The organism is Micromonospora sp. DT41 (assembly GCF_049841715.1).
Taxonomy (GTDB): Bacteria; Actinomycetota; Actinomycetes; order Mycobacteriales; family Micromonosporaceae; genus Micromonospora; species Micromonospora profundi.
In genome coordinates this window covers 66,270-294,527 of sequence record NZ_JBNCKU010000009.1, presented here as the reverse complement: position 1 = coordinate 294,527, position 228,258 = coordinate 66,270, and the positions used below count along the sequence as shown (strand labels likewise).

At 72.1% G+C, this 228,258-nt stretch carries 204 protein-coding genes and 5 pseudogenes (1 of these 209 cut by a window edge); 119 read left to right on the top strand and 90 right to left on the bottom strand.

Annotated elements, in window-relative coordinates; all coding sequences use genetic code 11:
- The 4 genes from ACLQ23_RS19300 to ACLQ23_RS19285 form a co-directional block, all read right to left on the bottom strand.
- Positions 1 to 1,126 carry the 5' portion of an alpha/beta fold hydrolase gene (locus ACLQ23_RS19300; protein WP_355597485.1) on the bottom strand. The gene continues 104 nt to the left of window position 1, outside the view, so only the first 1,126 of its 1,230 coding nucleotides appear in the window; the start codon lies at positions 1,124 to 1,126; the stop codon falls past the left edge of the window.
- Positions 1,127 to 1,205: 79 nt separating this feature from the next.
- Positions 1,206 to 2,156: a chlorinating enzyme gene (locus tag ACLQ23_RS19295; RefSeq protein WP_157552741.1), complete on the bottom strand. Its 951-nt coding sequence runs from the start codon at positions 2,154 to 2,156 to the stop codon at positions 1,206 to 1,208.
- Positions 2,157 to 2,158: 2 nt separating this feature from the next.
- On the bottom strand, positions 2,159 to 2,440 hold the full coding sequence (locus tag ACLQ23_RS19290; protein WP_355597482.1) for an acyl carrier protein: 282 nt from the start codon (positions 2,438 to 2,440) through the stop codon (positions 2,159 to 2,161).
- Positions 2,424 to 3,983 (bottom strand): amino acid adenylation domain-containing protein, encoded by a 1,560-nt coding sequence (locus ACLQ23_RS19285; RefSeq protein WP_425880891.1) that lies wholly within the window; start codon positions 3,981 to 3,983, stop codon positions 2,424 to 2,426. The genes ACLQ23_RS19290 and ACLQ23_RS19285 overlap by 17 nt, the downstream gene beginning before the upstream one ends.
- A 167-nt stretch (positions 3,984 to 4,150) precedes the next feature.
- Between ACLQ23_RS19285 and ACLQ23_RS19280 the strand changes: the two genes are divergently transcribed.
- Positions 4,151 to 4,465 (top strand): acyl carrier protein, encoded by a 315-nt coding sequence (locus ACLQ23_RS19280; RefSeq protein ID WP_355597478.1) that lies wholly within the window; start codon positions 4,151 to 4,153, stop codon positions 4,463 to 4,465.
- Entirely contained in the window at positions 4,462 to 5,607 is a 1,146-nt protein-coding gene (locus ACLQ23_RS19275) for an alpha/beta fold hydrolase (protein WP_425880890.1), read from the top strand. The genes ACLQ23_RS19280 and ACLQ23_RS19275 overlap by 4 nt, the downstream gene beginning before the upstream one ends.
- Positions 5,608 to 5,654: 47 nt before the next feature.
- Here the strand turns inward: ACLQ23_RS19275 and ACLQ23_RS19270 are convergent, their stop codons facing one another.
- Positions 5,655 to 6,866, bottom strand: coding sequence for a cytochrome P450 (locus ACLQ23_RS19270; protein WP_425880889.1), 1,212 nt, complete (start codon positions 6,864 to 6,866; stop codon positions 5,655 to 5,657).
- Positions 6,867 to 6,955: 89 nt separating this feature from the next.
- On the opposite strand from ACLQ23_RS19270, the gene ACLQ23_RS19265 reads away from it, so the two are divergent.
- Entirely contained in the window at positions 6,956 to 8,191 is a 1,236-nt protein-coding gene (locus ACLQ23_RS19265; RefSeq protein ID WP_355597472.1) for a cytochrome P450, read from the top strand.
- A 31-nt stretch (positions 8,192 to 8,222) separates the two neighbouring features.
- Here the strand turns inward: ACLQ23_RS19265 and ACLQ23_RS19260 are convergent, their stop codons facing one another.
- Together ACLQ23_RS19260 and lipA are read right to left on the bottom strand one after the other, a co-directional pair.
- Complete coding sequence (locus ACLQ23_RS19260; protein ID WP_425880888.1) at positions 8,223 to 9,848, bottom strand: hypothetical protein; 1,626 nt, start codon at positions 9,846 to 9,848, stop codon at positions 8,223 to 8,225.
- A gap of 54 nt (positions 9,849 to 9,902) precedes the next feature.
- Entirely contained in the window at positions 9,903 to 10,895 is a 993-nt protein-coding gene (gene lipA, locus ACLQ23_RS19255; RefSeq protein WP_355597470.1) for a lipoyl synthase, read from the bottom strand.
- 442 nt (positions 10,896 to 11,337) lie between these two features.
- On the opposite strand from lipA, the gene aspS reads away from it, so the two are divergent.
- Positions 11,338 to 12,624, top strand: coding sequence for an aspartate--tRNA(Asn) ligase (aspS, locus tag ACLQ23_RS19250; RefSeq protein ID WP_425880887.1), 1,287 nt, complete (start codon positions 11,338 to 11,340; stop codon positions 12,622 to 12,624).
- Positions 12,625 to 12,662: 38 nt separating this feature from the next.
- Here the strand turns inward: aspS and lipB are convergent, their stop codons facing one another.
- A complete protein-coding gene (gene lipB, locus ACLQ23_RS19245; protein ID WP_355597466.1) occupies positions 12,663 to 13,304 on the bottom strand; it encodes a lipoyl(octanoyl) transferase LipB in 642 nt (213 codons plus the stop codon).
- Positions 13,305 to 13,351: 47 nt separating this feature from the next.
- A complete protein-coding gene (locus tag ACLQ23_RS19240) occupies positions 13,352 to 15,190 on the bottom strand; it encodes a DUF2079 domain-containing protein (RefSeq protein ID WP_355597464.1) in 1,839 nt (612 codons plus the stop codon).
- 235 nt (positions 15,191 to 15,425) lie between these two features.
- Here ACLQ23_RS19240 and ACLQ23_RS19235 point away from each other — a divergent pair, with 235 nt between their 5' ends.
- Complete coding sequence (locus ACLQ23_RS19235) at positions 15,426 to 16,685, top strand: extracellular catalytic domain type 1 short-chain-length polyhydroxyalkanoate depolymerase (protein WP_355628048.1); 1,260 nt, start codon at positions 15,426 to 15,428, stop codon at positions 16,683 to 16,685.
- Between the two features lie 150 nt (positions 16,686 to 16,835).
- Here the strand turns inward: ACLQ23_RS19235 and ACLQ23_RS19230 are convergent, their stop codons facing one another.
- Positions 16,836 to 17,735 carry a TIGR01777 family oxidoreductase gene (locus ACLQ23_RS19230; protein ID WP_425880886.1) on the bottom strand — a complete coding sequence of 300 codons (900 nt, stop codon included), beginning with the start codon at positions 17,733 to 17,735 and terminating at the stop codon, positions 16,836 to 16,838.
- A gap of 147 nt (positions 17,736 to 17,882) precedes the next feature.
- Positions 17,883 to 18,881 carry an aldo/keto reductase gene (locus ACLQ23_RS19225; RefSeq protein ID WP_355597458.1) on the bottom strand — a complete coding sequence of 333 codons (999 nt, stop codon included), beginning with the start codon at positions 18,879 to 18,881 and terminating at the stop codon, positions 17,883 to 17,885.
- A 55-nt stretch (positions 18,882 to 18,936) separates the two neighbouring features.
- Between ACLQ23_RS19225 and ACLQ23_RS19220 the strand changes: the two are divergent.
- Positions 18,937 to 19,284 (top strand): annotated as a pseudogene (locus tag ACLQ23_RS19220) (MerR family transcriptional regulator); the annotation flags it as partial.
- 134 nt (positions 19,285 to 19,418) lie between these two features.
- On the opposite strand, the gene ACLQ23_RS19215 reads toward ACLQ23_RS19220, so the two are convergent.
- Both ACLQ23_RS19215 and ACLQ23_RS19210 read right to left on the bottom strand, forming a co-directional pair.
- Positions 19,419 to 20,342: an LLM class flavin-dependent oxidoreductase gene (locus tag ACLQ23_RS19215; RefSeq protein ID WP_425880885.1), complete on the bottom strand. Its 924-nt coding sequence runs from the start codon at positions 20,340 to 20,342 to the stop codon at positions 19,419 to 19,421.
- Positions 20,343 to 20,406: 64 nt separating this feature from the next.
- The gene (locus ACLQ23_RS19210) at positions 20,407 to 21,741 is read right to left on the bottom strand and encodes a low temperature requirement protein A (RefSeq protein ID WP_355597454.1); all 1,335 of its coding nucleotides are present in this window, start codon (positions 21,739 to 21,741) and stop codon (positions 20,407 to 20,409) included.
- A 226-nt stretch (positions 21,742 to 21,967) separates the two neighbouring features.
- Here ACLQ23_RS19210 and ACLQ23_RS19205 point away from each other — a divergent pair, with 226 nt between their 5' ends.
- Positions 21,968 to 22,903, top strand: coding sequence for an SDR family NAD(P)-dependent oxidoreductase (locus tag ACLQ23_RS19205; RefSeq protein ID WP_425736032.1), 936 nt, complete (start codon positions 21,968 to 21,970; stop codon positions 22,901 to 22,903).
- 108 nt (positions 22,904 to 23,011) lie between these two features.
- On the opposite strand, the gene sucB is transcribed toward ACLQ23_RS19205, so the two are convergent.
- The gene (gene sucB / locus ACLQ23_RS19200) at positions 23,012 to 24,847 is read right to left on the bottom strand and encodes a 2-oxoglutarate dehydrogenase, E2 component, dihydrolipoamide succinyltransferase (protein WP_425880884.1); all 1,836 of its coding nucleotides are present in this window, start codon (positions 24,845 to 24,847) and stop codon (positions 23,012 to 23,014) included.
- 66 nt (positions 24,848 to 24,913) lie between these two features.
- Complete coding sequence (gene lpdA, locus ACLQ23_RS19195; protein ID WP_425880883.1) at positions 24,914 to 26,344, bottom strand: dihydrolipoyl dehydrogenase; 1,431 nt, start codon at positions 26,342 to 26,344, stop codon at positions 24,914 to 24,916.
- A gap of 139 nt (positions 26,345 to 26,483) precedes the next feature.
- On the opposite strand from lpdA, the gene ACLQ23_RS19190 reads away from it, so the two are divergent.
- Positions 26,484 to 26,816 (top strand): hypothetical protein, encoded by a 333-nt coding sequence (locus ACLQ23_RS19190; RefSeq protein WP_425880882.1) that lies wholly within the window; start codon positions 26,484 to 26,486, stop codon positions 26,814 to 26,816.
- A gap of 54 nt (positions 26,817 to 26,870) precedes the next feature.
- On the opposite strand, the gene ACLQ23_RS19185 is transcribed toward ACLQ23_RS19190, so the two are convergent.
- Positions 26,871 to 28,445, bottom strand: a complete 1,575-nt coding sequence (locus ACLQ23_RS19185) for a leucyl aminopeptidase (RefSeq protein ID WP_355628051.1) — start codon at positions 28,443 to 28,445, stop codon at positions 26,871 to 26,873.
- 161 nt (positions 28,446 to 28,606) lie between these two features.
- Between ACLQ23_RS19185 and gcvT the strand changes: the two genes are divergently transcribed.
- Entirely contained in the window at positions 28,607 to 29,737 is a 1,131-nt protein-coding gene (gcvT, locus tag ACLQ23_RS19180; RefSeq protein WP_355593195.1) for a glycine cleavage system aminomethyltransferase GcvT, read from the top strand.
- A gap of 154 nt (positions 29,738 to 29,891) precedes the next feature.
- Here gcvT and ACLQ23_RS19175 read toward each other — a convergent pair whose 3' ends face one another.
- The 4 genes from ACLQ23_RS19175 to ACLQ23_RS19160 form a co-directional block, all read right to left on the bottom strand.
- On the bottom strand, positions 29,892 to 31,184 hold the full coding sequence (locus ACLQ23_RS19175; RefSeq protein WP_355593193.1) for a DUF2314 domain-containing protein: 1,293 nt from the start codon (positions 31,182 to 31,184) through the stop codon (positions 29,892 to 29,894).
- Positions 31,185 to 31,250: 66 nt separating this feature from the next.
- On the bottom strand, positions 31,251 to 32,024 hold the full coding sequence (locus ACLQ23_RS19170; protein ID WP_355593191.1) for an adenosylcobinamide-GDP ribazoletransferase: 774 nt from the start codon (positions 32,022 to 32,024) through the stop codon (positions 31,251 to 31,253).
- The gene (gene cobU, locus ACLQ23_RS19165; RefSeq protein ID WP_355593189.1) at positions 32,014 to 33,960 is read right to left on the bottom strand and encodes a bifunctional adenosylcobinamide kinase/adenosylcobinamide-phosphate guanylyltransferase; all 1,947 of its coding nucleotides are present in this window, start codon (positions 33,958 to 33,960) and stop codon (positions 32,014 to 32,016) included. The genes ACLQ23_RS19170 and cobU overlap by 11 nt, the downstream gene beginning before the upstream one ends.
- Positions 33,961 to 34,022: 62 nt before the next feature.
- Entirely contained in the window at positions 34,023 to 34,229 is a 207-nt protein-coding gene (locus ACLQ23_RS19160; protein ID WP_053657931.1) for a hypothetical protein, read from the bottom strand.
- Positions 34,230 to 34,389: 160 nt separating this feature from the next.
- Here ACLQ23_RS19160 and ACLQ23_RS19155 point away from each other — a divergent pair, with 160 nt between their 5' ends.
- Both ACLQ23_RS19155 and ACLQ23_RS19150 read left to right on the top strand, forming a co-directional pair.
- A complete protein-coding gene (locus ACLQ23_RS19155) occupies positions 34,390 to 34,590 on the top strand; it encodes a hypothetical protein (protein WP_355593187.1) in 201 nt (66 codons plus the stop codon).
- Positions 34,590 to 35,387: a site-2 protease family protein gene (locus ACLQ23_RS19150; RefSeq protein WP_355593185.1), complete on the top strand. Its 798-nt coding sequence runs from the start codon at positions 34,590 to 34,592 to the stop codon at positions 35,385 to 35,387. The genes ACLQ23_RS19155 and ACLQ23_RS19150 overlap by 1 nt, the downstream gene beginning before the upstream one ends.
- A 94-nt stretch (positions 35,388 to 35,481) precedes the next feature.
- On the opposite strand, the gene ACLQ23_RS19145 is transcribed toward ACLQ23_RS19150, so the two are convergent.
- From ACLQ23_RS19145 to ACLQ23_RS19135, 3 genes are all read right to left on the bottom strand, one after another.
- Complete coding sequence (locus ACLQ23_RS19145; protein WP_355593183.1) at positions 35,482 to 36,480, bottom strand: aldo/keto reductase family protein; 999 nt, start codon at positions 36,478 to 36,480, stop codon at positions 35,482 to 35,484.
- Positions 36,481 to 36,524: 44 nt separating this feature from the next.
- Positions 36,525 to 41,294: a WG repeat-containing protein gene (locus tag ACLQ23_RS19140; RefSeq protein ID WP_425880881.1), complete on the bottom strand. Its 4,770-nt coding sequence runs from the start codon at positions 41,292 to 41,294 to the stop codon at positions 36,525 to 36,527.
- Positions 41,295 to 41,690: 396 nt separating this feature from the next.
- Entirely contained in the window at positions 41,691 to 42,251 is a 561-nt protein-coding gene (locus ACLQ23_RS19135; protein WP_355593179.1) for a helix-turn-helix domain-containing protein, read from the bottom strand.
- 66 nt (positions 42,252 to 42,317) lie between these two features.
- Here ACLQ23_RS19135 and ACLQ23_RS19130 point away from each other — a divergent pair, with 66 nt between their 5' ends.
- Entirely contained in the window at positions 42,318 to 43,046 is a 729-nt protein-coding gene (locus ACLQ23_RS19130; protein WP_425880880.1) for an AzlC family ABC transporter permease, read from the top strand.
- Positions 43,040 to 43,348: an AzlD domain-containing protein gene (locus ACLQ23_RS19125; protein ID WP_425880879.1), complete on the top strand. Its 309-nt coding sequence runs from the start codon at positions 43,040 to 43,042 to the stop codon at positions 43,346 to 43,348. Before ACLQ23_RS19130 ends, ACLQ23_RS19125 begins: the two co-directional genes overlap by 7 nt.
- A gap of 6 nt (positions 43,349 to 43,354) precedes the next feature.
- Here the strand turns inward: ACLQ23_RS19125 and ACLQ23_RS19120 are convergent, their stop codons facing one another.
- The 3 genes from ACLQ23_RS19120 to nadA all read right to left on the bottom strand — a co-directional run bounded on the left by ACLQ23_RS19120 (position 43,355) and on the right by nadA (position 46,786).
- A complete protein-coding gene (locus tag ACLQ23_RS19120) occupies positions 43,355 to 43,948 on the bottom strand; it encodes a DUF3043 domain-containing protein (RefSeq protein WP_355593173.1) in 594 nt (197 codons plus the stop codon).
- A 70-nt stretch (positions 43,949 to 44,018) separates the two neighbouring features.
- The gene (gene murA / locus ACLQ23_RS19115; RefSeq protein ID WP_053657949.1) at positions 44,019 to 45,374 is read right to left on the bottom strand and encodes a UDP-N-acetylglucosamine 1-carboxyvinyltransferase; all 1,356 of its coding nucleotides are present in this window, start codon (positions 45,372 to 45,374) and stop codon (positions 44,019 to 44,021) included.
- Between the two features lie 212 nt (positions 45,375 to 45,586).
- On the bottom strand, positions 45,587 to 46,786 hold the full coding sequence (nadA, locus tag ACLQ23_RS19110; RefSeq protein WP_355593171.1) for a quinolinate synthase NadA: 1,200 nt from the start codon (positions 46,784 to 46,786) through the stop codon (positions 45,587 to 45,589).
- Positions 46,787 to 46,830: 44 nt separating this feature from the next.
- Between nadA and ACLQ23_RS19105 the strand changes: the two genes are divergently transcribed.
- The 3 genes from ACLQ23_RS19105 to ACLQ23_RS19095 all read left to right on the top strand — a co-directional run bounded on the left by ACLQ23_RS19105 (position 46,831) and on the right by ACLQ23_RS19095 (position 49,708).
- Entirely contained in the window at positions 46,831 to 47,994 is a 1,164-nt protein-coding gene (locus ACLQ23_RS19105) for a glycerate kinase family protein (RefSeq protein ID WP_355593169.1), read from the top strand.
- A 179-nt stretch (positions 47,995 to 48,173) separates the two neighbouring features.
- Complete coding sequence (erpA, locus tag ACLQ23_RS19100) at positions 48,174 to 48,542, top strand: iron-sulfur cluster insertion protein ErpA (protein WP_355593168.1); 369 nt, start codon at positions 48,174 to 48,176, stop codon at positions 48,540 to 48,542.
- Positions 48,543 to 48,730: 188 nt separating this feature from the next.
- Positions 48,731 to 49,708: a carbohydrate kinase family protein gene (locus tag ACLQ23_RS19095; RefSeq protein ID WP_355593167.1), complete on the top strand. Its 978-nt coding sequence runs from the start codon at positions 48,731 to 48,733 to the stop codon at positions 49,706 to 49,708.
- A 45-nt stretch (positions 49,709 to 49,753) separates the two neighbouring features.
- On the opposite strand, the gene ACLQ23_RS19090 is transcribed toward ACLQ23_RS19095, so the two are convergent.
- The 5 genes from ACLQ23_RS19090 to ACLQ23_RS19070 all read right to left on the bottom strand — a co-directional run bounded on the left by ACLQ23_RS19090 (position 49,754) and on the right by ACLQ23_RS19070 (position 53,443).
- Positions 49,754 to 50,815, bottom strand: coding sequence for an alanine racemase (locus tag ACLQ23_RS19090; RefSeq protein WP_355593166.1), 1,062 nt, complete (start codon positions 50,813 to 50,815; stop codon positions 49,754 to 49,756).
- Positions 50,802 to 51,275 (bottom strand): GNAT family N-acetyltransferase, encoded by a 474-nt coding sequence (locus tag ACLQ23_RS19085; protein WP_355593165.1) that lies wholly within the window; start codon positions 51,273 to 51,275, stop codon positions 50,802 to 50,804. The genes ACLQ23_RS19090 and ACLQ23_RS19085 overlap by 14 nt, the downstream gene beginning before the upstream one ends.
- A gap of 14 nt (positions 51,276 to 51,289) precedes the next feature.
- The gene (locus ACLQ23_RS19080; protein WP_355593164.1) at positions 51,290 to 51,877 is read right to left on the bottom strand and encodes a phosphoribosyltransferase; all 588 of its coding nucleotides are present in this window, start codon (positions 51,875 to 51,877) and stop codon (positions 51,290 to 51,292) included.
- Positions 51,878 to 52,061: 184 nt separating this feature from the next.
- A complete protein-coding gene (locus ACLQ23_RS19075) occupies positions 52,062 to 52,295 on the bottom strand; it encodes a sulfurtransferase TusA family protein (RefSeq protein ID WP_355593163.1) in 234 nt (77 codons plus the stop codon).
- Positions 52,292 to 53,443, bottom strand: a complete 1,152-nt coding sequence (locus tag ACLQ23_RS19070; RefSeq protein WP_355628060.1) for a cysteine desulfurase family protein — start codon at positions 53,441 to 53,443, stop codon at positions 52,292 to 52,294. The genes ACLQ23_RS19075 and ACLQ23_RS19070 overlap by 4 nt, the downstream gene beginning before the upstream one ends.
- A 288-nt stretch (positions 53,444 to 53,731) precedes the next feature.
- Between ACLQ23_RS19070 and coxB the strand changes: the two genes are divergently transcribed.
- Both coxB and ACLQ23_RS19060 read left to right on the top strand, forming a co-directional pair.
- A complete protein-coding gene (coxB, locus tag ACLQ23_RS19065) occupies positions 53,732 to 54,703 on the top strand; it encodes an aa3-type cytochrome oxidase subunit II (RefSeq protein WP_355593159.1) in 972 nt (323 codons plus the stop codon).
- Between the two features lie 10 nt (positions 54,704 to 54,713).
- Positions 54,714 to 55,139, top strand: coding sequence for a cytochrome c oxidase subunit 4 (locus ACLQ23_RS19060; protein WP_355593157.1), 426 nt, complete (start codon positions 54,714 to 54,716; stop codon positions 55,137 to 55,139).
- A gap of 100 nt (positions 55,140 to 55,239) precedes the next feature.
- On the opposite strand, the gene ACLQ23_RS19055 is transcribed toward ACLQ23_RS19060, so the two are convergent.
- The 4 genes from ACLQ23_RS19055 to ACLQ23_RS19040 form a co-directional block, all read right to left on the bottom strand.
- Positions 55,240 to 55,449 (bottom strand): hypothetical protein, encoded by a 210-nt coding sequence (locus ACLQ23_RS19055; RefSeq protein WP_355593156.1) that lies wholly within the window; start codon positions 55,447 to 55,449, stop codon positions 55,240 to 55,242.
- Positions 55,450 to 55,590: 141 nt separating this feature from the next.
- Positions 55,591 to 56,637, bottom strand: coding sequence for an anthranilate phosphoribosyltransferase (gene trpD / locus ACLQ23_RS19050; RefSeq protein WP_355593154.1), 1,047 nt, complete (start codon positions 56,635 to 56,637; stop codon positions 55,591 to 55,593).
- An 89-nt stretch (positions 56,638 to 56,726) separates the two neighbouring features.
- The gene (locus ACLQ23_RS19045) at positions 56,727 to 57,122 is read right to left on the bottom strand and encodes a hypothetical protein (protein WP_355593152.1); all 396 of its coding nucleotides are present in this window, start codon (positions 57,120 to 57,122) and stop codon (positions 56,727 to 56,729) included.
- Positions 57,123 to 57,308: 186 nt separating this feature from the next.
- Positions 57,309 to 58,298, bottom strand: coding sequence for a cytochrome c oxidase assembly protein (locus ACLQ23_RS19040; protein ID WP_355593150.1), 990 nt, complete (start codon positions 58,296 to 58,298; stop codon positions 57,309 to 57,311).
- A 108-nt stretch (positions 58,299 to 58,406) separates the two neighbouring features.
- Between ACLQ23_RS19040 and ACLQ23_RS19035 the strand changes: the two genes are divergently transcribed.
- The 5 genes from ACLQ23_RS19035 to ACLQ23_RS19015 all read left to right on the top strand — a co-directional run bounded on the left by ACLQ23_RS19035 (position 58,407) and on the right by ACLQ23_RS19015 (position 63,580).
- Entirely contained in the window at positions 58,407 to 59,006 is a 600-nt protein-coding gene (locus ACLQ23_RS19035; RefSeq protein WP_053657968.1) for an aa3-type cytochrome oxidase subunit III, read from the top strand.
- 72 nt (positions 59,007 to 59,078) lie between these two features.
- Positions 59,079 to 59,915, top strand: a complete 837-nt coding sequence (locus tag ACLQ23_RS19030; RefSeq protein WP_053657969.1) for a cytochrome bc1 complex diheme cytochrome c subunit — start codon at positions 59,079 to 59,081, stop codon at positions 59,913 to 59,915.
- Between the two features lie 64 nt (positions 59,916 to 59,979).
- Complete coding sequence (locus ACLQ23_RS19025) at positions 59,980 to 61,068, top strand: cytochrome bc1 complex Rieske iron-sulfur subunit (protein WP_355593148.1); 1,089 nt, start codon at positions 59,980 to 59,982, stop codon at positions 61,066 to 61,068.
- The gene (locus tag ACLQ23_RS19020; protein ID WP_355593146.1) at positions 61,065 to 62,696 is read left to right on the top strand and encodes a cytochrome bc1 complex cytochrome b subunit; all 1,632 of its coding nucleotides are present in this window, start codon (positions 61,065 to 61,067) and stop codon (positions 62,694 to 62,696) included. The genes ACLQ23_RS19025 and ACLQ23_RS19020 overlap by 4 nt, the downstream gene beginning before the upstream one ends.
- Positions 62,697 to 62,890: 194 nt before the next feature.
- The gene (locus tag ACLQ23_RS19015; RefSeq protein ID WP_355593144.1) at positions 62,891 to 63,580 is read left to right on the top strand and encodes a DUF4142 domain-containing protein; all 690 of its coding nucleotides are present in this window, start codon (positions 62,891 to 62,893) and stop codon (positions 63,578 to 63,580) included.
- An 86-nt stretch (positions 63,581 to 63,666) separates the two neighbouring features.
- Here ACLQ23_RS19015 and ACLQ23_RS19010 read toward each other — a convergent pair whose 3' ends face one another.
- The 5 genes from ACLQ23_RS19010 to ACLQ23_RS18990 form a co-directional block, all read right to left on the bottom strand.
- A complete protein-coding gene (locus ACLQ23_RS19010) occupies positions 63,667 to 63,954 on the bottom strand; it encodes an Lrp/AsnC family transcriptional regulator (protein WP_355593142.1) in 288 nt (95 codons plus the stop codon).
- Between the two features lie 78 nt (positions 63,955 to 64,032).
- Positions 64,033 to 64,899 (bottom strand): nucleotidyltransferase family protein, encoded by an 867-nt coding sequence (locus ACLQ23_RS19005; protein WP_425880878.1) that lies wholly within the window; start codon positions 64,897 to 64,899, stop codon positions 64,033 to 64,035.
- Positions 64,896 to 65,438 (bottom strand): NUDIX hydrolase, encoded by a 543-nt coding sequence (locus ACLQ23_RS19000; protein WP_355593138.1) that lies wholly within the window; start codon positions 65,436 to 65,438, stop codon positions 64,896 to 64,898. The genes ACLQ23_RS19005 and ACLQ23_RS19000 overlap by 4 nt, the downstream gene beginning before the upstream one ends.
- 53 nt (positions 65,439 to 65,491) lie before the next feature.
- On the bottom strand, positions 65,492 to 67,285 hold the full coding sequence (locus ACLQ23_RS18995; protein WP_355593221.1) for a RelA/SpoT family protein: 1,794 nt from the start codon (positions 67,283 to 67,285) through the stop codon (positions 65,492 to 65,494).
- A 128-nt stretch (positions 67,286 to 67,413) separates the two neighbouring features.
- On the bottom strand, positions 67,414 to 69,168 hold the full coding sequence (locus ACLQ23_RS18990) for a DEDD exonuclease domain-containing protein (protein WP_425880877.1): 1,755 nt from the start codon (positions 69,166 to 69,168) through the stop codon (positions 67,414 to 67,416).
- A 127-nt stretch (positions 69,169 to 69,295) separates the two neighbouring features.
- Here ACLQ23_RS18990 and ACLQ23_RS18985 point away from each other — a divergent pair, with 127 nt between their 5' ends.
- From ACLQ23_RS18985 to ACLQ23_RS18970, 4 genes are all read left to right on the top strand, one after another.
- Positions 69,296 to 70,741, top strand: a complete 1,446-nt coding sequence (locus tag ACLQ23_RS18985; protein ID WP_355628067.1) for an NYN domain-containing protein — start codon at positions 69,296 to 69,298, stop codon at positions 70,739 to 70,741.
- 201 nt (positions 70,742 to 70,942) lie between these two features.
- Complete coding sequence (locus ACLQ23_RS18980) at positions 70,943 to 71,164, top strand: hypothetical protein (RefSeq protein WP_355593132.1); 222 nt, start codon at positions 70,943 to 70,945, stop codon at positions 71,162 to 71,164.
- A gap of 143 nt (positions 71,165 to 71,307) precedes the next feature.
- Entirely contained in the window at positions 71,308 to 72,567 is a 1,260-nt protein-coding gene (locus ACLQ23_RS18975) for a M48 family metalloprotease (RefSeq protein ID WP_355593130.1), read from the top strand.
- Positions 72,564 to 73,688 (top strand): glycosyltransferase family 4 protein, encoded by a 1,125-nt coding sequence (locus ACLQ23_RS18970; RefSeq protein ID WP_355593128.1) that lies wholly within the window; start codon positions 72,564 to 72,566, stop codon positions 73,686 to 73,688. The genes ACLQ23_RS18975 and ACLQ23_RS18970 overlap by 4 nt, the downstream gene beginning before the upstream one ends.
- A 10-nt stretch (positions 73,689 to 73,698) precedes the next feature.
- Here the strand turns inward: ACLQ23_RS18970 and ACLQ23_RS18965 are convergent, their stop codons facing one another.
- The 7 genes from ACLQ23_RS18965 to ACLQ23_RS18935 all read right to left on the bottom strand — a co-directional run bounded on the left by ACLQ23_RS18965 (position 73,699) and on the right by ACLQ23_RS18935 (position 81,974).
- The gene (locus ACLQ23_RS18965; protein WP_053657994.1) at positions 73,699 to 74,367 is read right to left on the bottom strand and encodes a lysophospholipid acyltransferase family protein; all 669 of its coding nucleotides are present in this window, start codon (positions 74,365 to 74,367) and stop codon (positions 73,699 to 73,701) included.
- Between the two features lie 22 nt (positions 74,368 to 74,389).
- Positions 74,390 to 74,974, bottom strand: coding sequence for a TetR/AcrR family transcriptional regulator (locus ACLQ23_RS18960; RefSeq protein ID WP_355593126.1), 585 nt, complete (start codon positions 74,972 to 74,974; stop codon positions 74,390 to 74,392).
- A gap of 72 nt (positions 74,975 to 75,046) precedes the next feature.
- Positions 75,047 to 76,705, bottom strand: a complete 1,659-nt coding sequence (locus ACLQ23_RS18955) for a putative bifunctional diguanylate cyclase/phosphodiesterase (protein WP_355593219.1) — start codon at positions 76,703 to 76,705, stop codon at positions 75,047 to 75,049.
- Positions 76,706 to 76,784: 79 nt separating this feature from the next.
- Positions 76,785 to 77,594 (bottom strand): SAM-dependent methyltransferase, encoded by an 810-nt coding sequence (locus tag ACLQ23_RS18950; protein WP_355593124.1) that lies wholly within the window; start codon positions 77,592 to 77,594, stop codon positions 76,785 to 76,787.
- Positions 77,595 to 77,777: 183 nt separating this feature from the next.
- Positions 77,778 to 78,446, bottom strand: coding sequence for a response regulator transcription factor (locus ACLQ23_RS18945; RefSeq protein ID WP_007072219.1), 669 nt, complete (start codon positions 78,444 to 78,446; stop codon positions 77,778 to 77,780).
- Positions 78,447 to 78,453: 7 nt separating this feature from the next.
- On the bottom strand, positions 78,454 to 80,145 hold the full coding sequence (locus tag ACLQ23_RS18940; protein WP_355593122.1) for a sensor histidine kinase: 1,692 nt from the start codon (positions 80,143 to 80,145) through the stop codon (positions 78,454 to 78,456).
- 14 nt (positions 80,146 to 80,159) lie between these two features.
- Positions 80,160 to 81,974, bottom strand: coding sequence for an AMP-dependent synthetase/ligase (locus tag ACLQ23_RS18935; protein ID WP_355593120.1), 1,815 nt, complete (start codon positions 81,972 to 81,974; stop codon positions 80,160 to 80,162).
- A 188-nt stretch (positions 81,975 to 82,162) separates the two neighbouring features.
- On the opposite strand from ACLQ23_RS18935, the gene ACLQ23_RS18930 reads away from it, so the two are divergent.
- From ACLQ23_RS18930 to ACLQ23_RS18905, 6 genes are all read left to right on the top strand, one after another.
- Complete coding sequence (locus ACLQ23_RS18930; RefSeq protein ID WP_355593119.1) at positions 82,163 to 82,618, top strand: SRPBCC family protein; 456 nt, start codon at positions 82,163 to 82,165, stop codon at positions 82,616 to 82,618.
- Positions 82,619 to 82,649: 31 nt separating this feature from the next.
- Positions 82,650 to 83,363, top strand: a complete 714-nt coding sequence (locus ACLQ23_RS18925; RefSeq protein WP_355593117.1) for a hypothetical protein — start codon at positions 82,650 to 82,652, stop codon at positions 83,361 to 83,363.
- A gap of 71 nt (positions 83,364 to 83,434) precedes the next feature.
- Positions 83,435 to 84,382: an ROK family glucokinase gene (locus ACLQ23_RS18920; protein ID WP_355593115.1), complete on the top strand. Its 948-nt coding sequence runs from the start codon at positions 83,435 to 83,437 to the stop codon at positions 84,380 to 84,382.
- A 10-nt stretch (positions 84,383 to 84,392) separates the two neighbouring features.
- Positions 84,393 to 85,097 (top strand): endonuclease/exonuclease/phosphatase family protein, encoded by a 705-nt coding sequence (locus tag ACLQ23_RS18915; RefSeq protein WP_355628074.1) that lies wholly within the window; start codon positions 84,393 to 84,395, stop codon positions 85,095 to 85,097.
- 111 nt (positions 85,098 to 85,208) lie between these two features.
- Positions 85,209 to 86,615: a flavin-containing monooxygenase gene (locus ACLQ23_RS18910; RefSeq protein WP_355593111.1), complete on the top strand. Its 1,407-nt coding sequence runs from the start codon at positions 85,209 to 85,211 to the stop codon at positions 86,613 to 86,615.
- 70 nt (positions 86,616 to 86,685) lie between these two features.
- Entirely contained in the window at positions 86,686 to 87,480 is a 795-nt protein-coding gene (locus ACLQ23_RS18905; RefSeq protein ID WP_355593217.1) for an alpha/beta hydrolase, read from the top strand.
- Between the two features lie 18 nt (positions 87,481 to 87,498).
- Here the strand turns inward: ACLQ23_RS18905 and ACLQ23_RS18900 are convergent, their stop codons facing one another.
- Both ACLQ23_RS18900 and ACLQ23_RS18895 read right to left on the bottom strand, forming a co-directional pair.
- Positions 87,499 to 88,983: an alpha,alpha-trehalose-phosphate synthase (UDP-forming) gene (locus ACLQ23_RS18900; RefSeq protein WP_355593109.1), complete on the bottom strand. Its 1,485-nt coding sequence runs from the start codon at positions 88,981 to 88,983 to the stop codon at positions 87,499 to 87,501.
- A 169-nt stretch (positions 88,984 to 89,152) separates the two neighbouring features.
- Positions 89,153 to 90,004 carry a DUF308 domain-containing protein gene (locus tag ACLQ23_RS18895; RefSeq protein WP_355593107.1) on the bottom strand — a complete coding sequence of 284 codons (852 nt, stop codon included), beginning with the start codon at positions 90,002 to 90,004 and terminating at the stop codon, positions 89,153 to 89,155.
- Between the two features lie 384 nt (positions 90,005 to 90,388).
- Here ACLQ23_RS18895 and ACLQ23_RS18890 point away from each other — a divergent pair, with 384 nt between their 5' ends.
- A complete protein-coding gene (locus ACLQ23_RS18890) occupies positions 90,389 to 91,081 on the top strand; it encodes a lysophospholipid acyltransferase family protein (protein WP_355593105.1) in 693 nt (230 codons plus the stop codon).
- 6 nt (positions 91,082 to 91,087) lie between these two features.
- Here the strand turns inward: ACLQ23_RS18890 and ACLQ23_RS18885 are convergent, their stop codons facing one another.
- Positions 91,088 to 94,612 (bottom strand): adenylate/guanylate cyclase domain-containing protein, encoded by a 3,525-nt coding sequence (locus ACLQ23_RS18885; protein WP_355593103.1) that lies wholly within the window; start codon positions 94,610 to 94,612, stop codon positions 91,088 to 91,090.
- Between the two features lie 159 nt (positions 94,613 to 94,771).
- On the opposite strand from ACLQ23_RS18885, the gene ACLQ23_RS18880 reads away from it, so the two are divergent.
- A complete protein-coding gene (locus ACLQ23_RS18880) occupies positions 94,772 to 94,969 on the top strand; it encodes a hypothetical protein (protein ID WP_355593101.1) in 198 nt (65 codons plus the stop codon).
- Positions 94,970 to 95,063: 94 nt separating this feature from the next.
- Here the strand turns inward: ACLQ23_RS18880 and ACLQ23_RS18875 are convergent, their stop codons facing one another.
- Complete coding sequence (locus ACLQ23_RS18875) at positions 95,064 to 95,756, bottom strand: Crp/Fnr family transcriptional regulator (protein WP_030337710.1); 693 nt, start codon at positions 95,754 to 95,756, stop codon at positions 95,064 to 95,066.
- 294 nt (positions 95,757 to 96,050) lie between these two features.
- Here ACLQ23_RS18875 and ACLQ23_RS18870 point away from each other — a divergent pair, with 294 nt between their 5' ends.
- The 5 genes from ACLQ23_RS18870 (at position 96,051) to ACLQ23_RS18850 (ending at position 99,640) form a co-directional block, all read left to right on the top strand.
- Complete coding sequence (locus tag ACLQ23_RS18870; RefSeq protein WP_355593215.1) at positions 96,051 to 96,548, top strand: polyadenylate-specific 3'-exoribonuclease AS; 498 nt, start codon at positions 96,051 to 96,053, stop codon at positions 96,546 to 96,548.
- A gap of 77 nt (positions 96,549 to 96,625) precedes the next feature.
- Complete coding sequence (locus tag ACLQ23_RS18865; RefSeq protein ID WP_355593099.1) at positions 96,626 to 97,129, top strand: pyridoxamine 5'-phosphate oxidase family protein; 504 nt, start codon at positions 96,626 to 96,628, stop codon at positions 97,127 to 97,129.
- Positions 97,130 to 97,292: 163 nt separating this feature from the next.
- Positions 97,293 to 98,321 carry a 6-phosphofructokinase gene (locus tag ACLQ23_RS18860; RefSeq protein ID WP_355628086.1) on the top strand — a complete coding sequence of 343 codons (1,029 nt, stop codon included), beginning with the start codon at positions 97,293 to 97,295 and terminating at the stop codon, positions 98,319 to 98,321.
- 72 nt (positions 98,322 to 98,393) lie between these two features.
- The gene (gene proC, locus ACLQ23_RS18855) at positions 98,394 to 99,212 is read left to right on the top strand and encodes a pyrroline-5-carboxylate reductase (RefSeq protein WP_355593097.1); all 819 of its coding nucleotides are present in this window, start codon (positions 98,394 to 98,396) and stop codon (positions 99,210 to 99,212) included.
- 77 nt (positions 99,213 to 99,289) lie between these two features.
- On the top strand, positions 99,290 to 99,640 hold the full coding sequence (locus ACLQ23_RS18850) for a DUF2203 domain-containing protein (protein ID WP_053658024.1): 351 nt from the start codon (positions 99,290 to 99,292) through the stop codon (positions 99,638 to 99,640).
- Positions 99,641 to 99,747: 107 nt separating this feature from the next.
- Here ACLQ23_RS18850 and ACLQ23_RS18845 read toward each other — a convergent pair whose 3' ends face one another.
- Both ACLQ23_RS18845 and ACLQ23_RS18840 read right to left on the bottom strand, forming a co-directional pair.
- Positions 99,748 to 100,473 carry a class F sortase gene (locus ACLQ23_RS18845; protein ID WP_355630812.1) on the bottom strand — a complete coding sequence of 242 codons (726 nt, stop codon included), beginning with the start codon at positions 100,471 to 100,473 and terminating at the stop codon, positions 99,748 to 99,750.
- Positions 100,446 to 101,309: a DUF4397 domain-containing protein gene (locus tag ACLQ23_RS18840; protein ID WP_355593093.1), complete on the bottom strand. Its 864-nt coding sequence runs from the start codon at positions 101,307 to 101,309 to the stop codon at positions 100,446 to 100,448. The genes ACLQ23_RS18845 and ACLQ23_RS18840 overlap by 28 nt, the downstream gene beginning before the upstream one ends.
- 129 nt (positions 101,310 to 101,438) lie before the next feature.
- Between ACLQ23_RS18840 and ACLQ23_RS18835 the strand changes: the two genes are divergently transcribed.
- Positions 101,439 to 103,037, top strand: coding sequence for a glycosyltransferase 87 family protein (locus tag ACLQ23_RS18835; protein ID WP_355593091.1), 1,599 nt, complete (start codon positions 101,439 to 101,441; stop codon positions 103,035 to 103,037).
- 28 nt (positions 103,038 to 103,065) lie between these two features.
- Here the strand turns inward: ACLQ23_RS18835 and ACLQ23_RS18830 are convergent, their stop codons facing one another.
- Positions 103,066 to 103,740: an NADPH-dependent F420 reductase gene (locus ACLQ23_RS18830; RefSeq protein ID WP_355593089.1), complete on the bottom strand. Its 675-nt coding sequence runs from the start codon at positions 103,738 to 103,740 to the stop codon at positions 103,066 to 103,068.
- A 339-nt stretch (positions 103,741 to 104,079) separates the two neighbouring features.
- The gene (locus ACLQ23_RS18825) at positions 104,080 to 104,574 is read right to left on the bottom strand and encodes a glutathione peroxidase (protein ID WP_355630815.1); all 495 of its coding nucleotides are present in this window, start codon (positions 104,572 to 104,574) and stop codon (positions 104,080 to 104,082) included.
- Positions 104,575 to 104,738: 164 nt separating this feature from the next.
- Here ACLQ23_RS18825 and ACLQ23_RS18820 point away from each other — a divergent pair, with 164 nt between their 5' ends.
- The 4 genes from ACLQ23_RS18820 (at position 104,739) to ACLQ23_RS18805 (ending at position 109,628) form a co-directional block, all read left to right on the top strand.
- Positions 104,739 to 106,355: a glycosyl hydrolase family 18 protein gene (locus ACLQ23_RS18820; protein WP_355630818.1), complete on the top strand. Its 1,617-nt coding sequence runs from the start codon at positions 104,739 to 104,741 to the stop codon at positions 106,353 to 106,355.
- Positions 106,356 to 106,532: 177 nt separating this feature from the next.
- The gene (locus tag ACLQ23_RS18815) at positions 106,533 to 107,042 is read left to right on the top strand and encodes a nuclear transport factor 2 family protein (RefSeq protein WP_355593083.1); all 510 of its coding nucleotides are present in this window, start codon (positions 106,533 to 106,535) and stop codon (positions 107,040 to 107,042) included.
- A 94-nt stretch (positions 107,043 to 107,136) separates the two neighbouring features.
- Positions 107,137 to 108,543 carry a class II 3-deoxy-7-phosphoheptulonate synthase gene (locus ACLQ23_RS18810; RefSeq protein WP_355593081.1) on the top strand — a complete coding sequence of 469 codons (1,407 nt, stop codon included), beginning with the start codon at positions 107,137 to 107,139 and terminating at the stop codon, positions 108,541 to 108,543.
- 56 nt (positions 108,544 to 108,599) lie between these two features.
- Positions 108,600 to 109,628 (top strand): threonine aldolase family protein, encoded by a 1,029-nt coding sequence (locus ACLQ23_RS18805; RefSeq protein ID WP_355593079.1) that lies wholly within the window; start codon positions 108,600 to 108,602, stop codon positions 109,626 to 109,628.
- A 68-nt stretch (positions 109,629 to 109,696) separates the two neighbouring features.
- On the opposite strand, the gene ACLQ23_RS18800 is transcribed toward ACLQ23_RS18805, so the two are convergent.
- Together ACLQ23_RS18800 and pknB are read right to left on the bottom strand one after the other, a co-directional pair.
- On the bottom strand, positions 109,697 to 110,554 hold the full coding sequence (locus ACLQ23_RS18800) for a deoxyribonuclease IV (protein WP_355593077.1): 858 nt from the start codon (positions 110,552 to 110,554) through the stop codon (positions 109,697 to 109,699).
- Between the two features lies 1 nt (position 110,555).
- A complete protein-coding gene (gene pknB / locus ACLQ23_RS18795) occupies positions 110,556 to 112,541 on the bottom strand; it encodes a Stk1 family PASTA domain-containing Ser/Thr kinase (protein WP_355593075.1) in 1,986 nt (661 codons plus the stop codon).
- Between the two features lie 200 nt (positions 112,542 to 112,741).
- On the opposite strand from pknB, the gene ACLQ23_RS18790 reads away from it, so the two are divergent.
- Positions 112,742 to 113,131 (top strand): Rv2175c family DNA-binding protein, encoded by a 390-nt coding sequence (locus ACLQ23_RS18790; RefSeq protein ID WP_355593073.1) that lies wholly within the window; start codon positions 112,742 to 112,744, stop codon positions 113,129 to 113,131.
- 156 nt (positions 113,132 to 113,287) lie between these two features.
- Here ACLQ23_RS18790 and ACLQ23_RS18785 read toward each other — a convergent pair whose 3' ends face one another.
- Positions 113,288 to 114,370: a polyprenyl synthetase family protein gene (locus tag ACLQ23_RS18785; RefSeq protein WP_355593071.1), complete on the bottom strand. Its 1,083-nt coding sequence runs from the start codon at positions 114,368 to 114,370 to the stop codon at positions 113,288 to 113,290.
- A gap of 17 nt (positions 114,371 to 114,387) precedes the next feature.
- Positions 114,388 to 114,771 carry a helix-turn-helix domain-containing protein gene (locus ACLQ23_RS18780; protein WP_355593069.1) on the bottom strand — a complete coding sequence of 128 codons (384 nt, stop codon included), beginning with the start codon at positions 114,769 to 114,771 and terminating at the stop codon, positions 114,388 to 114,390.
- Positions 114,772 to 115,021: 250 nt separating this feature from the next.
- Here ACLQ23_RS18780 and metF point away from each other — a divergent pair, with 250 nt between their 5' ends.
- Both metF and ACLQ23_RS18770 read left to right on the top strand, forming a co-directional pair.
- Positions 115,022 to 115,939, top strand: coding sequence for a methylenetetrahydrofolate reductase [NAD(P)H] (metF, locus tag ACLQ23_RS18775; protein WP_355593067.1), 918 nt, complete (start codon positions 115,022 to 115,024; stop codon positions 115,937 to 115,939).
- 44 nt (positions 115,940 to 115,983) lie between these two features.
- Positions 115,984 to 116,673 (top strand): CDP-alcohol phosphatidyltransferase family protein, encoded by a 690-nt coding sequence (locus ACLQ23_RS18770; RefSeq protein ID WP_355593065.1) that lies wholly within the window; start codon positions 115,984 to 115,986, stop codon positions 116,671 to 116,673.
- Between the two features lie 27 nt (positions 116,674 to 116,700).
- Here ACLQ23_RS18770 and ACLQ23_RS18765 read toward each other — a convergent pair whose 3' ends face one another.
- The 6 genes from ACLQ23_RS18765 to ACLQ23_RS18740 are packed head-to-tail and all read right to left on the bottom strand — an operon-like array spanning position 116,701 to position 122,038.
- Positions 116,701 to 118,188, bottom strand: coding sequence for a phytoene desaturase family protein (locus ACLQ23_RS18765; protein WP_355593063.1), 1,488 nt, complete (start codon positions 118,186 to 118,188; stop codon positions 116,701 to 116,703).
- 11 nt (positions 118,189 to 118,199) lie between these two features.
- Entirely contained in the window at positions 118,200 to 119,327 is a 1,128-nt protein-coding gene (locus tag ACLQ23_RS18760; RefSeq protein ID WP_355593061.1) for a glycosyltransferase, read from the bottom strand.
- Positions 119,324 to 120,247 carry a carotenoid biosynthesis protein gene (locus ACLQ23_RS18755; RefSeq protein ID WP_355593059.1) on the bottom strand — a complete coding sequence of 308 codons (924 nt, stop codon included), beginning with the start codon at positions 120,245 to 120,247 and terminating at the stop codon, positions 119,324 to 119,326. Before ACLQ23_RS18755 ends, ACLQ23_RS18760 begins: the two co-directional genes overlap by 4 nt.
- The gene (locus tag ACLQ23_RS18750; RefSeq protein WP_355593057.1) at positions 120,244 to 120,795 is read right to left on the bottom strand and encodes a GNAT family N-acetyltransferase; all 552 of its coding nucleotides are present in this window, start codon (positions 120,793 to 120,795) and stop codon (positions 120,244 to 120,246) included. Before ACLQ23_RS18750 ends, ACLQ23_RS18755 begins: the two co-directional genes overlap by 4 nt.
- Complete coding sequence (locus ACLQ23_RS18745; protein ID WP_355593055.1) at positions 120,792 to 121,553, bottom strand: monooxygenase; 762 nt, start codon at positions 121,551 to 121,553, stop codon at positions 120,792 to 120,794. The genes ACLQ23_RS18750 and ACLQ23_RS18745 overlap by 4 nt, the downstream gene beginning before the upstream one ends.
- Positions 121,550 to 122,038 carry a YbaK/EbsC family protein gene (locus tag ACLQ23_RS18740; RefSeq protein ID WP_355593053.1) on the bottom strand — a complete coding sequence of 163 codons (489 nt, stop codon included), beginning with the start codon at positions 122,036 to 122,038 and terminating at the stop codon, positions 121,550 to 121,552. Before ACLQ23_RS18740 ends, ACLQ23_RS18745 begins: the two co-directional genes overlap by 4 nt.
- A 516-nt stretch (positions 122,039 to 122,554) precedes the next feature.
- Between ACLQ23_RS18740 and ACLQ23_RS18735 the strand changes: the two genes are divergently transcribed.
- The 10 genes and pseudogenes from ACLQ23_RS18735 (at position 122,555) to ACLQ23_RS18690 (ending at position 133,456) form a co-directional block, all read left to right on the top strand.
- Positions 122,555 to 123,004 (top strand): SAV_6107 family HEPN domain-containing protein, encoded by a 450-nt coding sequence (locus ACLQ23_RS18735; protein WP_355593051.1) that lies wholly within the window; start codon positions 122,555 to 122,557, stop codon positions 123,002 to 123,004.
- A 95-nt stretch (positions 123,005 to 123,099) separates the two neighbouring features.
- The gene (locus ACLQ23_RS18730) at positions 123,100 to 123,930 is read left to right on the top strand and encodes a hypothetical protein (RefSeq protein WP_355593049.1); all 831 of its coding nucleotides are present in this window, start codon (positions 123,100 to 123,102) and stop codon (positions 123,928 to 123,930) included.
- 172 nt (positions 123,931 to 124,102) lie between these two features.
- Positions 124,103 to 125,329, top strand: a pseudogene (locus ACLQ23_RS18725) (DNA polymerase Y family protein); the annotation flags it as partial.
- 126 nt (positions 125,330 to 125,455) lie between these two features.
- Positions 125,456 to 125,788 (top strand): annotated as a pseudogene (locus ACLQ23_RS18720) (DNA polymerase Y family protein); the annotation flags it as partial.
- A 132-nt stretch (positions 125,789 to 125,920) separates the two neighbouring features.
- Positions 125,921 to 129,349 (top strand): error-prone DNA polymerase, encoded by a 3,429-nt coding sequence (locus tag ACLQ23_RS18715; protein WP_355593211.1) that lies wholly within the window; start codon positions 125,921 to 125,923, stop codon positions 129,347 to 129,349.
- Positions 129,350 to 129,441: 92 nt separating this feature from the next.
- Positions 129,442 to 129,618, top strand: a complete 177-nt coding sequence (locus ACLQ23_RS18710) for a hypothetical protein (protein WP_167943283.1) — start codon at positions 129,442 to 129,444, stop codon at positions 129,616 to 129,618.
- 76 nt (positions 129,619 to 129,694) lie between these two features.
- Complete coding sequence (locus ACLQ23_RS18705) at positions 129,695 to 130,462, top strand: methyltransferase domain-containing protein (protein WP_355593045.1); 768 nt, start codon at positions 129,695 to 129,697, stop codon at positions 130,460 to 130,462.
- Positions 130,459 to 131,619 (top strand): alkaline phosphatase family protein, encoded by a 1,161-nt coding sequence (locus ACLQ23_RS18700; protein ID WP_355593043.1) that lies wholly within the window; start codon positions 130,459 to 130,461, stop codon positions 131,617 to 131,619. The genes ACLQ23_RS18705 and ACLQ23_RS18700 overlap by 4 nt, the downstream gene beginning before the upstream one ends.
- A gap of 62 nt (positions 131,620 to 131,681) precedes the next feature.
- Positions 131,682 to 132,941 (top strand): DNA polymerase IV, encoded by a 1,260-nt coding sequence (locus ACLQ23_RS18695; protein ID WP_425735506.1) that lies wholly within the window; start codon positions 131,682 to 131,684, stop codon positions 132,939 to 132,941.
- 116 nt (positions 132,942 to 133,057) lie between these two features.
- A complete protein-coding gene (locus tag ACLQ23_RS18690; protein WP_355593039.1) occupies positions 133,058 to 133,456 on the top strand; it encodes a DUF3040 domain-containing protein in 399 nt (132 codons plus the stop codon).
- A gap of 391 nt (positions 133,457 to 133,847) precedes the next feature.
- Here the strand turns inward: ACLQ23_RS18690 and ACLQ23_RS18685 are convergent, their stop codons facing one another.
- Genes ACLQ23_RS18685 through ACLQ23_RS18675 form a run of 3 tightly spaced genes read right to left on the bottom strand, consistent with a single transcriptional unit; the run spans position 133,848 to position 138,688 of the window.
- Positions 133,848 to 136,319 carry a transglutaminaseTgpA domain-containing protein gene (locus tag ACLQ23_RS18685; RefSeq protein ID WP_425735507.1) on the bottom strand — a complete coding sequence of 824 codons (2,472 nt, stop codon included), beginning with the start codon at positions 136,317 to 136,319 and terminating at the stop codon, positions 133,848 to 133,850.
- A 16-nt stretch (positions 136,320 to 136,335) separates the two neighbouring features.
- The gene (locus ACLQ23_RS18680; RefSeq protein WP_355593035.1) at positions 136,336 to 137,634 is read right to left on the bottom strand and encodes a DUF58 domain-containing protein; all 1,299 of its coding nucleotides are present in this window, start codon (positions 137,632 to 137,634) and stop codon (positions 136,336 to 136,338) included.
- Position 137,635: 1 nt separating this feature from the next.
- Positions 137,636 to 138,688: an AAA family ATPase gene (locus tag ACLQ23_RS18675; RefSeq protein WP_053658073.1), complete on the bottom strand. Its 1,053-nt coding sequence runs from the start codon at positions 138,686 to 138,688 to the stop codon at positions 137,636 to 137,638.
- A gap of 431 nt (positions 138,689 to 139,119) precedes the next feature.
- Here ACLQ23_RS18675 and leuS point away from each other — a divergent pair, with 431 nt between their 5' ends.
- On the top strand, positions 139,120 to 141,960 hold the full coding sequence (gene leuS / locus ACLQ23_RS18670; protein ID WP_355630829.1) for a leucine--tRNA ligase: 2,841 nt from the start codon (positions 139,120 to 139,122) through the stop codon (positions 141,958 to 141,960).
- 176 nt (positions 141,961 to 142,136) lie between these two features.
- On the opposite strand, the gene ACLQ23_RS18665 is transcribed toward leuS, so the two are convergent.
- The 3 genes from ACLQ23_RS18665 to ACLQ23_RS18655 are packed head-to-tail and all read right to left on the bottom strand — an operon-like array spanning position 142,137 to position 144,773.
- Positions 142,137 to 142,916: a TVP38/TMEM64 family protein gene (locus ACLQ23_RS18665; protein ID WP_425735537.1), complete on the bottom strand. Its 780-nt coding sequence runs from the start codon at positions 142,914 to 142,916 to the stop codon at positions 142,137 to 142,139.
- Positions 142,817 to 143,536, bottom strand: a complete 720-nt coding sequence (locus ACLQ23_RS18660) for a type 1 glutamine amidotransferase (RefSeq protein WP_053658079.1) — start codon at positions 143,534 to 143,536, stop codon at positions 142,817 to 142,819. Before ACLQ23_RS18660 ends, ACLQ23_RS18665 begins: the two co-directional genes overlap by 100 nt.
- Positions 143,526 to 144,773: a MurT ligase domain-containing protein gene (locus ACLQ23_RS18655; protein ID WP_053658081.1), complete on the bottom strand. Its 1,248-nt coding sequence runs from the start codon at positions 144,771 to 144,773 to the stop codon at positions 143,526 to 143,528. The genes ACLQ23_RS18660 and ACLQ23_RS18655 overlap by 11 nt, the downstream gene beginning before the upstream one ends.
- A 355-nt stretch (positions 144,774 to 145,128) precedes the next feature.
- Here ACLQ23_RS18655 and mraZ point away from each other — a divergent pair, with 355 nt between their 5' ends.
- The 25 genes from mraZ to ACLQ23_RS18530 all read left to right on the top strand — a co-directional run bounded on the left by mraZ (position 145,129) and on the right by ACLQ23_RS18530 (position 171,947).
- Positions 145,129 to 145,560 carry a division/cell wall cluster transcriptional repressor MraZ gene (gene mraZ, locus ACLQ23_RS18650; RefSeq protein ID WP_053658083.1) on the top strand — a complete coding sequence of 144 codons (432 nt, stop codon included), beginning with the start codon at positions 145,129 to 145,131 and terminating at the stop codon, positions 145,558 to 145,560.
- Positions 145,561 to 145,763: 203 nt separating this feature from the next.
- Positions 145,764 to 146,804 (top strand): 16S rRNA (cytosine(1402)-N(4))-methyltransferase RsmH, encoded by a 1,041-nt coding sequence (gene rsmH / locus ACLQ23_RS18645; RefSeq protein WP_355630838.1) that lies wholly within the window; start codon positions 145,764 to 145,766, stop codon positions 146,802 to 146,804.
- A 59-nt stretch (positions 146,805 to 146,863) separates the two neighbouring features.
- The gene (locus ACLQ23_RS18640; RefSeq protein ID WP_355593027.1) at positions 146,864 to 147,466 is read left to right on the top strand and encodes a hypothetical protein; all 603 of its coding nucleotides are present in this window, start codon (positions 146,864 to 146,866) and stop codon (positions 147,464 to 147,466) included.
- Between the two features lie 3 nt (positions 147,467 to 147,469).
- A complete protein-coding gene (locus ACLQ23_RS18635; RefSeq protein ID WP_425735508.1) occupies positions 147,470 to 149,677 on the top strand; it encodes a peptidoglycan D,D-transpeptidase FtsI family protein in 2,208 nt (735 codons plus the stop codon).
- A gap of 52 nt (positions 149,678 to 149,729) precedes the next feature.
- On the top strand, positions 149,730 to 151,292 hold the full coding sequence (locus tag ACLQ23_RS18630) for a UDP-N-acetylmuramoyl-L-alanyl-D-glutamate--2,6-diaminopimelate ligase (RefSeq protein WP_355593023.1): 1,563 nt from the start codon (positions 149,730 to 149,732) through the stop codon (positions 151,290 to 151,292).
- Positions 151,289 to 152,686, top strand: a complete 1,398-nt coding sequence (locus ACLQ23_RS18625) for a UDP-N-acetylmuramoyl-tripeptide--D-alanyl-D-alanine ligase (RefSeq protein WP_355630446.1) — start codon at positions 151,289 to 151,291, stop codon at positions 152,684 to 152,686. Before ACLQ23_RS18630 ends, ACLQ23_RS18625 begins: the two co-directional genes overlap by 4 nt.
- Entirely contained in the window at positions 152,683 to 153,807 is a 1,125-nt protein-coding gene (gene mraY, locus ACLQ23_RS18620) for a phospho-N-acetylmuramoyl-pentapeptide-transferase (RefSeq protein ID WP_053658091.1), read from the top strand. Before ACLQ23_RS18625 ends, mraY begins: the two co-directional genes overlap by 4 nt.
- A gap of 334 nt (positions 153,808 to 154,141) precedes the next feature.
- The gene (locus tag ACLQ23_RS18615; protein ID WP_355630482.1) at positions 154,142 to 155,611 is read left to right on the top strand and encodes an FtsW/RodA/SpoVE family cell cycle protein; all 1,470 of its coding nucleotides are present in this window, start codon (positions 154,142 to 154,144) and stop codon (positions 155,609 to 155,611) included.
- A complete protein-coding gene (murG, locus tag ACLQ23_RS18610; protein ID WP_053658093.1) occupies positions 155,611 to 156,717 on the top strand; it encodes an undecaprenyldiphospho-muramoylpentapeptide beta-N-acetylglucosaminyltransferase in 1,107 nt (368 codons plus the stop codon). The genes ACLQ23_RS18615 and murG overlap by 1 nt, the downstream gene beginning before the upstream one ends.
- On the top strand, positions 156,714 to 158,279 hold the full coding sequence (gene murC / locus ACLQ23_RS18605; protein ID WP_355630449.1) for a UDP-N-acetylmuramate--L-alanine ligase: 1,566 nt from the start codon (positions 156,714 to 156,716) through the stop codon (positions 158,277 to 158,279). Before murG ends, murC begins: the two co-directional genes overlap by 4 nt.
- On the top strand, positions 158,276 to 159,094 hold the full coding sequence (locus tag ACLQ23_RS18600) for a cell division protein FtsQ/DivIB (RefSeq protein WP_355593016.1): 819 nt from the start codon (positions 158,276 to 158,278) through the stop codon (positions 159,092 to 159,094). The genes murC and ACLQ23_RS18600 overlap by 4 nt, the downstream gene beginning before the upstream one ends.
- Before the next feature lie 246 nt (positions 159,095 to 159,340).
- Positions 159,341 to 160,456: a cell division protein FtsZ gene (gene ftsZ / locus ACLQ23_RS18595; RefSeq protein WP_355593014.1), complete on the top strand. Its 1,116-nt coding sequence runs from the start codon at positions 159,341 to 159,343 to the stop codon at positions 160,454 to 160,456.
- Between the two features lie 9 nt (positions 160,457 to 160,465).
- On the top strand, positions 160,466 to 161,209 hold the full coding sequence (locus ACLQ23_RS18590) for a YggS family pyridoxal phosphate-dependent enzyme (RefSeq protein WP_355593012.1): 744 nt from the start codon (positions 160,466 to 160,468) through the stop codon (positions 161,207 to 161,209).
- A gap of 189 nt (positions 161,210 to 161,398) precedes the next feature.
- On the top strand, positions 161,399 to 162,094 hold the full coding sequence (locus tag ACLQ23_RS18585; protein WP_355593010.1) for a cell division protein SepF: 696 nt from the start codon (positions 161,399 to 161,401) through the stop codon (positions 162,092 to 162,094).
- Positions 162,095 to 162,124: 30 nt separating this feature from the next.
- Positions 162,125 to 162,430, top strand: coding sequence for a YggT family protein (locus tag ACLQ23_RS18580; RefSeq protein ID WP_355593008.1), 306 nt, complete (start codon positions 162,125 to 162,127; stop codon positions 162,428 to 162,430).
- 44 nt (positions 162,431 to 162,474) lie between these two features.
- Positions 162,475 to 163,275: a DivIVA domain-containing protein gene (locus ACLQ23_RS18575; RefSeq protein ID WP_355593006.1), complete on the top strand. Its 801-nt coding sequence runs from the start codon at positions 162,475 to 162,477 to the stop codon at positions 163,273 to 163,275.
- 80 nt (positions 163,276 to 163,355) lie between these two features.
- The gene (locus tag ACLQ23_RS18570) at positions 163,356 to 164,093 is read left to right on the top strand and encodes a hypothetical protein (RefSeq protein WP_355593004.1); all 738 of its coding nucleotides are present in this window, start codon (positions 163,356 to 163,358) and stop codon (positions 164,091 to 164,093) included.
- A gap of 3 nt (positions 164,094 to 164,096) precedes the next feature.
- Positions 164,097 to 164,408: a DUF167 domain-containing protein gene (locus ACLQ23_RS18565; RefSeq protein ID WP_355593002.1), complete on the top strand. Its 312-nt coding sequence runs from the start codon at positions 164,097 to 164,099 to the stop codon at positions 164,406 to 164,408.
- A 22-nt stretch (positions 164,409 to 164,430) separates the two neighbouring features.
- A complete protein-coding gene (locus ACLQ23_RS18560) occupies positions 164,431 to 165,930 on the top strand; it encodes a potassium/proton antiporter (RefSeq protein ID WP_355593000.1) in 1,500 nt (499 codons plus the stop codon).
- A gap of 224 nt (positions 165,931 to 166,154) precedes the next feature.
- Complete coding sequence (locus ACLQ23_RS18555) at positions 166,155 to 166,574, top strand: TraR/DksA family transcriptional regulator (protein WP_053658111.1); 420 nt, start codon at positions 166,155 to 166,157, stop codon at positions 166,572 to 166,574.
- A 64-nt stretch (positions 166,575 to 166,638) separates the two neighbouring features.
- Entirely contained in the window at positions 166,639 to 167,253 is a 615-nt protein-coding gene (lspA, locus tag ACLQ23_RS18550) for a signal peptidase II (protein WP_355592998.1), read from the top strand.
- On the top strand, positions 167,250 to 168,194 hold the full coding sequence (locus tag ACLQ23_RS18545) for an RluA family pseudouridine synthase (RefSeq protein ID WP_053658115.1): 945 nt from the start codon (positions 167,250 to 167,252) through the stop codon (positions 168,192 to 168,194). The genes lspA and ACLQ23_RS18545 overlap by 4 nt, the downstream gene beginning before the upstream one ends.
- Before the next feature lie 42 nt (positions 168,195 to 168,236).
- The gene (locus ACLQ23_RS18540; protein ID WP_355592996.1) at positions 168,237 to 169,253 is read left to right on the top strand and encodes a hypothetical protein; all 1,017 of its coding nucleotides are present in this window, start codon (positions 168,237 to 168,239) and stop codon (positions 169,251 to 169,253) included.
- Positions 169,254 to 169,327: 74 nt separating this feature from the next.
- Positions 169,328 to 171,067 (top strand): AAA family ATPase, encoded by a 1,740-nt coding sequence (locus tag ACLQ23_RS18535; protein WP_425735511.1) that lies wholly within the window; start codon positions 169,328 to 169,330, stop codon positions 171,065 to 171,067.
- A gap of 82 nt (positions 171,068 to 171,149) precedes the next feature.
- Positions 171,150 to 171,947 (top strand): DUF2567 domain-containing protein, encoded by a 798-nt coding sequence (locus ACLQ23_RS18530; RefSeq protein WP_355592992.1) that lies wholly within the window; start codon positions 171,150 to 171,152, stop codon positions 171,945 to 171,947.
- Here the strand turns inward: ACLQ23_RS18530 and ACLQ23_RS18525 are convergent.
- Positions 171,862 to 172,566, bottom strand: coding sequence for an LON peptidase substrate-binding domain-containing protein (locus ACLQ23_RS18525; protein ID WP_355592991.1), 705 nt, complete (start codon positions 172,564 to 172,566; stop codon positions 171,862 to 171,864). The genes ACLQ23_RS18530 and ACLQ23_RS18525 overlap by 86 nt on opposite strands.
- Before the next feature lie 106 nt (positions 172,567 to 172,672).
- Here ACLQ23_RS18525 and hisD point away from each other — a divergent pair, with 106 nt between their 5' ends.
- The 12 genes from hisD to hisF all read left to right on the top strand — a co-directional run bounded on the left by hisD (position 172,673) and on the right by hisF (position 181,023).
- On the top strand, positions 172,673 to 173,995 hold the full coding sequence (gene hisD / locus ACLQ23_RS18520; protein ID WP_355630452.1) for a histidinol dehydrogenase: 1,323 nt from the start codon (positions 172,673 to 172,675) through the stop codon (positions 173,993 to 173,995).
- A complete protein-coding gene (locus ACLQ23_RS18515; RefSeq protein ID WP_355592987.1) occupies positions 173,992 to 175,101 on the top strand; it encodes a histidinol-phosphate transaminase in 1,110 nt (369 codons plus the stop codon). Before hisD ends, ACLQ23_RS18515 begins: the two co-directional genes overlap by 4 nt.
- Entirely contained in the window at positions 175,098 to 175,709 is a 612-nt protein-coding gene (hisB, locus tag ACLQ23_RS18510; RefSeq protein WP_167943296.1) for an imidazoleglycerol-phosphate dehydratase HisB, read from the top strand. The genes ACLQ23_RS18515 and hisB overlap by 4 nt, the downstream gene beginning before the upstream one ends.
- 117 nt (positions 175,710 to 175,826) lie before the next feature.
- Entirely contained in the window at positions 175,827 to 176,000 is a 174-nt protein-coding gene (locus ACLQ23_RS18505) for a hypothetical protein (protein ID WP_167943297.1), read from the top strand.
- A complete protein-coding gene (gene hisH, locus ACLQ23_RS18500; protein WP_355630455.1) occupies positions 175,997 to 176,632 on the top strand; it encodes an imidazole glycerol phosphate synthase subunit HisH in 636 nt (211 codons plus the stop codon). Before ACLQ23_RS18505 ends, hisH begins: the two co-directional genes overlap by 4 nt.
- 63 nt (positions 176,633 to 176,695) lie before the next feature.
- Complete coding sequence (locus tag ACLQ23_RS18495) at positions 176,696 to 177,019, top strand: hypothetical protein (RefSeq protein ID WP_355592982.1); 324 nt, start codon at positions 176,696 to 176,698, stop codon at positions 177,017 to 177,019.
- 13 nt (positions 177,020 to 177,032) lie between these two features.
- On the top strand, positions 177,033 to 177,758 hold the full coding sequence (gene priA, locus ACLQ23_RS18490) for a bifunctional 1-(5-phosphoribosyl)-5-((5-phosphoribosylamino)methylideneamino)imidazole-4-carboxamide isomerase/phosphoribosylanthranilate isomerase PriA (RefSeq protein WP_053658130.1): 726 nt from the start codon (positions 177,033 to 177,035) through the stop codon (positions 177,756 to 177,758).
- Positions 177,755 to 178,144: a RidA family protein gene (locus ACLQ23_RS18485; RefSeq protein WP_355630458.1), complete on the top strand. Its 390-nt coding sequence runs from the start codon at positions 177,755 to 177,757 to the stop codon at positions 178,142 to 178,144. Before priA ends, ACLQ23_RS18485 begins: the two co-directional genes overlap by 4 nt.
- A 107-nt stretch (positions 178,145 to 178,251) precedes the next feature.
- Entirely contained in the window at positions 178,252 to 178,698 is a 447-nt protein-coding gene (locus tag ACLQ23_RS18480; RefSeq protein ID WP_355630461.1) for a MarR family winged helix-turn-helix transcriptional regulator, read from the top strand.
- Between the two features lie 5 nt (positions 178,699 to 178,703).
- Entirely contained in the window at positions 178,704 to 179,135 is a 432-nt protein-coding gene (locus ACLQ23_RS18475) for an organic hydroperoxide resistance protein (RefSeq protein WP_355592976.1), read from the top strand.
- A gap of 49 nt (positions 179,136 to 179,184) precedes the next feature.
- Entirely contained in the window at positions 179,185 to 180,183 is a 999-nt protein-coding gene (locus ACLQ23_RS18470) for an NADP-dependent oxidoreductase (RefSeq protein WP_355630464.1), read from the top strand.
- Between the two features lie 72 nt (positions 180,184 to 180,255).
- Positions 180,256 to 181,023, top strand: coding sequence for an imidazole glycerol phosphate synthase subunit HisF (gene hisF, locus ACLQ23_RS18465; RefSeq protein WP_355592972.1), 768 nt, complete (start codon positions 180,256 to 180,258; stop codon positions 181,021 to 181,023).
- A gap of 6 nt (positions 181,024 to 181,029) precedes the next feature.
- Here the strand turns inward: hisF and ACLQ23_RS18460 are convergent, their stop codons facing one another.
- Entirely contained in the window at positions 181,030 to 181,491 is a 462-nt protein-coding gene (locus tag ACLQ23_RS18460) for a hypothetical protein (RefSeq protein WP_355592970.1), read from the bottom strand.
- A 100-nt stretch (positions 181,492 to 181,591) separates the two neighbouring features.
- Positions 181,592 to 182,263, bottom strand: coding sequence for a YczE/YyaS/YitT family protein (locus tag ACLQ23_RS18455; RefSeq protein ID WP_355630467.1), 672 nt, complete (start codon positions 182,261 to 182,263; stop codon positions 181,592 to 181,594).
- A 59-nt stretch (positions 182,264 to 182,322) separates the two neighbouring features.
- On the opposite strand from ACLQ23_RS18455, the gene ACLQ23_RS18450 reads away from it, so the two are divergent.
- The gene (locus tag ACLQ23_RS18450; RefSeq protein ID WP_355592967.1) at positions 182,323 to 183,780 is read left to right on the top strand and encodes a PLP-dependent aminotransferase family protein; all 1,458 of its coding nucleotides are present in this window, start codon (positions 182,323 to 182,325) and stop codon (positions 183,778 to 183,780) included.
- Positions 183,781 to 183,908: 128 nt separating this feature from the next.
- Here ACLQ23_RS18450 and ACLQ23_RS18445 read toward each other — a convergent pair whose 3' ends face one another.
- From ACLQ23_RS18445 to ACLQ23_RS18435, 3 genes are all read right to left on the bottom strand, one after another.
- Positions 183,909 to 185,735 (bottom strand): AMP-dependent synthetase/ligase, encoded by a 1,827-nt coding sequence (locus tag ACLQ23_RS18445; protein ID WP_355592965.1) that lies wholly within the window; start codon positions 185,733 to 185,735, stop codon positions 183,909 to 183,911.
- A 138-nt stretch (positions 185,736 to 185,873) separates the two neighbouring features.
- Complete coding sequence (locus tag ACLQ23_RS18440) at positions 185,874 to 186,629, bottom strand: terpene synthase family protein (RefSeq protein ID WP_355630469.1); 756 nt, start codon at positions 186,627 to 186,629, stop codon at positions 185,874 to 185,876.
- Positions 186,630 to 186,953: 324 nt separating this feature from the next.
- Positions 186,954 to 187,583 (bottom strand): TIGR03085 family metal-binding protein, encoded by a 630-nt coding sequence (locus ACLQ23_RS18435; protein WP_355592961.1) that lies wholly within the window; start codon positions 187,581 to 187,583, stop codon positions 186,954 to 186,956.
- Positions 187,584 to 187,745: 162 nt separating this feature from the next.
- Here ACLQ23_RS18435 and ACLQ23_RS18430 point away from each other — a divergent pair, with 162 nt between their 5' ends.
- The 3 genes from ACLQ23_RS18430 to ACLQ23_RS18420 all read left to right on the top strand — a co-directional run bounded on the left by ACLQ23_RS18430 (position 187,746) and on the right by ACLQ23_RS18420 (position 192,422).
- A complete protein-coding gene (locus ACLQ23_RS18430; RefSeq protein WP_355592959.1) occupies positions 187,746 to 189,635 on the top strand; it encodes an ABC transporter ATP-binding protein in 1,890 nt (629 codons plus the stop codon).
- A gap of 175 nt (positions 189,636 to 189,810) precedes the next feature.
- A complete protein-coding gene (locus tag ACLQ23_RS18425) occupies positions 189,811 to 191,592 on the top strand; it encodes an ABC transporter ATP-binding protein (protein ID WP_355592957.1) in 1,782 nt (593 codons plus the stop codon).
- An 80-nt stretch (positions 191,593 to 191,672) separates the two neighbouring features.
- The gene (locus ACLQ23_RS18420; protein WP_355592955.1) at positions 191,673 to 192,422 is read left to right on the top strand and encodes a DUF2470 domain-containing protein; all 750 of its coding nucleotides are present in this window, start codon (positions 191,673 to 191,675) and stop codon (positions 192,420 to 192,422) included.
- A 33-nt stretch (positions 192,423 to 192,455) separates the two neighbouring features.
- Here ACLQ23_RS18420 and ACLQ23_RS18415 read toward each other — a convergent pair whose 3' ends face one another.
- Genes ACLQ23_RS18415 through ACLQ23_RS18405 form a run of 3 tightly spaced genes read right to left on the bottom strand, consistent with a single transcriptional unit; the run spans position 192,456 to position 194,676 of the window.
- Positions 192,456 to 193,100: a TetR family transcriptional regulator gene (locus ACLQ23_RS18415; RefSeq protein WP_355592953.1), complete on the bottom strand. Its 645-nt coding sequence runs from the start codon at positions 193,098 to 193,100 to the stop codon at positions 192,456 to 192,458.
- Positions 193,101 to 193,153: 53 nt separating this feature from the next.
- Positions 193,154 to 193,909 carry an ABC transporter permease gene (locus tag ACLQ23_RS18410; protein WP_355592951.1) on the bottom strand — a complete coding sequence of 252 codons (756 nt, stop codon included), beginning with the start codon at positions 193,907 to 193,909 and terminating at the stop codon, positions 193,154 to 193,156.
- Positions 193,906 to 194,676 (bottom strand): ABC transporter ATP-binding protein, encoded by a 771-nt coding sequence (locus ACLQ23_RS18405; protein ID WP_355630471.1) that lies wholly within the window; start codon positions 194,674 to 194,676, stop codon positions 193,906 to 193,908. The genes ACLQ23_RS18410 and ACLQ23_RS18405 overlap by 4 nt, the downstream gene beginning before the upstream one ends.
- A gap of 29 nt (positions 194,677 to 194,705) precedes the next feature.
- Between ACLQ23_RS18405 and ACLQ23_RS18400 the strand changes: the two are divergent.
- The 4 genes and pseudogenes from ACLQ23_RS18400 to ACLQ23_RS18385 all read left to right on the top strand — a co-directional run.
- Positions 194,706 to 195,536 (top strand): annotated as a pseudogene (locus ACLQ23_RS18400) (hypothetical protein); the annotation flags it as partial.
- A gap of 168 nt (positions 195,537 to 195,704) precedes the next feature.
- Positions 195,705 to 196,136, top strand: a complete 432-nt coding sequence (gene hisI / locus ACLQ23_RS18395; RefSeq protein WP_355593205.1) for a phosphoribosyl-AMP cyclohydrolase — start codon at positions 195,705 to 195,707, stop codon at positions 196,134 to 196,136.
- Between the two features lie 52 nt (positions 196,137 to 196,188).
- Positions 196,189 to 197,742 (top strand): anthranilate synthase component I, encoded by a 1,554-nt coding sequence (locus tag ACLQ23_RS18390; protein WP_355630474.1) that lies wholly within the window; start codon positions 196,189 to 196,191, stop codon positions 197,740 to 197,742.
- Between the two features lie 55 nt (positions 197,743 to 197,797).
- The gene (locus ACLQ23_RS18385) at positions 197,798 to 198,400 is read left to right on the top strand and encodes a Trp biosynthesis-associated membrane protein (protein ID WP_355630477.1); all 603 of its coding nucleotides are present in this window, start codon (positions 197,798 to 197,800) and stop codon (positions 198,398 to 198,400) included.
- A gap of 89 nt (positions 198,401 to 198,489) precedes the next feature.
- Here ACLQ23_RS18385 and ACLQ23_RS18380 read toward each other — a convergent pair whose 3' ends face one another.
- Complete coding sequence (locus ACLQ23_RS18380; protein ID WP_355593201.1) at positions 198,490 to 198,765, bottom strand: hypothetical protein; 276 nt, start codon at positions 198,763 to 198,765, stop codon at positions 198,490 to 198,492.
- A gap of 484 nt (positions 198,766 to 199,249) precedes the next feature.
- On the opposite strand from ACLQ23_RS18380, the gene trpC reads away from it, so the two are divergent.
- From trpC to trpA, 3 genes are read left to right on the top strand one after another with little or no spacing between them, the layout of a single operon-like run.
- Complete coding sequence (gene trpC, locus ACLQ23_RS18375) at positions 199,250 to 200,053, top strand: indole-3-glycerol phosphate synthase TrpC (protein ID WP_355593199.1); 804 nt, start codon at positions 199,250 to 199,252, stop codon at positions 200,051 to 200,053.
- 37 nt (positions 200,054 to 200,090) lie between these two features.
- Positions 200,091 to 201,329 carry a tryptophan synthase subunit beta gene (gene trpB, locus ACLQ23_RS18370; protein WP_355592945.1) on the top strand — a complete coding sequence of 413 codons (1,239 nt, stop codon included), beginning with the start codon at positions 200,091 to 200,093 and terminating at the stop codon, positions 201,327 to 201,329.
- Between the two features lies 1 nt (position 201,330).
- A complete protein-coding gene (gene trpA, locus ACLQ23_RS18365; RefSeq protein WP_355592943.1) occupies positions 201,331 to 202,134 on the top strand; it encodes a tryptophan synthase subunit alpha in 804 nt (267 codons plus the stop codon).
- A 146-nt stretch (positions 202,135 to 202,280) separates the two neighbouring features.
- Here trpA and ACLQ23_RS18360 read toward each other — a convergent pair whose 3' ends face one another.
- Positions 202,281 to 202,832, bottom strand: a complete 552-nt coding sequence (locus ACLQ23_RS18360; RefSeq protein ID WP_355592941.1) for an NUDIX hydrolase — start codon at positions 202,830 to 202,832, stop codon at positions 202,281 to 202,283.
- A gap of 101 nt (positions 202,833 to 202,933) precedes the next feature.
- Between ACLQ23_RS18360 and lgt the strand changes: the two genes are divergently transcribed.
- Together lgt and ACLQ23_RS18350 are read left to right on the top strand one after the other, a co-directional pair.
- Positions 202,934 to 204,121, top strand: a complete 1,188-nt coding sequence (gene lgt / locus ACLQ23_RS18355; protein WP_355592939.1) for a prolipoprotein diacylglyceryl transferase — start codon at positions 202,934 to 202,936, stop codon at positions 204,119 to 204,121.
- Between the two features lie 15 nt (positions 204,122 to 204,136).
- Positions 204,137 to 205,324 carry an FAD-dependent oxidoreductase gene (locus ACLQ23_RS18350; RefSeq protein ID WP_355632718.1) on the top strand — a complete coding sequence of 396 codons (1,188 nt, stop codon included), beginning with the start codon at positions 204,137 to 204,139 and terminating at the stop codon, positions 205,322 to 205,324.
- Between the two features lie 5 nt (positions 205,325 to 205,329).
- On the opposite strand, the gene ACLQ23_RS18345 is transcribed toward ACLQ23_RS18350, so the two are convergent.
- On the bottom strand, positions 205,330 to 206,175 hold the full coding sequence (locus ACLQ23_RS18345) for a GNAT family N-acetyltransferase (RefSeq protein WP_355592935.1): 846 nt from the start codon (positions 206,173 to 206,175) through the stop codon (positions 205,330 to 205,332).
- 144 nt (positions 206,176 to 206,319) lie between these two features.
- Between ACLQ23_RS18345 and gltB the strand changes: the two genes are divergently transcribed.
- The 3 genes and pseudogenes from gltB to ACLQ23_RS18330 form a co-directional block, all read left to right on the top strand.
- The gene (gltB, locus tag ACLQ23_RS18340) at positions 206,320 to 211,005 is read left to right on the top strand and encodes a glutamate synthase large subunit (protein WP_425735520.1); all 4,686 of its coding nucleotides are present in this window, start codon (positions 206,320 to 206,322) and stop codon (positions 211,003 to 211,005) included.
- The gene (locus ACLQ23_RS18335) at positions 210,998 to 212,536 is read left to right on the top strand and encodes a glutamate synthase subunit beta (protein WP_425880876.1); all 1,539 of its coding nucleotides are present in this window, start codon (positions 210,998 to 211,000) and stop codon (positions 212,534 to 212,536) included. The genes gltB and ACLQ23_RS18335 overlap by 8 nt, the downstream gene beginning before the upstream one ends.
- A 96-nt stretch (positions 212,537 to 212,632) precedes the next feature.
- Positions 212,633 to 213,019 (top strand): annotated as a pseudogene (locus ACLQ23_RS18330) (hypothetical protein); the annotation flags it as partial.
- 396 nt (positions 213,020 to 213,415) lie between these two features.
- Here ACLQ23_RS18330 and ACLQ23_RS18325 read toward each other — a convergent pair.
- On the bottom strand, positions 213,416 to 214,948 hold the full coding sequence (locus ACLQ23_RS18325) for a M1 family metallopeptidase (RefSeq protein WP_355632710.1): 1,533 nt from the start codon (positions 214,946 to 214,948) through the stop codon (positions 213,416 to 213,418).
- Between the two features lie 201 nt (positions 214,949 to 215,149).
- On the opposite strand from ACLQ23_RS18325, the gene ACLQ23_RS18320 reads away from it, so the two are divergent.
- The 3 genes from ACLQ23_RS18320 (at position 215,150) to ACLQ23_RS18310 (ending at position 219,563) form a co-directional block, all read left to right on the top strand.
- On the top strand, positions 215,150 to 215,947 hold the full coding sequence (locus ACLQ23_RS18320) for an SGNH/GDSL hydrolase family protein (protein WP_355592927.1): 798 nt from the start codon (positions 215,150 to 215,152) through the stop codon (positions 215,945 to 215,947).
- Positions 215,948 to 216,102: 155 nt separating this feature from the next.
- The gene (locus ACLQ23_RS18315; RefSeq protein WP_425880875.1) at positions 216,103 to 218,682 is read left to right on the top strand and encodes an FtsK/SpoIIIE domain-containing protein; all 2,580 of its coding nucleotides are present in this window, start codon (positions 216,103 to 216,105) and stop codon (positions 218,680 to 218,682) included.
- Between the two features lie 2 nt (positions 218,683 to 218,684).
- On the top strand, positions 218,685 to 219,563 hold the full coding sequence (locus tag ACLQ23_RS18310) for a hypothetical protein (protein WP_355632200.1): 879 nt from the start codon (positions 218,685 to 218,687) through the stop codon (positions 219,561 to 219,563).
- Here the strand turns inward: ACLQ23_RS18310 and ACLQ23_RS18305 are convergent.
- A complete protein-coding gene (locus ACLQ23_RS18305) occupies positions 219,533 to 220,606 on the bottom strand; it encodes a phosphotransferase family protein (protein ID WP_425880874.1) in 1,074 nt (357 codons plus the stop codon). The two genes, ACLQ23_RS18310 and ACLQ23_RS18305, sit on opposite strands and share 31 nt — an antisense overlap.
- Positions 220,607 to 220,720: 114 nt before the next feature.
- On the opposite strand from ACLQ23_RS18305, the gene ACLQ23_RS18300 reads away from it, so the two are divergent.
- Together ACLQ23_RS18300 and ACLQ23_RS18295 are read left to right on the top strand one after the other, a co-directional pair.
- The gene (locus tag ACLQ23_RS18300; protein ID WP_355592919.1) at positions 220,721 to 221,032 is read left to right on the top strand and encodes a hypothetical protein; all 312 of its coding nucleotides are present in this window, start codon (positions 220,721 to 220,723) and stop codon (positions 221,030 to 221,032) included.
- The gene (locus ACLQ23_RS18295; RefSeq protein WP_425880873.1) at positions 221,029 to 221,433 is read left to right on the top strand and encodes a hypothetical protein; all 405 of its coding nucleotides are present in this window, start codon (positions 221,029 to 221,031) and stop codon (positions 221,431 to 221,433) included. Before ACLQ23_RS18300 ends, ACLQ23_RS18295 begins: the two co-directional genes overlap by 4 nt.
- Positions 221,434 to 221,447: 14 nt before the next feature.
- On the opposite strand, the gene ACLQ23_RS18290 is transcribed toward ACLQ23_RS18295, so the two are convergent.
- The 4 genes from ACLQ23_RS18290 to ACLQ23_RS18275 form a co-directional block, all read right to left on the bottom strand.
- Complete coding sequence (locus ACLQ23_RS18290) at positions 221,448 to 221,855, bottom strand: hypothetical protein (protein WP_355592916.1); 408 nt, start codon at positions 221,853 to 221,855, stop codon at positions 221,448 to 221,450.
- A gap of 68 nt (positions 221,856 to 221,923) precedes the next feature.
- The gene (locus tag ACLQ23_RS18285) at positions 221,924 to 222,391 is read right to left on the bottom strand and encodes a nitroreductase family deazaflavin-dependent oxidoreductase (protein WP_425880872.1); all 468 of its coding nucleotides are present in this window, start codon (positions 222,389 to 222,391) and stop codon (positions 221,924 to 221,926) included.
- A gap of 106 nt (positions 222,392 to 222,497) precedes the next feature.
- A complete protein-coding gene (locus ACLQ23_RS18280) occupies positions 222,498 to 223,475 on the bottom strand; it encodes an SEC-C metal-binding domain-containing protein (protein ID WP_425880871.1) in 978 nt (325 codons plus the stop codon).
- Between the two features lie 104 nt (positions 223,476 to 223,579).
- Complete coding sequence (locus ACLQ23_RS18275; protein WP_355632181.1) at positions 223,580 to 225,046, bottom strand: MFS transporter; 1,467 nt, start codon at positions 225,044 to 225,046, stop codon at positions 223,580 to 223,582.
- Between the two features lie 215 nt (positions 225,047 to 225,261).
- Here ACLQ23_RS18275 and ACLQ23_RS18270 point away from each other — a divergent pair, with 215 nt between their 5' ends.
- Entirely contained in the window at positions 225,262 to 225,843 is a 582-nt protein-coding gene (locus ACLQ23_RS18270; protein WP_209273180.1) for a TetR/AcrR family transcriptional regulator, read from the top strand.
- Positions 225,844 to 225,847: 4 nt separating this feature from the next.
- On the opposite strand, the gene ACLQ23_RS18265 is transcribed toward ACLQ23_RS18270, so the two are convergent.
- The gene (locus ACLQ23_RS18265; protein ID WP_355632178.1) at positions 225,848 to 227,203 is read right to left on the bottom strand and encodes a pentapeptide repeat-containing protein; all 1,356 of its coding nucleotides are present in this window, start codon (positions 227,201 to 227,203) and stop codon (positions 225,848 to 225,850) included.
- A 204-nt stretch (positions 227,204 to 227,407) separates the two neighbouring features.
- Between ACLQ23_RS18265 and ACLQ23_RS18260 the strand changes: the two genes are divergently transcribed.
- Positions 227,408 to 228,175, top strand: a complete 768-nt coding sequence (locus tag ACLQ23_RS18260) for an esterase/lipase family protein (protein ID WP_355592906.1) — start codon at positions 227,408 to 227,410, stop codon at positions 228,173 to 228,175.
- Positions 228,176 to 228,258 lie beyond the last annotated feature (83 nt).

The window sequence follows — 228,258 nt, the reverse complement described above, 5'->3', positions numbered from 1 at the left end:
CGTGCGGTTCCATCCGCAGGCGTGCGTTCGGCAGGCCCTCGGCCAGCTGCCGCGAACCCTGCGGGTGCGCGGTCTCGTCGTCCTCGCTCGTGACCACGAGCGTGGGCTGTCTGACGCGCGTGAGGTACTGCTCCACGTCGGTACGGGCGAGGGCGCCGTTGAGCCGGCAGTACCTGTAGAAGAGTTCGGCGCTGGTGTAGGGGTACAGCACCAGATGCGCCACCTCGGCGGGCGTGCTGGTGAGCGCCACCTGCCAGAAGGCTGCCTGGACCGACCGCGCGGCGGCCCGGCTGTGGGCGGCGATGGTCATCAACTCGATCAGGTCGTTCTGGAACCGGGTTCGCGGCGAGCCGCTGGCGAACTCGTAGGCGCCGTGCCACAGGCTGAGCGACAGGATCCGTTCGGGCCGGCTCGCGGCGGCGGCCAGGCCGATCACCGCACCACCGCAGAGGCCCACCACGTGCGCGTCGGCCACCCCGTAGTGGTCCATGACGGTGAACAGGTCGGCGGCCTGCGCGGTGGTGTCGACGGCGTAGTCGTCGCTGTGGTCGGCAGCTCCGAACAGACCTCGGCTCTCCCAGGCCAGAACCCTGCGGTCCCGGGCCAGGAAGCGCATCCACGACTCCGCGAGCGCGGCGGGCATTCCGCAGGCGGGTACGACGACGACAGTCTCGCCGGGAGGCCCGGCGCTGTACACGTTGAGCGGGAGTCCGTCGTGCGAGCGCATGCTCTGCCGGCTGAAGAACCCGTCGAAGCTGTCCGCCACGGCCTCGGCGGTGATCCGGTCGACGTCGGTCAGCAGACCCTCCGGCATCGGCGTGACCGCGTCGACCAGATCCGCCAGGGCCAGGCGGTCGCTCACCACGCGCTCGAAGACCTGAAGGTCGCCGGGGGCGGCGTCGCGGCTCACTGCGAGCCCCGGGACCCCGGCCTGCCGGGCGACCCGCCCGAGCACCTGCTCCACGTCGTGCCACTGCCGGGCGGACCAGCCGGTCGGAGCGCCGCTGGCATCGCTGCCCACCGCAACGACCCTGACCGGTCCACCCAGCCCTTCGACAAGGGGCCGCACCGACAGCACGGATCTCGCGAGCCGCGCCACCGCCGACCTCGCCTGCGCTTGCACCATCGGCCGACTCCCTCTGTGACGGCGGGGACCGGTGACCGGGCCGGAGACGTTCACCAGCCCGGCCGTTCCCGGTCGCGATTCACCGAACCGGGAACTTGTGGCCCCGCGTCGTGGTGGTCACCTTGCGGTTGTGGGTGTACGTGTCGACGCCGGCCACCAGCACCGTGCCGTATTCCTGCAGGCTCACGCGACCGCCGTACTCGTCGACGTCGTCGGTGTCCGGGTAGACCTCCACACAGGTCGGAACGTACCGGCCGGCGAAGCCCAGGCGCATTCCCTTGTCCGGCGCGCTGTGGGGCTTGGACGCGTGCATCATGGTCGACCAGAACATCACCGCCTCACCCGGGCGCATGATCATCGAGACCGCCTGGTCCACCGGCGGCTTCCAGTCGGGGTCCTTCTGCAGTTCCCGGTAGTCGTATCCGTAGAAGCCGCGGGTGACGCCGTCTTCCTTGCGCTGAGCGTTGATCTTGTCGGGCTGGTAGTGCATGCCCTTCGTCTCGTCGTAGTACATGGTGCGCTGCGTGCCGGGGATGAACTGCAGGCAGGCGGTTTCCTCGGTGGCCTCGGTGAACGCCGTCCACACGGTGAGGGTGCCGCCGTACTCCCTCTCCGCCTCGGGCCAGACGATCTGGGGCTTGCCCGACGCGAACGCGAACGTGTCCGCCTGGTGCCAGTCGGTGCCTTCGTCGCCGGGGTACTTCGGGAAGAACTCGGAACGCCAGCACAGCACGTTCGGGCCGAGCACCGCGGTGACCCGGTCCACGATCTCTGGCCGGCAGATGTGGTCGGCGAGGAACGTCGAGTCGAGGTGCCGGTCGTAGTTGGCGATGTTGGTGTTGCCCGCCTGGGCGTCGCCCTCGTCGTAGACGGCCTGGCTGCGGTCCATGAGGCGGAGCCGCTCCCGCTTCCAGAGGCGCTGCATCTCGTCTTCCTCGTACACCTTGAACGGTCCGAGGTAGCCGCGTTGATGGAACTGGGCGACCTCTTCCGGACTCGGCGTGAAGTTGCGTTCCAACGTGTTCGTCATCGTCAATCCCTCGCCGTCACGGGTTGCTGACTGTTGAGTTGCCGTGCCACGAGCGCGGACATCTCGTCGACGCTCGCCTCCTCCAGTTCCGCGACATCCGCGGTGATGCCGTACCGCTCGTTGACCTCGGCCACGATGCGGATGAAGGCCAGGGACGTGGCGCCCTGGTCGAACATGTCGACGGCCGGGTCGACGTCGCGTTCCAGCACGGCTCTGGTGATGCCACTGATCGTCTGCCTGATGTCACTCACCGTGGCATCGGGCAGATCACTGTCCGAGTGCATCGCGATCCACCTTTCCTTGCAGCGTCATCGGAATCTCCGTGACGACCTTGTAGAGGGACGGCCGAAGGTGCCTCGGCAGACTCCGGACGGCGTGACGCTCGGCGGCGGCGGCCAGGCCGTCGTCGGCGTCCGTTCCGCCCGCCGGCAGCAGGTGCGCGACCAGCCGCACGTCGCCCTGGCCGAAGTCCCGCGCCACGACGACTGCACGCCCGACGCCGGGCACCTGGGCCAGGCACTGTTCGATCTCACCTGGTTCGATCCGGTAGCCCCGGATCTTCAGCTGGTCGTCCACCCGGCCGAGGTAGGCCAGCTCGCCGCCGGGAAGGCGTACCCCGACGTCGCCGGTGCGGTACAGGCGCTGCTCGCCGAGTTCCGCCATGGAGGAGACGAACCGTTGCGCGGTGAGCTGGGGGCGGTTCAGGTAGCCGCGGGCCACCCCGCCACCGGCGATGTACATCTCGCCCGGCTTGCCCTCCGGCACCGGCCGGCCGTCGTCGTCAAGGACGTGCACACGCAGATCCGGGATGGGTACGCCGATCACACTCACGCCGGTCGTGTCCAGGTCGGCACCGGTGATCCGCCGGTAGGTGCAGTGCACAGTGGTCTCGGTGATGCCGTACATGTTGACGAGCTGCGGTCGCTCGTCGCCGTGCCGCTCGATCCAGGGCGCCAGTTGCCGGGGCTCCAGCCGCTCCCCACCGAAGATCACCAGTCGCAGGGAGAGGCCGGCCGTGTCGGCACCCTGGCTCGCCGAGAACAGCAACTGGTGGAACGCCGAAGGGGTCTGGTTCAGGACTGTCACCCGCTCGGAGCGCAGCAGCGAGACCAGCAACGAGGGTGAGCGGGTGCTCGCCTCGGGCATCAGGACCAGTCGCCCGCCGTGCAGCAGCGCGCCCCAGATCTCCCACACGGAGAAGTCGAAGCTGATCGAGTGGAACAACGACCAGGTGTCGTGATCGTCGAACGCGAACCACGGATCGGTCTGCTCGAACAGGCGCACCACATTGCGGTGCTCGACAGTCACGCCCTTCGGCGTCCCGGTCGAGCCGGAGGTGTAGATGACGTACGCCAGGTTGTCCGCGGACGCCGGCGGGTGCCCGCTGGGATCGAGGCGGACGGCGCCGGGGCCGGACGTCACCTCGTCGCTGTCGATCCACACGACCGACGGGTGGCGGTCGCCGATGACGCCGGCGGTGTTCCTCGCCGCCACCACGATCGGCGCACCGCAGTCGGACAGCAGATAGTCGATCCGCTCGGCCGGATAGCTGGGGTCGATCGGTACGTACGCGCCGCCGGCCTTCAGGATGCCGAGCATGCCGACGATGGCCTCCGGACTGCGCCGCACACACAGCCCGACCAGGACGTCCGGCCCGACACCGAGTTCAGCGAGGTGATCGGCGAGCCGGTCGCTGCGCGCGTCGAGGTCGCCGTAGGAGACGGACTCGTCCGTCGTTGTCAGCGCGATGCGCTCCGGTGCCTCGCGCGCCCGGTCCTGGAAGATTTCGTGCAAGCGGCGACCGGAGGGCGCTGCTGAGACCTGCATTCCGCCACCATCCTCGCGAAGAGCGGAAGTTCCCCAGCGACGCGGGTCAGCCCGAGTGCCCAGTGCCTGCCGCACGTGTCCTTCAGGCTAGGTACGGCCGGGCAGCCCGGTGCAGTCACCGGAACGGGCGACTGACCCCTGCGCGGACGACCGGATTTCGTTACGGGGTGAACCGGACCGAGGTCGGACACGCCGGAGGTGTTGCCATCAGCGACCTGCGCCTGGACGGCACCGACGAGGAGCGGGTCGACCGGATCCTCGCCATCGCGCGTAACGTGCTGTCCACTCCCGACGTCGCTCCCGACGACGAGCTCGCCGATCACGGGGGCACGTCCCTGTCGATCATTCGGATCGTCGCCGAGGCGAGTCGCGCGCTCGGCCTCGACATCGATCCCCGGGACCTGGGCGGGACGGTCACTGTCCGCAACCTCGCCCGCGTCGCGCGCGCGTCGGCGCAGCAACCGCCGGTCGACAAGCCATGACCGGAAGCCCCACCCCCGCGCTGGCCACTCTGGTCGAGGCCGTACGCCAGCTCGAAGCGCTGACCGGACAGGTGGGCCCGTTCGCGCTCCCCGACGACACCTGCGACAGCGCGCCGGATCTGGTCGCCGCCGTGTGCCGTGCGCTGGACGTGCCCCTCACCTTCGACGCGCCGTCGAGCGCCCGGGACCGCGACTTCGCGGCCGTCGCCCTGGCTGCGGAAATCCAGCGGGCGCAGCGCGCTCCCGAACTGGCCGGCCTGCCGCCCGAGGACGGCGCCGCGCAGGCGCGGTGCCTCTACGCGGACGAGGAGGCGGGATACCGGGTACGGACCGTACGCCGGGCGGACGGGACCGTGATCACGGTTGTCGAGTCCGGCCCACGCGACGCCCCGGGCGTGCTGATCTCTCCGCCCTGTTCCCTGAGCTACCGGATCGCGCTGCCGTGGCTGCGGGCACTCAGCTCCTCGTACCGCTGCGTGATCATGCAGACGCGCGGCACCACCGAGCCGATAGTGGACGGGAAGGACTTCGACAGACGGGGGTACGACCTGAGTCATCAGGTGCAGGACCTGGTGGCCGTGGTCGAAGAGCTGGCCCTCGGTCCGGCGCATGTCATGGGGCTCTGCGCCGGAGCCTCGGTGGCGCTGGCCGCGACTGCGCAGCGCCCCGACCTTGTCAGTTCCCTGAGCCTCTGGCACGCCGACCTGGAGATGGGCGGCGACGCGGAGAAGACCGACCACCAGGTGAACCTGCGGGCCCTGATGGACCTGGGCGGCGAGTCCCGCGACACCGCGGCCTGGCTGCGCGGGAAGCTCACCAGCGGCCCGATGACAGGGGTACCGGCGCGGATCGGACCGCTCGTGGTCCGGCCGTACGCCACGACCGAACTCTTCTACCGGTACGCCAAGCTCACCGCGGCGACGATGCACTGGGATTCCCGACCGACAGCCGCCGGCGTACACCAGCCCTGTCTCGTCATCACCAGCGAGGACGACGACACGGCGCACCCGGCCGGATCCCTGCGGCTGGCCGAGATCGTGCCCGGGGCCCGGCTGGTGGTGGCCGAACACGGCAACCACCTGGACGCCTTCCGCGCCACCCCCGAGCAGGTGGGCAGCCTCAGGTCGTTCCTGACGGCCTGACCGGGCGGCCCGCGCTCAGGGTCGGCGGGACCGCCCGTCCCGCAGGGTCAGCGGGGCCCGTCCCGGAGGGTCACAGAGCACGGCAACGACGCGAACCCGCGCTGGTGCGGGGAGTGGATCCACCGCGCCCTGTCCATGTCGAGTTCGTAGTCCGACACCCGCGCCGCCAGTTCCTCGAGCGCCACGGTGATTTCCAGCTGTGCGAGCGGGGCGCCCAGGCAGAAGTGCGGCCCGTGCCCGAAGCTGATCATCTTGCTCGTGTCGCGGTCCAGGTCGAACCGGTCCGGCTCGGAGAACGCCCGCGGATCACGGTTTCCCGACGCGGGAAGCAGCACGACCCGCGCGCCCGCGGGAAGCCGCGTGCCGTGGATCGTGGACTCCTGCGTGAGCGTGCGCGCCGTCATCTGGCTGGCGGAGTCGTACCGCAGCGACTCGTTGCACCAGTCGGCGGCGCGACCGCCCAGGCCCGCCGATCGGACCTCGGGCAGACGCCAGCCGTGGTACCACGCGATCCCGATCTGTTTGCCCGTCGACTCGTTCGTGGCGCTGACGAGGAGGAAGAGGAAGGCGACGAGTTCGGAGTCGGTGAGCGGCCGGCCGTCGACCCGTGCCTCGATCATCGCGGAGGTGAGGTCGTCGCGTGGGCTCCGGCGCCGGTCGCCGACCAGCTCGACGTAGTACTCCGCGAGGCGGAACCCGGCGGCCACGGTGGCGCTCGACCTCGTGTCGACACCGTCCTCACAGTGGTTCAACAGGTCGTTGTCGGCGCGGATCATGTCGCGGTCGTCGTCGGGTATCCCGACGATCTCGCACATCACGTCGTTGGGCAGAGCGGCGGCGAACTCGGTGAAGTCGAACCTCTCCACGTCCAGCAACGGTTCGAGCCGGGCCCGAGCCAACTCGCGCACCCGGGCCTGCATCCCGGCGACCCACCGTGGCTTGAACACGCTCCCGACGAGCCGGCGCATCCGCCCGTGGTCGGGCGGATCCATCGCGAGGAAGAAGCTGGTCTTTGTCGCGTCCGTGCCCCACAGGTCCGGCTCGAGGGAGATGCCGTGGCGGTTGGAATACAGCGCCGGGCTGCGCAACGCGGCGAGCACGTCGTCGTAGCGGGACAGTGCCCAGAAGTTCCGTTCCTCGTTGCGGTAGACGGGCGCGTTCTCCCGCATCCAGGCATAGGCCGGGTACGGGTCCGCGTGCAGGCGGTAGGAGAACGGGTCGTAACTCGGGTCTGCCGCCGTGCTCGTCAGGTACCCCACGGGTGGACCGTACGCAGAGGTGCGCGGCACCTCCTGTCACGCGATCCAGGGGCAGCCGCCCGGAAGGCCGGTGCGGTTAGGTTCTGGGCATGACCGCGTCGGCCTCCGTGCTCGGTGCCGGTACGCCACCGGCCTACGACCCGTTCGACTACCGGATGCACGAGGACCCGTATCCCACGTACGCCTGGATGCGGGCCAACGCGCCGCTGTACCGCAACGAGCGCCGCGACTTCTGGGCGCTGTCGCGCTACGAGGACGTGGAGTTGGCGCTGAGCCGGTCCGCCCTGTTCTCCATCCGCAACGGCATCTCCCTCGAGCCGGAGCTGTGGGATCCGCAGGCGGCGAACCGGATCCTGTTCCACGCCATGGACCCACCCGAGCACGGTGCCTACCGCCGGCTGGCGTCCAGCGCCTTCACCCCGCGTCACGTGGCCAGACTGGAACCACGCATCCGCGAGCTGGCCCGCGCCCGGCTGGAGCCGCTGCGCGACCAGCGCACCTTCGACTTCGCGTCGGACTACGCCGCCGCGTTGCCCAACGACGTGGTCTGCGAGATGCTCGGCGTGCCGCCCGAGGACTGGGACCAGCTGCGGGCCGACACCGACGAGCTCAACCAGCGGGTGGACGGGTCGGACGAGCGAGGTGAGAACTCGGTCCGGGCGGCACTGCGGCTGGCCCAGTACTTCGTGGGGCTGATCACCGACCTGCGCCGTCAGCCGCGCGACAATCTGACCTCCCAGGTCATCCAGTCGGAGGTCGGCGGGGCGAAGCTCACCGACGCGGAGGTCGTCGCGTTCCTGTTCCTCGTCGTCAGCGCCGGCAACGAGTCGACGGGTAAGACGATCGGCAACGCGTGGCTCCATGGTGCGTTGCACCCGGACGTCGCGCAGGCCGGCCTCAACGGTCGCGCCGAGGACTGGGCCAGCGAAACCCTCCGGTACGACTCCGGCAACCAGATGACGGTCCGGTCCCTCACCGAGGACCGGGTGATCCACGGCACCCGGCTGGAAGCCGGCTCCCGGATCGCGGTCCTGCTCGGGTCGGCCAACCGGGACGAGCGGGTGTTCCCCGACCCCGACAGGTTCGACCTCGACCGCGACACGTCGAAGATGATCAGCTACGGTCGCGGGCCGCATCACTGCCTGGGCGCTCCGCTGGCAAAGATCGAGATGACGATCGCCCTGGAGGAGGCCGGTGCGGTCTTCTCCGACTACGAGATCGACTTCGCGAACGCCCGGCGGGTGCACTCCCCGAACCAGCGCGGCTTCGCATCGCTGCCGTGCTCGGTGACCCATCGCCGGCAGTCGGTCAGAGCGGACCGCTAGGGAGTCCCAAGAGGACGACTGGGCCGGGTCCTCAGGCGCGGGGCAGGTAGATCCGCCAGCCGTCGACGGTTACCAGTTCCAGGCTGCCCGGTGCCGCGCGGAGCAGCTCGTCGAGCCGGGTCGCCAGCGGCGACCCGGTCGGCGCCACCCATGCCGCCGTCGCCGCGCGCTCGACCTCCCGGCGGTACGCGGGATAGCGGTCGAAGCCGGGGCGCAGTGTGTCGTCGACGACGGCGCAGACGACGTCCTCCGCGCTGGCGAAGGTGAGCCTGTTGCAGGTCCAATAGCCGGCCCGGACGTGTCGTACGCCGAGCTGACGCAGCGTGCTCACCAGCTCGGCGTGCCGGGCCTCGGCCGCCCGGGTGGGCGGGGCGGTCTGCGTGGCCCGCCAGGTGGCGTGGACGGCGGTGCCCAGCGTGGCGACGAGCACCGCCACAGCGACCGGCCGGACCAGCGTCGACCCGACGCCGCCCCGGTTCGCGGCCGACGGACGCGAGCCGCGCCGAGCCGCCGTCCACAGTGGCCACAGCAGCGCCGGCAGGGAGATGAGCAGGCAGGACAGGTAGCGGGAACTCTCCACCGGGGTCAGCCCGGCGGCACTGCTCACCGTGTACGCGCCGAGCGTCGCCACAGCGGCCAGCACGAGCGCCAGCCGCATCGCGGCAGCGGCCCGGGGCGTCGGGTCGGCCGGTCGGCGCAGCGCCCGCCAGGCCGTGGCGGCGGCGACAGCCAGCAGCACCGGCAGCGCGAGCGCCCACCACAACTGCCAGGTGGCGCACGAACCGGGAGCGCAGAAGCCCATGCCCAGCGGAGGGCCGAGCACAAGGCCCCCGTGCAGCCGGTCGGCCCAGTCGGCGGAGGAATTCGCGCCACTGGCGGCGAGCACGGCGCGCAGGGGATTTCGTCCGTTCACCAGGCTGTGCAGCAGCAACGGGGCCGCCCCCAGCACGGCGGCGGATCCGAGCAGCGCGCCGGCCCGCCCGCGCAGCTCCCGATGGCAGAACCCGACGAGCACCGCACCGGTCGCCGCGACGTACGGCAGCACGAGCGGGTCGACCCAGAGCATCAGGCCGGCCAGGAATCCCCACAGCGCCCAGCGGGCGAGGCGTCGCCCCGGCCGACCGGCGGCCAGGTCCACGGCGAGCAGTGCCAGCGCGACTCCTGCCGCGTTCATCTCCGGGTAGCCGCCGCCGGCGATCAGCTGGTTCTTGACGATCCGGTCGGAGCCCAGAGCCAGCAGCGCCACCACCAGCAGCCCGAACCAGCGGTCCCCGGTCAGCCGCAGTGTCAGGCGCCACGCCAGCAGCAGGAACAGCGCGTACAGCGCCACTGTGGGCAGCCGCAGGCCGAGCACTGACGGCCCACCGACCAGCGCGAAGATCGGCGCGGCGAGGTACGCCTCAAGCGTGCCCATGTACTGCTGGCCGTAGAACCAGACCGGGAAACCCTCGCCCCGGGCGATGTGCAACGCGGCCAACCCCATCGTGGCCTCGTCGCTGTTCGTGGCCGGTGTGGAGTGGGCCAGCAGCCAGAGCCGGTAGCCGATCCCGGCGAGCACTGCCGAGGCGGTGAGCCAACCGACCAGGCCGGGGCGCGCACTCGACCCTGGGCGCGGTCGACCCGCGCCACGCGGCTGCTGGCGTACCCCGGCGGTCACCGCACGATCATGACATCCGGGTGCCGGACGGCGGTGCGGCGCGCTGCCGGCGGGTCAGCCGGCGGCGACCGGCGTGGCGGCGCGGGCGTCGAGGGCCTGCTTGTAGAGCCGGCCGGCCCGGTACGACGAGCGCACCAGCGGCCCGCTCATCACCCCGGCGAAGCCGATCTCCTCGGCCTCCTCGCGCAGCTCCACGAACTCCTCCGGCTTGACCCAGCGGGTCACCGGGTGGTGGCGGGGGGTGGGGCGCAGGTACTGCGTGATGGTGATCAGCTCGCAGCCCGCCTCGTGCAGGTCACGCAGCGCCTGGGAGATCTCGGCTCGCTCCTCGCCCATGCCCAGGATGAGGTTGCTCTTGGTGACCAGGCCGTCGGCGCGGGCCTGCCGGATCACGTCAAGCGAACGGTCGTAGCGGAACGCCGGCCGGATCCGCTTGAAGATGCGCGGCACGGTCTCCACGTTGTGCGCCAGCACCTCCGGGCGGGAACCGAAGACCTCGGCGAGCTGCTCGGGGACGGCGTTGAAGTCCGGGATAAGCAGCTCGACGCCGCAGCCGGGCTGGAGGGCGTGGATCTGCCGGACGGTCTCGGCGTACAGCCAGGCGCCGCCGTCAGGCAGGTCGTCGCGGGCGACGCCGGTGATCGTGGCGTAGCGCAGCCCCATCGAGACCACCGACTCGGCGACGCGACGCGGCTCGTCGGCGTCGAACTCGGCGGGCTTTCCGGTGTCGATCTGGCAGAAGTCGCAGCGCCGGGTGCACTGGTCGCCACCGATGAGGAACGTGGCCTCACGGTCTTCCCAGCACTCGTAGATGTTGGGGCAGCCGGCCTCCTGGCAGACGGTGTGCAGCCCTTCGCGCGAGACGAGCCCGCGCAGCTGGGTGTACTCCGGCCCCATCTTGGCCTTGACCTTGATCCATGGCGGTTTGCGCTCGATCGGCGTCTCGGCGTTGCGCGCCTCGATCCGCAGCAGGCGACGCCCCTCGGGGGCCGCCGTTGCGGTGCGCGCTGCCTGGCCGGTCGTCGGCGCGGAGTGCTCGATCGTCACGAAAACGAGCCTACGCCCGACGGCAGCCGTCTATGTACGCCAGGCGACCGGCGTCACGCCGCAGATGTTGTGACGCCCGACACCGCGCTGCCAAAAAATGCCGTCACATTCGCTGGGATCGGGTGTGTTACGGTCCCAGCCAACAGCGACGACGGAGCCGAGTAGCGCGCCGAACCGCCAGTGCAGAGAGCCGCCGGTGCTGAGAGGCGGTCTGGCGCCGGTGCGCGAAGACCCTCCCGAGCTGCGGGCAGAACGGCGGCGCACGCCTAGTAGAGCCCGCCCGGCTGGCCCCGGTCACCAGGCGACGAACGAGGCTCCCGCCGCGGCGGGAGCGAAGGTGTGGTGGCACCGCGAGGTTCCCGCTCGCCCACACCTCCCTGGGGCTGACGCGACACCGTCGCCCCGGCGGCGGCGTCGCGATCGACCGAGGAGCAGACCCGCCATGCAACGAACCCTGTCCCACCACCTGCCCGCCCACGTCGGCGCGACAGTACGGATCGCCGGTTGGGTGCACCGCCGCCGAACGCTCAAGTCGGTGGTCTTCCTTATCGTGCGGGACGCCGCCGGCCTGGCCCAGGTGGTCGTCACCGACCCGGCCGTCCGCGCCGAGCTGGAGAAACTCACCGAGGAGACGGTCGTCGAGGTCACCGCGACGGTGACCTCTAACGCCGCAGCGCCCGCCGGGGTCGAGCTGACCGACCCGACGGTACGTCCTCTCGGCCCGCCCGCAGTGCCGCCACCGTTCGACCTGTACCGGCCGACGCTCACCGCGAGCCTGCCCACCCAGCTCGACAACGCACCCACAGCGCTGAGGCACCCGAGGCGGTCGGCGGCGCTGCGGATCTCGGCGGCAGCGGTGGCCGGGTTCCGGGCCGCACTCGACGCCCACGACTTCGTGGAGATCCACACGCCGAAGGTGGTCAGCTCGTCGACCGAGAGCGGGGCGAACGTGTTCGCGCTCGACTGGTTCGGCCGGCCCGCGTACCTGGCGCAGTCACCGCAGTTCTACAAGCAGCTGATGGTCGGCGTCTTCGAACGCGTCTACGAGGTGGGGCCGGTGTTCCGCGCCGAGCCGCACGACACGGTCCGGCACCTGGCGCAGTACACCTCGCTGGACGCCGAGTTGGGCTTCGTCGCCGACCACCGGGACGTCATGCGGGTCCTGCGCGACACGCTGGCCGGGATGTTGGGCACTGTCGGTGAGCGGGCCGCGGGCGCTCTGGAGACGCTCGGCGTCGAGCCGCCCACGGTGCCGGCAGAGATCCCGGCCGTGCACTTCACCGACGCGCTGCGGATCGCCGGCGCACCCGCCGACGAGCTGGACCTCGCGCCCGCCCACGAACGGGCACTGGGGGTGTGGGCCCGCCGCGAACACGCCTCGGACTTCCTCTTCGTCACCGGCTACCCGATGGTGAAGCGGCCGTTCTACACCCACCCCGACCCGGCGCGGCCCGCGTACTCGAACGGGTTTGACCTGCTCTTTCGTGGTGTGGAGCTGGTCACCGGCGGGCAGCGGCTGCACCGGCACGCCGACTACCTGGCGGCGTTGGCCGCGCGGGGTGAGCCGGTCGAGCCGGTCGCCGGATATCTGGACGCGTTCCGGCACGGCATGCCGCCGCACGGCGGCTTCGCCATCGGCCTGGAACGGTTCGTGGCCCGCCTGGTCGGGGCGGCCAACGTCCGGGAGGTCACCGCGTTCCCGCGCGACCTGCATCGCCTGACACCGTGAGCGTCACGGCCCTCGGCGTCGCCGCCGGGGGCCGCCGCTCAGACCTCGACGAGGGTGGCGAGCCGGCGCTCGACCACCGGGAGCACGTCGGCGACGGTGATCGGGCGGCCCAGTTCGGCGGTGAGCGAGGTGACGCCCGCGTCCCGGATGCCGCAGGGCACGATCCGGTCGAAGTACGTCAGGTCGCAGTCGCAGTTGATCGAGAAGCCGTGCAGGGTGACACCCCGGGCAACCCGGATGCCGATGGCTGCCACCTTGCGGGCCGGCCCCCTGTCGTCCTCGGGCACCCAGACGCCGCTGCGCCCCTCGACCCGGCCGGCGTCCAGCCCGAACTCGGCGCACACGTCGATGAGCAGTTGCTCGGTACGGCGTACGTAGGCGACAACGTCGACCGGATCGGGCAACCGCAGGATCGGGTAGCCGACGAGCTGCCCCGGCCCGTGCCACGTGATCTTGCCGCCGCGATCGACGTCGACGACGGGAGTGCCGTCCATCGGACGGTCCCACGGCTCGGTGCGCTTTCCGGCTGTGTAGACGCTCGGGTGCTCAAGCAGCAGCACTGTGTCGCCGCGCTCGCCAGCCACCACCGACTCGTGCAGGCGACGCTGCTCGTCCCAGGCGGCCTGGTAGTCCAGCAGGCCGGCGCGGACGGCCGTCAGGCCGGAGGTCGTCGTTGTCACGCCTCCAGCGTAGTCCCGTGGTCGGCGATGATCGCCGGTGAGCCGACTCACCCCGTGCGGTCAGCGGGCGGGATGCGCCAGACCCAGACGTCGTCTACCCGTTCCGGTTCGCCGAACAGTTCGGTGGCGGTACGCCGCACCGCCTCCTCATCGACCTCGAACTTCGCGCCGTGCACCTGGTCGGGCAGGATCACCGCCTCGATCTGCCAGTGCCGCAGGTCGGCCGCCACGTCCCGCCTCGTGCCGTCGGTGATGATCGGCACCAGTCCGGTGCGGCCCGCCTGGTCCATCAACGCGCTCAGGGGTCGGGGCACCGGGCCGATCCGGCCCCGTCCGTCCGGGCCGCCCGGGCCGAGGAAGAACCCGCCCGGGATGGAGAACTCGCCCTGCCGGTGCGACAGCGCGTACGCCTGCCAGCGCTGCCCGTCCGGATAGATGTCAACGGCCAGCGGCACCGGGGTCAGCACCCCGCCCGGGGAGACGTACTCCTTCCAGGTGCCGGAGGTGATGAACTGCGGGATCGGCTCCCGCTCACGGGTCAGCAGCGGCGTGGGCACCAGCGGCAGGAGGGCCACCACGAAGCCGACCGTCCAGGCCAGCTCCGCCGAGCGGTGCCGGGGCGGCGCGGCGCGCAGCTGGTCGAGGGTGTACGCCAGCAGCACCCCGATCACCGGCGCGACCACCAGGGCGAGGCGGGCGGGCAGCGCGGCGTTCACCACCGGCAGTTGGCCGAGCAGGTCGAACGGCATCGGCAGCTCGGTACGCCGTCCGTCGATCTTCGCGACCGGCCCGAACGAGAGCACCGTGAAGATGACCGCGAGGATGCCCAGCGCCCAGAGGGTGGCCCGCCGGCCGCTGTCGGCCCGCCGCCACAACGCCACGAAGCAGACCACTGTGAGCACAAGCAGGGGTACGCCGAAGAAGGAGTTCTCCTCTGTCGGGTTCGGTGCCAGTGAGGTGCCAAGCCCGACCTCGCCGGCCAGCGACCGGCGGGGGAAGGCGGCGAACGCGGCGATGTCCTCGGAATGGATCACCGGGTCGAAGCCGGTCCCGTGGAAGCGTTGCGGCCCGGCGAAGTGCAACCACAGGGGGTACGCCAGCAGGGCCCCGGCGACCACTGCGGTCACCCCGAGCCCGCGCAGGAAATTGGGCAGCACGGCACGCGCCTCGGCCCGGTGGGCCGGGTGCAGCGCCCAGACGGCGACGAACACCCCGAGCGCCAGCGCGGTGAAGAAGAGCCCTTCGGCGGCGATCGAGAAGGCCACCGCCACCAGCACGCCGAGGATCACCCCGTCGCGGAGCCAGTGCCCCGGCCGGCGCAGGGCGAACAGCCGCCAGATCAGCAGCGGCACCAGCCAGCCGGCGGTCCAGTTCAGGTGAGCGTTGGCGTGCGACACCATGCCGGGGGAGTAGGCGATGAACAGGGCGCCGACAGCGGCTGCCAGCCGGCTGCGCACCAGGTGCCGGGAGAACAGCCAGTACCAGGCCAGCGCGGTGGCCAGCAGGTTCAGGGTGAGGATCACCAGGAACGTGGCAGGTGGCCCGATCAGGTACGTGAGCGGGGCGAACACCACCGCGTACACGGTGATCGAGGTGTTGACAGCGAGGTTCACGCCGTCCGGCACGTTGATCAGGTTCGTGAAGAGCGGGTTGTCCCCGTGGGTGAACGCGTGCCCGCCGAAGGCCAGCAGCCACTCGAAGAGCGCCTGGTCGCTGGAGTTGACTGTGATGGCGCGTCCGTTCGGGTCCCGCCACAGGCCACTCGTCACCCAGACGGCTAGCAGGAGCGCCACCAGCACGACGATCAGGTCCGCCCGGCGGTCCCGGACGGCATGCGGCGGTGACGCGGGGGCGGGCCCGGTGGCCAGCGACGGGGAGGACGGCACGCAGCGGACGTTACCAACCGGACCTGGACGGGCCGGTCATACATGCAAGGAGGGGACCCCTGTTATCGCCTGAGGTAGAGGAGGGGGCCCTTCCTAACACGTTGACGGTGCGGGGTACACAGCGGCCGTCGTGAATGTGTGCGCGGGCCCCATGTCATCGCGGTGACACATCGTCGTAACGTTCCCGCAATTCGACGGTGACCCAGTTCACAGTCTGCCCTTCCAGGAGGCCGCCGTGCGCCGCTCCTCGTCCACCCTCACCCGGCTGATCGGCGCGGTCGCCGGGGTCGTCCTCGCCGCCGCGGGCGCGGTCGCCATCGCCGCACCCGCCCAGGCGGCCACCCTCACCCAGGTCGCCAGCTTCGGCTCCAACCCCGGCAACCTCAGCATGTACGCCTACCGGCCGGACAACCTGCCGGCCAACGCCCCGGCAGTGGTGCTGCTGCACGGATGCGTCCAGAACGCCTCCGGCTACTTCGCCAACTCCGGCTGGCAGAAGTACGCCGACCAGTGGAAGTTCGCACTGATCGTGGCGGAGCAGAAGTCCGGTAACAACGCCAACGCCTGCTTCAACTTCTTCGAGGCGGGGGACACCGCCCGGGGTCAGGGCGAGGCGCTGTCCATCAAGCAGATGGTCGACCACGCCAAGGCCAACTTCGGGGTGAACTCCTCCCGCGTCTACGTCAGCGGCCTCTCCGCCGGTGGGGCGATGAGCGCGGTCATGCTTGCCACCTACCCGGACGTCTTCGCCGCCGGGTCGATCATCGCGGGCATCCCGTACCGCTGCGCCACAAGCATGGTCAACGCGTTCAGCTGCATGAACCCGGGCGCGGACAAGACCCCTGCCGCGTGGGGCGACCTGGTCCGTGGCGCGTACGCCGGCTACACCGGCCCGCGCCCACGGGTGGCCATCTGGCACGGCACCTCGGACACCACAGTCACCCCGCTCAACGGCACCGAGTCCCGGGACCAGTGGACGAACGTGCGAGGTGTCTCGCAGACCCCGACCAGCACCTCGTCGCTGCCCGCGAACACCAGCCTGGAGGTGTACGGCAACGACGACGTGCGGCTCTACCGCGTCTCCGGAATGGGCCACGGCACGCCTGTCGACCCGGGCTCCGGGGCCGACCAGTGTGGCACCGCCGCCGCCTACTTCCTGGACACCATCTGCTCGACGTACCGTGACGCGCTCTTCTTCGGCCTGAACGGCGGCGGAACCACCCCGACCCCCACCGCCACGCCCACGGCCAGCCCCACCCCGACCGCGAGCCCCACCCCGACCGCGAGCCCCACCCGGACCCCGACCCCGACCCCCACGGCGGCGCCGACCTGCGTGACGGCCAGCAACTACGCGCACGTGGTGGCCGGTCGGGCGTACCAGTCCGGCGGCTACGCCTACGCGAACGGCTCGAACCAACGGATGGGCCTCTACAACACCTTCTACACAAGCACTCTGAAGCAGACCGCCGCCAACTACTGGGTCATCGGCTGCTAACGCCCGCCCGGCCCCCGGCCGCTGCCCCCGGCTGCCGCCCCCGGTCGCTGCTCCCCGGCCGCCACCCCCGGTGATCATGAGGTTAGCGGGACGATGTGCCGATGAGGCCCCCGGCAATCTCATGATCGCCGGGGGAGGGCGGCGGCCGGGTTACTCCTTTAGGGCGGCGTGCAGGGCGCCGGGCAGGTCGGGGTGGCGGTACCGGTAGCCGGCGCGGGTCAGCACCCCGGGCAGGACGCGGGTGCTGGTGAGGGCCTCGTGGGAGAAGCCGCCGAGCGCCACCTTGAGGGCCAGCGCGGGGATCGGGATGATCGCCGGCCGGTGCAGTTGGCGGGCCAGCTCCCGGGTGAACTCGGCGTTTGTCACCGGGTTCGGTCCCACCACGTTGACGGGTCCGGCGATCTCGTCGTGGGTCAGCAGGAAGACTGTCGCGTCCAGCCAGTCGACCATGGAGATCCACGGTAGCCACTGCCGGCCGCTGCCCAGCCGACCGGCGATGCCCAGTCGGAACGGCAGCAGCTGTGGCTTGAGCAGCCCACCGTCGCGGTGCAGTGGCAGGCCGGTCCGCAGCCGCACCACGCGTACCCCGGCGTCCTCGGCCGGCCGGGTCGCGGCCTCCCACACCCGGCAGACGTCGGCGAGGAAGCCCTCGCCGGCCGGCGCGTCCTCCTCGACCACCCGGTCGCCGGTGTTGCCGTACCAGCCGACGGCCGACGAGTTGAGCAGCGCCCGGGGACGGTCGGTGGCGGGTAGCCCGGCGATCGTTGTCGCCAACGTGCCGCTGGTGTCCACCCGGCTCGTGCGGATGAGCCGCCGGTAGTCGTCGTTCCAGCGCTTGTCGCCGACGCCGGCGCCGGCCAGGTTGACCACCGCGTCCACCTCGGCGACAACGGCCGGGTCGAGCTGCCCGGCGGCCGGATCCCACCGCCGTTCCTGCGGATCGCGCGCCTGCCGGCGCACCAGCCGGGTGACCTGATGCCCGTCGGCCGTGAGCCGGTCGGCCAACCGGGTGCCGAGGAAGCCGGACGCGCCGGCCAGAAGGATCCGCATGCCCCCATCCTTACCCAGAACGCCGCCGGTGGACGCGCCCCGCCCCCACCCCGCGCCGATCTTGCACTTCGTGTCGCCGTTCTGCCGGGCAAAGTCCGTTCTGCCCAGGCAGAAACTGCAAGATCAACGAGGGGTGGGTGGGTCGCGTCAGGTCGCGGGGGTTGGGCGTAGGTCGGCCAGGAGGTCTTCCACCTCGGCATACGCCTCGGGGCTCAGCGGGCCTTGCTCCAGAACGGTCAGGTTCTCCTCGGCCTGGGCCACAGTGCGTAGGCCGGGGATCGGCACGGTACGCGGGCTGCGCGCCAGCAGCCAGCCCAACGCGCCCTGCGCCAGGGTGCGCCCGTCCGCGGTGAGCGCCTCCCGGACCTGCTCCACCCGTGCCGCCCAGCGGGGCGTCGGTCGGCCGTCGGTGAACCACTGCAACCACTCGGGTGCCCTACCGCGTACGTCGTCCGCGCCGAGGGCCCGGGTCGAGCCCGTGAGCAGCCCCATCGCGAGCGGCCCCCGGTTGAGGCTCGCCAGGTCGTAGGTGTCGCAGACCGCCAGCACCGCCGCGTTGTCGCTCAGCACCGACTCGTCGTGCTGGATGGCGACGCAGTGCGGTCCGGCAGCCGCGAACGCCTCCGCCGAGGCCGGGTTGTCGGTGCTCCAGCCGTACCCCCGGATCTTGCCCTGGTCGACCAGGCCCTCCAGGGTGGCGACCAGGTCGAGCGCGGCGGGCACCGTCAGGTCGTTGATGTGCAGTTGGTAGAGGTCCACGTGGTCGGTGCCGAGCCGGCGCAGCGAGTCCTCCAGGCTGCGCACGGCGAACGCCGGACTGGCGTCGGTGCCGAGCGCCCGCCGGGTGCCCTCGTCGCTGACGTTGCCGAACTTGGTGGCGATCACCGCGTCGTCGCGGCGGCCCGCCAGGGCCCGACCGAGGATCCGCTCGCTGTGCCCGGCGCCGTAGTTGCTTGCCGTGTCGAACAGCGTCACCCCCAGGTCCAGCGCGCGGTGGATGGTGCGGATCGACTCGTCGTCGTCCACCTCGCCCCACCCGAACGGCTGCCCGTCGTCACCCCAGAGCGGGCCGCCGATCGCCCAGCAGCCCATCCCGATCGCGCTCACCTCGATGCCGCTGCGTCCCAGCGTCCGTGTCGTCGTCATGCGGACCAGCCTCCAACCTGGAGCGCACTCCAGGTCAAGGGCTAACATCTCGGCCATGACCGGTTACGCGCCCGCGGAGGCCGCCCGGCGCAGCGGCTTCAGCCTGGACACCCTGCGGTACTACGAGAAGATCGGCCTGCTCGCCGACGTGGGTCGTACGGCGGGCGGGCGGCGGGTCTTCACCGACGACGACCTGAGCTGGCTGGTGCTGTTCCGCTGCCTGCGCGACACCGGGATGCCGATCGCCCAGATGTGCCGCTACGCGTCCCTGGCCCGCGAGGGCGAGCACACCACCGACGAGCGACGTGAGCTGCTGCAACAGCACGCCACGCAGGTCCAGGAGCAGATGCTTCTGCTCCAACGCCAGTACGACCACCTGCGAGAGAAGATCCGCTTCTACGAAGGGCTGCCCGGCGCGGCGGCGCACCACGACGAGGCGCACCACGACGAGGCGCGCCACGACGAGGCGCGCCACGACGAGGCGCGCCACGACGAGGCGCGCCACGACGAGGCGCGCCACGATCCGGCGCGTGACGATCAGGCGATTGCCGCCAGCCGGGGCAGCAGCGAGGCCAGCGGGTCGAGCGCGTCGGCGCGTACCACGTAGCGGGTGACGCCCCAGCGCCGCCGGTGCGCCGCCACCGCGGCGACGATCTCGTCCGGGCTGCCGATCAGCACGAACGGCGTGGCCAGCAGCTCGTCGACGGTCAGGTCGGTCTCCTCGGCGATCTGCTCCGCGGCGGCCTGAGCACCGTCGCCCACTGCCACCTTCTGCACCAGCGCCTCCAACGCCGGCGGGTCGTTCCGCCCGGCCGCTCCGGCCGCGACCGCCGCCAGTTGCGCGTCGAGCTGCGCGGCACGCCAGCGCACCTTGTGGTTGTGGCCGTCGGCGAGGGTACGGCCGAAGCCGGTAAGCCCCACCACGTCGGCGTGCGCGCCGGCCCAGCGCAGCAACTCCGTGTTCGCCGTGCCGACGGTCAGCGGGATCCGGGACCCCACCGGGTGTGGCCGGTCCAGCCGCGCGGCACGCATCACGAGGTCGGCGGACTCGACGGTGACCTCGTCGCCGGCCAGCAGCGCGCGTACGGCCTCGGTCACCGCGATGCAGCGGCGTACCCGGCCGGCGACGTCGGGGCGCTCGCGTCCGACCGCACGCCACTCGGCCGGGGTGTGGCCGGCGCCGATGCCGAGCCGGGCCCGCCCGCCGGAGACCAGGTCGAGGGTGGCCACGTCGGTGGCGAGCAGGGCCGGTTCGCGGACGCCGGCGTTGGAGACGTACGAGCCGAGCCCGAGGGTCGAGGTGACCGACGCGGCGGCGGCCAGTGCGACGAACGGCGCGGGCACCCCGCCCGGGTGGTCGCCGACGAGCAGCGCGTCGTAGCCGGCGGACTCGGCCCGGCGGGCGAGCTCGCACCAACTGGCGGCGTCGGACGGGCTCGCCTGGACCGAGAAGGTGATCACGCGGCTCAGCGTGCCTGCCACGGCACGGGTACGGCCAGCGATTCTGCCAAGGGGAGAAGGCTGGTCAGGGGGTGGGTTTCTCCGGCTCGTGCTTGTCGTGCCAGCGTGCCCGCCAGGCGGCCTCGCTGGCCTCGTGGGTGGTCCGTTCCTCGAAGACGACGGCCCGCAGCGCGTGCCGTGAGCTCGACAGCACAAGCACCTCGACGGCCACCAGGCCGACGCAGATCGCTGTGGCGAGGGCGAGCGCGCCCAGAGCCGGCAGGTGCTGGCCGAGCGGCAGGGCCACCGTCAGCGCCACGATCACGCCGATCCGGGTCCAGGTGACTGTGTGCAGGGTGCGCAACTGGAACAGCAGGTTGACGGCGAAGTAGCAGATCAGCCCGCCGAAGAGCATCGGCACGGCGGGCCCGTCGATCCGCTGCGCGGGCCCGCCGGCCGGGTCGGTGACCTGGTGCAGGATCTCCTCGCTGCCGATGGAGAAGAGGATGATCCCGGCGATCATCGGCAGGTAGAGGTACGCGTAGGCGTCCCGGGCCATCGCCACCCGTGGGCTGCCCTCGGCCGCGTGCAGGGCGATCCGGGCCGCCGGGCCGATGAAGTCGAAGTGCGCCCACCACAGGGCTGCGGTGAGCACGATGCCGAGCGTGGCCGCCGCCACCGCCGGCCAGGTGACCTCTTGGCCGAGCAGGTTGCCGCCGACGCCGACGGAGATCACCGACTCGCCCAGCGCGATGATCAGGATGAGGTCGTAGCGCTCGGTCCAGTGCTCGGCGCTTGTCACCCCCCAGCCCCACGTGCCGACGATGAAGCCGGTGGCGTACTGGACCAGCACCACGGCGATCCACAGCCCGTCCCGGACTATCGCGGCCGTGTCGGTGTCGGCGATCTGGAGCGGGATCAGCGCGGCGGCCAGCAGCAGCACGATGCTCGCCACCAGCTCCGGGGCGAAGCGGCGCAGCTGTCGGCGCTCCTGCGGGCTGTCCCGCACCACATGCTGGTACAGGACCATGTGTACGCCCCGGACCACGACGTAGCTGATGGCCACCAGCATGGGGCCGGCGGCACCTCCCCTCGGGTCGCTGAACGCCTGCGGCAGCCCCAGCGCGAACGAGAACAGCGCGGCCATGGCGATGACCATGAGCACCGGTACGTAGCCTTCGCCGAGCCGGACCCGGGTGGCCACGAGGCTGTGCACGACCCAGCACCACCAGAGCACGGCGAGCACCAGGCCGGCGTGCAGCAGTTGCCGGCCGGAGATGTTCGCGGCGGTGGCCCGGGTGATGATGAAGAACGAGAAGACGAATACCAGGTCGAAGAAGACCTCGAACCTGTCCACGCGGGCGCCGGGGGCGATCGGGACAGCGGGTCCCAGATGCCCACGCCGCCGGAAGCCGCCCACGGTCCCACTCTGGCAGCGTATGGCGCGGTCGGAGGCCGAACGGGCCAGCCTGCGCCTGGTGCCGCAGCTGTCCGGGGCAGCGGCGTCGCAGGCTCAGCGCGCGTGCCGACACCCGAGGCGGCGGCGTCGAGCGTTACCTCCGGCCCGGGGCGGGAAAACACCTCGACCGTGCCTCCAGCAGTCGTTCGCGGTCGCAACGACCGCCCCACCCGGACAAGGATGGACAATGACGACTAACAACCCGATCACCACTCCGTTCACCAACGAGTCCACGGCGATGGACGTGATCCAGGGCGTGGACCTCGGCGGACGGCGGGCGATCGTCACCGGCGGTTCGTCGGGCATCGGCGTGGAGACCGCCCGTGCCCTGGCCGGCGTCGGCGCCCAGGTCACCCTTGCCGTGCGCAACACCGACGCCGGGCAACGCGCCGCCGACGACATCACCGCCACCACAGGCAACGACCAGGTCCTGGTCGCCCCGCTCGACCTCGCCGACCAGGGGTCGATCGCCGACTTCGTGGCCAACTGGGACGGCCCGCTGCGCATCCTCGTCGACAACGCCGGCATCATGGCCGCGCCCCTGAGCCGGACCCCGCAGGGCTGGGAGATGCAGTTCGCCACCAACCACCTGGGCCACTTCGCGCTCGCCACCGGGCTGCGGAACTCCCTCGCCGCCGCCGACGGGGCCCGGATCGTCTCGGTCAGCTCCGCCGCCCACCTGCGCTCCCCGGTGGTCTTCGACGACATCCAGTTCGACAGTCGGGAGTACGAGCCGTGGCAGGCGTACGGGCAGTCGAAGACGGCCAACGTGCTCTTCGCTGTGGAGGCGAGCCGCCGCTGGGCCGACGACGGCATCCTTGCCAACTCGCTCATGCCCGGCGCGATCAAGACCAACCTGCAACGGTACGTCAGCGAGGAGGAACTGAGCCGGATGCGCGCGGGCAACGCGGCGGCCTGGAAGACAGCCGAACAGGGCGCCGCCACGTCGGTGCTTGTCGCGGCCTCGCCGTTGCTCGACGGGGTCGGTGGGCGCTACTTCGAGGACTGCCAGGAGGCGGGCCTGGCCCAGCCTGGTGAGCGGCGCGGCGTCGCCGAGTACGCGCTGGACCCGGAAGCCGCCGAACGGCTCTGGCAGGTCTCCACGGCCCTGTTGAAGGGCTGAGACCTGGACTGTCGCGCCCGAACGGCCTCGTGCGGCGGTCCTGACACCAGCCGAACGAAGAGGCGCCCCGGTCGACGACCGGGGCGCCTCTCGGCGTTGCTATGACGATCAGGCCAGACCCAGCTCCGACTCGAAGTTGCCGGCCTCCAGCCGCTCCTTGACCGCGGTCAGGAAGCGGGCCGCGTCGGCGCCGTCGATCAGGCGGTGGTCGTAGGACATGGCCAGGTAGACCATCGACCGGACCGCGATGACCTCGCCCAGATCCGGGTCGTTGACAACCACCGGACGCTTCACCACGGCACCCGTGCCCAGCATCGCCGACTGCGGCGACGGCACGATCGGGGTGTCGAAGAGCGCGCCCCGGCTGCCCGTGTTGGTGAGCGTGAAGGTCGCACCGGCGATCTCGTCCGGGCTGATCTTGTTGGTGCGGGTCCGCTCGGCCAGGTCGGCGACGCGCTTGGCGATGCCGCCCAGGTTGAGGTCACCCGCGTTGTGGATGACCGGCGTCAACAGGCCACGCTCGGTGTCCACGGCGATGCCGAGGTGCTCGGCCTCCGGGTAGGTGATCGTCCCGCCTTCGAGATCCATCCGGGCGTTGACGATCGGGTACGTCTGCAGCGCCTCGATCGCCGCCAGCGCGAAGAACGGCAGGAAGGACAGCTTCACGCCGTGCCGCTGCTGGAACGAGTCCTTCGCCTGGGCGCGCAGCTTCGCGACCCGGGTGACGTCCACCTCGACCACGGTGGTGAGCTGCGCCATCTCGTGCAGCGACTCGTGCAGCCGGGTGGCGATGGCCTTGCGGATGCGGGGCAGCTTCTCGGTGGTGCCCCGCTTGCCGCTGGGCTGCGGCTTCGCGGCCGGCTTGGCCGGTGCCGCCGACGACGCGGCGGCCGGCTGTGCGGCGGCAGGGGCGGCCTTGGCCTTCTCCGCAGCGTCGAGGACGTCCTGCTTGCGGATCCGGCCGCCAACGCCGGTGCCGCTGAGCGAGGACAGGTCGACGCCGTGCTCACCTGCCAGCTTGCGTACCAGCGGGGTGACGTAACCCACGACCTCCTCGCCGTCGCCCTGTGCGGGGCGCTGCGGGGCGCTCGTCGGGGCGGACGGCTGCGCGGCCTGCTCGGTCTTCGCCGGCTGCGCCGAGGACTCCGTCTCCGCGGCCGGCTCGTTGTAGGACGTGCCCGGGGTCGGCTCGTCGACCTTCGGCTCCGGCTTCGGCTCGGCCTTCGGCGTGGGCTTGGCCTCCGCCTTCGGCTCGGGCTTCGACTCGGGCTCGGCCTGGGCGGGAGCACCACCAGCGGCGCCGATGACGGCCAGCTCCGCGCCGACGTCGGCGGTCTCGTCCTCGGCGACCTTGATCTCCAGCACGGTGCCGGCGACCGGGGACGGGATCTCCGTGTCCACCTTGTCCGTGGAGACCTCCAGCAGCGGCTCGTCCACCTCCACGGTGTCGCCGACCTGCTTGAGCCAGCGGGTGACCGTACCCTCGGTGACACTCTCGCCCAGGGCCGGCATCTTCACCGCGGTGCCCTCGCCCGACGGCGCGGCGGCCGGAGCCGGCGCCTCGTCCTGGGCCGGTGCCTCGTCCTGTGCCACCTGGTCGGCGGTGCCCTCGGCGGCGGCGGTCGGCTCGGCGGCCGGCTCCACTGCCTCGGCCGGAGCCTCCTGCTGCTCCTGCGGTGCGGCCTCGCCGCCACCCGTCGACTCGCCCTCACCGGCGATGACGGCCAGTTCGCTGCCGACCTCGGCGGTCTCGTCCTCACCGACCACGATCCGGCTCAGCACGCCCGCCGCGGGCGACGGGATCTCGGTGTCGACCTTGTCGGTCGAGACCTCGAGCAGGGGCTCGTCGACCTCGACGGTGTCGCCCTCCTGCTTGAGCCAGCGCGTGACGGTGCCCTCGGTGACGCTCTCGCCGAGCCGGGGCATGGTGACCGATACCGGCATGTTCTCCAGACTCCTTCATTCCCCTAGGGGATCTTCGCCCGTCGCCGGACGCCGCGGTTTGGGTGATCAGGCGTGCGCGTGCAGCGGCTTGCCGGCGAGGGCCAGGTGCGCCTCGCCCAGGGCCTCGTTCTGGGTCGGGTGGGCGTGCACGAGCTGGGCGACCTCCGCCGGGTACGCCTCCCAGTTGTAGATGAGCTGCGCCTCGCCGACCAGCTCACCCACCCGGGCGCCGACCATGTGTACGCCGACCACGGGGCCGTCCTCCACCCGGACCAGCTTCACGAAGCCGGTGGTCTTGAGGATCTGGCTCTTGCCGTTGCCGCCCAGGTTGTAGTTGTAGGCCTTGACCTTGTCGGCGCCGTACTGCTCCTTGGCCTTCGCCTCGGTCAGGCCCACCGACGCCAGCTCCGGGTCGGAGTAGGTGACCCGCGGGATGCCCACCTCGTCGATGACCGCCGGGTTCTGCCCGGCGATCTCCTCGGCGACGAAGATGCCCTGCTGGAAGCCGCGGTGCGCGAGCTGAAGGCCCGGCACGATGTCGCCGACCGCGTAGACGTTCGGCACGCTCGTGCGCAGCCGCTCGTCGGTGAGCACGTAGCCGCGGTCCATCTTGACGCCCTGCTCCTCGTACCCGAGGTTGGCGGTGTTCGGGCCGCGACCGACGGCGACCAGCAGCAGCTCGGCCTCCACGGTCTCGCCGCCGGAAATGGTCAGCTTGACGCCGTTCTCGGTCTTCTCGACCTTCTCGAACGGCTTGCCGACCTTGAAGTTGATCTTCCGCTTGCGGAACGCCCGCTCCAGCGCCTTCGACGACTCCTCGTCCTCGGCGGCGACCAGCCGGGGCAGCGCCTCGACGATCGTCACGTCCACGCCGAAGGACTTCCACACGCTCGCGAACTCGACGCCGATCACGCCGCCACCCAGCACGATCACCGACGACGGCACCCGGTCCAGGGTGAGCGCGTGGTCACTGGTGATGATCCGCTCGCCGTCGACCTCCAGGCCGGGCAGGCTCCTGGCGTACGAGCCGGAGGCCAGCACGACGTTGCGGCCGGTGTAGCGCTTGCCGTCGACCTCGACGACGTTCTTGCCGACCAGCTTGCCGGCGCCAGCGACGAAGGTGATGTCCTTCGAGCCGCCCACCAGACCCTGCAAGCCCTTGTAGAGCCGGGAGATCACGCCGTCCTTGTAGGCGTTGACCGCCGCCATGTCGATGCCGACCAGCTCGGCCTTCACACCGAACTGCTCCGACTCGCGGGTCTGGTCGGCGATCTCGGCCGCGTGCAGCAGCGCCTTGGTCGGGATGCAACCGTTGTGCAGGCAGGTGCCGCCGAGCTTGCCCTTCTCGACCAGCGCGACCTTAAGGCCCAGCTGGACGGCGCGCAGGGCGGTGGCGTAACCGCCGCTGCCACCTCCGAGGATGACGATGTCGAAGGTTGCGTCGTTCGGCTCGCTCACGTCCAACTCCCAGGTCGCGTCGCTGCTTCGGGGGGTCACAGAGGGGTAACACGGACACCCCACCTCGGTCATCTTGTCACCATGCGGCACAGGGCGCGTAGTGAGGTGCCCAACGACACGTCATCGACACGTACCCTTGGCACCGTTGTCGACGACGGAGCATTGGGGGAGATGTTCGGTGGGGTTGTTCCGACGTCGCAAGAAGCCGCGTGTGTCGAGCCTCGACCGCGCGGCCGACAGTGGCGACCTGGCCCATCTCGAAGCCTTCATCCGCAGCCGGCGCGGCGTCGAAGCGTTCATCGAACCTCGGACGACGGTCACCGAGACCACTGTCATCCTGATCGCCGACGACGGGGAGTGGACCCGCCGTCGCATCGACGGCCCGGACGGCGCGCGGCGCTTCGCGTACCGGATGGGGATTCCGGTGTACGACGTGCGGCTGATGGGCTACCCGCAGAGGATGCGCGACTTCAACGAACGCCGCAAGCGCCGTCCCGACCAGGAGGTGTAAGGAAGGGCCCCTTCTTAACGCCTGGCGTTAAGAAGGGGCCCTTCCTTACACTTCTCAGCCGTTTGCGGCGACGTCCTCGACCAGCTGGACGAGCGTGCGGACCGGAACACCAGTGCCGCCCTTGGTCCAGTAGCCGGTCGGCTCACCCGAGTGGTAACCCGGCCCGGCGATGTCGATGTGCGCCCAGGCCACGCCGTCGGCAACGAACTCCCGCAGGAACACGCCGCCCTGGAGCATGTGCCCGGCCCGGTCCATCCCTGCGTTCACCTGCGAGATGTCCGCGACGTCGGACTCCATGCCCTTGCGGACGTCGTCCGGCAGCGGCATCGGCCACGCCGGCTCGCCGACCGCGTCGCCCACCGTCCGGACCCGCTCGCACAGCTCCGGGGTGCCCATCACGCCGGCCATCCGCTTGCCGAGCGCGATCACCTGGCCGCCGGTGAGCGTGGACGTCTCGAACAGGTAGTCCGTGCCGTCCTCGCACGCGCGGGCGATGGCGTCGCCCAGCACCATCCGGCCCTCGGCGTCGGTGTTGAGCACCTCCACCTTCTTGCCGTTGTACATGCTGATCACGTCACCCGGCCGGTAGCTGCTGCCCGACGGCATGTTCTCCGCCATCGGCAGGTAGGCGCTGACCGCCACCGCCGGCTTCAGCGCGGCGATCGCCAGCATGGCGGCACCCACCGCGGCGGCGCCCGCCATGTCGGACTTCATCTCCCACATACCCTGCGCCGGCTTGATCGAGATGCCGCCGGTGTCGAAGGTGATGCCCTTGCCGACAAGCGCGACACGCTTGCCGTTGCCGCCGCCCTGCGGGGTGTAGGTGAGCTTCACCAGCCGCGGCGGAGCCTCCGAACCCTGCCCGACTGCCACGATGCCGCCGTACCCACCAGCGGCGAGCGCCGCCTCGTCGAGCACCTCGACGTCGAGCCCCGCCTCCCGGGCGGCACCGGCAACCGCGTCGGCGAACGACGGGGGACGCAACTCGTTGGGGGCGGTGTTCACCCAGTCCCGGCTGAGCCGGACCGCACCGGCCACCGCCTGCGCCCGGGTGATCTCCGCCTGGGCGCCCGCGTCAGCGGCGTCCGGCACGGCGATGAGCACCTCGGCCACCGGCTCCCGCCGGGTCGGCTGCGGCCGGGTCTTGTAACCGGCGAACCGGTACCCGCCGAGCAGCGCCCCCTCGGCGACAGCGCGCAGCGCAGCCGGCGCGTCCGCGTCGTCCGGCAGCGGCATGGCGAGCGCCACCTTCGCGGCGCCGGCCACGGCCCGGATCGCCGAACCGGCCGCGCGGCGCAGCGCCTCCGGCGCCGGTGCGGCGCCCGACGGCTCCGGACCCAGCCCGACGGCGGCGACCAGCGGGGCGGTGACCGTGCCCAGGGTCGCCAGCTTGATCACCTCCCCTGGGGCGCCGGTCGCGCCGAGCAGCGCCAACGTCTCGGTCAGCTTGCCGTCGAAGGCGGCGGCGATGCTCTCCGCGCCGCTGGCGAGCAGCAGGGTGCCGGCGAGGCCGCTGGTGGCGCCCTGCTCTCCGGTCTGGCTGTGCACGCCGATCACGATCGCGTCGACGGCAAGCTCCGCCGGGTCGGTGTCGACCAGGCTCAGGGTGGTCGTGCGGGGGGATGTCACTGAAGCTACTCCGGGCGGGCCGGGCCGGTCGCGGCGTCGCGTACCGGCGGTGAAGGTCTCCGACGGAACCTACCCGCCGGACATCAGGGCTGTCCCGTCGATGCCGCCGACGGGTCCCGCCGATGCTAACCAGCGGCGTTGCCCCCGGTAAGTTGCCACCCATGACCGACGTGACCTCCGACGCCGCCGCGACCCGGCTGCGCCGATCCCCGCTGCACGAGCGGCACACCGCCGCCGGCGCCAAGTTCGCCCCCTTCGGGGGCTGGGAAATGCCACTGGAGTACGCCGGTGGCGGGGTGCTCAAGGAGCACACGGCGGTGCGTACCGCGGTGGGGGTCTTCGACGTGTCGCACCTGGGCAAGGCCCGGGTGACAGGCCCCGGCGCGGCCGAGTTCGTCAACGCCTGCCTCAGCAACGACCTCGGACGGATCGGGCCGGGTCGGGCGCAGTACACGCTCTGCTGCGACGACGCCACCGGCGGCGTGGTGGACGACATCATCGCCTACCTGTACGCCGACGACCACGTCTTCCTCATCCCGAACGCCGCCAACACCGCCGAGGTGGTGCGCCGGCTGCGCGCCGCCGCGCCGCAGGGTGTCACGGTCGCCGACGAGCACGAGGCGTACGCGGTGCTGGCAGTGCAGGGCCCCCGCTCGGGCGAGCTGCTGGCAGCCCTCGGCCTGCCCACCGAGCACGACTACATGAGCTTCTCCGCCGCCACGCTGGCCGACGTGGAGCTGACCGTCTGTCGTACCGGCTACACGGGCGAGCTGGGCTACGAGCTCGTGGTGCCGGCGGACGACGCCGTGACCGTCTGGGACGCCTTGTTCGCCGCCGGTACGGCCTTCGACCTGCGTGCCTGCGGACTTGCCGCTCGGGACACGCTGCGCACCGAGATGGGCTACCCGCTGCACGGGCAGGACCTCTCGCTGGACATCACCCCGGTGCAGGCACGCTCAGGCTGGGCGGTGGGCTGGGACAAGCCGGCGTTCTGGGGTCGCGACGCGCTGCTCGCCGAGAAGGCCGCCGGTCCCCGGCGTACGCTGCGCGGCCTGGTGGCGGTCGACAGGGCCATTCCGCGCCCCGGGATGACGCTGCACGTCGGTGACACGCAGGTGGGCGAGGTGACCAGCGGTACCTTCAGCCCGACGCGCAAGCAGGGCATCGCGCTGGCCCTGCTGGACACCGACGCGAATCTCGCCGAAGGCGACGTGATCGAGATCAACATCCGCAACCGCCGCGCCCCACTAACGGTTACCAAGCCGCCTTTCGTAAACCCCTCAGTGAAGTAACCCGCCCCGCCCGCCCCGCCCCCTGCCCCCTCTGCCCACCCCGCCTCGGTGATCATGAGGTTGACGGGCGCTTTGATCTTCCAGTGACCCGCTAACCTCATGATCAACGCATTGGTGAGCGGGGGGCAGGGGGCGGGCAGGGCGCAGGGGGCGGTTAGGGGGTTTTGGGGGGATTGCCGGAGTCCAGAACTGCTTGGGTCCAGCCGCCCTCGATCACTCCTGTCGCGTTCAGGACAGCCCAGTCGACTACGTCGGTTGCCTCGATCACCACGGGGGATCCGATCTTGACTGCCGGGTCCGTGGCGGCGTCGCTGGCGCTCACGCCGACTATGCGCTCCGGGGTCTCCCAGGAGGTGACGCCGGCCCAGACGTACTCCGGGCCGTCGTCACCGGGCAGCCCGTACTTGACCACCAGCTGCGACTCCGGCGGTAGCTGCCCGGCGACGAACCGGGCGCGGGCATCGCCCAACGCCGCACGGGCGGTGGCGACAGCCCGGCTCATCGCGTCGCCGGAGCGGGCGTACCGCACGTCCGGCTGGATCCCGGCGAACAGCGTCGCGCAGGCGGCGGCGTAGTAGCGCCCGTCCGGACCGGGATGCCCGGCCGGCGGGCGCAGGCTCAGGAACGAGTCGGCCTCCGGGTCGGTCGCCGGGTCCAGCTCCAGGCGCAGCAGCACCGGCGCGGTAGCACCGTGCTGCTCCGGATTGCCGTACGCCACGGCGATGTCGTGCCCGGTCACCGTCGCCAGCACCGGGAGCTGCACGAACGCGGGCACCTCCTCGCCGGACAGGCCGTCGGTCCAGTCCCGCAGCAGCCGCCGGGCCGCACCGGTCAGCACCGCACCCCAGGCGCGGGTGAGATGGTCGGGCACGCCCTGGGTCTGCAACTCAAGCAGCCCGAAACGGCGCAGCCCTTTCGTGGTGAACCAGAGCCCCTCGGTGTCCGAGGAGTACGGCACCAGCACCCAGTCGACAAGTCGGATCCGGCCGTGCTCGTCGGGGAGCGAGCGCAACGCGGTCGCCGGGTCGAGGAACTGCAGGCCGAAGACGTCCACCACGTCGCTGTCGACGGATTCCGCAACGGCAGCCGCGACCGCCCGGGCCGCCCACTCGTGCGCCGGTGGCCAGCCGGGCCGGTATTCGGCCTGCACCACCACCAGGTGTGTCGCCGCGGCCAGCCGGGCGAGCTGCGCCTCGGTGGCGCCGAACGCGGTGAGCAGATCGGGCGGCAGCTCGGGGAACTCGGTGATCGGCCGGGTGTCCACGCTCATCAGCGGGCTGTCCAGCATCTGCCGTGCGAGGCCGTGCACCGGCTCGGCCAGCCGGCCGGTAAGCGCGGCGACCGCGGTCTTCGCGCTGACCTTCGGCAGCCCTTCCATCGGCACCAGATAGGTCGCGCTGAGCGACTCCGGTACCGGTACGGGCAGGAAGTCGTCAGTGATGAGCATGTTCGTTCCCCCGGTGGCGGCGCCGGTGCTGTCGAGCCGAACGCTACCCGGCCGGCCCGGAGCTGTTCAGCCGGACAGCACCACACCCAGGTAGACAAGCGTGGTGATCACCTCGACTGTCGCGCCGAGCACGTCGCCGGTGATCCCGCCGAGCCGGCGTACCACGTGGGCCAGCAGCGGCACCGCGACGGCGAGTGCGGCCACGACGACAAGCGGCCCCTGCCACGGACGGCCCGGCACCGCCGGGACCGCCAGCAGCACGACGGCGACCGCGCCGACGGCAAGCGCCACCGGACCGACAGTGCCGGCCACCAGCGCGCCGAGCCCGTCCGGCCGGGCCGCCGGCACACCCCGCCGGCAGGCCACCGTCACGCCGAGCCGCCCGGCTGCTGTCGCGGCGACCACCGCCGCGAGGCACGCCGGCCAGGAACGACCGGCCAGCTCGGCGAGCGCCGCGGCCTGCACCAGGAGTACGACCACAAGGGCCACCACGCCGAACGGCCCGACGTCCGGCTTCTTCATGATTTCCAGGGCGGCGGCACCCCGTCGGTACGAGCCGAGGGCGTCCACCGTGTCGGCCAGCCCGTCCAGGTGCAGACCCCGGGTCAGCAGGGCGGCGGCGCCCACCGTCACACCGGCTGCCACAAGCGCCGGGGCGAGAGCGCCGACCAGCAGCAGGACACCTGCCAGCAGCGCGCCGAGCAGCGCGCCGACGGCCGGGGCGAGCGCCATGGCGGTGCCCGCCACCGTGCGGTCGATCCGTCCGGCGCGTACCGGAAGCGTGGTGAAGGTGGTGACCGCCAGCCGGGCTCCCGCGAGGAGCCGCGAGTCAGCCGGCACGCCAGCCCGACGCCGGCTGCGCGTCCGGCTCGGTGCTTGTCGGGCCCGGCCCGGCCGGCTCCGGTTCGACGAAGTCCGGCTCGGCGGCGCGGTCCGGATCGGTGGTCTGCCCGGGCTCGACGTCGTCGGCGTCGGTGTCGGCGTCGTCCGGGTCGGTTTCCGGCGTCGCCGGCTCGTCCAGGGCCTCGCCGCCGGCAAGCGACGGGTGCACCGGCAGCGCGGCTGCCAGCGCCAGCACCGAGCGCAGCAGCGGGAGCGCCACCAGCGCGTTGGCGCCCTCGCCGAGGTCCATCCGGAGGTCGAGCAGCGGGTTGAGGCCGAGCACGTCGGCGGCCAGCCGTACCGCCGGATGACCGCCGTGGTCGGCAAGCAGGCACCAGTGTCGCGCCTGCCCGGCCAGGTCACGGCTGACCATCCCGGCGGCGATTCCGACAGGCCCGTCGAGCAGCACCGGCACCCGCCGGGCGGTCGCGCCGAGCAGCACGCCGGTGGCCACCGCAACGTCGCCGCCGCCCAGCTCGGACAGCACGTCCTTCGCGCCGCGCGGCGAGTGTCGGGTGCGGTGCAGCGCGTCGCGCACCGCCGCGCAGCGGACCATCCAGGCCGCGTCGTCGATCGCCCCGGCGTCGGTGAAGACACGGCCCAGCACGGCCGGTGGTTCCGCGCCCGCAGTGGCCGCCAGCACCGCCGCCGCTGCCGCCTCGGTGCCGGCGCCGCACGCTGCCACAACCAGCAGTTGTACGCCCGCGTCGGCCGCCTGCTCCGCCAGCCGCCAGCCGTAGCGCAGTGCCGACTCCACCTGGTCGAGGGTGAGCGCAGGCCCGTCCTCGATCGGCGCGGCGGCCGGAGTGTCCACCACCTGGAGGCTCGCACCACTCTCGGCGGCCAGTCGGGCGAGCGCGCCCCGGCCTGCGCGGGCCTGCGCGGCCCGGCGCGCCGATTCGCCGGCCACGGCGCCGGCCGACGCCCCGCCGGCGTGGTCGCCGTGCAGCAGCAGCACCCGCACCGAACTCCAGGCTTGGGGGGTGGAGGTGCCCTGGGTGGCGGCGGCGAAGCCGACCACCCGGTCCAGTACGCCCAGCCCGGCGCCGGGTACGTCCAGCGTGGCCAGCCGGTCCACCGCCTGCGGTCCGGCGTACTCGTCGGGCATCGGCAGTTCCATGCCGGGCTGGATGACAAGCCCGGTGGACACCATCGGCAGTGCCATTGTGGGTGCGGCCCAGGGGTTGCCGGGCTCCTGGTTCGGGGCCACCGGCGGCGTGTGGGTCAGGACGTCGGGCAGCTGCACCTCGGGGGTGGGCTCGACGTCGATCGGGCTCGGCCCGGAGCCGACCGAGGCTGTCCCGGTCGCAGCGACAGCGGGTGCAGCCGCGGCGGTGGGCGGCACGGCTGCCGGCTTCAGCGGGACCGGCTGGCCGGCGACCACAAGCACCACCGAGTCGCAGGCGTCGGCGACCGCCCGGTTGACAGCGCCGAGCGCGTCCGTGAACGCCCGACCCAGCGGGGTGGTCGGCACCAGCGACAGCCCCACCTCGGGGCTCACCAGCACCACCCGCGCCGCGCAGGAGCCGATCGCCTCGGCAAGCTCGGCGACCGTCGCCAGGTCGTCGGCGGGCTGGTGGTCCGGGTCGAGCAGCACCGTCACCCAGCCACCGAGGTCGTCCACGAGCAGCGTCTCGTTGGGCTCGGCGGACGAGATCACATCCGCGAGCCGCCGCGGCTCCCCGGCGGTCTCCTCGCTGGTCCAGCTGCCCGGCCGCCGGGCGCGGTGCGCCGCGAGCCGGGTCGCCCACTCGGTGTCCTCCGGGTCGCCCTCCGGAGCGGTGGCGATGTACCGGACCACCGGCGCGTCGGCGACCAGAGACTCGGCGAACTCGGACTTGCCGGATCGGATCCCGCCGAGCACCAGGATCGTCTTCCACCCCTCAACGGACATGCTCGTACCTTAGAGCCAGCCGGAAGGCACCAACAGCACAGGTAGCGCTGTCCCGGCCCGGATCACCGTTCGCCGGGTGCGCGGTACTGATAGTCGTTGGGGTTCACGTCCGCAGGCTTCGGGTCCTCCTGCCAGAGACCTTCGCCGGGGCGGGCGAGCAGGGAATCGACAAGTTCCTCCCGGTCCATCTCCCGCGCGCCCTCGATGCCGCCCCGTACCGCGATGTTCCGCAGATCATCGGTGTCCCATTCCCGCAACGGCCTGCTCATCGTCCCGCCCCCCGTCGTACGCCGTCGGTCCGTGCCGATGCCGGCGGCATACCCTCAGGTACGCGCTGTGGAACCTCCGCACGGGCCGCTGTCAGCGTGGCCGACTACGCTTGCGAAGGTTCGTCCCGGCGGGACTTCAGCGGCGAGGGGAGACGCGCAGATGGCGTGGAGCTGGCGGTACGAGGGCACGGACGGCCAGACGGTCGAGGGTCCGGCGGAGTCGTTCGGCAGCCAGGCCGACGCCGAATCCTGGATCGGTCAGACCTGGCGTGAGCTCGCGGCGTCCGGCGTCACCTCGGTCGCGCTCATGGAGGACGACCGGTTGGACTACCGGATGAGTCTGCAGCCCGCGGCCGAGTGATGGGTTACGACCGGCCGGGCGGTGACGGGCTGGTGCTCGGCGTGCCCAAGGCGGCATTCCGGCCCAGCCCGGTCTTCCTCGGCCTGGTCGCCCTCTTCGCGGTCAGCGGTGCCCTGACCTGGAACGAGGTGGGCAATGTCCGGTTCAACGTGTTCGTCTTCGTGGTCACCGGCTGGCTGGTCTCGCTCTGCCTGCACGAGTACGCCCACGCGGTGGTCGCCTACCGGGCCGGCGACCGGGACATCGCCCACCGGGGCTATCTGACGCTCAACCCGTTCAAGTACACGCACCCGCTGCTGTCGATCGTGCTGCCCGTGGTGGTGGTGCTGCTCGGCGGCATCGGCCTGCCCGGCGGCGCGGTGTGGGTGGACCGGCACTCCATCCCGGGTCGGCTGCGGCACACGCTTGTCAGCCTCGCCGGCCCGGCCACGAACGTGCTGTTCACGCTGGTGTTGGTGGCCGCGGTGCGCTTCGGCACCCAGTCGGGCGGCCCTGTGGAGTTCTGGGCCGCTGTCGCGCTGCTGGGCTTCCTGCAACTCACCGCGAGCGTGCTGAACCTGCTGCCGGTGCCCGGCCTGGACGGCGGCAACATGATCCAGCCGTGGCTCAATCCGCAGTGGCGCAAGATGTACGACCTGTTCGCCCCGTACGGCTTCATCCTGCTCTTCGCGCTGCTGTGGAACCCGCGCATCGGAGGCTGGTTCTTCGATGCCGTCTTCGCCGTCGGCGACCTGCTCGGTCTGCCGTCGTGGCTCTACGCCACAGGCCTCGACCTGATCCGCTTCTGGCAGGGCTGAGCGGCTTACAGGGCTGAGCGGCCGGCGGGGCTGAGCGGGCTTTCCGGCCCGGTCGGGCGCGCCGATCCGCGCTGCTGACCGGGCCGGAGCCGCGTCAGGGCCGCTGGGCGGGGGACTCGGTCTTCGCCGCGTCCCGCTCGGTGATCGGATCGATGATCTCGTCGATCGCCTTGAGCAGCTCGGCGTCGAGCTTCACCCCGGCCGCCTTGACGTTGTCCTGCACCTGCTCGGGGCGGGACGCGCCGATGATCGCCGAGGAGACGTTCGGGTTCTGGAGCACCCAGGCCACGGCGAGCTGGGCCATGCTCAGCCCGGCCTGCTCCGCGAGGGGCTTGAGCTGCTGCACCCGGGTCAGCACGTCGTCGCGCATGAACCGGGAGATGAAGCTCGCGCCGGACTTCTCGTCGGTGGCCCGGGAACCGGCCGGCGGCGGCTGCCCCGGCAGGTACTTGCCGGAGAGCACACCCTGCCCCATCGGCGACCAGACGATCTGCCCGATGCCCAGCTCCTCGCTGGCCGGTACGACCTCGGCCTCGATGACCCGCCACAGCATCGAGTACTGCGGCTGGTTGGAGATCAGCGGGATGCGCAGCTCACGGGCGAGGGAGTGGGCGGCGCGCAGCTGCGCGGCAGTCCACTCGGAGACGCCGATGTAGTGCGCCTTGCCGGAGTGCACGACGTCGGCGAACGCCTCCATCGTCTCTTCCAGCGGCGTGCTGTGGTCGTACCGGTGGGCCTGGTAGAGGTCCACATAGTCGGTGCGCAGCCGACGCAGCGAGCCGTTGATCGACTCCATGATGTGCTTGCGGGACAGACCACGGTCGTTGCGGCCCGGCCCGGTCGGCCAGTAGACCTTTGTGAAGATCTCCAGGCCCTCGCGACGCTCGTTCTCCAGCGCCCGGCCGAGCACGTCCTCGGCCCGGGTGCCGGCGTACACGTCGGCGGTGTCGAAGGTGGTGATCCCCGCGTCGAGGGCGGCCCGGACGCACGCGAACGCGGCGTCCTCCTCGACCTGTGAACCGTGGGTGATCCAGTTGCCGTACGAGATCTCGCTGACCATCAGGCCGGAACGGCCCAGGTGTCGGAATTCCATGTACTGAACCTAGACCCAGTCGGTCATTACCGCCGACCTGCCGTTCAGAGCACCGGGTTGGCGTCGGTGAGCAGCCGGTCGATCTCCGCCAGCACCTCGGCGCGGTCGCGGTGCACCGGGTCGATGAGCGGCTCACCCTGCCGGTCCAGTGCGCCCCACCGGCCGCCGCTGCCGACCAGGAACGCCACCGGGTGGATGACGAGCATCGGGTACGCAGGCGGCACGAGCACCGCACCGGACCGGTCCACCACACCGCGCCGACCGGCCACGTCGACCACCACGAGGCCCTCGTCGGTGAAGCCGTCGACAGGCCCACCGTCGCTCAACTCGGTGACGAAGCCGTGGTAGCGGGTAGGCACCACGATCCGTCCGGTCCGGTCGACAGCGCCCCATCCCTCACGGCGTACCGCGGCCAGCCCGCGGCGGAACGGACGTACCTCTGCGAAGTTCGGCGGGACCTGCACCGCGCCGGTGGGGTCGATCGCCGTCCACCCGCCCTCGGTGACCACCCAGGCCAGGCCGTCGCTGAACGGGCGCGCGACGCGGTAGGACGGGGGGATCACCGTCGTACCGAGCAGGTTGATCAGGGACCACCGGTCGGTGTCCGGCCGCCGGACCCAGGCCAGGCCGTCGTGGAACGGCTGCGCCTCGGCGTACCGGGCGGGAATGACCACCTCACCGTCCTGGTCGACGTAGCCCCACAGTGGTCCGTCCTGGTCCGGCTGCGGGGGCCGGTCCCGGTCGAGCACCTCGTCCCGACTCCTGGGGTACGGGCCGAAGCCGTCGGCGGACGCTCGTTCGGTGACCGCGTCGAGCGCCACCCGGACCCGGTCCAGCAGTTCGGCGTCGCCCGCGCCGCGCAAGTCGAGGGCCCGCTCGAAGTGCTGGCAGGCCTCCATCAGCCGGCCCTGGTCGTAGCAGGTCCGTCCGGCGTGCTCGTGCAGGGCGGCCCGCAGCCGGTCGGGCAGCTCGATCGAGTTGGCCTCGGCGAAGAGTTGGTCGGCCTCGGCGAAGTCGCCGCGCCAGCGCAACACGTGTGCCAGCCGGGCCTGGGCCAGGGCGGTCCGGCGCAGTTCCCCGGTCGCCTCCGCGTAGGTGAGGGCGAGCCGGCCGTCGGCCAACGCGTCGTCCAGGTCGCCGAGGATCCGCGACGCCACCGCCCGCAGGCTGAGCAGCCGGGCTCGCGCCCGGTTGTCGATCGCCGAACCGAGCTTCTCGGTCAGCCGCCGCCGGATCGCCCGCATGTTGTCCGGCTCGGTCAGCTCCTCACGGAGGGTGACCGGGTCCAGCCGCCAGCGGTACGCCGCCAGGACCTGCTCCGGATCGCCCGGGTCGGCCAGAGACGGTCTTCTCGGCTCCGGCGCGGCGGCGGGCGGTGCCGGCATCGGCACGTCGGCGTCCGCCGATCCGGTCCGTGGTCCGGGAACCACGCCCGCAGGCGCACCCGACACCGGCTGTGCCGCAACAGGTGGCTCAGCGTCCTCCTCGGCATCGGTTTCGGCGCCCTCCTCAGTCTGCGCGAAGGTCGCCTCGACGGCCGGGTGGTGTGTGGGGGTAGCCGCGTCCGCCGTGGCTGGCGCGTGCGTGTCGGTCGGCGCCGGTGGTGCGGACGTCGGCCGGTCCGGGGGCGTGAGGTCGTCGGGCTCGCCGTTCGCCGGCGGTACGTCGAAGGTGTCTGTGCTCGGAAGCTCCGCGCCCTCTTCGTCGGTGTCGGTGTCGCGGGGGTGTTCGCTGTGGACCTGCGTTCCGGCATCCGCCGTACCCGCATGCTGTGCCTCGGTCAGGGCTGGCTCGACAGCGTCAACGGGCGGCGGCGTGGCCGCATGCACGCGGTACGTGCCCTCGTCGTCGTTCCCACCTGCCTGGTCGTCGTGGTCCGCGTCGAAGTCGGCGTCCACATCGACGTCGCGGTCCGCGTCGACCTCGTAGACAGGCGGCGCGGAGACGGGCGTGGCCGGGGGTGCGGAGATGGGCGTGGTCGGGGGTGCGGAGGTCGGCGTGGTCGGGGGTGCGGAGGTCGGCGTGGCCGGGGGTGCGGAGGTCGGCGTGGCCGGAGGTGCGGAGATGGGCGTGGCCGGAGGTGCGGAGATCGGCCTAGCCGGAGGCGCGGAAACGGGTGCCGTGACGGCGGAGTCGGGCCACCGGTCGGCGGCGGTAGCGGCGGCGGTGGGTTCGGCGTCCACCGTCGACAGGTAGTGCTCGTCCACCGGCCCGGACACAGGCACGGCCGAGCTGCTGAGGACCGCTCGATCGTCGGTCGCGTCGGCTGGATCGGTCGCGTCGGTTGTTTCGGTGGCGTCGGTCGCGTCGACCGTCCCGGTTGGCTCGGTGGTCTCGCGCTCAGTCGTCTCGCGTTCGGTCGTCTGGCGTTCGGTCTCGCGTTCGGTTGTCTCGACCCTGTCGGGCTCGGCAGGCTTGGCAGGGCCGAACCAGGCGTCCGGCTTCTGGGCCGGAACCTCGGCCGGTGGGGGAGCCGACGACGTGGGCGGCTCCGAGGGCGGCGGGGGTACGTACCGGCGCGGCACACCGGGGGCGATCGGAAGCGCCCGGTCGACGTCCACCTCGGGGGCAGGCGATGTGGGCGTCGAGAGCGGGCGGACGGCCGACGGGTCCGGGCGCTGCCAGGTGGGAGGTGGCGCGACCGCAGGCGCCACGTCCCGTCGCGCCTCGTCCGGCCCGGTGCCCGTGCCCGGACTGCTGCCCGTGCCCGGTCCGGGGTAACGCGGTGGCGCGGCGGGTTGGGCGGCGGCGGTGGGTGCCGGCCCGGTCGGCGTCCGCCGCTCGGACGGCTCACGCCAGTCAGGCGGCGGTGACGCTTCGCGTCGGTCGGTCGGCGGTGACGGCTCGTGTCGGTCAGGCCGCGGTGACGGCTCGTGTCGGTCGGTCGGTGACGGTTCGTGCCGGTCGGCGGGCACCGGGGCGGGGAGGAACTCCAGTCGGAGCCGGGCGGCCGGCGGGCCGGAGACAGGTACGTCGTGCGTCGGGGAAACCGGCACGGCCGACACCGGCCGATCCCGATCGTGACCGGCGGGAGTGGACGGCCGGCGCTCGTATTCGGTCGGGGCAGGCGAGGTCGGTGCGGCCGAGTTCGGGGCAGGTGTTCTCGGGGCAGGCGAGTCCGGGGTGAAGGCCGCTGGACGGTCCCGGCCAGGCGTGGCAGGCGATCCGGGGGCCGGCGATACCGGTCGTGCTGGCGAAACAGGTGCCGGCGATACCGGTCGCGCCGGAGAAACCGGGCGTACCGGACCAGCGCTGCCGGTGCCCGGCGTGGCCGGGGAGACGGGCGCCTGCGGGACCGGCGTGGCCCGGCCCGGTGCGGTCGGTGCGGTCGGTGCCGTCGCGGCGGGACGAGCCGGCCGGTCGTCGTACCGGGAGGGTTCGGCTGGTGCCCGGTCGGGTCGGGCTGGCCGTGGCGGCGCGCCCGTCTCGGGGCCACGGTGCGGCTCGGTGCGATGGCCGGGTTCCCGGGTACGGTCCGGGCGCACCGGACCGGGTGGCGGCCACGGAAGCATGCCGTCCGGTCGGGAGGAGGGCTGCACGCGGGGCTCGCGGTACGCCTCTGGCGGCGTCTCCTCGCGCGGCCGGCGATCGGGGTACGCCTCGGCGCGGGCCGCTGCCTCGCGCCGGTGCTGCTCGGCGTCGGGCCGGCGGCGTTCGTCCCGGCGCGCCTGCTCCGGTGCCTCCTGCTCGGGCCGGTGCCGCCATCCGCCGTCGGACGTCGGCGGCGTGCCGTATCCCTCGTCCGGGCGGTACCGCCGGTCGGCGGACGCGCCGGGGTTGCCGTCCGGTCGGGGCCGACCGGCCAACCCGGCGCCTTCGGCGGCCCGCTCCGGGCGGCGGAGGTCTTCCGGCCGTTCCATGCGGCGAACGTCGTCGGGCCGTTCCATGCGGCGAACGTCGTCGGGCCGATCTGGGCGGCGAACGTCGTCGGGCCGATCTGGGCGGCGAACGTCGTCGGGCCGATCTGGGCGGCGGGTGTCGTCGGGCCGGCGGTCCGGGCGGTGGCGCGAGCTGCCGTCCACGGGCGCCCACTGGCCCGCACCTTCGGCTGCCCAGCTGTTGGCAGGTCGCTCGTCGTGGCTGCGCGGCGGCCTGGCGTCGTACCTGTCGGGGGTGCGTCGGTCGTGGCCGGCGGCCTGTCGTTCCGATGTGCCCCGTCCGCGCTGCGTCTCGTCGGGCTCGGGGACCCAGCCGCTGTCGAACCGGGGCGCGGGGGAGACCGGCGGGGCGGCCGGATGTCCCCGGTCGGTCGGCTGGGGCCGGCGGCTGTCGTACCGCTCAGGAGCCTGCTGCTCGCGGTGCCAGGCGGCCTCTCGGGCCGGCCCTCGCTCGTCGCTGGGGCGTCGGTCGGACCAGGCGGTCCGCCGGTCCGACTCGGGGGAGCGGCGTTCCTCGCGCCGGGGCGGCTCGGGCAGCGGGCGGCGGTACGGTTCGTGGTCGTAGTGGGGGGTGTCGGACCGGCCGCGCGGCGGTGGCTCCAGCGGGCGGTCGTCACCTCGCGGCCAACTGTAGGCCGGGTTCCCGACCGGTTCGTCGTCCGGCCAGGAACGGTCGTGAGCCTGCTCGGCAGGGGGTTCGTCGGCCCAGGAGCGGCCAAGGTACGTGCCGTCCGGGCGGGTGGGTGCCAGCGGTGGCACCTCGGTGCGGCCGACAACTGTCGCGCGTCCGCGCGGCGGCGGAGGTGGCTGGTGGGATGCGCCGATGTCGCCGGGATAGCGCTGGCCGGGGAACTGGGGATGCCACTCGGTGGTCGGTTCGACCACCCAGGACGGTTCGTTCGGGTCCGGCCAGCGGTCGGTGTAGCGACCGTTCATCCGTTGGGCCTGTCGCCACATCCGGCCGCGAGGCCGATCTCCGATGGCGGTGCGATGCCCGGGGGCGACGACGTGCCCGGGGGTGTGCCCTCACCGGGCGTCCGGTCGCCGCCTGCCACGCCTCGGTGGCCGGCTCGCGTCCGCTCGCTCACGGCTTGTCACCTCGTTGCAAGTTGTCGCGCTGGGGCCTCGCGTGCCGGTCAGATCGCCCGTTCCGGCAGGGCGTGGCTGCGGATGGAGGGTAACGGCGTGGGCTCGGTCACCGCCACTATGGCGCTGCCCACGGGGGCAAACATTATCCGACGGTTCCGGACATTTGGGTCGATAACCGTATCTGGTCCTCGACGATACTCCACCTACGAGCGGGTCCGTCCGCCCGGGACCGGCGTGCGGGGCTCAGGGATGTTCCATCACCAGGACGGCGAAGGTGCCGGGGAGCAGTGCCTCGTAGCGGTGCGGGATGTCGCCGGGAAACGTCGCGTAGTCGCCCGGATCGAGGTCGACGGGGTTCGCCTCGGGACCGACGCGCAGCCGGCCGGCGGCCACCACCACGTGCTCGACGCTGCGGGGGGTGTGCCCGTCGGCCTCCCGGACGGCGCCGGGCTCCAACTCGATCAGGTAGACGTCCCGCCGCAGGTGCGCCGCACCGGCGCTGAGCAGCGTGCCGGTGAAGTCGGCCTGCTCGGAGCGGATCCGAGGTCCCTCCCCGGCGCGGATCACCCGGATGGCGTCGTCGACAGGTTCCACGAGCCGCCCGAACGGTACGCCGAGCGCCACGCCGAGCGCCCAGAGCGTCTCCACGCTCGGGTTGGCGGTCCCGGATTCGAGGTGGGAGAGAGTGGACTTGGCCACTCCTGCTCGGCGGGCGAGTTCGGTGAGCGAGATGCCGACGCGCTCCCGTTCGCGGCGTAGGGCGGTGGCGATGGTGGCCAGCGGGGCGGCGGGTTCCGGCGGCATTTGTTCGCTCCATCGGATGAATGTTCGGTTTGACGAACGGCGGCGAGCTGTTCACCATAATGAACCATGCGTACGGTACAACGAACAGCCGACGCCGGGGTGCTCCGAGATGTGCTCGCCCTCGGCGCGGCGATGGTCGCCGTGGGCGCCTCCTTCGGGGCGGTCGCGGTGGCCGCCGGGATCCCGGTCTGGGCCACGCTGACGATGTCCGCGGTCCTCTACGCCGGCGGCGCGCAGTTCATGGCCGTCGGTCTCGTGGCCGCCGGGAGCCCTCTGGCCGCCGTGCTGGCCGGGCTCCTGCTCAATGCCCGGCACCTGCCGTTCGGGCTCGCGCTCGGCAACAGTCTCGGCCCCCGGCTGGGGCACCGGCTGCTCGGCAGTCACCTGTTGACCGACGAGGCGACCGCCTTCACGCTCGCCCAGCCGGACGGCGTCGCCCGCCGACGGGCGTTCTGGCTGGCCGGCACGCTGCTCTTCGTCGCCTGGAACACGGGCACCCTGGTCGGCGTGCTCGCCGGTGGCGCGGTCGGCGACCCGGCCGCGCTGGGCCTGGACGCCGCGTTCCCGGCCGGGCTCATCGCGTTGCTGCTGCCGTCCCTGCGCGACCGGGACACCCGCCACGCCGCGCTGGGCGGGGCCGCCCTCGCTGTCGTCGCCACGCCGCTGCTGCCGGCCGGGTTGCCGGTGCTGCTCGCACTGGCCGGCCCGGCCCTCATCGCCCTGCGCCGCCGCCGTACGCCCACCGGCGGTGCCGGCCCCGCAGTGCCCGCAGCCGGGGAGAGTGCGACGTGCTGATCGCGGTGATCCTGACGCTGGCCGCAGGCACCTACGGCTTCCGGGTCGCCGGTGTCCTGCTGCGGGACCGGCTCGACCTGCCCGATTGGGCCCGGCTGCTGTTGCCGGTCGCCGCGGCCGCGCTGCTCGCCGCGCTGGCGGCGACAGCGGCGATCACCGAGGCCGGCCGGTTCGCCGGCTGGGCCAGGCCGGTCGGAGTGCTCGTCGGCCTGCTGCTCGCCTGGCGCAGGGCGCCGTTCCTGCTTGTGGTTGTCGGCGCGGCGGTCACGGCCGCCGTGCTTCGCCTGCTCGGTGTGCCGTGAGCGGGATCAGACCTTGTCGCCGAGGTTCACCTGCGGGGCCGGGGCACGCATCCGCCGGAAGGTGATCGCCCGCATCACCGCGTACAGGTAGAGCGAGCCCATCCGCTGGTCGGTCTTCGGGAAGCGCTGCCGGACCAGCTTGCCGATCTTGCGGCAGATCAGCACCGAGTCGATGACCACGCCCAGCGCCAGCGCGCCCCAGAGCAGGTTGGAGATCAGCCGGACCACCGGCGGCATGGCCGCGTTCGAGCCGATCAGCACGATCAACGCGCCACCGAAGAACCAGGTGCCGACGGTACGGCGGGAGTCGACCACGTTGCGGGCCAGCAGCCGCTCCGGGCCACGGTCGCGGGGGCCACCCTCGCGGCGGAACTCCGCGGCAGCCTCGGCGCGCAGCTTGCGTCGGCGCTCCCGCTCCTCCTCCTTGCTCAGGGGGCGGGTGGGGCCGGCGGGGCGCCGGCCGACGGTCGGCCGCTTGGGCGTCTCCCGACCCTTGGCCGGGGTGTAGCCCCGGGGCTGTTCGGCGGACTCCTCGGGGGTCACCGAGGAGGCGGCCTCGTCGACGAGGTCGGTGGACTTGCGGCGAAAGAGCGACGGCACGCGGCAAGGGTAGCCAACGGTTCGCGCCCGGTGCACATCGCGGTGCACCGGGCGCAAAAGGTGATCGAGGTTACGGACGCTCGACGTGCGCGCCCAGATCGGCGAGCTTCGCCTCGAAGTCCTCGTAGCCCCGGTTGATCAGGTCGACGCCGTACACCCGGGAGGTGCCCTCGGCGGCGAGCGCCGCGATCAGGTGGCTGAAACCGGCGCGGAGGTCCGGAATGACCAGGTCGGCGGCGTGCAGCTTGCTCGGTCCGGCGATCACCGCCGAGTGCTTGAAGTTGCGCCGACCGAAGCGGCACGGGGTGCCGCCGAGGCAGTCCCGGTAGACCTGGATGTTGGCGCCCATCGAGTTGAGCGCCTCGGTGTAGCCCAGGCGCTGCTCGTAGACCGTCTCGTGGACGATCGACAGGCCTCGGGCCTGGGTGAGCGCCACGACCAGCGGCTGCTGCCAGTCGGTCATGAAACCTGGGTGTACGTCGGTCTCCAGCGCCACCGCGTTCAGCTCGCCGCCCGGATGCCAGAAGCGGATGCCACCCTCCTGGCCCGGGTCGCCCAGCTTCGGCGGCCGGGCGTCGGTGACCTCGTACTCGCCGCCGACGGACCGGAAGATGTTCAGGAAGGTCATCATGTCGGCCTGCTGCGCGCCGAGCACCTCGACGTGACCGCGGGTGGCCAGCGCGGCCGCCGCCCAGCTGGCCGCCTCGATCCGGTCCGGGATCGGCCGGTGCGTGTAGCCGTGCAGCTTCGGCACACCCTGGATCTCGATCACCCGGTCGGTGTGGACCTTGATGATCGCGCCCATCTTCTGCAGGATGCAGATCAGGTCGATGATCTCCGGCTCCACCGCGGCGTTGCGCAGCTCGGTGACGCCCTCGGCCATCACGGCGGTCAGCAGCACCTGCTCGGTGGCGCCGACGCTGGGGTACGGCAGGGCGAACTTGGTGCCGTGCAGCCCGTTGGGCGCGGACAGGTGCAGACCCTCGGGCCGCTTGTCGACGGTGGCGCCGAACTCCCGCAGCGCCTGCAGGTGGAAGTCGATCGGGCGCGGGCCGATGTGGCACCCGCCCAGGTCGGGGATGAACGCGTGGCCCAGCCGGTGCAGCAGCGGCCCGCAGAACAGGATCGGAATCCGGCTCGAACCCGCGTGCACGTTGATCTGGTCGGTGCTGGCGCTCTCCACGTTGGCGGGGTCGAAGACGAGTTCGCCGTCCTCGACGCCGTCGGTCACCTTGACGCCGTGCAGTCCGAGCAGACCTCGGACCACCTCGACGTCGCGGATCTTCGGCACGTCGAACAGTCGGCTCGGGGTGTCGCCGAGCAACGCGGCGACCATCGCCTTCGAAACCAGGTTCTTCGCGCCGCGCACGCGGATCCGCCCTTCGAGCGGAGCCCCTCCGTGCACGACCAGGACGTCGTCGGTCAACGCAACCTCCAGCGCGTCGGTGCTGCTGTGTTGATGGTGGGGAGCATGACCACTGTCGCTACCCCGGATGCGGGCATATCGAAACGGCCCGCCTACGTCGTCGCTCCGGCAGCATAGCCCTCGGTGACGAAAAAGGACTCGGTCACACCGGCGTGTGCGGTATTAATCGGTGATCCGGCACTTTTGTGTGCCACCAGCGTCACGGATCGTGATCAGGGTGCGCCCGGGGGTGGGGTGACGGCGCCCGGCAGCGCGAGCATCTGGTCAAGCGCCACCCGGGCGTGGTGCGCGGTGTCGGCGTCCACCGTGATCTGGTTGACCACCCGGCCCGCGACCAGCTCCTCCAGCGCCCACACCAGGTGCGGCAGGTCGATCCGGTTCATCGTCGAGCAGTAGCAGACGGCCTTGTCCAGGAACATGATCTGCTTGTCCGGGTGGGCCAGCGCCAGCCGGCGGACCAGGTTCAGCTCGGTGCCCAACGCCCACGCCGAACCGGCCGGCGCAGCCTCGATGGTCTTGATGATGTATTCGGTGGAGCCGACGTAGTCCGAGGCCGTGACGACCTCGTGCCGGCACTCCGGGTGGACGAGCACGTTGACCCCGGGCACACGCTCCCGTACGTCGTTGACGCTGTCCAGCGTGAACCGGCCGTGCACCGAGCAGTGCCCCCGCCACAGGATCATCTTGGCGTCGCGCAGTTGCTCAGGGGTGAGCCCGCCGCCGGGCTTGTGCGGGTCGTAGAGCACACAGTCGTCGAGCGACAGGCCCATCTCCAACACGGCCGTGTTGCGGCCCAGGTGCTGGTCGGGCAGGAAGAGCACCTTCGACCCCTGCTCGTACGCCCAGTCCAGTGCGCGTCGGGCGTTGGAGGAGGTGCAGACCACCCCGCCGTTGCGGCCCACGAAGCCCTTGATGTCGGCAGACGAGTTCATGTACGTCACCGGGACCGTGTCACCGGCGATGCCCAGCTCGGTGAGCGTGTCCCAGGCGGCCTCGACCTGACCCAGCACCGCCATGTCCGCCATCGAGCAGCCGGCAGCCAGGTCGGGCAGGATCACCCGCTGGGAGTCGGTGGTGAGGATGTCGGCGCTCTCGGCCATGAAGTGCACGCCGCAGAAGACGATGTATTCAGCGTCCGGGCGGGCGGCCGCCTCCCGGGCCAGCTTGAACGAGTCGCCTGTCACGTCCGCGAACTGGATCACCTCGTCACGCTGGTAGTGATGCCCCAGCACGAACACCTTGCTGCCCAGCTTCGCCTTCGCCGCCGCAGCGCGGGCCACCAGGTCGGGGTCGCTGGGCGCCGGCAGGTCGCCCGGACATTCGACGCCGCGCTCGGTGTCGGGGTCGCTGCCCCGGCCGAGCAGCAGCAGAGCCGTCGCCGTGTTGGAAGGTTCCACCCAGGTCGAAGTCACGAGATCCATGGTCCCACAGCGCGAGCACGGCGCAGCCTCTCTCGATGTGGGCTGCCACACTGCTCCGCATGCGTGTGTTGCTCTGCCCGGACAAGTTCGCCGGCACCCTGCCCGCCCCGGAGGTCGCCGCGGCCGTGGCCGCCGGATGGCGTACCGTCACCGCCGGCGACGACCTGCTGCTCCGGCCCCTTGCCGACGGCGGGCCGGGCTTCGTGGAGGTGCTCGCCGAGGCACTCGACGGCCGGCGGGTGCCGGTGCCGACCGTCGACCCGCTGGGCCGGCCGGCGGCTGGTGAGATCCTGCTCACCGCCGACGGCACCACCGCCTACCTGGAGAGCGCCCAGGCGTGCGGGCTGCACCTGCTCACCTCCGCCGAGCGTGACCCGAAGACCACCACGTCGTACGGGCTGGGCCTGCTGGTCACCGCCGCGGTGGAGAGCGGGGCGCGCACGGTGGTGATCGGGCTGGGCGGCTGCGGGACCAACGACGGCGGCGCCGGGATGCTTACGGCGCTCGGCGTCACCCCGTTGGATGACGCCGGCCGCGCCTTGCCGTACGGCGGCGAACCGCTCGCCGCGGTCGCCGCGGTGGACGGCGCTCCCCGCCTGCGCGGCATCCGGCTGGTCGCCGCCACCGACGTGGACAACCCGCTGCTCGGGCTGCATGGCGCGAGCAACGTGTTCGGCCCGCAGAAGGGCGCCGACCGGGCCGATGTCCTGCTGCTCGACGCCGCGCTGGAGCGCTTCGCCGCGGTGCTGGAACGGGACCTGCCCGGCTGCCCGGCAGGTCTCGGCGCGCTGCCCGGCGGTGGGGCCGCCGGCGGCCTCGGTGCGGCCATCCTCGCGCTCGGCGGCAGCTGCGAGTCGGGCATCGGTCTGGTCACCAGCGCCACCCGCCTGGACGCCGCGCTGGACACCGTCGACCTGGTGATCACCGGTGAGGGGTCCTTCGACCACCAGTCGCTGCGCGGCAAGGTCGTCGCCGGGGTGGCCGGGGCGGCCCGCGACCGGGGGGTGCCGTGCGTGGTGGTGGCCGGCCAGGTGAGCGCCGGCCGGCGGGAGGCGGCCTCGGCGGGCGTGACCGACGCGTACAGCCTGGTGGAGCACTTCGGCGGTGAGGAGGCCGGCGGCCTGGACGCCGCGCTCAGCCGGCCCGCCGACGGGTTGCGCGAGCTGGGCGCGCGGCTGGCCCGGCAGTGGAGTCGCTGAGGGCTACTCGGCGCGTCGGCACGGCCAGATCCGGGCCGACCTGCGGTGCCGATCCCGCCACGCGGGTGGGTCCGGCCGAGGCGGCGTACGATCGGAACTGGACCACAACCGGGAATCACTGGACGACGCGTGATGTTGGCCAGTGCGTCCGGACCTAAACCGCGCAGGGAGACTTCCACGTGACCACGCCAGCGCAGACCGAGTCGACCGAGGCCCAGGCCCCTACTTCCGTCGTCCTCACCGACGTCGCGGCGCAGAAGGTCAAGGCCCTGATCGAGCAGGAGGGCCGCGATGACCTGCGGCTCCGCGTCGCGGTGCAGCCGGGTGGCTGCTCCGGCCTGCGGTACCAGCTCTTCTTCGACGAGCGTTCGCTCGACGGCGACGTCGTCACCGACTTCGGTGGCGTCGAGGTCGTTGTCGACCGGATGAGCAGCCCCTACCTGGCCGGCGCGACGATCGACTTCGCCGACCGGATCGACGCACAGGGCTTCACCATCGACAACCCGAACGCGGGCAACTCCTGCGCCTGCGGCGACTCGTTCAACTGAGTCGCGCCACACACCAGCACGACGACGGGGCCGTCCTCCGGGGCGGCCCCGTCGCCGTGTCGAGGAACGGTGGGAGCGGTCCCGTAGCGCCGGTTACCGGCGGGTTGCCGTTGTCCGACCGACCAGACACCACGCGGTTACCGGGCCGGTAGGCTGACCGCGCCCTGCTCCCGACCCCGAGGGTTGACATGAAGATCGCCGTGACCGGCTCGATCGCCACCGATCACCTGATGAGCTTTCCCGGTCGCTTCGCCGACCAGCTCATCGCCGATCAGCTGCACAAGGTTTCCCTCTCCTTCCTGGTGGACGACCTCGTGCTCCGCCGTGGCGGTGTGGCGGCGAACATCTCCTTCGGCATGGCGCAGCTCGGGCTGCGCCCGGTGCTGCTGGGCGCGGTGGGCGCCGACTTCGCCGACTACCGCTCCTGGCTGGAACGGCACGGTGTGGACTGCGACTCGGTGCACATCAGCGAGGTGGCGCACACCGCCCGCTTCGTCTGCACCACCGACACCGACATGTGCCAGATCGCCTCGTTCTACGCAGGTGCGATGAGCGAGGCACGCAACATCGAGCTGGCCCCGGTCGCCGACCGGCTCGGTGGCCTGGACCTGGTGCTTGTCAGCGCCAACGATCCCGAGGCGATGCTGCGCCACTCGGCAGAGTGCCGCACCCGCGGGTACGCGTTCGCCGCCGACCCCTCGCAGCAGCTCGCCCGGATGCCGGGCGAGGACGTGGTGGCGCTGATCGAAGGCGCCGAGTACCTGATGACCAACGACTACGAGAAGTCGCTGCTGCAGAGCAAGGCGAAGCTGAGCGACGACCAGCTGCTCGACCTGGTCAAGGTGCGGGTCACCACGCTTGGCAAGCACGGCGTGGAGATCGCCGGGCGGGGCATCGACCCGATCCACGTGCCGATCGCCCGGGAGATCCGCGCTGTCGACCCGACAGGGGTGGGCGACGGCTTCCGCGCCGGCTTCTTCACCGCGCTGTCCTGGGGCCTCGGCCTGGAGCGGGCAGCCCAGGTCGGCTCGCTGCTCGCCACGCTGGTCCTGGAGACCGTCGGGACTCAGGAGTACGACGTCCGCCGCGACCTGTTCGTGAAGCGGCTCGCCGAGTCCTACGGCGATGCGGCCGCCGACGAGATCCGCCCGCATCTGCTGCCATAGGCGGCTTGTCCGATTGTTGACAACCGCTGACGGCAGGCCCTGCTCCTAGCCGGAGCGAGCCTCGACCGTCAGCGGTTGTAGCTTTCCGTCGGGTTCCGACAGCCAGAGCACCGACTGCAGGTTGACCACGGTGTTCGCGTTGTTGGGAAATATGCAGACCCGGGATCCGACCGGAAGGCGTACCTGTCGGTCGATCACGCTGTGGTGGTCGAATATGCGATCAATGGTGACGCGGGGCAGATCCACCAGTTCGCCGTATCCGTCGAGCCAGGCGGGTCGGTCGCGGCCAATGGCTTTCGCTCCGGCGTCCAGCACGGCGCGGTCGGAGCTGCTGTGGACCACCGTCGCGACGACGCACAACGCCGACCGGCCGCGATCCATGCCCAGCGCGACCTGTTGGCGATCTCCCAGGGCGTACGTTCCCGGGCGGTATTCGGTGACGATGTCGGAGCCGCCGTGGCTCATGGTGGGTGTTGATCCCGCACTGACGACAAGATTGGTCAGGCCGCGTTTTTCCATCTGGGACAACGCAAGGCCAAGGGCCTGCGTCTCCTCGGCGGAAGCGGCCGCGGAATTGCCGGGACGATAGGACTGCCCTGGATAGGTGTAGATGCCCCGCACGTCGAAATCCAGCTTGCAGAGCGCCACTGCGAACTCTCCCGCATCCGCGGGGTTGATTCCCGAGCGGCGACAGCCGCAGTCGACCTCGATCAGCACCTTCGGCCGCCCGGCCGCCGACAGGCACTCACGAAGTGCCCGGGCGGCCGGCACCGACTCCACGCCGAAGAGCACGTCGCCGTCCTCGTGGACGCGTTCGACGGCGCGTCGATTGGATCGGTCGGCGATGAGGGGAAAGGCGATGAAAACGTCCTCGATGCCGGAGGCGATCAGGGCTTCGGCTTCGTGCAGGTTCGCACAGGTGGCACCCTTGGCTCCTGCCGCGGCCTGCATGAGGGCGATCGCGGTGGACTTGTGGGTCTTGAAGTGCGGGCGGAGGCTGGCACCCCAGCCGTCGACAAGCCGCTGCATGGAGACGATGTTCTTCTCCAGTTTCGCGCCGTCGATCAGACAGTAGGGCGTGGGGATCTCCGCCTCAACGCTGCTCATCCGGCTTCCCTGAGACCACGGCGACCCCCCTCAGATAGCGGCGGAACCCGTCCACGGGCGCGTTGAACTCCAGGGACCGGTACAGGGCTTGAGCGTTCGTCCGGGCGCTGTTGGAGATCAGCTGGATCTTGTAGCAGCCCTTGGCCTCCGCGAACCGCACCGTAGCCTCCATCAGGGCGCGGCCGATGCCCAGGCGGCGTTTGCCCGGATCGACCACCAGGTTCTCGACGATGGCCCAGGGGCTTCCGTCTCGGGACAGGTTGCTGACGACCACGACATCGACGGTGCCGATGACCTCGCCGTCCACGTCGGCGACGAGCACCTGGCGATTCTCCTGCCCCAGCATGTCCTCGAAGATCTCCACCTCGCGGTCGGAGGCGGGCGCCTTGCGGTCGCCGTCGTGCATGAGTTCGAGCAGGCGGACGAGGTCGTCCACATCCGAGGATTTCGCCGGCCGCACGTAGTTCTCATTTGTCATAGTCGCCTCGTTCGGTAGACATCGCTCATCCTCCACGGAGCACTCAACGGTTGCTTCGTTTCCCGCCCGACGAAGTCTGGCTTGATCGAGGATGCCGGGTGCGAGAAGAGCGAAACGGTCTTGATCGTAGCGGGGGCCTTGGACTTGGCGAGCTCAAGGGCCGCTCGCAGATCCTGCCCCGAATACAATTCGCCAACCGCAAGTAGCAGTCTCTTTCCGGCGAGGTCCGGCAGCACCTCCGGATATCGGATATGGGCGGCGCTCAACCCGTCCGTCTTGTCGAGTATGGTGTCGATCACGAACAGGGGAAGATGGCCCATGTTCCCGGCAAGCATTCCGCCGAGAATCGCACCGCCGCGTCCGACTCCGATGACCACATCAGGATTGAAGCTCGACGCCTGTATCTCTTTCAGCAGCGACCTCGTGCACGTCTCTACCATTCTCCACGAGATCTTGTTTCGCTCGCGGATGAGCCGGATGGACAAAAAGATGGTGAACAGGCTCGCTATGCTCGAGATAACTAATGACGCTGCGTTGACTATCGCCACTAGGTCCTCCGTCTGAGGCTCAGTTAGACGCAGCATGGTAACGGGCTACGGCTAGACCCGGTGCCCTTCCGGCAAGCAGCGATTCGCAGCGATGGTTGACAGCGGGAGCATCGTCGGATAATGCCGCTTCCCGAGACGTGTTTCCGGGAGGTGAAAGCCCCGGTGATGCGATTTATTGCCCTCTTTCCGGGAATATGGGCAACAGTGAAAGGCGGGACGGTCAGTGGGAGCGGCGGACGTCGTAGGCCGGGCCGTCGGGGCCGGTGATTGCGCCGAGGAACTCCTGGCCGCGCATTCGGCACCAGGCGGGGATGTCCACCGCCGCTGCCGGGTCGTCGGCGAGCACCCGCACCACTGTGCCCACCGGCACCTCGGGCATCCGGCGGGCAGCCGCGATCACCGGCAGCGGGCAGCGTTGACCCCGGCAGTCGAGCACCTCGTCGGGCATCGTCACAGCCCCACCACCCCCGCCTCGGCGCGCAGCCCGGCGACGATCCCGGGCAGCTCGGCGAGGAACCGCTCGACGTCCGCCCCGGTCGTCTCCCGGTGCAGGCTCACCCGCACGTTGCCGTGCGACAGCACGCCCATCGCCTCCAGTACGTGCGACGGCCGCAGCGTGGACGACGTGCAGGACGAGCCGGACGACACAGCGAAGCCCCGCCGGTCCAGCGCGTGCAGCAGCGTCTCGCCGTCGACGTACAGGCAGGAGAACGTCACCAGATGCGGTAGCCGCAGCACCGGATCCCCGACCACCTCCACGTCGGGCACCTCCGCCGACACCCGCGCCCGGATCCGGTCCACGAGCGGCGCCAACCGGGCCTGCTCGGTCGCCGCGTCGGCCGCCGCCGCGCGCAGGCTCGCCGCCGCCGCCACCACCGCGGGCAGGTTCAACGCCCCAGGGGTACGCCCGCCCTCCCGCTCGTCGGCAGGCCACGGCGACTCCCAGCGGGTGCCCTTACGCACCGCCAGCACCCCCACCCCCGGCGGGCCACCCCACTTGTGCGCGCTGCCGGTGAGCACCGACCAGCCCGCCGGCACCGGCACCCGGCCGATGGACTGCGCCGCGTCGACGTACAACGGAACACCGACGTCGGCGCACGCGGCGGCGGCCTCGGCGACCGGCTGCACAGTGCCCACCTCATGGCTCGCGCTGATCAGCGCGGCCAGCGCGACACCGGGAACCCGGACGGCGTCCGACCATGCCGCCAGGTCCAGCCGGCCCTGCCTGTCGACGGGCACCGCAACTGCCGTCCCGCCCGCCGCCTGGTGCCGCTCGGCCGCGTGCAGGACGGCGGAGTGCTCGATCGCCGAGTGCACGAACGCCGACCCGGACCGACGCCGCCCGGCCAGGCCGCCGAGGACAGCCGCGTGCGCCGCCGTCGTACCGCTTGACGTGAAAGAGATCTCGTCGGCGCGGACGCCGAGCGTCTGCGCGGTGGCCTCCCGGGCGGCGTCGAGCAGCTGCCGGGCGCGGCGGGCCTGGGCGTAGAGCTTGCCCGGGTCGGCCCACCCGTCCTCCAGGGCCGCCAGCAACGCCTGCCGGGCGACCGGATGCAGCGGCGCGGCGGTCGCCGCGTCCAGATAGACAGGGGATGGGCTCACGGGTGCACCTTTGTTCGCGACTGCGGGGCTCGCAACCCCGGCTCACTCCTCGCGCTCACGGGGCTGCCTTTGTTCGCGACTGCGGGGCTCGCAACCCCGGCTCACTCCTCGCGCTCACAGTCGCAAACGCTATCGCGGCGGTATGCGCAGGATCCCCCCGATGGGGGCGGAGAGTGACCCCACCACGGCCCAGCTCGTCATGGTCGAGTAATCTGCGACCGTCGGTGACGCCTTTGCCGTCGGTGCTGAGGAAAGACGCACCGCGGCGCGCTAGGGAGGCAGGACCAGGTGGTCGCAAGGAGTTCGGAGGTACGGCCGACGGCCGTACGGCACAGCGCTTCCCCAGGAGCAGGTGGACGCCGGGGACGTGGTGCCGGTCGGTTGGCCGGGCTCGGTCTCGGTGGCGTGGCGCTGCTGGTCCTGCTCACGGGCTGTGACGTGGGCCGGACGTTCGGCGGCTTCGGTTGGCCGCAGGGCGGCATCACGCCGGAGTCGCGGCGGATGTACGACCTGTGGATCGCCTCCTGCATCGCCGCGCTCGCGGTCGGTGTCTTCGTGTGGGGCCTGATCTTCTGGTGCGTGGTGCGCTACCGCAAGCGCGGCAACGCGCTGCCTGTGCAGACCCGCTACAACCTGCCGATGGAGTTCCTCTACACCATCGCGCCGATCCTGATCGTCTCCGTGCTCTTCTACTACACGGCGATCGTGCAGACCGACGTGGACAAGCTGTCGAAGAACCCGGACGTCACGGTCGAGGTCGTCGCGTTCAAGTGGAACTGGCAGTTCAACTACCGCGACGGGCAGGGCCCGGACGCCCGCACCACGGCGTCGACGCTCGGCACCAGTGACGTCATCCCGGTGCTCGTGCTGCCGACCAACCGGTCCATCCGGTTCGAGGAGACCAGCCGCGACGTCATCCACTCCTTCTGGGTGCCGGAGCTGCTGTTCAAGCGGGACGTCTTCCCGGGCAACGTCCGCAACGTGTTCGAGGTTTCCAGCCTGGACGCCGAGGGCGCGTACGTCGGCCGCTGCGCCGAGCTGTGCGGGAGCTACCACGCGTTCATGAACTTCGAGCTGCGTGTGGTCTCGCCGGAGAAGTACGAGCAGTTCCTGGCGGCCAAGCAGGCCGGCAAGTCCACCCAGGATGCGCTGTCCGAGATCGGTGAAGAGCCGTACGCGGAGACCACGCGACCGTTCGACACCCGGCGGACGCAGAGCAACTTCAACCCGGACGACGCTCCGGCCTTCCCGGGAAGCTGAGGGCAGCCGCATGAAGACCGAGTGGCGAATCTTCCTGATCATCGCCGGCTTCCTCCTCGGGGCCACCGTCCTCTACGGCGCCTGGACCAACGGTGAGGCCGGCGGCATCGAGTGGGTGGGCACGGTTGCCCTGCTGCTGTCGTTCCTGCTCTGCACGATGTGCGGTGGGTTCTTCTGGTTCGTCTCCCGCCGTATCGACCTGCGCCCGGAGGACCGCCCGGACGCCGAGATCGCCGACGGCGCCGGTGAGGTGGGCTTCTTCAGCCCGGGCAGCTACTGGCCGTTCGGCCTGGCGATGGCCGCCTCGATCGCCGCGCTGGGCCTGGTGTTCTGGCAGTACTGGCTGATCGGTGTGGGAATGCTGTCGGTCGTCTTCGCCGTCTGCGGGCTGCTGTTCGAGTACTACACCGGCACCCGGCGTACCGCGGAGCACTGATCCACCCGGTCGCGCTCGCGGCCGACGCGTACCACGACGAAGGCCCGCTCCCGAACAGGGAGCGGGCCTTCGTCGTGCGTGCGGTCGACCCGGCTGCGGGTCAGGCGGCGTGCTGGCGCGTGGGCTGCCGGCGGTGCCGACGGTCGGCCAGCCGTGTGACCGGCGCGGTGAACGTGGCGATCACCACGGCGGCTCCGCAGTCGGTGCAGACCAGCTCGGGACAGTCGGTGCCGTGGCTGTCGACGCAGGGCGGTGCCTCGAACAGTGCCACGCCCACGCAGACGTCGCAGTAGAGCTCGCGGTGCGACACGGGCGTCTCCTTCACTCCAGGCGACCCGCTCCGGCGTGACACGTGGCACCCGGCAGCGGTGCAGAACTACTCACCTGTAGTTTCCCACCTCGGTCCGACATTCCTGCGCGGACCGGGGGCGACCAGCACGCGGGGGACCGGTCAGCCGGCGGTGGCGACCTCGATCCACCGGTCGAGGGTGGCGGCCGCCGCACCCGAGTCGATCGACTTGGCGGCGCGGTCCAGTCCGGCGCGCAGGGCCTCGGTCAGATCGCCGTCCAGAGGACCCTGTGTGGCGAGCGCCGCCGCCGCGTTGACAAGCACCGCGTCGCGTACCGGACCGGTCTCGCCGGCCAGGAGGCGACGGGCCACGCCGGCGTTGTACGCGGCGTCACCGCCCCGCAGGTCACCGAGGGTGGACCGGGGTACCCCCAGGTCCGTGGCGTCCAGCAGCGCCTCCCGTACGGTGCCGCCCTGAGCTGCCCAGACGCGGGTCGGCGCGGCGGTGGTGAATTCATCGAGCCCGTCCTCGCCGCGCATCACCAGCACCGAGTCGCCACGAGCGGCGAACACGCCGGCCATCACCGGCGCCATGCGCGCGTCGAAGCACCCGACGGCACCGGCACGGGGCCGGGCCGGGTTGGTCAACGGGCCGAGGAAGTTGAAGACTGTGGGGACGCCCAGCTCCCGACGGACCGGCCCGGTGTGCCGCATCCCGGGGTGGAACCGCGCAGCGAAGCAGAACCCGATGCCGGCCTCGGTGACACAACGCACGATGGCGTCCGGGTCGAGATCCAGCGGGATGCCGAGGAACTCCAGCAGGTCGGCGGTGCCGCAGGAGGAGGACGCGGCCCGGTTGCCGTGCTTGACCACGCGTACGCCCGCACCGGCCACCACCAGCGCGGCCATGGTGGAGATGTTCACCGTGTGCGCAAGATCACCGCCGGTGCCGACCACGTCCAGGGCGGTCGAGCGCAGCTCGTCGGGAAGCTCGACAGGCACCGCCCGGCCGAGCATCGTCTCCACCAGACCGGCGAGCTCGGCCGAGGTCTCGCCCTTGGCCCGCAGCGCCACGGCGAAGCCGGCCACCTGCGCGGCACCCGCCGAGCCGGCCATGATCTCGCCCATCGCCCAGGCCGTGTCGGCGGTGGACAGCTCCTCGCCGCGCAGCAGCGAGGTGAGCAGGTGCGGCCAGGTCCGATCGCCCATGGCGGGCCTCCCGAGCGTGCGAAGTGCGGGTGGGCTGGAACCGGCGCCGGTCACCCCGGCGCCGCGTCGGTGCCGGAGAGCGGGGGACGTCAGGCGGGTGCGTGCGTCCGCAGCAGCTCGGCCACCGTGTTGCCGGTGGTCACCGGGTCGAGTGGGTGCACAAGCGTCCCCTCGACCTCGGCGTACGCGGCGAGCCATCGGTCGGCGGCGCGGGCGATCACCAGGCAGACCGGGGGAGAGTCCTCCCGGTCGTCCTTGATCTGCCGGGCGATGCCGATGCCGCCGCCCGGGTTGGCCTCACCGTCGAGCAGCATGAGGTCGATCTCATAGTCGTCGACCAGGCGGATCGTCTCGGCGTAGGTCGACGCGTCCACGAACTCGACCTGCAACCCGGGCGCGGGCCGGGTGCCGACGGCGAGCCGCATCCGGTCACGGACCTGCGGGTCGTCGCTGTAGAGCAGGACGGTACAAAGTCGATCGCTCATGCCGGCACTCCGCTTCGCTCCGTGCCGTCATGAGGAACCATCGCGCTGAGCCCGATGATTCGTTCGCGGTGCTCACTCATGCCGGCACTCTGCTTCCACCTCGAAAACTGCGCCGATCGTACCGGGCGGCGTGACGTAGCCGACACGCCGCCTGCCGCCGTCGGCTCCGCGTACCGTCGTCGCAGCTCAGGGGGCCGCGGCGCCCGCGGCGCGTTCGCGTGCCTCCTGGCGGTCCAGCTCGCGGTCGAGCCGGCGGGCCTCCCGCTCGGACTGCTTGACCCACTGCACGACAAGCACCGCGATCATCGTCACGCTCACGAATTCGCCACCCGCCCAGAGGATGCCTCCGGCGAGCACCTGGTCGGCCTTGGGGTCGGCCCAGTCGAGGTTGAGCGACGGGTACCAGTCGCCGCCGAAGAGCGTGCTGCTCTGCATGATCGTGAGCCCGAGCACTGTGTGGAACGGCACGGAGAGCAGCATCAGCAGCGCGCGGGCCGGGTACGGCCAGCGGCCGGGCAGCGGGTCGAGCCCGAGCAGCGGCCAGAAGAAGACGCAGCCGGTCATGATGAAGTGCGCGTGCACCAGCTCGTGCGCCCAGGCGTGCTCAAGCGTGTAGCGGTACAGGTCGCTGAAGTACAACACGAACGGGTTGACAACGAAGATGGCGAACGCCACGAGCGGGAAGCTGTAGACGCGGGCCACACGGCTGTGCACGATCGCCAGGAGGCGTTTGCGTGGCCCGACCGGCAGGGTTCGCAGGGCCAGCGTCATGGGCGCGCCAAGCGCGAGGAAGATCGGCGACACCATGGACAGCACCATGTGCTGGACCATGTGCACCGACAGCAGCGCGGTGTCGTACGCGTGCAGCCCGCTGACCGTGACCAGCGCGATGCCGCCCAGGCCGGGGCCGAGGAAGAGCGCGGTACGCGCGACCGGCCAGCGGTCGCCGCGCACGCGCAACCGGTGCACGCCGTAGAGGTAGAGACCTGCGGCGAGCACCAGGCCGAGGGCCAGCCAGCTGTCCAGCCGGGTCTCGGTCAGGACCGCGCCGACGGTGAACGGTGGCGGGGTCGCCTCGGCGCTGACGGCCAGGGTGGACGTGCCCGCCGGGGTGGCGGCGAGCACAACGGCCGGGACAGCCGAGGTGGCGGCGAGGATCGGATCGACGTGCAGCACGCTTTTCAGGCTAGGCCAGGCGAACCGGACCCTGACGTCCGGCCCACGGATGGTGTGGGTTTGCCACCCCGCTGATCGCCGGCCCCGGTCAGGGGCAATAATGACGGCGTGACTGCGGCCCCAGCCATTGACAAGAGCCGGATCCACTCTCTGACGCGACCCAACATGGTCAGCGTCGGGACGATCGTGTGGCTCTCCAGCGAACTCATGTTCTTCGCGGCGCTCTTCGCGATGTACTTCTCCATCCGCGCGGCTGCGCCGGAGCAGTGGGAGAAGCACACCGAGGTGCTGAACATCCCGTACGCGACCACCTTCACGGTGATCCTGGTCCTCTCGTCGGTGACGTGCCAGCTCGGCGTCTTCGCGGCGGAGAAGGGCGACGTGCACGCGCTTCGGCGTTGGTTCACCGTCACCTTCGTTATGGGCCTCATCTTCGTGCTCGGTCAGCTGAACGAGTACCGCGAGTTGGTCCACGAGGGCATCAAGATCAACGCCGACGGGTACGGATCGATGTTCTACCTGACGACCGGCTTCCACGGCCTGCACGTGGCCGGTGGTCTGGTCGCCTTCATCATCTTCATGGTCCGAACGACCATGGGACGGTTCACCCCGGCGCAGGCGACCTCGGCGATCGTCGTGTCGTACTACTGGCACTTCGTCGACGTCGTGTGGATCGGGCTGTACGCCATGATCTACTGGCTTCAGTGATCTTGGCGCGTCACGAACCGCGCCGCTGCTTCGTCCCCTGAGACAAGGTCCAACCGGTTAAGGACACAGCTCATGACTTCTGACAACGACCGCCGACGCGGCCTGCTCGCGCGGTTGCGCGAGCGGCCCGCCGCGCGCAGCAGGGGCCGCCGCCGGCTGGGCGCCGCGGTCCGGCTGATCGCCGCGCTGATGCTCGCGGGCGGTGCCTACACCGTCTTCGCCCCCGGTGCGCAGGCGCAGGACAACCCGCCGATGACCGGCGCCGCAGCCGAGGGCAAGGCGCTGTTCGACGTGAGCTGTGTGACCTGCCACGGACGCAACGCCCAGGGCGTCGAGGGCCGCGGGCCGAGCCTGGTCGGCGTCGGCGCCGCCTCGGTCGAGTTCCAGGTCAGCTCCGGCCGGATGCCGATGGCCCGGCAGGAAGCCCAGGCGCACCGCAAGCCCCCGCTCTTCACCGACGAGCAGACCCGTCAGCTCGCCCAGTACATCCAGGAGCTCGGCGGCGGTCCGGTCGTCCCGGAGGGTGACATCCTGCGGGAGGGCGCAAACGTCGCCTCCGGCGGTGAGCTGTTCCGGATCAACTGCTCGCAGTGCCACGCCTTCGGCGGCGGTGGCGGCGCGCTCTCCTCGGGCAAGTTCGCCCCGAGCCTGCATCCGGCGACCGACCGGCAGATCTACGCGGCGATGCTGAGCGGGCCGCAGAACATGCCGGTGTTCGGCGACAACCAGCTCCGACCGGAGCAGAAGGCCGACATCATCGCCTACATCCAGGAGACGCTGAAGCACGACCAGGACCCGGGTGGGTTCAACCTCGGTCGGTACGGGCCGTCCACCGAGGGCGTCGTGATCTTCCTGGTTGGCATTGTGGCGCTCGTCTTCGCAAGCCTGTGGATTGCGGGCAAGTCGTGACCGAGCGGATCATCAGATTCAGTGCCGTGGTGCCGCTCGGCGCCACCCCTAGCGAGGTGACGGCATGAGCACCCACACCGAGCACCAGGCCCCGCAGGGCCGGGAGCCGCTCGACGTGAACGACCCCACGCTGACCCGGTTCGACATCGTCCGCGAGGGCGCCCGTCGGGACGACATCGAGATCGTCCACTACGAGCCGCAGGTGCAGCCCGGCACCAAGGCCGAGCGCCGGCTGACCCGAGTGGTCGCCGCGTTCTTCCTGATCACCGGCCTGGCAGCCACCGCGTTCCTTGTCGTCTACATCTGGTGGCCGTGGCAGTACGAGCCGGGCCGGGGTGGCGACAAGCTCTACACCCCGCTGCTCGGCGTCACCCTCGGCGTGGCGCTGCTCGCCGTCGGCTTCGGCATCCTGACCTGGGGCAAGAAGTTGCTGCCCAAGGAGGTCTCGATCCAGGACCGGCACGAGGGCCAGGTGGACTCCGAAGGCCGCACCATCACCGGCCAGACGATGCTCTACATGGCCGACGAGCTGGGTGTGAAGCGTCGTCCGCTGCTCGGCATCTCGCTGCTGGCCGGTCTCGCGCCGGTCGCCGCGGTCGCCGCCGCGCCGCTGGTCGGTGGGTTGATCTCCAACCCGCACAAGAACAACCAGATGTTCCGCACCGGCTTCTCTCCCGCCGAGGGTGGGCAGCTGATCCGCCTCGTCCGCGAGGATGGCCGGCCGATCCGCCCGGCGGACGTCAGCGCCGGCGGCCAGCTGACAGTCTTCCCGGGCATCGACCACGGCGTGAGCAACCTGCACGCCGACTCGCCAACGCTGCTGATCCACCTGCGCGACTCCGACGCGCAGGAGTCCCGCCGGGCCAACGAGAAGATCGGCCACGGCGACTACATGTGGGGCAACTACGCGGCGTTCTCCAAGATCTGCACGCACGCCGGCTGCCCCGCCAGCCTGTACGAGCAGCAGACCAACCGGCTGCTCTGCCCGTGCCACCAGTCCCAGTTCCTGATCACCGACAACGCCAAGCCCATCTTCGGCCCTGCCAGCCGGCGGCTGCCGCAGCTGCCGATCGAGGTGGACTCCGAAGGTTTCTTCGTGGCGAAGTCCGACTTCACCGAGACCGTCGGGCCTGACTTCTGGGAGCGGCCATGAAGCGTCGAAAGCTTGACCTGAAGGCGACGCCGGGCAAGGCCGCGGTGGGAGTGGACGACCGCTTCCAGGTGGCCACCCCGCTGCGCAAGCTGCTGAACAAGGTCTTCCCGGACCACTGGTCGTTCCTGCTCGGCGAGATCGCGCTGTTCTCGTTCATCGTGCTGCTGCTGACAGGTGTGTTCCTCACCTTCTTCTACGAGCCGGCGATGACCGAGGTTGTCTACAACGGCAGCTACGCCCCGTTGCAGGGCACCCCCATGTCCGCCGCGTACGCCTCCAGCCTGGACATCTCGTTCGACGTCCGCGGTGGCCTGGTGATGCGGCAGATGCACCACTGGTCGGCGCTGCTGTTCATGGCCGCGATCGTCGTGCACATGCTGCGCGTCTTCTTCACCGGCGCGTTCCGCAAGCCGCGCGAGACCAACTGGATCATCGGTTCGCTGCTGTTCTGGGTGGGCTTCCTGGCCGGCTTCACCGGCTACTCCCTCCCGGACGACGGCCTGTCCGGCACCGGCCTGCGGATCGCCTCGGCGATCATGCTGTCCATCCCGGTGATCGGCTCCTGGGTCACCTCGTCGGTCTTCGGCGGCGAGTTCCCCGGCACGATCATCATCAGCCGGTTCTTCATCGCCCACGTCCTGCTCATCCCGGGTCTGCTTGTCGCCCTGATCAGCGTCCACCTGGGTCTGGTCTTCAAGCAGAAGCACACCCAGTGGCCCGGCCCCGGGCGGACCAACAACAACGTGGTCGGCGAGCGGATGTTCCCGCGCTACGCGTTGAAGCAGGGCGGCTTCTTCATGGTCGTCTTCGGCGTCGTGGCGCTGCTGGGCGGTCTGTTCCAGATCAACCCGATCTGGCTGTTCGGCCCGTACGAGGCGTGGGTGGTATCGGCCGCCAGCCAGCCCGACTGGTACGTCATGTTCCTCGACGGGTCGACGCGACTCATGCCCGCCTGGGAGATCAACATCCCGATCGGTGACGGGTACGTCATCCCGCCGCTGTTCTGGCCGACGGTGGTGCTGCCCGGCATCCTTGTGGGCCTGTCGACGATGTACCCGTTCCTGGAGGCACGGCACCTCAAGGACCGCAAGAGCCACAACCTGCTCCAGCGGCCCCGCGATGTCCCGGCCCGTACCGCGCTCGGCGCCATGGCGGTGTCGTTCTACATCGTGCTGACGCTCTCCGGCGCCAACGACGTGATCGCCGACAAGTTCCAGATCAGCCTGAACGCGATGACCTGGGCCGGCCGGATCGGTCTGCTGCTGATCCCGCCGGTGGCGTACTACGTCACCTACCGGCTCTGCCTCGGTCTGCAACAGCACGACCGGGAGGTTCTCGCGCACGGCGTGGAGACCGGCATCATCAGGCGTCTGCCGGACGGCCGGTTCGTCGAGGTGCACCAGCCGCTCAGCGCGGCGAACGGTCACGACGACGGCCACGGCGGCCTGGAGTACGTCGGCTGGGTGGTCCCGAAGAAGATGAACCGGCTCGGTGCCCTCGGCCCGGCGATCCGGGGCTTCTTCTACCCGATCGAGAAGCCGGTCGAGGCACCGGTCTCGCCGGGGCACCCGCCGGTCGAGCCCCGAGCAGAGCGCGAGGAGATCAGCAGCGGCGAGAGCCGTCGCTGACCCCCCGAAAGCTGTGTGACGTGGCGCCCGCCGGACTTCCGGCGGGCGCCACGCCGTTACCGGCGTCCCAGCACCATCCGGCCAGGAGTCGGACGGCCACGGTGCGACCGGTCGACCCCGCGCGGCGGGCGATCGCAGGAATAACCCCGGTGAGCCGGGTATCCGTGCGATCCAACGTCTCTAGGGGGGGAAGCATGTTGGGTATCAAACGCCTCGGCCTGTTGGCCGCGCTTGTGCTTGTCGGTGTCGCACCGGCCGCGGCCGCTCAGGCCGCGGCACAGCCGTCAACGCAGGACACCCAGTACCTGCAGGCTCTGCACCAGGTGAACCTGTTCGAGATCACCGCCGGTGACCTGGCTGAGCAGAAGGGCCACGACCAGGGGGTCAAGGACCTGGGCGCGATGCTGAAGACCGACCACACGTCTCTGGACCAGACGGTCCAGCAGACCGCGTCGCAGCTCAACGTCGAACTGCCGAATGAACCCACCACCGATCAGCAGAAGGTCATCGACAAGCTGAACAACGTCAGCGGCGCCGAGTTCGACAGGCTCTGGGTGACAAGTGAGCTTGCCGGCCACGTCCAGGCCATCCAGGCCACCCAGACGGAGATCTCGCAGGGCTCCGATCAGACGGTGGTCCAGTTGGCCCAGACCGCCCTGCCGACGCTGCAGGCGCACTACGACGAGCTGGTCCAGCTCGCCAACCAGCTGGGCATCCCGGTCCCGCAGACCAGCGCCAGCGGTACGCCCAGCCCGGGCGGCACCGGCACTGAGTCGCCGGCTCCGGGCGGCACCGGCACCGAGTCCCCGGCTCCGGGCGGCACCACCGAGTCGCCGGCTCCGGGCGGCGGCATCACCGAAACGCCGGCTCCGAGCGTGAGCTGACGTAGCGGCAGCAGACGGCCGGTCCATCCGTGTGGGTGGACCGGCCGCCGTGCGACTGGAACCCGCTCCGCGGCGAGTCGAACGGATCAGTCGGCGGTGGCCAGGCCGATCGCGAACGCCTGCTCCAGATCGTGCTGGGAGTACGCCCGGAACGCGATGTGCGACTCGGTGTTCAGCACACCCGGCACCTTGGAGATGCTGCCCGCGATGACCTGGGCGATCTGGTCGAACTCTCGTACCCGGACGATGGCGATGAGGTCGACGTGCCCGGCCACCGAGTAGACCTCGCTGACGCCGGAAAGGTTGGCCAGGGTCTCCGCCACCTCGGGGATCGCATCGGTGGCGCAGTCGATCAGCACAATGGCGGTGATCACGGCACGTTTCTCCGTTCGTCGGCGTCGTCGCCCATGCTAGATGTTCGCAACGTGCATGGAGACGGGAGCCCGTGCCGCTCAGCCGTGCGCGGTGACCCGCACTGTGCCGCCGTCGGTGGAGCGGATCGCGTCGTGCAGTCGTTCGCCCGGGTGCACAGTCGCGCCCGGCCAGACGACAGTGCGGCACACATCGCCGTACACCCGCGCGCCTGGGCCAACCACCGACTCCCGGCACCGGCCGGTCACGGTGGCCGACCTGTCGACAAGGGTGCCTCCGGCGGCGGCGTGCAGGTTCGCCGTCAGGTAGTCGGCGGGGGTACCGGTGTCGTAGAAGGTGCCCGGATAGGGCACCACCTGCAACGCTCCGGCAGCCTCGGCCGGCCGCCAGACGGCTCGGACCAGGTCGGAGAAGACGACCGGGAGGTCGCGGACCAGCCGCCAGGGCAGCAGCGAGAAGCCGGTGAAGCAGTGTCCGGCGAAGGTGCCCGGCGCCGTCGGGTCCGCGGCGGGCTGACCGAGCAGGCGTACACAGCGCCCGTCCCAGTCGGCCAGCATCGTGGCCACGTCGGGCCCGGGGGGAGCGGCCGTGTCGGCCAGGTACGCGTCCGCGTTGCCGACCAGCACGGGCCGTCCGGCGATCCAGTCCCGCAGGTTGGCCACCCCGCCCGCGGTGCCGAGCGGGTCACCGGGCTCCACCGACAGGTACGCCCGGTCGCCGACGTGCCCGACCACCTGGTCGGCGAGGTAGCAGGCGTTCACCGCGACCCGGTCGGGACCGGTCAGGCCGAGCCCTGCCAACCGGGCCAACGCGCGGTCCAGCAGTGACACGTTGCCCACCGGGCAGAGGGCCTTGGGGACCCGCTCGGTGAGCGGGCGCAGCCGGGTGCCCTCGCCTGCGGCCAGCACCACAGCGCAGACGTCCGCCGGCCCGCCCGGCACAGTCATGGCGCGTCGTCGGGAATCGGCGGTGGGAACTGCCCGGCCAGCGGCCCGATGTCGTAGTAGGCGAGCAGCCGGGCGGTGGGCCAGGTCAGCTTCGGCAGGTCGTCAAGCGGGTGCCACACGGCCTCGAACACCTCCGCGCCGTCGACCGCGAGGGTGGTCTCCGACGCCGGCACCTCCGCCTCGAAGACCATGTCCACCCAGCCCTTGGCGTGCACGATCGCGTTCGGCACGGCGGGACGCAGCCGCGACGGGGGAAGCCGGATGCCGGACTCCTCGAACAGCTCGCGGGCAGCGCCCACCACCGGCGGCTCACCCTTGTTGAGCAGGCCGGCTGGGAGGGACCAGCCCTTGCCGGGCGGCTGACGCAGCAGCAGCAACCGGCCCGCGCCCGTGGCCTCGGTGTCGCGGACCAGGGTGACCGCGCCGACGATGTACTTGGGCACGGCCAGCCGGACCAGGCGTCGGCGAACCGGCAACGGCAGCCGATAGAAAGCCTGGTAGAAGATGGCCCGACCAGCGGCACGGGTACGGGGGATCATGACCCCAGGCTAGTGGTCACGAATGCCTTTCGGATGCGCTGGGGCCGTGCCGGTCACTGCCGATGATCGACAAGGTCGATGAGCTGGCGGACCACGGTGTCCGGTTCGAGCACCCGGTCGAAGACCGCTACCAGCAGGGTCTCCAGGTCGGGGTAGCCGAGCTCCTCGGAGAGCCGCAGCAACGGCAGGTCGCTGGCCAGGCCGCGATTGTGCTGGCGCAGGGCGAGCCCGATGGTGGCCCGACCCAGGCGGACCTTGTCGCTGATCGTGATGCCCGGCTCGGTGTGCTCGGCGAACCAGCGGTTGATCTGCATCTGCGCGTGCGGTGACTTGACGAAGTCGAGCCATTCCCGGCGCGGGCCCCGTCGTGCCTCGCCTGCCTCGAAGCCGTTGTCGCCGTCGTTCTCGGTGAAGATCTCCACCACGTCGCCCTCGTCCAGCTCCGAGCTCAACGGCGCGAGCCGGCCGTTGATCCGGGCCGCGAGGCAGTGGTCGCCCCGCTCGTTGCCCAGCTCGTAGGCCACGTCGACAGGTGTGGCGCCGGCCGGCAGCACCACCTGACGCCCGTCGGCGAACACCTGGATCTGCCCCTCGGCGAGGTCGCAGCGCAGCGACTCGTAGAACTGCGCCGGGTCGGCGGCGTCCGGCTCCCAGTCCAGCACCCGGCGCAGCCAGTCCAGCTGCTCGGCGCGGGCCGCGGCGTCGCCCCGACCCGAACGCGGAAAGCGGAAGTCGGCGGCGATGCCGTACTCGGCCGACCGGTGCATCTCCTCGGTGCGGATCAGCACCTCGACAGTGCGGTTCTGCGGGCCGCAGACACTTGTGTGCAGCGAGCGGTAGAGGTTGTTCTTCGGCGAGGCGATGAAGTCCTTGAAGCGGCCGGGGACCGGTCGCCAGGTGCCGTGGATCGCCCCCAGGGCGGCGTAACAGTCGGTCGCCGGGCCGTCGACCACCACCGAGATGCGGGGCAGGTCGTACGGGGCGGTGTGACCGCCGGAAACGGTGTCCTTCCAGATCGAGTAGAGGTGCCGGGGCCTCGGGGCGACCTCGGCGGTGACCCGGCTGCGGCGCAACGCCACCCGGGTCCGTGTCACCACCGAATCCAGGTACGCGTCCCAGCCGGGCCTGTCGTGCACGTGCCGGGCCAGCCGGGCGTGCTCCTCCGGCTCCAGGTGCAGCAGCACCACGTCGTCCAGCTCGCGCTTGAGGCTCTGGATGCCCAGCCGGTCGCAGAGCGGGACCAGCACCTCCTGGGTCTTGCGGGCGATGCGTTCGCGGGAGGCCGCGGAGCGCACACCGAGGGTGCGCATGTTGTGCAGCCGGTCGGCCAGCTTGATGATCAGCACCCGGACGTCCTTGGCGGCCGCGACGATCATCTTGCGGATCGTCTCGGCCTCGGCGGCCTTGCCGTAGAACGCCTTGTCGAACTTGGTCACCCCGTCGACAAGGTGGGCCACCTCGCCGCCGAAATCCTCGGACAGCGCCTGGAGCGTGTAGCGGGTGTCCTCCACGGTGTCGTGCAGCAGCGCCGCCACCAGGGTCGTGGTGTCCATGCCCAGCTCGGCGCAGATCTGCGCCACAGCGAGCGGATGGGTGATGTACGGCTCCCCGCTCTTGCGGAACTGCCCCCGGTGCATGTTCTCCGCGATTGTGTACGCCCGGCGCAGCACCGCAGGGTCGGTGCCGGCGTGAATGCTCCGGTGGGTGCGTACCAGCTGGGTGACCGGGTCGGAGTCGGTGGTCGGCCAGGTGAGCAACGACCGCAGTCGTCGGGTCAGCGGCAGCTCACCCGACTGGGTCGGCAGGGCGCCCCCCAGGGCGGCGCCGTGTCCGGCGTCGACGTCCACGAGGGACACCTCCTCACCCCGGCTCCGCGGCCGCCGGACCCGGCGGGCGGGAGCAGGCCCACGAAACGGGCAGGACTGCACTTCTCTAACAGCCTAAGCGAGTCGACGTAGTCCGATCGGACACTTGGTCATGAGCGTTCGGTCGAGAGTTGGTGGGAAGCCCCGCTCTCGGCCTTCGCCAGCAGGTCACGGAAGCGGCCCGCGCCACCGGCCGGTGAGGCCCAACCGGAGGACATCTCGACGAGCCGGGTCTCCGGTCGCTCCAACCAGGACAGGATGCGTTCGGACTCCTCCGCTGTGGCCGACGGCACAGGGCCGTGCCCGCCCGGCACCGTCTCGGCGGTGGCCCGGATGGTGGTCAGCGTCGGTCGCGGGTGGACGCCGGGCGGGGACACCCCTGCGCCGGCCAGCCGGCCGTGCCGGACCAGGGCCAGCTCCCAGCCGCCCCGAGCGGCGGGGCGGGCGGCGGCCAGCTCGACGATGCCGGTCAGCGCGGATAGCCGCTGCATCCGCACTGTGGCGCGCAGCACCGCGGCAAGCCGGGACCGCACCGCTGCGGCCTCCTCGTAGCGCTGGCCAGCCGAGAGCGCCTCGATCCGGGCGAGCAGCGCGTCCACCACCGGCTGCGGGTCACTCGCGGTGGCCGTGCGAAACGGTGCCGCCGCGCGCTCGTCGTACTCCTCGGGGGTGATCTTGTGCTCGCAGGGCGCCGGGCAGCGACCAAGCTCGGCCAGCGCGCAGGCCGGCGTGACGGTGCGCAGCGAGAGCCGGTGCGTGCACTGGCGCAGCGGCACGGCGTCGTGGAAGCCGGCGGCGGCCAGCTCCGCGGCCCGCCGGGAGGTGAACGGCCCGAGGTATGCGGTGTCGGTGGGGGAGATGTCCCGGACGATCGACAACCGGGGGTACGGCCCGTCGGTCAGCTTGAGCCAGACCATCCGCTCCGGGTATTTCGACCGCCGGTTGTACGGTGGCGCGTGCGCGGCGATCAACCGCAGCTCGCGGACCTCGGCCTCCAGCGAGTGCGAGCACTCCACTGCCTCGACCCGCTCGGCCGCGGCCAGCATCTCGGAGATCCGGGCGCGCTTCTCGCCGGCGGTGAAGTAGCTGCGCACCCGGGTGGCGATGTCGCCGGACGTGCCCACGTAGAGCGGCCGGTCGTCGGCGGCCCGGAAGATGTAGACGCCGGGGACCTTGGGCAGCCCGTCGGCCAGGTGGCGCTTGCGTCGCTGGGTCGGGGTGACCGCGCGGGCGAACTCGATGGCGTCGCCGACGGTGTCCACCCGGTGACCGCCGAGCCGGCCGATCAGCCCGTGCAGCACGTCGACGGTGGCCTTCGCGTCGTCGAGCGCGCGGTGGGTGGGCTGGGTGGCGGTGCGGAAGTAGGCGGCCAGGGTGCCCAGCTTGCGGTTGGGCACCTCGTCGCGGGTGAGCACCCGCCGAGCCAGCGCCGCCGTGTCCAGCACGCGGGGGTTGGGCCAGCGGTAGCCGTGCTTGGCGCAGGCGGCCTTGAGGAAGCCCACGTCGTAGGGGGCGTTGTGGGCCACGAGCACCGCGTCGGCGAGGAACTCCAGGAAGCTCGGCAGCACCTCCTCGATCGGCGGCGCCGGCAGCAGCATGGCCTGGGTGATCCCCGTCAGCACGGTGATGAACGGCGGGATCGGCTGCCCAGGACTGACAAGGGTGGCCAGCACGCCCAGCTGCTCGCCACCGCGCACCTTCACCGCACCGATCTCGGTGATGCCGCCACCGTCGGGCGCCCCGCCGGTGGTTTCCAGGTCGACCACCACGAAGGTGGTCGCGTAGAGGGGCAACGCCGGGTCCACCCCGCCCACCGCCGGGTCGAGGCCGGCCAGTGACTCCTGGACGTACTCCGCTTGTGCCATCGGCGGCACGCTAGCGCCACGGTCCGACACTCGCGTCACAGCGGTCTCACCCGTCACCATGGGGCTAGGATGAGAGATCGGCTCACTCACCGGGCGGTGGGCCCACCAACGGTGGGAGACTTGCCACATGCCCCTCACCGAGCCGCACGACGACCACCTCCCGCAGGAGGATCTGGTCGCGCGCGACGGTGCCATGGGCGACGCCGAGGCCGACCCCGACCCCGACCCCGACGTCGCGTCGGCTCCGGGCGGTGAGGCGGTCATCGAACCCGAGCCCACGCTGCCCGAGCCCGTCCGGCAGCGGATCGTGGCACTGACCGCCGCCGTGCTGCCCGCCCTGCCCGCCGACGAGGTGCCGGTGCCGCTGCGCCGGGTGGCCAAGTTCGCGCCGAACCGGCGGGCACGACTCGGCGCACCGGCCATCGCCGCCCAGCTCGCCGCCGATCCGCTGTTCCGGCAGCGGGTCACCGCCCGGGTGCTGGCCGACGCCGGCGACCTCGGCGCGGCCGTGATCGACGGCACCGCGCCGGCCGCCGCCGACCCTGTCGAGGTGGCCGCGCTGGCCTACCTGGGTCGCCCCCGGGGCTGGCGGGAGTTGATCGACGCCAGCGGTGCGGCCGTCCGCGCCGAGGCAGACAGCGCTGTCGTCGCCGAGCTGGTCCGCGAGGCCGAGCAGCGGGCGACCCGCGCCGAGCACGACCGGGCGGTGGCCCGCGTCGAGGCCGACAAGCTGCGCGACGAGCTGTCGCGTGTCCGTGAGGAGCTGGGTCAGCTCCGCGAGGAGTCCCGCCAGTTGGCGCGTACCCTGCGCGAGACCCAGGCCCGTGAGCGCAAGGCCACCGAGCTGCTGGCCACCGAGCGTGGCCGGGCGGCGCGGGCGAGCGCCGACGTGGACGCCGAGCTGCGCCGCGCCCGTGCCCGGCTCGCCGAGGCGGAGGCGGCGGCCGGGGTGGCCCGCGCCAGCGCGAAGGAGGCGCGTTCGGTCGACGACGCGCGGCTCTGGCTGCTGCTGGAGACCATCGGTCAGGCCGCCGTCGGGCTGCGCCGCGAGCTGGCCCTCGACCCGGTGGACAAGCTCCCCGCCGACTTCGTCGCCGACGCGTTCGCCGAGCAGCCGGGTGCCGCACCTGCCGGTCCGGCCGCGCGCGCCCGCGACACCGACGATCCGGCGCGGCTGGACCAGCTGCTCGCCCTGCCCCGGGCGCACCTGGTGGTCGACGGCTACAACGTCACCAAGCGCGGTTTCGGCGAGATGTCGCTGGAGCAGCAGCGCAAGCGCCTGATCACCGGGCTGGGTGGGATCGCCGCGCAGACCGGCGACGAGGTCACAGTCGTGTTCGACGGTGCGGAGCGGATGCACGGGCTGCCACCGGCGCCGCGTGGCGTCCGGGTGCTGTTCTCCCGCAAGGGCGAGACGGCCGACGAGCTGATCCGGCGGTTGGTCCGCGCCGAGCCGGCTGGTCGGCCTGTCGTCGTGGTGTCGTCCGACCGCGAGGTGGCCGACGGGGTCCGCCGGCACGGCGCGTACCCGCTGGGGGCCGACTCGCTGCTGCGCCGCCTCGCGCGTTCCTGACGTCACCCTGCCCGCACGGTCGGGTCGTCGGCGTGTCGGACCGGCCGGGATACCCCGATATCGCTGATCTGGAGTGGATCTCGTCCGCAACGGCCGGTGCGGACGGTTCTGTCGTACCCGGTGGATAGCGTCGATGTGACCGACGGTGCTCGGGCGACGACAAACCGCCGCCCGCGTGCCGCGAGCCGATCAGGAGGCGTGATGCTCATCGACTGCGAGGGGTGCGCTAAGGAGCGGGGTGACGGCTGTTCCGGCTGCCTGGTGGCCGCCCTGTTCGACGAGGCGTCCCCGGCGGCCGGCCTGGACGCCGCCGAGGTCCAGGCGATCGAGGTGTTCGCCCGGGCCGGCTTCGACGTGAAGGTGCTGGCCGCCCCGGCGCGTCCCGGCGCGGCCCGCCGCCGCGCCTCCCGGCGCGTCGCCTGAGCGCGACACCGTGCCCGGACCGGGCTTTTCGCGGGCCATAGGATGGGCGGTCACGGCGGGAGGAGCGGCGCGATGAGCGGGGTACGACACGACGACGGCGAAGCCGTCCGTGGCACGCTCGGCGTCGGCGCGCCGGTGCACCCGTGACCCCGCGCGGATGGGCGCTGCTGACGCTCGCCGGGTTGACAGTGGCGCTGGTGCTGACCGCCGCGCTGCTCATCCCGTGGCACCGGCCGCCGGCACCCCGCGCCGACCAGCTCGCCGCGCTGCGTGACCTGCCCGCCGAGCAGGTGGCCCGGGGGCGGGAGTTCCAGGCCGCGCTTCGACCCGGCGGGTACGCCGCGCTCGCCCTCGGGCTGCTGATCGCCCTCGCGCTGGGGCTGACCCCGCTGGGCAGCCGCCTGGTCGAGCTTGTGGGCCGGCCGTTCGGCGGGCACTGGATCGCGCAGGCGGTGCTCGGCGGGCTCGCCGTGGTGCTCGTCGCCGACCTGCTCATGCTTCCGTTCGCCGCCTGGCGGCAGAGCGTGCTGACGCGGTACGGGTTGAGCGTCAACGGCTGGAGCGGCTGGGCCGTCGACCTGCTCAAGTCGTACGCCGTCAGCGCGGTGATCGGCGCCGTCGCCCTCTTCGGCTTCTACGCGGTCATCAGGCTCGCGCCGCGCTGGTGGTGGGCGTTCGGGGCGGCCGGCGCGGCGCTGCTGGTGGTGCTGTTGTCGTTCGTGCTGCCGGTGCTCGTGGAGCCGGTGTTCAACAGGTTCACCCCGCTGGAGCAGGGGCCGCTGCGCACCGAGCTGATGAGCATGGCGGCAAGGGACGGGGTTCCCGTGCGCGACGTGCTCGTCGCCGACGCGTCCCGGCGCACCACGGCGGTGAACGCGTACGTCTCCGGTCTCGGGCCGACCCGGCGGGTGGTCGTCTACGACACGCTGCTGCGCGAGGCGCCCCCGGCCGAGGTGAAGGCCGTCGTGGCGCACGAGTTGGGCCACGCGAAGGACTCCGACGTTGCGGTGGGCACGCTCACCGGTGCGCTGGGCGCCGCGGCGGCGGTGGTGGCGCTCTACCTGCTCGGCTCGTGGAGACTGCTGCTGCGGCTGGCCGGTGTCGACTCGGTCGCCGATCCACGCGCGTTCCCGTTGCTTGTCGCAGTGGTCACGGTGGCCGGTCTGGTGGCCGCTCCGGCGCAGGCGCTGATGTCGCGGCAGGTGGAGGCACGGGCGGACGCGCACGCGCTCGCGCTGACCGGTGATCCGGAGGCGTTCGAGTCGATGCAGCGCCGGCTCGGGTCGGTGAACCTCGGTGACCCCGACCCGCCGCGCTGGGAATACCTCTACTCGGCCTCACACCCGTCCACAGTGGAGCGGATGGCCGCCGCCCGCGCGTACGCCCGGGAGGCCGGTCGATGAGTCGCACGCTGCTGATCACGAACGATTTTCCGCCGCGCCCCGGCGGGATCCAGTCGTTCGTGCACAACCTTGCGGTGCGTCAGCCGCCCGGCTCGGTGGTGGTGTACGCGTCGAGCTGGCGGGGTGCGGCGAAGTTCGACGCCGACCAGCCGTTCGAGGTGATCCGGGAACGCACCAGGGTGCTGCTGCCCACCCCCCTGATCGCGCGCCGGGCGGCCCGGCTGGCCCGCGCGTACGACTGTGACACCGTGTGGTTCGGCGCGGCGGCACCGCTCGGGCTGCTCGCGGCGGGCCTGCGTCGCCGGGCCGGGGTGCGCCGGGTGGTGGCGCAGACCCACGGTCACGAGGTCGGCTGGGCGGCGTTGCCGGCCGCGCGTCCGGCGCTGCGCCGGATCGGCAGGGGTGTCGACGTGACGACCTACCTCGGCGAGTACACCCGCAGCCGGTTGGCCCGGGTGCTCGACGGCGTGACCGACCTGCGCCGGTTGGCGCCGGGGGTGGATGTGGACACCTACCACCCGTCGGTGGACGGTGAGCCGGTCCGGGCCCGGTTGGGGCTGTCCGACCGGCCGGTGGTGGTCTGTGTGTCCCGGCTGGTGCCGCGCAAGGGGCAGGACATGCTGATCCGGGCGTTGCCGGAGATCCGCCGCCGGGTGCCCGACGCGGCGCTGCTGATCGTCGGCGGCGGGCCGTACCGGGCGACGTTGGAAAAGCTGGCCCGGCAGGCCGGGGTGGAGCGGGACGTGGTCTTCACCGGCTCGGTGCCGTCGGCCGAGTTGCCTGCGCACTACGCGGCCGGCGACGTCTATGCGATGCCGTGCCGCACTCGCAACCGTGGCCTGGACGTGGAGGGGCTGGGCATCGTCTACCTGGAGGCGTCGGCGACGGGGCTGCCGGTGGTGGCCGGCGACTCCGGGGGAGCGCCGGACGCCGTCCGTGAGGGCGAGACCGGGTTCGTGGTCCCGGGGCGCGACGTCACCCAGCTCGCCGACCGGGTGTCCCGGCTGCTCGCCGACCGGGATCTGGCCCGCCAGTTGGGTGCGACGGGCCGGGCCTGGGTGGAGCAGGAGTGGCGCTGGGAGGCGCAGGCGCAGCGGATGGCGGCACTGCTCGCCGGCTGACCGCCGCCGCTCAGGTGCGGGCCGGCCGGGGTGGGGCGTGGTGGGGGACGTACTCCTGGCCGGTGAGCTGTTGGATCGCGGCCATCACCTCGTCGGTGACGGTCCGGATGTCACGGGGGCCGTGGATGCGGCCGGCGACCTGGATCGGCGGGCCGAACCGCAGGGTGATCGGGTGCCGGCGGGGTAGCCGCGCGTCGACGGGCAGCACCTCGGCGGTGCCGAGCACTCCGACCGGGATGATCGGCACCTCGGCGTCGCGGGCCAGTCGGGTCATGCCGGTCCGACCCCGGTAGAGCCGTCCGTCGGGGGAGCGGGTGCCCTCCGGGTAGATGGCGACGAGGCCGCCGGCACGCAGCACCGGCACTGCGGCGTCGAGGGCGCTGAGGGCGGCCCGGCCGCCGCCGCGCTCGACCGGGATGGCGCCCATGCCGTCGACGATCCGCCGGTTGAGCCAGCCGCTCGGACCACGCCCGGTGAAGTACTCCGACTTGGCCCAGAAGGTGACGTGCCGGGGGGCCGCGGTGACCAGGAACAGTTCGTCGGCGACGGACAGGTGGTTGCCGGCGAGGATCGCCCCGCTGTGTCGGGGCAGGTGCTCCCGCCCGTGGACCTGGGGCTGCCAGCCCAGCCGCAGCGCGGCGCCGACGGTCAGCTTGGTGAGGTCGTACAGCAGGGGCACGGGTTCTCCGGGTGGTTGGTGGTCATCTGGCGGCGGGCCCGAGGTGGGCGTCGAGGGTGGCGTGCAGCAGGGCGTCGTCGTCGGTGGCGCCGGTGGCCAGCGGCAGGCTGCCCCACGCCCAGAGCTGCGCGATGCCGTGCAGGTTGGCCCAGAGGGCGCCGGCCAGGACGGGCACGGGGGCGTCCGTCGGTCGGCGTACCTGGGCCACCAGGTCGGCCAGGTCGTCGAACAGGGGCAGGCTCGTCTCGCGCAGCCGCAGGCGGCCGCTGGCCAGCAGGTCGTGCCGGAACATCAGCTCGAACATGCCGCGGTGCTCGGCCGCGAAGTTCAGGTACGTCCGGCCCAGCGCCGCAAGGCGGGTACGCGGGTCGGGGCCGGCGTCGCGCATCGTCTGATCGATCCGGGCGGTGAGGTCGGCGAAGCCCTCCCGGGCGATGGCGGAGAGCAGGTCGACGTGGGTGGGGAAGTAGCGGCGGGGGGCGCCGTGGGACACCCCGGCCCGGCGGGCGATCTCCCGCAACGACACCGCCGACTGGCCCTCACGCAGCACCAGGTCGACCCCCACTGCCACGAGCCGGGCGCGAAGGGTGGCGTCTTCCACGCTCATGAACTGTGTCTACCAGGGCTTGTAGACAGTGTCTACGAAGACGGGTAGGAGATGTCACACACCGGGGGCCGGTCAGCGGATCCGGGCGAGAATCCGATCGGCGGGGGCGGGCGGGCCGAAATGCCAGCCCTGCGCGGCGTCACAACCGATCGCCCGCAACCGCTCGGCCTGCCCGGCGGTCTCCACCCCCTCGGCGGTGACCGTCAGATCCAGCGCGTGCGCCAGCGACACCAGCGACGCCAGAATCCGCTCGTCGGTACGCCCCACAGCCGGCGACCGCAGGCCGGCCACGAACTCACCGGCGACCTTCAACTCGGTGACCGGCAGGTCCCGCAGGTACGCCAGGTTGCTGTAACCGGTGCCGAAGTCGTCGATGGCGATCCGCACCCCGAGATCGGCCAGCACCCGCAGGGCGCGTACGGGCTCCTCGGCGGTGCTCATCATCGTGCTCTCGGTGATCTCCAACTGGAGTCGTTCCGGCGGCAGACCGGTCTGCCGCAGCAGCGCGCGTACCTCCTGCACCAGGCCCGGCCGGTGGACCTGCCGGACCGCCAGGTTGACGCTCACGAACGGCGCCTGCGCACCACCGGCCGACCAGGCCTTTGCCTCCCGGCACGCCTCGGCCAGCACCCAGCCGCCCAGCGGCACGATCAGACCGGTCTCCTCGGCCAGGCTGATGAAGCTGTCCGGTCGCAGCACGCCCAGCTCCGGGTGACGCCAGCGGACCAGCGCCTCGACGCCGAGCAGTCGACCGTCGCGCAGCGACGTCAGCGGCTGGTAGTCGAGATAGAACTCGCCCCGTTCGAGGGCTGCCGGGATGGCCGCCGAGAGGGCGTACCGGGCCAGCTCGCGGCGGTTGCGCTCGGCGTCGTAGAGCGTCCAGCGCGCGCCACCTGCCGACTTCGCCCAGTGCAGCGTGCTGTCGGCGGCCCGCATCAGGTCACTGGGGTTGGCGCCGGCGACCTGGCGCTCGACGATGCCGATGCTCGCCGACACCTGAAGCTCGTGCCCGTCGACCGACCTGGGCGCCCGGACCGCCGCCAGGGCGGCCTCGGCCACCTTGACCATGTCGTCGGTGCCCCCGCTGCCCTCCACGAGGATGACGAACTCGTCCCCACCCAGCCGCGCCACAAGGTGCTCACCGAGGGTCTGGCGCAACTGCTCCGCCACCAGGGTCAGCAGCCGGTCGCCGACCTGGTGCCCCAGGGTGTCGTTGACGACCTTGAAACGGTCCAGGTCGAGGAAGCACACCCCGACGCGCTGCGCGCCCCGGCCCGGCTCGTTGAGCGCGGCGGTGAGCCGCTCGGTGAACAGCGTCCGGTTCGGCAGGCCGGTGAGCGGATCGTGGGTGGCCTGGTGGCGGAACCGCGCCTCGCTGGCCCGTAGTGCCCGCTCGGCCTGCGTGCGGGCCATCATCGCGGCCCGGCGGATCGACTCCTGCTCGTCGAGCGTCCGGTCCCGCAGCGCCCGCGCGTAGCCGGTCGCCACGGCCGCCAGCAGCCGCGCCATCCGGTCCTCGACGTCCTCGGCCACCAGACCCAGGTCACGCACCAGGCGCAGCTGGATCACCTCGACGGTACGGCCCAGCCCTTCGGCGGAGGCGATGTGCGCGGCGACCAGTTCGGCGCCGACGCGGTGCCCGGCCCGCAGGTCGAACGGCTCGGCGAGCAACGCGCCGGCCAACTGACCGGTGAGCCGGTGCAGCAGGGCCTCCAGTTGGGCCTGGGTCATCGGCAGATAGCTCGTGCCGGAGACCGCCTTTGCCCAGGCGCGGGCGAAGGTGCCCGGGTGGCCGTCCGCGCCTGGCAGCTCAGTCACCGAGTCGCCCGACGCCGCCCATGAAGACCGCACGCTCGGCGTCCTCCGCGCTCTCCGGGGTGTCCGGCCGCCACTGCGGCACCCAGACCACGCCCGGGTCGACCAGCTCGAACCCGTCGAAGAGCGCGGTCAGCTCGGCGCGGCTGCGGACCGAGAGGGGATTGTCGGTGCGCTGGTAGACCCGCTCCGCCTCGGCCCGCTCGTCGTCGCTGCGCCCGTCGTCGCTGGCCTGCGACAGCACCAGGTAGCTGCCGGGGGCCAGTGCGTCTCGCAGGGTGCGCAGCAGTTCCGCCGGCCGGTCGGTGTCGGGGATGAAGTGCAGCACGGCCACGACCATCACGGCTACCGGCTGGCTCAGGTCGAGGAGCCTGCGAACGTCCGGGTGATCCAGGATCCGCTCCGGGTGCCGCAGGTCCTCCTGCACCACCACGGCGAGGTCGTTGCCGGCCAGGATCTCCCGGCTGTGCGCCACCGCGACCGGGTCGACGTCCACATAGACCACCCGCGACAGCGGGTCGATCCGCTGGGCGATCTCGTGGACGTTGCCGACAGTGGGGATGCCCGAGCCGATGTCCAGGAACTGCCGGACACCGGCCTCGGCGAGGTAGCTCACCGCCCGACGCAGGAACGCCCGGTTGGCCTGGGCCATCAACGGCGCTTCCGGGACGGCGGCCACCATGGCCTGGGCCGCGGCCCGGTCGGCGGCGAAGTTGTGCGAGCCGCCCAGGTAGTAGTCGTACATCCGCGCGACGCTCGGGCGCTCGATGTCGATGGTGTCGGGTGCCCAGTCCGGCCGCTGCATGCGCTCACCCCTAGAGTCCGCGATGCGGGCATCACCCGCGCGGGTATTGTGCCCCCGCAGGCACCGCCAGACCATAGCCTGACGCCAGGTTGCCCCCGACAGCGGTCGATACGCGAAGTCCGCGCCGGCGGAGTGCGGGCGCGGACTTCGGGTGGGGCGTCCCGCTCGACGAGCGGACGCGGATCAGAACTTCGGGGCGTCCGGTGCCTCGAGCAGGCCCAGCCGCAGCGCTGTCATCAGCGCCTGTGCCCGGTTGGCGGCCCCGAGCTTCTCGTAGAGCTTGGAGATGTGCGTCTTGGCCGTCGACTCGCTGACGAACAGCTGCTTGGCGATGCCCGCCACGCTCATGCCGTCGGCAAGCAGTCGCAGCACCTGACCCTCGCGGGGAGAGAGCTGCGGGCCGGACGGGGCGAGCCGACGCTTCATCGCCTCGGCCAGGTCGGCGGCGGTGAACGCGCTGGGGGAGGACGCGGCGTGCCGGGCGGCGGCCACCACCTCGTCGGCCGGTGCGGTCTTCGGCACGAACGCGCTCGCGCCGGCCTCCAGGGCGCCGAAGAGCTGGTCGTCGCCCGCGTACATGGTCAGCACCACGATGCCCATCGACGCGCTGGACTTGCGCAGCGCCCGCGTGGCCTCCAGGCCGCTGCCGTCGGGCAGCCGCAGATCCATGATCACAACGTCCGGCTGCAGAGCGCCGGCCTGGCGTACGCCCTCTGCCGCCGTGGCGGCCTCACCGACGACCTCGAACTGGCGGTCACGCTCGAAGGCGTGCCGCAGTCCCTTACGAATGAGGTCATGATCGTCGACAAGGAGGACCTTGGTGCGGGTGGCCGGTGTCGGACTTGTGGTCATCCTCGGGTTACTCCCCTTCTGATGCTGCGCTACCGCGCACGTTATCGCGCCGGGCCGAGGTGCCGAGAACTACCGCCACGGTCGTGCCGCTGGGTTGCCGAGGCCTGATCTCCAACCGGCCCCGGATACGTTCCGCTCTCTCGGCCATGATTGCAAGACCGTACCGCCCGTCGGGGCGCTGGTCAGCCATCCCCTGACCGTCATCCGACACTTCAATCTGCGCGTAGGGGGGATCAACCTCACACGTCACCCAGAGGTTCGACGCCCCGGCGTGCTTGCGCGCGTTGGTCACCGCCTCCTGCGCGATGCGCAGCAGTTCGGCTTCGGTAGCGGCGGGCAGTCGCGCGGTGGACTCGTCAAGCGACAGGTGCACCCGCAGCCCGCCGGAGGCACCCACCGTACGAGCGTACTCGGCGATCGCCGCAGCCAGGCCACCCTGGCGGTCCACCTCGCTGCGCAGTTCGAACAGGCTCAACCGCAGCTCGGTGATCACCCGCGTCACCTCGGCACGCAACGTACGCAGCGCCTCGGCGGTCTCGTCCGCGTCGTCGAAGACTGTGGCGAGGGCGTTGTCGATGCCGTAGCCGACCATCACCAACTCCTGCGCCACGCCGTCGTGGATCTCCCGGGCCAGGCGCTGGCGCTCCTCGTTCGTGGCCAGCGAGCGAACGTCGTCGAACAGCAGCGCCGCCTCCAGCCGCAGCGCGGCCGGCTGGGTCAGCGCGGTCACCCGGGACACCACAGCGGGCGGGTACGCCTGCGCGGCATCGGCCTCCAGCACCACGAGCCCCACTGTGCGTACCCCTGCCACCAGCGGGACGATCAGCGCGGACACGTCACCGCCGCGGTGCGAGCGCGACTGCGACCGCGCAGCGGTCTGCGCCTGCTGGCTGGCCCAGGCGTCGGCGATGGCCGAATCCGCGTCGAGGGTCGTCTCCCAGTCCACCCGGTCCACGCCGGCCTGGGCGAGCACCACGAGCCGTCCGCCTCCGCTGGCCGACAGCACCGCGCCCCGGTCCGCCGGGGCGACAGTGCGCAGCTCGTCAAGCAGGTGCTCGGAGATGCCGCCCGGGTCCAGCGTCGCGCCGGGCAGCTGCCGGGCCACCGTCCGAAGCTGTGTCAGCAGCCGGGTCGCCTCGGCGTACGGCTGCGGTTTGTTCTCGGCGCGTACGGCGATGATGCGGTGCAGGGCGCCGGTGGCGTACAACCCGAGCGCGGCCAGGATCAGCCACTGCGCGCAGACCGCGAGGTAGCCGACCTGGCCGAGCTGACGTTCACCGCCGACCTCGGTCACCGCGCCGCTGATCAGCAGCGTGGCGCCGGCCACCGCGAGCAGCGCGCCGCCTTCGGCGAAGCGACGGCGCAGCGCGGTGACGATCACCGGCACCGCCAGGTAGGGCAGCACCGCCGAGGCGCCGAGCCCGTCGACGGTGCCGCCGATCGACGCGACCGCTGCCACCTCGCTCGCGGCCAGGCCCACCACCACGACCTCGGCCACCCGGCCCAGCGGCCCGATCAGGCTGTGCTGCGGGGCCAGCAGCGCGGGCAGCCCGGCGACCGCCAGCAGCGCGATCCACCACAGCTGGGTGACGTCGCGGGTGGCGATCAGGGTCAGGATCGCGACAAGCGCCAGCATCACCAGGCGGGCTGCCGCCGTGAGGGGATGCGGGTGCGGGGCGGCTGATGTGGATGCGGGCACGTGACGGATGGTAGTCAGCCCCGGTAGATATCGGCGATCTCAGCCGCGTACGTCTTGTGCACTACCTGTCGCTTGACCTTCATCGACGGGGTCATCTCACCGGTGGACTCGGTGAAGTCCTGGGGCAGGATCCGGAAGACCTTGATCGCCTCGGCCTTGGAGACGGACTGGTTCGCGGTGTCGATCGCCGACTGGATCTCGGCCCGCAGGGCCTCGTGCTCGCGCAGTTGCTCGACGGGGGTGTCGGCGGACAGCCCGGCGTTCTCCAGGAACGTCGGCAAGGCCTCCTCGTCGATGGTGACGAGCGCCGCGATGAACGGCTGGCGGTCGCCGACGACGACACACTGGCTGACCAACGGGTGCGACCGGACCAGGTCCTCCAGCACGGCCGGGGCGACGTTCTTGCCCGCGGCGGTGACGATCAGCTCCTTCTTGCGGCCGGTGATGCTGAGGTAGCCGTCGTCGTCGAGCTGGCCCAGGTCGCCGGTGCGGAACCAGCCGTCGGCGGTGAGGGCCTCGGCGGTCGCCACCTCGTTGTGCCAGTAGCCCTGGAAGACCAGGTCGCCGGCGATCAGGATCTCGCCGTCGTCCTCGATGCGCACCGTCACGCCGGGCAGCGGCCGACCGACAGTGCCGATCCGGGTGCCGGTGGGCAGGTTCGCGGCGGCGGCGGGCGAGGTCTCGGTCAGCCCGTAGCCCTCCAGGATCGGCACGCCGATGCCGCGGAAGAAGTGGCCGAGCCGGGCACCCAGCGGGGCGCCGCCGGAGATGGCGTCGCGACACCGGCCGCCGAGCGCCGCGCGCAGCTTGCGGTAGACCAGCCTGTCGAAGACCGCGTGCTGGGCACGCAGCGCCAGGCCCGGCCCGCGCGGCGTCTCCAACGCCTCGCTGTACGCGATGGCGACCTTCTCGGCGCGGGCGAAGATGCCGCCCTTGCCGTTGGCCTCGGCCTTCTGCTTGGCCCCGTTGTAGACCTTCTCGAACACCCGGGGTACGGAGAGCACGAAGGTCGGTCGGAAGTCCTGCAACTCGGCGATCAGGTTCTTGGTGTCGGCGCAGTGCGCCATCGTGGCCCGGGCCTGCACCACGCCGATCTGGATGAGCCGGGCGAAGGCGTGTGCCAGGGGCAGGAAGAGCAGGGTGGCGGCGCCGGCGTTGAACAGGTTCGGCAGCACCGGCACCGCGTTGGCGATGTCGGCGTACATGTTGCGGTGGGTCAGCATGCAGCCCTTGGGCCGGCCGGTCGTGCCGCTGGTGTAGATGATGGTGGCCAGATCGCTGGCGCGGACCGCCTTGCGGCGCTGCTCCACCTCGGCCAGCTCGACGGCCGCGCCGGTGCTGACCAGCTCGTCGACAGCGCCCTGCTCGATCTGCCAGACGTGGTTCAGCTCGGGCACCCGCTCGCGGATTCCGTCGACGAGGGCGGCGTGCGTGGGGGTCTCCACCACGACGGCGACCGCGCCGGAGTCGGCGAGGATCCACGCGGCCTGCTCGGCGCTCGACGTCTCGTAGATCGGCACGGTGACCGCGCCGGCCGCCCAGATGGCGTAGTCCAGCAGCGTCCACTCGTAGCGGGTACGGCTCATCAGCGCGACGCGGTCGCCCTGCTGGACGCCGGCCGCGATCAGCCCTCGGGCCACCGCCGCCACCTCGTCGCGGAACTGGAGGCAGGTGACCTCCGCCCAGGTGGTGCCGGTGCCGTCGGCCGACGGGGTGGCACGGGCGAACTGGACGGTGTCCGGTGCGACCTCGGCGTTGTCCCACACCGGATCGGTGAGGTTGGCCGCCTCGCCGACGGTGACGATCGGCGGAACAGAGAACTCGCGCACCTGCACTCCTTCGTGCTCGCACTGGCCGGGCGGGCCGCCGCGCGAGGGCGGTGGCCTGCTCGAAACCTACCCGGCGGGTGGTGAGGGTGGCACACGCAGGATGCCTGTCCAGGCTTGTGGGAGCCGGTTCGGCGCGTGGCGGGGGCGGCGCGGCGCGGGAAAAGGCGCCCGCCGGGTAGCCTTCGCGCATGGCGGACTCCTCCACCCAGTCGATCATCATCGGCGCGTCACCGGAGCAGGTGGCGGCGGTCATCTGTGACTTCTCGCGGTACCCGGAGTGGACCGAGGCGGTGCGTCGCGCCGAGGTGATCGAGGAGTACGAGGACGGTTACGCAAGCCAGGTGCGGTTCACCATCGACGCCGGGGTGATGGCCGACGAGTACGTGCTCGCCTACGAGTACGCCGAGGACGTGTCACGCGTCGAGTGGCACCTCGTCGCCCCCTCGAAGATGCAGAAGAGCCAGCGCGGCTCGTACGACCTGGCGGCAAACCCGGACGGCAGCACCACTGTGACCTACACGCTTGAGGTCGAGCTGTCCGTGGGAATGCTCGGCATGTTCCGGCGCAAGGCCGAAAAGATGATCATGGACACCGCGTTGAAGCAGCTCAAGCGCCGGGTAGAAGCACCCGGTACGGCGCAGTGACGTGTCCGGCAGCACTGTAGGGGAGCCGAAGGTGGGCGGAACAGATCCGGGTTCGGCCCGGGAAGAGGCGGAACGACTGGTTGCCACACTGCTCGCGGGGGCGCGGCTGGCCTCCGGTCAGGCGGCGGGCGGCGCGTTCGGCCCGCTGGGCGGGATGCTGTCCGGTGTCCTCGGTCACAGTGCGGCGCCCGGTGGCGGCAGCAGCGGTTCCGGTGGCGGCGGCGGTTTCGCCACCGGCTCGGCGGAATGCTGCGTCTGCCCGGTCTGTCGTGGCATCGCCGCTTTGCGCGATCCGAGTCCGGAGTTCGCCGAGCGGCTCGCCACCGGAGCCGGCGACCTCGCGGCCGGTGTGGCCAGCCTGCTCCGGGCGTTCGCCCCGGCCGACCAGCCCGCGGCCGATCCGTCGGGGTCGTCGGCACCGACCCCGCCGGCACCTGGGCAGACGAACGACCCGAGCGGCGACGACAGGGCACCGCAGCCCCACCCGGCCGACCGGTCCGGCGCAACCGATGACGATCACGTGTGGCGCGATGCCACCCGCAGCGGGCATGATTCTCAGCCGGCGCCGGAGCGGGATGTCTGGTCGGTCGCCACCCGGACGGCGGGCCCACCCGCCCCGGCCACCGCAGCACCCGTCGACGAGGCCGGGTCGGTGGCCGCACCGGCACCGACCAGCCGACCCGTGGTGCCCGCTTCGCGGGTGCCCGACGACACCGGTGCGGACGCACCGGGCGACGTCGCCTGAGCGCGGGACATCCTGACCCGGACCGGCGTGCCGTCGGCGCGTGGGCCGGACAGCAGAGGGGAGCGGCAGCGGTGACGCTGACCATCGGAGTCGACGTCGGTGGCACGAAGGTGGCCGGCGGTGTCGTGGACGACACCGGCAAGGTCCTCGTGCAGGCCCGACGGGACACTCCCGCCGATGACGTCGGCAAGACCCGCGACGTCATCATCGAACTGGTCAGCGAGCTGGCTGCCGGTCGCGTCATCGAGGGCGTCGGCATCGGCGCGGCCGGCTGGATCGACGCCTACCGCTCAACCGTCCTCTTCGCTCCCAACCTGGCCTGGCGCGACGAGCCGCTGCGCGAGTACGTCAGCAGCGCGGTCGGGGTGCCGGTGATCGTCGAGAACGACGCGAACGTGGCCGCCTGGGCCGAGTTCCGCTACGGCGCAGCCCGGGCCGCCGACGACTCAATGGTCATGTTCACGATCGGCACCGGCGTCGGCGGTGGCATCGTGCTCGGCGGCGACCTGGTCCGCGGCGCGCACGGCATCGCCGCGGAGCTGGGCCACATGCTTGCCGTGCCGGACGGCCACCAGTGCGGCTGCGGGCGGCTGGGCTGCATCGAGCAGTACGCCAGCGGTAGCGCCCTGGTCCGCTTCGCCCGCGCCGGCGCCCGACAGGAGCCGCAGCGTGCCGCAGCGTTGCTGGACCTGGCCGGTGGCGAGGCCGAGGCGATCACCGGCCCGATGGTGACCGCCGCCGCGCAGGGCGGCGACCTGGTCTCCGCCGAGGCGTTCGCGCAGATCGGCCGGTGGCTGGGCACCAGCCTCGCCGACATGGCGCAGATCCTCGACCCGCAGACCCTTGTCGTCGGCGGTGGCGTGATCGACGCCGGTGACCTGCTGCTCGGCCCGACCCGCCGCTCCTACGTCGACTCGCTCGCCCAGCGGGGCCGCCTGCCGGTGGCCGAGGTGCTCCCCGCCGAGTTGGGCAACAGCGCAGGGGTGATCGGCGCCGCCGACCTGGCCCGGCGGATCTGAGACGGTCGGGATGGACGAGGTCTCGGGCGTACCACTGCGGGTGGTGTCGTACAACATCCACAGCCAGCGCGACGACACCGCCGCTTTGGCGGCTGTGGTCCGGGCCGCGCGCCCGGACGTGGTGATCGTGCAGGAGGGGCCGCGCCGCTTCCGGTGGCGGGAGAAGTCCGCCGCCCTCGCCGAGTCGTTCGGGCTGGTGGTGGCCGCCGGTGGGCTGCCCGCGCTGGGCAACCTGCTGCTGACGAGCCTGCGCGTGCAGGTGACAGGCACCAGGTGTCAGCGCTTCCCGCTGACCCCGGGCCGGCACCTGCGCGGCGCCGCGTACGCCGAATGCCGGGTCGGCGGCGCCCGGTTCAGCCTCGCCGGCTCGCACCTGTCCACCGATCCGGCCGAACGTCCCGGACAGGCCGCCGAGCTCAAGCGCGGCCTGGCCGCGGCGAGCGGCCCGGTGGTGGTCGGGGCCGACCTGAACGAGGGGCCGGACGGGCCGGCCTGGGCCACTGTGGCGGACGGACTCACCGACGCCGCGGTGGCGGCCGACCGGGCGGACCGGCTCACCTACTCGTGCGCCGACCCGCGTCGGCGCATCGACGCGCTCTTCGTCGACCCGCGGGTCACGGTGGTCGACTACGACGTGGTGGACACTCCGCAGACACGGCGGGCCAGCGATCATTTTCCGGTCCTGGTCGACCTGCTGCTGCCCAGCTCCGGCTGACCCGCCCGCCCCACCCGTCGATCGGTCCGCGTCGGGGCTGGACATCCGGCTCCGATGTGGAGAGGATTTCGCGGCGACCGGCACCCGTGCCGTACAAAAGGAGATGTCCCGGTGTCCACCTCCACCGACAACGGCCGGCCCGACCCGGAGGGGACGCCGTCGGCGCAGAGCCGCGACGTCCGCCCCCTGTCCGACCGGAGCGACACGGTCTGCGTCATCGGGGCCGGGGCCAGCGGCCTGACGGCCATCAAGAACCTGCGCGAGCACGGCTTCGGGGTGGACTGCTACGAACGGGAGACCGGAGTCGGCGGCGCCTGGAACTGGCGCCACGACCGCAGCCCGGTGTACGCCAGCACCCACCTGATCTCGTCGAAGCCGTTCACCCAGTTCCCCGACTTCCCGATGCCGGACTCCTGGCCGGACTACCCGCACCACAGTCAGCTGCTCTCGTACTTCGAACGCTACGCCGACCATTTCGACCTGCGGTCGCACATCTGGTTCGGCACCGAGGTGGTCCGTGTGGAGCCCGCCGAGGGGGACCGCTGGGACGTGACGACCCGCTCCACCGGCGGGTACGGCCCGGAGCGCACCTCCCGCTACGCCGCAGTGGTGATCGCCAACGGGCACAACTGGTCGCCGAAGCTGCCCCGCTACGAGGGCCTTGAGCAGTTCCGTGGCGAGATCATGCACGCGTCGTCATACAAGGACCCGGCGCAGTTGCGCGGTAAGCGGGTCCTCGTGGTGGGTGCCGGCAACACCGGCTGCGACATCGCCGTCGAGGCCGCCCAGCAGGCGTCGCGCTGCTGGCACTCCACCCGGCGCGGCTACTGGTACGCCCCGAAGTACGTTCTCGGTCGCCCCGCCGACCAGGTGAACGACTCGCTGCTGGCACTGCGGGTGCCGCTGCGGGTGCGCCAGTGGCTCTACCACTGGACGATGCGGCTGACCGTTGGCGACCTGACCCGCTTCGGCCTGCCCAAACCCGACCACCGGGTGTACGAGACGCACCCGATCGCCAACAGCCAGCTCGTCTACTACGTGGGCCACGGCGGGATCGGCCCGGTGCCCGACGTGGCCCGGTTCCACCCGTATGCGGTGGAGCTGGCCGACGGCCGCGAGATCGACCCCGAGCTCGTCATCTTCGCCACCGGTTACCTGCCGCGTTTCGAGTTCCTCGACGCGTCGGTGTTCGGTGACAGCGCCGGTACGGGTCGGCCCACGCTGTGGCTCAACGCGTTCACCCCGGGGCACCCGACGCTCGCGGTGGCCGGCCTGGTGCAGCCGGATTCCGGGTTGTTCGCCCTGTCGCACTGGCAGACGGTGCTCTTCGCCCGGCTGTTGCAGGCCCGCAGGGACCGGCCGGAGCGGGCAGCGGCGTTCGCGCAGCGGGTGCGGGACCGGGCCGGGGAGCGCTACTCCGGGCAGGTGAAGGACAGCAGCCGGCACTGGTTCGAGGTCGGCCACGCCGACTACCTGCGCGCCGTCCAGCGCGCACTGCACGACCTGGAGGGCAAGTGAGCGCGAGGAGTGAGCTTGCGAGCCCCGCAGTCGCGAACGAAAGGGCGATCCGGTGAGTGAGCTGCGGATCATGCGGGGTCGGGAGTGGTCCCGTCCGGTCCGGCCGGCGCGGCGTGAGGTGGTCAGCGCCGTTCCCGAGGTGGAGCAGGGGCGGCCTCCGCTGCTGTTCGTTCCGGGGTTCGGTCACGGTGCGTGGGCGTTCGCCGAGCACTGGCTGGGTCACGCCGCGTCGCGGGGCTTTCCGGCGTACGCGATGAGCATGCGGGGGCACGGCGGCAGTGAGCCGGCGCCGGAGGCGACGCTGCGCGCGTACACCCATGATGTGGCCCAGGTGGCGGCGGGCCTGCCGCGCCAGGCGGTGCTTGTGGGGCACGGCGCTGGGGCGCTCGTGGTGGCGCACGCGCTGGCCCGCTACCCGGCGCGCGGCGCGGTGCTGGTGGCGCCGGTCTTCGGCGGTTGGAAGGTGTTCGGGACGGCGTTGCGCCGCAACCCGGCCGGCACGTTGCCGGCGGTGTTCGGCGGGCCGCTGCGGCTCAGCCGTGGGCAGTTGTTCAGCCGCGAGTTGCCGGACGAAGAGGCCCGGCGCTACGTCGGCCGGCTCGGTCGGGCGGGCCGGCGGGCGCAGTGGGCGCTGCTTGGTGAGCCGGCGGCAGAGCCCGCTGTGGGCTCGCCGCCGGTGCTGGTGCTGGGCAGCCCGGACGACCGGGTGGTGCCGGCGTCGACGTTGACGCGGGTGGCCCGCCGGTACGGCTCGGCGCCGCTGCTGTTCCCCGGGATGGGGCACGACATGATGCTCGACGTGCGGTGGGCCGAACCGATCGACGCGATCCTGGACTGGCTGGAGAAGGAGCCGGTGGCGCGCTGATCGACGGGCGGCCGCTTGTCAGCCGGCTGCGTGCTCGGTGGTGCGGTCGGCGGGTCGGGGCACCCGGGCGCTGTCGTCGGAGGTGTCGTCGGTCCTGGTCAGGCGGCTGACCAGGGCGCCGCCCTCGTCGAGGGCGCTGAGGTAGGAGCGTGCCCAGGCCCGGATGTCGTGCTCGTGCAGGTGGGCGCGCATGGCCCGCATCCGTTCGGTGGTGTCGGCCGGGCTGGCCCGCAGTGCCGTGCAGATCGCCTGCTTGAGCCCTTCGAGGTCGTGCGGGTTGACCTGGTACGCCTGGGCCAGCTCGGCGGCGGTGCCGGCGAACTCGCTGAGCAGCAGCGCGCCCGTGTCGTCCACCCGGGCGGCCACGTACTCCTTGGCGACCAGGTTCATCCCGTCGCGCAGCGGGGTCACCGCCATCACGTCGGCGACCCGGTAGAGCGCCGCCAGCTCGGCCCTGTCGAACGGCTGGGTGAGGTAGTGGATGGCTGGCTCGCCCACGCGGCCGTATTCGCCGTTGATCCGGCCCACCTCGCGTTCGATCCGCTCGCGCAGGATCTGGTACTGGCCGACCCGTTCCCGGCTCGGCATGGCGACCTGGACGAGCACCGTGTCGCGGACCTTGACGTCGCCGCTGGCAAGCAGTTCGCTGTACGCCTTGAGGCGCTGCTCGATGCCCTTTGTGTAGTCCATCCGGTCCACGCTGAGGATTACCTGTCGGGGGTCGCCGAGGTCCTGGCGGAGTCGGCGGGCGCGGGCGGCCACGTCGGGGCGGGCGGCGAGGGCGGCCATCTCGGTGGTGTCGATGGAGACGGGGAACGCGCCGATGCGGACCACCCGGTCGTCGATCCCGATCCGGCGGTCGGTGGCGGGTAGCTCCAGCACCCTGGTGACGAGCTGGGCGAAGTTGTGCGCGGCCTGGGCGCGCTGGAAGCCGACCAAGTCGGCGCCGAGCATGCCCCGCAGCAGCTCGGCCCGGCGGGGCAGCTGCATGAACAGCTCCGGTGGCGGGAACGGCACGTGCAGGAAGAACCCGATGCGCAGGTCGGGTCGCAGGGCGCGCAACTGCCCGGGGACCAGTTGCAGGTGGTAGTCCTGCACCCAGACCACCGCGCCGGGCTCGGCGACCTCGGCGGTGGCCTCGGCGAAGCGCTGGTTGACCCGCTGGTACGCCTCCCACCATCGGCGGTGGTGCTCGGGCTGCTCGACGGCGTCGTGGTAGAGCGGCCAGAGAGTGGCGTTGGAGAACCCCTCGTAGTGGTCGCGGAGGTCCTCGTGGCTGAGGGGGACGGTGTGCATCCGGACGCCGTCGACGTCGGGAAGCTTGGGGGCCGGACCGGTGCCGCCGGCCCACCCCACCCAGGTGGCAGGGGTGTGCCGGAGCAGCGGGTGCAGTGCGCTCACCAGCCCGCCGGGGCTTCGGCGCCACTCGCAGGCCCCGTCGGGTGCCTGGTTGTCGTCGATGGGGAGGCGGTTGGCCACCACCACGAGGGAACTCTGTCGCATCTCGGGCATTCCGATCAGCAGAGGACTGACCGCCACGAGCAAGGAAAAACCGGCCAGTCAGCGAGGGAAGTGACGTACAACGGTATTCCTACTGACCGTAAGTTACACCATTGTTACGCGCCGGGCGGGTCGGCGTTGTCCCGGGATGCGGTCGACGGGCCGCAGGGCGTCAGACGACGGCGCCGTTGTCCGGGTCGTCGTCTTCCTCGTCGCCGGGCCGCAGCCGCCAGATCAGCGTGACGAAACCGGCGAGGATGCCGGTGAAGCCGAACAGGGTGACCGCCGATCGGTCGATCGGGAGCAGCCACGGAAAGAGGAAGAGCACGAACCCGACGACCACCGCAAGCGTGCCGATCACCGCGTACTTGGAGAACCGAGGCAACGGCGGCGGAGGCGGCGGGTGGTAACCCTCGTCCTCGTCGTCGTCGGGCAGATCCGCACCGAAGGTGTCCAGCCCGTCCAGCAGCGACGGCTCGTCCGGCCGGGCGCCCCGCCCGACCGAGATCCCGGAGATGTCGGTCGCCGACGGCAACCGGCGGACGTCGGTGGCGGTCGGACCGGCCTCGTCGGTGCCGGAGCGGGCGAGCGGACCGGTGGCCGGCTCGTCCCGGTCGTCGCGCTCGTCGACGTTCTCCGCGGCAGGCCACGGGCGCTCGTCAGTGGTCGCTGTGGTGTGGAAACCGGCCACGATCCGAGCCCACTCGGCGTCGATGTCCGGCTCGTCGCGGGCCGGGGGCTGCTCCGGGGCGGTCTCGTCGGCGAGCTGGGTGAGGTAGTCACGTGCGGTGGTCAGGTGCGACCGGTCGACGTAGAGCCTGTCGACCGGTCGGGCCGGCACTGTGGTGGTGCGGGTGACCGGGTTGAGGTCGGCGGACGGTTGCAGGTAGGCGGCTATCCCGCCAGCGGCCAGCACGTCGAGCAGGTGCTCACCGACGCGCGGATCGACGTCGCCGACGACGGCGTACTCGCTCGCGTCGAGCCCGTTGTCCCGCCGTCCCCGGCGGGCACCACCCGCTGACACCCGGACATCCTCCTCAACGCGCCCTTCGGCGCGGCCGTCCCGCCCCCTCGACGCCCGCCCGCACGCCGTGCTCTGAATCGTGACACGTCCGGGGTCGGTTCCGGGAGTGCGTTGCGTCGCGTCTTCCAAACTCCCGACCGCCGCCGCAGGTCGCGGCAGGGTTCCTTTGTCCGTTCTTGCGCGACACGTGCTATCTCGGTGACCGTCGGAGCCGGAGCGGCCCGACACGCCGAGCGGGGTGATCGAGGACCGCCGGACCTGCCGAGGGACGTCGATGCCGCCTCGTCCGTTGTGGGAAGAGCCGGCGCTTCGTAGGCTCGTCGGCGACGGCGGCGTTGCCCCGCACGGGCGCCCCGTCGCGGGCACACCACGGAAAGGACGCCGGTGCTCTACTGGCTGCTGAAGTACGTTCTCCTCGGTCCGCTGCTCAAGCTGATCTTCCGTCCGCAGGTGGAGGGTCTGGACAACGTGCCGGCGACCGGCCCGGTGATCCTGGCCAGCAACCACCTCTCCTTCTCCGACTCGATCTTCACCCCGTTGATCACCCGTCGGAAGGTCACCTTCGTGGCCAAGGCCGAGTACTTCACCGGCAAGGGGATCAAGGGCTGGCTGACCAGGATGTTCTTCGTCGGCACCGGCACCATCCCGGTGGACCGCTCCGGCGGTCGGGCCGCTCGCGCTGCCCTGGACACCCAGTTGCAGGTGCTGCGCGCCGGGGGAGTGGCAGGCATCTACCCCGAGGGCACCCGATCCCCGGACGGGCGGCTCTACCGGGGCAAGACCGGCGTGGCACGGCTCGCCCTGGAGAGCGGTGCGGTGGTGGTGCCGGTGGCGATGCTCAACGCCGACCAGATCCAGCCACCCGGCAAGCTCATCCCCAAGATCGCTCGGGTGCGGATCCGCTTCGGCGCCCCGCTCGACTTCTCCCGCTACCAGGGGATGGCCGGCGACCGGTTCGTCGAACGCGCGGTCACCGACGAGATCATGTACGAGCTGATGGAACTCTCCGGCCGCGAGTACGTCGACATCTACGCACAGAAGCTCAAGCAGCTGGCCCCCGCGCCGGCGGCCGCCTGACCACGCTCAGCAGGCCACCGCCGGCCCGGTCGGGCTGATCGGCCGGCCAGCCAGCGCGAGCAGGCCCGGGGCGTTGTTGCGCAACGCGAAGGTGCCCACCTCGGCACGCGGCACCCGCGCCGCCGCCGGATCGCCGGCACGGGTCAGCTCGGCCGCCGCGAGCGCCAGCGCCAGCACCCGGTCGCTGGCGTCCGGGATCCGGCCGTACGTCTCGGCGGCGGCCAGGTGCAGCTCGGCCGCGCGCCGGTGGTCGCCGTCCGCCGCGGCCACGGCCGCCGTCACCGTCCGCAACGCCGCTTCCGACCAGGGCGTCCGATGACCCACCCGGTCCAGCATCGCCCGGACCCGCACCGAGGCGTCCCGTCCGGCAAGCGCGGCGGCGTACGCGGCTGCGGCGATCCACTCCCCGCTGGCCAGAGCCGGCACGGCCGACCACGACAGGTCCAGCTCGTCGATCAACTCCGACGCCTCGGCGGCACGGCCCTGCAACGCCCGGCACAGCGCCGCCATGCCCAGCATCGTCCACCGCAGGCGGTGGAACCCGCTGCGCCGCGCGGTGTCCAGCGCGTCAGCCAGGTCGCTGGGATCATCGTCGTCGCGCAGCACCAGCAGGCAGCAGCGCAACCCCCGCACCTGCATGTCCCAACTGCCGGTCGGAGTGTCCACGAACGCCTCCGCCGCCGTGAGCAACCGGCCGAAGTCACCCTCGAACCAGGCCCGCATCGCCTCCGCCGAATAGCTTGTGGTCAGCGTCTGGCCGCTTGCCGTCCGGGCCGGCGCCGCCGAGAGCAGGGCGTCCGAACGCAACCAGTCACCCTCCTCGCGGATCGCCCAGGCGAGGTTCTGGGTGGCCCGGGGCAGCGCGAGCAGCTGACCCGCACGGGCGAACTCGACGACAGCGTGCAGCTCGTCCAGGCCGATCCGGTCACCGGCCTGGTAGCGGGCGGTGGCCGCGGTGATCCGGGCGTTGGTGCGGGTCTCGGTGAGACCCAGCCGCTCCGCGATCTCCGCCGCGCTGTCCGCCGCCGCCACCGCCAGGTCCCGCTCGTAGTTGAGCATGTGCAACCGGCCCAGCTCCGCGTACGCGTCGGCCTTCTGTGGGCTGTCCGGCAGCGGCTCGAACAACTGCACCGCGCGGTCCAGGCAGGCCAACGCCTCGCTGCGGTCGGCACGCAGCCAGGCGGCCTGCCCGAGCAGCGTCCACGCCCGGGCGGCGCAGGCGTCGTCGCCGTGCGCCAGCAGCCGGTCGGCGAGCGCGTGCACCTGCTCCGGCCCGCCACCGGACAGGAACGCGTTGCCGTCGCGATAGAACGAGATCTCCGTGCTGAGCAGTTCCAACTGGAGCCGCCCCACCGGGTCGCTGTCGTCGGCCAGACCGAGCGCCCGGCCCGCGTGGCTCGCCGCCGCGTCCAGCCCGTGCAGCGCGTACGCCCGGCGGGCCGCCCGGTGCAGCGCCTGCCGCGCCGGGGCCGCGTACCTCAGGACCTGCATGCCGAGCGAGCGGGCGATCTCGTGGGCCGCCCAGCGGTGGTGGGCGAGGACCTCCGCCAGGTCGGTGTCGCGGCTCTGCGACAGCGCGTCGAGCCAGTCGGCGGCCCGCTCGTGCCGCGCCACCCGCTCGGTACGCGGCAGCCGCTGGTAGCAGACGTCGCGCACCAGCACGTGCCGGAACCGGAACTCCGCCTGCCCGGCCATCGTCGACGCGGACTGCTCGTGTACGAAGTCGCGCTGCTCCAGCCGGCGCAGCGCGCGCTCGACAGACTCGACCTGCTGGCCCAGCGCGGCGGCCACAGCGCCCGGCCAGAACTGCACCCCGACCACCGAGGCGGCCAGCAGCACCGCGCGGTCCTTCGCGTCCAGCAGGTCCACCCGGTTGGCGATCACCGCGTGCACGCTCTCCGGCATCGTCAGTTCGAGCTGCTTGTCGAGCGACCAGCCCCGCCCGGACTGCCGCAACGCGCCCTGCTCGATCAGCATCCGGACGTACTCGTGGGCGTAGAGGGGGTTGCCGCCGGCCACCTCGATGAGCGGGGTGAGCGTGTCGGCGGAGAAAGCCGCCTGCCCGAAGAGATGCGCGTACAGGGCGGCGATGCCGGTGTCGCGCAGCGGCGGCAGGGTGATGGTCACCGAACCGGTGATGGTGCCGGCCCAGCTCGGATCCCTGTCGACGAGCTCCGGACGGGCGGTGCAGAGCAGCAGCAGCGGCGCCTCCCGGGCGGCGGCTCCGAGCAGCTCCACGAAGCGCAGCATCGCGTCGTCGGCCCAGTGCAGGTCCTCGAAGACGAGCACTGTGGGGCGCCGGGCGGCCAACGCCAGCAGGAAGCGCCGCCACGCGGACTCGGCCTCCTCGGCCGGCAGCGGCGTGCCGGGCAACCCGACAAGAGGGCGCAGGGCGTCCACCACCCGGTCCCGTTCACCCGGCCCGATCAGCTCACCGACGGCGGCGGCCAACCGCGCAGCCGCGCTGCTCGCCGGATCGGTGTCCAGGATGCCGGCCTCGGTCTTGACGATGTCGGCGAGCGCCGCGAACGTGACGTTCTCCCCGAACGGGGGGCAACGCCCGGTCCGCCAGGTCAGCGGCTCGTCGACCAGCCGGCCGGCGTGCCGGTAGAGCTCCCGCAGCAGCCGGCTCTTGCCGATGCCGGCCCTACCGAAGATCGTCACCACCTGCGGCAGCCGGTCACGCAGCGACCGGTGCAGGGCGTTGACCAGCATGCCCAGCTCGTGCTCCCGATCGACGAGCGGCGTCGTGTCCGGCTCCCGGTCGGTGGGCTGGCGGCGCAGCGGGGACAGGGCGAGCCACACCTCGGTCGGCGACGACCGGCCGCGCAGCGTGACCGGGGGCTGCTCCTCGTAGCGGATGGCATCCTTCGTCAGCGCATGCGTGGCACCGCAGACCAGCACCCCGCCCGGCGGCGCGACGGACTGCATCCGTGAGGCGGTGTTCACCACGTCCCCGGCCACGATCGCCTGCCCGCCGTCGCGGGCGGCGGCCACGTCGACAAGGGCCTCACCTGTGGACACGCCCACCCGGAACCGCATCTCGGTGCTGCCCGTCGGCGCGAACCGGGTGAGCACCCGTTGCAACTCCAGCCCGGCCCGTACACAACGCAGCGCGTCGGTCTCGGTGGCGATCGGCGCACCGAAGAGCGCCATCACCGCGTCCCCGATGTACTTCTCGACCACACCGCCGTACTGGCCGACGACCCGGCGGGCGGCGGAGAAGAAACCCGTCTGCATGCCCCGGACCTGCTCCGGGTCTGCCCGCTCCACGTACGGGGTGAAGTCGATCAGGTCGACGAAGAGGACGCTTACCCGGCGGCGGTCCTCCTGGGGTGTGATGGCGGCCGGCCGGTCGGTTCCCGGTCGGGGCGACCCGCAGGAGGTGCAGAACGTGACGTCCGATGCGAGTGGACGCAGGCAGTGTGGACAGACAGCGCCCAGCTCGGCGCCACAGCCACCGCAGAAGCGATCGCCGTCGGCGGCCGTGCGTCCACAGCGCTCACACTGCGCGGCGATGACACCCTCCACTGGCGGACCGGTCGACGCCCACGGCGTCCCGTCAGACGGAGTATCACCGCCGGGGCCGCTGTCGGGTACCGGCCTGTTGGCTAGCGGACAGTCCACCGGCGGGTTTGCGGACTACATTCAGTCGGCAATGTCGATCAGGGACCAGAGGGGGACAGGTCAATGGTGTACGTCAAGTTGGAAAGCGACTGGACCGACGGCAACGGAGTGAGCCACTCCGCGGGTGAGTCGGTGGACGTCGACGCCGCCACGCTCGCCACGCTCCAGGCCGAGGGCATCGTCAGCGAGCAGACCCACGGCCCGGGTGGCGACGGCAAGGGCCCGGACAAGTGGGCCGGGCCGGGCAGCTCCGGGGTCTGACCTCGAGCCGCCGAAACGACGACGGTGCCGGGTCACCCACTGGTGACCCGGCACCGTCGCGTCCGTCTCGGTGCGCTGACAGCCCTCAGGCGGGTCAGCGGTCGTTCATACCGGCGCGTCGGCGCAGCGCGGCCACATCGGTGACCACGATCCGGCGACCCTCGGTACGCAGCCAGCCGCGGCTGGCGAACGAGCCGATCGCCTGGTTGACGCTCTGCCGGGAGCCGCCGGCCATCTCGGCCAACTGGCTCTGGTTGAGCTCGATCGTGATCATCGGGGCCTGGCTCTCGCCGGCCAACCGGACCAGCGTCTTGGCCACCCGGCCGGGCAGGTCCAGGAAGACGTGGTCGGCGTTCTGCTCGGTGAGTCGGCGGATCAGCCCGCCCAGCGAGCGCATCACCGCGTCCAGGATGCGCGGGTTGGAATGCACAAGCTCCATGAACGCCCCCCGGGACAGCGCGAGGGCCGCGCAGTCCTCGATGGCCTCGGCCGAGGCGGACCGGGTGGAGGCGTCGAGCAGGGAGACCTCGCCGAGCACATCCGGCGGACGGATCACCGACAGCACCGCCCGCTCACCCGTGGGCGCGGTGCGGAACACGGCGACGGCACCCCGACGCAGGACGATTAGCGACTCACCGGGGTCGTTCTCCACGAAGAGCAACTGGCCCTTGCGGTAGGTACGCGGGACAGCGGCGGCGATCACGCGCTGCCGCACCTCAGGCTCCAGTCCGGCGAACATTTCGACACCCGTGAGCGCATCACCCGGCTCCGGCAGGCGAACCTCCACGGCCCAACCCCTCCCCGGTCAAGGACCACAACTCGCTCACCGGGCGAACTGATGTGCCCCGACAAGGTGAACTGACACCGATTCGGCGTCCGGCTAGCGATACACATCAGATCATGACGGTCCGGTCGCTTGCTGTACACCCCTCGAAGCACTTCCGTGACCGTGGCGAGTTGTGGCGTACCGGCAGAGGTGTGCTTGTCGTCATCGGCTGTTCGGACCGGCGCTGACCTGCGGTGACCTGTTTTCGGGGCCCTGCCGGGACGTGCCCGGCGCCGGTGGGCGAGGATGGCCGGAATGGTTTACCGCTACTTCTACGACTGCGAATTCATCGAGGACGGTCGGATCGTCGATCTCGTCTCGATCGGTGTCGTCGACGAGTACGGCCGCGAGTTCTACGCGGTCTCCACCGAGTTCGACGACTCACGCGCCGTGCCCTGGGTCCGGCGCAACGTGCTGGACAAGCTGCCCTCGCCCGCCGACCGGGCCTGGCGCTCCCGCGAGCGCATCCGGGACGACCTGTACGAGTTCCTCGTCGAGCCGGTCCGGGACCGGCCGGGGGAGCAGATGGAACTGTGGGCCTGGTACGCCGCGTACGACCATGTGGTCCTCGCCCAGCTCTGGGGTGCGATGCCGGCGCTTCCCCGGGAGATCCCCCGGTTCACCAAGGACCTGCGCCAACTCTGGGACGACAAGGGTCGGCCGGCCCTTCCCGACGCGGACGCGGCCCGGCACGACGCGCTTGTCGACGCCCGGCACAACCTGGCCCGCTGGCGGGCGATGACGGCCCGCTGAGAGTGGTAGTACCTTTGCAGGTTTGACCGGTTCTGTCCCGGGCATCGGTTCGGCGAGCCGAGCCGAGGGAGAGTGCCATGAGCAACGAGCCGACCAGCGTCGTCGAGGCCCGCGCCCGGGTCACCGAGCTGGTCCGCGAGGCACGGATCTGCATGTTCACCACGATCGGCCTGGACGGGCGGTTGGTGAGCCGACCGATGGGGCTCCAGGAGGTTGAGTTCGACGGGGACCTGTGGTTCTTCGCCTCCGCCGACTCCGCCAAGGTCCGCCAGATCCGGGTCAACCCGGAGGTCAACGTCGCGTTCTCCGACCAGAAGCGCAGCGCCTGGGTGTCGGTTTCGGGCACCGCCACCGAGGCGTTCGACAGGGACCGCGCCGAGCAGCTGTGGAACCCGGTGCTCACTGTGTGGTTCCCACAGGGGCCGGACACCCCGGGCCTGACGTTGATCAAGGTGCACGCCAGCTCGGCCGAGTACTGGGACTCGCCGAGCAGCACCGTGGTCAACCTGTTCGGGTTCGCCAAGGCCGTCGTCACCGGCCGGCCGCCGGCACCGGGCGAGAACCATGAGGTGACGTACTGACCCGCGCCGGGACGCCCGGGGCGCGCTGTCATTGCACAGGCAGGCCGACTACAGTGCGCAGTGACGGCCCGCCCCGGGCCGGCAACGGCGCCGATGGTCTGATCTGACACATATCCTGGGGCAAATCGGGCTTTACCTGATGCTCCAGGAGGATGAGCGGATCATGCGTATCGGCGTGCTCACCGGCGGCGGCGACTGCCCAGGTCTCAACGCGGTCATCCGGGCGGTGGTCCGCAAGGGCGTCGCCACTTACGGTCACGAGTTCGTGGGCTTCCGGGACGGCTGGAAGGGCCCGCTGGAGGGTCTGTCCCGTCCCCTGACCATCGCGGACGTCCGCGGCATCCTGCCCCGCGGCGGCACCATCCTCGGCTCGTCCCGGACCAACCCGTTCAAGATCGAGAACGGCGTCGAGCGGATCAAGGACAACCTGGCCAGCCAGGGCGTCGACGCGCTCATCGCGATCGGCGGCGAGGACACCCTGGGCGTGGCCACCAAGCTCTACGAGCTGGGCGTGCACGTGATCGGCGTGCCGAAGACCATCGACAACGACCTCGGCGCCACCGACTACACCTTCGGCTTCGACACCGCTGTCAACATCGCGATGGAGGCCATCGACCGGCTGCACACCACGGCGGAGAGCCACCACCGCACCCTCGTCGTCGAGGTGATGGGCCGGCACGCCGGCTGGATCGCCCTGCACGCCGGCCTGGCCGGCGGCGCCAACGTGATCCTGCTGCCCGAGCGGCAGTTCGACGTCGACCAGGTTGCCGGCTACGTCGAGAAGCGCTTCCAGCACCAGTACGCCCCCATCGTGGTGGTCGCCGAGGGCGCCCAGCCGCTGGACGGCCAGATGGTGCTCGCCAACCAGGAGCTGGACTCCTTCGGCCACGTCCGCCTCGGCGGCATCGGTCAGTGGCTGGCCGAGCAGCTGGAGGCCAAGACCGGCAAGGAAGCTCGCACCGTGGTGCTGGGGCACATCCAGCGCGGTGGCACCCCGACCGCCTTCGACCGGGTCCTCGCCACCCGCCTGGGCCTCCAGGCCATCGACGCGGTCCACGAGGGCGACTGGGGCAAGATGGTCGCGATGCAGAGCACCGACATCGTCCGGGTGCCGCTCGCCGACGCCACCCGCGAGCTGAAGACCGTGCCGCTGGAGCGGTACGCCGAGGCCGAGGTCTTCTTCGGTAGCTGATCAACACCTACGGCGGCGCGGCGGGCCATCGGTCCGCCGCGCCGCGACCCGACGCGAGGGGGTACGGCCACCATGTCAGCCGGAGTGCACACGGTCGCGGTGATCGGCGCGGGCAAGATCGGCGAGCTGATGCTCTCCGGCCTGCTGCGCTCCGGATGGCCTGTGGACCGCCTGCTCGCCACCGCCCGACGGCCGGCCCGCGCCGAGGAGTTGACCGCCCGCTACGGCGTACGTGTGGTCGACAACCTGACCGCCGTGGACGAGGCCGCCGTGCTCGCGATCTCGGTCAAACCGCAGGACGCCGGCGCCCTGCTGGACGAGATCGGCCCCAAGGTGCCCGCCGACAAGCTTGTCATCTCGCTCTGTGCCGGGCTGCCCAGCGCCTTCTTCAGCCGCCGGCTGCCCGAGGGCACCCCGGTCATCCGGGTCATGACCAACACGCCGGCGCTCGTCGACGAGGCGATGACTGCCATCTCGGCAGGCGTGCACGCCACCGGGGAGCACCTGGCGCTCGCCGAGGAGATGTTCAAGCCCCTCGGCAAGACGATCCGGGTGCCCGAATCACAGCAGGACGCGGTCACCGCGCTCTCCGGCTCCGGCCCCGCCTACTTCTACCTGCTGGTCGAGGCCATGATCGACGCGGGAATCCTGCTCGGCCTGCCCCGCCAGGTAGCGCACGAGCTGATCGTGCAGAGCGCCGTCGGCGCGGCCGTGATGCTGCGCGACTCCGGCGAACACCCGGTCAAGCTGCGCGAAGCCGTCACCTCACCGGCCGGCACCACCATCTCGGCGATCCGCGAGCTGGAGAAGCACGGCGTACGGGCCGCGTTGCTCGCCGCGCTGGAAGCCGCCCGGGACCGCGCCCGCGAACTGGCCGCCCAAGCCGACTGACGGCCTCGCCCGCGCGAGTGGGCAGGCCTGCTCCGCGCGGGACCCTGCCGAGCCTGTGGGTGGCGCATACTGGCCCGGTGTTCACACTCGCCCAGGCCCGGCACCTGGTGGCCACCCTCCGGCCGCGTGTCGACGAGTTGATCCGGCTCCGCGCCGACCTGGCCGAGCTGCGCGTCGACCTGGCCGACCACGGCGTCAGCGCGCTCGGCGGGCTCGCCGAGGTGAAGGGGCTTGAGGCGCGGCTGCACGGCGTCGTCGAAGAGCTGCACCAGCACGACATCCAGGTCAAGGGCATCGCCCCTGTGCTTCTCGACTTCCCCGGCGAACGGGCCGGCCGTGCCGTGCTCTGGTGCTGGCTGGAGGGCGACTCCGACGTGCGCTGGTACCACCGGGCCGAGTGCGGCTTCGCCGGTCGCCGCCCGGTCTGACGCTGCGCCGCCCGCCGCTGGGTGCGCTGGCAGTGATCGACTCGGTTTCTAGGAAATCGGGGTGTCCACGCCACTGCGATGCCCCGATTTCCAGGAACCCGAGTCGATCAGGGCCGGCGGGCGGCGCTGGACTTCGGCAGAGCCGGATCGGCGGCCACGCTGATCGCGAACACGACGACATTGTCCCGGTAGTGCCCGCGCCGCCGGTCGAAGTCGCCGCCGCAGGTGACCAGGCGTAGCTCCGCACCGGGCGTCGGGCCGTAGACCACGGCGGTGGGAAACTCGTCCTTGCGGGCGCGCAGCGACCCGGTCACCCGGAACGACAGCTGCTGCCCGCCACGCCACACGTGCACCAGGTCGCCGGGTCGCAGCTCGTCGAGCCGGGCGAAGACCGCCGGGCCTCGCCGCGAGTCCAGATGCCCGGCGAGCACCGCCGGACCGGTGTCGCCGGGCGCGGGACCGCCGCCGTACCAGCCAGCCGTGTCGAACTCGGTCGGCGGAACCAGCGCGCCCGCGCTGTCCAGGCCGAGCACCGTGAGCGGCGAGTCGAGGTCGATGCGTGGCACGCGTACCCGCGTGGGTGGACCCTGGGTCGCGGGCGCGGCGGCCATCGACGGGCACCCGTCGGCGCAGCCGGGGTGCCAACGTGCGGCCGGCGGCTGGCCGGCGTCGGCCCGCCCGGCGCCGGTGACGAGCCCGACTCCGGCGCCGATGGCCAGGCAGACCGCCGCGCCGGCCGCGACAAGCGCGGCCACCGGCGCCCGCCGGTCGCGGTGCCGTCGGATCGCGAGACCGGGCCCGGCGCTCACCAGGTCGTTCGCCGCCGGCGCCACAGCAGCAGGCTCGCCGCGACGGCCGCCGCGGCCAATCCGCCGGCCACCAGGAGGTACGCGCCGAAGCCTGCCCCGGCGGCGCCGCCCGCGCCGGTGTCCACGCCACCGGCGGGTACGACGGTGCCGCCCTCGGCGTCGCGGCGCAGCTCGGCGGTGAGCCCGCCCTGCTTGTCGTCGAGCACCAGCAGCGAGTAGACGGCGCCGCCGGTGAGCCGGACCTCGGCGTCGGTGCTCGGCCCGCCGGCTCCGGTCAGTCGCAGCCGCCAGGTGCCCGGCTGGACCTGCTGGTATGCGGTGGTGGTGGCGAACTGCACGCCGTTGGCGATCATCGGGCCGTCGGCGGCGGCCACGTCGAGGACCGGGGTCCGCACCGACGCCTGCACGACACGGACCTTGGCGTGACCCTGGTCGGGCGCGCTGAGATCGTCGTGGAGCACCCGCAGGCCCAGGTCGGCGTGTCGACCGACGCCGGCCACCGTGTACGCGCTGCCGCTGGTCACGGCCACCTCGGTGGTAAGCACCGGGGGTTCGTCGGCGGGGCTGCCGGCCTCGCGCATCGCCACCGCGTACCGGCCGGGAGGAAGCCCCAGGTAGTCGGAGACCACGCCGTAGCCGACGCCGGGGAAGACCTTTGGCTTCGCGGCGTCGGGGGTGGCCAGGTAGACGTCGACGGCCGGGGTGTCGGGGGAGAGGTGGGCGAGCCGGACGTACCCGACGGTGTCCGCGCCGGTCGCGGCGCTGGCCAGCATCGGCGTGCCGGCGGCGAGGCCGGTGCCGAGCAGGAGCGCGCCGGCGCCGGCAAACAGCCGGCGGGGCACGGTACGGAGCCTCTGCATGTCACCCTCCGGTGGGCGTTCGGTAAGCGGGCGGTGGCGCAGAGACAGAGTCCCGTGTACGGGACTCTGCCGCAAGTTGTGGCGGAGATGTCGCCGAAATTTGTCGTCGCCATCGCCTATTCTCGATCGATGCGAGATCGTCGGATCGCGCTGGCGTGGGCGGCGTTCGTCGTCGTCGCGCTGGTGTCCTGTGTGCTCGTGCTGCGGCGCGAGGATCGCCTCTCCGACCTGCACATCTACTACGGCGCGCTGTCCGATCTGCACGCCGGCCGACCGCTGTACGGGTTCGTGGCGGCCAACGGCGGACCGTTCACCTACCCGCCGTTCGCCGCCCTGGTGCTGGGGCCGATCACCGCCGTCGACGAGGGCGTGGTGCAGGGGCTCTGGCTGGTGGCGACCTGCGCGGCTGTCGTCGCCATCGCCGGGGCGGTCGGCGTCGCGCTGAGCACCCGACAGGCCCGGCGACCGCTCGTCGTGGCGGTGGCGGCCACGGTGCTGATGCTCTCCGCGCCTGTGCAGAGCAATCTGCGCTTCGGCCAGGTCAGCATCTTCATAGTGCTCATGGCGTTGCTCGACGGGATGGGCGTCGTGCCGCCCCGGCTGCGCGGGATGCTGGTCGGGGTCGCCGCCGCGATCAAACTGACCCCGCTGCTGTTCGTCGTCTACTTCCTCGCCACGGGCCGCTACCGTGACGCCGGCCGCGCGGTGGCCACCTTCGTGGCCTGCGCCGGGATCGCCGCGATAGTGCTGCCGGGCGAGAGCTGGACGTACTGGACCGAGGCGGTGCGGCAGACCTCGCGGATCGGCAACCTGGCCTCGCTTGGCAACCAGTCCCTGCACGGGATGCTGCTGCGCGTCGGCGTGGACGAGGCGACGTTGCCCCTGCTCTGGGCCGGCCTGGTGGCGGTGATCTGCGCGGCGGCCCTGCTGCGGGCCCGCCAGCTGACGCGGGAGGACCGACCCGGGCACGCGGCGGTGCTGGTCGGCTGCGCCACAGTGGCCGCGTCCCCGGTGTCCTGGACGCACCACCAGGTCTGGCCGGTGCTCGCCGCGATGCTGCTGATCGGCGCCTCCGGCGTCACCCGACGGGTCGCCGGCGCTGCGCTGCTCGGCACGATGGTCGTGTCGTTGGGCGCGGTCCTCAGTCCCGTGTCGATGCGGCCGGGCCTTCAGTTCCTCTTCGAGAACGCCCGTGCTGTCGGGGTGTGCCTGCTGTGCCTTGTCGGCTTCGGTGGCGTCGCGGTCGCCGCCACACGAGCCAACCGGCGGGCCGCCGGGCGGGGCTGGCTACGGGTGGGTGTCACGGCCATTGTGGCGCTCGCGTTCTTCGCCGTGCAACCGCTGCCCGCCGGAGCGGATCCGACCTTCAAGGCGTACGCCCTCGACGACGTGGCCAATCCGCGCTACTTCTTCGTCTGCCGGGGCCCGGCTGAGTGCGCCGCCTACGGCACCGACGCGCCGGTCACCTTCGACACCCGCGCCGAGAAGACAAAGGTACGCGTCAACGGTGTGGTGTCCCCGCAGGTGACCCGCCTGGAGTACTACTCCGCCCCGGGCGGGACGCCCCGGACCATCCCGCTGCTCGACGCGTACCCGGGAACCCGCACGTTCTCGTTCCGTTCCGCGAACATGGCCCAGGGGCGGCTCGTCGCGTACGCCTCGGACGGTCGGCCGATCGCCAGCTACGACGACGAACTCGCCGCCGCCCTCCGTACGACCTCCCGGTAGGCGGTCGCGGGGAGGACGGCGGCGGTGCTCAGCGGGTGGCGGCGGCCAGGGCGGCGCGAAGCTTCTCGGCGTCGCCCGGCGCCGGGTTCTCCCAGTCCGTTGGCGTGTTGGCGTATAGCGTGCCGTACGCCGGGGTGTCCGGCTGATAGCGCCAGCCCTCGGCGAGCGGGCCGACGTCGACGGCGTCGTACCCGATCCGGTCCAGGAATGCGGTGACCTCGGCCTTCGCGGCGTCGTCGTCACCGGCGATCGCGAGGGCGCTGCGGTCCGGAGCACCGGAGGGCCGGGGCAGGTCGGCCAGGGCCTTGAAGTAGATGTTGTTGAAGACCTTGACCACCCGGGAGTCCGGCAGGTGCCGCTGGAGCAACTCGCTGCTTGTGGTCTCGCCGGAGTCCAGCTCCGGGATGGTCCCGTCGCGCTGCGGGTAGTAGTTGTTGGTGTCGATGACGACCTTGCCGGCCAGTGGCTCCACGGGCACCGCCCGGTACGCCTTCAGCGGCACGCTTACCACCACCAGGTCACCGACCTGTGCGGCGTCGTGTGCCGTGCCGGCACTGGCGTGCTCGCCCAGTTCCTCGACCAACTCGGTGAGCGTCTCGGGCCCCCGCGAGTTGCTGACCACCACGTCGTAGCCGGCGGCCACCGCCAGCCGCGCCACGGTGCCGCCGATGTTGCCACTGCCGATCAGTCCCACAGTTGTCATGTCGGTTTCCAACTCCGTCCACCCGCGACACATTCCGCCACCGGCGCGGCGGGCCGTTCGGCTGCCGGAGCGACGACCGGCCCCACCGGCTCTCGGCAATGCGCTGCCTCACCGACCCTCGCGCCAGCACTGACGCATGGCGACGCAGCGACCCGGTCCACCACAAAGTACTGCTCGCCTCGGCTGGAGACCGGCTCTCCGGAAACGTGCCACCCGTCGGTGACGAGCGGTCGCGCCCTCCACCCCGTCGATCATGGAGTTGTGGTGGGGGATAAGTCCGGCAAGGCACCCCGTACCAGGCACCACAAGTCCATGATCGACGCGGGTTGGGGCGGTCGGTCAGGCTGCGGTGGGGAGGGTCTTTTCGAGGGCGTTTGTCAGCTCTTCGGCGTCGGGGGCGACTGTGGGGGCGAAGCGGGCCGCGACCGTGCCGTCGGGTGCTACCAGGAACTTCTCGAAGTTCCAGCGGACGTCCCCGGTGTGGCCGTCGGCGTCGGGGGTGTCGACAAGCGCGGCGTAGAGCGGGTGCCGGTTCGGGCCATTGACGTCAATCTTCTCGGTCAGCGGGAAGGTGACCCCGTAGTTGACCTGGCAGAAGTCGCTGATCTCGGCGGCGGTGCCCGGCTCCTGGCCGGCGAACTGGTTGCACGGCACGCCGAGCACCACGAGGCCACGCTCGGCGTAGGAGTCGGCGAGGGCCTGGAGTCCGGCGTACTGCGGTGTGAGGCCGCAGCGGGAGGCGACGTTGACGACCAGCAGCGCCTTGCCCCGGTACTGGGCGAGGTCGGCGGGGCCGCCGTTGAGGGCTTCGATGGGGATGTCGAACACGGTCATGGCCAGAGGTTACGCGCCGGTAGGCGTTCGGGTCGGAGTGGCCGGCGGGGCAGTCACGCACCACGGGAAATCGACGCATGCGCATCTTGACGAAGTGATGACGGTGTGAGTACCGTCTCACCAATCTATTTTGGAAAGTTTCCTAACAGTTCGGGAGACGCCTCATGAAAAGATCGCTCCGCCGAGCCCTCTGGGCCGGTGCCGTGGTCGCCGTGACCGTCGCAGCGGTGCCGATGACCACCGCGTTCGGCGCCGGCACTGTCACCGCCACGTTCGCCAAGGCGCAGGACTGGGGGACCGGTCACGAGACGAAGGTGACCGTCACCAACGGCTCCAGCGCCACCGTCAGCACCTGGCGCATCGAGTTCGACCTGCCGTCGGGCACCACCATCAGCAGCGCCTGGGACGCCGACGTGACAAGCAGCGGCAACCACTACGTGGCGGTCAAGAAGAGCTGGGCCGGCGGCCTCGCCCCGGGCGCCTCCTTCAGTTGGGGCTACAACGGCACCGGCGCGTACAAGGCGCCGCTGAACTGCACAATCAACGGCGCACCGTGCGGTGGCGGCACCCCGACCACCCCGCCGACCACGGCAGCGCCCACCACGGCCCCGCCGACCACGGCCCCGCCCACTACGGCCCCGCCCACCACGCCACCGCCGAACACGGGTGGCAAGAAGGTCGTCGGCTACTTCGCCGAGTGGGGCGTCTACGCCCGCAACTACCACGTCAAGAACATCCAGACCAGCGGCTCGGCCGCCAAGCTGACCCACATCCTGTACGCCTTCGGCAACACCACCGGCGGCCGCTGCTCGATCGGTGACAGCTACGCCGACTACGAGAAGGCGTACACGGCGGCGGACAGTGTCGACGGTGTCGCCGACACCTGGGACCAGCCGCTGCGCGGCAGCTTCAACCAGTTGCGCAAGCTCAAGCAGCTGAACCCGCACCTCAAGGTGATCTGGTCGTTCGGCGGCTGGACCTGGTCCGGCGGCTTCACCCAGGCCGCGCAGAACCCGGCAGCGTTCGCCGAGAGCTGCTACAACCTGGTCGAGGACCCGCGCTGGGCGGACGTCTTCGACGGCATCGACGTCGACTGGGAGTACCCGAACGCCTGCGGCCTGACCTGTGACAGCAGCGGCCCGAACGCCTTCAAGAACGTGATCAGCGCGCTACGGTCGAAGTTCGGCTCCAACGCCCTGGTCACCGCCGCCATCACCGCGGACGGCAGCAACGGCGGCAAGATCGACGCCACCGACTACGCCGGGGCCATCGGCAACCTCAACTGGCTGATGCCGATGACGTACGACTACTTCGGCGCGTTCAACGCCCAGGGCCCGACCGCCCCGCACTCGCCGCTGACCTCGTACACCGGCATCCCGCAGCAGGGCTTCAACTCCGACGCGGCGATCCAGAAGCTCAAGAGCAAGGGGATCCCGGCCAACAAGCTGCTGCTCGGCGTCGGCTTCTACGGCCGGGGCTGGACGGGCGTCACGCAGGCTGCTCCGGGCGGCAGCGCCACGGGCGCGGCGCCGGGCACCTACGAGGCCGGCATCGAGGACTACAAGGTCCTCAAGAACACCTGCCCGGCCACCGGCACGATCGCCGGCACCGCCTACGCCAAGTGCGGCAGCAACTGGTGGAGCTACGACACCCCGTCGACAATCAACGGCAAGATGACGTACGCGAAGAACCAGGGCCTCGGTGGCGCGTTCTTCTGGGAACTCTCCGGTGACACGAGCAACGGCGAGCTCATCGGCGCCATCAAGGGCGGTCTCGGCTGAGCCGAGCGCCGACGCAACACCCACACGGCGGGGAGGGACCCGCACCGTCCCTTCCCGCCCGTGACGAAGCGGCCCGGTCGACGCCAAGCGTCGGCCGGGCCGCCGGCCTTGGGCGGTTCCGCTGCGATATGGCAGACTCGCGGCTCGGCACATCTCGATCCCGTCGACGGAGGTGGCATGCGCCCGACCCACCGCAGGATGGCGGCGACCGCCGCCGGGCTCGTGCTGCTCCCGGCCGCGCTGGTCGGCTGCGGGATCGGCGGCGGCGACAAGGACGAGTCGGCAGCCAAGCCCGAGCGGGCGCCGGCCGAGGAGGCCGCCACCTGGTCCCGCGAGCGCGTGCAGGCGTACCTCGACGCGATGATCGCCAAGGACGTCGCCGCCGGCCGGAGCCAGCTCTGCGCGCTGCTGCACGAGAGCTTCGACCTTGCCGCGACCGGCCCCAACGGTGACTTCGCCGACCACTTCACGGTGCCCGAGGCGTCCATCACCGACGTCCGGTCCTCGCCGCGTGGGCAGGAGGTGAGCGTCTCGGTCTCCGTCACCGCGGGCAAGAAGAAGATCACCCGTCCGTTGGTGTTCACCGTCACCCGTGACGGTGGCGACTGGTGCATCGCCGCAGAGGCTCCCGGTGGCGTGCCGGCCGGAAGCGCGTCGCCGACCGCCGTGCCGTCTCCGGTGTCCTGAGTCGCGCCTCTTTCCGGCGGGATCGATCTCCCAACGTGCGGAACCGTCCCCCTCGCCGCCCGGGTGCGCCGACGGCCGCCGTAGGCTTTCTGTCATGCGCCATGAGTGGCATCAGTTGAGCCATCCCGGGTTCGGTAGCCCGGGTCTGCAGACCAGTCGCCCGACCGCCGACTCCGCCGAGGACGCCGCGCTCGGCCTGGACCGTTGGCGGGAGCTGCCCCGCGAGCAGGTTCCGCCGTGGTCCGACCCCGCGGCCGTCGCCGAGGTCTGCAAGGTCCTCGACACCGTGCCGTCGGTCGTCGCGCCCTACGAGGTCGACCAGCTCCGGCAGAAGCTCGCCCTCGTCTGCGAGGGCAAGGCGTTCCTGCTCCAGGGTGGCGACTGCGCCGAGACGTTCGTCGACAACACCGAGAGCCACCTGCTTGCCAACGCCCGCACCCTGCTCCAGATGGCGATCGTGCTCACCTACGGCGCGTCGCTTCCGGTGGTCAAGGTCGCCCGGGTCGCCGGCCAGTACACGAAGCCCCGCTCGCTGCCGACCGACGCCCGTGGCCTGCCCGCCTACCGCGGCGACATGATCAACTCGTTGGAGGCCGACCCGGCCGCCCGCGTCGCCGACCCGCAGCGCATGATCCGGGCGTACGCCAACTCGGCGGCGGCAATGAACATGCTCCGGGCGTACCTCGCCGGTGGGCTCGCCGACCTGCACGCCGTGCACGACTGGAACAAGGGCTTCGTGAAGAACTCCCCGGCGGGGGAGCGCTACGAGGCGATCGCCCGGGAGATCGACCGCGCGCTGGCCTTCATCCGGGCCTGCGGGATGACCGACGACGAGGCGCTGCGGACCGTCACCCTCTACTGCTCCCACGAGGCCCTCGCCCTGGAGTACGACCGGGCGCTCACCCGGGTCTCCGACAAGCGGGCGTACGGGCTCTCCGGGCACTTCCTGTGGATCGGCGAGCGCACCCGGCAGATCACCGGCGCGCACATCGACTTCATCTCCCGGATCGCGAACCCGATCGGCGTCAAGCTCGGCCCGACCACCACCCCGGACGAGGCCATCGAGCTGTGCGAGAAGCTCAACCCGGACAACATCCCCGGCCGGCTCACCCTGATCAGCCGGATGGGCAACCACCGGGTACGCGACGCCCTGCCGCCGATCGTCTCCAAGGTCACCGCCTCCGGCGCCAAGGTGGTCTGGCAGTGCGACCCGATGCACGGCAACACCCACGAGTCGTCGAACGGCTACAAGACCCGGCACTTCGACCGCATCGTCGACGAGGTGCTCGGCTACTTCGAGGTGCACCGAGGGCTTGACACCCACCCCGGTGGCCTGCACGTCGAGCTGACCGGCGAGGACGTCACCGAGTGCCTGGGCGGCGCCCAGGGCATCGAGGACCTCGACCTCCCCGACCGGTACGAGACCGCGTGCGACCCGCGACTCAACACCCAGCAGTCGCTGGAGCTGGCGTTCCTCGTGGCGGAGATGCTCCGTGGCTGACGCGAGGAGTGAGCCGGGTTTGCGAGCCCCGCAGTCGGCGGCCGAGGGGAATGACCGTGGCTGACCTTGTCGACCTGCGCTCCGACACGTTGACCCGGCCGACCGCCGGCATGCGGGAGGCGATGGCCACCGCCGAGGTCGGTGACGACGTCTACGGCGAGGACCCGACACTCAACGCGCTGGAGGCCGAGGTCGCCGCGCTGTTCGGGCACGAGGCGGCGCTGTTCGCCCCGAGCGGGTCGATGGCCAACCAGATCGCCCTGCAACTGCTGGTGCCACCCGGTGAAGAGCTGCTCTGCGACGCCGACGCGCACGTCGTCACGTACGAGATCGGGGCCGCTGCCGCGTACGGTGGCATCTCCTCGCGGACCTGGCCGGCGGTCGGCGCGGACATCGACCCGGAGACGGTCGCCGGGATGGTCCGCGCGGACGGCTACTTCGCGGTCCCCACCCGTGCGATCGCCGTGGAGCAGACCCACAACCGGGGCGGCGGCGGTGTGATCCCGTTGGCGACGCTGCGTGAACTGCGCGGTGTCGCCGACGCGGCAGGGGTGGCGTTGCACTGCGACGGCGCCCGGATCTGGCACGCGCACGTCGCCGACGGGGTGCCCCTGATCGAGTACGGCCGGCTCTTCGACACGATGTCGGTCTGCCTGTCGAAGGGCCTCGGCGCGCCTGTCGGTTCGCTCGTGGTGGGCAGCGCCGAGAAGATCGAACGCGCCCGGATGATCCGCAAGCGGATGGGCGGCGGCATGCGTCAGGCTGGCATCCTCGCGGCCGCCGGCCGGTACGCGCTCGCGCACCACGTCGACCGGCTGTCGGAGGACCACGCCCGAGCGGCCCGGCTCGCCGAGGCGGTCGCGCCTTTTGGTGTGCTCGCCACCGCGGTCCGCACCAACCTCGTCCTCCTGGATCTCACCAAGCACGCGTTGGACGCCCGCGCTCTGGCCGCCGCGGCCCGGGAGCAGGGCGTACTCATCTCGGTGCTCGGCCCGCGCACCGCTCGCCTGGTCACCTACCTGGGCATCGACGACGACGCGGTGACCCAGGCCAGCACGGCGCTGACCCGCGTCCTGTCCGCCTGACCTCACCTGCCGGCCCTACCTGTTGATCATGAGGTTGGCGGCGTCGCGTTGCCAACCGCATGGGAGTTTCAGGGGCGCAGGCGGGTCAGCGTTGTGATGTCGGCGGTGTGGCCCAGTTGCTGCTCGCTGGGGGTCTCCACGACGATCGGGACGCCGACGACGGCCGGGTGGGTCATCAGCTCCGCGAAGGCCGGCTCACCGATGGTGCCCTTGCCGATGTTCTCGTGCCGGTCACGTGTGGAGCCGCACAGATCCTTCGAGTCGTTGGCGTGCACGAGCCGCAGCCGATCCGCACCCACAGTGGCCACAAGCGTGTCGAGTGTCGCCGTCATGCCGCCTTCGGCAGCCAGGTCGTGCCCGGCCGCCCAGGCATGGCAGGTGTCGAAGCAGACCCCGAGCATGGGGTGCCGGTCCACCGCGTCGAGGTAGGGGCCGAGCTGTTCCACGCGCGAGGCGAGCGACCGGCCGCCGCCCGCGCTCGGCTCCACGAGCAGCATCGGTCCGCCAGCCTCGGCGGCCCAGTCGAGCAGGGGCAGCAGCTCCGCACGGACCTGCCGCATCGCCGTCTCGGCGTACCCCTCGTCGACCGAACTGCCGGCGTGGAACACCACAGCCCGAGCGCCGATCGCCACGCCCCGGCGCAGCGCGTGCGCCAACGTCTGCGCCGACTTCTCGACGGTGCCCGGCGTGGGGGAACCCAGGTTCACAAGCAGCGAGGCGTGGATGAACGCCGGGATGCCCCGCTCGGCGCAACCGTCGCGGAACCGCGCGTCCTGCGCCGGGTCGCCCGGGGGCAACGCCCAGCCCCGCGAGTTGGAGACGTAGACCTGCACCACCTCGGCGCCTGTCGCGTCGACGTACGGCAGGGCGGCCTTCGCCAACCCGCCGGAGGTGGGGGTGTGTGCGCCGACCGGGGTCACCGGCATCTCAGAGGCATCCGATCGTGACCTGGGTGCCCGGCGGCACCTGCGAATTCTCACCCGGAGTCTGGAAGCGCACGGTGGCGTTCGGGTTGAACTGGATCGCCACCGGGAAGCCCTGGCCCTCCAGCACCTGCTTGGCCTGCTGGCAGGGCAGGTCGACCACGCGGGGCACGACGACAAGCGGTGGGCCCTTGCTGACCTCCAGCTTGACCTGGGTGCCCTTCTCCACGCCGGTGCCGTCGGCCGGGCTCTGGCCGAGGATCTCGTCCTTCGGCTTGTCGGAGTCCTTTGGTGTCTCCACCGCCACCAGGCCGAGCCGGGACAGGGTGGCCCGGGCCTCGGTGAGGCTCTTGCCCACCAGGTTCGGCACCGATATCGGCGCCCGGCCGCGGCTCAGAACGAGGGTGATCTTCGTGCCCGGCTTGACCTCGGCGCCGACCTTCGGGTTGCTGTCCAGGACGACGCCGGCGGGCAGGGTGTCGTCATAGCGGGAAGCGCCCTTGGCCACCACCAGCTTCGCGTTGAGCAGGTCCGCCTCGGCCAGCTCGTACTCCTTGCCGATCACGTCCGGCACCGGGAAGCGTTCCGGGCCGAGGGAGAGGGTCAGCGTGATCGTGCCACCCTTGACGATCTTGGCGGACGACGCGGGGTTCTGCTCCAGCACGCTGTCCTTGGGGGCCTGCTCGTCATAGCGCGGCTCCCCGTACGCCAGCTTGAGGCCGGCGCGGTCGGCCTGCGCCTGCGCGTCCGCACTGCTCAGGCTCACCAGTTGCGGGGCGGACGTGTACCGGCCGACACCGAACCACCAGCCGCCGAGCGCGGCCACCAGGCCCAGCGTCACCACGACGGCCGCGACGGCCAGCCGGCCCTGCGGGTGGCCCATCACCGTGCTGCGCAGCGCGGCGAGCCGGGCCCCCAGACCCTCCGACGGCTCCGGGGCGGCCCGCCGTCGGCCCGGCCCCTGGCCGCTGCCCTCCGGCAGCCGCGCCCACGTCGGACGCTCGGCCGGGCGGACAGTGGCGACCATCATCGTCGGCTGGGAGACCGACGTGTCGTCGGCCACCCGGTGCAGCACAGCGGTGCTGCTGTTGATGTCGCCCAACTGGTCCCGCGCGACCTGCACCTCGGCCAGCAGCGCGCCGGCATCGGCGGGCCGGGCGGCGGGATCGCGTCGGGTGGCCCGCTGGACCAGGCCGTCGAGGACCGTCGGCAGGCCGGGCACCAGCGTCGAGGGCGCCGGCACGTCCCGGTCGACGTGCTGCCAGGCGACCTCCACCGGGCGGTCCCCGTCGTAGGGCACCCGACCGGTCAGCATCTCGAACAGCACGATCCCGGCGGAGTAGACATCGGTACGCGGGTCGGCCCGACCCTCGGTGACCAACTCCGGGGCGACGTAGGCAACGGTTGCCATCAACTGGGTGCCCTGCTCGTCGTCGGCGCTCGCCTCGACGGCGCGGGCCAACCCGAAGTCGGCCACCTTGACGACGCTGTCCACCAGGTTGGCGACGCCGCCGGTGGGCGCCTCGGCGACCAGCACGTTCTCCGGCTTGACGTCGCGGTGGACCAGACCGGCCCGGTGTGCGGCGCCGATCGCGGCGAGCATCTGCTCGGCGATGGCCAGCGCCTCGTCGGGGTTGAGCCGGCGCCGCTCGGCCAGCACGTCGCGCAGCGTGCGACCGCGGACGTACTCCATGACCAGGTACGGCAGGCCGGCGTGGGTGCCCTGGTCGTAGACCGCCACCACGTTGGGGTGGGTCAACCGGGCGATCGTCTTGGCCTCGTCGGTGAACCGGGCCACGAAGTTGGCGATCCGGGTACGGGCCTCGGGCGCCTGCGTCGGATGAATGATCTTGACAGCGACGGTGCGCTCGAGACGCTCGTCGGTTGCGGTGTACACGGTCGCCATGCCGCCACGGGCCACGCGACCGCGAATGCGGTAGCGCCCGTCGATCAGCGAGCCCAGCAACGTGTCGGCGACCTGTGTGTCCATCGGCAGGGAGTCTATGTGTCCAGAGGGCGAAGGTAGAACAGGATGCTACAGCCTGGGGGTACCGCCGGCCCGTCCCGCCGAGGTCGGGCACCTCGTCTCAGCCACTGATCCGCTGCTCATCCATGCTTCCCGGGCTGGTCGGAGCGGGCCGTACGGGGTGCCGCTGGCTGCCCGGGTCGGCGGCGTGGCAGGGTGATCGGGTGACCGAACCCGTACCCGCTGAGGCCGTGCCCGGCCCCGAGCTTGCCGGCCCCACCGACCCGGCCGGCTGGCTCACCCTGCCCGACGTCGCCGAGCGCCTCGACGTTTCGATAAGCAAGGTGCACCAGATGATCCGCGACCGCGAGTTGCTGGCGGTCCGCCGCGACGGCGTCCGCCGGGTGCCGGCGGACCTGGTGGCAAACGAGATCGTGCTCAAACACCTGCCCGGTGTGCTCAACCTGCTCTCCGACAACGGCTACGACGACGAGGCGGCGCTGCGCTGGCTCTACGAGCCCGACGACACCCTGCGCGGCGGCACCCCGGCCGCAGCCCTCTCCGGCGACCACGCCCGCGAGGTAAAGCGCCGAGCCCAAGCCCAAGCCTTCTAACCCCGCCCGCTGCCCCCGCCCCGCCCGCCGCCCTCGCCCCCGCCCTCCGGAGTTGATCATGAGGTTGGCGTGCCCGTGCCGGCGTGTAGCCGCCGCTAACCTCATGATCAACCAGGGGGGGTGAAGGGGAGGGGAGCGGGGAGCGGGCGGGGCGGGTTAGTCGGTTCGGCGGGTTGCTGCTATTGCCAGGTCCACCAGGGTCTGGCGGGCCTCGGTGTCCAGGTCCACGGCGGCGAGAGCCGCCAGCGCCGTGTCGGTGAGCGTGGTGATCCGCTGCTCGGTGCGGGCCAGCGCACCGCTCGCGGTGATCAGCTCGCGGAGCCGGGTCACGCCCTGCTCGTCGAGGTTCGGGTCGCCGAGCCGGCTCAGCAGCAGCTCCCGGCCCGCGTCGTCGGTGGCCTCCACTGCCGCCGCCACCAAGTACGTGCGCTTGCCCTCACGCAGGTCGTCGCCGGCCGGCTTGCCGGTGTGCGCCGGGTCGCCGAAGACCCCCAGTACATCGTCGCGCAACTGGAACGCCTCACCCAACGGCAGCCCGTACGCCGAGTAGGTGGCCCGTACGTCCTCCGGCGCGTCGGCGAGCGCGGCGCCGAGCAGCAACGGCCGTTCGACCGTGTACTTCGCCGACTTGTACCGGGCCACCTTGCTGGCCCGTTCCACCGACGTGTCGCCGGTGACCTGGGTCAGCACGTCGAGGTACTGCCCGACGGTGACCTCCGTGCGCATCTCGTCGAAGACCGGCCGGGCCCGTGCCGCCGCCCGCAGGTCCAGGCCGGCGGAGTGCAGCAACTCGTCGGACCACACGAGGCAGAGGTCACCGAGCAGGATCGCGGCGGAGTCACCGAAGCCGTCCGGGTCGCCGCCCCAGCCGGCGGCCCGGTGCCGGGTGGCGAACCGCCGGTGCACAGCGGGCTCACCGCGCCGGGTGTCGGAGCGGTCCATCAGGTCGTCGTGGATCAGCGCGCTGGCCTGCACGAACTCCAGCGCGGCCAGGGCGGTGACGACCGGCTCGGCGTCCACGCCGCCGGCACCTCGGAACCCCCAGTACGCGAAGGCCGGCCGCAGGCGCTTGCCGCCGCCGAGCACGAACGCCTCGATGGCCTCCGCCACCGGGACGAGGGCGTCGTCCACCCGGGCCAGCCGGGCCCGCTGGTCGGCCAGGAAGTCGGTGAGGGCCTTGTCGACCCGCTGCCGCAGGCCGGCACGGTCGACGGGGGACACGGGAGCAGCGTGGGTCACGCCACGACGCTAGCGGGTCACCGCGGCCGACGTTGTACCGCCACACGTGCTCCCGCCGGCGCGCGGGCGGGGACGGCCCGGCCGGTCGGCCGCGTACCCGCCGCACCCGCCCGGCCTGGCCCGACGGCGCGGTGCGGACCAACGCGTCGGGTGCTCGCGGCGGCCTCGGCGAGCACCACGAGCGGCACGTCCAGCACGACGGCGAGCCAACCGAGCCAGAACCCTCCCGGTACGCGTCGTTGCCGCTCCCACCGGGACACCTCGTGTCTGCTCAAGGTCGGCACGCCGGCGGCGGCACACAACTCGGCGGCGGTGCGCTGCTGGCTCCAACCCCGGGCCCGCCGGCACCGGGCCAGCAGCGGTCCGAGCTGTGTGGGGCGCGGTGATGTGAGCGAGGTCATGGGGCCTCCCGGCGGGGCGTCGGTGCGGCGGCGGCACCCCGCCCGCCCACGGGCGGGACCGGTGCCACCTCTCGGCTGTGCGACCCCCGCGCCGGATGCCGGGCCGCCCCCGCCGCCCCTCCCGCGCCCCCTCTTCCTACCCCGGGGGTACGACGGCTTCCCTCCACCGGGCCGGCACGCGCCCGCCGAACTGTGGGAGGCGGTGGGAAGGACCTGGGTGCCGATGGCGTCGCCCGCTAGAGTCGGGGTCGTGGCGCTCGGTCTTCCCTCGGTACTCCCCAATCCGCAGCCGGCGATCGGGGAGCTCATCCGTGAGCGTCAGCCGACCTTCTCGTTCGAGTTCTTCCCGCCCAAGACCGAGGCGGGTGAGCGGCTGCTCTGGCAGGCGATCCGCGAGTTGGAGTCGCTGCGCCCGTCGTTCGTGTCGATCACCTACGGCGCGGGCGGGTCGACCCGGGACACCACAGTCGCGGTGACCGAGCGGATCGCCACCGAGACCACCCTGCTGCCGATGGCCCACCTGACCGCCGTCAACCACTCCGTCGCCGAGCTGCGGCACGTGATCGGCCGGCTCGCCGGGGTGGGGGTGCGCAACGTGCTGGCGGTACGCGGTGACCCGCCGGGTAACCCGGGCGGCGAGTGGGTCCGGCACCCCGAGGGCGTCGACTACGCCGAGGACCTGGTGCGTCTGGTCCGCGACGCCGGTGACTTCAGCGTCGGCGTGGCGGCTTTCCCGTACAAGCATCCCCGTTCGGTCGACGTGGCAAGCGACACCGCGCACTTCGTCCGCAAGTGCCGGGCCGGCGCCGAGTTCGCGATCACGCAGATGTTCTTCGACGCCGACGAATACCTGCGGCTGCGCGACCGGGTGGCCGCGGCCGGCTGCGACACCCCGATCCTGGCCGGTGTGATGCCGGTGACCCAGATCGGCACCATCGAACGGTCCGTGCAACTGTCCGGTGCGCCGTTCCCGCCGGCGCTGGCGGCGCGCTTCGAGCGGGTCGCCGACGACCCGGAGGCGGTCCGCCGGCTCGGCATCGAGCAGGCCAGTGAGATGTGCCGCCGGCTGCTTGACGAGGGTGTGCCGGGAATCCACTTCATCACCCTCAACAGGTCCACAGCGACCCGCGAGGTGTGGCAGAACCTCAAGGTCGGCGCGCGGGTGTGAACACGGCGAGTGCGACACCTGATGCTCGACACGACGGTTGATCAGTGGTGGGCACACAGCTGAACTGGGACGAGTACGCCACGGCGTGGGCACGGCTGCACGGCGGGTTCGACCCCCGCGCAGCCGCGCCGGTGGTACGCGCCTGGCTGCGGTTCTCCTACCACGTCGGATATGTGCTGGGCCGGCTGCGGGTCGGCCCCACAGCGGTCACAGTGGCCGGGGTGCTGCTCTGCTTCTGCGTACCGTTGCTGGCGACCCGGCCGGGGGACGGGCCGTTCCTCGCCGCGCTGTTCGTGCTGTTCGCCGCGGTGGCCGACAGCGTCGACGGGGCGGTGGCGGTCGCCACCGGCCGCACCACCCGGCTCGGCTACGTCTACGACTCGCTCGCTGACCGGCTCGGTGAGGTGGCCTGGCTGCTGGCGTTCTGGCTGGTGGGCGCGCCGGGCGCGCTCGTCGTCGCGGGCGGCGCGTTGTCGTGGCTGCACGAGTACGTCCGTGCCCGCGCGGTCTCCGCCGGCATGCGCGAGATCGGCGCCGTGACGGTCGGCGAGCGACCCACCCGCGTCTCGGTAGCGCTGGCAGGGTTGGTTGTCGCCGGGTTGTCCGGGCTGATCGAGCCGGATCTGGCAGCCGGCACCATCACCATGGCGACCGCCGTGTGGGTGCTGCTGGCCGCCTTCGGGCTGGGGCAGTTGCTCTCCACGGTCCGCCGCGCGCTGCTCGACGCCGGCTGACCGCCGCACCGGCCAGCGCCGAGAGGGCTACCAGGCGGGGCCGATCTCGTCGGCGACGATCTGCGCCGAGAGGGTCACCATCGGCAGGCCACCGCCCGGGTGGCTGGAGCCGCCCACCAGCCACAGGCCGTGCGCCGGGCCCCTGTTGGCCGGGCGGAGCAGCCCACCGGCGGTGCCGTAGATCACGCCGCCCGGCGCTCCGGTTGCCGCGTCCAGGTCGGCCGGGGTGCGCACCTCGCGGAACAGCAACCGGTCGCGCACGTCCACGCCGCGCTGCGCCAGCACGTCCAGGATCCGGTCGGCGTACGCGTCGGCAAGCCCGGGGCGCCGCCAGTCGACAGCGCCAGCGGCGGTGCCCTGCCGCGCGGAGTTGACCAGCACGAACCATGCCTCGTGCCCGGCCGGGCGGACCGTCGGGTCGTCGGCGACGGTGACGAACACCGTCGGGTCGGCCGCCGGCCGGGCCCGTACGCCCCGCCCCGGGTTGCCGAACACCGCGTCGAACTCGGCGTCGTAGTCGCGCGGGAAGAAGACGTTGTGGTGCGCCAGCCCGGTGCTGCCGGAGACGCCGAGCAGCAGCACGAAACCGGCCAGGCTGCGGTCGCTCAGCCCGGCCAGCCGGCGCGCGTGCGGCAGCAGGTCGCGGTAGACGGTGAGCGCGTCCACATTCGCCACCACCACGTCGGCGGGCACCGGCGCGGCGACGCCGGCGAGGCGTACCCCGTGCACCCGGCCGCCAGCCGCGTCGATCCGCGTCACGGTGGCGCCGGTCTGCACGACCACGCCGAGGTCCAGGCAGCGGGTCAGCAGCGCGTCGGCGAGGGTTCCCAGCCCTCCGCGCAGGTACCAGCCGCCGAACGCCAGCTCGGCGTAGGGGACCGCGACGAGCGCTGCTGGCGCCCGGCGTGGGTCGGCGCCGGTGTACGTGGCGTACCGGTCCAGCAGCATCCGCAGCCGCGGGTCGGACAGGTGCCGGCGGCCCAGCCCACGCAGCGTGCGGCCCGGGGCGATGGCGGCCAGGTCGCCGACGCGCCAGGCCAGCGACGCCAGGTCGCGGGGGGAGTCGACGGCGCGGCGCAGGATGTCCCGCGAGGAGGCGTTCCACACCCGGGCGGCCCGCCGCCACAGCCGCTGCCAGTCGGCCGCTGCCTGGTCACCGAAGGCGGCCCCGATCCGGCCGGCGAACTCCACAGGATCGGCGCAGGAGTCCAACGTCGGACCGCCGCCTTCGAAGACGTGCCGGACGATCGGGTCCAGCGGCGTCAGGTCCAGGTACTCGTCGAGCTTCGCCCCGGTGGCCTCGAACAGGTCCTCGAAGACCTCCGGCAGTGTGAGCAGGCTCGGCCCGGTGTCGAAGTGGAACGACCCGGCGGGGGTGTCGTGCACGTACCTGCCGAGCTTGCCGCCGACGGTGTCGGCGGCCTCGAAGACGGTCACCTGGTGCCCGGTTGCGGCCAGCCGGGCGGCGGTGGCCAGGCCACCCACCCCGGCGCCGACGACCACGATCCGCGCCATGCCGCGTCCTCCTAGCTGACCGGGCGGCCCCGCCAGGTCAGGCGGTGTCGCTTTCGCAGATGGTACGACCGCAGGGTCAGCCAACCGAGGACCACGACCGACACGGGGTGTGCGAGCGCGTCGGGCCACCACCGGCCACCCGTCGACCGGGCGGTGAGCACCCGCCCGGCCACCCCGAGCAGATAGCCGGCCAGGCCCACGGCGGCGACCGTCGGCGCGCCGGCCACCACGCCGGCCACCGCGACGAGCGGCGGAGCGGTGTAGAGCAGCAGCAGCATCGCCACGACGGCGGCCGCCGCGCCTGGATGCCCGAACGACGCCCACAGCGACTTCGAGTACCCGTCGCGCAGTTGCGGCCAGTCGTCGTACATCCGGCAGGTGGCCAGCCGGGAGCCGTCGGCCAGGGCGATCCGTCCACCGGACCGCTTGACCGCCCGGGCCAGCTCGACGTCCTCCAGGATCTTGTCGGCGACCGCCGCGTGCCCGCCGGCGGTGGTGTAGCCGGCCCGGTCCAGCACCAGGAACTGCCCGCCCGCGGCGGCCAGCGAGGGCCGCCGCGAGCGTTCCATCGCGCGCAGCGGCAGGAACGTCAGCCAGAGCCACTGGAGCAGGGGCTGCACCAGCCGGTCGGCCGCCGTCGCCACAACGATCCGGGGGTACGGCGACAGCAGCGTCGCGTGGGCGGCGCGCAGTTCGGTGACGGCGGCGGCCACGGCGTGCGGGGCGAGCACCACGTCGGCGTCGACGAAGACCAGCACTGTGGCCTCCGGGTCGGCCCGGGTGGCCAACTGCCAGCAGGCGTGCGGTTTACCCAGCCAGCCCGGCGGCGGGGCGACGCCGCTGAGCAGTGTGACCCTCGGGTCGTCGCCGGCCACCGCCCGGACCACGTCGGCGGTGCCGTCGGTGGACCCGTCGTCGAGGACCACGATGCGCAGCCCGGGCACGCCACGCTGGGCGAGCAGGGCGCGCAGGCACGGAGTGACCCGGGTGGCCTCGTCGCGCAGCGGCAGCAGCACCGCCACCGGCTCACCGACCTCGTCCGGCCGGTCGGTGGGCCGGCGCAGCCAGCGGGCGGCGTTGAGCCAGGTATGCCCGGTCAGTACGGCGACCACGAGCAGCAGGGCGAGCAGGACGGTCATCGGGTCGCGTCGACGCCGGGGCGGGCCGGCTGGTGGTCGTCGCCGTACGCGTCGCCGGCCCGGCGGGCGCGCAGCAGGGTCACCGCCAGCGGTACGGCGGTCACCGCCATGCCGGCCGCGCCCCAGAGCGCCGAGGCGGGCAGGTCGAGGAAGACCGCGTGGGCCAGGATGCTGGAGAAGTACGTCCACAGGTAGAGCGCGAACATCGGGTGGTCCCGCTTGTCGGTGCGCTCGGCGGCCGGCCCGGCCAGCGGGCGCAACGCGCTCATCATCAGCACCGCGAAGAGCAGCCAGCCCAGGTAGTTGCTGACCGGGATACCGGCCAGGCCGGGCAGCGCCGGGGTGGCGTTGCGCCACACCCAGTAGCCCTCGGCGACCATCTGCGGGTCGAGGAAGAGATCCCAGGCGGCCAGCCCCACAGTGGCCAGCGCGATCCGCCCCACCCACCGACCGACCGTCGCGCCACCGGTCGCCGGGGCGCTGCCGGTGGCAGTCGAGACGCTGGCCGTCGGGGTGTTGCCACCGGTCGTCGGGGCGGTGGCCGTCGGGGTGTTGCCGCCGGTCAGGCGGACCGCGGCCAGCCAGGCCGGCCAGGCCATCCAGGTCCAGGCCAGGGGGATGATCAGCGGCACCCCGGCCAGCTTGGGGCCGAGTTCACCGGAGTAGTCGTAGCTGCCGAACGGCACACCGGTGGCCACCCCGATCGCCTCGATCGCGAACCCGCCGCCGGCGGCCACCGCGACCAGCGCCGCCGCGACTCGGGGCCCGCGACTGAGCAGCGCGTGGCCGACCGAGAGCAGCCAGCCGAGCACGACGGTGGCCACTGTCAGCCCGGCCCGGGTGTCGCCGGCGGTGAGCGGATAGCAGATCTGGGCGAGCACCAGGACGCCGAGCAGCGTCCAGGAGATCCGCCTGGTCATGACGTCGGGGGCTCGAGCGGCAGGTCCCGACCGAGGACGCCGAACGGCCGCTCGTCACCGGGAAAGTGGAAGTCACGCAGCACGTCGACGAAGCCGAACCGCCGGTACAGCCGCCAGGCCCGCGAGGTCTGCTCCTCGGCCTCCGGGGTGGACAGCAGCGTGGTGTCGCCCTCGGCCATCGTGAGCAGCGCCCGCAGTTGGCCGGCACCCAGCCCGTGGCCCTGCGCCGGTGGCCGGACGTGCAACTCGACCACCTCGAAGCAGTGGGTGAGCCAGCGCTTGCGAGCCGAAGTGTCCAACGCCCGGTGCACCTGGTCGTGCCACCACTGGCCGGGGCCGCCCAGATAGCCGTAGCCGAAGCCTGCGAGGTGCCCCTCGCTGGTCAGGCTGGCCACCGCCCGGAAGCCGGGCCGGCGGACGTGGGTGGCCATGTAGCCGCGCCGGGCCTCCAGCAGGTCGGTGCGGTATCCCATCGCCTCGCCGTAGACGGCGACCACGTCGTCCAGCCGCCGGACGAGATCGTCCGGCGTCCAGCGCACCAACCTCATGCCCGTCCACCCTTCACCGTTGCAGGGTCGTCGTCGGCGACCCACCCGAGCACCGTCCGGTCGCCGACCACGTCGCGTACCTCGAATCGGGCGAAGAGCTCCTCGGCGTACCAGCCCGCGGTGGGGGTTCGCATGATCGCCGCCCGATGCTCCGGGTGACGGTACGCGAACGCCACCAGGTCCGTCGGGTCGCGCCACACACTGACAGTGCCCTGCCATCCCAGCGGCGCCTCACCGACACCGAAGCGGGCCAGCAGCCCCGGTGCGTCGCGCAGGGCGGCGGCCACCGGCGGGACGGCCCGCCAGAAGGTGGCCGCCCGGCGGGCGCGCAACCGGGCGCGGGTCAGCGCCAGCACCGGCCCGGTGACCCGGCCGCCCGGCGGATCGCCGAACGGCTGCTGGCCGGACCACTCGCCCCGACTGCTCACCGGGCGCAGGTCGACCCGGACCTGGGCGAGGGCGATCCGCGCCCAGGCACGCCCCACCGGCGAGCCGTCGAAGCCGGCCGCCTCGGCGGGGGAGTCCCACACTGTCAACGCCGCCCACCGGGTCAGGTCGGCGTCACCCGGCCCGAAGCTGGTGCCGGTCCCGGTGCCCAGCAGCTTGCCGAACCGGACGCCAGGAAGTGCCCGCAGCCGGCGCGGATCGACGGCCATCCTGGTCAGCGCCCGGGGCAACGCGCCGCTGGAGGTCCGCCACACATGCAGGGTGACCAGCTCCGGTACGACGTTCGCGTGCCCGCTGGTTCGTTCGCTCACGCCACCTCGGCCGGCGTACCGGCGGTGACCCGCAGCAGCTCGGCGTAGGTGGTCGGGAAGACCGCCTGCGGCACGCCGCCCGCGGCCCAGATCTCCGGGTACGCCGCCAGCGCCGTGTCCACGAGCGTGCGCAGTGCCTGCGGGTGCCCGAGCGGGGCGACCCCGCCGATCGGCTGCCCGGTGTGCTGCCGGACGAACTCCGGGGTGGCCCGGCGCAACCGGGTGACTCCGATCGACGCGGCCAGGCCGTTGGTGTCCACCCGGTGCGCGCCGGAGGTGAGGACGAGCAGTGGCGCGCCGTCCGCGTCGAAGATCAGCGAGTTGGCGATCTGGCCGACCTCGACGCTGAGCGCCTCGGCGGCCGCGGCGGCGGTGTGCACCGCGTCGGGCAGCAGGCGGACTGTGCTGGGTCGGCCGGCGCCGTCGAGCGCACCGGTGCCGTCGAGCGCGTCCTGCACCGCCCGTACGTTCGGGTGTGGCTGCATGTCGCCATTCTTCATGGTCCGCCTGAGAACGGCTCAGCCGGCCACGCCGAACCCCTGCGTCGCCATGCGTCGTGTCGCCCTGCCGGCGGTGTCGGTGCGGCTCACCACGCCCGATGGGTTCAGTCGGCGCGTCACACGTTGCGTTTTCGTCGGAGGGGAGGTGTACTGTCAACAGCAGTTAGAACGAGTGTTCGATTGCCTCGTACGCTCGTTCCAACCAGCCGGAGCGCGGTGTTTCGCGGCGCCAGCTCCGGGCGGTGCGGCTCCGCGGGCCGCACCTGGGTTTCCGGGCAGTCGCGAGCCCGGTCCCGACAGGCAGGAGCGTCGCCCGCCGCCCACGACCCCCGGGCGGCGGGCGACGAACCCGCCGGTACGCCGGCCGGGTGTGGTGTGGGGAAGCATCCACACCCGGCCGGCCACCCACGGTGCGTCTTCCTCCGCACCACCGACCTCGGCGTCTTTTGCCGGCGGCACCACTGCGCCGGTCGACGCCCGGCCACGTGGAGGAGACAGCCCATGCCGACCAACTCAGCTCAGGCACCGACGGTGCCGGCGCACGTGCTGCCGCACCGCACCCCCGCCCAGCTGCTCACGTTGGCCCGGCGCGGGCTTGTCGAGGCCAACCAGACCGGGCCTGACGGCCTGCGCTACGCGGCCGCCCATCTGGCCGCGCTGCGCGCGGCGGCCGCCATGCTCGCCGCCAGGGCTCGTCCCGCGCCGAGCCGGCGTAACCGGATCACCAGCGTCTGGGTCCTGCTCTGCGCCGTCGCCCCCGAGCTCGACGAGTGGGCCCGCTTCTTCGCCGCCGGGGCCAGCAAACGGGCCGCTGCCGAGGCCGGCATCCCACGGGTTGTCACCGCCCGGGAGGCCGACGACCTGCTCCGCGCCGCCGAGCAGTTCGTCACGGTGGTGGAGACCGCGCTCGGCGTGGCCCACCAGCCGGCCCTGGACGGCTTCGCCGCCTGATCCCGCCACGACGCCGGCCGTCCGGCCGCCGGGCGGTCGACGTCACGGCTGGCCGGTTCTGATCTGTTCCACAGCAACGACGGGGGGTTGGTCCGATGGCGGGCCGCATGGTGGTCGGTTCCGCTGCTCTGGCCGATCTGGTACGCCCGGCGAGCGCACCCGATCCGGTCGCCGGCCAGCAGGTGCTACCGGTGGCACCCGAGCTGACCGGCCTCCTGCCCAACCGGGGTCTGCGCCGGGGCAGCACCATCGCTGTCACCGCCGGTCAACCCCGGCGCAGCGGCGGCACCTCGCTGGTGCTGGCCCTCCTCGCCGAGGCATCCCGCGCCGGCTCGTGGTGCGCCGTGGTCGGAGTGCCGACGCTCGGCGCTGGTGCGGCAGCCGAGCTCGGTATCGCACTGGACCGGCTGGCCCTGGTGCCGAACCCGGGCCCCGAATGGGCCACAGTGGTCGCCGCGCTGATCGACGGGGTGGACGTCGTGGTCACCGCCGTACCGGCCGCTGTTTCCGCCTCGGTCGCCACCCGGCTGGCTGCCCGGGCCCGGCAGCGCGGCAGTGTGCTCGTCCCGTACGGCCGGTGGGACGGCGCGGACGTGACGTTGCAGGTGGTCCGTGGGCTCTGGGAAGGGCTCGGCCAGGGGCGGGGGCGGTTGCGTCGCCGGGAGGTCACCGTCTCGGCGCGCGGGCGCGGAGCGGCTGCACGACCCAAGGAGATCAAGGTTTGGCTCCCCGGTGACGAGCTCACCCGGGTGATTCCCCGGGCGGTGCCCTCCACCGTGGACAGACGATCGACGGTGCCCTTCGACGGACGGCCCCACCCGGTGCCGTCGTCCGGTGATCGGCCTCGTCCGGCGTCGCCGGCAGGTGACCGCTCCCGTGCCGACGCCGGTCGACCGGGCTCTCTCACCCTGGTCGGCCCGGCGTGACGGCGGTGGTCAGGTCGACCAGATGTGCTCTCACCTTGGTCGACCCGGCCGGAGGTGCGGGCTGCGTGGTCGGTCGTGTCGAGCCCCGGTCCGGAGCGTCGGCGGCGGCGCGGTTGACCGGGGTCGTGCGGGCCGGGTCCGGTCCGGGAGGCCCAGCGTGACCGGCTCGCCGATCCGGACCTTGCTGCTGTGGTGTCCGGACTGGCCGGTGCTCGCCGCCGAGATCGTCGACGGGGTGCCGGCCACGAGTCCGGTCGCCGTCCTGCACGACAACCGGGTGGTCGCCTGCTCCGAGCGGGCCCGCGCCGAGGGGGTACGTCGAGGGCTGCGCAAGCGGGAGGCGCAGGGCCGTTGCCCACAGCTCACCGTCGTGGAGTACGACCCGGGCCGGGACGCCCGGGCGTTCGAGCCGGTGGTCGCCGCCGTCGAGGAGATGGTCGCGGGTGTCGAGGTGGTTCGCCCCGGCGCCTGCGCGGTGGCCGCGCGAGGGCCGAGCCGTTACCTCGGCGGCGAGGAGGCGGCTGCCGAACGGCTCATCGAGCACGTCGCCCAGTCGTGCCTGGTGGAGAGCCAGGTGGGCATCGCCGACGGGGTGTTCGCCGCCGGGTTGGCCGCCCGCGCCGGCCGGGTGGTGCCACCGGGAGGAACGCCAGCGTTCCTGGCCGGGTTGCCGGTCGAGGCGCTGGGCCGGTCAGCGCTCGCCGACCTGCTGCGCCGGCTGGGAGTGCGGACCCTCGGTGACTTCGCCGCGCTGCCGGCCGGCGACGTGCTGGCCCGGTTCGGGTTCGACGGCGCGCTGGCCCACCGGCTCGCCGCCGGGCGGGATCATCGCCCGCTCGCCGTCCGGCAGCCGCCGACCGACCTGACGGTGACCGCCGAGCACGACGAGCCGATCGACCGGGTCGACGCGGCGGCGTTCGCCGCCCGCGCGCTGGCGGAGCGGTTGCACGACCGGCTCGCCGGGCACGGGCTGGCCTGCACCCGGCTCGGCATCGAGGCGGTCACCGCGCACGGGCAGGAACTGCACCGGGTGTGGCGGCACGACGGTCTGCTCACCGCAGCGGCCATCGCCGACCGGGTGCGCTGGCAGTTGGACGGCTGGCTTTCCGGCAGCAACGGCCGTGCCGGCGCCCGACCGGCCCGACCGACGGCTGGCATCATCCGGCTGCGGCTTGTCCCCGACGGGGTGATCGCCCAGGCTGGCCTTCAGGTCGGTCTCTGGGGGGAGACCGGCGAAGAGCGGGAACGGGCGCACCGGGCGTTGAGCCGGGTGCAGGGCATCCTCGGTCCGGAAGCAGTGGTCACCGCGGTGCTCGGCGGCGGGCGCTCCCCGACCGACCAGGTACGACTGGTGCCCTGGGGCGACGAACGGCTCCCCGACCGTCCCGGCCCACCACCGCTGCCCGACGAGCCGATCGCTACTGGTGGCCGGGTCGCGGGCGTTGGTCGGGTTGCTGGAGCCGGTCGGGCTGCTGGCGTTGGTCGGGCTGCTGGAGTCGGTCGGGCTGCTGGCCGCGGTGGGGGCGGCGTTCCGCCGTGGCCCGGTCGGCTGCCGCGGCCCTCACCGGCGGTGGTGCTGCCGAGCCCACTCGCCGCGACAGTGCATGACGCCGCTGGCGAGGCGGTGGTGATCAGCGCGCGGCTGGCGGTCAGCGCCCCGCCCGCCCGGCTGACAGTCGGCACCGGTCGGCCAGCGGAGATCGTCGGTTGGGCCGGCCCGTGGCCGGTGGACGAGCGATGGTGGGCTCCGGCCGAGGCGCGGCGGCGGGCCCGGTTCCAGGTCTGCCTGGCCGACGGCACCGCTCTGCTGCTCGCTGTCGAGGCCGGGCAGTGGCTCGTGGAGGCGATCTATGACTGAGCGTTCAGATGGGCGCCCACCTAGCCGTGATCGACTCGGCATCACGGAAATCGGGGTATCCCGCCTCTTCGGACACCCCGATTTCCATGATGCCGAGTGGATCAAGCCGGTGGGCGGCCCGGGGGCGTGCTGGTGAGCTTCCACAACCCGAAGATGCCCTGGTCGGAGCTGGAGCAGGTGCTCTCCGGCCGGTCTGGCGACGGCCGGTCTGGCGACGGCCGGTCTGGCGACGGCCGGTCTGGCGACGGCCGTTCGGGGGACGGCCGGGCGAGCCGGGGTGAGCGGCACCTGCACGTGGTGGACCCGCTCGCCGTGGACGCCGACGGCGGGGACTCCCCGGCCTGGAGTCGTCGCCGCGAGCAGTACCAGCCGCCGGAGTTGGCCCGCCCCGACGATGTGGTGCCCTACGCGGAGTTGCACGCGCACACCAACTTCAGCTTCCTGGACGGCGCCAGCCACCCCGAGGAACTGGCCGAGGAGGCGGCCCGGTTGGGGCTCACCGCGCTCGCCGTCACCGACCACGACGGCTTCTACGGCGTGGTCCGGTTCGCCGAGGCGGCCCGTACGCTGGGCCTGCCGACGATCTTCGGCGCGGAGCTCTCGCTGGGGTTGCCCGGCCCGCAGAACGGCGAGCCGGACCCGCACGGCACGCACCTGCTGGTGCTGGCGCACGGCCACGAGGGGTACGCCCGGCTGGCCACCACCATCGCCCGCGCGCATCTGCGCGGCGGGGAGAAGGGTCGCCCGGTCTACGGGGAGCTGGAGGAGGTCGCCGACGAGCTGCGCGACCACGTGCTGGTGTTGACCGGATGCCGCAAGGGACACGTGCCGGCGGCGCTGCTCAGCGAGGGCGTGGACGCGGCGGCCCGCGAGTTGGACCGGCTGACCGAGCTGTTCGGCGCGGAGACGGTGGCGGTGGAGCTGACCGACCACGGTCACCCGGTCGACGCCGATCGCAACGACGCGCTCGCCGAGTTGGCCGCCGCGGCCGGGCTGCCGACGGTGGCCAGCAACAACGTGCACTACGCCACGCCGGGCAGGCGTCGGCTGGCCACCACCGTCGCCGCCGTACGGGCCCGGCGCAGCCTGGACGAGATCGACGGGTGGCTGCCCGCTGCGGCCACCGCCCACCTGCGCAGCGGTGCGGAGATGGCGGTCCGGTTCGCCGCGTACCCGGGTGCGGTGGCGCGGGCCGCGGAGTTCGGCGCGGAGCTGGCCTTCGACCTCCAACTGGTCGCGCCACGGCTGCCGGCGTACCCGGTGCCGCCGGGGCACACCGAGATGAGCTGGTTGCGCAAGTTGACCGCCGACGGCGCGCGGGAGCGTTACGGCCCGCCGCAGGCGCACCCGGCGGCGTACGCGCAGCTCGACCACGAGCTGAACATGATCGAGGAGCTGGGCTTCCCCGGCTACTTCCTTGTGGTCTACGACATCGTCGCGTTCTGCCGTGAGCAGGACATCTACTGCCAGGGCCGGGGGTCGGCGGCCAACTCGGCGGTCTGCTACGCGCTGCGGATCACCAACGTGGACGCGGTCCGGCACCGGCTGCTGTTCGAGCGGTTCCTCGCCCCGGAGCGGGACGGCCCGCCGGACATCGACGTGGACATCGAGTCCGATCGCCGGGAGGAGGTGATCCAGCACGTCTACACCCGGTACGGCCGGGAGCACGCCGCCCAGGTCGCCAACGTCATCTCCTACCGGCCCCGGTCGGCGGTGCGGGACGTGGCGAAGGCGTTCGGGTTCTCGCCGGGGCAGCAGGACGCCTGGAGCAAGCAGATCGACAGGTGGGGCTCGGTGGCCACTGTCGACGTCGAGGGCATCCCGGAGCAGGTGGTGGAGTACGCCAACGAGTTGCAGACGTTCCCCCGGCACCTGGGCATCCACTCCGGCGGCATGGTGATCTGCGACCGGCCGGTGATCGAGGTCTGCCCTGTGGAGTGGGGGCGGATGCCCGGACGCAGCGTGTTGCAGTGGGACAAGGACGACTGCGCGGCGGTCGGCCTGGTCAAATTCGACCTGCTGGGCCTCGGCATGCTCTCCGCGCTGCACTACGGCTACGACATGATCGGGTCCAGGCTCGATCTCGGTGACATGACGCTTGACGACCCCGAGGTCTACGACATGCTCTGCCGGGCCGACTCGGTCGGGGTGTTCCAGGTGGAGAGCCGCGCTCAGATGGCCACCCTGCCCCGGCTCAAGCCCCGCGAGTTCTACGACCTGGTGGTGGAGGTGGCGCTGATCCGGCCCGGCCCGATCCAGGGCGGTTCGGTGCACCCGTTCATCAGGCGCAAGAACGGCCAGGAACCTGTGACGTTCGCGCACCCGTTGATGCGCAACGCCCTGGAGAAGACCCTTGGTGTGCCGCTGTTCCAGGAGCAGTTGATGCAGCTCGCCATCGACCTGGCGGGCTTCGACGCGGCCGAGGCCGACCAGCTGCGCCGGGCGATGGGCGCGAAGCGGTCCGTCGAGCGGATGAACCGCATCGCCGACCGGCTCTACGCCGGGATGGCCGAGCGGGGCATCACCGGCGAACTGGCCGACGACGTCTACCGCAAGCTCACCGCGTTCGCCAGCTACGGCTTCCCGGAGAGCCACGCGATGAGCTTCGCCTACCTGGTGTACGCGAGTTCCTGGCTCAAGCGCTACCACCCGGCGCCGTTTCTGGCCGCGCTGCTCAACGCCCAGCCGATGGGCTTCTACTCCCCGCAGACGCTTGTCGACGACGCCCGCCGGCACGGGGTGGAGGTCCGCCGCCCCGACATCAACGCCAGCGGGGCGTTGGCGGTGCTGGAGTCCACCCCGGACACCCGGTGGGGCAGCGGGCCGGGGGAGCCGCCGCACGCCTGGGGGTTGGGCGGTCCGGCGGTCCGGCTCGGGCTGTCCAGCGTGCGTACCCTCGGGGCTGACGTGGCCGAGCGGATCGAGGCCGAGCGGGCGGCGCACGGGCCGTACCGGGACATGCCTGATCTGGCCCGGCGGGTCGGTCTCACCGCACCGCAGCTGGAGGCCCTGGCCACCGCGGACGCCTTCGCCTGTTTCGGGCTGACCCGGCGGGAGGCGCTCTGGGCCGCCGGCGCGGCGGCCCAGGACCGGCCGGGCCGGCTGCCCGGCACGGTGACCGGCGCGGCGGCGCCCACGCTGCCCGGGATGGAGGCGGTGGACCGGCTGGTCGCCGACGTGTGGGCGACCGGGTTGTCGCCGGAGAGCCATCCGGCCCGGTTCATCAGGGGGCAGCTCGATGTGCTCGGCGCGGTGCCGATCGCCCGGCTCGGCCGGGTGGAGCCGGGCCAGCGGATCCGGGTCGGCGGCATCGTCACCCACCGGCAGCGTCCGGCCACCGCGGGCGGTGTCACGTTCCTCAACCTGGAGGACGAGACCGGGATGCTCAATGTCACCTGTTCGCCGGGGCTGTGGCAGCGCTACCGGCGGGTGGCCCGCACCAGCGCCGCGCTTGTGGTCCGGGGGCGGCTGCAACGGCACGAGGGTGTGACCAACCTGGTGGCCGACCGGCTGGACCCCATTGAGCCGCCGGTCAGCCCCGCGTCCCGTGACTTTCGCTGATCCAGTGATCCACATTACGGTTTCCGGCGACGCCGGACGGGACACTCGTGCTGAGCGGGCAGAGCGGCCCGTGATCCATGAGGAGATGAACAGTGCTGGGGAATCACGCGTACACCGGTGGAATCGCCAACTCCCGACGGACCCGGCTCGGCGCGGGTTGGATGCCGTCGCACCTCGCCGATCCTCGCGAGTACGAGGTGACGAACGGCCCGGTCGCCAACGAGCGCCGGTCCCGCGCGGAGGACGAGGCCGAGGGGGGCGAGTCCTGACCCGCTGGGCGGTCGCGTCACGATCGGCCGGACGGCTGGTTCCACATGCCATACGGCTGCGATACGACTGGACCGGGTGACTAGGCTCGACCGGGTGGAGCAGACCCGAGGCCGGTTCGCCGGGCCGCCGCTGACCCCCCGTACCGCAGTGATCTGGTCGGTGCTCCGTGCCGAACTGGACCGGCGCGGCGACGCCGAGCTGACAGTGCTGGACGTGGGCGGCGGCACCGGCGGTTTCGCCGTCCCGCTGGCAAGCGCCGGGCACCGGGTCACAGTGGTCGACGCCAGCCCCGACGCGTTGGCGGCGCTCACCCGCCGGGCCGCCGAGGCCGGCGTGGCCGACCGGATCGCCGCCGTGCAGGGCGACGGCGACGCCCTCGCGGGGCTGGTCGAGCCGGCCGGCGTCGACCTGGTGCTCTGCCACGCCGTGCTGGAGGTCGTCGACGACCCGGCGCCTGTGGTGGCCGCACTGGCCACCGCGCTGCGCCCCGGCGGCGCGGCCAGTGTGCTGGTGGCCGGCCGGGCCGCCGCCGTGCTGGGCCGCGCGATGAACGGGCACCTGGACGTCGCGGCGGCCCTGGCTGCCGACCCCGCCGGCACCGCCGGAGCGCGGGACACCTTGCGGCGACGCTACGACGCCTCGGGCGCCGCCGCGCTGCTCACCGCCGCCGGGCTCACGGTCGAGGAGATCCACGGAGTACGCGTGCTCGCCGACCTGCTGCCGGCCTCAGTCGCCGACGGGCAGCCGGCCGGTCTGGTCGAGTTGGAACTGGCGTTGGCTGCCCAGCCCCCGTACCGGGATCTGGCGGCCCAGCTGCACCTGTTCGCCCGCCGGCCCGCATGACAGCACCTCCGGCACCGCTGGCCGTTCTCGGCCCGGACCACGGCGGCGGCCGTCTGGCCGACGTGCTGCCCAGCGCTCTCGCCGTGCTGGGCGTGCCCGGCTCACCCGACCCGCTCGGGTTGGTCCCCAACCTGGCCGGGGTACGCCGGGTCGCCGTGCTGCTCGTCGACGGGCTCGGCTGGTACCAGCTGCCGACCGCCGCCCCGTACGCGCCGACCCTCGCCGGGCTTGCCGCGACGGTGGCCCGCCCGCTCATCGCCGGTTTTCCGTCCACCACCCCGACCAGCCTGGCGACGCTCGGCACCGGCGTCGCGCCCGGCGCGCACGGGGTGCTCGGCTTCACCGTGCGGCTGCCCGGCACCGACGGAGTGCTCACCCACACCGCCTGGGCTGCCGATCCGTCGCCGCTGCGCTGGCAGCCGGTGCCCACCCAGTTCGAGCGGGCACGCGCCGCCGGAGTGGCGGTGACAGTGGTGAGCCGGCCGGAGTTCGGCGGCAGCGGGTTGACAGTCGCCGCCAACCGGGGCGGTGACTTCCGGGGCGCCGCAGGTGCCGACGCGGTGGCCGCCACCATGCTGGCCGCGCTCGCCGCCGGCCCTGGGCCCACACTCGTCTCCGGCTACCACGCCGACCTGGACCGGCACGGGCACGTCAGCGGGGTCGACTCCGAGCCCTGGCGGATCGCCGCCGCCGAGGTGGACACGCTGCTCGCCCGGCTGGTCGACGGGCTGCCCCCGGACGCGGCCCTGCTGGTGACCGCCGACCACGGGCAACTCGACGTACCCGTGGCGCACCGCTTCGACCTGGACACCGACCTGCGGCTGCGCGCCGGCGTACGGGTGGTGGCCGGGGAGGCCCGGGTGCGGTACCTGCACGTCGAGCCGGGTGCGGTCGACGACGTGGTGGCCGCCTGGTCCGAGGTGCTTGGCGACGCCGCACGGGTGCGGACCCGGGACGAGGTGGTGGCCGACGGGTGGTTCGGGCCGGTGCCCGAGGATCATCTGGGCCGCATCGGCGACGTGGTGGTGATCTGCAACGACACGTACGCGGTCATGGCCACCCGGACCGAGCCGCCGATGGCGTCCCGACTGGTGGCGTACCACGGGTCGGACACCGCCGCCGAGTTGACAGTCCCGCTGCTTGTGGTGCGGGGCTGACCCGCGTGCGGTCCGGCCGGTCGGCGGCTGGTGCTGTCGTACCTCCGGGTTAACCTGCCGGGATGGGCCGCAGCCAGTCGTTGCCCCGAGGTGGCGATCCGCGCTTCGGGCCGGACGCCGACGATTCCGACAGCCCGATCCTGCACGTCGACATGGACGCCTTCTTCGCCGCCGTCGAGGTGCGTCGCCGACCCGAGCTGCGGGGTCGGCCGGTGGTGGTCGGCGGCGTCGGGCCGCGCGGCGTGGTCAGCTCGGCCAGCTACGAGGCCCGCCGCTACGGCGTGCGCAGCGCGATGCCTACCGGTCAGGCCCGCGCCCGCTGCCCGCACGCGGTCTACCTGCCCCCGGATTTCAGCGCCTACACGGCCGCCTCCCGCGCGGTCATGCAGATCTTCCGGGACGTCACCCCGCTCGTCGAGCCGCTCTCCCTCGACGAGGCATTCCTCGACGTGACAGGGGCCCGCCGGCTGTTCGGCTCACCGGCGACGATCGCCCGGCTGATCCGTCGTCGGGTCGCCGACGAGCAGGCACTGACCTGCTCGGTGGGTGTGGCGCCGACCAAGTTCGTTGCCAAGCTGGGCTCCACCCGGGCCAAACCCGACGGCCTGCTTGTCGTGCCGCCCGGGCAGGTCCTCGACTTTCTGCACCCGCTGCCTGTCGAGGCGCTGTGGGGGGTGGGGGAGCGGGCCACCGAGGCGCTGCGTCGGTTCGGCCTGGCCACCGTCGGTGACCTTGCTGAGGCACCTGCGGGCATGCTCCGCCGGGCGGTGGGCGCTGCCTCGGCGGCGCACCTGCACGAGCTGGCGTGGGGGCGTGACCCGCGTCGGGTCAGCCCCGAGCAGGTCGACAAGTCGATCGGTGCCGAGGTCACCTTCGACGTCGACGTGGCCGACCCGCTGGAGATCCGCCGTGCCCTTCTGGCGCTCAGCGCGAAGGTCGGCGTCCGGTTGCGCGGCTCCGGTCAGGTGGGCCGCACCGTGTCGCTCAAAGTGCGGTTGGCCGACTTCCGCACCGTCAGCCGATCCCGCACCCTCGGCACGGCCACCGACACCGCCCGTGAGATGTTCGACACGGTTTGGGCTCTCTACACCGCGTTGGACCCTGGCGAGCGGATTCGCCTCGTCGGTGTCCGGGTGGAAGGGCTCACCTCGGCGCAGGGCGCGCCCCGGCAGCTCACCCTCGGCGCGCCCGAGCGCGGTTGGCGGGAGGCGGAAGCTGCCGCCGACGCCGCCGCTGCCCGTTTCGGGCGGTCCGTCATAGGTCCGGCCAGTCTGTTAGGCGACCCTGACGCTCGGCAAAAGGAAAATCCCACCCACCCGTAGGTCGTCCCGCTTTCCGACGCGCGACCCCCCTCGTAGACTTGCGGGTAAGCAGCCGAACGGCTGCCACGGTCTGTCGGCCCGAGTGGGCCTGACCAACGTGACCGGGGAGGAGTGCCGTGCCGCTCTCGGAGCACGAGCAGCGGCTGTTCGAGCAGATCGAGCGGTCGCTTGCCGAGGACCCCAAATTCGCCTCGGCCGTGCGCGCCAGCGATCCGCGCTTCCACGCGCGGCGTCGCCTGCTCGTCGCTGCTGGCGTGATCATCGCTGGCTTGGCTCTACTGGTCTATGGCGCGGTGATCAAGACTCCACCGCTGGCGGTGGCGGGCTTTGTCGTCATGCTGGCGTCGGCCGCGTTCGCGGTGCAGTCGCACCGTAAGGCGCAGTCACCTGACCTGCACGTGGTGGGTGGCACGACGAGTCGTCGCCGTCCCCGCGGTGGCCGATCAGGTCGCCGGTCGTCGCTTCTGGACCGGATGGAAGACAGGTGGCGGCAGCGCCCGGAGGGCCACCGCTGAACCCGTCCCGCCGCTGAGGCGGGCCGCACACCGCGACGAGCGGGTCGCCGGAAACAGCACCGGCGACCGCCGTCGCATCGGCGCGTCCTCCGCCGGGCCGTCGCTGCGGCCGACGACGGCGCGCGGATGTGATCAGCGGATGCACGTCCAATCACCAACGCCGGGCGCAGGCCGTCCTCGTAGCGCGGGCCTTGGCTGTCCGGCGACGACCGCGCGGACCTCGCCGATCCCGCCCGGGAATCAAGACGCCAGAGCTGAATCCCGCCCACGCCTCCTGGCCGGATGCCGTCCTTCGGCCGCCTCCTCCGGCGGTGACCAAGGGCCGCAGCTGCCCGGCTTCAGCGGGCCGCGCGGTCGCTTTGGTTTCAGCAGACCGCGCGGCCAGTCGGGCTCAGCGAGCCGCGCGGTCGGCCAGGAGCCGACGCGGGCTCCAGCGCAGGAGCCGGTAGCGGGCCCTCCCGGTCAGCGCCACCAGACGCCCCGAAGTGTCCGCCATGCCGACCCGCCACCGCAGCAGGACCGACGGCGGCAGTACGGCGGCCAGCAGTCGGGTCCGCCGGTCCGCCCGGGTGGCGAGCGCGCCACGGACCGCGCGTAGCGCCGGCAGCAGCGGCTCACCGGTCAGCGGGTCCCGCGCGTAGCGGGCCCGTTCCTCCGCCCGGCCGAGCAGGCGCGCCGCCCCGACCGCCGCAGTGTCGTCGGTGAGGGTGTCCCGGATCAGCCGGTCCGCTGTCGCCCGAGGTGTCTCGGTGCGGTCGACAACGACCTTGAAGTCGACCATCGTGTCGAGCAACTCCGCCCAGGCGGCGTGCGCGTCCGCGCGGGCACGGTTGGCATCCGGGCCGACCACCACTACCCGTGCCCCGTCGGCCGGCTGGACCTCGCCGGTGGTGGTGGCCACCACCGCACCGGCCCGGGCACCTCGCCGTCGGCGCAACGCCAGCCGGCGCAGAGCCGGCACCGCCAGCAGCGCCATCAGGGCCAGCAGACCGGCCGCCCACCACGGCCACACCGGTGCCTCCTCGGCCGGCTGCTCACCGGCGAGCGAGAGCCCGGAGTCGGTGTCCCGGTCGGCGTTGTCCGGGCCAGCCGGGCCGGCGGACGGGTCAGCGCCGGACGGGGTGTCAGTGGCACCGCTCTGCGGAGTGGACGGCTCAGGCGCGTCCGTGTCCGGAGCCCAGGCCGAACGGGTCGAGCCCGGTACGCCGTACGCCGGAGTGGCGTCGAACGGCACCCAGCCGATCCCGCCGAAGTAGACCTCGGTCCAGGCATGAAGGTTGAGGTTGGTCAGCGTGTACGTGTCGCCGTCGCGCTTGCTGCCGTTGGTGAACCCGAACGCCACCCGCGCCGGGATTCCCGCCGAACGGACCAGCCAGGCCATGGCCGCCGCGTACTGCTGGCAGTAGCCGACCTTGTTGGTCAGGAAGTCGACGATGTCCTGGCCGCTGCTGCCGCTCTCGGTGCTGAGCCGGTAGCTGAACCCGTTGTCCGACGAGAAGTGCTGGTAGATCGACAGCACCCGGTCGTAGTCGGTGCGCTTGCCCTGGATCAGCCCCTTGACCAGCTCCTCCACCTCGGGCACCGGCCCGGGGGTGGCGGTGAGCTGGCGGCGTACCGGGTGGTCGGCCGCCAACGGCTGGGCGGCCCGCAGAGCGGCCGGCGTGTACGTCGACCGGATGTAGTCGAAGGAGTACTTGCGGCCCCGGGAGTTCTCCCGGTTGGAGAAGACGACCTGCTGGTTGGGGTCGTAGAGCCAGTTGCTGTTGAGGTCCTCGGTGCGCACCGGCTCGGCGTACACCGGCATGAGCGACATGTTGAGGCTCTTTGTGACCTCGACGGTCGCCCGGTAGCTGGTCTGCTGCACCCCTCGACCGGCCCGCTCGGTCGGATCCGGCAGGTCCCGGTTCGCCGGCCGGCCACTCGGATTACGGGCCTGGAAACCAGTGGGGCGCAGCTCGTCGGCGACCGCGTAGCGCAGGTAGAACGGGTTCGGCTCGGACGTGGTCACCTTTACCAGGTCGGCCACCTCGGACTGGTTGAGCTGGCCGGCGAGCGAGGCGAACAGGTCGATCCGACCCGTCGACCCTCCCGACCCCGCGCGGCCGCTGCCCGAGCCGTTGCCCGAGCCACCGAGGCTGTCGAGCAGCCCGCCGGTCATGCCGGGCACCGCCAGTGGCAGGGCCACCGCCACCACCACCCCGACCACGGCGAGCCGGCGGCCGGCAGAGGCCAGCGGCGACGCCTCCCACACGTCGACGTCGCGGCCGTCGCCGGTGAACCGGCGGCCGAACCGCCGAACCCGGTCGACGTTGTCGGTGACCAGCAGCCACAGGTACCCGGCGGCGCCGATCACGAACGGCAGCGCGGGAACGCTGTCCACGTAGACGGCGACCGGCACCGAGTAGATGGCGAGCATCGGCAGCCCCGCCAGCGCCGGCCGGCGCATACCCACGGCCAGCACGTCCACCAGCACGGCCACCCCGCCGACACCGAGCACTGTGATGAACAGCAGCGGGTCCGTGTCCGGAACTTCGACGCCGTACGAGCGCATGTCCTGCATGGAGCCGCCGAGCAGGTCGGCGAAGTGCCCGAACGTGGTCGGCGTGGGCAGGACGGCGAACAGTTCGCCACCGCTGGGGAACAGCCAGGTAAGCGCGAGCGCCAGCGCGGCCAGCATGCCGAGCACCTGACCCCAGAGGGGTGCCCGGACCAGCCGGGTCAGGGCGGCGACCCCGGCCACCACGGCGACCGCGATTGCCGACTGGATCAGCCACGTCCAGCTCTGGAAGATGGCCGACAGCGGCGCGGCGGCGAGCAACGTGGCAGCTGCCGCCACCGCACCGATGTTCCGACTGGCGATCATGAGGGGGACCTTCCGTTCATCGCACGCCGCCGGCGACCGTCTCGGCCAGCGCGGCGCGCATAGCGAAGCCCTGGGAACCCCGGCCCGCCTGCGGCCAGAGCGCCGGCAGCCGGCCACCGTGGTCGACGCCGACCACCCGCCAACCGCTCTGCACCATGGCGAGAACGGCAGCGCCGTGCGCGTGCTCCGCCTCGGCGCGGGCCTTCTCCGGCAGGCTGAGCCACCCGGAGCTGTTCAACAGGAACCCGACGCACGTCGCGCCGTTGCCGCGCAGCCCGGCCAGCAGCTCGGCCTCCGCCACGCTCACCGCGCCGAACAGCCCGATGATCAGACCGCCGTCGGAGCGTTGCCGTACCCGCTGCACCAGGCCCGCCAGCTCGGCCCGCTGGTCCAGCCGGACCTCCGCGAGATGATCGAGCAGCACACCGTCGCCGCCGCCCTCCGAGGCGTCCACGTCCACCCCCGAGCCGGTGACCAGGCGCAGCTTGTAGCCGGACTGGCGCAGGTGCACGGCGATGCTCGCGGCAGCGGAGACCGCCCACTCGAAACTCGCCGTCGGCCCGTCACCCCGGTGGCCGTACGCGCGGGTGTCCAGGACGACAGTGGCCCGGCTCTCCCACGGCTGCTCCTCGCGGCGCACCATCAGCTCACCGGTGCGCGCCGTCGACTTCCAGTGCACCCGGCGCAGGTCGTCGCCGCGCCGGTACTCCCGGGTCGCCGCGTCGTCCTCACCGTGCACCGCCACCGACCGGGCCCGGCTGTCGCCGCTGCCCGCGTACTCCCCGGGGAGCCGGACCGACGGCAGGGGAGTGACCTGCGGGATGACCGTCAGGTGGTCGGTGCTGGGGAAGGCGCGGGTCAGCTCGCAGAGACCGAACGGGTCGGTCATCCGGACCACAAGCGGGCCCACGTCGTAGCGGCCCCGCACGTCGGCGCGCACCGTGTACGCGACAGAGCTGGCCTGGTGGGCGCCGAGCCGCTCCAGCACGACCCGTGGCCGGCTGCCCAACGCGTAGGGCAGCCGGTCCTCCAGCAGCAGCGTGCCGGTGGGCAGACGGGAGAGGTTCTGCAGACGCAGCACCACCCGCGAGTTCGCCCCGACCGGAACCCGGTGCGGGTCCAGCGACCGGTTGCAGGCCAACTTGTAGCGGCTACGCCCCACGTAGGCGGCGGCCAGCAGCGGAAGGACGGCCAGCAGCACTGCCACCCGGAGCAGGTCCTTCTCGCCCAGGATGAAGGCCGAGATGGCCGCCGCAGCGGCGGCGGCCAGGAACGAGCGCCCGCGGGTGGTCAGACCGCGCAGCCCGGCACGCACGTCACGGCCTCCGCGGCTCGTAGGGGGCGCGACCGTTGCCGGTGGCGGGCCGGGTGTCGTACGGGTTGCGCTGCCGGTCGTGCGGGAGCGGCAGCCGGTGCACCAGCTCCGAGACGATCGCGTCGGTGGTACGCCGGGCGAGCTGCGCGTCGGCCGTCGGGATGATGCGGTGGGCCAGCACCGGCACCGCCAGGGCCTGCAGGTCGTCGGGGAGGACGTAGTCGCGGCCCTCCAGGGCGGCGACCGCCCGGGCGGTCCGCAGTAGCTGCAGGGTCGCCCGGGGGGACGCGCCGAGGCGCAGGTCGGGGGCCTCGCGAGTGGCGGTCACCAGGTCGATCGCGTACTGCTTGACCGCGTCCGCGACGTGCACCTGCCGGACGGTGGAGATGAGCTGCCGGACGATGTTCGCGTCGGAGACCGGCCGCAGCTCGTGCAGCGGGTCGGTGGCGCCGTGCCCGTCGAGCATGGCCAGTTCGGCGCTGACGTCCGGGTAGCCCATCGCGATCCGGGCGGTGAACCGGTCGCGCTGCGCCTCGGGCAGCGGGTACGTCCCCTCCATCTCGATCGGGTTCTGGGTGGCGATCACCATGAACGGGGTCTGCAGCTGGTAGGTAACGCCGTCGACGGTGACCTGGCGTTCCTCCATGCACTCGAGCAACGCCGACTGGGTCTTCGGCGACGCCCGGTTGATCTCGTCGCCGACGACAAGGTTGGCGAAGACGGCACCCGGACGGAACTCGAAGTCGTGCGTCTCCTGGTTGTAGACGCTGACGCCGGTGACATCGCTGGGCAGAAGGTCGGGGGTGAACTGGATGCGCCGCACCGTGCAGTCGATGGACCGAGCGAGGGCCTTGGCCAGCTTGGTCTTGCCGACGCCGGGAACGTCTTCGATGAGGAGATGGCCCTCGGCGAGAAGGACGGCAAGGGCAAGCCGCACGGTGGCGGTCTTGCCCTCGATGACCTGCTCGATGTTGGCCACAATGGCCTCGCTGGCGGCGCGGAACTCGTCGTGCGGCAGTAGGCCGCCCACCTCGTCCCAGGTCTGTTGTGTCACGGGCCTCCTCCTCGTCGCCGTCACGGCAGCTCTGTTGAGAGCACCTGGACCCGCCGTTGGGTTCGCGACGCCGAGCCTCGTTTGCCGCAGGAATCTCACTGGCCTCTCAGGCTAACCATGTTTGTCGCTAACGCCGACCCCCGCAGGTAGTCGGTCGGTTACGTACGGATATTCGCCAAGTCGGGGGACCGGCTCCGGCCGGTGCGGGCTCCGGTCCGTCCGCCTCGGGACAGGGGTACACTGCCGGACATGGCCGGAGTCTTCCTGCTTCTTACCGGGCCGTGCTGATGCGCTGATCGCGCGACAGCACGGCGGCCCCTCCTGCGCGAGGGGCTTTTTCGTGCCCGCCGCCGGCTCGCCGCCGACGGCGCCGAGAGGACCGGCCCGGCCCGGCGGTGCCGAGACGAAGCGAAGTGAAGCGAGGAGAGACGATGAGTGAGGCAGCCGCACCGGCGGACGACATCCCCCCGTTCCGGTACACCGCGACCCTGGCCGACGAGATCGAAGTCCGTTGGCAGGACACCTGGGCGCGCGAGGGCACCTTCCACGCGCCAAATCCGAGCGGCCCGCTGGCCGACCCGGATCACCCGCGAGCCGGCGCGGAGAAGCTGTACGTGCTGGACATGTTCCCGTACCCGTCGGGCGCCGGCCTGCACGTGGGCCACCCGCTGGGCTACATCGGCACCGACTGCTACGCCCGCTACCAGCGGATGGCCGGGCGCAACGTGCTGCACGCCATGGGCTTCGACGCGTTCGGTCTGCCCGCCGAGCAGTACGCGGTGCAGACCGGCACCCACCCCCGGACCACCACTGTCGCGAACATCGAGCGGTACAAGGCGCAGCTGCGCCGGCTGGGGCTGGCGCACGACGAGCGGCGTTCGGTGGCGACGATCGACACCGACTTCTACCGCTGGACGCAGTGGATCTTCCTGCAGATCTTCAACTCCTGGTACGACCGCGACGCCGCGAAGGCCCGCCCGATCGCCGAGCTGATCGCCGAGTTCGAAGGCGGCAACCGGCCCACCCCGGACGGCCGACCCTGGGCGGAGCTGAGCGTCGCCGAGCGCCGCAAGGTCGTCGACGACCACCGGCTGGCGTACGTCTCGGAGGCGCCGGTGAACTGGTGCCCCGGGCTGGGCACCGTGCTGGCCAACGAGGAGGTCACCGCCGACGGTCGCTCCGACCGGGGCAACTTCCCGGTCTTCAAGCGCAGCCTGAAGCAGTGGAAGATGCGGATCACCGCGTACGCTGACCGGCTGCTGGACGACCTGGACAGCCTGGACTGGCCCGAGCCGATCAAGCTGATGCAGCGCAACTGGATCGGTCGCTCCACCGGCGCGCACATCGACTTCCCGACCGCGCAGGCACCGGTGCGGGTGTTCACCACCCGACCGGACACCATCTTCGGTGCCACCTACATGGTGCTGGCGCCCGAGCACGAGCTGGTCGACGCGCTGGTGCCGGCCGCCTGGCCGCAGGGCACCAGGGACGCCTGGACCGGCGGGCACGCCAACCCCCGGGCCGCCGTCGAGGCGTACCGCAAGGACGCGGCCGCCAAGACCGACGTCGAGCGGCAGTCCGACACCAAGGAGAAGACGGGCGTCTTCATCGGCGCATACGCCACCAACCCGGTCACCGGCGGACAGATCCCGATCTTCATCGCCGACTACGTGCTGGCCGGCTACGGCACCGGCGCGATCATGGCGGTGCCCGCGCAGGACGAGCGGGACTGGGCGTTCGCCGAGGTCTTCGAGCTGCCCATCGTCCGTACCGTGCAGCCGTCGGAGGGCTTCGACGGCAAGGCGTACACAGGTGACGGCCCGGCCATCAACAGCGCCGCGCCCGAGCGCGGCCTGGACCTGAACGGCTTGGGGGTCGCCGACGCCAAGGCGGCGACCATCGCCTGGCTGGAGGCCAACGGCCACGGTACGGGCGCGGTGACCTACCGGCTGCGGGACTGGCTGTTCTCCCGGCAGCGCTACTGGGGTGAGCCGTTCCCGATCGTCTACGACGAGACCGGTGCCGCGATCGCCCTGCCGGAGGAGATGCTGCCGGTCGAGCTGCCGGAGGTGGAGGACTTCTCCCCGAAGACGTTCGACCCGGACGACGCGGCCTCCAACCCGGAGACCCCGCTGTCGCGTCGCCGCGACTGGGTCGAGGTGGAGCTGGACCTGGGCGACGGGCCGAAGCGTTACACCCGCGAGACCAACGTGATGCCGCAGTGGGCCGGCTCCTGCTGGTACGAGCTGCGCTACCTGGACCCGACCAACTCCGAGCGCTTCGTCGACGAGGAGAACGAGCGGTACTGGATGGGCCCGCGCGGCGAGGGCGACTGCGGGGGCACCGACCTGTACGTCGGCGGTGCCGAGCACGCCGTGCTGCACCTGCTGTACGCGCGGTTCTGGCACAAGGTGCTGTTCGACCTGGGGCACGTGTCGTCGTTCGAGCCGTTCCGCAAGCTGTTCAACCAGGGCATGATCCAGGCGTACGCGTACACCGACTCGCGCGGCAGCTACGTGCAGGCCGAGGACGTCGTCGAGCGTGACGGCGCGTACTACCTGGACGACCTGGTGGTCAACCGCGAGTACGGCAAGATGGGCAAGTCCCTGAAGAACGTGGTGACCCCCGACGACATGTGCGCCGCGTACGGTGCCGACACCTTCCGGGTGTACGAGATGTCGATGGGTCCGCTGGAGGTGTCCCGCCCCTGGGAGACCCGGGCCGTGGTCGGCTCGTACCGGTTCCTGCAGCGCGTCTGGCGGGCGATCGTCGACGAGCAGACCGGCGCGGTGCGGGTCACCGACGACCCGGCCGACGAGGCGACCCGGCGACTGCTGCACAAGGTGATCGACGGGGTCCGTGGCGACATGGACGGCATCCGGTTCAACACGGCGATCGCGAAGCTGATCCAGCTGACCAACGGGCTGACCGGCCTGTCGGCGACGCCCCGTGAGGTTGCCGAGCCGCTGGTGCTGATGGTGGCGCCATTCGCCCCGCACGTGGCCGAGGAACTGTGGCGCAAGCTGGGCCACGACACCTCGCTGACGTACGCGGACTTCCCGACCGCCGACCCGGCGCTGCTGGTGGCCGACACCGTCACGTATCCGGTGCAGGTCAACGGCAAGGTCCGGGGCCGCATCGAGGTCCCGGCCGACTCGCCCGAGGAGGCCGTACGCGCGGCAGCCCTGGACGCGGTGGCGTCCTCCCTGGCCGGCAAGGAGCCTCGCAAGGTCATCGTGGTCCCGGGTCGGATGGTGTCGGTCGTCGCCTGAGCCCGGTGTGACCGAGCGTGACGTCCGCGCCTGCGGACACTGTCAGGGGCGTGATGACTCAGAGGCATTTTGATGCCTCTGAGTCATCACGCTCATTGGTATTGGGTGCCGGCGACCGCGACACACCGACATCCGGAGGCCGAGGGCTTGCGCCTGGGGTCGGCCTGGGCCGGGGGTCAGCCCTGCAGCGCCCGCCGTTGCCGTTCGGCGCGCCACCACTGGTGGAGCAGCACCAGGCTGGCGATCAGGCCGAGGCTCGCGGGGGCGGCGGCGTACCAGTTGATCTGGCCGGGGGTGCTGACGGCCGCACCGATCGCTGCGTACCCGAAGGCGGTCGGCGCGGACGCGATCACGCTGCCGGTCAGGAACGGCGCCAGCCGGGCGGCGGTGGTGCCGTAGCCGTAGCTCACCAGGCCGAAGCCGGCGATCGGCAGCAGCCGGACGGTGACCACCCCGAACACGCTCTGCCGCGCGAACCATCTGTCGAGGCGGGCCAGTCTGCCGCGGACCCGCTCCGCGACGAAGTCCCGACCCAGCAGCCGGCCGACGGTGAACCCGATGGCCGCCGCCACCAGGGCGGCGCCCAGGGCGTAGGCGGCACCTTCGAGAGGGCCGAAGATCGCGCCCGCGGCGAGCGTGACGAAGGTCCGGGGGACCAGCGCGACAAGCAGCAGCGCCCCGCCGACGATCGCCGCCACGGGGGCGAGGCCACCGAGCTGGTCGGCCAGCCGGGGAAGCTCCGCCAGATCGGGTCGGGGCACCAGGAGCAGCAGCAGACCGCAGGTGCCGATCAGCAGCACGAGAAGGGTGAACCGGGCGGCCGACGGCTGCCGGAGCAGCCGCCGGACGGCGCGGATCATGCCCGGGCGGCGGCCACTGCGGTGCGGCGCTCCGCGCGGAGCCGGTCCGACCAGGTGTCGTCCAGCGGCGGGAGCTGGTGCGCCCCGGTGGCCCAGCGCAGCAGCAGGTCGGCCAGGGCCGGGTTGCGGGCCAGTGCGGGGCCGTGGGAGTACGTGCCGAGGAGCTTGCCGCGCCAGGCACCTTCGGTGGTGCCGTCGTTGCCGACGCCGGCGCTGACCCGGGCCAGTGGGGAAACCTCCGGGCCGAGGTGGGTGCGGCCACCGTGGTTCTCGAAACCGGTCAACGCGGGCAGGCCCAGGCGAGGGTCGATCTCACCGGCCAGCTCGCCGACGGCACGGCTGGGGCCCCGGTCGGACTGCAGATCCAGCAACTCCAGGCCACGGCACTGCACGCCCTTGGCGAAGAACGACGTGCCGAGCAGTTGGTAGCCGGCGCAGACGCCGAACACCACGGCACCCTGGGCGACCGCCCGGTGCAGGCCGCCGTCGGCGATCAGCCGCTGCGCGCCCAGCGCCTGCGGGCCGTCCTCACCGCCGCCGACCAGGTAGATGTCGGCGGTCGCGGGCAGCTGCTGGTCGGAGCGGACTTCCAGCACCTCGACCGGCATGCCGCGCTGGCGGGCCCGCCGGGCCAGGATCAGCGCGTTGCCCCGATCGCCGTAGGTGGAGAGCAGGTCGGGGTAGATCCAGACGATGCGCAGGCTCTCAGTTGACACGGTCCAACTCCGCTCGGATGTCCTGGAACGCTGTGTAGTTCGCGATGACCTCCAGCCGCCCGGGCGGGACCGACCGGATCGCGTCGCTGAAGGTGCGCACATGCTGGAACGGCACGTCGTTGACGTCCAAGCGGACCGCCAGGTCGTACGCCCGGTCGCCGGTGATCAGCACCTGCCGCCCGCGCAGCGGGGCGAAGTCGACGTCGAAGAGCCAGGAGGTGTCCAGACCGTCGGGGTCGCGCGCGTTGATGGAGAGCAGTGTCGGCGCCTCGTCGGCCATGTCGAACGCCTCCAGCCAACTGGCCGGGTTCTTGGCCAGCAGCAGCCGGATGTTGCGCCCGTCCTTCTCGACCTGTGCGTAACGGCCGGCCACCGACGTGACGATGCCGAGGCGGGACACCGCGTCGACGGGGCGTACGCCGAATTCGGCGGCCACGGCCAGCGCGGTCGCCGCGTTGCCGAGGTTGACCTTGCCGGGCAGCTGGAGGGAGACCTTGTGCCAGGCGCCGGTGGGGTCGAGCACGCCCTCGTCCTCGACTACCCACTGCGGCTCCGGTCGGCGCAGCGCGCAGCCCGTGCACCACCACTGGTCACCGGAGCGCTGGATCGTGGAACCGCACTCGGGGCAGACCCAGGAGTCGTCGTGCCAGCGCTGGCCGGCGCTGAACCAGGTCACGTGCGGCGGGTTGATGCCGCTGGCCGGGTCGGCGGGTGGGGTGGCTGCCCACACCACCATCGGGTCGTCGGCGTTGGCCACCACCCGTACGTTCGTGTGCCGGACCAGCGCCGCACGCCAGAGCTGCGCCATCATGGCGACCTCCTTGGCGCGGTCGAGCTGGTCGCGGGAGAGGTTCAGCAGTGCTACCACGTGTGGCTCTGTCGACTCCAGCACCTGGGCCAGGTAGTGCTCGTCGACCTCCAGCACCGCGTACGGGGTGCTGCCGGCCTTCGCCAACGCGGAGGTGTGCCCGGTGGGCATGTTCGCGCCGAAGGAGTTGGTGGCGACACGCCCGAGCACGCCGACTGCGGCGGCTGTCAGCCGGGTGGTGGTGGTCTTGCCGTTGGTGCCGGAGACGAGCGCGATGGCACGTCCGGCCGACAGGTGCGCCAGCAGATCCGGGTCGATCTTCAGCCCGATCCACCCGCCGATCACCGAACCGTCGCCACGTCCGGCCGCTCGGGAGAGCGCTGCGGCGGTCCGTGACACGGAGCTGGCCACCTTCGCCCGTAGGGGCATTTTCGCGTCCGTCACGCGAGCGAGGTTACCGGACCGGCGACCCCACCAGATCGCCGCCGACGCCGAACCGTTCGGCCGTGGTGGGTGTGTGGGCGGCCGGGTCGGCCTCCACCGGACGGAGTCGATCTATGTCGGAAAGCGGACCGCGCCCGGTCGGCCCTCCAGCCCTCCACTCCGCTCCACCCCGCGTGACGTGCTGTTTTACCCGGCGATCGGCCACGCCACGCGGGCGATTCTGGTTGCAGGTGGAGGGAAGTGGAGTAGAGTGGGGCCCAATGGTGAGGCCGGGAGGGCTCACCGGCCCGGGGGGTCAGCGGCGCCGCGAACGCCGCTTCAGGGCGAGGGGGTTGGGCCGATGTTCCTCGGCACCCATACTCCGCGCCTGGACGACAAAGGCCGGTTGATCCTTCCGGCGAAGTTCCGGGATGAGCTGGCGGGGGGTGTCGTGGTAACCAAAGGGCAGGATCGCTGTCTCTATGTCTTTCCGACACCCGAGTTCCAGCGCATCGCGGAGCAGTTGCGCGCGCAGCCGATGACACACAAGGCGGCCCGGGCCTACAGCCGGGTCTTCTTCGCCAGCGCGCACGACGAGGTGCCTGACAAGCAGGGCCGGGTGACAATCCCAGCCCACCTGCGGGAGTACGCCGCGCTTGACCGGGACCTTGTGGTGATCGGCGCGAGCACTCGGGTGGAGATCTGGGACAAGGGCGCCTGGGAGACCTACCTCGCCGAGAGCGAAGACGACTTCGCCGACATCGAGGAGGGGGTGCTGCCCGGCGGACTGTAGGGCGGAACGGCGCCCGACGTACTGCGAGATCTCCAGCCGCTTTCGAGTTCCTGGCATCCCTTCCCCGGTGCCAGGCGCACGATCCAGTCATCGGGTGGTCCGGTGGCCGGCGGGAGCGGATGGGGATCTGGCGGTACGACGGCAGCGCCGTCGCCACGACAGACGCAGGAGAAGAACGGACGTTTCAACCAGTGGGGGTCAACATGGGGGAGCTACGCGGCACGCACGTGCCGGTGCTGCTCGAGCGGTGCCTCGAGCTGCTGGCCCCCGCGCTGGGTCGAGGCGGCCGGACGATCCACGTCGACGCGACGCTCGGCCTGGCCGGGCATGCGGAGGCGGTGCTGGAGGCGTACCCGGAGACGGTCCTGATCGGGCTCGACCGGGACACCGAGGCGCTCGCTCATGCGCGGGTCCGGCTGGCGCGTTTCGCTGACCGGGTGCACCTGGAGCACGCCGTCTACGACGAGTTGCCGGACGTGCTGGCCCGGCTTGGCTATCCGGGCATCGACGGGATCCTGTTCGACCTGGGTGTCTCGTCGTTGCAGTTGGACGCGCCCGACCGCGGGTTCGCCTACGCACAGGACGCTCCGCTTGACATGCGGATGGACCAGACGCGGGGGGTGACCGCCGAGGAGGTGGTCAACACCTACGCCCATCCGGATCTGGCCCGTGTGTTGCGGGTCTACGGCGAAGAGAAGTTCGCCGGCCGGATCGCCTCGGCGATCATCCGGGAGCGGGAACGTGCCCGGATCACCTCGTCGGCGCGGCTGGCGGAGCTGGTTCGGGACTCGATTCCGGCACCAGCGCGACGAACGGGTGGACACCCGGCAAAGAGAACGTTTCAGGCTTTGCGGATCGAGGTAAACAGAGAGCTGGCAGCGCTGGAGACAGCGCTGCCGTCTGCCCTCGACGCACTGACCGTGGGCGGTCGCATGGTGGTCCTGTCCTACCACTCGCTGGAGGACCGGCTCACCAAGGCGGCGCTCGCGGATCGGGTCCGCAGTAAGGGCCCGATCGACCTCCCGGTCGAACTTCCCGGGTCAGGTCCGACGTTCCGGCTTCTCAGCCGGGGCGCGGAGCTTCCTGGGGAGGCGGAGGTCGCCGCGAACCCGCGTGCCGCCTCGGTGCGGTTGCGGGCAGCGGAACGACTCGATCCGAACGCGACAGAGCAGGGGCGGACCGACCGCGAACGGTCCCGCCGAAGGGTGAAGGGGATGCACCAACCGGGGACGGGGTCTGTGTGATCCGTGGGGGGTCCGCAGACGTCGACCCGCAGAGGGACGGACGTTGAGGGGGAGGGGACATGAGCATTGACAAGCGCGACCGCCGGGGCGTAACCGGTGGCGGGCAGCGCGCACCGCGGTCGGGGGGCCGGACCGCGGCGGAGCGAGCCACGCGCGTGGAGAACGGTACGCCACGCATCGATCGAGTCAACCGGCAGGGGGAGGCTCGCGCCCGGGGGGCGCGCGAGTTTCCCACCCAGGGCAGCGCCGCGCTGCGACCGGCCGAGAAGGCCACCGCCGCGCCCAGCGCCCGCCCGCCCCGACTGCGGGTGGCGCCTCCGCCGCCGGTGTCGGTGCCGCGTGCGCCGTTCGCGGCGCTGATCGTGGTGCTGGTCGTCGGCGGGGTGCTGGGCATCCTGGCGGTCAACACCAAGATCAACGAGAACGCGTTCCGGCTGGAGAAGCTGCAGCAGCAGCAGGCCCGGCTGGACCTGGAGAAGCAGCAGTTGGACAAGCAGATCGCCGAGGCGAAGGCACCCGGCAACCTGACCGCCGAGGCGCGGCGGCTGGGTCTGGTGGACGTCGAGCCGGCGTACATCCGGTTGCCGGACGGAAAGTCCATCGGCGTGCCGAAGCCGGCGACCGGTGAGCCGTCGGTGACCAGTCAGGGTGCGGGAGGCTGACCGGTGCCGCCAAGGTCGGACGAGCCGCGCCGGGATCCCAAGGGAACCCGGCGCGGCTCTTCGCGTGACGCCAACCCCGCCGACGGGGAGCCTCGGGCCGACGAGCCGGGCATCGGAGGCATCTCCGGCGCGCGGGCGTACACCCCGAGGGGTCGGACGGTCCGCGAGGAGCGCGGCACGCCGGCGCGCGGCGGGGGCGCCGAGCAGCGACGTACCCCGCGCAGCACCCGGTCCGGCGACCCGTTCCGCCCCGCGTTGCAGGTGCTCGACGGCGGTCGCGCCGCCGCCCGGTCCGGCCGGCGCGACGCCCCGGCTGCCGGACGTGGCGGCGTGGTGCGCACCGTCGCGCCGCGTACCCCGCGACGCCCGGCCGGCGACGAGCCGCCGCCGCGTCGCCGGACCACGCCGAGGACGCCCGGCCGCACCGACCGCCCGGCGGCCCGGCGGCCGTCACGCAAGCCGCCGCGCCCGCCGAAGCTCGCCGACCCGCGCCTGCGGTTGCGGCTTGGCACAGTGCTCACCCTGGCGCTGTTCGTCACCATCGGGATCCGGCTGATCTTCCTACAGGCGGTCGACGCCCCGGCGTACGCCGGGGCGGGCGTCGCCGACCGGACCCGCACCGTGGAGCTGCCAGCGCCGCGCGGGGCGATCTACGACCGCACCGGCGAGCCGCTCGCCCACAGCGTCGAGGCGCGGTACGTCTTCGCCGACCCGGTCGAGATCGAGGACGTGCCCGCCACCGCGAAGGCGCTCTCCCCGCTGCTCGGCATCCCGGTCTCCAAGCTCACCACGCTCATGAAGCCCCGCAAGCTGGAGAACGGCAAGCCGTCCCGGTTCGAGTACCTGGCGCGCGGTGTGGAGATCCCGACAGCCAAGCAGGTGCTGGCGCTGGAACTGCCCGGCATCGGGGTGCACCGCGACGAACGCCGCGAGGTCCCCGGTGGTGACCTGGCGGCCAACCTCATCGGTTTCACAAGCCAGGACATGGTCGGGTTGGAAGGGCTGGAGGCCCGCTACGACGAGCAGCTCGCCGGTCAGGACGGCAAACGGGTGTACGAGGCGGGCCGCAGCGACCTGGCCGCGCCGATCCCCGGCGGCTACAGCCAGACCACTCCGGCCAACCCGGGCAGCTCGTTGTGCCTGACCATCGACCGGGACCTTCAGTTCAAGACGCAACAGATCCTCAGTGCGGGGATGGCGCAGCAGCGCGGCGGCACCGCCGCTGCGGTGATCATCGACGTGCCCACCGGTGAGGTGCTGGCCCAGGCGAGCCACCCCACGTACGACGCGAAGAAGCCGGCGGACAGTGACCCGGTCGCCCGGGAGGACGCCGCGACGAGTTTCGTGGTGGACCCCGGCTCGGTGCACAAGGCGATCACCTTCGGCGCGGCGCTCCAGGAGGGGGTGATCACCCCGGACACCACGCTGCCCATCGCCAACAGCATCAAGAAGGGTGACACCTGGTTCTCCGACACCCACCGCGCCAACGGCCGGAAGATGAGCATTCCGGGGATGCTCGCCTACTCGTCGAACGTCGGCACCATCACCATCGCCGACCGGCTCGGGCCGGACCGGCTGATCGACTACCAGAAGCGGTTCGGGCTGGGCCAGCCCACCCGCGAGGGTCTTCCCGGCGAGGCCAGCGGGCGGCTCCTGCCCGCCGACGAGTGGAGCGAATCGTCGCGCGGGTCGGTGCCGATCGGGCACAGCGTCGACGCCACGCCACTGCAGATGGCCGCCGCGTACGCCGCCATCGCCAACGACGGCACGTACGTGCAGCCGCACCTGGTCAAGGAGACCATCGACCCGGACGGCAAGCGCACTCCCGGGCCGACCCCGGTGACCCGTTCGGTGCTCAGCCCGCAGAACGCGGCGGCCCTGCGCACCATGCTGGAGGCGGTCACCACTGTCGACGGCGCCACCGGTGTCACCGCCGCGGTCCCCGGCTACCGGGTCGCCGGTAAGACAGGCACCGGCTGGCGGCTTGTGGACGGCAAGAAGCAGCCCGGCGAGGTGTCCTCCTTCATCGGCATGGCCCCCGCCGAGAAGCCCCGGTACGTGATCGCCGTCTTCGTGTACGCGCCCTCCGGCGGTGGCGCGGCGATCGCCGGACCGGCCTTCCGGGACATGATGCAGTTCACGCTGCGTCACAACCGGATTCCGCCTTCGGCGAGTGGTTCGGCACCCAAGTTCGTGGTCTATCCGCGCTGAGCAGCAATGGCGGGACATCATCGGTGAGTGCCGACGAACCACCGGGGCGGCTGTGCGGCCGGAACCGGACGACCGGGTAGGGTCTGACGCCGTGCCCGGCAATCCACGTCCACGTACCGTGACCGGCCTACGGCTCGGTGATCTCGCCGCCCGGATCGCTGTCGACCTTCCGGCGGACGCCGCCGACGTGGTCGTCACCGGGGCGACCCACGCCAGCCAGGAGGTCCGCCCCGGCGACCTGTACGCGGCGCTGCCCGGCGCCCGCCGGCACGGCGCGGAGTTCGCCGCCGGGGCGGCCGAGGCGGGTGCGGTGGCCCTGCTGACCGATCCGGCCGGCGCGGAGCTGGCGGCGGGGACCGGCCTGCCCGCGCTGGTGGTTGCGGACCCGCGTGCGGTGCTCGGCGAGCTGGCGTCGGCCGTCTACGGCGACCCGACCGCCGCGCTCACAGTCATCGGCGTGACCGGCACGGCGGGCAAGACGTCCACGGCGTACCTGATCGAGTCGGGGTTGCGGGCGGCCGGGCACACCACCGGGCTGATCGGCACCGTGGAGACCCGGCTCGGCGACCTGGTGATCGACAGCGTGCGTACCACGCCCGAGGCGACGGACCTGCACGCGATGCTCGCCACCGCCCGCGAGCGCGGCGTGACAGCCGTCGTCATGGAGGTCTCCAGCCACGCGCTGGCGATGGGCCGGGTGGGCGGGGTCCGGTTCACCGTCGGCGGCTACACCAACTTCGGCTCCGACCACCTGGACTTCCACGCCGACACGGCCGACTACTTCGCGGCAAAGGCGCAGCTCTTCGACGGCCGGTGCGCGGTCGAGGTGCTCAACCACGACGACGCGGCGCTCAAGCCGCTCTACAAGCCGGCGACGGTCAGCTACTCGGCGGCCGGCGACCAGGCTGCGACCTGGTGGGCCGACGGCGTGGGCGGCGAGGGGTACGCGCAGCGGTTCACCGCGCACGGCCCGGACGGCGTGGCGCTTGCCGCCGGAGTGGCGCTGCCCGGCCGGCACAACATCGCCAACGCGCTGCTGGCAATCGCCGCGCTCGTGGGTGCCGGGGTGGACCCGAAGACCGCGGCGACCGGCGTGGCCGCCTGCGGTGGCGTACCCGGTCGCCTGCAACTTGTCGACGTCGCCGGGCCGGTGCGCGGGGTCGTCGACTACGCGCACAAGGCCGACGCGATAGTGGCGGCGCTGACGGCGCTGCGCGAGCTGAGTGCCGGCCGGTTGATCTGTGTGATCGGTGCCGGCGGGGACCGGGACAGGGGCAAGCGGCCGGTGATGGGCGCCGCCGCGGCGGAGGGGGCCGACGTGGTGCTGGTGACCGACGACAATCCGCGTACCGAGGATCCGGCGGAGATCCGCGCCGAGGTGCTCGCCGGGGCGTACGCGGCCGGCACGCCGGCCCGGATCATCGAGGTGGCAGGTCGCCGCGCCGCTGTCGACGAGGCGGTCCGGCTCGCCGAGCCGGGCGACGTCATCGCGCTGCTCGGCAAGGGCCACGAGCGAGGCCAGGAGGTGGCCGGCGAGGTGCTCCCGTTCGACGACAGCGTCGAGTTGGCCGGCGCGCTGCGGGCACGGTTCGGCGACACGGCAGGTCAGCGATGATCGCCCTGAGCCTGGCCGAGGTGGCCGAGGCGGTGCACGGACGGCTCGTGGCCGCCGACCCGGACGCTACCGTCAGCGGCCCTGTCGAGTTCGACTCGCGCAAGGTGGGGGCCGGCTCGCTCTTCGTGGCCTTCCCCGGTGAGAAGGTCGACGGGCACGACTACGCGGAGACGGCGATGGCGGCCGGCGCGGTGGCGGTCCTCGGCACCCGCGAGGTGCCCGGGGTGCCGATGGTGCTCGTCGACGACGCGCTGGCCGCGATGGGCCGGCTGGCCCGCGCCGCCGTCGACCGGTTGCCCGAGCTGACCGTGATCGGCGTGACCGGCTCGTCGGGCAAGACCACCACGAAGGACCTGATCGGTCAGCTCACCACCCGGCTCGGGGCCACTGTGGCGCCGCCCGGCTCGTTCAACAACGAGCTGGGGCACCCGTACACCGCGTTGCAGGCCGACCCGGGCACCCGCTACCTGGTGATGGAGAAGGGCGCCCGCGGGATCGGGCACGTGCGTTACCTGTGCGAGCTGGTGCCGCCCCGCATCTCGGTGGTGCTCAACGTCGGGACGTCGCACATCGGCGAGTTCGGCTCCCAGGACGCCATCGCGCAGGCCAAGGGCGAACTGGTCGAGGCGCTTCCGCCCGACGGGCTGGCCGTCCTCAACGCCGACGACCCACGGGTGTCCGCGATGGCGAGCCGTACCCGGGCGCGGGTGGTGCGTTACGGCGAGGCGGCGGACGCCGACGTACGGGCCGAGGACGTCACGCTCGACGAGCGCGGGCACCCGTCGTACACCCTTGTGACGTCGGAGGGGCGCGCGCCGGTGCGGCTCGGGCTGACAGGCCGCCACCAGGTCGGCAACACCCTCGCCGCCGCAGCGGTCGCCCGGGAGTTGGGCATGCCGCTGGCCGAGCTGGCCACGGCGCTCGGTGAGCTGGTGTTGGTCTCGACCCGGCGGATGGACGTCTTCGACAGGCCCGACGGGGTCACTGTCGTCGACGACTCGTACAACGCCAACCCGGCCTCGATGGCTGTCGCGCTGCGGGCGCTTGCCAGCCTCGGCGAGGGGCGGCGTACCGTCGCGGTGCTCGGTTACATGGCCGAGCTGGGCCCGTTCGAGCGGGACGGCCACCTGGAGGTCGGCCGACTCGCGGCCGAGCTGGGCGTCGACCGGCTGCTCGTGGTGGGTGAGCCGGCCGCGCCGATCCACGAAGGCGCGACAGCGGTAGCGAATTGGGGAGGAGAGTCGGTGCTGCTCACCGATCAGGCGGCGGCCGTCGAGGTGCTGCGGAGCGAGTTACGGCCGGGCGATGTCGTCCTGGTCAAGGGCTCCCGGTATCGGACCTGGGAGGTGGTCGACGCGCTGCGCGCCGACGCCGCCGGGGAATCCACCCGATGAGGGCGGTCATCGTCGCCATCGGGGTGGCCTTCCTCGTCTCTCTCTTCTGCACCCCGATCGCCATCAAGGTGTTCACCCGGCTCAAGGCCGGTCAGCCGATCCGCTCCGACGGCCCGGCCATGCACCAGGGCAAGAAGGGCACGCCCACGATGGGCGGCGTGGTCTTCATCCTGGCCACTGTCATCGCGTACGTGGCCGGGCACCTGGCTCTGACCACGCTTCCCGACGCGCAGATCGCCCAGGTCGAGCCGACGATCACCGCGCTGGTGCTGCTGGGGCTCATGGTGTTCTCCGGGGCGGTCGGTTTCCTCGACGACTTCCTCAAGGTGCGCAAGCGCAACAGCGCCGGGCTGAACAAGCGTGGCAAGCTGCTCGGCCAGATCCTCGTCGGCGCGGTCTTCGGTGTGGTGGCGCTGTACTTCCCGAGCACCATGACCGACGCGTCGGGCGCTGTGACGAACACCGAGACGGTCGGCAGCACCACGCTGAGCTTCATCCGGGACATCGACGCCCTGGAGGTCAGCAAGGTCGGCGCGGTGATCATCTTCATCTTCGTGGTGATGGGCGCGACGAACGGCGTGAACCTCACCGACGGCCTTGACGGTCTGGCCACCGGCGCCTCGGTGATGGTCCTGGCCGCATACGCGCTCATCGCGTTCTGGCAGTACCGGCACTGGTGCGCCGACCCGAGCTACACCCAGTCGTACTGCTATGCCGTGCGTGACCCGTTGGAGATCGCGCTGATAGCCGGGGCCGCGGCCGGGGCCTGTGTGGGCTTCCTCTGGTGGAACACGTCCCCGGCACGGATCTTCATGGGTGACACCGGGGCGCTGGGCCTGGGCGGCCTGATCGCCGGCATGGCGATGTCCACCCGGACCATCCTGCTGCTGCCGATCATCGGCGGCCTCTTCGTGATCATCACGATGTCCGTGGTGATCCAGATCATCTCGTTCCGGACCACCGGCAAACGTGTCTTCCGGATGTCGCCGCTCCAGCACCACTTCGAGCTGGCCGGCTGGAGCGAGGTCAACATCGTGGTCCGGTTCTGGATCATCGCCGGCATAGGCGTGGCAATAGCCCTGGGCCTGTTCTACAGCGAGTTCCTCGCGAACATGACCTGACCCCCACCCCACCCTCCCCGCGATCTTGCACTTTCGGACCGTGGAATGTATCGTTCTGCGGCTTCTGTCCGGGCCGAAAGTGCAAGATCGCGTGGGGGAGAGGGCCCGACACGCCCGGTGGGGCGTTGTGGGCCTGTCGGGTGCGTCCAGCGGTGATGATGTCGGGGTGGGGGAGGAACTCGGCACTGAGGACAGGACGGGCGGGCGACCGCGACGCTCAACGGGCGGGGCGCGGACCGCTGAGGCCGGCGCGCCGCCACCGGACGACGCGCGTGGCCCGGAACCGGGGGCCGCGCGGCGCGAAGCCGGGCCGGACACGCCGACCGGGGCACCGCTGCGCGGGCCGGACACGCCGACCGGGGCGCCGCTGCGCGGGCTGGACGCCGCTGGCGGGCTTGCCGCGCTGCGGGGGCTACTGGACCGGCCGCTGGCCTCCTACTACCTGCTGCTGTCCAGCGCCGGCCTGCTGCTGCTGATCGGGCTGACGATGGTCTTCTCGGCGACCAGCGTGAAGGACTACGCAGTGGGCGGCAACGCCTCGGCGTCGGTGACCAAGCAGGCCATCTTCGCGGTGATCGGCATCGGCGCGTTCTGGGTCTGCCAGCGCCTGCCCGCCAGCACCTACCGTTCGCTGGGCCGGCCACTGCTGATCGTCTCGATCGGGCTGCTGCTGGTGCTCAACCTGCTGCTCGCGTACGCCCGGCTTACCGATCGGGATTCGGCGTCGATCGGCCCGATCGAGGCGCGGCTGCTGTGGCTGTTCATCGGCGGGATCCAGGTGCAGCCCTCCGAGTTCGCCAAGTTCGCGCTCGTGTTGTGGGGCGCGCACGTCGTCGCCCGCAAGGGTGCGGCGCTGGGCTGGTGGCGCGAGCTGGCCACCCCGCTGTTTCCGGTGATGGGCCTGCTCTTCGTGCTTGTCGGCTACAACGACGTGGGCACCATGCTCTGCCTGCTGGCCCTGGTGGTCGGTCTGCTCTGGGCAGCCGGGGTGCGGATGCGGGTCTTCGGCGCGCTGACAGTCGTCGGCCTGCTCGGCGTCGGCCTGCTCGTCGCGGTGGCCTCGCTGGGCGCCGGGTCCGGCGAGCGCGGCGCGGAGAACTACCGGCTGGCGCGGCTCACCCTGTTTCTCAACCCGCCGCCACCGGACCAGTGCGGCGACCCCTGCTACCAGTTCTATCAGGGGCGACTGGCCATCGAGCACGGCGGCTGGTTCGGCGTCGGGCTGGGCAAGAGCAGCCTCAAGTGGGACTGGCTGCCCGAGGCGCACAACGACTTCATTTTCGCGATCATCGCCGAAGAGCTGGGCGTCATCGGCTGCGCTGTGGTGCTGAGCCTGTTCTCGGTGCTCGCGTACACCGGGCTGCGGATCGCCAGGCGCGTCGACGACCCGTTCCGGCGCCTCGCCGCCGCCGCCGTCACCACCTGGCTGGTGAGCCAGGCGGTGATCAATATCGGTGGGGTGGTCGGGCTGCTGCCGATCACCGGGCTGCCGCTGCCGTTCATCTCCGACGGCGGAAGTGCCCTGGTCGTGACGTTGGCCGGCATCGGCATGCTGGCGTCCTTCGCCCGCGCCGAACCCGATGCGGCCAGAGCACTGCATGCCCGTCCGCCGGCCCGGTGGGTCCGACTACTCTGGGCCCCGTTGCCGCCGCTTCCCGGCCGACGTCGCCGACCGGCGACGCCGCCGGCTGGCCGAGGGTCAGTGCCCCGGTCCCGTGAGCGGCGACAGGACGACAAGGCCGCATCGCGCGGCGTCCGGCAGGGCCGGAGCCGTACGGGGTCGGCGAGCGAGAGGAGACGCTGATGGGTCCGCTGCGTTCGGTGGTGCTCGCGGGAGGTGGCACCGGGGGGCACATCTACCCGCTGCTCGCCTTCGCCGACTGCCTGCGCCGACACGACCCCGGCGTCCGGATCACCTGCCTCGGCACACCGAAGGGCATGGAGAACGAGCTGATCCCGCCGCACGGCTACGACCTGCGGCAGATCCCGGCGTACCAGCTGCCCCGGTCGGTGAACATGAACCTGGTCCGTACCCCGGGTCGGATGTGGACCGCGGCGCGCGCGGCGGGCAAGGTCATCGACGAGGTGCGGGCCGACGTGGTCGTCGGCTTCGGCGGGTACGTGTCGGTGCCGGCCTACCTGGCCGCGTGGCGGCGTGAGCTGCCCATGGTGATCCACGAGGTGAACGTGCCGCCGGGGGTTGCCAACCGGCTGGGCATGAAGTTCACAAAGAACATCGCTGTCGGCTTTCCGCACCAGCCGAGCCAGGCCGAGGCGCTCCGGCACGCCACCGTGGTCGGTGTGCCGCTGCGTCGTTCCATCGCCTCGTTGGACCGGCACGCGTTGCGCGACGCCGCCCGCGCCCACTTCGGGCTCCGCCCGGACCTGCCGGTGCTGTTCGTCGCCGGTGGCTCGTCCGGTGCCCGCTCGGTAAACCTGGCCGTCTCCGGCGCCGCCAAGGAGTTGGCCCGCAACGGTGTGCAGGTGCTGCACGTGATGGGCGCCCGCAACGAGCCGGTGCCGATCCCCACGGACCTCCCGGTGCCGTACGTGACGCTGCCGTACCTGTCGGACATGGAGCTGGGTTACGCCGCCGCCGACCTGATGCTGGCCCGGGGCGGGGCGATGACCGTCGCCGAGGTGGCCGCCATCGGCCTGCCGACGATCTTCGTGCCGTACCCGCACAGCAACCAGGAGCAGAAGCGCAACGCCCTGCCCGTGGTCGAGGCCGGTGGCGGACTGCTCGTCGACGACGCGGAACTCACCCCGGACTGGCTGGAGCGGGCCGTCATCCCGCTGATCCGCGATCCGCAGCGGCTGTACACGATGGGCGCCGCGGCGTCGGCGTACGGGCGGCGCGACGGTGACGAGGCGCTGCGCTCCTTCGTTCTCGAGGCGGTGGCCCGATGACCGCGCAGTTCACCCCGGCCGGCACGCTCACCGCCGAGGACCTGGGCACCGTCCACCTGATCGGCGTCGGTGGGGTGGGAATGCTGGGCGTGGCCCGACTGCTGCTCACCCGGGGCATCCGGGTCTCCGGCAGCGACCTGCGGGAGTGGCCGTCACTGGCGGGGCTGCGGGCGCTCGGCGGCACCATCTACCTCAGCCACGAGACGACGAACCTCGACGGTGTGGACACCGTTGTCTACTCCTCGGCCATCCCGCAGGACCACCTGGAGATCGTCGAGGCGCGCCGGCGTGGCCTGCGGGTGCTGCACCGCTCGGAGGCCCTCGCCGCGGCGATGACCGGCCGTCGTGCGATCGCTGTGGCCGGCACCCATGGCAAAACCACCACCACGTCGATGGTGACGATGGTGTTCCAGCAGGCCGGTGTGGACCCGTCGTTCGTGATCGGCGGGGAGATCTCCGAGGTCGGCTCGGGCGCGCACCACGGCACCGGTGAACACTTCGTGGTCGAGGCGGACGAGAGCGACCGCTCGTTCCTCATCTACCGCCCGTACGTCTCGATCATCACGAACGTCGAGCCGGACCACCTCAACACCTACGGCGACTACGCGACGCTCGAGGCGGCGTTCGTCGAGTTCGCCCGGCTCACCGACCCGGACGGGTTCATCATCACCTGTGCCGACGACCCGGGTGGCCGGCGGCTGGCGGCGACGCTGCGCGCCGAGGGGCGGCGGGTCCACACGTACGGCGCGGCGGAGGACGCCGACCTGCGGCTCACCGAGATCGTCTCGTCGGCGCGCGGGGTGCGCTACCTGGCCGCGATCGACGGGCGGTCGCTCGGCGAGTTCCGGCTGCCGGTGCCGGGTCGGCACATGGGGCTCAACAGCGCCTCGGCGGTGCTGACGGCGTACCTGCTGAGGCTGCCTCTGGAGGCCGCGGAGGCGGCGCTTGCGGTGTTTCCCGGCGTGCGGCGGCGCTTCGAGCGCAAGGGCGTCGCGGACGGCGTGCTCGTCTACGACGAGTACGCCTACCACCCGACCTCGATGACGCTGGCGTTGCAGACACTGCGGGAGGTAGCCGGGGACGGGCGGCTGATAGTGGTCTTCCAGCCGTACCGGCTGTACCGGACCCGCGACAACCAGGCGGAGATCGCCGACGCGCTGGCCATCGCCGACGAGGTGGTGCTGCTTGAGGTCTTCGGGCCGGGGGAGCTGCGCCAGCCCGGCGAGGGCTCGGCGGCGCTTATCGAGGCGGTGCCGTTGCCGGCCGAGCGGAAGGTCTTCGTCGACTCGTGGGAGGCGGCGCCTGTCGAGGTGGCTCGTCGGGCCCGCTCCGGGGACGTCGTGGTGACAATGGGCGCCCCGCCGATCTCGTTGATGGGTGACGAGTTGCTGGCCGCCCTCGGCGCGCGTACCCCGGGCTCGGTGTCGACAGCGACAGTCGATCCGGTGGCGACCACCCCGGCGATCGGCCAGCCGGTGCCCGGCGGGTCCACCGCCGGTGGTGACGGTGCGGCCCTCGGCGGCGCCGCCGCACCGGACGGTGCGGCACCCCCGGCCGGATGAGCCCCGGCCCCGCCCGTGGGCGGACCAGCGGCGCCGAGGGCGGCAAACCACGACGCGGCCCGGTACGGCGTTGGCAGCTGGTCCGGGCCAGCAGCGACGCCGTGCCACCGTCGACCCGCAGGTTCATGGCGCGGGCCCGGCAGCGTCGGATGCGCGCGGCGCTGCCGTGGGCGGCCGCCGCCGGGGTACTGGCGCTGCTCGGGCTTGTGGCCTGGACGGTGTTGGGTACCGGGCTGTTCGGGGTCCGTGCGGTGACTGTGGAGGGTGCGCAGCTCGTCACCCCGGTGGAGGTGCGCGACGCGGTGGGGGTGCCCGACGGGGTGCCGCTGGCCCGTGTGGACCTGGCCGCGGCCGAGCGTCGGGTCGGTGCGTTGGCGCCGGTGGAGCGGGCCACTGTGTCCCGGGACTGGCCGGGCGCGCTCGTGGTCCGGGTGACCGAACGGACGCCGGTGGCAGCGGTGCCGCAGGGTGCGGTGTTCGCCCTGATCGACGGCAGCGGCGTGGCGTTCCAGACGGTGGGCCGCCGCCCCGCCGAGCTGCCGCTGGTACGGGTGGTCCGGCCCGCCGCCGACGACCCGGGCACCCGGGCCGGGCTGGAGGTGCTGGCGGCGTTGACTCCGCAGTTGCGCGCCGAGTTGGTGGACGTGAGCGTGGAGAGCCTGGCGCGGATCAACCTGCGGCTGCGTGGCGACCGTACGGTCGTCTGGGGCGACGCGACGCGCGGCGCGGACAAGGCCCGGGTGGCCACCTCGCTGCTCGACGAGGACGCCGACCGCATCGACGTGAGCTCACCGGATGTGGTGACCTTCCGCTGACCGACGCAGGGGTACGGGGACGTGACGAGTCGCGCTCCGGCTGCGACACGCCGGTCAGGTCCTTGGCTCATCGGGCGGCGGCGCTTACGTTGCCCCGAAGAGGATCAGTGGTTGACATAACTGTAAGCCTCTAGTAGAGGGTGAGGGTTCACCTCTGATCCTCGCTGGTGACAGCTGTTGTCGGCCGCTGGGCTGGCCACGCCGTACCGGTCGGCCGAAGCCAATCTCGAAGGGAAAGGACCGGAGATGACACCTCCGCACAACTACCTGGCGGTCATCAAGGTCGTCGGCATCGGGGGTGGCGGCGTCAACGCCGTCAACCGGATGATCGAGGTTGGGCTCAAGGGCGTCGAGTTCATCGCGATCAACACCGACGCCCAGGCGCTGCTGATGAGCGACGCCGACGTCAAGCTCGACGTCGGCCGGGAGCTGACCCGTGGGCTGGGCGCCGGGGCGAACCCGGACGTGGGCAAGAATGCCGCCGAGGACCACCGCGACGAGATCGAGGAGGTGCTCAAGGGCGCCGACATGGTCTTCGTGACCTGCGGCGAGGGCGGCGGCACCGGCACCGGCGGCGCGCCAGTGGTGGCGAACATCGCCCGCAAGCTCGGCGCGCTGACAATCGGCGTGGTGACCCGGCCGTTCTCCTTCGAGGGCAAGCGCCGCCAGGTGCAGGCCGAGTCGGGGATAGACGAACTGCGCAACCAGTGCGACACCCTCATCGTCATCCCGAACGACAGGCTGCTGGCGCTCGGCGACCGCAACATCAGCATGATGGACGCGTTCCGCACCGCCGACCAGGTGCTGCTCTCCGGCGTGCAGGGCATCACCGACCTGATCACCACCCCGGGTCTGATCAACCTGGACTTCGCCGACGTGAAGAGCGTGATGAGCGGCGCGGGCAGCGCGCTGATGGGCATCGGCAGCGCCCGCGGCGAGAACCGCGCGGTCGAGGCGGCCGAGGCGGCCATCTCCAGCCCGCTGCTGGAGCAGAGCATGGACGGCGCGCGCGGCGTGCTGCTCTCCATCGCCGGTGGCTCCGACCTGGGTCTGTTCGAGATCAACGACGCGGCCCAGCTGGTCACCGACGCGGCGCACCCGGACGCCAACATCATCTTCGGCGCGGTGATCGACGACGCGCTCGGCGACGAGGTGCGGGTGACAGTCATCGCGGCGGGCTTCGACGGTGGCACGCCTGCGTACAAGGCGGCCGAGCCGACCCGCAAGACCAACACCAACCAGCCGGCGCCGCAGAGCAACCCGGTGCCCGCGCCGGCAACCCTGCCGGCCCCGGCCCAGTCGCCGCGCCGGGTGCTGTTCGACGACGTGGACGTGCCCGACTTTCTCAAGAACGGGTCCTGAACACCGGCGATGACTGACAGCTCAGCCACGGCACGACCGGACCGGCGCGCCGAACTCGCGGCCGGCCTGGCCCAGGTGCGGGCCCGGATCGCTGACGCCTGCGCGGACGCCGGCCGGGACCGCGCCGACGTCACGATGATCGCGGTGACAAAGACGTACCCGGCCAGCGACGTGCTGGTGTTGGCCGGGCTCGGTGTGACCGACGTGGGGGAGAACCGCGACCAGGAGGCGGCCGGCAAGGCTGCCGAGGTGGCCGCCGCCGGGGTGAACCCGCGCTGGCACTTCATCGGCCAGTTGCAGCGCAACAAGGCCCGCTCGGTGGTCCGGTACGCCGACGTCGTGCACTCGGTGGACAGCGTGCGGCTGGCCCGCGCGCTGGCGTCCGCGGCGGCGGACCGGGAACGGCCGCTGGACGCCCTGGTGCAGGTCAGCATCGACGGCGACCCGGATCGTGGTGGCGCGCTGCCCGGGTCGGTCGATCCAGGCGCCGGGCTGGAGCCGGTGGCCGAGGCGGTGGCCGGGTCGCCGGCGCTGCGGCTGGCCGGCCTGATGGCTGTCGCCCCGCTCGGGTGGGAGCCGGAGCGGGCCTTTGCCCGGCTCGCCGAGGTGGCCGAGGCGTTTCGGGCGCTCCATCCGGGAGCGACGGCGTTGTCCGCCGGAATGAGCGGCGACCTGGAAATCGCGATCCGATATGGCGCGACACATGTCCGCGTCGGCAGCGCGTTGCTCGGAATGCGTCCCACGCTGCGGTAGCCTGACGCGAGACACGCAAATTACATCAGTGTTGTTTCAGGGACGGCGTCCCCTTGTCGGGGGTTGTGGCGCGCGACGCGAATCGCGTGCCAGGGGATTGCCGTTCCGGTCCGATGGGCATGGTTGTCCACTCGCGACTGGCGACATGGCACGGGGGCGAGTGCCGCACGGCGGACGGAAGGGCGCGGGATGGGTGCACTGCGCAAGGCGGGGGTCTGGCTCGGTCTGGTCGAGGAAGACGACGAGCGGGCCTACGACGACGGTGGCTACGACAAGGGTGGCTACCGTGAGTCGCGCTACCGGCAGAGCCGGTACGCCGAGGAGTTCACCGACGAGGACGACGACGACAACGAGGAGCCGCCGGCTCCCCGTCCGAGGGCCAGCGAGCGTGCTCGGTTCTCCGACCGGTCCAACGGGCGGGTCACCGAGTCCGACCGTGGCGACGGTGAGCGTCCCGAGCGCGTCGAGCGGTCCAGCGTACGCTCGATCACCCGGTCGTCGGCAGGTGAGACGTCCGGCGCGCTGACCTACCACACGCGCGACAATCTGGCCCTCGCTCCGCAGGCCACGGCACGTGAGCGTGTCGCCGCGCCCGAGGAGGAGCAGCGCTACCAGATCACCACGCTGCACCCCACCACCTACCGGGAGGCGCGCACCATCGGTGAGCACTTCCGCGACGGCGTGCCGGTGATCATCAACCTCACCGAAATGGACGAGGCCGACGCCCGCCGTCTGGTTGACTTCGCCGCCGGTCTGGCGTTCGGACTGCGCGGTACGATCGAGCGCGTGACCAATCGGGTGTTCCTGCTCTCACCGGCCAATGTCCAGGTCACCGCTGAGGACAAGGCCAAGATCGCTGAGGGCGGTTTTTTCAGCCTGAGTTGACCCCGCCCGACCCGAGGGACGTCGCTGACCGTGTTGTCGATCTTACTGCAAGTGCTGTATCTGGTCCTTTATGTCTTCCTGCTTGTTCTTCTGTCCCGGTTCGTGTTGAGCGCTGTTCTTCAATACGGCCGGCGGTGGCAGCCGGGCCGGGGCGCATCGGCAGGACTGGAATCCGTGTGGAGCGTCACTGATCCCCCTCTCAACGCGTTGAGGCGTGTGATCCCTCCGCTGCGAATTGGTACCGTGAGCATCGACCTGGCCTCCCTTGTGCTCCTGGTTATCCTGTTCGTGCTGATGGAGTTCGTGTTAGGGCCGTCGATCAGGGCATCTGCCTGATGACCGACGCGCTTTCGCGGCCGCAACTGACCCGAGGAGTTTCGATGCCGCTGACCCCGGCCGACGTCCACAACGTCGCCTTCAAAAAGCCGCCGATCGGCAAGCGGGGGTATGACGAGGAGGAGGTCGACGCCTTCCTGGACGAGGTCGAGCGCGAGCTCGCCCGTCTCATCGAGGAGAACAACGAGCTGCGCGCCCAGGTGGAGCGCGGCGGCCGTGGCGGTGCCCCCGCCGGCCCCGGCGGCGACGCCCGACTGGCGGCGGAGCTCAACGACGTCAAGGCCCAGCTGGACCGGGTGCAGCGCGACAAGTCCGCTGCCGAGCAGGCCGCCCGCGCCATGCAGGCCGAGCTGGAGCAGGTCCGCGCGACCGGCGGCCCGGCTGTCACCGGTGACGGTGAGCAGCAGGCCCTGCGCGTGCTGATGATGGCCCAGCGCACCGCCGACGACCACGTGTCCGACGCGCGCCGCGAGGCCGACCAGCTGCTGTCCGAGGCGCGCAGCAAGGCCGAGGAGGTGACCCGCGAGGCTCGTGCGAAGGCCGACGCCCTGGAGCGGGACGCCCGCCAGCGGCACCAGGAGGCCATGGGCGGCCTGGACGCCAAGCGCACGGCCCTGCAGAAGCACATCGAGGAGCTCAAGCAGTTCGAGCGCGAGTACCGCACCCGGCTCAAGGCGTACCTGGAGAGCCAGCTGCGGGACCTCGACGGTCGTGGCCAGGGCCTCGAAGCCGAGATGACCCGCACCGAAGCTGGCCGGGTCACCGGCGGCAACGGGCTGGCCGCGGCAGGTCTCGCCGGTTCGTACGGCGGCGGGCGCTCCGGCGCTCTCGAATCCGGACGCTGAGCACCGGCCGGCGATCGCTGTCCACGGATGGTCACGATCGCCGGCCCTGCCTGCACGGTACGACGCGGCGGGGGTGAGCCGTGATAGTTGCGAGTCTCCTGCTCATCCTCGTCGCTGTGGTGCTGCTGGTGGTCGGTCTGACCGGCGGCTCCAGCATCCTGTTGACCATCTCCATCGGGGCCAGCCTGCTGGCCGCCGTGGCGTTGGTGGTGGGCGCTCGCCAGGCTGCCGCCAACCGCGCGACGGCGGACCTCGGCCGTGCCGGCCCACGGACCTCTGCGGCACCTCGCACGGCCGGCCAGTCCGGGCCGGGTGTCGCGTACGGTCCACCGCTGGCCGGGCAGGACGTTCCGGTCCAGCACGTTCCTTCGACGGTCGGTAACGGCGGCACCGGGTGGCGGCAACCACCCGAGCCGCCGTTCGACCCCGACGCGCCGTTCGTGGCTGAGCCGGCTCCGGCCGCCGGCACGGCGTCCCGCTCCTCGCCGGCCAGCCCGGCGCCTTCCCCGCTGGTCAGCCCGGCCTCGCCGTTCACGGCGCGCGCCGACGAGGTGCCCGGCGTACCGGCTGCGGATCCGCTTGCCGACGAGCCTGCCGAGCAGGCGATCACCGCCGCCGAAGCGGCCCAGGTGGCCCGGCTGCCCAGCCCTGTCGACGTGGTCGACGGCCGCCCCCGCTACCACCTCGCCAGCTGTCCGCACCTCGCCGGTCGGTTGCCCGAAACCCTCCCGGTCGCCGAGGCCGTCGAGCTCGGCTTCACGCCGTGCGCGACCTGCGCGCCGGCCACCGCCCTGCTCGCCGACGTCCGGCCGATCTAAGCGGTGCCCGTGCCCCCGCAGGACGCGCTCACAGTCGCGGTGCGGGTCAAGCCAGGTGCTTCCCGGGACCGTGTCGGTGGCCGCTTCGACGGCCCGCACGGGCCCGCCCTGGTGATCGCTGTACACGCGCCGGCCGTTGACGGGCGCGCCACCGAGGCGGCCCGCCGAGCCCTCGCCGCCGCCCTGGGTGTCCGTCAGTCCACTGTGTCGCTGCGTACCGGCGCGGCCAGCCGGGACAAGCTCTTCCTCATCGACCGGCCCGCACCGGAGCTGAGTGAGGCGCTGCGCCGACTGCGGGACGGATCCGCGGGGTGAGCGACACCCGGGCGAGGCAAACGTGACGCCCGGGTTGGATATCGCGCTGCTGCTCGGGTCGGCGGTGCTGCTGGTGGCGGTGGGCGCGGTCCGGCTCTCCAGCCGTCTCGGGGTGCCCAGTCTGCTCGTCTACCTGGCGCTGGGCGTGGCGATCGGCGAGGGCGGGCTGGGCATCCGCTTCGACGACGTCGAGCTGACCCGGGCCCTCGGCTTCTGCGCGCTCATCGTCATCATCGCCGAGGGCGGCCTGACCGCACGCTGGAGCACGCTGCGTCCGGTGCTCGGTCTCGCCTCCGCGCTCTCCACCGTCGGCGTGGTCGTCAGCATCGTGGTGGTCGGCCTCGCCCTACACCTGATGTTGGGGTTGGAGTGGCGGCTGGCGATGCTCTACGGCGCGGTGCTCTCCTCCACCGACGCGGCGGCCGTCTTCGCCACCCTGCGTCGGCTGCGGCTGCCGCCCCGGCTGGTGGCCACGTTGGAGGCCGAGTCCGGCATGAACGACGCCCCCGTGGTGCTGCTCGTGGTGCTGCTGTCGCACGAGGGCTGGGCACATCCGTGGTGGTACGAGGTGGGGCTGGTCTGCTACGAGCTGGGTGTCGGCGCAGCGGTGGGTGTGGGTGCGGGTCTCGCCGGCACCTGGGCGCTGCGCCGGGCGGCGCTGCCGTCGGCAGGGCTGTATCCGATCGCCGCTGTGGGCATCACGGTGCTGGCGTACGCCGCCGGGGCGGTGCTGCACGCCTCGGGGTTCCTCGCCGTCTACGTGGCCGGGGTGCTGCTGGGCAACGCCCGGCTCCCGCACCGGCAGGCGATCCTCGGTTTCGCCGACGGGTTGGCGTGGCTGGCCCAGATCGGGCTGTTCGTGCTGCTCGGGCTGCTGGTCTCACCGGGCCGGTTGGACGCGGCGGTGCTGCCGGCGGTGGTCGCCGGACTGGCGCTGGTGCTACTGGCCCGGCCGCTGTCGGTGGCCGTGTCGGCGCTGCCGTTCCGGGTCGGCCCGCGTGAGCAGGTGTTCCTGTCCTGGGCCGGGTTGCGGGGCGCGGTGCCGATCGTGCTTGCCACCATCCCGCTCTCCGAGCGGGTGCCCGGCGCGGACCGGCTCTTCGACGCGGTATTCGTGCTGGTGGTGATCTTCACCCTGGTGCAGGCCGGCACGCTGGGGCCGGTGGCCCGCGGATTGGGCACCACCGCGCCGGGTGAGGCCACCGAGATCCACGTGGAGACCGCGCCGCTGGAGCGGATGAGGGCGGATCTGCTGCAACTCGAGGTGCCGCCGGGCTCGCGGCTTGCCGGCGTGCACGTCGACGAGCTGCGGCTGCCGGTGGGTGCGTCGGTGACCCTCGTGCTGCGCGACGGGGCGGGTTTCGTGCCCGGCCCGGACACCCGGCTCAAGACCGGCGACAGCCTGCTGATCGTCGCCACCGGTGGGGTGCGTGACGCCGCCGAACAGCGGTTGCGGGCGGTCAGTCGGCGGGGGCGGTTGGCCCGGTGGTTTGGCGAGTACGGAGATGAGGCCGCCCGTTGATCTGCTAGCGTTCCCTTTGCCCCAGTTCAGTAGGGCTCGGGGCACTTGAGCGGTGCGACGGTGCGGCACGTTGTCGGACGCCTGTACGTTCCGTATTCTTGCGAACCTCCGGAGTGCGCGGCCGACGTGGCCGTGCGCCCCTTTTCGTACCCAGGGGACGCCTTTGTCGGTGCCCCTGACCAGGTGCCGCGGTCCACGCGGCGCCGCGGCCGAGGGAGCGACCCATGGCGAAGCCAGCCGACACCAAGACCGCCGGCCGCAAGCCGGTGGCCAAGGTCACCCGCAGCGCGGCGGAGACCGAGAAGATCCGTGCGGCGTTGGCGGCCCGGCGGGACGAGCTTCGCGCCGAGTACGATCAGACGCTGAGCGAGATCACCGAGCTGCAGCGCGATCGGCTGACCGACTCGGCCGGGGACGACCAGGCCGACACGGGCACCAAGACGTTCGAGCGGGAGCAGGAGATCTCTCTCGCCAACAGCATCCTGGAACGGATCACGCAGGTCGAGCGCGCTCTGGAGCGCCTCGACGAAGGTGGTTACGGCTGGTGCGAGCGGTGCGGCAACCCGATCCCGGTCGAGCGCCTCGCCGCCTTCCCGTCGGCGACCCTCTGCGTGACGTGCAAGCAGTTGGAGGAGCGGCGCTGACGCTCGTTCCCCATCTGCGATGAGACGGTGAGCGATCACCGCCGAGACTGTCGATGGGGAGCGCATGACCGCAGCACCGCCCGCCGAATCCGGCCACACCGACCCGGGTGGCGGCAGAGCCCGACGCCGGGCCGTCGCGATCCTGGCCGGGATCGCCCTGGTGTCCCTGGTGACCGACCTGGTCACCAAGCACCTCGCGCTGGCAGCGCTGACCGACCGGGAGCCGGTGCGCATCCTCGGTGGGCTCGTCTACCTGAGCCTGACCCGCAACAGTGGCGCCGCGTGGAGCATCGGCTCGGACTACACCTGGGTGTTCCCGCTGATCACCATCGGTGTGGTCGGTTGGATCGTCTTCATGGCGCTGCGGCTGCGTTCCCTGCCGTGGGCGATCTCCCTGGGCCTGGTGCTCGGCGGCGCGCTGGGCAACCTCGTGGACCGGATCTTCCGCGCGCCCGCCCCGTTCCACGGGCACGTGGTCGACATGGTGAGCGTCTTCGGCCCGTACGGCGAGTATTTCCCGGTGTTCAACGTGGCGGACAGCTCGCTGTTCTGCGGCGTGGTGCTTGCCGTGCTGCTGGAGTTGACCGGCCGTCAGCGCGACGGACGGCGGCTCGGCCGCGACGGTGCTCCCGTCGAAGCCGACGCCACCGAGAACGCCGACCAGAGGGAGCGGGCATGACCTCCGCGTTCGCCGCTGGCGGCGACCACCGTTCCCTGCCCGTGCCCGACGGCCTCGACGGGATGCGCCTCGACCAGGCGGTGTCCCGGCTGTTCGGCCTGTCCCGCACCGCCGCGGCGGCCCTGATCGACGCGGGCGACGCCCTGGTCGACGGCGCCACCCGACCCAACTCCCACAAGGTCAAGGCCGGCTCCTGGCTGGAGGTCACGCTGCCCGCGCCGGTCGCCCCGCCGACCGTGGTGCCGCAGGCGGTGCCCGGCCTGCGCGTGGTGTACGCCGACGACGACATCGTCGTGGTGGACAAGCCGGTCGGAGTGGCCGCGCACCCCAGCCCGGGCTGGACCGGCCCGACGGTGATCGGCGCTCTCGCGGCGATCGGGCACCGCATCTCCACAAGCGGCGCCGCCGAGCGGCAGGGTGTGGTGCACAGGCTCGACGTGGGCACCACGGGCATCATGGTGGTGGCCAAGAGCGAACAGGCGTACACGGCGTTGAAGCGGGCGTTCAAGTACCGCGAGGTGGACAAGGGCTACCACGCTGTGGTGCAGGGCCACCTGGACCCGCTGCGGGGCACCGTCGACGCCCCGATCGACAGACACCCCACCCACGACTACCGGTGGGCCGTGGTGTCCGGCGGCAAGCCGAGCATCACCCACTACGACACGTTGGAGGCGTTCCCGGCCGCCAGCCTCGTCGACGTCCGGTTGGAGACCGGCCGCACCCACCAGATCCGGGTGCACTTCTCCACCCTGCGGCACCCCTGCGTGGGCGATCTCACCTACGGCGCGGATCCCACCCTCTCGGCCCGTCTCGGACTGGCCCGACAGTGGCTGCACGCCCGCGAATTGAGCTTCCTGCACCCCCGAACGGGGGACGAGGTCCGGTTCGTCAGCGACTACCCTGACGACCTGGAACGTGCGCTTGAGATCCTGCGTGACTGAGCGGCGACCGCCCGACACCTACCCGACGAGGGGATCCCGCCCGTGCGCGCCGGCGACCTGCTGCGGCAGTTGGACCAACGGCTGCTGTCGCTGCTGACCCGGACGACGACCCGGCTTGCCGACCGGTCGGCGCGGCCCGGCATGCTCACCTGGGTCGCGCTGCTGTCCGTGGGGGCGGTGCTGGGCACCGCCGTCTGGGCAGCCGACGACCGGCCGGTCGGCGACCGCACCGTCGGCGAGGTGACCCGGGTCGGGGTGTCCGAGGGCGACTCCGTTCCCGGCTACCTGAAATCCGCGGCGGCCGACCTGGCCGCCCTGCCGTCGGCCGCACCGACCACCGGCGACGGGACGTACGCCCTGGTCACCCTCGACGAGTACCTGCCGCCGCAGCGACTGGCGGCGGTGCTCGCCGACGTGGGGGTCTCGGCGGTCTTCGGGCGGGTGCCGCTGCCCGGCCGGCAGACCGAGATCGTGAAGATCCCCGCGCTGCGGGTGCCCGACGACGTGGTCGTCGGGATGGCGGAGGTGGCGACCCGCAAGGACGCCGAGGCTGCCGACTACCGGGCCAAGGCCGCCGCGCTGGGTGGAAACACCGCCGAGCGCGAACTGCGCGAGTGGTACGCCACCAGCGCGCAGGTGGCCAGTGCCGAGGCGTCGGCGTACCGCACCGGCTGCGCCTGTGTGTACGCGGCGGTGGTGCGGGCGGCGCCACAGGCGCTGCGACGGGTGGCGACCCAGCCGGACGTGCGGGCCGTCGACCCGGCCCCCGAGGTGTCCCGGCTGGACCGCACTGTCTTCACCGCGCCGCTGCCGGAGCAGCGCGACGTGGTCCGCCCGCCGGCCGACACCGGTCCGGAGCCCGAGCAGACCCCGGCCGGGAAGGGCGAGTCGGCATCGAGCACGCCGGTGCCGATGGGCGAATCGTCGGAACCCGCACCGGTCGTAACGATTCCGTCACCCGAGCAGCCGCCGGCCCCGCTCACCGAACCGACCCCCACGAGCACCGCCACCTCCCCGGACGTCACCGGAGCCGGGCCGCTGGAGTCGTCCCCGTCGTGATCCGCGCCGGGTGGTGTGCGTGCTCCGGTGTGGTCCGAATAGGGTTTCGTTCGTAGCCTGTCAGACGGAGATCGATGGCGCTGGGAGGGCGGGCCGTGGAGGGCAGTGAGACCGGCTGGGGCCGGCCGGCCGAACCAGCGCCGAGGTGGCGGGCATTGCTGGACCGCGCCCGGCTGGGCGGCCGCGCCGCTGAGCAGCCCGAGCCCGACCGTCCCGACGAACAGCCACCGGACCCCCTGCCGCGACGTGCGGCCCCCAACGGCTACGCCGGGCGAGCGCCCGCCATCGGGCATCCGGCCGAGCTGACGTACGGCCAGGACCCGGGCTACCGGGCCGAGGGGACCTACCGGGTCGACCCCGCCCGCCGCTCCGAGCCGGGGTACCGGTCTGAGCCGGACTACCGTGCCGAGCCGGCGTACCGGTCCGAGCCGGGATACCGGCCGGAGCCGGATCACCGCTCCGAGCCGGCGTACCGGTCCGAGCCGGCCTATCGGTCGGAGCCCGCCTACCGCCCCGAGCCGGGGTACCGCGCTGAGCCGGGATACGGCGCCGAACCCGGTTATCGGGCCGAGCCTGGTTATCGGGCCGAGCCGGACTACCGTGCCGAGCCCGGGTACCGTGCCGAGCCCGGTTACCGCGCCGCGCCGGTCGAGCAGCGCCGCGTCGAGCCGGTCGAGCCGCGGCGAACCGAGCCGGTCGAGCCGCGGCGGGCCGAGCCCGAGTCGCGCCGGGCAGCCGAGCCTGTCGAGTCGCGCTACGCGCTGCTTGACAACGGCTACCGGCAGGGCGGGCCGACGATCGAGTCCCGGTACGCGATGCTGGAGACCGGCTACCAGCAGGGGACCGGCTACGCGCCAGCGCCGGCCGCGCCGGCCCCCGCCGCGCCGCCGATCACCCCGCCGCCGGCCCCGCCGATCACCCCACCACCCGCGCCGCCGGTCAGCTCGGCGCTCGCGGAGCGCGGCTACCCGGCCCGTATCGAGTGGCGTCCGCAGGGCGTCGACCAGGAGGTCGAACGCGCCACCGGTGTGCTCCGCCGCGACCTGGGCACACCCCGGGTGTTCGCGTTCGCCAATCCCAAGGGCGGCGTGCACAAGACCACTGCCACAGTGCTCGCCGCCGCCACCGTCGGCAGCGTACGCGGGCGCGGCGTGCTGGCCTGGGACGACAACGAGCTGCGCGGCACCCTCGGGCTGCGCGCCGGCAGCGCCCGCCACGCCCGCACCATCCGGCACCTGATCAGCGACCTCGCCCAGATCGAGATCCTGGAGGGCTCCACCCTGCTGGAGCGGCTCGACGACTACCTGCGGCACGCCTCCGACGGCTCGTACGACGTGCTGGCCGGCGAGGAGAGCCCCCGCTTCGCCCAGCGGCTGGACCAGTTCACCGTCAAGCGGGTGCTGGAGCTGCTGCGGCGTACCCACGACGTGGTCTGCGTCGACACCGGCAACAACGTGGAGAGCCCCAACTGGCGCACCGTCATGCAGGCCGCCGACCAACTGGTGGTGACCACCGTGCCCCGCGAGGACGCGGCGTTCAGCGCCGACTGGATGCTCGACCTGCTGCACGAGGTCGGCATGGGCGAGCTGGCCGACAACGCCGTCACGCTCATCTCCTGCCCGACGCCGGGCCGGTCGCCGTTGCAGGACGACCTGGAGCGGCACTTCGCCACCCGTACCCGGGCGGTGGCAGTGGTGCCGTACGACCCGGCGCTGGAGACCGGGTCGTCGATCGAATACCACCAGCTCCAGCCGGAGACCCGGCAGGCGTGGCTGCGTGCCGCCGCTGTCATGGCGGAGCCGTTCGCGAGGTGACCGCCGGCGGCGCGGTCACGTCATCGGGCGGGACCGCCGACGACAGTGCACGGTCCGGGCGGCGAGCTGAGAGGATCATCGGGTGAACCCCGACAGTCCCGATTCCGAGCGGCCCACGCCGCCCGGCGGCGAGCCGTCCGTACCTCCGGCGTCCGCGGATCCGTTCGCGCCGGCGCAGAGTCCGGGCGGTACGCCGCCGCCCCATGACTGGCTCGTCGGCCCGCTCCCGGTGGGGCCGCCTCGCCGACCGGGCCGGATCTGGGCGACGGTGCTCGGCACCGCGCTCGCGCTGGCCGTGCTGGGTGCGCCTCTCGGGCTGCTCTGGGCGGCGCTCGCGCCGGACACCCCGGTGCTCAAGACCGCCGAGGGGGCCATCTACGCCGAGCCGCAGCCGGAGCAGCCGATCGCCGCGGACGGCTGGTTCAGCCTCGTCGGGCTCGGCTTCGGGGTGCTGGCGGCGCTCGCCCTGTGGTTTCTGCTGCGACGCTGGCGTGGCCCCGTCGGGCTGCTCGCCGCGGTGCTCGGCGCGCTGGCCGCCGCGCCGGTGGCCTGGCAGGTGGGGCGCCGCATCGGCCTGAGCACCTACGACCGGCTGCTGGACACCGCCCCCGCCGGTCAGGCGTTCACCAAACCCGCCGACCTGCGTGCCGGTGGCGTCGACTGGCTGTTCGGCGTGTTTCCGGTGCCGCACGGCAGCCTGCTGCTGCCGGCGTTCGGCGCCGCCATCACGTACACGCTGCTGGCCGGCTGGTCGCGTTGGCCGTCGCTGCGGCCCGAGCCCGACCCGGCGGCGCTCAGTTGGGCGTCGGCGGGGACGCCAGTTCCGACAGCGGCACCGGAACCGCCCGCACCTGGCGCAGCAGAGCCGCCTCGCGGTTGAGCAGCCGCAGCTCGGCGCGGAGCCGGGCGGCGGTGTCGTCGATCGCCAGCAGCCGTTGCCTGTCATCCACTGTCAGCGCTGCGGTGGCCGCCACCAGGTGGGACAGCACTGTCGGGTCCTCCGGCAGCTGCTCGGAGATCTCCTCCGGGTCGGCGCGGATCAGCCCCAGATATTGCCGGAACACGGCGATCACCCGTGCCGCCAGCAGGTCGGCCACCTCGTCCGGCCCGGCCGGCTCGGGCAGCCACTCGACGTCGGCGGTCAGGTAGGGCGCGGCGGCGTCGTCGACATCGGCGATCCGGAACCGGCGTCGGCCGACCGTGACGATGTCGAAGCCGCCGTCGTCAAGCTCGGTCACCTGGCGCAGCTCGGCGGTGCAACCCACCTCGTGCAGGGTGACATCGCCCACCCCGGGGGTCGGACGGCCGCCCGGCCCGGTGGGCGCGACCTCCCAGCCGGCCTGGATGGCGACCACCCCGAACTCACGCGGCGCGCCCTCGGGCAGGCCGACCAGATGCCGAACCAGGGCGCGGTAGCGCTCCTCGAAGATGTGCAGTGGCAGCACCAACCCGGGAAAGAGCACCGTTGCGAGCGGAAACACCGGCAGCCGTGCGGTCACGTGGTCGAGCCTAACCAATCCGGCGGGCGACGGCGTGGCCCGGCTCACCGTCCCGCCGAGCGGACGGCTCGGGTGGGCGGCGAGCCCGCCGCCTAGACTCGCAAGGGTGCTGAATCGGATCGACCTGCGCGGTGGCCTCGGTGACCCGCGCCGCCTGCTGCCCCGTGCCCAGCTCGACGTCTCCGTGGCCGTCGAGCGGATCAAGCCGCTCGTGGAGGCGGTCCGGGAGCATGGTTACCCGGCGATCCGGGAGGCAAGCGAGCGGTTCGACGGCGTCTCGCCGGAGGTGCTGCGCGTCCCGGTCGAGGTGATCGCCGAGGCCGAGGGGGTGCTCGACCCGGCCGTGCGCGCCGCCCTGCTGGAGTCGATCAGCCGGGCCCGTCGGGTGCACGACGACCAGCGGCGCACCGACCACGTCACGCAGGTGGTGCCGGGCGGCACCGTTACCGAGCGATGGTTGCCTGTCGACCGGGTAGGCCTCTACGTCCCCGGCGGGCTGGCCATGTACCCGTCGACAGTCGTGATGAACGTGGTGCCGGCCCAGGCGGCCGGTGTGCGCTCGCTCGTGGTGGTCAGCCCGCCGCAGAAGGACAACGGCGGTCTGCCAGACCCCCGGGTGCTCGCCGCGTGCGCGCTGCTCGGCGTCGACGAGGTCTACGCGGTCGGCGGCGCCCAGGCGGTGGCGATGCTTGCCTACGGTTCGGCTGTCGACCCGGCCGGCGAACTGCGGTGCGAGCCTGTCGACCTGGTCACCGGCCCGGGCAACATCTGGGTGACCGCCGCCAAGCGGTTGCTGCGCGGCGTTGTCGGCATCGACGCCGAGGCCGGGCCGACCGAGATCGCCATCCTGGCCGACGACACCGCCGACGCGGCGCACGTCGCCGCCGACCTGATCAGCCAGGCCGAGCACGATCCGCTGGCCGCCAGCGTGCTGGTGACCCCGTCGCTGGAGCTTGTCGACGCGGTCGAGCGGGAGTTGGCCCGGCAGGTGCCGGCCACCAAGCACACCGAGCGGGTGACCACGGCGCTGACCGGCGAGCAGAGTGGCGTGGTCCTGGTCGACGATCTTGAGGCGGGGCTGCGGGTGGTCGACGCGTACGCGGCCGAGCACCTGGAGATCCAGACGGCCGACGCCCGGGAGTGGGCGCTGCGGGTACGCAACGCCGGGGCGATCTTCGTGGGCGCCTGGTCGCCGGTGTCGCTCGGCGACTACTGCGCCGGCTCCAACCACGTGCTGCCCACCGGTGGCTGCGCCCGGCACTCCTCCGGTCTGTCGGTGCAGTCGTTCCTGCGGGGTGTGCACCTGATCGAGTACACCGAGGCGGCCCTGCGCGAGGTGGCCCCGCACGTGGTCACCCTCGCGAACGTGGAGGACCTGCCCGCGCACGGCCAGGCCGTCCAGGCCCGCTTCCCGGGAGGGTCGGCGTGACGAGCCTGGAGGATCTGCCTATCCGCGACGACCTGCGCGGGCTGACGCCGTACGGGGCGCCGCAGCTGGACGTGCCGGTGCGGCTCAACACCAACGAGAACTCCTACCCGGTGCCGGAGCCGGTGGTCGACGCCATCGGTAAGGCGCTCGCCGCCGAGTTGCGCGAGTTGAACCGCTATCCGGACCGGGACGCGGTGGCGCTGCGCGCCGACCTGGCCGACTATCTCGGGCACGATCTCACCGTCGAGCAGGTGTGGGCGGCGAACGGGTCCAACGAGATCCAGCAGCAGTTGCTCCAGGCCTTCGGTGGCCCGGGTCGCAGCGCGCTCGGCTTCGTGCCGGCGTACTCGATGCACCCGCTGCTGGCGATGGGCACCGGCACCCGGTGGGTGCCGGCCCAGCGCGGCGTCGACTTCGGGCTGACCGCCGACGAGGCTGTCGCCCAGGTCCGCGAGCACCAGCCCGACGTGGTGTTCCTCTGCTCGCCGAACAACCCCACAGGCACCGCGCTGGACCCGGCGGTGGTCGCCGCGGTCCTCGACGCGGCGCCGGGCATCGTGGTGGTCGACGAGGCGTACGCCGAGTTCGCCAGACCCGGCACTGTCAGCGCCCTCGCGGTGCTGCCGGGGCACCCGCGGCTCGTGGTGACCCGGACGATGAGCAAGGCGTTCGGGTTCGCCGGCGGCCGACTGGGTTACCTGGCGGCCGACGCGGCGGTGGTCCAGGCGGTGCAGTTGGTCCGGTTGCCATACCATCTGTCCGCGTTGACCCAGGCCGCCGCCCGCGCGGCGCTGGCGCACCGCGACGCCCTGCTCGGTACGGTGAGCGCGATCATGGGCCAGCGGGACCGGATCGTGGCGACGTTGCGCGGGCGAGGGCTGCGGGTGGCCGACAGTGACGCCAACTTCGTGCTGTTCGAGACCGGTGGCGACCAGGCCACAGCCTGGCGCGCCCTGCTGGATCAGGGGGTGCTGGTCCGCGACGTCGGCCTGCCGGGCTGGCTTCGGGTGACAGCGGGCACCCCCGCCGAGACCGACGCTTTCCTTACCGCGATGGAGACTGTGAGCTTGCGCGCCCCGCAGTCGCGACCGAAAGGCAAGACATGAGCAGGACCGCCCGGGTGGAGCGGATCACCAAGGAGACCAAGGTCCTCGTCGAGATTGACCTCGACGGCACCGGCGCGGCCGAGATCAGCACCGGCGTGGGTTTCTACGACCACATGCTGAACCAGATCGCCCGGCACGGCGGCTTCGACCTGACCGTGCGCACCGTGGGTGACCTGGAGATCGACGCGCACCACACGATCGAGGACACCGCGCTCGCCCTGGGCGCCGCGTTCGACCAGGCGCTCGGCGACAAGGCGGGCATCCGGCGGTACGGTTCGGCCACGGTGCCGATGGACGAGGTGCTGGTACGGGCCGCGGTGGACCTGTCCGGCCGACCGTACGTGGTGCACGACGAGCCGCTGCTCGTGCCGTACATCGGGCCCGTGTACGCGACGAGCATGACCCGGCACATCTGGGAGTCGTTCGGCCAGGCGGCCCGGGTCACTCTGCACGTCGACGTGTTGCGGGCGGCCCGACCCGGTGGGCACCCGGATGCGCACCACGTGGTGGAGGCGCAGTTCAAGGCGGTGTCGCGGGCGCTGCGCGAGGCCACGGCGATCGATCCGCGGGCGGCGGGCGCGATTCCGAGCACGAAGGGCGCGCTCTGATGAGCGCGAGGAGTGCAGCGCAGCGGAGCCCCGCAGTCGCGAATGGGAGGTGGCTCTGATGAGCGCGAGGAGTGCAGCGCAGCGGAGCCCCGCAGTCGCGAATGAAGGGTGGCTCTGATGGGTGGCGCTTTGCCGACGTTGCTGCTGATCCTGGCGGGGGTGCTGGTGGGTGGCACGTGGTCGCTGTACCGGCAGGGTGCGCCGAAGGTCGCCGTGCTGATCACCGGGGCGCTAGCGGTGCTCGCCACGGCCGCCGGTGTGCTGCGGCTGATCCCGGGGTCGGACACGTGACCGCCGACGTGGTGGTGCTCGACTACGGCTCGGGCAATCTGCGTTCGGCGGAGCGGGCGTTGGCCGCGGCCGGCGCGACCGTGCGGGTGACCGACGACCTCGCGGCGGCGGCTGCCGCCGATGGTCTGGTGGTGCCGGGCGTGGGCGCGTTCGCGGCGTGCATGGCGGGGATCGACGCGCTGGGCGCGGGTCCGGTGATCGCCGAGCGGGTCGCGGCGGGCCGGCCGGTGCTCGGCATCTGTGTGGGCATGCAGGTGCTCTTCGAGTACGGCGAGGAGCACGGGGTGGTGACCAAGGGGCTGGGTCTGCTGCCCGGTGGGGTGACCCGCCTGGCTGCCGCCCGGTTGCCACACATGGGCTGGAACACGGTTCGGGCGGCGCGGGGTTCGGTGCTGTTCGCCGGCCTGCCGGCCGAGAGCCGGTTCTACTTCGTCCACTCGTACGCGATGGGTGATCCGGCTGCGCTGGCGGCTGCCGGTGCCGCCGTGACCACGGCTCACCATGACACCGATTTCGTGGCCGCCGTGGAGCGCGGGCCGCTCGCGGCTGCCCAGTTCCATCCGGAGAAGTCCGCCGACACCGGTGCCGCGCTGCTGCGCAACTGGCTCGCCACGCTGCCCAGCGGTGACTGAGCGTCGGCGCCGCCGGGCGCGGCCGGGCCTGCGCGGCCGTGGCACGGGCGCGGGGGTGGCGCGGTGAGCCGGGAGCGGGCCCGTCGGCGGGCGGAGCGGGAGGCTGTGCTGGCCCGGGAGCGGGCGGTCCGGCAGCGCCGGGTGGCCCGCCGGCAGCGTCGCCGCGCGGTGGTCCGCCGGTTGACGCCGAAGGTGCGGTGGGGTCGCTCGGGTCGGCTGGCCCGGCACTCGCGGGGTGAGCGGGCGGCGATCGTGCTGCTCACCGGGGCGGCCGTGGTCATGATCTGGACGTTCGTCGACGATCTGGCGTTGCGTATCGCGCTGATCGTGTTGTTGCTGCTCGTACTGCCGGCGATCGTGGTGATCGCCTTGGACCGCCGTACCTGATCGAGGAGAAGACGTGAGCCTCACCCTGTTACCTGCCGTGGATGTCGCCGACGGCCGGGCTGTCCGGCTCGTGCAGGGCGCCGCCGACAGCGAGAGCATCTACGGCGAGCCGTTGGACGCGGCGTTGGCGTGGCAGCGCGACGGCGCCGAGTGGATCCACCTCGTCGACCTGGACGCGGCGTTCGGCCGGGGTACGAACGCCCACCTGCTGGCCGAGGTGGTGCGTCAGTTGGACGTGAAGGTGGAGTTGTCCGGTGGTATCCGTGACGACGAGTCGTTGCGCGCGGCGCTGGGCACGGGGGCGGCGCGGGTGAACATCGGCACGGCCGCCCTGGAGGATCCGGTGTGGTGTGACCGGGTGGTCGCGGAGTACGGCGATCGGGTCGCCATCGGGTTGGACGTGCGCGGTCACACCCTGTCGGCGCGGGGCTGGACCCGTGACGGCGGTGACCTGTACGAGGTGCTGGAGCGGTTGGACAAGGCGGGCGCGACCCGCTACGTGGTCACCGACATCACCAAGGACGGCACGATGCGCGGGCCGAACCTGGATCTGCTGCGCGAGGTGTGCGCGCGTACCGACCGGCCGGTGATCGCCTCGGGTGGGGTGTCCACGTTGGATGACCTGCGGGCGCTGGCCGGCCTGGAGTCGATCGGTGTGGAGGGTGTGATCGCCGGTAAGGCGCTCTACGCGGGCGCGTTCACGGTGGCTGAGGCGCTGCGGACGCTGGCCGAGGCGTGACGACCACCAGGCTGGGCTCGGGCGGCCCGTGGGAGCAGCGGTACGGCTACTCGCGGGTGGTCCGGGCCGGGCAGTTCGCCTGGACGGCGGGCTGCACGGCGACCGTGGACGGTCGGGTGGTCCACGTTGGTGACGCCGCCGCGCAGACCGCGCAGGCGCTGCGGATCGGGCTGGCGGCGCTCGCCGAGGTGGGTGCGGAGCCGGGTGACGTGGTCCGTACCCGGATGTACGTGATCGATCGGCTGCACGCCGACGAGGTGGGCCGGGCGCACAATGCGGTGTTCGGAGCGGTCCGGCCGGCCGCCACGCTTGTGGTGGTGGCCGCTCTGCTGGATCCGGAGCACCTGGTCGAGGTGGAGCTGGAGGCGTACCTCGGCGACAGCTGAGGTCGGGCCCCGGCGGTGACCGCCGGGGCCAGCCCAGGGGTGATTGTCGTGGCCCGCCCGCAGGCAGATCGGTTGTGCACAACTTAATTGTGGGCTACGGTGCGGTGGTGACCGATGATCTGCTGTTACGCCGACAGGTGTGCTTCGCGCTCTACGCCGCGTCGCGCGCCCTCACCGACGTCTACCGGCCGATCCTCGACGAGTTCGGGCTCACCTACCCGCAGTACCTGGTGCTGCTGGTGCTCTGGGAACGCCCCGACGACGCACCCACAGTCTCCGAGCTCGGCACCGAGCTGCGGCTCGACTCCGGCACGCTCTCCCCGCTGCTCAAGCGGTTGGAGACGGCGGGCCTGGTGGCACGGCGGCGGTCGGCGCGCGACGAGCGACGGGTCGAGGTGGGCCTCACCGAGCAGGGCAGGGCGCTGCGGGAGCAGCTCTGCGACGTACCGCTGCGGGTCGCGCAGGCCACCGGGCTGAGCCTCGGTGAGCTCGTGGCGTTGCGCGACACCCTCACCCGGGTCACCGACACCATCCACCGACAGAAGGAGCAGTGACTCTCATGCAGGTTCTCTACACCGCGTCGGCAACCGCCAAGGGCGACGGCCGCGACGGCCACGTCGAGACCTCCGACGGCACGCTGGCGCTCGACCTGGCCGTGCCGAAGGAGATGGGTGGCGCCGGTGGCGCCGCCAACCCCGAGCAGCTCTTCGCCGCCGGCTACGCGGCCTGCTTCCACAGCGCCCTGCGGGTGGTGGCCCGCCGGGCCAAGGCCGACGTGAACGGCTCGGTCGTCGACGCCGAGGTCGGCATCGGCCCCAACGGCAGCGGCGGGTTCGGGCTCACCGTGCAGCTCCTCGTCGACCTGCCCGCCGTCGGCCGCGAGACCGCCGAGCAGATCGTCGAGCAGGCCCACCAGGTCTGCCCCTACTCCAACGCCACCCGCGGCAACATCGACGTCACGCTTACCGTCCGCGAGACCCTGGCCGCGTGACGTCCGCAGATCTCCTGGCCCCGATCGCGGACGAGAGGACCCCCACCTGATGACCACCAACCGCGAGGTCCACCTGGCCAGCCGCCCTGCGGGCTGGCCCACCGAGGACACCTTCCGGCTCGTCGAGACCGACGTGCCGACGCCCGGCCCGGGCCAGATCGTGGTCCGCAACCAGTACATGTCCGTCGACCCGTACATGCGGGGACGGATGAACGACGTCAAGTCGTACGTGCCGCCGTTCGCCCTCGACGCGCCACTCGACGGCGGTGCGATCGGCGAGGTGGTGGCCAGCGAGGCGCCCGACGTCGCCGTCGGCGACACCGTCCTGCACAACCTGGGCTGGCGGGAGTACGCAGTGCTCGGCGCCAGATCCGCCCGCAAGGTCGACCCGAACCTCGCACCCGTCAGTGCGTACCTCGGGGTGCTGGGCATGACCGGCCTGACCGCGTACGCCGGTCTGCTGGAGGTCGCGGCGATGAAGCCCGGCGAGACGGTCTTCGTCTCCGCCGCGGCCGGTTCGGTGGGCAGTCTGGTCGGGCAGATCGCCAAGCTCAAGGGCGCCGGCCGGGTGGTCGGCAGTGCCGGTACGGCCGCCAAGGTGCAGCGGCTGAAGGCGCTGGGCTTCGACGCCGCGTTCGACTACCACGACGGGCCGGTCCGCGAATCGCTGCGCGAGGCCGCCCCGGACGGCATCGACGTCTATTTCGACAACGTCGGTGGCGACCACCTGGAGGCGGCGATCTCGGCGATGAACCTGCACGGTCGGGTCGCCATCTGCGGCATGATCGCGCAGTACAACGACACCGAGCCGCCGGCCGCGCCGCGCAACCTGGCGATGGTCATCGGCAAGCGGCTCACCCTGCGCGGCTTTCTGGTGAACGATTACGGCCACCTGCGCGAGGAGTTCGTCCGCGACGTAGCGGGCTGGCTGCGTGAGGGCCAGCTCTCCTACGACGAGACGATCATCGACGGCATCGACAACGCCCCAGCCGCGTTCCTCGGCCTGCTGCGGGGCGAGAACCTCGGCAAGATGCTCGTTCGTCTGTGACAGGGACCTCTTCACGGCGGTCGGCCCGAATGGGCCGGCCGCCGTCGCGCGGGCGGAGGATAGGCTGGCGACATGACGGTGGCGGTACGGGTGATCCCGTGTCTGGACGTGGACGCCGGACGGGTGGTCAAGGGGGTCAACTTCCTCGACCTGCGCGATGCTGGTGACCCTGTGGAGTTGGCTGCCGCCTACGACCGGGCCGGCGCGGACGAGCTGACCTTCCTCGACGTCACGGCGTCCTCCAGCGACCGGGGCACCATGCTCGACGTGGTCCGCCGCACCGCCGAGTCGGTCTTCATCCCGCTGACTGTGGGTGGCGGGGTCCGGCAGGTCGCCGACGTCGACACGCTGCTGCGCGCGGGCGCCGACAAGGTCGGCGTGAACACCGCCGCCATCGCCCGACCGGAGCTGATCGCCGAGATCGCCGACCGGTTCGGCCGGCAGGTGCTCGTGCTCTCCCTTGACGTGCGCCGCGCTCCGGCCGGCGGCACGCCCAGCGGCTTCGAGGTCACCACGCACGGCGGTCGACGCGGCACCGGCGTCGACGCTGTGGACTGGGCGCGGCGGGGCGCCGAGCTGGGCGCGGGGGAGATCCTGCTCAACTCGATGGACGCCGACGGCACCAAGGCGGGCTTCGACCTGGAACTGATCGCCGCGGTGCGGGCCGTTGTGGACGTACCGGTGGTGGCCAGTGGCGGCGCCGGTGAGGTGGCGCACTTCGCGCCGGCGATCGGAGCCGGTGCGGACGCGGTGCTCGCCGCCAGTGTCTTCCACTTCGGTGAGCTGACAGTGGGCGAGGTCAAGGACGCGCTGCGCCGCAGCGGTCACCCGGTGCGCTGAGCCCGGTCAGTGGCCGCCGGTGTGTCCCTCCGGTGACCGGCGGGGCGTGGGGATCGAGCGGACGGCGTACTCCTGCACGGCCGCCGCGTGATCGGCCTCGTCCAGGCTCCAGTCGGCGTGACCGGGCGCGCGCCGGCGGCTCAGCACACCCTGCACGGTGTCCACCATTGTCGCCACCCCGGCGCGCGGCCGGGAACGCCAGAGCTGCTCGCCCTCGGCGGTGATCCGGAACCAGCCGTCGGCGACGGTAACCAGCCCGGAGCCCACAAGCCGCTGGACGGCGGCCTCCACCTCGTGCCGCTCGGGGATCGCCCGGTTGAGGTGATCGGCTGTGGACAGCACGTCGGCCAGCCGGACGCCCTCGGGCCGGCGGCTGGTCGCCGACCGACGGTGCCGCCCGGCCCCGCTCGCGATCACCAGCGACACGAAGATCCAGGCGTCCGACCAACGCCAACCGTTCTCCCCCATGCAGAGATGATGACGGCGAGCGTCGCGGAAGGGAACACCTACCCTCGATAGTGCGCTATTACACCACCGTTGCGTGCCGGCCCGTGACCGTCGGTGAGGCTCAGCCAGCCGGCGCGACTGGTTCGACACCTTCGGTAGCGGTCCGCGTGACACCTGGCCGAACCGGCGCGGGGACCGCGAACAGCGGGATGAACAGTTGCGCCAGCGGCCCGATGGCCAGCGCGTACGCGACGGTGCCCACGCCGACAGTGCCGCCGAGCAGCCACCCCAGCGCGAGCACCGTGACCTCGATGACGGTGCGCACCAGCCGTACCGACCAACCGGGCCGGCGGGCCACCATTCCGGTCATCAGCCCGTCGCGGGGGCCAGGGCCCAGGTGGGCACCGAGGTAGAGGGCGGTCGCGGCGCCGTTGCCGACGATCCCGGTGATCAGCAGCGCGATCCGCAAGGCCAGCGGTCCACCGTCCGGCATCAGGGCCAATGTGGCATCCACGACGAGGCCGATCACCACCACGTTGCTGACCGTGCCCAGGCCGGGTCGCTGCCGCAGCGGGATCCAGAGCAGCAGCACCAGGGCACCGACGATGATTGTGACAGTGCCGAAGGAGAGCCCGGTCAGCTCGGACAGCCCCTGGTGGAACACGTCCCAGGGGTTGAGGCCCAGGCCGGAGCGGATCATCAGGGCCATGCTGACCCCGTACAGGACGAGCCCTGTGTAGAGCTGGGTGAGCCGCCGCACCGGCTGATGCCGCAGATTGCCAATCAGTGCCATGCATGCCACCCTAGGTGCCAATCCCCCCGGCGAAAGAGGCCAATATTCGAGGAGTGGCCATGTCAGGTCAGGTGCGAGGCATCCAATTGGCCCGACTGCTCGGTCAGTGGCACGCCCTGCCGGGCCGCCGCCGCAGCCCCGACTACGCCGCTCTGGCCGGTGCCGTACGCGGTCTGCTCGCCGACGCCCGACTGCCGCTGGGCGTCCGCCTCCCTGCCGAACGGGAGCTTGCCGAGGCGCTGCGGATCAGCCGTACCACTGTCACCGCCGCGTACCGGGAGTTACGCGAGACCGGGCACCTTGCCAGCCGTCGGGGCGCCGGCAGCTGGACGATGCTGCCCGCCAACCACCGCGTCGCGAGCACCGGGCTGTGGACTCCGGTGGACGACCGGGAGATGATCGACCTCGGTGTCGCCGCGCTCGCCGCCCCGCCGCAGCTGCTCGGCGCGGCCCGCGCCGCCACCGAGGACCTGCCCCGCTACCTGGGCGGCGCCGGCTACCACCCCACCGGGATCATCGAGCTGCGCGAGGCGGTGGCCGACGGCTACACCGCCCGGGGCCTGCCCACCTCGGCCGACCAGATCATGGTCACCAGCGGCACCCAGCACGCCCTGGACCTGGTGCTGCGGCTCGCCCTGCCGCCCGGCGGGAGCGTGCTCGTCGAGTCACCGACCTACCCCAACGCGCTCGCCGCCCTGTCCGGCCGGCGAGCCCGGATCACCACCCACGGGCTGTCCCTCGACGCCGGCGGTTGGGAGGCCGACCTGCTGCTGGGCAGCCTGCGGCAGACCCGGCCCAAGCTGGCCTACCTGATCCCGGAGTTCCAGAACCCGACCGGGCATCTGATGCCGTCCGCGCTACGCGAACAGGTGGTGTCCGCCGCCCACGCCGTCGGCACCGACCTGATCGTCGACGAGTCCTTCGTGGATTTGCCGTTGGACGGCACCGAGCTGCCCCCGCCGATGGCAGCGTTCGACAGGCATTCCCGGGTGGTCAGCATCGGCGGGATGAGCAAGCCGTACTGGGGTGGTCTACGGATCGGCTGGGTCCGCGCCTCCGCCCCGCAGGTGCAGCGACTGGCCGCCGTCCGGGTCGGCGTGGACATGTCCAGCCCGGTGCTCGACCAACTGGTCGCCGTACACCTGCTCGCCGACGCGGCGGCAATCGTCGCGGACCGTCGGGTCCAGCTCGCCGCCCAGCGCGACGCGTTGCTCGGCGCGCTGGCGCACCGGCTGCCGGACTGGCGGGTGAACGTTCCGCGCGGCGGCGTGACGTTGTGGGCCGAGCTGGACGGCCCGGTCTCCAGCGCGCTGGCCCGGGCCGCCGAGGAGGTCGGAGTCCGGTTGGCGCCGGGCCCCCGGTTCGGTCTCGACGGCACGTTGGAACGGTTCCTGCGGCTGCCGTTCACACTGCCCGCCGCCGACCTCGTGGAGGCCGTGGGGCGGATCGCCGCGGTCCGCTACGACCTGGACCGCGCTGGCCGGCAACGCTGGCGGGAGCCGGCCGTCATCGCCTGAGCCCGCCTACCGCCCGTGCCGGCCGAGACGCCGGTGATGCCGTGCCGGCTGAGACGCCGGTGGCGCCGTACCGCCCGGGACGCCGATGGCGCCGCACCCGAGCGGGTACGGCGCCACCGACGGTCGACTCACAGCTCGGCGAGGGTGCCGGCGTACATCTTGTCGATCTCGGCGGAGAAGTTGCTCTCCACTCCACGACGCTTGATCTTCAACGACGGGGTGATCTCGCCGTCCTCGATTGTCAGGTCACGCGGCAGGATCGCCACCTTCTTGATCGTCTCCCAGCGGTTGAGCTTCGCGTTGAGCTGGGCGACGTACTCCTCGACCATCGTCTGTGCCTCCTGCGAGGTCACGATCTCGGTGTAGCTGCGGCCCTCCAGCGGGCCGCCGGCGACCCAGCCCTGGATCGCGTCCGGGTCCAGCGTGACGAGCATCGTGCAGAAGTTGCGGGCCTGGCCGACGACGACCGCCTGCGAGGTGTACGGGCAGATCGCCTTGAACATGCCCTCGATGTGCGACGGCGCGATGTACTTGCCGCCCGAGGTCTTGACCAGGTCCTTCTTGCGGTCGGTGATCCGCAGGTAGCCCTGCTCGTCGAGGGTGCCGATGTCGCCGGTACGGAAGAAGCCGTCCTCGGTGAACGCGGCGGCGGTCTCCTCCGGCAGGTTGTGGTAGCCCCGCATCACCGGCCGACCGCGCACCAGGATCTCGCCGTCGGTGTCGATCCGGCACTCCAGGTCGCCCATCGCCCGGCCGACAGTGCCGATCCGCAGCCCCGACGGCGGGTTGACGAAGTTGCCGGCGCTGGTCTCGGTCAGGCCGTAGCCCTCGGAGATCGGCAGGTTTGCGGCGGCGAAGAAGGTGGCGATCTCCGGGCTGAGCGGAGCGGCACCGGAGACGAGCACGCGCATCCGGCCGCCCAGGCGGGCCTGGAGCTTGCTGAACACCAGCTTCTCGGCCAGCCCGTAGCGCAGCTTGAGCCCGCCGGGCACCGGCTTGCCGGCCTGTTCCAGGGCCACCTTCTCCTTGCCGACCCGGACGCCCCAGGCGAAGATCTTCGCCTTCGCGCCGCCAGCGCCCTGCGCGGTGGTCACCGCCTTGTTGTAGACCTTCTCGAACACCCGGGGAGCGCCGCACATCAGCGTCGGGCGGATCACCGCCAGGAGGTCGACCAGCTTGTCCACCCGCCCGTCGACGTAGGTGGGCAGCCCGACGTGGATGGCGCCGCAGAGCAGGGTCTTGCCGAACGAGTGGGCCAGTGGCAGCCACAGGTACTGGAGATCGTCGTCGCGCAGCAGCCCGACCTCGGCCTGCGCCACGGCCTCCCAGCACCAGCCGCCGTGCAGCAGCTCGACGCCCTTGGGTTGGCCTGTGGTGCCGGAGGTGTAGATCAGGGTGGCCAGGTGGTCCGGGCCGATGCCGGCCACCAGCATGTCGATCAGATCCGGCTCGGCGGCCAACGCGGCTTCGCCGCGCTGCTCCAACTCGGCGAGGGTGAGCTGCGGCACCGCAGCGGCGGGGTCGGCGGCACCGTCGAAGAGCACCACGTGGGTCAGTGCGGGCAGGTCAGCACCCGCGATCTTGGCCGCCTGGGCGGGGTTCTCCGCGAAGAGCACCCGCGAGCCGGAGTCCGCGATGATGAACGTCGCGTCTCCCGGCTCGGTGGTCGGATAGACGGTGGTGGTCGCCCCGCCGGCACACATGATGCCGAGGTCGGCGATCACCCAGTCGAGCCGGGTGTTGGCGAGGATCGCGACCGGATCCTCCTGGCCGACGCCGAGCGCGTGCAGGCCGGCGGCGACCGCCTTGGCGCGCTGACCGACCTGCTCCCAGGTCAGCCAGTTCGGGCCCGAGTCGTCGGGCAGTGGGGACGCGAAGGCGTGGCGGTCGGGGGTCGCTGCCACGCGCTTGAGGAACATGTCCGGGATGGAGCGGTACGGTACATCGAGAGCCATCGCTGTAGCCGCCTTCGGGGGTGGTGGCGTGACGGGCGTCACGTCATAACGGTTACCGAAGAGTATTGCCTCTCACCAGGCATCGGCTAGCCCTGGAGATCATCCGGCTGTCCCCGTCCCACCAACCGGTACCGACGATCAGGCGTACCGGGCAGCCATGACTGACCAGTCGTAGGTGGCACGAACCCAGTTGCGTCGGGAGGCGAGCGGCTCGTGCAGTGCGTCGTCACCGCTGGCCAGCAGCGCCTCCTCCGCGTCCAGGTACGCCGCCAGCCCTCGGTTGAAGCGGTCCGCGGCGGCCCGCAACGCGTCCGCCTCGTCCAGGCCGCCCTCCTGGGCGATCACGGTCACCAGATTGTGCGCGTCCGGGTCTGCCCGGCTCTCCTTGCCGTAGGAGAACAGGTCGTTGCACCAGCAGATCAGGTCCACGGCCAGCAGATCCAGGGCGGTCAGCGCCGGATCGGCACGTCGTGTCGGCCCCGGCGGTCGACCCGACGCCAGGTCGGTCAGGGTGAGGCAGGGGTGGACGCCGCCGATGTGACGCCGCAGCTGGACGTACTCGGTGACCCCCGGGACCCGTTGGCGTTCCCGGTTGGTCGCCTCCCAGAGCAGCGCCAGCAGATACTCCCGCAACTGGCTGACGAACCGCAGCAGCAGCGCCGAGCGGCCCTGCGCCCGGGTCCGGCGGCACAGGTCGTGCAGTGCCGCGCCCAGCGCGCCGGCCTCGGCCGGCGGTCGTGCGGCCGGATCGCCGCACTGGTCCAGCACGTCGAGGAGTGCCCCGATGGCCGGCGCCAAGCGGCCAGGGTCGGTCCCGAGACCGTCCTCGTCGCAGGCGTCATCCATGACGAAGAGCCAGGAGATCAGGTCGGTGAGTAGTCGGACTCCCTCCACTGGTCCGTCTGGGCAGGCCCGGCCGGCTAGGCCGGCGGCATCCGCCTGTTGCAATCGGTTAACCCGATGTCCGGAATCGACCAGCCCGAACGTTCGCGCCCACTTGACGCTCTCGACCGCCACCCGATCTGTGGCCTTATGGCGCCCTCCCACAAAGGAAGGTTCCCGTAGCGCCGAAATCGCGAAACTGCGCATGCTCCGCCCCCACTTCATGCCGCCCCGGCGCGGAACGGCGCGCTGAAGCGTACGGGAGGAGGTATCGTTCCGCATCGCTCCCGCGTGCGCAATTCCGTGGAAGTTTCGTGACCGATTCAGTACAGACGGTCACATGCCCAGGCTGGCGTTGCGCAGTTGCTGCGCCGACGCCGCAGGCCCGTCCAGCTGAACCCGGGCCACCCGCTGCCGGCCGGAGAGGAACAGCGTCAGCTCGCCCGGAGCGCCCACCAACCGCAGCGGCTCGCCACCGCGGCCGGTGGAGATCTCGCCGTAGCCGGGCGCCTGGACGTACAGGTCGGCGGGGAAACGGCGCAGCCTCATGCGGGCCAGTGGGGCGGCCCGCTTCCAGAGCGTTGCCTCCAGGCCGTTGGACAACTCTCGCGGCTGCCATCCCGGCGCCGCCCGCCGGACGTCCTCGTGGTGGATGAAGAACTCCACCGTGTTCACCAGCTCGTCTGTCAACGGGTTGCTGACCGGGCTCCACACCGGCGGTCGGCGCACCTGCGCCACCAGTTCCGGGTAGGGCCGGGCCGCGATCTGGAGGCGGACCCGCTCGGCGTACGCGCGAAGCGGCGGCAGCAGGAGTCCGCCGGCCGCGTCCGGTCGGCGCTCACGCAGCACCAGGTGCGCGGCGAGGTCACGGGTCGCCCAGCCCTCGTTGATCGTCGGCGCGTCCGGCCCGAGGGCCAGCAGGAGATCGGCCAGCGACTGGCGCTCGGCTCGGGCGTATCGCGGCATGGCCCGATCGTAGGCCCGGATGCCGTGCACCGCCCGTCGAGCAGCTCAGCGCCTGGTGCGCCGTCCGGTGCGTGACTGTCGACATATCCGGTCCGGGTCGTCGGTGTCGGTGGCTACCGGTAAGGATGAGGGAGATAATTGTGGCTTACGGCGGGGGAGAGCGTGGCGAGCGGAACAAGTCGGGACGTACTCGGCCGGGGGCTCGGAGTCCTCCGGCAGGCCATCCGGGAACAGCCACGCATTTTCGCGGTGGCCGTGCTCGGCAGCGTGCTGTTCGGCGGGATGGTCATCGCCAGCGCGTTCGTGGTGGGCGCGGTTGTCGGTGACGTGGTGGTGCCGGCCATCGCCCGCGGCGAGGTGGCGGCCGGCACGCTGGCGCTGGCCGCTGTGGCGCTCTTCGGCATCAGCGTGCTGCGGGTGGTGGGGATCTTCGGGCGTCGGCTCGGCGCCGGTTACATGCAGTACCGGCTTCAGGCCGCCTACCGCCGGCGGGTCACCCGCCGGTACCTTGACCTGCCGCTGTCGTGGCACCACCGCAACGCCACAGGCACCCTGCTGTCCAACGCCAACTCCGATGTGGAGGCGGCCTGGTATCCGATCGCGCCACTGCCGTTCGCCGTCGGCACGTTGGTGATGCTTGTCGGCGCGATCGTCTCGCTGTTCGCCACCGACTGGGCGCTCGCCCTGGTCGGCCTAGCGGTCTTTCCCGCGCTGTTCGCGCTCAACGTGGTCTATTCACGCCGGATGGCGCCCCGGCAGGCCCGGGCGCAGCGGCTGCGCGCCGAGGTCAGCGAGATCGCCCACGAGAGCTTCGACGGCGCGCTTGTGGTCAAGACGATGGGCCGCGAGGCGCAGGAGACCACCCGGTTCGCCGGTCGCGCCGGAGAGCTGCGGGACGCGCTGATCGCGGTCGGCCGCCTGCGAGGTGTCTTCGACCCGCTGCTGGAGACACTGCCCAGCCTCGGCACCCTGGCGGTGCTGGTGGTCGGGGCGTTCCGGCTGCGCCAGGGCGCAATCAGTGTGACCGAGTTGGTGAGCGTTGCCTTCCTCTTCACGGTGCTGGCGTTCCCGGTGCGGGCCATCGGCTGGGTGCTTGCCGAACTGCCGCGCAGCGTCGCCGGCTGGGACCGGGTCCGCCGGGTGCTCGACGCCACCGGCGAGATGCCGTACGGGTCCCGGGTGCTCGATCCGGCCACCTCCGGCCCGGCCACGCTCACCTTCACGGACGTGCACTTCTCGTACCCGCCGGCGGAGGCGCACCAGACCGGCGCGAAGGTGCTCGGCGCTGTCGGCTTCACAGTGCCCGCCGGCCGCACTGTGGCCCTGGTGGGGCCCACCGGCTCCGGTAAGTCCACAATCGCCTCGCTTGCGGTGCGCCTTGTCGACCCGGACTCCGGCACGGTGCAGCTGGACGGTGTGGACGTGCGGGACCTGACCGCCGCCTCGCTGGCGAGCACTGTCGCCCTGGTGGCGCAGGTGCCGTTCGTCTTCGACGACACCGTACGGGCCAACATCGCCCTCGACCGGCCGGGCATCGACGACGAGGTGGTCTGGGCGGCGCTGCGGCTGGCCGAGGCGGACGGTTTCGTCGCGGCGCTGCCCGAAGGGCTCGACACAATGGTCGGCGAGCGCGGCACCTCGCTGTCCGGCGGGCAGCGGCAGCGGCTCACGCTTGCCCGCGCGCTGGCGGGGAGCCCGCGTCTGCTGGTGCTCGACGACGCGACGAGCGCCGTGGATCCCCGGGTGGAGGCGGCAATCCTGGCGGGTCTGCGCTCGTCGGCGGGTGAGCCGGGAGCGGCGGTGGCGTCGATCCTTGTCGTCGCGTACCGCCGGGCGACCATCGCGCTGGCCGACGAGGTGATCTACGTCGAGCAGGGCCGGGTGGTGGCCCGGGGCACGCACACCGAGTTGCTGGCCACGGTCCCCGGGTACGCGGATCTGGTGACCGCGTACGAGCAGGCGGAGGTCGAACGGGCGCAGGAGCGCACGTACGACGAGGTGGCGCCGCTGCCGTCGGGCTTGGAGATCGAAAACGAGAGGTCGACCCGGTGAGTGCGAGGAGTGCAGCGAAGCGGAGCCCCGCAGTCGCGAACGAAAGGTCGGCCCCGGTGAGCGCGAGGAGTGCAGCGAAGCGGAGCCCCGCAGTCGCGAACGAAAGGTCGGCCCCGGTGAGCGCGAGGAGTGCAGCGGAGCGGAGCCCCGCAGTCGCGAACGTAAGGTCGGCCCGGTGACTGCGCAGACGGATGAGCGGGCGGCGAAGTCGGAGACGACCTGGCAGACGCTGCGGCGTGGCCTGGCGCTGTCTCCGGAGCTGCGGACGGGGTTGGCTGGCACGCTGGCCCTGGCGTTGGTCTACATGGTGGGTCGGGTGGCTGTGCCGGTCGCCGTGCAGCAGGGCATCGACCGGGGCATCGTCGGTGGTTTGAACCTGACCGTGATCTGGTCGGTGGTGGCGATCACCGCGGCGATCCTCACGGTCACCACGCTCTGCGGTTACCTGATGATGCGGCGGCTGTTCACTGTCAGCGAGACGGCGTTGGCGAACGTGCGGACGCGGGCGTTCCGGCACGTGCACGACCTGTCGATGCTGCACCAGCAGTCGGAGCGGCGCGGTTCGCTGGTGTCCCGGGTGACGAGCGACGTCGACCAGATCACCCAGTTCCTCCAGTGGGGCGGGGTGATCCTGCTCGTCAACCTGGGTCAGCTGGTGGTGACGACGGCCGTCATGCTTGCGTACTCCTGGCAGTTGACGGTTGTGGTGTTGGTGGCGTTCCTGCCTGCGGTGTTCATCATCCGGCAGTTGCAGCGCCGCCTCGGTGCGGCGTACGCGACGGTGCGTCAGCGCACCGGCACGTTGCTGGGCGCGATCGGCGAGAGTGTGGTGGGCGCGCCGGTGATCCGGGCGTACGGCATCGCGGGGCGTACGGCGCGGCGGTTGGACGACGCGATCGACAGTCAGCGTGTGGCGCAGCAGCGGGCGATCCGGATCAGCATCGTGGGCAGCTCGGTGGGTGAGTTGGCGGCCGGTGTGGCGTTGGCCGGCGTTGTGGTGCTCGGGGTGACGCTGGGGGTGGACGGCACGCTGTCGATCGGCCAGTTGACGGCGTTCCTGTTCCTGGTGACGTTGTTCATCCAGCCGGTGCAGATCGCCACTGAGGTGTTGAACGAGGCGCAGAACGCGATCGCTGGTTGGCGGCGGGTGTTGGACGTGCTGGACGTCGCTCCGGACGTGGCCGACCCGGGGGAGCAGGGTCGGGATCTGCCGGGCGGTCCGTTGGACATCCGGTTCGCCGGGGTGCGGTTCGCCTATCCGGGTGGCCCGCCGGTGCTGCACGACATCGATCTGGAGATCGCTGCGAAGAGTCGCGTGGCGGTGGTGGGTGAGACCGGCAGCGGCAAGACGACGTTCGCGAAGCTGCTGACGCGTCTGATGGACCCGTCGGCCGGGGCGGTGCTGCTGTCCGGGGTGCCGCTGTCGGAGGTCCGGTTCGACTCGCTGCGATCCCGGGTGGTGATGGTGCCGCAGGACGGGTTCCTCTTCGACGCGACGGTGGGGGAAAATGTCCGGTTCGCTCGGCCGGAGTTGACCGACGAGCAGCTCGCTGCGGCGTTCACCGAGTTGGGCCTGGCGGACTGGCTGGACGGTCTGCCGGCGGGCCTGGACACTCCGGTCGGTGAGCGTGGTGAGGCGCTCAGCGTGGGGGAGCGGCAGTTGGTGGCGTTGGCGCGGGCGTACGTGGCGGATCCGGATCTGCTGGTGCTCGACGAGGCGACGAGCGCTGTGGACCCGGCGACGGAGGTGCGTCTGCAACGGACGTTGGACGCCGTGACGCGGGGTCGTACGACGCTCGCGATCGCGCACCGGCTCTCCACGGCGCAGGCTGCCGACGAGGTGATCGTGGTGGACCGGGGGCGGATCGTGCAGCGCGGCGCGCATGACGAGTTGGTCCGGGATGCCGAGTCGGTCTACGGCCTGCTGTACGCGTCCTGGCTGGAGCAGACCCGGTAGCGGAGGCGTAGGTGGACGTGGTGGGCTGGGTGCTCTACGCTCCGGGTTAGGTAAGCCTAACCTCCGAAGGGGGTCTCCCTATGCGGCCCAGCCCTGCCGAGACCGTGCGTACTCTCGTCGCCGGTCGGCTGCCCGGTCTCATCCACCTGGCCCACCGACCGGGCCCGCACCACGCCCGGCACGTGACCGACCCGGACGGGCGGGTACTGCTGCTGGTGCCGGTTGCCAGCCACCTCGCCGCCGCGTTGCAGCCTGACGGCGGAAGCGCCGAGGTCGCAGTGGTCCTCGACGTGCTCGACCTGCCACCGGCGGCCGGCGCTCCGGGGTTGGGTCGGGCATGGGTGTCCGGTTGGGCCGGTGAACTGCACGGCGACGAGGCGCGCCGCGCGGCTGTCGACTTCGCCGCTGTCGAGCCGACAGGTGACCTGCTCGACGTGGGGACCCGGTTCCGGCTGTTCCGCTTCGAGGTGGCCGAGGTCCGCTGGGAGCAGGCGGGCGTCGTACGGCGGATCGACCCGGGGGAGTACGCCGAGGCGGAACCGGACCCGGTGCACCCGGTGGAGGCCCTGCTCCTGGCCGACCTCGCCGACCGTGACGCCGCCGAGGTGACCGACTACCTGCGTCAGCAGCTCGGATTGACCGAGCAGACACCGGGCGGGCCGCCGCGCGTGGTGCGCATCGACCGGTACGGCCTGGTGGTCGCCCTCGGCCGTCCCGCCGCCCGGCGTCGCATCCGGTTGGCCTTCCCCTGCCCGGTGGACGGCCCGGACGAGCTGGACGGGCTGCTTCCGACATTGCGCCGCCGGGCCGAGGCGCGTCCGCCCCGCTGATCGGCCGGCCGTACCCGTACTCCTGCTCGGTGTCTACGCCGGCAGCGGGCCCAGGGGCTTCCCATGACCGCCGCCACCTGCCGCGGTCGGCAGCGGCCCGGTCAGGTACCGCTGGATGGTCGGGCCGATGGCCGCGACAAGGGTCTCCGGGTCCGCCGAGGCGACCGGCTCCATCCGGACGACGTGGCGCATCAGGGCCAGGCCGATCATCTGGGTGGCCACCAGGGAACCGCGCAGCGGCAGCTCGTCCCTGTCGACGTCAAGCTGCTCCAGCACCCGCCGCAGCACCTGGGTGGTGACGAATTCGCGCAGCAGGCGGGCGGTCCACTCGTTGCTCACGGCGGAGCGCAGCAGCGCCTGCGCGGCACTGCCGGCCGGGGAGTCCCACACGCCGAGGAAGTTGCGCACCAGCCGCTCGCCGACGCCGTCCTCGTCGCCGGCGAGCACCGTCGGCACCAGTTGACCGGGGTCGACCGGGAAGTTCATCGCGGCGATGAACAGCTGATCCTTGCTGCCGAAGTAGTGATGCACAAGCGCCGGGTCGACCCCCGCCGCGCTGGCGATGGCACGGATCGAGGCGACGTCGAAGCCACGCTCGGCGAACGCCGTGCGCGCCGCGTCGAGGATCGCCTCCCGGGTGCCCGGGTTGCCGGGTCGCCGACCGGTTCGCCGCGTCATCGTCGCCCTTCGTTTGTTTCCACAGGCGCAGCCGCACCACGGCCGCGCAGGTCTCAGCCGGTACGTCGGCGCAGGGTGGCCGCCGCGAGCACCAACGCCAACACCACCGCGCCGAGCACCACCGCCACGTCCCGCCACATCGTGCCGGTCGGTTCGGCGTGCGCGCCGACCTCCTGCAACGCCTCGACGGCGTACGACAGGGGGAAGACGTTACTGAGCGCCTGGAGCCAGCCGGCCATCTGGTCACGGGCCACGAACAGGCCGCACAGCAGCAGTTGGGGGATCACCACGACCGGCAGGAACTGTACTGCCTGGAACTCGGTGCGGGCGAAGGCGCTGCAGAGCAGGCCGAGGGCGACACCGAGCACGGCGTCGACGACCGCGATGCCGATCACCAGACCGCTGCTGCCGGCCGTCTCCAGATCAAAGATCCAGTACGCCACTGCGGCGGCGATCGTGGCCTGCACGGCAGCTGCCAGCCCGAACGCGATGCCGTACCCGAACAGCAGGTCGAGCTTGCCCAGCGGGGTGGTGAGCAGGCGCTCCAGGGTGCCGGAGGCGCGTTCCCGGAGCATGGCGATGCTTGTCACCAGGAACATGATCACAAAGGGGAAGATGCCGAGCATCACCAGCGCGACCCGGTCGAACGTGGACGGTTGCCCGGGCGGGGTCGGCTGGTCGACGTACATGAAGTAGACGAGGGTGAGCAGGGCGGTCGGAACCACAAGGAGCAGCGCGATGGTGCGCCGGTCGTGCCGGAGCTGGCGCAGGATGCGACCGGTGGTGGCCGCCAGGATCCGCGGGTTCACGACGCCTCCCGTCCGGTGCCCGAGGTCCGGCCGAGGGTTTCCGCCGGGCCGGAGCGGGCCTCCTCGGCGCGGATCAGCCGCAGGAACGCCTCGTCGAGGTCGTCCACCCCGGCGGACGCGCGGATGGCTGCCGGACTGTCGTCGGCGATCAGCCGTCCCGCGCGGATCAGCAGCAGCCGGTCGCAGCGCGCCGCCTCGTCCATCACGTGGCTGGACACCAGCAGGGTGGTGCCGGCGGCGGCCATCGCGTGGAACCGGGCCCACAGGTCGGCGCGTAGCACCGGGTCCTGGCCGACTGTCGGCTCGTCGAGGATGACAAGCTCCGGGTCGCCGACCAGGGCGCAGGCCAGGGAAGCCCGACTGCGCTGGCCGCCGGAGAGGGTGCCGACGAGTTGGGTGGCCGCGGCGGCCAGCCCGACATCGGTGACCGCCTGGTCCGCCTCGGCGCGACCGCGTCCGTGCAGGGCCGCGAAGTAGCGGGCGTTCTCGCGCACGGTCAGGTCGGCGTAGACGCTCGGCGCCTGGGTGAGGTAGCCGACCTGATGCCGCAGCGCGGGAGCACCAGCCGGCTGGCCCAGCACGGTCACCGTCCCGGACGTGACCACCTGCACGCCGACCACCGCGCGCAGGAACGTGGTCTTGCCGCTGCCGCTGGGGCCGAGCAGCCCGGTGACGGCGCCGCGCGGAACGGCGCAGCTGATGCCGTCGAGCACCCGCCGGCCGCCCCGGTCGACCACCAGGTCACGGACCGCTATCGCGTCGGTCATTCCGTACCTCCGATGAAATTCAACACCCGATGAACTCAACGCTAGATGAGATATCGAGCCCACGCAATGCGGCCTACCGCGCCCAACGGAAGAACGGGCAGTACGCTCCGGACCGGACAGCAGGTCCGCCATCGGGCATTGCGCACCGAACGGACGTACGGCACGATGGCGCGGTGGGTCACGCTCCGTTACCGCACAGCGGGTTCCTTGAGGACTGGGCCGCACGGTTGCGGCAGGCCGCCGACCGGCCGGTCGTCGGCATCCTGCTGCGCGGCAGTCACGCCCGCCGGACCGCCACCGCCCACAGCGACGTCGACCTCGACGTGCTCGTCGGCGGCGCCCCCTACGCGGCGCGCCGCGCGTACCTGGCCGAGACTGCCGGCCGCGTCACCCACGTCTCGGTGGCCGCCCGCGATGTCCGCTCCTGGGTGCACCGGCTCGGCGAGCCGGCCGACTGGGCGTTCGGACTTCCGGTCACCACACCGGCCCGGCTGCTCTGGGCCGACCCGCACTGGCGGCCCCGGATCGACCTGCCGGTGCTCTGCCAGCCCGCCGAACCGCCCCGGCTGGAGGAACTGATCGCCGTGCTCGGCAAGGCCGCCGCCGCGCGGGCCGCCGCCGACCGCCTCGGTGTCCGGCTCGCCGTGGCCGACCTGGCGCGGCTGTGCCCGTCGGTGCTGCGCCCGGCGAACCCCTCGGTGCGGGTGGCCTCCCGCCGCGCGGCGTTCGCGGCGGCCCTGGAACTGCCGGTCGCCCCGCCCGGCTACCGGGACGACATGCTGCTCTGCCTCGGGCTGCGCCCGGGCACCACCGGGCAACTCTGGACCGCCGCCGTACGGCTGGTGGCCGGCACCCTGCCGTTGATCCGCCCGTACGCCGAGGAGATTGCCGAGGTGACCGGCACCGACCTGGCGGACGCCCTGGTCGACGGCCGGCTGGACCGCTACGTCGCCCAGCTCGCCCGGCCGGTCGGCCCCGGGCGGGAGCCGTCGCCAGTGTCCGCGCCGCGTGCAGGACAATGGGTCACTGTGCCCGTACCTGACGCGCCGGCGACCGGCGTACCCAGCGATCCGAGCGGCCCGACGGCTGCCGTGCCGGCCCGGCCCACCCAGCTCGACCCGGCCATCGCGGCCCGGCTGCGCCGCAACGCCGACGGCCTCGTCGCCGCGGTGGTCCGCGCCCACGACTCCGGCGATGTGCTGATGGTCGCCTGGATGGACGACGAGGCGCTGCACCGCACCCTCACCACCGGCCGGGCCACCTACTGGTCACGCAGCCGGCGCGAATACTGGGTCAAGGGCGCCACCTCAGGGCACCACCAGTACGTCCGCTCGGTCGCCCTGGACTGCGACGGCGACGCGCTGCTGGTAACCGTGGAGCAGGTGGGCGCCGCCTGCCACACCGGGCAGCGGACCTGCTTCTTCACCGAGCTGCCCGTCACCAGCCCGGAGGAGCTGTGACCACGCGCGTGCGGCGCGGCTGCGCGGTCGCGACCGAAAGGCAGGCTCAGCCATGACCGACGGCGCTGTGAGCCCGGACCTGGTCACCTTCACCGAGCTGGCGGCACGCTGGCGGGTGGTGCCGGTCATCCGCCGGCTCCTGGCCGACGCGGAGACCCCGGTCGGCGTCTACCGCAAGCTGGCAGGTGGGCCCGGCACGTTCCTGCTCGAATCGGCCGAGCAGGGCGTCGGCTCCGCAGGCATGGCCTGGTCGCGGTACTCGTTCATCGGCGTACGCAGCAGCGCCACGCTCGTCGAGCGGGACGGCGTGGCGACCTGGCTCGGCCAGCCGCCGGCCGGGCTGCCCACCGAAGGTGACCCGGTGCGGGTGCTGCGGGAGACCGTCGCGGCGCTAGCCGGTCCGGTCGGTGACGAGGCCAGCGGGATGCCGCCGCTGACCGGGGGCATGGTCGGCTACCTGGGGTACGACCTGGTGCGTCGCTTCGAGCGGCTGCCGGAGCTGACCGAGGACGACCTCGGTGTGCCGGAGCTGGGCATGATGCTCGCCACCGACCTGGTGGTGCTCGACCACTACGACGGCTCGGCGATCCTCGTCGCCAACGCGGTGCTGCCGCCGCTGGGCACCCCGGGCCGCGACGAGCAGGTCACCGCCGCGTACCACCACGCGGTGGGACGGCTGGACGCGATGACCACCGCGCTGTCCCGGCCCATCCCGCCGATGATCTCCACGGTGGAGCGCCCGCCGGCCGGCGAGGTCCTCTGCCGTACGCCCGACGGTGGCTATCCGAAGGCGGTGGAGGCGGCAAAGGAGGCGATCCGGGCCGGTGAGTGCTTCCAGATCGTGCTGTCGCAGCGCTTCGAGCGGGCGACGCACGCCGATCCGCTGGACGTGTACCGGGTGCTGCGCACCAGCAACCCCAGCCCGTACATGTACCTGCTGCGCTTCGACGGGTTCGACATCGTCGGCTCGTCGCCGGAGGCGCACCTGAAGGTCACCGCAGGCTCGGACGGGCGGCGACGGGCGTTGTTGCATCCGATCGCCGGCACGCGGCCGCGCGGTGGCACGCCGGCCGCCGACGCGGCGCTGGCCGCCGAGCTGCTCGCCGACCCGAAGGAACGGGCCGAGCACGTGATGCTTGTCGACCTGGGCCGCAACGACCTGGGTCGGGTCTGCGAGCCGGGCAGCGTGGAGGTGCCCGAGTTCGCCACCATCGAGCGGTACAGCCACGTGATGCACATCGTCTCGACTGTGATCGGCACGCTGCGTGACGATCGTTCGGCGTTCGACGCGCTCGCCGCGACCTTTCCGGCCGGCACTCTGTCGGGCGCTCCCAAGGTGCGGGCCATGGAGATCATCGAGGAGTTGGAGCCGGTTCGGCGTGGCGTGTACGGCGGCACTGTCGGCTACTTCGGCTTCGGCGGCGACCTGGACATGGCGATCGCCATCCGCACCGCGCTGATCCGTCAGGGCCGCGCGTACGTGCAGGCGGGCGCGGGGGTCGTTGCCGACTCGGATCCGGCCGCTGAGGACCAGGAGACCCGCGCGAAGGCCGCCGCAGTGCTGGCGGCGATCGCCGCGGCCGAAACTCTCAGGCCGGCCCGGTGAGCGCGAGGAGCGCAGCGCAGCGGAGCCCCGCAGTCGCGAACGTAAGGCCCGCCCGGTGAGCGGGGCGGGTGTTGGTGAGCGGCCGGAGGGCGGGGTGGCGACGGGTCGGCGTCAGTTGACGTACGCCGTGCTGTTCGGTCTGGCTGGCGCGGCGCTGGCGCTGTGGGCGGCGACCCGGAGTTGGTCGGTGGAGGTGACGGCGCGCCCGGCCCCGTTGCCGCCGGTGCGTGATGTCCGTAGTGGGGCGGCGCTGCTGCCGTGGCTGCCGGCGTTGGCTCTGGTCGCGTTGGCGGGTGGCGGCGCGGTGTTGGCCACCCGGGGCTGGCTGCGCCGGGTGGTGGGCGTGCTGCTGGGGGTGCTCGGCCTGGCGGTGGCGGCCGGCGGTGGGTACGGGCTGGTCGCCGACCTCGGTGGTGTGGTGAGCAGGCAGTGGCCGGCGCTCTGTCTGCTCGGCGGTCTGCTGGCCGCGGTGGGCGGTGGGTGGACCGCGTTGCGGGGCGGGGGTTGGCCGGCGATGGGCGCCCGGTACGAACGACCGACGCGAACCGTCACGGAGAGTGAGCCTGAGGCGGCTGGGCCGCCCGGCCCGATGGCCGGGCGGCGGACCACCGAGGCGTGGGACGCGTTGGACCGGGGCGAGGATCCGACGGCCACCTGACGCGACGCCCGACCGGCGGGTCAGGCGGCGTCGTCACGGGCAGGGTGTCGTCGGTCGGTGAGGGTGCACACCGACTTCGGGCGCGGGTGTCAGCCGACGGGCTGGTGCTCCCGCTGCTCCTGCTGGCGGCGCGCCGCGGCGCGGGCGGCGGCCAGTTCGGCCACCAACCGCTCCAGTTCGGCGCGTCGGTCGGCGCGGGCCCGGTCGGCGCAGACCGCCTCCCAGGCGTTGCCGCGGGCGGTGCGCATTCGGTCCTCGCCGACGACGGCTCGTTCCAGGGTGTGCACGACGCTCACGGCGAGTGACGCGACGGTCCGCGAGATGGTGGTCAGCCCGATGCTCTGGTTCGGCTCGACAATGCTCATGGTCACCCCGCACGAGAAGTTGGCGACGGTCGGGCAGGTGCGCCATCGAGTCTGCCCGAGGACGATGCTGACCGGCTGACGTTTCGCCCGGGTGACCGCCCGGTCAACTGTCTCGCCCCGGTGCTGACCTGGGACGGGCCATTCGGCCTTGAGTTCGCTCACAGCATCGACGGGTGTCGTTGTCGCGCGGCGGACGGCCGCTGTCGATGGCATGATCGATGGGTCGGCCCGGTTCGACCGGGGTCGCCGGGCTCCCGACCCAGGGCGCCGTGGAAGCGGAGGTGGCGTTGCGTGACATCCCGTTCACGGCAAGTCGGCCATTATGCCGCAAGCGTTTTCGTGAGCAGCGCCATACCCCGGCCTCCCGGCGTCGGTCGGCTGCCCCTAGCATCGGCCCATGACACCCGGAGAGGGGAGTCCGATGGTGACTGCTGAGCATGGGCACGCGGAGGGGGACGAGGCCGGTCAGTCGGCGCCCGCTAGCGTGCTCGACGAGATCCTGGCCGGCGTTCGTGAGGATGTCGCCCGCCGCCAGGAGCAGATTCCGTTGGAGCGGATCCGTGAACTGGCCGCGGCGGCACCGCCTCCGCTGGACGCGTACGCGGCGCTGCGTAAGCCCGGTGTGGCCGTCATCGCCGAGGTGAAGCGTTCCTCGCCGTCGAGGGGCCGGCTGGCCGAGATCGCCGATCCGGCCGATCTGGCCGTCGACTACGCGGCGGGCGGGGCGCGGGCGATCAGCGTGCTGACCGAGGGGCGCTGGTTCGGCGGCTCGCTCGACGACCTCGCGGCCGTCCGGGCGGCGGTCACCGTGCCGGTACTCCGCAAGGACTTCGTGGTCTCCAGCTACCAGGTCCACGAGGCGCGCGCCCACGGTGCCGACCTGGTCCTGCTGATCGTCGCGGCGCTCGAACAGAACGCCCTGGTGGGCCTGTTGGAGCGGATCGAGTCGCTGGGCATGACGGCACTCGTCGAGGTTCACGACGAGGAGGAGGCCGACCGTGCCCTGGAGGCCGGCGCGCAGGTGATCGGGGTGAACGCCCGCGACCTGCGTACCCTGGAGGTCGACCGGTCGGTGTTCGAGCGGATCGCGCCCGGCCTGCCCAGCAGCGTCGTCAAGATCGCCGAATCGGGCGTCCGTGGGCCGCACGACCTGATCCGGTACGCCTCCGCGGGCGCCGACGCGGTCCTCGTCGGCGAGGGCCTGGTCACGCAGAAGAGCCCCCGCGAGGCAGTGGCAGAGCTGGTCAACGCCGGTAATCATCCGGCAACGCCCCGACCGGCGCGCTGACCCGCGCCGGTGTGACGCCCCACCGAGAGGATTTCCGATGAGCGCCGATGCGCTGGCCCCGGTGGCCGGCCCGCAGCCCGACTCCGCCGGTCACTTCGGTCGCTTCGGCGGCCGGTTCGTGCCCGAGGCCCTGGTGGCCGCGCTGGACGAGCTCGACGGGGCGTGGCGCACGGCGATGACCGACGATTCCTTCCGGGCCGAGTTCGGCGCGTTGCTGCGGGACTACGCGGGCACGCCGTCGCTGCTCTACGAGGCCCGGCGGTTCTCCGCGAAGATCGGCGCGCGGGTGCTGCTCAAGCGGGAGGACCTGAACCACACCGGGGCGCACAAGGTGCGCAACGTGCTCGGTCAGGCGCTGCTCACCAGGCGGATGGGCAAGACCCGGGTGATCGCGGAGACCGGGGCGGGTCAGCACGGCGTGGCCACCGCGACCGCCGCCGCCCTGTTCGACCTGGAGTGCGTGGTCTACATGGGCGAGGTCGACACCGAGCGGCAGGCCCTCAACGTGGCCCGGATGCGGATGCTCGGCGCCACAGTCGTCCCGGTCACCACCGGCTCGCGCACCCTCAAGGACGCGATGAACGAGGCGATGCGCGACTGGGTGGCAAACGTCGACCAGACGCACTACCTGATCGGCACCGCCGCGGGGCCGCACCCGTTCCCGGCGATGGTCCGCGACTTCGTCCGTGGCATCGGCGACGAGGCCCGTCAGCAGTGCCTCGACCTTACCGGCGCGCTGCCGGACGCGGTCACCGCCTGTGTCGGCGGCGGCTCCAACGCGCTGGGCATCTTCCACGCCTTCGTTCCCGACGAGGACGTGCGGCTGTACGGCTTCGAGGCCGGCGGCGACGGGGTGACCACCACCCGCCACGCGGCCAGCATCACCGGCGGGTCCGCCGGGGTGCTGCACGGCGCCCGCACGTATGTGCTGCAGGACGCCGACGGGCAGACGCTGGAGTCGCACTCGATCTCCGCCGGGCTGGACTACCCCGGCGTCGGGCCCGAGCACGCCTGGCTGCACGACACCGGCCGGGCCAACTACCTGCCGGTCACCGACGACGAGGCGATGGCCGCGTTCCAGTTGCTCTGCCGTACGGAGGGCATCATTCCGGCGATCGAGAGCTCGCACGCGCTGGCCGGCACCGTCGCACTGGCCCCGAAGCTCGCCGCCGAGCTGGGCCGGGAGCCCACAATCGTGGTGAACCTCTCCGGGCGGGGCGACAAGGACGTGCACACCGCCGGGGACTACTTCGGCATCCTCGACAAGGAGAGCTGAGATGAGCCGGATCGGGGTGGCCTTCGACAAGGCCCGGGCCGACGGACGAGCCCTGCTGGTCGGTTGCATGCCGGCGGGGTTTCCGACAGTCGAGGGCAGCATCGCGGCCATGACGGCGATGGTTGAGGCCGGTGTCGACGTCATCGAGGTGGAGATCCCGTACTCCGACCCGGTGATGGACGGCCCGGTCATCCAGAAGGCCAGCGACATCGCGCTGGCCGGCGGGGTCCGCACGGCGGACACGCTGCGCATCATCGAGGCGGTGGCGGCCACTGGTGCCCCGGTGGTCACCATGACCTACTGGAACCCCATCGAGCGGTACGGCGTGGACGTGTTCGCCCGCGACCTCGCCGCCGCCGGTGGCACCGGCCTGATCACCCCGGACCTGATCCCCGACGAGGCGGACGAGTGGCTTGCCGCCTCGGACGCCCACGGGCTTGACCGCACCTTCCTGGTGTCACCGTCGTCGACGGACGCCCGGCTGGCGATGACGGTGCAGCACTGCCGTGGCTTCGTCTACGCCACCGCCGTCATGGGCGTCACCGGCGCCCGCGCGCGTACCTCCGACGCCGCGCCCACCCTGGTCTCCCGGGTCCGGGAGGTCACCGACCTGCCGGTGGGTGTCGGTCTGGGTGTGGGCACCGGCGCGCAGGCCGGCACTGTCGCCGGGTACGCCGACGGAGTGATCGTCGGCAGCGCTCTGGTGCGTTGCGTGCTCGACGCGTCGTCCGAGGCCGAAGGGCTTGCCGCGCTGCGTACCCTCAGTGCCGAACTCGCCGAGGGCGTCCGCAACCCCGTTCGCTGAGCGCCGCACACCGCGACGAACGTGAACGGGCCCGGCGGTCACGTCCTTCCGAGCCTGATTCCTGTGAGTCATTTTGATGACTCACAGGAATCAGGCTCGAAGACGTAGCACCGGCCCGGGGGCGGTCGACAGCGGCGCCGGCACGGTCACGGACGCAGCGACGGGCCTGTCGCTGCTTCGCCGCGTTGCTCCGGCGGCCGCCCAGCTCCCGCCCGCCCGCCACGGCTGGCCGGATCCGCGGAGTCGGTGGCCCAGGTGGTTTCGCGAAGAACGCCGGAGCGGCCGGCGACCGCGTCGGCGACGGCCGCCCGGGTGAGCGGGGTGACCTCAGCGGGCAGCGTGCTGGGGGCGTGCCAGGACAGCCGGCAGCCCGGCGACGGGCCGGCGCTCGGCCCGACCTCCGCCGCGCGGGCGCGGAACACGTGCACAAGGATGTCCGGCAGTGGCCCGGCCCGGCCGGCTGGCGTGTCCGCCGGTGGACCGCTCAGGTGGTAGACGCCGACCAGGTCGACGAGCTCGATCTCCCAGCCGGTCTCGGCGCGGATGTCGCGCAGCGCCGCCCGCACCGGGCTCTCCGCCGGGCGCAGCCGGCCGCCGGGCAGGGCGTACCGGCGCTCGCCCCGGCCCTGCCGGCAGAGCAGCACCCGGCCGGCAGCGTCGGTGACGACTGCGGCGACCGCCCAGGTGAGCGTGCTCATGGACAAAGAGCCTACGGCGGCGCAAACCAGAAGTCATCGGGATGGCCGGGCGGTGGCCCGGGGTGCCGCTGCGGGGGTCGGCAGCGGTAGCGTGTGCACCCGTGACCTACGCCTCGCTGTCCCCCCAGGCGGCTCTTCCCAGTCCCAGCACCGCGGTCTGGCAGCTCGGGCCGGTTCCGATCCGGGCGTACGCGCTGTGCATCATCGTCGGCATCGTGCTGGCCTGCTGGGTCACCGAGCGCCGCCTGCGTCAGCGCGGTGTCGCGCCCGGAGCGGTGCTCGACATCGCCGTGTGGGCAGTTCCCACGGGCATCATCGGCGCCCGGATCTACCACGTGCTCACCTCGCCGGAGAAATACTTCGGCGCCGGTGGAGACCCCATGAAGGCGTTCGCCATCTGGGAGGGCGGTCTCGGCATCTGGGGTGCCGTCGCCGGTGGCGCGATCGGCGCCTGGATCGCGGCCCGTCAGCTCGGCATTCCGTTCTCCGTGGTGGCCGACGCGTTGGCCCCCGGGTTGCCGCTGGCCCAGGCGGTCGGGCGGGTCGGCAACTGGTTCAACAACGAGTTGTACGGCGGCCGGACGACAGTGCCGTGGGGCCTGGAGATCCACCGGATGGACCCGGACAACCCGGGGCACGCGTTGCGCGACGACGCCGGTCAGCCGATCCTCGAACCGGGCCTCTACCAGCCGACGTTCCTCTACGAGGCGCTGTGGAACCTCGGCGTGGTCGCGCTGGTCCTCGTGCTGGACCGCAAGCTGCGGCTCGGCCGGGGCCGGGCGTTCGCCGTCTACGTGATGGGCTACACCGTCGGTCGGTTCTGGATCGAGCTGATGCGCACCGACGAGGCCAACCAGATCTTCGGCGTCCGGCTCAACGTCTGGACGGCCGCCCTGGTCTTCCTCGGCGCGTTGCTCTACTTCGTGCGGGTCCGTGGCCCCCGGGAGTACCTGATCCCGATCGGCGCGGCGGCCACCCCGACTCCGCCAGCGACCTCCGACCTGTCCCAGGTCGACCTCTCCGAGCAGGAGGCCGGGGCGCGCGCTGCCGCCCCGGAGGGTTACCGGGTGGTCAGCGAGGAGCAGTTCCGCACCTGGCAGGACACCGGCGTGGCCCCGCCCGAACCGGCCGACGGCGACAGCGACGACAGCGGCGACGACGACGGCCGCGGCGACGACGACGGCCGCGAGGCGGCACCGGCGACCGGTGACCCCACGCCGGCCGACGACACGCGGGACGCGCACGACGGCGAGCGGGCCGACGCACGCCCCGCCGACCGGGACAGCTGAGCGAGGGCGATACCGATGCGAAGCGCGGTGGTGGTCGGTGCCGGGGTCGGTGGCCTCGCGGTCGCTGGCGCGTTGGCCCGCTCCGGGTGGCAGGTCACCCTGTTGGACCGCGCAGAGCGGGTCCGCCCCGAGCCGACCGCCGTCGTGCTCTGGCCCAACGGGGTACGCGCGTTGCAGGCCCTCGGTCGCGGCGACGGCCTTGCCGCCATCGCCACCCCGCTGCCCGACGGTGGGGTCCGCCGCCCGGACGGGCACTGGCTTGTGCAGCCTCGACCGACGTCGGTCGAGCGGATGCCGGTGGTGGTGCACCGGGAGGACCTGCACGACGCGTTGATCGCCGGGCTCGGTGACCGTGTCGAACTGCGTACCGGTGTCACAGTGCGCCACGTCCGGGTCGAGCCGGGGGAGCGCCCGGGCGTCAACGACGGGCGGCACACCATCGAGGCCGACCTGGTGGTCGCCGCGGACGGCACGGACAGCGTCATCCGCCGCCAGTTGGCACCCGAGTCCGGGGTGGTCAGCTCCGGCTGCGCCGCCTGGCGGGCCGTCATCCCCTGGTACCGCGCACCTCGACTGCCCGCCGACCAGCCGATCGCCGGTGAGTTCCTCGGCGCGGGCTACCGGTTCGTGGCCGCCTCGCTGGGCGAGCGCGGCTCGTCGGGCGGCTCCACCCGGGGCGGCATCTACTGGGTGGCCACCGCGGCCGGCGCTCCCCGCCCGGAGCCGCCGGAGACCCAGCTCGCGCTGCTGCGCCGCTGGTACGCGGGCTGGCCGGCGCCGATCGCCGACCTGCTCGACGCCACCGACCCGGCCGACCTCGTCCAGCAGGAGGTTCGGGAGTTGCGCCCGCTGCCCCGCGCGTACGGCTTTCCGGTCGGGCCGGGCGGTGTGGTGCTGCTCGGCGACGCGGCGCACGCCATGCCGCCGCACCTCGGCCAGGGCGCGTGTCTGGCATTCGAGGACGCCGCCACACTCGCCTCCCTGCTGCGTGAGGCCCGGTTGCCGGACGCCGTGCAGGCGTACGACCGGGTGCGCCGTCCCCGGGCGGCGTCAGTGGTCCGACAGACCCGGCGCATGTCGGCGGTGCTCCAGACCCGGGGCCGGCTGGCGCTGCGCGCCCGGGACGCCGCACTCGGCACGATCAATTCGCGGCTGATCTCCAGCACCGCCGCGTCCGCAGCCCAGTGGCGTCCGCCGGCCTGACCGGTTCAGGGGATCAGGGCGGTGGGTTCGGCGATGCAGGCGGTGCCGATCCGGCGGAAGCCCACCCGCAGGTAGACGCGGGCGATCTCCTCGCTGCCAGCGGACAGGAACACGAGGTCGGTGCCGGCGGCGAGCAGGTCCCGGGCGAGGGCGGCGGTCAGCGCGGCGCCCATCCCGCGCCGACGGGCGGCAGGCAGGGTGGCCACCCCGGCGATCTCCGCCACGTCGTCCACACGCATCGCCATGCCGCTTGCCAGCGCGCCCTCCGTAGGCGTGCCGGCCAACGCGGAGATCCGCCGACCATCGGCGATCCGGGCACGCTCCTCTTCCAGCGCGGCCAGCTCCAACTCGGTGACGGCCGCGTCCCGCTCGGCCGGTCCGGCCTCGCCGGGCGCGGTGCCGGGGGCGCCGAACGCCACGGCGGCCACCGCCCGCCGGGCCGCGACGTCGGCGGCGAAGTCCGGTGAGTCCGCAGCCAGCACCCGCACCGGTACGTCGGACAGCGTCGCCGGGTCCGGCAGCGCGGCCGGATCGAGCACCATCAGTGGTGCCTCAAGCACGTTCAGCCCCGCCGAGCGGGCCACCGCCAGCAGCTCAGGTGTGGTTTCGTGCACCCACTCGAGGGCCTCCGGCAGGCCCAGTTTCCGCTGTCGCTCCCGTACCGAGGTAATGTCGGCCAGGGACGGCGGCTCAGCGGCGTCGATCCGGGGTCGGGCGTAGAACGGCCAACCGGGGCCCTCGCGGACGAACAGCACAAGCGCACCGTGGTCCTCCACAGCGGCGACGTCCCGGGGCACGGCGTCGTAGAAGCGTTCCAACCGGTCGAAGACGTCTTTGTGTAGCGAATCCACCGCGCGAGACTACACGTCCCAGACTCTGGGCGGTGTGATCAATCTTGACTGGCCTTGCGCTGACCGCCCTAACGTAGACTCAATAGACCCCGGGCCGACGTCGTCCCTCACCATGATCAGACCTGAGTGACGACAGGAGGCCCGGTGGCCTTTCCGTACCCGCAGAGCCCGCAGGCTTTGCCGACGCCCGGCCCCCGCCCGTCCGCGCAGGGGCTCTACGACCCGGCGCATGAGCACGACGCCTGCGGGGTGGCCTTCGTAGCGGACCTGCACGGCCGACGCTCACACTCGGTCGTCGCCAACGGGCTCGGAGCGCTCTGCCGGCTGGACCATCGCGGCGCCCGCGGCGCGGAGCCCAACACCGGCGACGGGGCCGGCATCATGATCCAGGTCCCGGACGCGTTCCTGCGCGCGGTGGCCGACATCAAGCTTCCGCCTGCCGGCGAGTACGCCACCGGCCTGGTCTTTCTCCCCGACAACGACGACGACGAGGCTCGCGCCCGCCGGGTCATCGAGAAGTACGCGGTGGTCGAGGGGGCCGACGTCCTCGGCTGGCGGGACGTGCCGGTGGAGCCGTCCGGGCTCGGCGAGACCGCCCTGGCGGCGATGCCCCGGGTTCGGCAGGTCTTCCTGGCCGCACGTCGGCTCACCGACTCGCCCGCCGGCCGGGCCGGCACCCCGCTGCGCGACATCGACCTGGACCGGGTGGCGTTCTGCCTGCGTAAGCAGGCCGAGCGGGAGAGCGCCGAGCGGGGCGTGCCGGCGTACTTCCCGTCGCTGTCCAGCCGGACCATCGTCTACAAGGGCATGCTCACGCCCGATCAGCTGCCGGAGTTCTTCCCGGACCTGCGCGACGAGCGGGTGGACAGCGCGATAGCGCTCGTGCACTCCCGGTTCTCCACGAACACGTTCCCGTCCTGGCCGTTGGCGCACCCGTACCGGTTCATCGCCCACAACGGCGAGATCAACACGATCCGCGGTAACCGCAACTGGATGCAGGCCCGTGAGGCGCTGCTGCGCTCGCCGAACCTACCGGGCAACATCCGGCGGGTCTTCCCGGTCTGCACCCCTGCCGCCTCGGACTCGGCGAACTTCGACGAGGTCCTGGAGCTGCTGCACCTGGCCGGGCGGAGCCTGCAACACGCGGTGCTCATGATGATCCCCGAGGCGTGGGAGAACGATCCCGGCATGCAGCCGGACAAGCGGGCCTTCTACCGCTTCCACGCGAGCCTGATGGAGCCGTGGGACGGGCCGGCGTCGGTGGCGTTCACCGACGGCGAGATCGTCGGCGCGGTGCTGGACCGCAACGGGCTGCGCCCGGGGCGTTGGTGGCAGACGGACGACGGCCTTGTCGTGCTGGGCTCCGAGGCGGGCGTGCTCGACCTCGACCCGGCCCACGTGGTCGCCAAGGGGCGGCTCCAGCCGGGAAAGATGTTCCTCGTCGACACCGCCGCCGGCCGGATCGTGCACGACGACGAGATCAAGTCCGAGTTGGCCGCCGCGCAGCCGTACGGCGAGTGGCTGCACGCCGGGCTGATCGAGCTGGACGACCTGCCGGCTCGCGAGCACACCGTCTACACCCACGACTCGGTCCGCCGCCGCCAGCAGACCTTCGGCTACACGCAGGAGGAGCTGAAGATCCTCCTCGCGCCGATGGCCCGTGCCGGTGCCGAGCCGATCGGCTCGATGGGAACGGACACCCCGATCTCGCCGCTGTCCACCCGGCCGCGGCTGCTCTACGACTACTTCCACCAGCTCTTCGCCCAGGTGACGAATCCGCCGCTGGACGCCATCCGCGAGGAGCTGGTGACCAGCCTGGCGTCGACGATCGGGCCGGAGGGCAACCTGCTCGACCCGAACGCGGCGAGCTGCCGGCAGATCGTGCTGCCGCACCCGATCATCGACAACGACGAGCTGGCGAAGATCCTCTCCATCGACGAGGACGGTGACCTGCCCGGCTTCAAAGCGGTCCGGGTCTCCGGCCTGTACCGGGTCCGGGAGGGCGCCGCAGGCATCAAGGCCCGGCTGACCGAGATCTGCCGGCACGTCTCCGAGGCCATCGAGGACGGCGTGCGCATCCTGGTGCTCTCCGACCGGGACTCCAACGCCGATCTCGCGCCGATCCCGTCGCTGCTGCTGACCGCCGCAGTGCACCAGCACCTGGTGCGTGAGCAGACCCGTACGCAGGTGGCGTTGATCGTGGAGTCCGGCGACTGCCGGGAGGTGCACCACGCGGCTGTCCTGATCGGGTACGGCGCGGCGGCGGTCAACCCGTACCTGGCGTTCGAGTCGGTCGAGGACATGATCGCCACCGGCGCGCTGACCGGCGTCGAGCCGGCCGTCGCGGTGCGCAACTACGCCAAGGGGCTCGGCAAGGGCGTCCTGAAGATCATGTCGAAGATGGGCATCTCGACTGTCTCGTCGTACTGCGGTGCCCAGGTCTTCGAGGCGGTCGGGCTGGACACCCGGCTGATCGAGCGCTACTTCCGGGGCACGCCCAGCCGCATCGGCGGGGTGGGCCTTGCGGGTGTGCACGCCGAGGTGGCCGCCCGGCACGCCCAGGCCTGGCCGCCGGCCGGCACCCCGGTCTCCGACCGGCTGGAGGTCGGCGGCGAATACCAGTGGCGCCGTGAAGGTGAGCTGCACCTGTTCAACCCGGAGACGGTCTTCCTGCTCCAGCACGCCACCCGCAGTCGGCAGTACGACGTCTTCCGGAAGTACACGGCGAAGGTCGACGCTCTCGCCGCGCAGGCCGGCTCGTTGCGCGGGCTGTTCACCCTGCGTACCGGGGTCCGTCCGGCGGTGCCGATCGAGGAGGTCGAGCCGGCCACCGAGATCGTCAAGCGGTTCGCCACCGGCGCCATGTCGTACGGGTCGATCTCGGCGGAGGCGCACGAAACGCTCGCCATCGCGATGAACCGCCTCGGCGGCAAGTCCAACACCGGCGAGGGCGGCGAGGACGTCGACCGGCTGCACGACCCGCTGCGCCGCTCGTCGGTCAAGCAGATCGCCAGCGGCCGGTTCGGCGTGACGAGCGAATACCTTGTCAACGCCGACGACCTCCAGATCAAGATGGCCCAGGGCGCCAAGCCCGGCGAGGGTGGCCAACTGCCCGGCAACAAGGTCTGGCCGTGGATCGCCCGTACCCGGCACGCCACCCCCGGCGTGGGCCTGATCTCGCCGCCGCCGCATCACGACATCTACTCCATCGAGGACCTCGCCCAGCTGGTCCACGACCTCAAGTGCGTCAACCCGGCCGCCCGGGTGCACGTCAAGCTGGTCAGCGAGGTCGGTGTGGGCACCGTCGCCGCGGGCGTGGCCAAGCTCAAGGCCGACGTCATCCTGATCTCCGGTCACGACGGCGGCACCGGTGCGTCCCCGCTGAACTCGCTCAAGCACGCCGGCACCCCGTGGGAGCTGGGGCTCGCCGAGGCGCAGCAGACGTTGCTGCTCAACAAGCTGCGCGACCGGGTCACGGTGCAGGTCGACGGCCAGCTCAAGACCGGCCGGGACGTGCTGATCGCGGCGCTGCTCGGCGCTGAGGAGTTCGGCTTCGCGACCGCGCCGCTCATCGTCTCCGGCTGCGTGATGATGCGGGTCTGCCACCTGGACACCTGCCCGGTGGGCATCGCCACCCAGAACCCGGTGCTGCGGGAGCGGTACACGGGCACCCCTGAGTTCGTGGAGAACTTCTTCCTGTTCCTCGCCGAGGAGGTCCGCGGCTACCTGGCCGAGCTGGGCTTCCGGTCGATCGAGGAGGCGATCGGGCAGACCGAGTTGCTCGACGTGGCCCCGGCGGTGACGCACTGGAAGGCGCACGGGCTCGACCTCGCGCCGGTCCTGCACCTGCCGGAGCTGCCCGCCGGCGCGGCCCGCCGTGGCGTACGCGCCCAGGACCACGGCCTGGACCAGTCCCTGGACAACGAGCTGATCGCGCTCGCGCAGCCAGCCCTGTCCGCGGGTGCGCCGGTGCGGGTCGAGGTGGCGGTGCGCAACGAGCACCGCAGCGTCGGGGCGATGCTCGGCGGTGAGGTGACCCGCCGGTTCGGTGGCGAGGGGCTGCCCGACGACACCATCGAGTTCGTGTTGCACGGCACCGCCGGGCAGTCGTTCGGCGCGTTCCTGCCGCACGGGGTGACCCTGCGGCTGCACGGCGACGCCAACGACTACGTGGCCAAGGGCCTCTCCGGTGGGCGGATCGTCGTCCGCCCGGACGCCGCCGCGCCGTTCCTCGACGCCGACGCCACACCGGGCGAGCGCGCCGAGGACCAGATCATCGCCGGCAACACCATCCTGTACGGGGCCACCGCCGGTGAGGTCTTCCTGCGGGGCCGGGTGGGGGAGCGGTTCGCGGTGCGCAACTCCGGCGCTGTCGCAGTGGTCGAGGGTGTGGGCGACCACGGCTGCGAGTACATGACCGGCGGGACGGTGGTGGTGCTCGGCGCGACCGGCCGTAACTTCGCCGCAGGCATGTCCGGCGGTACGGCGTACGTGCACCGGCTGGACCGGGCCCGGGTCAACGCGGAGCTGGTCGACCTGACGCCGCTGGGTGAGCAGGAGCAGGCGCTGCTGCACGAACTGGTCCAGCGGCACGTGGCCGAGACCGGCTCGTCGGTCGCCGAGGAGTTGCTCAAGCGCTGGCCGGAGGCGGTGGCCGAGTTCACCGCCGTGGTGCCCCGCGAGTACCGCCGGGTGCTGGAGATCATGCGGGCCGCCGAAGCCGCCGGCCGCGATGTCGACGACGCGGTGATGGGCGCGCTCAGCGCACCCTCTGCCGCGCCCGTTCCGCCCGCTTCGCGGGTGGTCGCCCAGGAGGTGGCCCGTGCCTGACCCGAACGGTTTCCTGCGCTACGACCGGCGACTGCCGGCCCGCCGCCCGGTGTCGGTGCGGATCAGCGACTGGCGTGAGGTGTACCCACCGGCCGGCGAGGAACTGGTCCGCGAGCAGGCCACCCGGTGCATGGACTGCGGCATCCCGTTCTGCCACGACGGCTGTCCGCTGGGCAACCGGATCCCGGACTGGAACGACCTGGTCCGCACCGGTAGCTGGGACGCCGCAGTGGAGTCGCTGCACGCCACCAACAACTTCCCGGAGTTCACCGGCCGGCTCTGCCCGGCGCCCTGCGAGGCGGCCTGCGTGCTGGGTATCGCCGGCGGGCAGCCGGTGACCATCAAGCAGGTGGAGGTGGAGATCGCCGACGCCGCCGCGGCGCGTGGCCTGACGCCGCTGCCGGTACCGCCGCCGTCCGGCCGGTCGGTCGCTGTGGTCGGCTCCGGGCCTGCGGGCCTGGCCGCCGCCCAGCAACTGGCCCGCGCCGGTCACGCGGTGACTGTGTACGAGCGCGACGACGCGATCGGTGGTCTGCTCCGGTACGGCATTCCGGACTTCAAACTGGAGAAGCGGCACATCGACGCCCGGCTGGCGCAGCTCTCCGCCGAGGGGGTGCGCTTCCGCACCGGTGTGAACGTCGGCGTGGACGTCACCGCCGAGCAGTTGCGCGCCGAGCACGACGCGGTGCTGCTGGCCTGCGGCGCGTTGCAGGGCCGGGACACTCCGGAGACCCCGGGGCGGGCGCTGCGGGGCGTACACCAGGCGATGGCGCATCTGGTCGCGGCCAATCGTGCGGTCGCCGCAGCGGGCACCGACAAGCCTGACGGCGCTGTCACCACCGGCGAGGGCCGGACGGCCCGCGCGGTGCTGCCGGACGGCACTCCTATCGACGCGGCCGGCAAGCACGTGGTGATCATCGGCGGCGGTGACACCGCCGCTGACTGCCTCGGTGTCGCGCACCGGCAGGGTGCCGCGGGCGTGCACCAGCTCGACCTGTACCCGCAGCCGCCCGGCGAGCGCGACGAGGCACGGGACCCGTGGCCGACCTGGCCGTGGGTCCTGCGCAGCTACCCGGCGCACGAGGAGGGCGGCGATCGGGTCTTCGCGGTGGCGGTGCAGGAGTTCGTGGACGACGGCACCGGTCAGGTGCGGGCGGTCCGGATCGCCGAGGTGACTGTGGAGAAGCACGACGGTCGACGGGTGGTCACAGTGGTGCCCGGCTCCGAGCGGGAGTTGCCGGCGGATCTGGTGCTGTTGGCGATCGGCTTCGAGGGCACCGAGCAGCAGCCGCTGTTGGCCCAGTTCGGGGTGACCCGCAACTCCCGGGGTGCGATCGACGCCCGCGACGACTGGCAGACCGACGTCGACGGCGTGTTCGTGGCCGGCGACATGCACCGGGGAGCCTCGCTGATCGTCTGGGCCATCGCCGAGGGTCGTGCGGTGGCCGCCGCCATCCACGGCTTCCTGGGTGGTGCGGGGGCGCTGCCGGCACCGGTCGGCCCGGCCGCGCAGGCCCTCGCCGCTCGCTGATCCCAGGGCGTAACCAGGTCACGGTCCGGCCGGCGCGGCAGCTTCTGCCCGCTGGCCGGCTGAGACAGCGGTCACCCCCGGCTGCCCTCCTACGGGGCAGGGCACCTGCCGGCGCTGGTCAACTGGATCGAGCGGGTCCACACCGGGCTCGTGACAGCCGGTGAGGACTATCCCTTCCTGCTGTACGGCACCGACTGGCTGGCCTTCGCCCACCTGGTGCTGGCGGTGACGTTCTGGGGGCCGCTGCGTGACCCGGTGCGCAACGTCTGGGTGGTGCAGGTCGGCATGATCGCCTGCGCGGGCATCGTCCCGCTGGCGCTGATCTGCGGCCCGATCCGCGACATCCCCTGGTTCTGGACGCTTGTCGACCTGTCCTTCGCCGTCGGGGCGTTCCCGCCGCTCTGGTTCGCCTACCGGCACATCCGTGCCGTCGAAGCGAGCATGGCCGAGCCGGCAGGTGCCCCGGCAACTTTGGGACGGTAGGCGCCCGCCCGCCTCGCCCGCCTGCCCCGCGGTCCCGCCCGCCAACGCCGGGGTTGCCGCTGACGCAAGCCCGGGCCGAGCCGGGCTCACCACCCGTGACGATCCCGCCCGCCCGGGGGCATCTGCGCGCGTCCTTTGCTCTGCTTCAACCCACGCAACAGTCGATCACGATTTTTGTTGCGTCAGTTGAAGCAGAGCAAAGGATGTGTGGGGATGCCACCGAGCCGGCGGCAGCACCGGGCTGGGGACGGCGACGAGCCGGTGCGGGCTGTGGGGTGCTTAAAGGTGCGGCCGTTCCGTTGAAGGTCCAGGTTGGACGTGCGGAAGGCCCGCCGCGTGCGGCGGCGGGCCTTCCGAGTCGACGGTCGAGGTCGACGGTCGAGGTTGAGGGACTAGCTAGTGCGACAGCAGGTCGTGGGCTTCGCGGATCTTGGCCCAGGACTTCGGCTCGGTGGGCGGGCTGGCCTTGCGGGCGACACCTGCCACGTCGGGCCGTCCGGCGGTGAACAGCCAGGTGGTGAAGAGGTCGTCCAGGTCCAGTCCGGAGATCCGCTCGGCGAGGGCCTGGAACTGCGCGATGGTGCCGTTGCCGTAGCGATGCTCGGCGGTCCAGGCCGGCAGGATCGCGAAGAACGCATCGTCGCCGACCGCCAGCCGGAGCTGGTGCAGGGCCATCGCGCCCCGGTCGTAGACGGCGTTGTCGAAGATCCGTGCCGCACCCGGGTCGCCCGGCAGCACCTGCCAGAACTCCGAATCGGCCGGGTAGCTGGCGTAGGTGAAGTCGAAGACCTCCTGCGCGGTGCCCTCGCCCTGCTCCTCCGACCACAGCCACTCGGCGTACGAGGCGAAGCCTTCGTTGAGCCAGATGTCGCGCCACCCGGTCACCGACACCGAGTCACCGAACCACTGGTGGGCGTTCTCGTGGACCACCACGTACGTGTTGGCGCCGCGCCGCCAGAAGCCCGGGCCGTACACCGGTCGGGTCTGCGTTTCCAGGGCGAAGCTGATGCCGTCGACAGGCCCGGCCACGCCACCCTGCGCCTCGAACGGGTACGGGCCGAAGATCCCGCTGCACCAGTCGACGATCTCGCCGGTCCGCTCGATGCTGGCCCGCGCGGCCGGCCCGAGCGCGCCCAACGACGTGCTGTACGCGTTGATCACCGGCTGGCCGCCGGGCGTGGTGTCGGTGACGATGTCGTACTGGCCGATGGCCATGAAGGCCAGGTAGGTGGCGGTGGGGGAGGTGGTCCGCCAGATCCACCGGGTGCGGTTGCCGGGCTCGGCCAGCGGTGGCCGGGGCTGCACGCCGTTGCTGATCACCTCGACGCCGGTGGGCACCGAGACGGAGATGTCGAATGTGGCCTTGTCCAGGGGGTGGTCGTTGCTCGGGAACCACCACCAGGCCGACTCGGGCTCGTTGACAGCGAGCGCCCCGTCGTCGGTGCGCGTCCAGCCGGTGTAGCCGCCGATGAGCGTCTCGGACGGGATTCCGTTGTAGCGCACCACGATCGTCAGCTGCTGGCCCCGGGTGATCGTGCGGGCCGGGGTGACCACCAGCTCGTGCGCGCCCTCGGTGCTGGTGCTGGCCTCCCAGCCGTTCACCCGCACCGACTCGACGTCGAGCAGGAAGTCCAGGTTGAACCGGGAGAGGTCCTGTGTCGCGGTGGCGAGGATCGTTGTGGTGCCGGTGAGCAGGTCGGTGGCAGGCTCGTAGCGCAGCCGGACGTCGTAGTGCGAGACGTCGTAGCCGCCGTTGCCGTAGTCGGGGAAATAGCTGTCGCCCAGGCCGGGCGCGCCGGGTTGCGGCGCGACCATGACGCTGGGCCGCCCCCAGGCGGTCGGCGCGGCCTGGCCGGGGGTGCCGGCGAGCATGGTGCCGGCGGTGGTGAGGGTCAGGGCGGCGGTGGCCGCCGTGAGGATTCGTCGCACCGGGTGGACTCCCTCCATCGAGTGTTCGCCAGGCCAACCTAATCGACGACCGTGAACGTCGCTGGCCCGCCGCGCGGTGCTGACGAGCTATTCCATTGATCTGCATGTTTCGCTAGCATTACCGCCTAGTAACAACTGTTCCGTCCCTGGCCACGCGCGCGGTCGCAGGATCCCACCACCCCTGTCCTGTGGAGGTCCGTCATGCCCCACCGCCCGCTGGCCCGCGCCCTCGCCGCGCTTGTCGCCCTCTTCGCCGCCGCCCTCGGCGCCGTGCTGGTTCCCGGCACCGCGCAGGCTGCCGCCGTCAACTACGTCGCGCTCGGCGACTCCTACTCCTCAGGTGTCGGCGCCGGCCCGTACGACACGTCCGGTTGCCTGCGCAGCCAGAAGTCGTACGCCCCGCTCTGGGCGGCCGCCCACGGCGTGACCAGCTTCAACTTCCGGGCCTGTGGCGGCGCGGTCACCGCCGACGTCCTCAACGACCAGGTGAGTGCGCTCAGCGCCAGCACCACACTTGTCACGATCACCATCGGTGGCAACGACGCCGGCTTCGTAAACGTCATCACCAGTTGCCGGTTCGGCAGCACGTCGTCCTGCACCAACGCCGTCAACACCGCAAAGACCTTCGCCACCTCGACGCTGCCCGCCCGGCTCGACGCCACGTACGCCGCAATCCGCAACCGGGCGCCCAACGCCCGACTGATCGTCCTCGGCTACCCGCGCCTGTTCGAGACGAACTCCTGCGGTCTGCTGGCGATGAGCACCTACAAGCGCACCATCCTCAACGAGGCGGCCGACGTGCTCGCCTCGGTCACCGCGAGCCGGGCCAGCGCGGCCGGCGCCACCTTCGCCGACACCCGCGGCTACTTCTCCGGGCACGGCGTCTGCGCCGGCGACCCGTGGATCAACGACATCTCGGGGATCATCGAGGCCTACCACCCGGACGCCGACGGCTACCGCTACGGCTACCTGCCGGCGCTGAACGCGGTCACCGGCTGACCCGCACACAGTGCCTGGCGGTCGACGGTCCACCGCGGACCGTCGACCGCCGCGCGCCGACCCGAACCGTGTGCGCCGCGTCGGTACTGTGCCGGTGTCACCGCCGTCCGTTAGGGTTTCGGCGAACCGGACGGCCGTGGCGTGGGAGGCAGAGCGTGGGCAGGCTCGCGTCGGCGTACGGGCAGGCGGTCACCGCCCACCGGGCGGCCCGCGTCCACCTCGACACCGCCCGGGGCGCGCTCGGCGTGGCGCCGCCCCCGACCACACAGTCCGGCGAGTCCGACCTGGTGGCGCGCCTCGCGCGTCTCGGCGGCGCGCTTGCCACTCCCACCCCGGGGGCCACCGGGCTGACCGACGTGCCGGCCCCCGTGCGCGTCGGCGAGGCGTCCACACCGGACGGCGGTTTCCCGGTGCTCGTGCCACTCGGCGGCGGTCACCACCTCGCCCTGGACACCGACGCCCGCGACGGCCGGGTCGCCGCGCTGCTGCGGGCGCTGGTGCTGCGGGTTGTCGCCACCGCGCCGCCCGGCCACGTCCGGGTCGCCGGCATCGACACCACCGCGCTGGGCGCGACCTTCGGCCCGCTGCGCCCGCTGCTCGACGCCGGCGTCCTCGACCCGCCGGCCACCGCCGACGCCGAGGTGAGCGCCCTGCTGGACGCCGCCGAACGGCACGCCCGCGCCGCGCAGCACGCCGAACCGCACACCCGGCGGTTGCTGCTCGTGGTGGCCACCGCCGCCCCACCGCCGCGCGAGCTGGCGCGACTCGCCGCGCTCACCCACGCCGGCCCGGCCGCCGCCGTCTGCGTGCTGCTCGCCGGCCACCCCTCCCGGCTGCCCGGCGAGACCTCGCCGCCGCTGGGCGGCACCACCGCCATCCGGCTCTTCGAGGGGTACGCGCACGTCGGCGATCCGCCCGGCACCCCGTTCAGCGCCGACGGCCAGGGCCTCGCCGCACCCGTGCGGCTCGACGGCGATCCGCCTCCCGCCTCGGTACGCGCGCTCGCCGAGCACCTCGGCGCCGCCGCCCGCCGCACCGAAGCGCTGCCCTTCGCCGAGTTGCTGCCCGAGCGGCGCTGGGCCGAATCCGCAGGCAACGGCCTGCGGACCGTCATCGGCCGTGCCGGCTCCGGCCCGCTGACCGCAGCCGTCAGCACCCCGCTGACTGGTGCCTTCGACACTCCGCTGACTGTCGCCTTCGACGACGCCACCCCGCACTGGCTGGTGGGCGGGCGCACCGGTGCCGGCAAGACGGTCTTCCTCCTCGACGTCCTCTACGGGCTGGCCGCCCGCTACTCACCGGCCGAGCTTCAGCTCTACCTGCTGGACTTCAAGGAGGGCGTCAGCTTCACCGAGTTCGTGCCCACCGGGCGTGACCCGTCCTGGCTGCCGCACGCCCGCGCCGTCGGCATCGAATCCGACCGGGAGTACGGCCTCGCCGTCCTTCGTGAACTGCGCCGGGAGGCACAGCGTCGGGCCACCACATTCAAACGGCACGGCGTCACCAAACTCGCCGACCTGCCCCCGGCCAACGCGCTGCCGCGCATCGTGGCCGTCATCGACGAGTTCCATGTACTGCTCGCCGGCAACGACGCGCTTGCCCGCGAATCCGTCGACCTGCTGGAGGAGTTGGCCCGCAAGGGGCGTTCCTACGGCGTGCACCTGGTGTTGGCCAGCCAGAGCATGACCGGCATCGAGGCGCTCTACGGGCGGGCCGAGGCGATCTTCGGGCAGTTCGCGTTGCGGGTGGCGCTGCCCGGCGGGGGTGGGGTGCTCGACCCGCTCAACGACGCGGCGGCGGCCCTGCCGATCGGCTCCGCCGTTGTCAACACCGCAGCCGGCGCGGTAGGCGCCGACACGGTGCTGCGTTTCCCCGACGCGCACGCCGCCGCCGCCGACCTCACCGCGCTGCGCCACGAGCTGTGGCAGGCACGCCCGCAGGGCTCGCGCGCACCGGCGGTCTTCAAGGGGTACGAGGCGGCGCGCGTCGAGGACGATCCCACGTTCACCGGGTTGCGCCCCGGTGGCCGCCGCCCGATGGCCCTTGTCGGCCGGACTGTCGACGTACACGGCACCACAGCGCTCTTCCTCATGGACAGCACCCCGGGCCGGCACCTCGCCGTCGTCGGCACCACACCGGGCGGCGCGGACGTGCTGCGCGCCGCCACACTCAGCCTGGCCCGCCAGCACACCCCCGGCGACGCCCGGTTCCAGCTCGCCTCGCTGGTCAGCGCCGCCGACCCGGTCGCCGACGAGACCGAAGCCGCCCTGCGGGCCGCCGGTCACCCGGTGCACCGCCTGGACACCGCCGGGTTGCGTGACCGGATCGCCGCCTTGGCCGCCGAGTCGTCCGGGCGCGAATACCTTGTGGTGTTCGGCATGGACGCCGCCGCGCCGGCCCTCACGGCGGCCGACCCGGTGACCTTCCGCTCCGGCCTGGACGACCTGCGTACCCTGCTGCGCCACGGCCCCGCCCAGGGTGTGCACCTGCTCGGCTGGTGGCGTGGGCTGCGCCGGCTCGCCGACGACCTCGGCGGCACGCAGAACCGCGACGACGTCGCCTGCCTCGTCGCGCTCAACGTGCCCGGTCCGGAGCTGGCCCTGCACCTGGGGGTGCACGACCTGGCCTACACGCCGCGCGCCGACCGGGCCCTGCTTGTCGACAGGCACGACCAGCGGACCAGATTGATCGTGCCGTTCGCCCGGGACGGGCACGAGCCGGACGGGGAGCGGTGACGGTGTCCTTCGAGGAGTACGCGGCGTTGGCCCGACAGCTCGCCGAGCAGCGCCGCACCGGCGAGCGGGACGCCGCTGCCGAGTCCGAACGCCGTCGCGACCTGCACGCCACCGCCGACTACCTGCACCAGCGGCTGACCGCCCAGGGGCACCGCCTCGACCAGCTCGGCCGCGCGATCGGCATCGACCAGCCGCCGGCCGGCCCGCCACCCGGGCCGGGCAACGACGCGCCCACGTCGGGTGCGGGCGCCCCGTTCGGCCCGCCACCGGCAACCGGGTCCTCCGCCACCTGGCCCGGCCCGCCCACCGCACCCGGATCGGGGGACGGCGGGTCCGCCGGCGCAGCCGGCCCGCCGGGGCGGTCGGGTGTCGAGGCGTACCCCCAGATGCCCGAGGCGCGGCTGGCCCTGCCGACGGCGGCGAGCCCGGCGGGCGTCGGGGTGCCGGCGCAGCGCGCGGCGGCGGTCGACCCGGCGATGGAGCTGGAGCTGGCGCGGCGGATGGCCGACGAGGCGGACCGGCACGGGCAGCAGGCCGAGTTGCTGGCCCAGCGGCCGGCGCTGCTGCCGACGTGGTCGCCGCTGGCGCGGGCGGTCGCCGTCTACGCCGGCTGCGGGGCGGCCGCCGGGGTGCTCATGCTGACGCTTGTGCTCGCCTCCGGGGTCGGCCTTGTCGACGGCTTCACCCTCGGCGCGTGGATCTGTGCCGGGCTGCCGGCGCTGGCGTTCTTCGGCGGATACCTGGTGCTGGGCCGGTGGGGGAGGGCCCAGACGGTGGCCGGAACCCCACCGCGCTACCTGCCGCTGGGGTTTCTGATCTGCTTCCTGCTGGTGCCGCTGGGCTACTGCGCCTACCTGCTGCTGTTCCGCGCGCTGCGCTGAGCGCTCCCGGCCCGCCCCAGCTCGGTCAGCTCCTGATCCAGCAGGTCAGCCAGGCGCTCGAACCGGTCCGGGTGGTTCTCCCTGGTGATTCCCCGGCTGGGCATCTCGACTGTCATCAACAGGTACAGGTGCAGGCGGTAGAGGCTGAGTCGTCGCAGGGCGGCCTCGTCGAAGACCACCGGGTCGGGCGCGGCGGCGCGGTAGCCCCGCAGGAACGGGTGGTCGGGGTCGTCCTCGATCCGCCGGTACAGCACTGGGGACACCAGGTCCATCAGCGGATCGCCGAAGAGGAACCGCTCGCCGTCGACTATTCCGCGCAGGCGCAGGGTGCCAGCGGCGTCAGCTCCGGGTTCGGGTTCGGGTTCGGCGAGCAGGTTGCCGTCCCAACCGTCGAAGTGCAGCAGCGCCGGCCGGCGTACCTCGTCCAGAGCTGACGCGTACCGCTCGGGCAGCTCCCGGATCCGTGCCGGCGAGGTGGGCAGCGGCACGTCCCAGTCCACCGCGTCGGCGAGCAGGCCGTCGAGCATGGCGGCGAAGGCCTCGCGCCACGTCACGCCGCTGGCTCGGCCGCCGTCGTACCCGTAGCGGTCGCCGCTGACCCGGTGCAGGGCGGCGATCGCGGCGCCGAAGTCGTAGCGGGCCGGGGAATCGTCGAGGTGCCGCTCCGACGCCGACCACTCCCAGAGCGACCGTCCCGGCAACAGGCCGCTGACCAGCCACTCGCCGAGGTCCGGATCGTTGCCGTGGTACAGCAGCGGTGGCACCGGCACCTGCGGCGCGTACGTGGCCACCAGGTGGAAATACCGGGCTTCGGCCCCGCACAGGCCCTGCTCGTAGCGCAGCAGCGGTGCGTCGGGCGGCGGCGCCACCTTCAACACCACAGCGCGCCCGTCGTCGAGCGCCACCTGCCACACCGTCGCGAAGCCGCCCCCTTCGAGCCGCCCGCAGTCCACCACCCGGCGGTCCGCGCCGAAGGACGCCTCGACGAAACACTGCACCTGATCGCGGTCCAGTGACCGCTGGGTGCGGCTGAGCCCTTCCACCTGTCGTGCCCGCCTCCCCGTCGTGACGCCCGTCAGAGTGCCAGAACCGTCGGAAAATCATCGCCCCGCTCGTGTCGCTGTCGACAGGCGGTGCGATTCGATAGGCTTCCTGGTATGACCGGATCGGTGAGCAAGAAGTCGTTCTCGCTTCCGCAGGATGTGGCTGAGCGCTTGGAGCGTGAGCCCAACGCCAGCGCGTACGTCGTCGACACGATCCGGGCACGGATGCGCGCCGAGGATCTCGACGCCGAGTTGGCCCGTCGGGGCATGACCGTGACGGCGGAGGGACAGGCCCGCGCCAGGGCCCAACGGGCTCACGTCGAACAGGAGTGGTCGCCTGGTCGACGCGCCGCGCTGCGTGACCGTTCCCGCCGCGCGGCGGCCGACCTGCTCGACGGCTCCGGCAGCCAAGCCCCGGCGGCATGACGAGTGCCGACGCGCCGTCGGTCCGGCTGATATTGGATCGGTCCGCGCTGCTGGCCTACGTGGCCGGGTCCATGGACGTCGCCGAGCCCCTCCACGAGGTTGCCCACGACGGGGTCCGGTTCGGTGTGCCGGCGGTGGTGGCGGCCGAGGTGTTGGCGCTGGTGGACGATCCGGGCGATCGTGCGGTGTTGCACCGGCTGCTCGAACGTCCCGCCTGCGCGGTGCTGCCGACCTGGGGTGAGGACTGGCAGGAGTTGGCGTACTGGCGCGTGGTCACCGGTCGGGTCGACCTTGCCGCCGCCGTGATGGCTGTCCTGGAGCATGACGCCTCGGTGCTGACCAGCGAGGGTAAGGCGTACGGCGACGGCGGTGACCTGCCGGTCATCCGCTTTCCCGGCTAGAGCGTCCGGCCGGCTCAGCGGGTGATGCGGATCGTCTGTTCGAAGTTCGCGTAGTCACAGCCGTTGTCGCCGCAGACCTCGGCGTTTCCGCCGATCAGCGCCTCGCCGTTGTGCAGGACGCGTCCACCCTCTGCCACCCACGCCCGGCCGGACGCGGTTCGCGGCTCACCGGAGCAGGAGAGGGGTGCCCAACCGGAGGCGTACGCCACGGTGTTGCCCGAGCGCTGCCTGATGATCAGCTCGGTGCCGCCGGACATGCCGGCCGGGCAGGTGACGGTGAGGGTGACGTCCAGGGCGACGCCTTTCGCGACGAGGGTCGCGGACGTGACTTCGAGGGTGCTCGCCGCGCTCGCCGGCGACGGCGTCAGCAGGGCGAACAGTGACAACCCGAGCAGTGCGATGGTGGTGGTGATGCGGCGCACGGCGGTTCTCCTGTCAGGAGTGGCTGCTTACCTGCGGTCACCGTATCCGTCGACGGCGCTCACATCCATCAATCGATCGTGGGTTGTTCCGTGGACGTGCGCTCGATGATGACGACCGGGATCTCGCGGTCGGTCTCCTTCTCGTAGCGGGCGTACGTCGGGAAGACCTCGGTCATCACCGGCCACAGCCGGGCCCGCTCCTCGGCGGTCGCCGTACGGGCCCGAGCGGCGAACCGTTCCGCGCCGACCTGGACCTCCACCGCCGGGTCGGCGCTCAGGTTCAGGTACCAGGCGGGGTGCCTGGCAGCGCCGCCGTTGGATGCGACAAGCACGTGGTCGTCGCCGTCGCGGCCGTACATCAACGCGGTGCGGCGCAGCTTGCCCGACCGACGTCCGCGGGTGGTGAGCAGCAGCGAAGGTACGCCGTGGAAAGTGCCCCCGTCGGCACCGTCGGTCTCGACGTAGCGTCGGATGTGGCTGGCGACCCAGCCGACCGGGCTGTCCTCGATCGTCTCGTGCTGGTCCTGCGCGGTCACGCCATCGCCTCCGTCATCGAACCGGGGCCTGTCGATCAGCCCTGTCGATCATATGTGGAGGGTCGCGTGGTGTGGCCACGTCGTGCGGGGCGTAGGCCCGTGCAGATCAGGTGCGCGAGCGCGGCAGGCAGCACTTCTTGTACTTCGCGCCCGATCCGCACCAGCAGGCGTCGTTGCGGCCGGGCGGCCAGGACGTCAGGCTCACCTCGTCGAGGCTGTCGGCGTACCCGTCGAGGGTTTCCTCGTTGACGGGGTCGTCGCCGGCGAAGGCAGCCAGGCCCTCGACGGTGCCGGCGACCACGCCCAGGTCCGCGCCGCCCAGCCCGGACGCCTCGGTGAGCGCGCGTTCGATCTGGGCGCGATGCTCGTCCCACGTCTTCGGGTAGCTGTCGACAAGCGCGGGCCAGCGCTTCAGCAACGCGGTGAACTCGGCCTCCGGCCAGAACAGCAGCGTCGCCGGGCCGTCGTCGAGCGCTTCGAGGGCGTGGTTGCTCGCGGCGCGTAGCCGGTCGGCGAGGTTGTCGTACTCGTCGTGGGGGAGACCCATCTCCTCGCGTAGGTCGTGTCGCTGCTGAGCCAGGCCGTAGATCATGGCGGCGGCCTCGTCCTGCGCGTCCTCGGAGGTGTGCTGCTGGGTGCGGGTCCGTTCCAGGATCGCGTCGAGCGCCCCGGTGATCCATTCCAGCGCCGTCTCGGCGTGGCCGGATTCGGACAGCTCGTCGATGAGGTACGTGGCGTCGGGGTTGGTCTCCAGCAGGGGACGCAGCCCGGTCAGCTCGGCAAGGCCCTCGTCCTCGCGGTCGAGGCGCAGCAGCAGGCCGCCGCGCACCGCGCGGGCGTACGCGTTCTCGTCGGGCTGTTCGGCGATGGCGCGGGTGGCCAGTGCGAGCGCGTCGGCGAGGTCGCCGGCCTGCTTCAGGATGTCAACCGCGACAAGCAGCGCGTACCCGGTGTCGTCGGGGTCGGCGACCCGTCCCTCGTCGACGGCGCTTACCAGCTCGGCGGCCAGCGCGGCCGGATCCGGGCTGTCAAGGCCCCGGGCGCCGATCTCTTCGATCCGGTCGGCGGTCAGCAGTTCGGACATGGGCGCATTCCTGACGGCGACGAGCGGTGGGCGGGAAAGCGGCAAGCGTACCCCCGGGCAACGCCGGAGCCCGCGACGGCGGGCCGCCGTGGGCTCCGGTGCGCTCAGCGGGTCGCGTGTACGGGAGCCAACTCGCCGGCTACTTCCGACTCGACGACCGTCGTGGTGGTCGGCCGGCGATCGGCCGACGCCCGCCGGGCGGACGGGACGGCGAGGGCCGCGAGCGCGGCGGCGAGTGCGATCCCCGTGAGGACGAGAAACCCGGTGGTGAAGCCGGCCTCCCGGGGAAGTCCGTTGGCCTGCGGGTTCGCGGTGATCACTCCGCTGACCACGGCCGCGCCGATCGCGCCGCCGATGGTGCGGATGTTGGCGTTCATGCCGGTCGCCGCGCCGGTCTGGTTGGCGGGCACGCTGGCGACGATCAGGTTCGCCATCGAGGCGAAGGCCAGGCCGATACCGAGGCCCATGAGGCCACCGGCGATGCCGATCTGCCAGCGGGCGTCGTGCGCGACGGCCAGCATCGCGGCGGCGACCACGTTGAACATGGCGCCGGTGGCGAGCTGCGCCTTCGCGCTGAACACCGCCTGAAGGCGGCTGGCGGCGAGCCCGGCGACGAACATCGCGACGAGCATCGGCAGCAGGAGCAGCCCTGACTGGCCGATGGTGGCGCCGAAGCCGTAGCCGGCCACTGTCGGGGTCTGCACGAACTGCGGCAGGAACGCGTACACGGAGAACATCGACGCGCCGTAGAGCAGGGCGACCAGGTTCGTGGTCCAGACGCCGGGCAGGCGCATCATCCGCATGTCGATCAGTGGGTTGGGCGAGCGCACCTCGGCGACCAGCCAGCCGACAAGCAGCACCACGGCGAGCGCCAGCAGGCCGAGCACCCAGGCGGAGGTCCAGCCCCATGCCCCGCCCTGGCTGATGGGCAGGAGTAGCGCGACAAGCCAGCCGGAGAGCAGGAGGGTGGCGCGCCAGTCGACGCGGCCGGGGCGGCGTACCGGCGACGGCGGCACGAACAGGTAGGCGACCACGGCTGTCAACCCGACAACGACCATCGGGATCCAGAACAGCCAGCGGTAGTTCAGCGAGTCCACGATCGGGCCGGCGAGCACGACGCCGAGCCCACCGCCGACGGCGACGACCGCCGAGATGGCGGCGACCGCGCTGGAGACCCGGGCGGCGGGGAACTCGTCGCGGATGATGCCGAACGACAGTGGGAAGACACCTCCGCCGATGCCCTGCACGACCCGGGCGACGATCAGCACGCCGATGTTCGGCGCGACGGCGGCCACCAGACAGCCGAGGGCGAGCGCGGCGAGCGAGACGACGAGCATCCGCTCTTTGCCGACCATGTCGCCGATCCGTCCGAGGATGGGCGTGAAGATCGAGGCGGAGAGCAGATACGCGGTGAGGATCCAGGTCACTGTGTTCTGGGAGGTGTGCAGGTCCTGCTGGATGGTCGGCAGCACCGGCGTGATCAGCGACTGGAGCATCGCGAAGAACCCGGCGCCAGCGGCGAGCACGGTGAAGGTGAGCCGACGCGAGCTGCGTCGGGAGGTCACTGCCACGAGAAGGGAACTCCCCTGGTTGCGTACGGAACGAGATTTCTGGGCCTGCGGTCTGGAGGCGGAGGCGGCGGGCCCCCGGGCGGTCGGGTGGCCAGACGGATCGGGTGGGCCCGGGGTAAGCTAAGCGGAGGCAAGCCTCCGGGATTTACGGAGGGGTGCCTCCAATAACTTAGCGGAGGACTGCCTCCGCTTGCAACGGTGAGGTGACCCACGTCATGTCCAGCGGCGGACCGATGCCCGAGGTCTTCGCACGGCGACCCAAACGGGCCGACGCGCGGCGAAACTACGACGCCCTGATCGCCGCCGCGCGCGACGCGTTCGCCGAGAACGGCGCGACCGCCTCCCTGGAGGACGTGGCCCGGCGTGCCGGGGTGGGCATCGGCACGCTCTACCGCAACTTCCCGACCCGGCAGCACCTCTTCGAGGCCGTCTACGTCGAGGAGGTCCGGGCGCTCAGCCGCTCCGCCGAGGACTTCGCCGAACTGCCCCCGTGGGACGCTTTCGTCGCGTGGCTGCACCGCTTCGTCGCGTACGCCGCCACCAAGCGGGCGCTCGCCGAGCAGTTGCTGCACGACTCGGAGATCTTCCGGACCTGCCGTACGGAGATCTACGCGGCCGGCGAGCCGTTGATGTGCCGCGCGCAGGCTGCCGGCGTGGTGCGCGACGACATCGGATTCGACGACGTGTTGCGGCTGATCAGTGGCCTCACCATGGCCCAGTTCCCCTCACCCGGGCAGCGCGACCGGGTGCTCGGCGTGGCCCTCGACGGGCTGCGGCCCCCGGCCCTGACCCGCTGACCGCTCAACGGTCGACGAGTAGCAGCCACTCGTCGTCGAGCTGGTCGACGACAGTTCCCGCCGGCCAGCGGTGACCGCTGTCGACCACCGCCCGAGCCTGCTCGACCTGCGGTGGCCGGCTGAACTGGGCGTCGCGGAAGCTTGCCATGCTGTGGAACCTGGCGCGGCCGAAGTTCGCCGCGTCGGTGAAGCGGGCACCGTCGAACAGCGCCTCCGCGCCGAACACCGTCCAGCGGAACAGCGCCATGCTCGTGAAACGGGTGGCGTGGAAGCTGGCCGACGCCCCGAACTCGGTGTGCTCCATCGACAGCGCCCCGACAAACGTGGCCTCCCGGAACGAGACGGCGTCCTCGAAGCGTGTCGCGTCGAAGCTTGTCGGCTGGCCGAAGCTCGCCCACCGGAACGAGGCCGGGCCGGCGAAGCTGGCCCGCCGGCAGGACAGCCCGTCGAACGCGGCGCCCTCGAAGTCCGCCGAACCGGCGAACCGGGCACCGTCCAGCACGACCTCCCCGTCGGCGTCGAGGCCGTCGAAGACCACGTTGTCGAAAGTCGCCGCCCCGAACAGCAGCGGCCCCCGCGCCGTCGCGCCCGCGAAGCTCGTCACGCCGGTGAACACCGCACGCGTGAAGTCCGCGTCGACGAGAGTGCAGCCGGCCGCGTCGAAGTCGACGAGCGCGGCACCGGTCAGGTCCAGCACGACGTCCGGCCAGTGGTCCGCGGCGTCGGCGCGCAGGTGCCGGGTCAGAACGCGCTGCGCGGTGCGCCGGACCTCCGTCTCGCGCGGCTCGTCGTCCGGCGGCGGCATCCGCAGGTACGCGCACAGCACCGCTACGATCGTCGCCCGCTGCGCCGGATTGTCCTGCCCGAGGCGTTCCAGGGCGTGCAGCCCACCGAGGCGTACGGCAGCGCTGTCGTTGCCGAGCAGTTCGACAGCGCGGGTGTACAGCTCGGTGAGCCGGCGTTCGACGGCGTCGTGCTCGGCTGACCGGGACTGCCGGTCCTGGTGGAGCTGCGCGGCCTCGGCAACGGACTCGGCGTGCGCCTGCACCCGGTCGCGGTGGGCCTGGTCGCGGGCGGCCACGCTCTCCTGATGCCGTTGCGCGCGCTCGGCGATCCACTGGCGGCGTGCTGCCAGCAGCAGGGCCAGGCCACCGCCGGTGCCGGCGACCACTGTCAGCCCGGTACGGATCGCGTCGATGCGCAGCGTGGCGCGGGTGTCCGGCTGGCCGGCCCGGTCGGCTTCGGTGAGCAGCAGATCGAGCACCAGCCAGCCCAAGGCGACGGCGGCCAGCAGGCCGACCAGGACCAGCCACCACGGCATCACCCGCAGTTGGCGTTCGGGAGGTTCGTCCGCAGCCACGGCCACAGCATGCCAGCCACCAACTCCGTCCGATATGGAGCTTGGTGGTTATGCCCGTTTGCACCCCCGGCGGCACAACGGGTTACCCGCGCGTAACAAGCCATTGACGTTTCCAAATTGTTGCGGGCATCATCGTCGCACGGTCGACCGGACACCCCACCCACCTGCCCGGCTCGCCGGGTGCCTCCCCCCAGAGGTGCCGCCATGCTGCTCCGAAAGACCGCCCTCGCCCTTACCCTCGCCACCGCCGCCGTCCTCGCCACCACCACCCCGGCGGCAGCCGCCCCCGCTCCCGCGCCGGCCGCAGCGGCGGCGGCCAGAACCGTCATCGTGGTGGGCGGGCTCAGTGGCATCGCCGTCGCGTACGAGCCGATCGCCAACCGGCTGCGCGCCGACGGCTACCGGACCTTCATCTACCAACTGCCCGGCCTCGGCCTCGGTGACATCCCGGCCTCCGCCCGCGCGTTCGCAGGCTACGTCGAGCAGGTACGTGCCAGCACCGGAGCCTCCACCGTGGACGTCGTCGCCCACTCCGAAGGTGGCCTGGTCAGCCGCTACTACCTCAAACGACTCGGCGGCACTGCCACCATCGGCAGGTACGTCAGCCTCGGCACACCGCACTACGGCACGTACGTGGCGAACATCGTTGCGTTCCTCGGCCTCGGCAGCTGCGCCGGAGTCGTCGCCTGCCAGCAGATGAGCATCGGCTCGGCGTTCCTCGCCGATCTGAACGCCGGCGACGACACGCCGGGCGCGGTGCGCTACACCACCGTCCGCACCCTCCAGGACGAGCTGGTCCGTCCCACCGGCAACGCCGCCGTCAACGACGGGGCGACGAACGTGCTGATCCAGACGTACTGCCCGCTGCGGGTCGTGGGGCACCTCGGCCTGGTGCTCGACGGTACCGCGTACACAATCGTGCGCGGCGCCCTGGCCGACGGCCCGGTGCGACCCAACTGCCTGGCGGTCTGACCGGCGTGGGGGGGGGGCGCCCCGGCCCCCCCCCCCCCCCCCAAAGTAACTCAAACAACCCGGAAAAAAAAAAAAAAAACAAA

Bases quoted from the DNA above. Each gene is read 5' to 3' on its own strand.
- ACLQ23_RS19080 (WP_355593164.1), bottom strand. From the start codon at position 51,877: ATGCTGCGTCTAACTGAGCCTCAGACGGAGGACCTAGTGGCGATAGTC.
- ACLQ23_RS18880 (WP_355593101.1), top strand. From the start codon at position 94,772: ATGGTGTACGTCAAGTTGGAAAGCGACTGGACCGACGGCAACGGAGTG.
- ACLQ23_RS18280 (WP_425880871.1), bottom strand. From the start codon at position 223,475: ATGTCCGAACTGCTGACCGCCGACCGGATCGAAGAGATCGGCGCCCGG.
- mraY (WP_053658091.1), top strand. From the start codon at position 152,683: ATGAGGGCGGTCATCGTCGCCATCGGGGTGGCCTTCCTCGTCTCTCTC.
- ACLQ23_RS18985 (WP_355628067.1), top strand. From the start codon at position 69,296: ATGCCCCTCACCGAGCCGCACGACGACCACCTCCCGCAGGAGGATCTG.
- ACLQ23_RS18470 (WP_355630464.1), top strand. From the start codon at position 179,185: ATGACCACCAACCGCGAGGTCCACCTGGCCAGCCGCCCTGCGGGCTGG.
- murC (WP_355630449.1), top strand. From the start codon at position 156,714: ATGACCGCGCAGTTCACCCCGGCCGGCACGCTCACCGCCGAGGACCTG.
- ACLQ23_RS18260 (WP_355592906.1), top strand. From the start codon at position 227,408: ATGCTGCTCCGAAAGACCGCCCTCGCCCTTACCCTCGCCACCGCCGCC.
- trpB (WP_355592945.1), top strand. From the start codon at position 200,091: ATGAGCGCCGATGCGCTGGCCCCGGTGGCCGGCCCGCAGCCCGACTCC.
- ACLQ23_RS19295 (WP_157552741.1), bottom strand. From the start codon at position 2,156: ATGACGAACACGTTGGAACGCAACTTCACGCCGAGTCCGGAAGAGGTC.
- ACLQ23_RS18825 (WP_355630815.1), bottom strand. From the start codon at position 104,574: ATGACCGTGTTCGACATCCCCATCGAAGCCCTCAACGGCGGCCCCGCC.
- ACLQ23_RS18765 (WP_355593063.1), bottom strand. From the start codon at position 118,188: ATGGCGCGGATCGTGGTCGTCGGCGCCGGGGTGGGTGGCCTGGCCACC.
- ACLQ23_RS18535 (WP_425735511.1), top strand. From the start codon at position 169,328: ATGGCGCTGGGAGGGCGGGCCGTGGAGGGCAGTGAGACCGGCTGGGGC.
- ACLQ23_RS19150 (WP_355593185.1), top strand. From the start codon at position 34,590: ATGGGTTACGACCGGCCGGGCGGTGACGGGCTGGTGCTCGGCGTGCCC.
- ACLQ23_RS18840 (WP_355593093.1), bottom strand. From the start codon at position 101,309: ATGCAGAGGCTCCGTACCGTGCCCCGCCGGCTGTTTGCCGGCGCCGGC.
- lspA (WP_355592998.1), top strand. From the start codon at position 166,639: ATGACCGCAGCACCGCCCGCCGAATCCGGCCACACCGACCCGGGTGGC.
- ACLQ23_RS18730 (WP_355593049.1), top strand. From the start codon at position 123,100: ATGGCGGGCCGCATGGTGGTCGGTTCCGCTGCTCTGGCCGATCTGGTA.
- ACLQ23_RS19265 (WP_355597472.1), top strand. From the start codon at position 6,956: ATGACCGCGTCGGCCTCCGTGCTCGGTGCCGGTACGCCACCGGCCTAC.
- hisB (WP_167943296.1), top strand. From the start codon at position 175,098: ATGAGCAGGACCGCCCGGGTGGAGCGGATCACCAAGGAGACCAAGGTC.
- ACLQ23_RS19025 (WP_355593148.1), top strand. From the start codon at position 59,980: ATGAGCACCCACACCGAGCACCAGGCCCCGCAGGGCCGGGAGCCGCTC.
- ACLQ23_RS18300 (WP_355592919.1), top strand. From the start codon at position 220,721: ATGACCGGATCGGTGAGCAAGAAGTCGTTCTCGCTTCCGCAGGATGTG.
- ACLQ23_RS18990 (WP_425880877.1), bottom strand. From the start codon at position 69,168: ATGGCACAAGCGGAGTACGTCCAGGAGTCACTGGCCGGCCTCGACCCG.
- ACLQ23_RS18970 (WP_355593128.1), top strand. From the start codon at position 72,564: ATGAGTCGCACGCTGCTGATCACGAACGATTTTCCGCCGCGCCCCGGC.
- gcvT (WP_355593195.1), top strand. From the start codon at position 28,607: ATGACCGACGTGACCTCCGACGCCGCCGCGACCCGGCTGCGCCGATCC.
- ACLQ23_RS18735 (WP_355593051.1), top strand. From the start codon at position 122,555: ATGCCGACCAACTCAGCTCAGGCACCGACGGTGCCGGCGCACGTGCTG.
- ACLQ23_RS18860 (WP_355628086.1), top strand. From the start codon at position 97,293: ATGCGTATCGGCGTGCTCACCGGCGGCGGCGACTGCCCAGGTCTCAAC.
- ACLQ23_RS18435 (WP_355592961.1), bottom strand. From the start codon at position 187,583: ATGCCGCGATACGCCCGAGCCGAGCGCCAGTCGCTGGCCGATCTCCTG.
- ACLQ23_RS18915 (WP_355628074.1), top strand. From the start codon at position 84,393: ATGGACGAGGTCTCGGGCGTACCACTGCGGGTGGTGTCGTACAACATC.
- ACLQ23_RS19290 (WP_355597482.1), bottom strand. From the start codon at position 2,440: ATGCACTCGGACAGTGATCTGCCCGATGCCACGGTGAGTGACATCAGG.
- leuS (WP_355630829.1), top strand. From the start codon at position 139,120: ATGAGTGAGGCAGCCGCACCGGCGGACGACATCCCCCCGTTCCGGTAC.
- ACLQ23_RS19090 (WP_355593166.1), bottom strand. From the start codon at position 50,815: ATGAGCAGCGTTGAGGCGGAGATCCCCACGCCCTACTGTCTGATCGAC.
- ACLQ23_RS18960 (WP_355593126.1), bottom strand. From the start codon at position 74,974: ATGAGCGTGGAAGACGCCACCCTTCGCGCCCGGCTCGTGGCAGTGGGG.
- ACLQ23_RS18545 (WP_053658115.1), top strand. From the start codon at position 167,250: ATGACCTCCGCGTTCGCCGCTGGCGGCGACCACCGTTCCCTGCCCGTG.
- ACLQ23_RS19015 (WP_355593144.1), top strand. From the start codon at position 62,891: ATGTTGGGTATCAAACGCCTCGGCCTGTTGGCCGCGCTTGTGCTTGTC.
- ACLQ23_RS18655 (WP_053658081.1), bottom strand. From the start codon at position 144,773: ATGCCCCTACGGGCGAAGGTGGCCAGCTCCGTGTCACGGACCGCCGCA.
- ACLQ23_RS18820 (WP_355630818.1), top strand. From the start codon at position 104,739: ATGAAAAGATCGCTCCGCCGAGCCCTCTGGGCCGGTGCCGTGGTCGCC.
- ACLQ23_RS18905 (WP_355593217.1), top strand. From the start codon at position 86,686: ATGCGGGGTCGGGAGTGGTCCCGTCCGGTCCGGCCGGCGCGGCGTGAG.
- ACLQ23_RS18740 (WP_355593053.1), bottom strand. From the start codon at position 122,038: ATGCAGCCACACCCGAACGTACGGGCGGTGCAGGACGCGCTCGACGGC.
- ACLQ23_RS18390 (WP_355630474.1), top strand. From the start codon at position 196,189: ATGACCGACGGCGCTGTGAGCCCGGACCTGGTCACCTTCACCGAGCTG.
- ACLQ23_RS18755 (WP_355593059.1), bottom strand. From the start codon at position 120,247: ATGACCAGGCGGATCTCCTGGACGCTGCTCGGCGTCCTGGTGCTCGCC.
- murG (WP_053658093.1), top strand. From the start codon at position 155,611: ATGGGTCCGCTGCGTTCGGTGGTGCTCGCGGGAGGTGGCACCGGGGGG.
- ftsZ (WP_355593014.1), top strand. From the start codon at position 159,341: ATGACACCTCCGCACAACTACCTGGCGGTCATCAAGGTCGTCGGCATC.
- ACLQ23_RS18575 (WP_355593006.1), top strand. From the start codon at position 162,475: ATGCCGCTGACCCCGGCCGACGTCCACAACGTCGCCTTCAAAAAGCCG.
- ACLQ23_RS19155 (WP_355593187.1), top strand. From the start codon at position 34,390: ATGGCGTGGAGCTGGCGGTACGAGGGCACGGACGGCCAGACGGTCGAG.
- ACLQ23_RS18815 (WP_355593083.1), top strand. From the start codon at position 106,533: ATGCGCCCGACCCACCGCAGGATGGCGGCGACCGCCGCCGGGCTCGTG.
- mraZ (WP_053658083.1), top strand. From the start codon at position 145,129: ATGTTCCTCGGCACCCATACTCCGCGCCTGGACGACAAAGGCCGGTTG.
- ACLQ23_RS18320 (WP_355592927.1), top strand. From the start codon at position 215,150: ATGCCCCACCGCCCGCTGGCCCGCGCCCTCGCCGCGCTTGTCGCCCTC.
- ACLQ23_RS19105 (WP_355593169.1), top strand. From the start codon at position 46,831: ATGTGGGCTGCCACACTGCTCCGCATGCGTGTGTTGCTCTGCCCGGAC.
- ACLQ23_RS18445 (WP_355592965.1), bottom strand. From the start codon at position 185,735: ATGGCTCTCGATGTACCGTACCGCTCCATCCCGGACATGTTCCTCAAG.
- ACLQ23_RS19020 (WP_355593146.1), top strand. From the start codon at position 61,065: ATGAAGCGTCGAAAGCTTGACCTGAAGGCGACGCCGGGCAAGGCCGCG.
- pknB (WP_355593075.1), bottom strand. From the start codon at position 112,541: ATGGACACACAGGTCGCCGACACGTTGCTGGGCTCGCTGATCGACGGG.
- ACLQ23_RS18750 (WP_355593057.1), bottom strand. From the start codon at position 120,795: ATGAGGTTGGTGCGCTGGACGCCGGACGATCTCGTCCGGCGGCTGGAC.
- ACLQ23_RS18685 (WP_425735507.1), bottom strand. From the start codon at position 136,319: ATGATCGCCAGTCGGAACATCGGTGCGGTGGCGGCAGCTGCCACGTTG.
- ACLQ23_RS19145 (WP_355593183.1), bottom strand. From the start codon at position 36,480: ATGGAATTCCGACACCTGGGCCGTTCCGGCCTGATGGTCAGCGAGATC.
- cobU (WP_355593189.1), bottom strand. From the start codon at position 33,960: ATGTCCGTTGAGGGGTGGAAGACGATCCTGGTGCTCGGCGGGATCCGA.
- ACLQ23_RS18900 (WP_355593109.1), bottom strand. From the start codon at position 88,983: ATGCGACAGAGTTCCCTCGTGGTGGTGGCCAACCGCCTCCCCATCGAC.
- ACLQ23_RS18380 (WP_355593201.1), bottom strand. From the start codon at position 198,765: ATGAGCATTGTCGAGCCGAACCAGAGCATCGGGCTGACCACCATCTCG.
- ACLQ23_RS18640 (WP_355593027.1), top strand. From the start codon at position 146,864: ATGAGCATTGACAAGCGCGACCGCCGGGGCGTAACCGGTGGCGGGCAG.
- ACLQ23_RS19225 (WP_355597458.1), bottom strand. From the start codon at position 18,881: ATGACGACGACACGGACGCTGGGACGCAGCGGCATCGAGGTGAGCGCG.
- ACLQ23_RS18870 (WP_355593215.1), top strand. From the start codon at position 96,051: ATGGTTTACCGCTACTTCTACGACTGCGAATTCATCGAGGACGGTCGG.
- ACLQ23_RS18760 (WP_355593061.1), bottom strand. From the start codon at position 119,327: ATGACCGTCCTGCTCGCCCTGCTGCTCGTGGTCGCCGTACTGACCGGG.
- ACLQ23_RS19175 (WP_355593193.1), bottom strand. From the start codon at position 31,184: ATGCTCATCACTGACGACTTCCTGCCCGTACCGGTACCGGAGTCGCTC.
- ACLQ23_RS18585 (WP_355593010.1), top strand. From the start codon at position 161,399: ATGGGTGCACTGCGCAAGGCGGGGGTCTGGCTCGGTCTGGTCGAGGAA.
- ACLQ23_RS18450 (WP_355592967.1), top strand. From the start codon at position 182,323: ATGTCAGGTCAGGTGCGAGGCATCCAATTGGCCCGACTGCTCGGTCAG.
- ACLQ23_RS19205 (WP_425736032.1), top strand. From the start codon at position 21,968: ATGACGACTAACAACCCGATCACCACTCCGTTCACCAACGAGTCCACG.
- ACLQ23_RS19045 (WP_355593152.1), bottom strand. From the start codon at position 57,122: ATGAGCGATCGACTTTGTACCGTCCTGCTCTACAGCGACGACCCGCAG.
- ACLQ23_RS19230 (WP_425880886.1), bottom strand. From the start codon at position 17,735: ATGCGGATCCTTCTGGCCGGCGCGTCCGGCTTCCTCGGCACCCGGTTG.
- ACLQ23_RS19060 (WP_355593157.1), top strand. From the start codon at position 54,714: ATGAAGACCGAGTGGCGAATCTTCCTGATCATCGCCGGCTTCCTCCTC.
- ACLQ23_RS19160 (WP_053657931.1), bottom strand. From the start codon at position 34,229: ATGAGCAGGCCGTTGCGGGAATGGGACACCGATGATCTGCGGAACATC.
- ACLQ23_RS19275 (WP_425880890.1), top strand. From the start codon at position 4,462: ATGACCGGAAGCCCCACCCCCGCGCTGGCCACTCTGGTCGAGGCCGTA.
- ACLQ23_RS18415 (WP_355592953.1), bottom strand. From the start codon at position 193,100: ATGACGCGGCGAACCGGTCGGCGACCCGGCAACCCGGGCACCCGGGAG.
- ACLQ23_RS18955 (WP_355593219.1), bottom strand. From the start codon at position 76,705: ATGACCCAGGCCCAACTGGAGGCCCTGCTGCACCGGCTCACCGGTCAG.
- ACLQ23_RS18350 (WP_355632718.1), top strand. From the start codon at position 204,137: ATGCGAAGCGCGGTGGTGGTCGGTGCCGGGGTCGGTGGCCTCGCGGTC.
- ACLQ23_RS19135 (WP_355593179.1), bottom strand. From the start codon at position 42,251: ATGCCGCCGGAACCCGCCGCCCCGCTGGCCACCATCGCCACCGCCCTA.
- ACLQ23_RS19140 (WP_425880881.1), bottom strand. From the start codon at position 41,294: ATGAACGGTCGCTACACCGACCGCTGGCCGGACCCGAACGAACCGTCC.
- ACLQ23_RS19005 (WP_425880878.1), bottom strand. From the start codon at position 64,899: ATGACTGTGCCGGGCGGGCCGGCGGACGTCTGCGCTGTGGTGCTGGCC.
- ACLQ23_RS18700 (WP_355593043.1), top strand. From the start codon at position 130,459: ATGACAGCACCTCCGGCACCGCTGGCCGTTCTCGGCCCGGACCACGGC.
- ACLQ23_RS18835 (WP_355593091.1), top strand. From the start codon at position 101,439: ATGCGAGATCGTCGGATCGCGCTGGCGTGGGCGGCGTTCGTCGTCGTC.
- ACLQ23_RS19285 (WP_425880891.1), bottom strand. From the start codon at position 3,983: ATGCAGGTCTCAGCAGCGCCCTCCGGTCGCCGCTTGCACGAAATCTTC.
- ACLQ23_RS18460 (WP_355592970.1), bottom strand. From the start codon at position 181,491: ATGGGGGAGAACGGTTGGCGTTGGTCGGACGCCTGGATCTTCGTGTCG.
- ACLQ23_RS18600 (WP_355593016.1), top strand. From the start codon at position 158,276: ATGAGCCCCGGCCCCGCCCGTGGGCGGACCAGCGGCGCCGAGGGCGGC.
- trpA (WP_355592943.1), top strand. From the start codon at position 201,331: ATGAGCCGGATCGGGGTGGCCTTCGACAAGGCCCGGGCCGACGGACGA.
- proC (WP_355593097.1), top strand. From the start codon at position 98,394: ATGTCAGCCGGAGTGCACACGGTCGCGGTGATCGGCGCGGGCAAGATC.
- ACLQ23_RS18800 (WP_355593077.1), bottom strand. From the start codon at position 110,554: ATGCCGGTGACCCCGGTCGGCGCACACACCCCCACCTCCGGCGGGTTG.
- ACLQ23_RS18950 (WP_355593124.1), bottom strand. From the start codon at position 77,594: ATGCAGCGGCCGGACTGGGCACCCGACACCATCGACATCGAGCGCCCG.
- ACLQ23_RS18505 (WP_167943297.1), top strand. From the start codon at position 175,827: ATGGGTGGCGCTTTGCCGACGTTGCTGCTGATCCTGGCGGGGGTGCTG.
- sucB (WP_425880884.1), bottom strand. From the start codon at position 24,847: ATGCCGGTATCGGTCACCATGCCCCGGCTCGGCGAGAGCGTCACCGAG.
- trpD (WP_355593154.1), bottom strand. From the start codon at position 56,637: ATGGGCGATCGGACCTGGCCGCACCTGCTCACCTCGCTGCTGCGCGGC.
- ACLQ23_RS18405 (WP_355630471.1), bottom strand. From the start codon at position 194,676: ATGACCGACGCGATAGCGGTCCGTGACCTGGTGGTCGACCGGGGCGGC.
- ACLQ23_RS18695 (WP_425735506.1), top strand. From the start codon at position 131,682: ATGGGCCGCAGCCAGTCGTTGCCCCGAGGTGGCGATCCGCGCTTCGGG.
- ACLQ23_RS18590 (WP_355593012.1), top strand. From the start codon at position 160,466: ATGACTGACAGCTCAGCCACGGCACGACCGGACCGGCGCGCCGAACTC.
- ACLQ23_RS19095 (WP_355593167.1), top strand. From the start codon at position 48,731: ATGAAGATCGCCGTGACCGGCTCGATCGCCACCGATCACCTGATGAGC.
- ACLQ23_RS18810 (WP_355593081.1), top strand. From the start codon at position 107,137: ATGCGCCATGAGTGGCATCAGTTGAGCCATCCCGGGTTCGGTAGCCCG.
- ACLQ23_RS18780 (WP_355593069.1), bottom strand. From the start codon at position 114,771: ATGACCTCGCTCACATCACCGCGCCCCACACAGCTCGGACCGCTGCTG.
- rsmH (WP_355630838.1), top strand. From the start codon at position 145,764: ATGGGGGAGCTACGCGGCACGCACGTGCCGGTGCTGCTCGAGCGGTGC.
- ACLQ23_RS18945 (WP_007072219.1), bottom strand. From the start codon at position 78,446: ATGACCACAAGTCCGACACCGGCCACCCGCACCAAGGTCCTCCTTGTC.
- ACLQ23_RS18865 (WP_355593099.1), top strand. From the start codon at position 96,626: ATGAGCAACGAGCCGACCAGCGTCGTCGAGGCCCGCGCCCGGGTCACC.
- ACLQ23_RS18930 (WP_355593119.1), top strand. From the start codon at position 82,163: ATGGCGGACTCCTCCACCCAGTCGATCATCATCGGCGCGTCACCGGAG.
- ACLQ23_RS18980 (WP_355593132.1), top strand. From the start codon at position 70,943: ATGCTCATCGACTGCGAGGGGTGCGCTAAGGAGCGGGGTGACGGCTGT.
- ACLQ23_RS19130 (WP_425880880.1), top strand. From the start codon at position 42,318: ATGCGTACGGTACAACGAACAGCCGACGCCGGGGTGCTCCGAGATGTG.
- ACLQ23_RS18625 (WP_355630446.1), top strand. From the start codon at position 151,289: ATGATCGCCCTGAGCCTGGCCGAGGTGGCCGAGGCGGTGCACGGACGG.
- ACLQ23_RS18270 (WP_209273180.1), top strand. From the start codon at position 225,262: ATGTCCAGCGGCGGACCGATGCCCGAGGTCTTCGCACGGCGACCCAAA.
- ACLQ23_RS18295 (WP_425880873.1), top strand. From the start codon at position 221,029: ATGACGAGTGCCGACGCGCCGTCGGTCCGGCTGATATTGGATCGGTCC.
- hisF (WP_355592972.1), top strand. From the start codon at position 180,256: ATGACGGTGGCGGTACGGGTGATCCCGTGTCTGGACGTGGACGCCGGA.
- ACLQ23_RS18455 (WP_355630467.1), bottom strand. From the start codon at position 182,263: ATGGCACTGATTGGCAATCTGCGGCATCAGCCGGTGCGGCGGCTCACC.
- ACLQ23_RS19000 (WP_355593138.1), bottom strand. From the start codon at position 65,438: ATGATCCCCCGTACCCGTGCCGCTGGTCGGGCCATCTTCTACCAGGCT.
- ACLQ23_RS18555 (WP_053658111.1), top strand. From the start codon at position 166,155: ATGGCGAAGCCAGCCGACACCAAGACCGCCGGCCGCAAGCCGGTGGCC.
- ACLQ23_RS18830 (WP_355593089.1), bottom strand. From the start codon at position 103,740: ATGACAACTGTGGGACTGATCGGCAGTGGCAACATCGGCGGCACCGTG.
- ACLQ23_RS18360 (WP_355592941.1), bottom strand. From the start codon at position 202,832: ATGAGCACGCTCACCTGGGCGGTCGCCGCAGTCGTCACCGACGCTGCC.
- ACLQ23_RS18475 (WP_355592976.1), top strand. From the start codon at position 178,704: ATGCAGGTTCTCTACACCGCGTCGGCAACCGCCAAGGGCGACGGCCGC.
- ACLQ23_RS19030 (WP_053657969.1), top strand. From the start codon at position 59,079: ATGACTTCTGACAACGACCGCCGACGCGGCCTGCTCGCGCGGTTGCGC.
- ACLQ23_RS18420 (WP_355592955.1), top strand. From the start codon at position 191,673: ATGCGGCCCAGCCCTGCCGAGACCGTGCGTACTCTCGTCGCCGGTCGG.
- aspS (WP_425880887.1), top strand. From the start codon at position 11,338: ATGCAACGAACCCTGTCCCACCACCTGCCCGCCCACGTCGGCGCGACA.